The organism is Natrinema gelatinilyticum (genome assembly GCF_024266705.1).
Classification (GTDB): Archaea; Halobacteriota; Halobacteria; order Halobacteriales; family Natrialbaceae; genus Natrinema; species Natrinema gelatinilyticum.
Map to the genome: position 1 here is coordinate 3400898 of NZ_CP100756.1, position 228549 is coordinate 3629446.

Below are 228549 nucleotides of genomic sequence, written 5' to 3' on the forward strand. Positions count from 1 at the left end.
CGCGGACGTCTGCCGGTGCAACCAGCGTCTCGCCGTCCGCCTCGTTCGCCACTGTCTCGAGGTCGTCCTGGCTCCGCGCAACGAGAACGACGTTCGCATTGAGTTCGGAAAGGCTCAGCGCCATCGAACGACCTAATCCTCTACTCGCGCCGGTTACGATGATCGTCTCTCCGTCGAGATTCGTCATGTGTTGCCGTCGAGGAGGTCCAGGGAGTAATACGTTCGTCCGTCGCTACTCACATCGGGTTCGGTCTCGTCACCGAATCCCGAAACGAGTTCTCGGTCGAAAGATTTGCCGGCGGCGGTGACGTGAACCGACCGAATCGTGACGCGGTTTCCCTCTACGAATTGGGCTTTCCAGACGAAACACGCTCGCTCGACTCCGACGGCGAGGTACGGTTCCGCAGGTCGATACCGTTCGGTCGATACCAGGGGTCGTATCGACTCAAGCGTGCGGGTCCGAACTGTCGACAGTCCTTTCCGGCGGCACAAAGAATTTACATCTCCTAATTATATCTAATTACGAGATGGCCGAGAACTTTCCCGACTACGTCGACGTCGACTATTCCGACGGTGAAGGCGAAGAGCCCGCGGATTATCCCCACATCCAGGACAAGATCGAGAAGGCAATCGAAGTAACCCGCGAGGGCCTCGAGACGTACGAGAACCCGGCGGTCATGTGGACTGGCGGCAAGGACTCGACGCTCACGCTGTATTTCATCAAAGAGGTCGCCGACCGCTTCGACCTCGAGGTCCCTCCCGCGGTGTTCATCGACCACTACCAACACTTCGATAGGATCCACGACTTCGTCGACCACTGGGCCGACGAGTGGAATCTCGAGGTGATCTACGCCCGCAACGAGGACATCGGTACCTACGTCGAGGAACGCGACCTCGAACCGGGCGACGATATCGAAATTGCGGCCCTTTCCGAACACAACCAGCATCACGTCGAAAACATCCTCGAATACGACGAGGAGACGTTCCCGTTCCTGCTCGACACGTACGTCGGCAACCACTTGCTGAAAACGGTCGCGCTCAACGACGCACTCGAGAAGTACGACATCGATGGCGTCATCTCCGGCGTCCGCTGGGACGAACAGGAAGCACGAGCCGACGAGACGTTCTTTTCGCCGCGTCACGACCCGGACATCTATCCGCCCCACGATCGCATTCAGCCCATCCTGCAGTTCGACGAGGCGGCCGTTTGGGAGGCGTTCTGGAACTTCGTGGTGCCGGACACCGTCGAGAACTTCCCCGAAGAGGGCTACGTTCCCGAAAGCGACGACGACCTGCCGGCGGGTGTCGAGCAGGCTGACATCCCGATCTCGCCGAAATACTTCGCCGGTTTTCGATCGCTGGGCAGCGAAGTCAGTACCGAGAAGAGTGACGAAGATCCTGCCTGGCTCCAGGATCTCGAGGGAACGACCGAGCGCGCGGGCCGCGCCCAGGACAAGGAAGACCTGATGGAGCGCCTGCGTGATCTGGGCTACATGTAGGCCGGTCGGCGGTCGACGGCCGTCGAATCGTTGCTCACCGACTTACTCGCCCGTTTTTTCCGAACGTGACAGCACTGCCAATATGAATGGGGACCATAGCCGCGACAGTTCGAGAGTCGATCGATAACCGTTTTTCTACTCGCGGTTACCGGCCTGCAGCCCGATACTCGCCGTGTTTGACGCCGATTGCGAGCATGAGCAGACCGAAGACGATCATCGACGGTGCAACCATCATCAGTACGATGTTCGTTGCCATCATATCGCCGCCGATCAGACCACCGACGCCGAGCGCGATTACGATGACGAACAGGGCCGCCGTTTTCGGAAGGTCGAAATCCATATACGATTGTTGGGACGGAGACGGCAAATGGTATCGGGAATCGGAAGTCCGTTCACACAGGTTGTCAAAAAGAGCGGACTACTCCGACGGGCGAACCAGGTTCGTCAGTGCGATGACGATCCTGAGGAACCAGCCACGCGGGAACGAGATGCCGAGCTACATCGCCGCTTCGGTCGTTCGGAAAACGGAATCGCGAGGCTCACGCACACCTCCCGCGAGCGGGCACGGTCAGTTCCAGGGGGCGAATCCCGGGTCGACCAGGCGGCTGATTTCGTCGACCGCGTCGATGGTATTGATATCCTCCCGGTCGAGGTCCACAGTCAGCGACTCCCAATTGTCGGTGATGTGATCTGCACCGGTCGCTTTCGGAATCGCGGTGACGTCCTTCTCGCGGGCCCAGGCGAGACTGACCTGAGCCTCGGTCGCGTCGTGTTTCTCGGCGATCGACTGAATCTCGGGTTGGTCGATGATTCGGCCGCGCGCGAGCGGCGAGTAGCCGACGACTTCGACGTCTAGGCTATCACAGGTTTCGCGGATCGGCTCCTGGGGAAGCAGCGGATGAAACTCGACCTGATTCGCGAAGATCGGCGCATCACAGACGTCGACGGCGACTTCGAGTTGTTCAGGTTCGAAATTACTGACGCCGACGTTTTCGATCAGCCCCTCGTCGTAGAGTTCCGCGAACGCGGCAAGGGTCTCCTCGGCGTCGTAGGTCCGGGACGGCCAGTGGACGTACAATAGGTCGAGGTAGTCGACGCCGAGTCGGTCGAGGCTCTCTCGAGCCGTCTCGAGGACGTCGTCGTGAGCCAGATTCGAAATCCAGATCTTGGTCGCAAGGAAGATGTCCTCGCGATCGACGTCAGCCGCTGCGATGCCGTCGCCGACGGCGGCTTCGTTGCCGTACGCCTGGGCGGTGTCGATGTGACGGTAGCCGGTCTCGAGAGCGGTCCGGACGCTCTCGGCGCACTGCGCGGCGTCCTCGTTCTCCCAGGTTCCGAGGCCGAGCATCGGCATTGCATCGGTCCGTGGACACGTCCCCGGTGCGATCGATTCGGCGTCTTCTGTTTCCATGCTGGGACGAAAGCGGAGAACGCGAAAATGGGTTTTGGTATCGGTCAATGGTTCGGGTTACGACAGCGAAATGAGGTGGGAGACGGCGTGTGCGGCCTGTGAACGGCACTCGTGGCAAACGGTGGTGTAATCGTTCGTTCGTTACTCGTACAGGTGGTCCCAGGGATGTTCCCGTTCGAGTGTTGCGCTCGCAGCGAGGACGGTGTCGTCTTCGAATCGTCGGCCGACCAATTGGAGGCCGACGGGATGGCCGCCGTCTGTCAGTCCGGCGGGCGCCGAGGCAACCGGGTGACCGGTCCAGTTGAACGGCCACGTCAGCGGCCATTCCCAGGCCTCTGCGCCGAGGTCCTCGTGCAGTCCGACGTCCCCTCTCGAGAGCGTCGGCGCGACGAGCAGGTCGTAGTCGGCCAGTACGTCCTGGACTGCGTCGTAGACGCCGGTTCGGACGATGCCGGATCGGGCGACGTCCTCGGTGTCGTACTCGTCGCCGATGTGGAGCATCGCCAACAGGCTGTCGGAGACCTCGTCGGACCGTTCTCGAAAGTCGACGCCGTGGGCCGCTTCGATCACTGTCACAGTCTCGAGGACGGACGACGTGTACGTCGGCATCGCCGCCTCGCTCAACTCCGCCATCGAATAGCCGTGGCCGACGGTCACCGTATCGACCGTCGCACCGGCATCCGAAAATGCATCGACTGCGTCGTCGACGACCGAGCGCACCTGATCCGCGACCGGGAAGACGTCGAGGTCGGGACTGTACGCAATACGGTAGTCGTCGATCGACCGCTCGAGTGCGGCGTTGTACTCCATCTCGGCGGGAACGCTGTTCGGATCGGCCGGGTGTGGCCCGTCCATCACGGACAGTAACAACGCGGCATCCCCAACGGTGCGGGTCATCGGCCCCTTCGTCGTGTGCTGGGGTTCGCGCCCGAACGCGCTCGGTCGGCCGTCGTCGGGCACCAGCCCGAACGTCGGCTTGAACCCGTAGACGCCGCAGGCTGCGGCCGGAATGCGAAGTGAGCCACCCGCATCGCTGCCCGTCGCGATGGGTGCCATGCGGGCGGACAGCGCCGCGGCGGAACCGCCGGAGGAGCCGCCTGCGTTGAGCCCGGTGTCGATCGGCGACGCCGTCGGGCCGATCACCTCGTTGTCCGTCGTGCCCTTGTGTCCCAGCTCCGGCGTGTTCGTCTTTCCGATCACGATCGCGCCGGCGTTCTCGAGGCGCTCGACTATCGCGGCCGTCCGTTCGGAAACGTACTCGTCGAACAGCGCCGAGCCGTACGTGTTCCGGACTCCCGCCTTTTCGGCTCCGAGGTCTTTCAGCGCCAGCGGGACGCCGTGTAGCGGCCCGACGTCCTCGCCCGTCTCGAGCGCCCGATCGGCCGCCGCGGCGGCCTCGATGGCCTCGTCTTCACAGACCGTGACGAAGGCGTTGATCTCGTCGTCTCGCTCGTCGATCCGCTCGAGATGAGCTTCGACGACTTCGGTTGCCGTCAGGTCCTCGTCTCGAATTCGGCTCGCCAGTACCGACGCCGAGAGTCGTGTGAGTTCCGTTTCGCAAGACATATCGCTAGCATACGATGGAGGGCTGATATACGTTCGTCCGACGTACGAGACGAGCGGGCGTGAATCGAAGCCCGTCGGCGCCCGACTTCGAATCACAGACCGAGCAATCGAGACGCGTGGTATTACCTTCCGGGAGGGTCGACCGTTGCGGTCGACCGTGCTCGGCAGGATCGAAACCGCCGACCACTGTGCTTGCGGTCGTTACTGGTACATTCGAAGCGGTTGGGCTTGGGTGCTCTCCTCCTGTCCGATCGCTTGCATCTGCCGCGCCAGTCGCTCTCGCTTCGCACGGATCTCCTCGGCGTGGTCGAGGAGGTCCTGAACGTCGATGTCGAGGCCGATGATTGGGCCGATCCCGTCTTCGAGGAGAACGCTCGCGGCCTGGGGGTCGGGGAACTGGGGGTCACACTGGACGATGAGACCGAGGGTGGCGTAGGCTTCCCGTGCAGCAGCGTCGATGAGCGCCCCCGTAGGACCGGTTATGACGCCGTCCTCCGGCGGAATCGGAACGTCGGCCGCTTCGAGTCGGTTGTCGCCGTCGGCGGTTGCGATGCCGTAGACGGCGGCCCGGGTCTCCTCGTCGCGTTCGACCGGCAGTCCGCTGAGGTATATCGGCGTGGCCTCCTGGTCGATGATCCAACTGGTCAGGCAGTCGGCGACGTTCCCGATGGCCGCCGAACTGATCGGCGCGTCGCTCTGGAGGACGAGCAGGTCGTGGTCCTCGCTGACGTAGAGGCGCACCGGCGGGCGCGCAGTCCGGTTGCCGCCGCGATAGACGCCGATCCTGGCTAGTCCGTCGCAATGGACGCTCGCGTAGTACTGCATATCCAGTTCCGTAACGAGGTGATCGGCCGCGAGCTTTCCCACGAGGCCGACACCCGGGAATCCCTCCACGAGCGTGGGTTCCTCGAGTTCGACGTCCGGTCCCTGCGGGCGAATCTCTGCCATAGGCGGAGAGAGGGCCGTCAGGGGTATAAAATCGAGGGGGACGGTGCGTTCCGGTACCTGTCTCACGGCGGGAGAACCAGCGTCTCCGTCGACTCCGCCTGAAACTCGAAGGCAGAACGTCGACTCGTATCCCTCGTCCGTGAGCGTCGACGAGACGGTCTTCGACGAGCCTAGTAATTCCGACCGCTTCGAAACCCACAAGCGGCGGGCCACCGAAATCGTGTCCGATGGAGCCACTCGAGCGGTATCGATCGATCATCGACGATTTCGACGCGTTTCTGACGGCCTGTGAGCGGCCACTCGGTAACGCCGTCCGCGTGAACACGATCAAGGCCTCGGTCGACCGAACGATCGCAGCCCTCGAGCGAGAGGGGGTCGAGTACGAGCAGGCGGACTGGAATCCACGGGTCCTCCGCCTGGAAACCGATTCGCCGGGATCGACGTGGACGTCCTTTCACGGGTTCACGCACGGCCAGGAGGAGGTTTCGGCCGTCCCGCCGGTCGTCCTCGATCCCGAAGCGGGCGAGCGGGTCTGGGATTGCTGTGCGGCTCCCGGTGGGAAGACGACACAACTCGCCGCGCGCATGAGCGACCGGGGGACGGTCGTCGCGAACGACAACAACCTGGGTCGCATCTCGGCACTGCGATTCAACGCGGAGCGCCTCGGTGCGACCAGCCTCGCAGTGACGAACGCCGACGCGCGGACGTACTCGCTCGAGCGGTTCGACTTCGACGCGTTCGACCGGGCACTGGTCGATGCACCCTGTTCCTGCGAGGGAACGATCCGAAAGAACCCCGATGCGCTCGACAACTGGTCCGAGGGACACATTTCCTCCGTCTCTGGGATACAGAAAGGGATCCTCCGACGAGCCGTGCAGGCTACTCGAACGGGCGGGGTCGTCGTCTATTCGACGTGTACGTTCGCCCCGGAGGAGAACGAGGCAGTCGTCCAGCACGCACTGGAGACCGAATCGTGTCGCCTCGTCGAGTTCGAACTCGAACTCGAGCACTCCCCGGGCCTGACGGCGTGGATGGACGAGGAATTCGATTCGAATCTCGAACGAGCGAGCCGGATCTATCCACACCAGAACGACACCGGCGGCTTTTTCGTCGCGAAATTGGAGGTGACCGAGGAATGACCGACGGACGCGACGGTGACGATCTGGAGACGAACGTTGGCCGGCGATTCGACCGATTGCCCGAAACCGAGGTGGACCGAACCGTCGAGGGTCGGGCCACGAGGACGGCAGTCGTCGACTACTTCGCGGACCGGTTCGCCTTCCCCCCAGAAACGTTCGACGACTACACGTTCTGGGAGAAGGGAGCGGGCAAAATCTGGATTTACCGCGGCGAAGCCCTGTCACCGATCGAAATCGAAGCGATCGGGATGACCTGTCTACGAACACGGCAGGAACACTGGAAACCGACGACGGACTTCGTCCAGCGCTTCGGCCGGGTGGCGACCGAGTGCGTGATCGACCTCAATCGCGACGAGGCCCGACGATTCGCCGCGGGCGAGGATCAGGAACTCGAGTGGGACGGCGACTGGGGGTATCTCATCGCCGCTCACGATGTCGCGGGCGAACGCGAACCGCTCGGTGTCGGCCTGTTCGTCCACGGCGAGCTCCGCTCGATGGTGCCGAAAGGTCGCCAGCGAACCCTCGAGTCGTAGTACTGGTTGAGTCACGGGTGAGACGACGCGTGCGCGGCGCTTTTACTGGAGTGCAAGGAGAACGCCCCGAAACTTGACCTCGGGGATGAATCCGACAACCCGTGAAACACACCATTAAGTGAACACACTTCTACTCAAGAGACAGCGATGGAATACAGTCACCGCTACCACGCTTACCCGACACAAGCAGTGGCGGAGCGACTGGAATACCATATCGACGTTCATCGCCAAGCGTACAACTACACGCGATACGAATACCAGAACGTTGACGCCGACAACATCGGGTCGGCGTACAAACACCACTACCGACTTCCCGGTTGGAAAGACAAGTTCCCCGTCTTCTCAGAGGTCAACTCGAAGGCTCTGCAACGAACCGTCACACGGTTCTATCAGAACCTCACAAACCTCAAAAAGAAGAAACAGAACGGGCACAAGGTCGGGAAACTCAAGTGGAAATCCCCGACTGAGTATCAGAGTCTGACGGTTCTATTGAATCCACTGACGGCGTCGGGGTAAGTCGTCAGAATGATTGAATTGAAGCGGCAGAGGAAGCTTTGTGCAAAAGACTCTCTTCCGCTTCGTTAAACAGGCTGTGTCGATCGCACGAAAACTTACTGATGCAGCGCTGATGCAGATCAGCCATCCTGCCGGCAACGGAGTTGCCGGCTGGAAGCACGCTGTCCTGCATTTTCTCCGGCTTCACATGGAAGCAACGCTCGAAGAAGTCCTCGATTGGGCCGAAGAGATGGAGCGGGTACGAGCCGCGCTCAATCTCAAGCGCGGCGAGCTCCCCGGCCCATCCGCGCTCTGCAAGTCGTTTGACCGAGCGCCGATGCGGATCTGGCGAGAGCTGCTCCGACTTTCGTCGGAGCTGCTCGAGCAGTCTGGTCACGCCGCCATTGACGCCACGTACTTCGACCGTCGACAGGCATCAACCCACTATCTCAACCGGTGTGACCGAGACGTACGGACGATACAAGCGACGTTTCTCGTCGATACCGCGCAGGGCGCGGTTATCGACGTTCACTGCAGCACGAAGTGGCCTAACGGAACCAACATCGGGCCGCAGGTCGCCCGGCGCAACGCCGGCGACCTGCTCAGCCTCGCCGCTGACAAAGGCTACGACGACATGAGCTTCCGCGAAGAGCTTCGTGCTGAAGGCGTAAGACCACTGATCAAACATCGCGTCTTCGCACCCTACGATCACGCGCACAATGCGCGGATAGAGGATGAACTCTACAACCAGCGCTCAATCTGTGAAACCGTGAACTCGGTGATCAAGCGCTCGTACGGCTCCGCCGTCCGAGCGCGTGCATGGTATCGCCAGTTCCGTGAAATCGCTCTCGCAGCCGCAGTCTATAACGTCGAACAAGCCGTCAAACAATGAATCCCGTCGCCCTCTGCGGATTCAATAGAGCCGAGTCTGACGTATTCGCAGTCTGGCTTCGAACTCAAAAACACGAGTGGCCGACATGCAACGGTAGAACTCTCCAAAGTCGGAGACATACGGGTTCGCTACCACCGCGAAATCCCTAACCACGCCGACATCAAAGAAGTCACCATCAAAAAGGAGACAACCGGCGAATGGTTCGTCTCTTTCGGACTGGAAACCGACGACGCCAACCTGCCCGAGAAACCCGACGTAGAGTCGCTCAACACGAACAACAGCGTGGGTATCGACCTCGGAATTCTCAACTACATCCACACGAGCGACGGGGAGACCGTTGATTGGCTCGACCTCGAAGACGAGTACGAACGACTACGCCGAGAGCAACGCACACTCTCGCGGAAGGAGAACAGCTCGAACAACTACGAGAAGCAGCGAAAGGAAGTAGCCAAGATCAAGCGACACCTTCGTCGGAAGGTGCTTGACTACCAGCACAAACTCACGACGTGGCTCGTCACAGAGTACGACGCCGTGTTCGTTGAAGACCTCGACGTAACTGGAATGCTTCAGGAAGACGGCAACGCTCGCAACAAGCATGATGCGGCGTGGCGGCAGTTCATCACGTTGCTCGAATACAAGGGCGACCTGTACGGCACGCGTGTCGTTCAGGTTGAAGCACGAGGCACGACGAAAGAGTGCGCTCAATGTGGTGTGGAGTCGGAAAAACCCATCTGGGTTCGGGAACACTCTTGTCCGAGTTGTGGGTTTGAGTGTGACCGTGATGCGAACGCATCGTTGAACGTGTTGCAGAGTGGTTTTCAGGAGTTAGGGCTGGGATGGCCCGAATCAACGCCCGTGGAGACTGCGCTCCCTACGGACACCACTCAGGTGTCTGCAAAGCGCGTCATAGAAGCAGGAAGCCTCGGGGCGTGACCCCGAGGCGATTCACGATTCTCGTTTCCCTGCTGAATTGCGACTGGCGGTCGTCGGTCGCGCGTCCGATAGACGTCGGTAGTACCACCCGATCCATTACCAATGACAACGGAATTTCGACACACATAAACCACGGCGTACGAACCACTTACCTATGCCCGACGCGACGCAGCTGCGAGATAGCACCCAGATAATCCTCCCTCGGGAGGTGCTCGAGGGACTCGAACAGCAGCTCGTCGACGAGTTCACCGTCACCGTCTTTCCGGAAGGTGAACACGCCTATCGAATCATCGGCAGCCCCGTCGAGATCAAAGCGGCCAGCGAGTTTCTGTCGCGCCACGGGGTACGCGTTCGCTAATTTCGCGTCGCGTCCCGACCGAAAATCGGTTCAGATTCGCGTTGCGATCGGGTCGCCGGTATCCATCGCCGATTCCGTCTGCATCAGCCGCTAACTCCGTCGGTATCTGCGACGTTCCCTGACGCCGAATTTCGCCGGCGACTGGGTGGATCAACCGCGAGACGAGTCGGCCCTCGGCCCAACGTATCGGTCACCGACCTCCGATCCAGGGTCCACGATACCCTCTCTCGACAGCTCGAGCACCGGCCGGTCGAGACGCGAAACTGGTCGCTCACCGTTCGGGATGAGTCGGTGCGTCGAATCCGCCGCGGACGAGCGGCTTCGAAATGTGTCGGCGCGCACACGGCGGGACCTCGTACCAGCCGGGCTCGAGGTCGCGTTCGAGCCGTTGGTCGGCCTTCTCGTTCCGCGACGTTCCACAGTCACGGCAGCGGTAGCCCTGGGTTCGACCGGCGCTCTCCATCGTCCGTCCGCAGTCGGGGCAAGTCGGCGTCACTCGCTCGGTCCTGACGAGGTCGCGGACGGCAATCTTCTCGAGTTTGAGGGTGCCATCGGACACCTCGCCGCAGGCGGTGATTCGATCGCCGATCCGGAGCGACCGCACGTGATCCCTGAAGCGCTTCGTCGGCTCGAAGGCCGCACACGTGAGCCGCCGCGGGGCACCGTCAGCGGTCGGCGCATCGAGGCCGAGGAAGACGTGACCGCCTCGACGGGTCTCCGGTTCGGTCGCGATTCGGCCCTCGAGCTGGTAGGCCCGCCCATCCTCGACGGTTCCGATCCCGCCAGATTGGAGATGGCCGTCCGTCCCCTGATTGGTGACGAACAACTGGCTTTCGGCGACTGGTTCGCTTTCGGTGCGTTCGGCGACCGACTGAACCGCCTCCGGGTCGTCTCCGCGAATCCCATGCAGGATCGGGCCCGGCGTGTGGGGGACACAGACAGTTTCGCCCTCGCCGCGGTCGACCGTGTCCCAGACGTCGGGATAGCCCCAGTCTGCTGCCGCGAAGACGCTCTCGCGTTCGACCTCGCGTGGCGTACCCCAGCGGTCTGTCTCGCGGTAGGAGATGTACTCGTACGTCCACTCCTCGAGCACCTCCCAGGCGCCGATCGCTGCCAGCGCGCCGATCCGTCCACGACCGTCGCCAGCGTGCCACGATCGATACTCGTGTCGCTCGAGCAGCGCCACGGCATCGGCAATCTCCAGGTGATCGCGGATCGCCGAGTGCGCGAATCGATCGACGTCGGTGGGCGTTTCGCGTTCGTCGGGATCGAGGTCAGCGACGACAAGTCCAGGGTTCGTTCGATCGTCCGCCGTTTCGGCCAGGTCCTCGAGTCGCTCGCGTGCGATCGCAAACGCCAGCTCAGGGTCGCAGTCGGTGTGGATCGCCAGTGCGGCGTTCCCCCGCGTCTTGTACTCGACAGCCGGATTGAGCCGGACGAGAAGAATCCTCGAGACGATCGAAGAGCACCGCTTGCGGAGGTGGTCGGCGATCTCCGCGGCGACGAAGGTCGTGCACATCCCCCGCTCGCGCGAGTCAGTATCGTCGATCCCCACAATGGTCATCGTCGATTCTTGCAGCCCCGTCGAGTAACCCCTTTCGGGACGCTCACCAGCAACGCTGGTGAACGGGGGTACAAAAGTATTCTCCCGATACGGGCCTCAATCGCAACCCGGCACACCGACATCTCGGGGAAAATGTCTTATAGGAAGAATCGCTTACCTCCCCGTATGTCCCGTTCGGCACTGGTCGGCAACGTTACCGCGATGTTAGAGGACGCGGGATTCGTGGTCAGCGACCGGTGTGCGATCCGGCCGAAGAGTTTCGATATCGCTGCACGGCGCAGCGAAGATCTAATCCTGGTCAAGATCCTCGCGAACATCGACGCGTTCAACGAGGCGACGGGCCACGAGATGCGACGTCTGGGAACCTATCTCCAGGCGACGCCGCTCGTCATCGGGCTCCGCAGTCGCGACGAGGATCTCAAGCCGGACGTCGTCTACTTCCGTCACGGCGTCCCCGTCTTCAGTCCAGACACGGCGTACAACCTGTTTATCGAAAGCGTCCCACCGTTGATTTACGCCGCTCCAGGCGGTCTCTACGTCAACATCGACGGCGACCTGCTGGCAGACGAACGCGAGGACCGCGACTGGAGCCTGGGTCAACTCGCCAGTGAACTCGGCGTCTCACGTCGAACTGTCTCGAAGTACGAAGACGGTATGAACGCGTCCGTCGAGGTCGCGATGGCGCTCGAGGAACTGTTCGAGGCTCCATTGACCAGCCCCGTCGACGTCCTCGATGGGGCAGACGAAGTCCACGAGAGCGAGGCGACACCTGACGATCCGGAAGCGGACCCGGACGACGAACAGGTTGTCGCCGTCCTCACCCGAGCCGGGTACAGGGTTCACCCGACGGTTCGGTCGCCGTTTACGGCGGTCAGCGAGGACGAAGACGACAGCGACGTCGTCCTCACCGGTCATTCAAAGTTCACGAAGGCCGCGGAGAAACGCGCACGGATCATGAGTTCGATCGGCAACGTCACCCGCACGCGATCGATCTACGTCGTCGACAGGGCGAAACGGGAATCTGTCGATGGCACTGCGCTGGTCGAACGCGACGAACTCGCGCAACTCCGCAACGCAGACGAACTGCGAGATGTCATCCGCGAGCGCTCCGAACGAGAAGAGGCTGCCTGATCGAGTTCGACGATGCGAATCGAATCACGGTTCGTTCGATCACCTGATTGAAGCGCCGTTGAGCGCGTCGATACCGATCGATTCTCCCACCACAGGACGACACCCCATCGACGAATATCGTCAGTTGGCGTCGCCGCTTCCCACCTCCGACTGTCGTGGACGGTGACCCCAATCTAACTCGCGCCGTCGCCGTACGTCTCCTCTAAGTACTCGACGATGTCGGCGCTCTCGTTCATGCCCTCTACACCGTTCGATTCGTCGGTGATAACGGGTACTCCCGTCTGGCCGCTGACTCGCTCGACCTCGGTCCGATCGCCGTGTGAACGGGGGACCTCGATGACGTCGTAATCGAGACCGAGTTCGTCGAGCTTCGAGCGGACCCTCGCACAGTACGGACAGCCGGGAAGGTCGTACATCGTAATGTCTGCCACAGTGTCGTAAGGTACACGTCTCGAGGAGTAAGAACGCAGCGGTCGTGGGTACGTTCCTGCGGAAGAACAGTGTCGCGAAAAGTGGTTCGGTGACCGAGTCGGTACCGTCGGAGCGACGTTAGCCGAGCATGCCGCTCGTGGACACGTAGAAGTAGCCCACGAGGACGATCGCAAGAATCCACTGTCCGAGCGGGACGTCCTCGTATTCACCCATCGCCGATTTGATGAGCGGGAAGGAGATGATACCCGCTGCGAGGCCGTTCGAAATCGAATAGGTGAGCGGCATGATGGTAATAGTCAGTCCGGCCGAAATCGCCCACGCGGGATCCTGCCAGTCGATGTCGAGGACCCCCCGAAGCATCATGATACCGACGGCGACCAGCGCGATGTACGACGCGTAGGCAGGGATCGCGGCGACGAGCGGCACCGCGACGAGCGATATCACAAATAAAACCGCGACGACGAGGGCGGTGAATCCGGTGCTTCCACCTTCTTCGACCCCGGCGGAGGACTCGATGTAGGTCGTCACGGTCGACGTCCCGATCATCGCACCGACCGTCGTCCCGATTGCGTCGGCCATGAGCGGTTTCTCGATCTCGGGCAACTCGCCATCTTCGTCCAAGAACCCGCCGAACTGCGAAACGCCGATGAGCGTCCCGGCTGTGTCGAAGAAGTCGACGAAGAAGAACGTGAATACGACGAGTGCGAACGTGAGCGGTTCGATATCGCTCAGTCCCTCGATGAACGCGCCGATCAGTGGTGTAATATCGTAGTGCGGCGACGTCACGGATTCGAAGCTGACCGATCCTGACTCCGTGAGAAGTGTCGGCGGTGCGAGTGCGCTTGCGCTCGCAACACCGGCGTACAGAAGGGCCCATCCGGTGACTGCCGTGCTGAAGATACCGACGATGATCGCACCTTTCACGCCGCGTGCCCAGAGGACGAACGTAAGGAAGAGTCCAGCCACAGCGAGCACCGCGGCAGGATTCTGCGCGATGCTCCCCAGCGTAACCATCGTCGCCGGGTCGGACGCGACGAGTTGCATTTCCTGAAGGCCGATAAACAGGAGGAACACACCGATACCCGCGCCGACCGAGAATTTCACCGGCTGGGGGAAGAGATTGATGATGTACTTTCGAGCCCCGACGGCCGTGAGAAAGATGAAGATGATCCCCTCCACGAAGACTGCCGCGAGAGCGGTCTGCCACGGAACACCCAATCCGATGACGACGGTGAAGGTAAAGAACGCATTGAGGCCCATGCCGGGCGCGAGTCCGAACGGCCGTTTGGCGTAGAACGCCATGACGAGCATCGCGACGACCGACGCGAGGATCGTCGAGATGGCGAGCATCTGAAACACCTCGTTCGCACTGTAGACGGCCCCGTTGATGGTCGTCTCCGCGTTCATCTGGCCCTCCTCGTTGAAGCCCATTATCGCCGTCATCAGGATCGACGGGTTGACGACGATGATGTACGACATCGCCAAGAACGTCGTCATCCCAGCGATCAGTTCTGTTTTGAAGTCTGTATCGTGTTCGTCGAATCCGAAATACGCTCCGAGTTGATCTACGGACCCCATATTGGACGCTCGAGCATTACAAGACAGCTAAGTTAAAAGTTCCGACCCCAATATTCGCAAGAAGCACGTCATTCGTTAATAAACGAACCGCTGCGAAGTGCCCCCCTCTTCCGCTCGCCTCGAGAGATTGCAGAACGCGGTACCGTGCGTGCTCGACGGGTGGGTCGGACGACCGATGGACTAACGTATTTCATCTCCGGCCACGTACTGTGCCAACATGAAGTTTGTTATCATGGGATACGGACGGGTCGGATCGCGGACGGCAACGATCCTTCTCGAAGAGGGACACGAAGTCGTTATCGTCGACAGCGACGTCGACCGGATCGAGCGGGCCGCCGCCGCCGGATTCGAGACGGTACAGGGTGACGGTTCCGACGAAGACGTACTCGTCGAGGCGGGGATCGAAACCGCCCACGCGATCGGTGCGTTCACCCCCGATCTCAACGTCAATTTCGCAGCCTGCATGGTCGGGACGCACCACGGCTGTCGGACCGTTCTGCGCATCGACGAGGACTACCGCGAAGATATCTACGAGAAATACGCCGAAGAAGTCGACGATATCATCTATCCCGAGCGTCTCGGTGCTGCTGGCGCAAAAACGGCCTTGCTCGGCGGCGATTTCAACGTCGTCGCGGACCTCGCGGAGAATCTCCAATTGACGGTCCTCGAGATCAAAGACGGGTCGCCGGCAGTCGGCAAGCGGATGAGTGAACTCGAGTTACCCGAATCCGCCCGGATCTACGCTCACGGCCGGGCTCGTGAACCACTGACGATCCCGTTACCTGGGACGGAACTCGCCGTCGGCGACGAGGTTGCGGTCATCACAGAGACCGAGCGAGCGTACGAGGTTCGGTCCTCGCTGCTGCCGACTCATTCGTGATCGCTCTGTGCTCTCGAACTGTCATGTAGCGTGTCACGAACCGGAGTGACTCGAGCAGTAGTCGTTTGCCTATCCGTCAGTCGGTGGTTGCATTTCGACAGTGGCAGTCCGACGGCGTGTTCGTCCGTGCCGACCACGGGAGAAAAACGCCACGAGGCGCGAAGACGGATTGGGGGATGGGGGGATGGGGAGGGGGAGTGGGAGTGGGACCGCCAACGCGCCCGTTCGATTCGTCACCGTACCCGTAAATAAAACCGCGTCAGACGACCAGCCGACGCGAGTCAGACGTTGTCAGGTATGCGTATCACCCACGTCCTCGAGTCGAAAGACAAGGACGTTCTGGTGGACCATCGAGGGGACGAACGAAAACGGGTACCCGTAGACGTGGAGGTCTTTCGTTGGATCGTGCCAGATAATGTTCGCTGCGAGCGTTACCGGGGCGGTCGACTCGATCGCTCGCGCAAGATCCGCCGAGAGGAACTCGTACGATTGCTCGCGGTACATGTCGCCGATGAAGACGACCACGTGGCCGCCCGGTGTGACGGCGTCCGTAAACCGATCGAATTTTGCTGCCATGTTAGCGAGCCAATCGGCTTTCGACTGGTGCCCTGCAAGCGCGTCGGTTGTATCGACCTCGTCGTCGTTCTCGTCGGATGCGACGCCGTCGAACGAGCCGAGCTTACTCTCGCGGGTCCGGCGCTCGTTACGCGTCTGCTCGAGTTCGTCCATGTGCCAGTACGGAACGTCGGTCAGCAGGAGATCCACCGAATCATCGGGAACGTCCGCGATCAACTCGGCGCAGTCGCCGTGGCGCATGTCCTGGTCGGCAAGCGGTGGATCTCCTCGCGCGCGACGGTCCTCGTTTTCGTGCTCGAGAACCTCGCGATAGATCTCGATCCAGCGTTCGGTTCGCTCGAAGCCGATGGCGTCACGGAGGCCGGTGCCCTCGTACTCGCAAAAGCTCGCGCCGAGTAACGTGCCGCCGACGCCCGCGAAGGGATCGAGGACGGTGTCGCCGGCCGATGTGAACCGGCCGATCAGGTCGGCGCAGAGACGCGGCGGTTTCTGCCCTCCGTGTTCGCTGCGGAGGTCGTGTTGGACGTCCGGGGGGTAGCTCTCGGCGATTACGGATTTGGTGGCGTACTTCCACTCCTTCCCAGTGAGATCGTTCACCCGGTTGCGCTCGTCGTATATCCCTCTTCCCTCGATGTAGCGCTGGTGATCGGCTAACTCGTCGGTATCGATCACTTCGCCGTCTTCGACCGGCAGGGATTCTTCCCGTGCGCGATCAGCATCGAACCCGCCATCATCGTCCGTAAACAGGCGACTCTGGCGGTGTCGGTCCCCGTCGTCTGCCATACCTCGAGTGTTCACCCAGGCCGCTTAAACGCTTGCAGCATCGTCTGGTCGCGTGTCGTCGACCAGTGGGTCACCCGCCCAACTTTTGACGGATCCGGACGAAGGAGACTGCGACGATGTTGCCCATCGGAGACGTCGTCCGGCTCGTCGTCGGCCTCCTCGCCCTGTGGATCGGTGCCCGATCGCTCGTGACCGGCGCGTCCAAACTCGCCAGCGCCGCCGGCGTCTCCGCACTCGTCATCGGCCTCACGGTAGTCGCGTTCGGAACGTCGTCCCCGGAGGCCGTGGTATCCACCGAGGCGGCGCTCGAGGGGCGAGGCGATATCGCGGTCGGGAACGTCATCGGCTCGAATCTGTTCAACATCGCCGTTACCCTCGGCGTCGTGGCCATCCTCTCACCGTTTCGCGTCTCGCAGACGGTGATCCGGCGGGACGCACTCGCGATGGCGGCTTCGACGGCCGTCGCGGCTGGCGTTCTCGCGAACGGGACAGCCTCGCGACTCGAGGGAGCGATCCTCGTCGCGCTGTTGATCGGGTATTTCGGAGTGCTCGGCGTCGCAATTCGGGCCTCGAACGACACGGGATCACAGGACCTTGCGAATACGGAGGTGGATCGTCTACCCCGTGTGGGACCGCCCGACGAACACACTGGTGACGAACTCCGTCTCGGCCTCGAGATGATCCGCGTCCTCGTCGGACTCGTGCTGCTCGTCGTGGGTGGGCGAGTGGTAATCGATTCGGCTGTCAGGGTCGCTACGGCCGTCGGGGTGTCGGAGTGGGTGATCGCCGCGACCGTCGTCGCGGCCGGCACCTCACTGCCAGAATTTGTAACCTCGGTCGTGGCCGCTCGCGCGGGCGACGTCGGTATCGCCGCGGGCAACGTCATCGGCTCGAACGTTTTCAACGTCTTGGGCGTACTTGGTCTCGCTGCGATGGTCCGCCCGCTCGCGGCTGATCCAGCCGTCTTCCTCGCACTGATATGGCTCACCGTCCTGACCGCATTCGCGACGGCGGTGCTCGCGACGGGGAGACGGCTGACCCGCCTCGAGGGAGTCGTCTTGGTCGCGCTCGGTGCGGGGTACTGGATCGTGAGTGCGGTGGTCTGACTCGAGAATCCGACCGATGTCGGAAGACCGTCGGTGGTCGGGCGCGTCCGGTGACGTGAGTGTTAGCGAGGCCATTTGTATCCAGGATTCGTTACCGTTCGTATGAACATGCTCGTCGACGGTGAGTGGCGAACCGACGTGTCGGAGTCGACCGGCGACGACGGTTCGTTCGAACGTCTGGAGACGACGTTTCGGGATGCGGTCCGGGACGATTCCGACGCTCAGTTCCAGCCGAGCGCTGGTCGGTACCGCCTCTACGTTTCATACGCGTGCCCGTGGGCCCACCGGACCCTCGTGACGCGGGCCCTGAAAGGACTCGAAGACGCGATTCCCGTCTCGGTCGTCGACCCGTACCGTGACGAGGACGGCTGGCAATTCACGCCCGAGAAAGCCGGATGTACGCGCGATCACGTACACGATTCGGACTATCTCCGAGAGCTGTACGTCCGCGCAGACCCGGACGTGACCTGCCGCGTGACAGTGCCCGTTCTCTGGGACACGAAGACGGATACCATCGTCAACAACGAGTCCGAAGAAATCATGCGACTGTTGGATACTGCGTTCGACGAGTACACGACGCGGGACGTGGACCTTTACCCTGACGGCTACCAGGACGACGCCGACCGGATCATCGACGAGATTTACGACCCAATCAACAACGGCGTCTATCGAGCCGGCTTCGCGACGAAACAGGCCCCTTACGACGAGGCGGTCGAGGCCCTCTTTTCGGCGCTCGATCACTGGGACGCGGCGCTCGCCGACCGGCGATACCTCGCAGGCGATCGATTGACGGAGGCCGATGTCGCGATGTTCACGACGCTCGTCAGGTTTGATACTGTATATCACACCCACTTCATGTGTAACGTCCAGTACATCCGGGAGTACGAGAATCTCTGGCCGTACCTCCGCGATCTGTATCAGACGCCGGGCGTCGCCGAGACGGTCGACATGCGCCACATCAAAGAGCACTACTACACGACGCACCCGGGCGTGAATCCCAACCGAATCGTCGCTCGAGGACCCGACCTGCACTTCGACGCACCGCACGCCCGCGACGAACTACCGGGCGACCCGCCTGCCGACCTCGTCGCTGCGACGGGCGCCGACGACTGATACGGTCTGCTGTACCGATGTACCGGTGCACCCGCAGGACGGTCGCGGTTGCACCGGCAATGACGTACAGTAGTCCGTATGACGAGACGAACGCTGAATCGGATCTGGCTCGAACCGGATAGCGGGTCTGCCGAACCGTGGATCTGCCGGATACTGGCCGGACAGCCGTCTGGCCGGGTGCTGGCCGTCCGACTCGAACAGAAGACGGACGGTCGATTTCAGGAACCGCTCGGCGGGCGGCCGGATTCTCGGCGCCAGTCCGCAAAGCTGTGCTCGATGTCTTCGGCCGAGACGAACACTTTCCAGAGGATCCACGCGAGAACGATGACCGGGAGCAGCGGCAGGAGAATAATGACGAGGATCGCGGCCATTACGTACCCGAATACGGACATCTGCGTATTCGGCCCGTAGCCCGTCGACTCGGACACCTTGATTGACATATGCGACGGTACGAACGTGTCGCTATTCCGTCTTTCGACTCCGCGGGTCGCCGACGGTCCCGAACGGGGTGAGTCGGCAGTCGACTGCCGAGGAACTGTACGATCGCTCACAGGTGTCGATCGACTGACTATTACGTCGTCTCGAGCCCCTCGCGGCCGTTCGAGTCGTTGCTCAGTACGGCCTCGGAATCGTCCTGGGGGCGGTACTCGAGGGTCTGCATCGTCTCGGCCAGCGAAAGGAACCGCTCGGAATTGTCAGAGATTCCGTGGGCGATCAGCGGTGAATCCTCGAGCGTAGACGTCGCGGCCGCGTTGAGTACCCGTCGGCAGTCACCGGGACTGATCCACATCGCGCGGGCGAAGCGCTCGCCGGCACCGTCACGTTCTCGACACTCCTGGCGGAGTTCGTCCCGCGTAAGGAGCCAGCCGATGCGTAGATTCACCACGTCGAACCCGTGTCGCTTCGCGTAGTACGACCCCATCGCTTCGCCGAAGACCTTCGTAACGCCGTAGAAGGTGTCCGGATCTGCCCGCCCGTCCGGACGAACGATAGCGGGAGTGGCGACCGTCGACTCGGGTCTGACCACCGAGACCGTATTGTGCATGTTGACCGCGTGGTTTGAACTCGAAAAGACGACTCGCTCGAGGTCGTTCTCGACTGCGGCTTCGAAGGCATTGTAAAGACCGTCGACGTTCGGTCCGCGCAATTCGTCCCACGCAGCCCGCGGGGAGGGGTTCGCAGCGAGGTGAATCAGGACGTCCTGGCCCTCGAGAACGTCGACGAACGCCTCTCGATCGGTGATCTCGAGCGGCGTCGCATCCAGCTCGTCGGTTTCGCTGTGGGAGAACAACGTCAACTCGTGGTCGTCGTCGGGAAACGCGTCGATGGCTTCGCGGCCGACGTTCCCCGTCACGCCGGTGATGGCGATACGCGTCATATGGAACGGACACCGGCGCCGCTGAAATAGGCCGACCCAGCGCGTTCCGGTCACGAGGGTCCGGCTCGACGACGGCGGGTCGGTACTGGTCGACTACAGCGTTTTTCCCGACCAGCCGTACGTCTATCCGTGACTTCCTCCACGAGGTGGTCGGTCGAACTGCTGGTCCCAGAGGACGCCGACATAGGTGCCGCCGGCGAGTCGCGGACGGTCGAGGTCGGCGAAGACGAGTCGATCCTCGCGGCAGGCCGGGCCGCGGGCCTCTGGCTGTCCGCGGACTGCCAGCAGGGGAGGTGTATCACCTGCGGTGCGAAAGTGCTCTCCGACGAGGTGGATCACAGCCGGGCCAAGCGGTATTACCCAGAAGACGAGGAAGCGGATTCGTTCTCACCTGTGTCGCCCGTCCCCGTTCGGACTGCGTCATCGAGGTCGAGCGCGACGACGAACTGCTTCAGCATCGCGCCGAACACGACCAACCGCCCGGACGATCGAAGCTCGGATAGCGGCGGACGCTACACCGGCGCGACCGACTACTGGCATCCGCTCGCCGAACGTTTTCCCGATTGCTGTCCTACGATCGACCATAACGGTGCCGACCGCACCGCAGGCATCGCAGTTCACCGGCGTTTTACTCTACGATGGCGACTGTCCATTCTGCTCGGCGGCCTCGACTGCGATGTGGCAACTCGAGCGCGTGGGCATCGTCCCGTGGGACGACGTGGCCGCACAGGACGTTCTCGAGGCGTAGTTCGGTTCGGCCCCGTCCGCGCTCTTCTTCGCCGATATCGAGGCCGAGACGATCTGGGCCGGTCGAGCCGCCGCCACCGAACTGTGTAATCGCGCTGGAATGCCTGTTCTGGTTCAGGATCTCGTCGACGAGCGATACGAACGGTTCGCAGACGCCGTCCAATTCGTCTCCGACGCCAATCGCGAATCGATCCGTACCACGACGCCTATCCGCTGATGGACGACGCCGCGGCGTTGTTCGACGAGGTAGCGGCGGCGAGCAACCGAACGCACGTACCGCTAGACTCGAGGTGAGTCACGCCGGATTCGGCACGGGCAAGGCGCGGAGCCTGCGCGGCGGAACGAGGTAGTTCGCGCGGGAGTGAACGGTGAGATACTGCAGGATGCCGCTGTTCGATCGCGTGACGGAGAGGTCGGACCCTGTCATCGCCTCGCGTGTCTTCACGAAATCTGCGATCGAGCGTTGCAGCGAAAGGAAGTGTGTGGCCGCCGTATCGTCGTCGGTCGAGTCGAAGTCCCGTCGAAGGATGATCGGTTCGCCGTCCTCTCGAGCGCGGACGGCCTTCTGGGCGTGGCCGACCGTGCCTTCCTCCTGGGCGACCTCGGCCGCGCTACCCGGAATATCGGTGATCCCGCTCGAATCGCCGAGGTTGTGGCCGGCACCCTCGACTCGGTCGTCCGCGGCGTGAGACGGCGAGAACATCTTGGCGACGCGCTGGGCGCGGCTGTCTTGCTCGTACCACTGGTGGAGGTGGAGCTGAATCTTCGAGAGGTGAATCGTCGTTCCACCGCTGAACGGCCCGTCCTGAATCGTCACACGATCCTCAGTCGCCTGGTTCTGCCTGAACCCGGATTTGAACCCCATGAACATCGGTGCATCTTCCGGGACGGGGTCGCTCTCCGGAATGCCACTGACGCCGGACTGGCGCGCTGCCGGGAGGCCACGCCCGATGAACCCCGTCCGTCGGTCCGCGACGTCGAAGATTCCGTCGATCGTCCCCTCGACCTCGAGGCCGTTTAGTTGCTCGAGTTTCCCTTTTAGGGCTTCCTCGGCACTCAGAGTGACGTGACCGTAGTCGCTGGCCAGGTGAACGAGCGCGTCATACTCGTCGATCGTGGGATCCTCGATCGGTGCGAGCGCGCGTGGTTTGGGCAAATCGACACCGTCGGGGAGGACTGCGTCGAACCGGTCGAAGTACGCCGGGCTGTAGCCGATTACGAACACCAGGCCCCCGTTTCCCCGCTCGTACGCCTTCTCGAGCGTCCGGAACGCGGCCTCGAGTCGGTCGCGTTCGTCGGACGCATCGGCGGGGTTGTCCCCGACGTACTCGAGGCCGAGCAGGAGGTGGTGTTCGGGAGGTCGTACGTTTCCGTACTCGTCGGTCGAGAGAAACTCGTTCCAGGCGTGCTGGCGTCGGGGGAGGTCTTCCGGAGCGAGGGTCGCCTGTGGCACGTCTTCGGTCTCCTCGCGCTGGAGGCACGCGGCGAGCGCGCTCGCACCGCCGGTGGCGACGGCGCTACGAACGAACCCGCGACGCGAGAGTCCACGATCCGATCCGTGCATGGACGTACCTGAGTGCCCGTCGCAGAAGGGGATTGCGGTCCCATCACTCTCGATTATCGGCTCATCCCGAACACGTACACTCAGCGACGTACCGTTCCGAAATGGATACATTTACGAAGCGTGGTTCGTCGAATTCCTCTCGATGGAGCGAGACGGCGAGATCATTCCTCCGGGCCACTTCGTTCGTGGCGAACCCGGTGACGCACCGCTCTCGACGAACCATCAATTCAACGACAGTGCGTGAGCGGGCCAGTCGCGACTCGTCTTTCGGTCGCTTCGGATCTCGGTACGTAACCGTAGCCGTCGGGACCCGGCTACCTCGGATCGCGGCCCCGAGCGACTAGATCTGCGACCCTCGACGTCGTTTGTGGCGGTCGACCCGATCGAACCACTGTCGCACCGACACAGCCATGGCGTGATGTGTGGTACCAATAAATATGAAAGAAGTCGAAGTATTCGCCGATATCGACGCTCCGCCGCCGGTCGTCTGGGACGCGCTCCGCTCGTTCGAGAGCTATCCCGAGTGGGATCCGATCTGCCGAACGATCGTCGGCGTCGCCGTCGAAGACGGTGCGCGTCGGGGACGCGATCGGTCGTCTGCACTCGGTCGTCGCCCCATTCGGCCCGCAGTCGTGGCGATCGAACCCCACCGGCGACTCGCCTGGCTCGATCGGCTGGTCGTGCCGTTCGCGTTCGATCGGTACCACGAGTTCCGCCTCGAGCCGATCGACGACGGTGAGCGATCCGACTGGTCGGAATCTCCGTCGGGTTCACGGTCCACCGATAGTGGCCGCACGCGACTACTCCACCGGGAGACGGTTCGTGGCGTGCTCGTCCCGTTAGTCTTCGATCACGCTCGCGTCGAAGAATCGTTCACGACGATGAACGACGCAATCGCGGCTCGAGCCGAGCGGTCGGCGAGTATCGCCGCCTGACCCGCTCTTCTGGAAGTCGGCCGTCCGTTCCGCGATCCGGTCTCAAACCAACTCCGACAGCCGCGAGAGCGACTCGATTTCGTGTGCCGGTTCGGTCAAGAGCTCGTAACCCATGCGGTGATCGCGACGGATGAACGCCGCGTCGACGCCGGCCGCGTCGGCCGCAGCGATGTCGACCCTGCTATCGCCCACGTACAGCGGATTTTCGACGTCGAGGTCCGCGAACGCTCGTTCCAGATAGTACGGAGTGGGTTTCTTGCGCTCGATCCCCTCGAGCGTCGGCTCGCGGCCGTACCAGACGTCGAACCCACCAAGGTCGCAGTGTTCGATGATGTTCCCGATCGTCTCGTGCTGGTTATTACTGACGATCCCAGTCGGGACCGACAGCGACTCGAGTGTTGCGACGTCGTCGTAGTGTCGTTTCCGACCCGTCCGAAGTTCGGTGAGTTGAACCGCGATCGCCGCATCTTCGCGGGCGGTCCAGAGTTCCTCGGGGTCGATTCCGTGATCGTCCGCGATACGCCGCAACGAGCAGACGTCGGGGCGCAAGAGCGTATCGACGTGATCGGTCGGCGGTTCAGTGACGCCGACGGTTTCGAAGGCGTCGTGCATCGCCTCGACCAGTACGTCCCGCTCCGTTGGCGTCGTCAACACGCCGTCGTTGTCGAAGACAATTGCGTCGTACGCCGTCCCGGTGCTCATGTGGTCTGCGATAGGGCACGAACGAATTTCGGTGTTTTGCCTTCCGGACGATTTCGCGCCGGTCCGTGCGCGATCGCATTCGTTGTCGAGAGCATACGGCCGTCAATTCTCGACTTCTCTCTAAGTAGAAAATACTACTACGGCCGTTGAAATCCAGGATCGACGATGCCGGGCCTCCTGTGACGACCGCTCGATCCGACCCGACCTCGACGACGGGCGGTGATCTGACGATATCGTTGTCGGCTCGAGCGTTCGTTCGCATTCGTCTCGGTGCCTTTCCGTTCGCCATGGTCTCCGCCTTGCTGTTGTTCTTTCCGCCACGGATCTGGGATCGTCTCGCTGCATACGCGTCGAGGACCGATCTCGCGAGTCGGCTCGCGTGGGAGCGACGGAGTGATCCCGCGGCCGATTCGACGCTGTCCGGCGTCGCAGTCTCGCCGCGTATTCGCCGCGGGGTTCGCCTCGCTGGAATGGTATTTCTCGTCGGATTCGCCCGCTCGACTGGGTGGTGGCAGGTGGCGCAGCCAGTCGAGAGACGTTCGGACGTATCCCCGTCCGCAGGTTCAAGTACTGACGGGCGGCCAGAGTCCCCGTGATCTCCATCAACGCACCTCGAACGAGCGTCGGTGCGGTCGAGGCCGTCGTCTCGATCGTTCCGATCGATGCAGCCGATCGACGCGGTTTCAGTCGGGTGGACGATGGGACATAGGGCGCTGGTCGCCTACCGGCGACCGGATTGGCTCTACGATCTCCAATACAGTCACTGGGGGGGCGAGTCGCTGTCGTTCACCGATCGAATAACCGCCGAACCCCCCTGCGCCAACGGCGCGATCGAACGCGACGTGCTAACGGACTCCATCACACGCGATCGTATTTTGACGGATTATCTCGATCCGTGCATTCACGAAGCGCTGTATCTCGTCACACCGGCGGCCGAGCACGCGGTCGACTCCTTTCGAGTCTGCTGGCTCGAGTGGGGCGGTGGGTGGGACAGCGGTCGGGGCGCGGCCGTCGCGGTCGAACCCGCCGATGACCGCGCGCTCAGGGTCTGGTTTCGGTCGACCAAGACGACACTGGCGGACGTCATCGAGATGGGCGCGCTCTCGCGGCGAGCCGCCCAGGCGTATCTCGAGGCTCGAATCTGCGATGAACTGGACGCCGCGGTTTACACCTACGACGACGTGCCTGCGACTGATCCTGACCGGACGGACGCCTCGAGGTCTGACCGCTAGCTCGAGACTCAGAAGCGGGATTCCGAGGATCAGCTCTACGGGTCGGACGCGTCCGATAATACACAGGAGCCAGACGCGTCTGATCGTAGAGACGGGACTGACGCGAAAGACAGTACAGATGGGACTGACGCGGACGATGGGGCAGACAAAACCGACGGTGAGGACCGGCCCGGTTGAACTGAACTCACTCGCCGGACGCCCATCGCGTGTCCGCGAGTGTGCGCTGAACGACGTCGTTACCAACGGCCTCCGCCAGCGTTTCGAAGCCGACCCGTTCGCTCCGGTCGGTCGCGTTCGCGACCAGCCGCGAGACGATGAATTCGGGCGTCGAACGCCCGACCGTCCCGAATCGAGGCTGGTAGTCGACGAGTAACTCGAGATCGGGGCTCAGCCCTTCGGCGAAGATACCGTCGACCCGCGCGTCGGACGGCAACGGCTCGAGATCGTCGGCGAGGTGGGTGACGAATACGCCGAGGGCGTCGCGATCGACGGAAAGCGTAACCAGGCCGTGAAGCAGATCCGCAGCGCTACCCGGCTCCGTGATCGCCTCGAACTCATCGACCAGCATCAGGGTGCGCCCGTCCGTCGAGAGCGGCGGAACGATAGACCGCAGCGTCGACTCGAGGACGCCAGCGTTGAAGCTCGCGTGCCGTCTGTGAAAGACCAGGGAGTCAACCGGCGTCACCTCGGCGCGATCGGCCGGGACCGGCAACCCCATCGACGCTAGCAGAACGACCTGACACAGCGTCTCGAGCAGGGTCGTCTTCCCACCGCTATTCGCACCCGTCAGGACGGCGACGCGCTCCTCGCCAGGGACGGAGTCGACGCCTGCAGGGACGCTCGTGATGCCGTGCTCGCCGAGCGCATACGTGATCGACTGGACGGTCTCGTCGTCGCGCGAGGCAAGCGTGAGATTCCGCGCGTTGATCACGGAGACGGTGGCCGCCCCACCGTCGACGAACACGGGACGCGAACAGTCGTACTCGAGCGCGAAGCGCGCGAGCGAGAGATGCAGCGCGATGTCGTCGACCGCCTCGACGGCCTGCGCGACGCCCTCGCGAGCGTCCTCGAGCGTGTCGCGAAACTCGTTCGCGACGGCTTCCTCGCGCTCGTCGATGGCCGCGGTAAGGTCGCTTCGGAGCGTACGCAACGTTTCGCCGACGAAATCTGTCGCATCAGTCGCATCGGTCGGCATTGCTTCTCGGACCTGATCGATCGTTACGGCCGTCTCGCTCAGGAGGTAGTCCTCGAACGACTGGCGGAACCCCTCGACGTCGCGGACGCCCTCCGAACGGAGGTCCTCGATCAACGAGAGCGCATTCGCGTCCACGTCCTCGACCGCTCCAAGTGCATCGCGCAATCGGTCGAGTTCTTCGTCCGCGCCGTCACGCACTCGGCTCCCGTCGAGCGCGGCTAGCGCCTCTGCAGCCTCGACCAACCGGTCGCCGTCGAGGTCGGCGATGACGGCGAACGGTCCGGAGTCGACCCCCGCCTCGAGCAGGGCCAGTGCAGCCTCGACGGCGGCGCGTTCGCTGCCGTCACGCTCGTCGTAGCGATCGTAGGCATCGAGGACGGCGATGCGATCGTCGTCGGAAAGATCGGCCCAGGCGTCGCGGGCCGTGAGGACGTCCTCGAGTCGGTCCTCCATCGCGTCGCGGCTGGCGAGCGGCGTGAGCACTCGAATCCGATCGGCCGCGCGCTGGGTGACGGCGTGACCGACGGCGAGGTCCACCAGTTCCTTGTATGCCGACCGGGCGTCACCGGTCGCCAGAATATCTATTCCGGCGCCGCCCGTCGCCCTGCGTAGGATGCGCGTCGCCCTGCCGCGGGCGAGGCCGGCATCGGAAAGCGCCCGCACGTCCCCGCTTTCGATCGCCCGGATCGCCTCCTCCCTTCCCAGTTCGTCGACCAGCGTCTCGCGCGTCTTCGGGCCGACTCCCCAGTACTCCTCGAGTCGCATACTCCCTGCACTCGAGGCGACCGCCTTGAACGCTGTGTCATCGGCCTGTCACCCACGGACCGATACGACGTCCGATGGCCCTCGCAGACGAGAGTCGCCTCACCGGGTCGATCAGCGCTGAGCGTAGATCACTCGTGCCGACCCACGACTCGCGTTCCACCGCGGGAGCGAGCGCGTCGGCGCGCGATAGATATCCACGAACGTGAACAGCAGTGGGGTGAGAAGGAGACCGTAGAAGCACAAACACGGGGATTTTTATCGACTCGGCGCCCTACTCACTCTCATGACTGATGGGCGGGGCGAGACTCCCCGGCGAACAGGAATGACCGAAAAGTGTGGCGTCGTCGGCGTCTCACTAGACGGTCGGGACGCGGCACGACCGTTGTACTACGCGCTCTACGCACTCCAGCATCGAGGGCAGGAATCGGCGGGTATCGTGACCCATGACGGGTTCCAGCAGCACAGTCACGTCGAGATGGGGCTCGTGGGGGACGCATTCGGTGAGGACGACCTCGATACGCTCAACGGGTCGGCGGGAATCGGCCACGTGCGCTATCCAACGGCCGGTTCCGTCGATTCGTCCTGTGCGCAGCCCTTCTCCGTCTCGTTCAAGAGCGGTTCGCTCGGCCTCTCGCACAACGGCAACCTCGTCAACGCCGACGAGATCCGCGACGAACTCGCCGCCGCGGGCCACGCGTTCACCAGCGACGGCGACACGGAGGTCATCGCCCACGACCTCGCACGGAACCTCTTAGAGGAGGATCTGGTCCGAGCGGTCAAACGCACTATGGGTCGGATCCACGGGTCGTATTCGCTGACGATCAGCCACGACGATACGATCCTCGGCGTGCGTGACCCACGGGGTAATCGACCGCTTTGTATCGGGGAACTCGAGGACGGCTACATTCTGGCATCCGAGTCGGCGGCGATAGACACCCTCGACGGGGAACTCGTCCGCGACGTTCGACCGGGCGAACTGGTCGTCCTCCAGGACGGTGGACAGGGATTCGACACGTACCAGCTCGTCGAACAGGAACACACGGCCCACTGCTTTTTCGAACACGTCTACTTCGCGCGACCCGACAGCGTTATCGACGGGACGCTCGTCTACGAAGCCCGGCGCGAACTCGGCCGCAGACTCTGGGAGGAAAGCGGCGTCGAGACAGACGTCGTGATGCCAGTCCCCGACTCCGGACGCGCGTTCGCCTCGGGGTACGCCGACGCCGCGAGCGAGACGACCGCCGACAGCGAACCACGAGCCGGGGACGACGAAGGCGTCGAGTTCGCCGAGGGGTTGATGAAGAATCGATACGTCGGCCGAACGTTCATCATGCCAACTCAAGACGAGCGCGAACGCGCCGTTCGGCTCAAGCTCAATCCGATCAAGTCGACTGTCGAAGGGAAAACCGTCACCGTGATCGACGACAGCATCGTCCGCGGGACGACCTCGACCCAACTCGTCCAACTGCTCAAAGATTGCGGCGCCGAGGAGGTTCACGTCAGAATCGGTGCGCCCGCCATCGTCGCCCCCTGTTACATGGGAATCGACATGGCGACCCGCGATGAGCTGATCGCCTCGGACAAATCGACCGACGAAATCCGCAGGGAAATCGCCGCCGACAGTCTCGCATACCTCTCGACCGACGCAGTCGCTGACGTCTTAGAGCAGGAACGCATCGACCTCTGTCTCGGTTGTGTGACGGGCGAGTACCCCTACGACATCGAGGGGGAAGAGACCGACCGCGACGTGAGCTGTCCCGACCTCGGCGGGCAACCGATGCACGCGGACGACTAATATCACAGGATTGTGGTAATCGCGGCTACCGCAGGCAGGCCGCAACGACCTCGAGCATTCCCTCGCCGCGGACTTCGTCGGCGAACAGGGGGACGCGGCGCACGTCGGTACCCCGAAAGAGGTCCTGCGCTTCGGCCAATGCCGACTGCTGGACGTCCCACCGCCGCTGGCAGAACTCGCAGTCGTCGAGGTTCGGCTGCAGGAATTCACCCTCGACGTCCGCCGTCACGTTCGACAGGGGTTCCATCACTCGGTTGACGACGACGGTTCCGACCGGAATCTCGAACTCGCCGAGTTGCTGGCGGAGCCGCTTCGATTCGATGACGCTCATCTCTTCGGGGACCATGACGATCCGGAAATCCGTTCGCGCCGGGTCACGCAGCGCGGCACGCAGGCGCTCGATGCGCTCGCGCAGTTCCTGCAAGTCCGCGACGTTTCCGCTGGTCTCTGGGACCTCTGCCCCGCCGAACATCCCTTTGACTCCGTCAACCATCCCGCTGATGCGCTGGCGAAATTGCACGAGCCGGCCCATCATCGTGTCCATGATCTCGGGCAGTTGCAGCAGTCGAAGGGTATGACCGGTGGGAGCCGTGTCGATGATCACGCGCTCGAATCGTTCGTCGTCCATGTACTCGAGCAAGAGTTGCATCGCGGCGGCCTCGTCTGCACCGGGCATCGCACCCCCGAGGAGCGCCTCCATCGGCGATTCGTCGCCAAACAGTTCGCCCACTCCGCCGAGGGGACTGTCTGCGGCATCGCCGCCGAGTGATCCGCCGCCGGTCTCGGCGGTGGGACCGCCGAGAAACGCGGTCTGTCCCTCCTCCAGTGCAGCATCGGGGTCGATTTCGGCCGCGAAGAGCGGGACGTCGTCGCGAATTCGATCGGGTCGCGCAGGGACGTCCGTCTCGAACGTATCCGACAGGGAGTGGGCAGGATCGGTCGAGACGACGAGCGTCCGGGTGCCACCGCAGGCGCTGTCCAGCGCGGTCGCTGCGGCCATCGTCGTCTTCCCGACGCCGCCTTTCCCTCCGTAGAGTATATAGTCTGGTCCGTCGATCGGTTCGTCGGACGGCTGAACGTCGATGGACTCCCGTTCCCCGGCCACCTCGTCGTCGACCGAGTCGGTCGGCGTTACCTCGATCCGTTCTACACCGCCGTTCGTATCGGTCGCCGCCTCGTCTTCCCCGTCGACTGACTCGACGTCGATCCCACTCATGTGCTCCAGTTTCCCGCCCAGACAGGAGTATTCGTCGGTCTCGATTCGACGGATGTCAGACCCGGTCCTCGCTCGAGTCTGGAGCGGGGACGGACGTTCGGGCGGCTGTCGGGAATCGCATTGTGGCGCTCGGATCAGGAATCGTGATTTCGCGGTACGAGCCCTCCGGTGCGACGCCACGAGCAGTGTCGAGTGCAACCAGAGTGATCCGGATCGCCCACAGCGTCGCATACAGTACCCGGGTGGCTGGATTGGACGGACGGCGTACTGGAGTCGATTCCGGGCCGCCGACAGCTGCCGGTACACAGTTCGAATCCGGCGCCGTTTCCATAAAATCCACGAATCGACCGCGACTGGACAGCGCTCCTGCATGTCCCGGCCGACGATACCGAGTGTGTATCCCGTCCGGCGTGTCACACCCTCGAGCGGCGCTCCTCGAGTCGCCGCGTCGTTTCAGTGGCGGGTCGTCAAACGAACAGCGACAGCAGGAGTTAGGACATAGTTAACGGCGAAAGAGTCGCTTGCGTGAGAACGAACGCGACGACGACGGCCTCAAGCAGCATCTCTCGCTACGTGAGAACCCGTCGCGTATCCGTGTTGTGGCCGGCGGATTACTCGTGTCGGGACGTCGCCTGCGGCCGGAGAATCGGCGGGGCGTGGGTCGGACGGGCAGTGAGTTACGCGGTCGGAATGATAGGGAAAGAAGCGAGCGCGTGTCCGGGGACGACGGATCAGTCGAAGTAGTCTGCCAGACGTGCTGCGGCCTCCTTGACCCGCGGCGAGACGAGCGCGAACCGAAACCACGCTGTTCTCGAATCGCCGAATGCCTCACCGGGCATCCCTGCGACGCCGACGTCGTCTATCAGTCGCATCAAGTTCTCGAGCGACCCCGGGTAGCCGTCGAAGCGAGCCATCACGTAGAACGATCCGTTCGGTCTGGTATACTCCGCCCCCGCTGCGTCGAGCGCGTCGGTAAACGTGACAACGCGTTCGCGGAGTCGGTGCCGATTGCGCTCGTAGTATTCGGTCGGTGTCTCGCGGAGGGCGTTCAGAACAGCGTACTGACCGGGCCTGGTGGTCGCCACGTTGACGAGCATGTGTCGGCTTTTGGCCGCCTCGACGAGATCCGGCGGGAAGATCGAATATCCGACTCGAAGCCCCGTGGCTGCCATCGATTTCGAGAACGCGTTGGTGACGATCCGATGAGTGGAATCGATCGACAGCGCGCTCGTAAACTGCCCCGAGAGATCGTAATGATCGTACACTTCGTCGCTGATCAGGATCGCATCGTGTGCTTCGGCGACCGTGACCAGTTCCTGCATCGTCGCTTCGGGATAGACCGCACCGGTGGGATTGTTCGGCGTGTTCACCACGATCGCCACTGTGTCGTCGCTGGCAGCGTCGCGAACGACATTCGGGTCGAGACGTCCGTCGGCCGACGTCTCGACGAAGGTCTGCGTTCCGCCGAGCATCGTCGTCTTTCCCGGATAGTACGGGTAGACGGGATCCGTCAACAGGATCTCGCTCCCGTTGTCGCGCTCGAGCGCTCGCGCCATCGCGAGGTAATTCGCTTCTCCCCCTCCGTTCGTGATGACGACCTGATCGTGGTCTACGCCGCGGCGCGCCGCGATCTCCTCGCGGAGTTCGAGTACGCCTTCGCTGGGTGGATACTGAAATCGGTCTGGCTCGAGGTCGGCGTATTCCCGGAGTCCCTCGCGAAGCGCCGCTGGCGGTTCCCAGTCGGGGTTTCCGCTGACCATGTCGATGACGTCTCGGTCCGCCGCGTTCGCGTACTCCATCACCCGGAAGAACAGCGGCGTTTCGTAGTTCATGTCGTATCGAGTACTGCGTCGGCGCTCTCAGTCGTTCTTTTGGTTTTCGCCCGGACGGTGACGAGTCGCGTCTCCGTCGTCACGAACGTCAGTCCTTGGGTTGACATCCGAGCGGCCCGTTGACTCGAGCATGAACGACGACATGGATCGCGACCTGGCGATGAAAATCGGTGACGTCTTGCGCGATGCCGAGGAGACGCTGGCAGTCGCGGAATCCTGTACCGGCGGCCTGATCGGTGCTGCAATCACCGCGGTGCCGGGCGCGAGCGACTACTTCGACGCCGGGCTAACGACCTACGCCTACGACGCCAAGCGACGACACCTCGGAGTCAGCCGCGAATCACTCGACGAACACGGTGCCGTCTCGGAACCCGTGGCTCGAGAAATGGCGCAGGGAATTCGGGACGTCGCGGACGTAACCTGGGGTGTCTCCACGACGGGAGTCGCTGGTCCGACTGGCGGGAGCGACGAAATTCCCGTCGGGACCGTCTACATCGGGGTGTCGTACGCGGCCCCGTGGGGAACCGACGCGTCGTACTCGACCGTGTCACGGTACGTCTTCGACGGTGATCGCGCGGAAGTGCGCGCGAAAACCGTCGAACAGTCGCTCGAAGACCTCCTCGCGGAACTCGAGACGCACTGAACTCGGTGCGCTGCTGATCGAACCTGTCAGTGGTCTCTCTCGAGGGGTCGGATTCAGTAGTCACCGCTCGAGAAAAACACGTCTGGATGATACTCTTGAGAGTAAACTATTCGTGGGTTGCCCCCAGAGGCGACTACATGAATAAGAAGGGCCACGTGTTGAACGCCGTTCTTTTGAGTATCGGGGTGGGGTATCTGCTCGAACCCACGGGGAATCTGGAGACGTTCGAAACGATCGTTATGATCGGCGTTCCGATCACGCTCGGAGCCCTCTTTCCGGACGTCGACACAGCCTTCGGCAGGCATCGAAAGACGCTGCACAACTTGCCGATCCTCGTCGGATTCGTCGTGTTTCCATATGTATTCGACAACCTCGCGTACGTCTGGATCGGTGTGTTGACCCATTACGTCCTCGACGTCGCAGGGAGCAAGCGCGGCATCGCGCTGTTCTATCCAGTCTGGTCGAAGGAGTTCGGACTGCCGATCGGCGTCACGGTCAGTAGCAAGCGGGCCGATCTCATGATGGTGTCCGTCACCGCGGGCGAACTCGTACTCGCCGGCGCAGTCGTGTTTCGGGTGCCACAGTGGGGGTTCTCGGTCGGGCGACAACTACTGGGAATCTAGTCGCCCGTTTTAGACACCAATCGAGTGCGAGACCAGTCGCACTGTCTCGGGTTACCAGTCGTTCTCTGGAACGATAGACAACTGGTTGCCGTTGATCTCTACCCGATACTCGTCGACGACGAAGGACAGTTTCGGGTCGTTGGTGGTCGTGACGAGCGTATCGAGCGCCTCGGGATTGACGTGATCGTACAGTGCAGAGTCAAGTGTCATCGGGAGGTCGGTCGGATCGACGTTTTCGATACCTGCGATGGCGTTGGCAATCGCAACCGTCGGCGTCGTACTCGACCAGACGTATCGACCACAGAACAGTTCGTCCCCCATGTGTTGGCCCCTATAAGATAACCCATCGAGGACTCACTTTGGTATGGTGTAATTATCCCGGTAACAACTGTCAGTTTCGCAGGCCTATTTCGTGACCGACCCTGTGCGAGATGGGTGCGAACAGGAGGGACGTCACTCGTCGCAGGCCCCACTCCCGGTCGAGAAGCAATCTCGAGAACTACTGGCGATTCGGCGTCCAGTCTTCGCAGGCGTCCATGTCGTCCATCGCCGTCTCGTGGCGGGCACAGTAGGGAATCATTCCGTCCGTCGAGCGAACGTACTCGAAGTGTCTGCAGTTCCCACAATAACGGTCGGTGGGTACATCCGACCGTGCGTTTGGCGAGTCCACGACCCCTGTGCCGGTGTCGTCGTCTGCCTCGAGCGGCGAGGAGATGTCCGCAGTCGTCGATCCGCCGTCGCTGGTCGCGGCACCGACGGATCGCTCGGTCGTCGCGCCACCCCCGCCGATTCCCGTCGAGCGCAGGAATCGACGCGTGCTCGATCCTCCCTCCTGCAGATCGGCCGCGTCACCGTTTTTCGTGGCCGTTTCAGCGCTCGCGTTCGTCTGCGTTTCGATGTCCCCGTCCGGCGTTCCACTGCGAAAGTCAACTCCTCCGAGCCTGCCCGAACTATTCGATTCGTCGACTTCGACGACGGTTTTGTTGTGGCGGGTGACGTTCATTTCGAGGTGTCCGCCGGGGTCGTTGCGTCGTTTGAACGTTGCGACGGCGGCGAACAGACACCAGATCGCGGTCAAGAGCCCGAGCAAGTAGATCGCAGAGACCTCGAGCGTCAGTTGGTCGCTGCCGTATCGCCACTGATGGGGGTAGGCGTGCCAGAAGAGCGTGACTCCCAGCATACAGAGGCTCGCGCTGATCGCGGCCGTCGCCTGGATACGACGGCTGGCCGGTAACACGACGAAGACGCCGACGAGGACGGTCGGAACGCTGAGTCCAGCCAGAACGCCCGCAGCACGGACCGTCGCGAACTGGGCGGCCATTCCTCCAGAGAGTTCGGCTACGAAGCCACCGACGGGGTCAGTCGTCGCCACGAGGACGGCCACGACGGCCAGTAACCCGCCGAGCAGGACGAGCGCCGTTCCCGTGTACAGCCGGCGACTCGTCACCCCAGGCGCGGTTCCATCGTAGACCTCCGTCAGGCTTGTCATGCAGGCCTGTTCGGTGCCCTCACACAAAACGATACGTCAGACACATGTAGTCTGTTAGATGATTACTGTGACGGCCGAAACGCAGGGCGGACCGGAACGCGGGGCGGACCGGTTCACCGCCCGAAACGAAAGCTTGAATCGGCGGCCACCCAAACGACTGTTTATGAGCGACGAGGAAGCGGACTCGGAGCCGGCGGTTTCACTCGGCGAACGCAGGCCCGTCGATGGCGCGCCCCTCGCCCGGGTCAGTTCCCGACTGACCTGGCCCAAAGAGAAGAGCGAGGTCGATCGACTCGAGGGCGACACTGTCATCCGGACGCCGGACGGCCCACGCGAAGTTTCGGCCGTTCTCGAGGACGTCGACGAGACGTACTTCGAACGATATCAGGAGTTCGAACGTCACGTCCAGGACGTGATCGGAACTGGCCCTGTGCCGACCGCGGACGAATAGTATCGTGGCGTCCGAACCGGATCACCGTAGCGGTCGCTGGTTCCAGCGCGGACCGGGGCTCACCTGGGTGCAGAAGTCGCTGGTGATCGGTGCCGTCGTCGCACTGTTGTGGATGCGATTCGTTCCGAACAGACTGGGTCCACGGGTTGTCGTCGACAGCGTCCTGCTCATTGGAGGGCCGCTCGCGCTCGGACTCTCGCACGGCAATCGAATCGGCTGGCGCATCGACCGGCTCGCGGTTCGAAACACGATCCTTCTCGCATTGTTCGTCATCCCGTTCTACGTCGTCGGTTCGACGTTCCCGACGATTCGCGCGTTCTATCCGATCTGGGAGACGTCGGCCGCGCCTGCAACGTTCGTTCCCCACGCCCTCAGACTCATGGTTCTCGCGCTCGCGGCAGAGACCTACTACCGAGGATTGCTCTGTGTCGGCGTCAGGGAACTTGGATTCGTCGCCGTGTTCATCAGCCCAGTCGTCTACATGCTCCACCACTCCTCGAAGCCGCCGATCGAGTTCCTGCTGTCGGGTCCGACAGATGTGTTGTTCGGCGCCGTCGACTACAAATCGAATTCCATCCTCCCATCCGTACTCGCCCACGGCGGCGGACTCGTCCTGCTCGACTGGCTCGTTCTACACGAGCCGCTGTTCGATCCGTCGATCGTCGTCCAGTACCTCGAGTGGCTTCCCGTTCCGCTCTAATGCGCGCTCGTTACGAGAACGAGTGGGCTGGACATCCCGCCGATTGGCCGTTCGTTTCCGTCGCGATACCGACGGTTCGTACGCCGGAATGTGATGTCATTTCGGGGTACAGTCACGACCATCAACATTTATTGGTTCGACTCGCGAGGTGCAACTATGGACACCCGCATGGCGATTTCCGCTCTCCTGGTGTGTACGCTCGGCGCACTCGCCACACTGGTAGTCCTGCCACTGGTGAAGTATGTCGTGTCGGCTTGTCTGCTCGCAGCACTTCTCCGTCCTGCCAACGAACGACTGGTCCCGCGAGTCGGTACCCGAGTCGCTGCGATCACGCTCACAGGGGTTACCGTCGTCGCCGGCATCGTTCCGCTCGTCCTCGTTTCGGTCGTCGTTCTCCGCACGACAGTTTCGACTCTCGAGGCGGTCGACGGAACGCGAACCGCGACGTACAGTCGCAAGGTGGCCCAATCCACGCTCGGGCTGAACGACGAGACGGTCGTCGCACTCGAAGCCGCCGTTCAGTCGGAACTCGACGGAGCGTTTTCGAGCGTCGCCGAGGTGACGCTTTCACGGACCATCGATCTCGTTACCCTGGGCGTCGACCTGGTCGTCGGCTCGATCGTCTTCCTCTTTGCGCTATACTATCTCCTCAGGGACGGTCCGGCGGTCGTTAACTGGTTCCGTGACGTCTCGCCCCTCGATCCTCGAGTGTTCGACGAACTGTTCGCCGAAGTGGCCGATGTCACCCGCGCTGTCCTCCGCAGTCACGTTCTGGTTGCGCTCGTACAGGGGGTACTCGGCGGCCTGGGACTGGCGATCCTCGGTGTTTCGTACGCAACGACGCTCGGGGTCGTTCTCGTCCTCGTCTCGGTTCTCCCGACGATCGGGATCTGGCTGGTCTGGGGTCCTGTAACGATCGCTCACGCGGCTTCCAGTGGACTCGTACGCGGCGCCGTCGTGCTGGGTTACGGGCTGGTCGTCCTCCCCGTCACCGATTACTACCTGCGGGCGTTCCTCGTCGATCGCGGCACCGATCTGCACCCCGCGGTCGCCCTGCTCGGGGGTATCGGCGGTCTCAACCTGTTCGGGATCGTCGGGCTGTTCGTCGGTCCCGTCGTCCTCGCGAGCTTTAAAGCGGTCGTGACGATCGTGAGCCGACTCGGTCGCCACTCCTCGCGACCCGGACTCGCTGACATCGAACGGGATCGGCAGCTCGCTGAACAGAGTAGGTAGGTGGTTCCGCCACGGCGCCACCGCTCACCCCGATTTGGAGAAGGCGTTCAGGTTCGACTGCAACCCCGCTGCGAGTTCGGATTTTCGCTGCAATCGTGTGTGTGACACCGGCAACCGGGTCGCGACTTCCGATACCGCCTCGTGGAACGACTCCGCCTCGCCGTACTCGCCGTCGAAGGCGTTGCGGACGCTCTCACGAACCTGCCAGACGCCGACCGGAGCCCAGTAGTCGTCGCTCACTTCCCGTAAGACGAGACACTTCGCCTGGCGGCCGATCGACTCGAGGTACTCGAGGACCCCCAGTCGAGCAGCATAGTAGGCGCCCGCCGTCTCCTCGACGTAGCTCGAGCGTCCCTCGTATCCCTCCGACGCGCTTGCCATCCAGACGTTGTCCTCGGGATCCGGGTTCCAGATACTGCCCGGCGCTTTCATCTCGACGAGTTCGAACTCCCAGGTGCCGGGCGCGAGGACGATCCAGTAGCGGTTCCCGAGGTACTCGTTCGCCCAGACCTGCACCTCGTCGATACTCGATGCGTTCCGTATGCGACCGCGCAGGTAGGTCCCGATCGTGTCGTCGACCGCGGTGATCGACCACCGCGTCGGGACGAGTCGGCGCTGTTTCGTCTCGCCGAGCGCGCCCGCAGAAAGAATCGAGTTAATGTCGTAGACGTCGAAGCCGCGGCGGTAGAGGTACGTCATCGCCCCCTGGGCCTGCCAGTCGTCGTCCTCTAAGGTTTTCTTGATCGGACGGGGGACGGACGGGTTCTCGCGCAGTTCCGCGTTGCGAGCGCTAGCGCGGGGACCGCGCGGGGTCGCGACGTCCGTTCCGGTATCCAGACCGAGGTCCGGCGTGTCGTCCAGTCCGATTTCGAGGTCCACGGGCCGATCGGCGATGGCGACCTCGCGCTGAACGCCGACGAAGCCGTCCCAGGTGTCGTGGACGGACGGCGCCAGTCGACTCGCGATGCTTGGCGAATCGACGTTCGCGCGCTTGCTCGAGTTGAGGAGCCCCGTCCGCCGCTGGAGGACGTCATCGATCGCGTACCCTTGCTGGTACCAGTCCCCGTCGGTGACGTACTCCTCTGCGGCGTCTTCGTCGCCGACCGGAGAGAGCAATCCGATCGTGATGTCCGGGTAATTCGACCGCCCGACGAAGATCGACGGCGAGGTCGAACCAACGAGAGTGTCGTCGCTCAGCGCATCGTCGAACCGGCGCTCGAACTCCGCGAGATGATCAGTGATCGCATAGGACTTCTCCTTGGCGAGTCGGCGGCGCTTTGCCTCCTCGTCGGGCTCGAGGTCCTCGATGTAGTCGTCGAGGCGCATTGGTTCGGAGTTCGGTCGGCACGGCTTTGAATGTTGAGTTCCTGTCGGAGAGCTCTCGTCTCGGTTGCGTTCCAGGCGGGAGCTATCCAGGTGGGACGAAAACAGCCCGTCGGCTGGGCGAGTTCGTTCGACGACGGGACCGACCGGCTGAAATGTCAGAGGCAGAGGTTCGGTGGCGTCGGCCTACCGAACCTCACCCGCCAATTCACGCCGGATCGATAAGTACCCGACAGCGCGTTTTCAGAGTCGGAAAACGGTGGTCGAAGTATCGCCATCTCGGTCGCCGGCCACGTTCTTCCGCCCGAACAGATCGGTGCGACGGCTGTTCGACGACGGTGGCGCGACGACGAGTAACGAACGACCGTCCTGGAACGGTTCGAGAAAGACAACCGTTAAAAACGGCGGGCGGGAAGTGGTGCGTATGAGTACGACCGAGGATCGAGAGACGCGCTCCTGCGTCTCTTGTGGACTCAATATCGCGGGCACGAACGCCGCCGCATTCAAGTGTCCGGAATGCGGCCAGCAGGTCTATCGCTGTGCCAAGTGCCGCAAGCAGAGTAACCTCTATGAGTGCCCTAACTGCGGGTTCACCGGTCCATAAGTTCACCATGGGAAAAGTCGCTGCCAAAATCAAGGTAATGCCGGACAGCCCCGAAATCGACCTCGACGCGCTTCAGGAGCGCCTCGAGAGCGCTCTTCCGGAGGGGGCGAAAATTAACGGCGTCGAGCGCGAGGAGGTTGCATTCGGCCTCGTCGCCCTCTACCCGACCGTGATCGTTCCGGACGGTGCGGGCGGCACGGAGACAGTCGAGGAGAACTTCACCGACGTCGATGGCGTCGAAAGCGTCGGCGTCGAAAACGTCGGCCGGATTTAACGACGGCCGGTATCGTTTTCAGCCGATTCACGCCCCTCACGAGTCGGTGGTCTCGACTCCGGCATTACCATCCCGAACGCCTTTCGTCGCAGGAGCACTGGAAACGGCCAATGGACGCCCGAACAGTGTTCGCCTGGGTACTGGTGACCGCGTCGGTCGTGATACTCTGGTTACTCGCGAAGCCGTTTTTGTCGTGGCTGCTGGTGACGGGGCTGCTCGCGTTCGTTTTTACACCCGTCCACCGACGGCTCGAGGACCGCGTCGGAACGCGCGTCTCCGCTGGTACACTCTCACTGCTGGTCGTCGCCGTCACCCTCGGTACGCTGTTGCTCGGCGCGACCGTGGTGTTGGAGCAGGGCCTCACGCTGCTGGAGAACGTGTCGCGGTCGGGGGTACTCGGACAGACAGATCGGTTTCTCGAGCAGCGACTCGGGATGGACGTCCCGATTCAGTTGCTCACAGAGCGGGGGATCAGTCGCGTCACTGCGTACGCGGGTGGCAGCGTCTCGTCTTTCCTGAGTGAAAGCTTACACGCGTTTCTGGAATTCCTACTGCTCGTGTTCGTCTTCTACTACCTTCTCAAGGACGGCGATCAGGCTGTCGAGTGGGTCACGCAGATAACGCCACTTCCGCCGCGCGTGAACGACGAACTGCTGACTTCGACCAACGACATGACGTGGGCGATCCTCAAGGGTCACGTCCTCGTCGCGTTTATTCAGGGGGCCGTCGCCGGCATCGCCCTCTTCGTTACCGGCGTACCGGAGGCACCGCTTCTGACGGTTGCGATGATGATCCTGGCGCTCGTTCCCATCGTCGGCGTGGCACCGATCCTCGGCGCAGCAGTGGTCTACCTCTCTATCAACGAGCAGCTACTGTCGGCGGCGTTCGTGGTCGTCTGGGGACTTACTTCGGTCGCCGTGACGGACGACTATCTGCGAGCGATGCTGATCGATCGCGGCTCGGAGTTGCACTCCGCGGTGATCTTCGTCGGCATTCTGGGTGGAACCTACCTTCTCGGACCGGTCGGTCTGTTCGTCGGCCCGCTGCTTATCGGGTTCGCGTTGACGGCCATCGAAGTACTCGGTGATCACTACGACGTGATTCAGCGGCCCGCGAGATGACCGAAAACGACGACCGCCGGTTAGCTCTGATTTCGCTCTCGATTCGCGCCGAGGTCTGCCTGGGAAACGATCTCTGCCCCCATAGGCGAGAGGTCGACGGTCACGTCCTCGGTGATGGCCTTGCTGATCTCGTCTAAGTTACCCGCGAGCACGGTTAACACGTCGTCGGGGTTCGCGTACAGGAGCATGTTCCCGTCCTGTCCCTCCGCGACGAGTTGCGTGTCGTTCAGGACGATCTGATTGTTCTGAATCGTCGCTGAAACGACCGGTAACGCCGCAGGTTTCCCCGGTTCGTCGTCTCTGACCCGTCGAATGTGCACTTCGTCGAGATCGATGACCTCCTTGTGCTTCTTGATCTGTTCGGCGCAGTTGACCATATCGTTGAGAAGGGCCGTTCGTTTCTCGTTGCCGTGATCGCCATCGAGACAGTGCTGACAGACGCGGAGTTCGAGACGCATTGACCGCCGATTAGGGACGGAGACCGATGAGAATTCCGCTTCGATACCCGGCCGAGCGCGGAGCCGAACCATCGTCGGGTTGCCGGTTCCACGCTGATTCCACGCTGGGTACCGCGTTCACTCGCGTAGCCGGTCGTGAATGTCCTGGATGTGCTCGGTCCCGCGGTCGACGTAGCCCCCGTGAAAGCACAGCGTGTGATCGACATCGAGTGCTCCGAGCGCGGCGACCGACTCGGTCGCGCGATCCATCTCCGGCGTGAAATGGGGTTTTGGCCCTGCGAGCGGTACGTCACCGTCTGCGACGAGCGCATCGCCGGCGATCAATAGATTTCCGTCCGGAAAGTAAAGCGAAATATGCCCCGGTGAATGTCCGGGCGTCGCGACGACCTCCATCGGGCCTGCAAGCGTCGAGATCCGAGCGCCGGCCATCAGTTCGAGGTCGACTTCGACAGGCGTGTAGCGGTCCCCATCACTCTTTATCGGGTCGTGCTCGCCAGATAGGTACGGAACTTCGTCGCGGTGGCACGCGACGACCGCGTCGATTCGCTCGAGCAACTCGGCGAGGCCTGCGGCGTGGTCTCCGTCGTGGTGCGTGAGAACCACCAGCCAAACGTCCTCGAGTTCGAACCCCAGCGTTCGGAGGGTAATCCCGAGTGTATCGACGGCACCGCGAGGGCCGACATCGATGAGTACCAGCCCGCGTGCGGTCTCCGCGACCGTCGGCGTGACCGTAATCTCTCGACCGCCGTAGTCGACCGTGATCGGCAACGCGTGGACACCAGCGCTCCGTTGCATGCAGTGGCCATTCGGTGCCACAACGATAGATCTATCCGTCTCTCGGTACCGGGGACGCGAACCGCCATCAGACGGCCTGCCCTCGCCCCAATCATGAATAATTATATAAGTTTATTACCATTGAACAACAGGTTCAGTGTGATGAGAAATAAGTTTGAAGTTTCCACTTACAATTCTGAAGCTAACCCCCTTGCTACGGTTCGAAAACAGGACCTTCCCGATACGGTTCTGCCGTTGATCGAATCGTACGACGAGATTGCTGCCGACAGGGATCGGTTCCTCTGGCAGTGGCTCTATCACCTCTTTCCGACGTTCAGGTTTTCGTGTGTCGACGACAGTCGCGCTCGAACCGTCCGCGACGCGAAATTGGTTGCGACGATATTCGCCGTCGTTGCCGACGACGTCGCGGAACAACACGCCGATCGTGCGACGTTCGACGAGCTAACGGCGGTCCCGTTCGACCACCGGCATTCGAACCCGGATCGTGACGACGTCGACGGTGACGTTATTCAATTTTTGTCGGACGTCTGGGAACAGTTCTCCGTGCGCTACGACAGCGGACCCCGATCTGAGGAATTCGAGAACCTGCTACTGTTCGATCTCAAGCAGGTGTTTCAGGCGATCGAGTACTCGTACCTCGCGAACGACTACTCTGGTCTCGTCTCGGAGCGAGAACTCTGGCGGTACGACGCCTACAACATGCTGATCTTCGTGTACGCCGATATCGACCTCGCGAATGCCCCGTCGTTTGACTCAAGCGAACTATCGCTGCTCCGGCAGGTGTGTGACCGGACGCAGCGAATGGCCCGCATTGGTAACTGGGTTTCGACATGGAAGCGGGAACTCGCCGAGGGCGACTGTAGTTCCGGCGTCGTCGTCCACGCGTTGGAAACCGACATTATCTCCCACCAGACGATACAGATGATCCGGGAGAGCCGGACCGACGAGGTCGTTCGTCCCGTTATCGAGACGATCGACGAGTCCGATGTGGTAGACCATTTCCTCCGGTGCTGGCGAGTCGAGTACGAGAAGGCGATGCAGTTCGAACTCGAGATCGACACTGTCGATGTCGGCGGATATCTCGACGGATTCGAGCGAATACTCGACTACCACATCTCGAGCGAGGGGCACAAGTGAGGTCCAGGTCGTGGCGGGTTCATTACCGGACCCGATTCTCGCAAGGGGTTCGACGGAATTCGGTTCGATATTCGACATCGTCGCCGCGGTTATGGGTGTCGTCGTTCATCGAGGACCGTGGCGGATACACAGAGATACCGTCACCTTATCTCCTTTAAGCGAGAAAATCCCGCCGTGTACGGCGTCCTCACAACGTTTGGTGTTCTGGATAGGCATCGAACCCGTCGGTTTGCTCGACGGGCGTGAATCGCCGCACGAAGAAGTTACATCACGACGTTCTCCACCGCATCGACCTGAACGGACATCCCTTCGGTCGGACAGTGTAACGTGGCCGTTCTGATATGATCTCATTTCGACGCTGAACGCAGTTAGCGTCTCGTCTCCGATAGGATCAGCCGGTGACGTTTTCGCGAATAGAAGACGTCTGTATTATCCGCCTAGTTGATCCTTCACCGTTTATAACTTTATCACCTCATAATGCGTGGCTTGGTATGGTTCGGTCGGTATCACAACACGAAGAAGCCAGCTCCGTCAGTGGAGGAACCGAGGACTCGAACCCAATCCAGTTCACGTACGATACGTACGAGGAACTACTGGTCCAACTGCGATCACGGGGATACGAATTCACGTCGTACGATGGCTCCGTTAGTGACGGCGAGATTTTGTTGCGCCACGACGTGGACTGGTCGCCCCAGCGGGCGACGAAAATCGCGGAAATCGAGGCCGACACCGGTCTCTCCACGACCTACTTCTTCTTGCTCTCTTCGCCGTTCTACAACGCGTTGTATGAGGAGAATCGAGACGCGATCGATCGAATTTCGTCACTGGGGCACGACATCGGCCTGCACTTCAGCACCCACCAGTATTGGTCGTCGGAACCCGCGGACGAGGATCTCGTTGCGGCCGTCGATCGTGAGCGTGACATCCTCTCGTCGGTGGTCGGCGAACCGATCGATGTCGTCTCGTTCCACATCCCGCCGGACTGGGTGCTGAAACGGAGCTATGACGGGTTCGTGAGCACCTACGAGGAACGATTCTTCACTTCGATCGCGTACCGAGGGGACTCGAACCAGCGGTGGCGTGATTCGCCGCCGTTTGCCGACGGGTTCCCCGAGCGACTCCAGATCCTCGTCCACCCGGGCCTGTGGGCTGAATCCGATCAAATGTTCGCCGAGCGATTGTACCGCGAACGCGACGACCGCCATCTGGCGATCAGTGAATTCCTCAATTATCAATTCATCGAAGACCGCGTGAGCAGATCGTAAAACGGTAGCCCTGAACGACGGACATCCTTCGACCTAACCATCGATAAATGAAACACACACAACTCGCACCTGAAGACGAACCGATTCGCGATCCACAGATAGTATTCGCCAGCTGTACGGACGCCGGGTTTGACCTCTTTCGGTACGTCCACGAGGAACTCGTCGAAGTAACCGAACTCGTTTCGCTGACGCCCGAACAGGGCGAGCGAAACGACGTCTGTAGTTACTACAATCACGCCGAGTACGCTGCGGACCAGGGCATTTCGGTCTACTATCCCCAGACCTACGGAATGGACGAGCGGGACGTCGATCACTTCGTCACCCTCAACGCCGATCTGCTCCTCGTACACGGCTGGCAGCGGCTCATCCCTGGAGACGTTCTCGAGTCGTTCACGCGCGGAGCGCTCGGCCTCCACGGGTCGGCCTTTGGATTGCCGAAGGGGAGGGGCCGATCGCCGATGAACTGGTCGCTCATCGAAGACCTCGACAGGTTTCTTCTATCGGTAATGCACCTGGATGAAGGGGCCGATTCCGGTGACGTCGTCGCCACGAATAAGTTCGACATCAATCGTCACGACAACATCCAGTCGTTGTATCATAAACTCGTCATGGCCGGGCAGCAACTGTTCGACGAAATACTCGACGACGTGCTGGCTGGAACCGCAGAATTCGAGGTTCAAACGGCTGAACCAACCTATTACCCGAAACGGAATCCCGAAGATGGCGCTATCCACTGGGAAGATGCGACACGAACGATCTATAACCTCGTTCGGGCCGTCGCACGTCCCTATCCGGGAGCGTTCACCGAACACGACGGAACCCAGATTACCATCTGGGACGCTCAGCCGTTCTCCTCGGATCTACTGCTCGACGAGCACCCCGGCACGGTTGTTCAGGTCTTCCGAGCGAGCCAGCAGTTCGTCGTCAAGACGAGCGACGGCACGTTGCTCGTCACTGACTGGGAAGCGGAAAATTGGGACCCTGAGCGAGGAATGGTTCTCGAGTCGCTCACGAACGAGATATCCGATAGTCCGAATCGAATCGATAGACCAGAACACGAGGACTCGTTGACGCGGTAGTCGTGCGGGCAGCGGGCCGATTCTCGAGCAAACCCCGTCGAGCGGACCATCCCGAATACGTGTGTTTTATAACCGTCACCGGATAATCCGGTCGTACGACCATGCCGAAGTCTAATGGCCCTCGTCAGGGAACTCGGAAGAAGCTCGCGAACAAACCTCGTGATCGCGGTACGTCGCCGCCACAGCGAGCGATTCAGGAGTACGAGCCCGGTGAGAAAGTACATCTGAAAATCGACCCGAGCGTGCCGAACGGTCGCTTCCATCCTCGATTCGACGGGCTCACCGGCGAAGTCGTCGGAAAGCAGGGCAGTGCGTTCAAGGTACAGATCAACGACGGTGGGAAGAACAAAACGCTGCTCGTGACCGCGGCTCACTTGCGCGCGCAGAATCAGGAAAAATCCCGGATCTAACTCAGGGATGACGATCTTCAAAGAGATCGTCGACGAGGAGTTCCTGACGGTCTCGGAAACGAAGGAACTGCTCGCCGACATCGAAGCCGAACGTGCGTTGGACGAGGATCGTGAGTTGCGCTACGAACTCGCGCGAGCGATCGAACACGCAAACCGGTTTGCCGTCCTGGAACCCGACGATGCCCAGGAACTCGTCGACGACTTGCAGGCTCTCGAGAAGGTGGACGAGCCCACTGCCTACAAAATCGCGAATCTGCTGCCGCGGGATCGGGACGAACTTCGGTCGGTGTACGCACAACAGCGATATTCCCTGTCGGGAGACGAACTGGACGAAATCCTCAACGTCGTTGCGCAGTACGTCTGATACTACCAGTCGTCCGATTCACGGACTAATCCAGCGGCCGAAGGCTACCGTTGCGCTCCGTCCAGCCGTATGATAGCGAGCCGACTCTTTAAGTACGACGTCGCCGTATCGGGATTCAATGAGCGAAGCCGATGGCGACGAGACGGACGTTCGGCGAGCGGTCGTGTTGGATTACCTCGCACACGGGTTGTCGGAGGACGACCGACCACAGTACGCAAAGTCACCGGCAGGATACGCTGTCGGAATAGCGGACTTTCAGCTATATCAGGTCGCGTTCGATGAAGACGAACGGCTCACGATCGGGAGCGAGGTGGTCGTCGAACCGCCGTCGGAGCGAGATGTCGTCACCGAGGCACATCGTGTCGAATACGACGACTTCTCCTCTGGTGCACAGTCGGAACTCGAGTACGTCGTCGCCGATCTCGTCGAGGACAACGAGCAGCGATTCGTCGATTTCTATAACAACGCCCAGCCGATAACGCTTCGGCTCCACCAGCTCAACCTGTTGCCGGGAATCGGGAAGAAGCTCCGAAACGGCATTCTCGACGAGCGCAAGCGCAAGCCCTTCGAGAGCTTCGAGGAGTTATCCGAACGGGTCTCCGGACTGCACGAGCCCGACCAGATCCTCGTCGACCGTATTCTAGAGGAGCTGCGCGATGACGACCTGAAGTACCAGACGTTCGTCGGCCGTCGAGAGCAACAACACGATCAGAGCTAGGTGCCCCTCGAGGCGATCAACGAGTACGTCGCCTCCGGCGACTTCGAGGTCGTCACGCCCGAACAGATGGCCGACGAGTGCGTCTACTGCACGACAGTACACGGAGTATCCGACCGTCGGGCCGCGCTGTCGTCTCGACATTGCCCGCGCTCGCCCGAACGATCAGTCGCGACGCTGTTTTCCACCCCGTTCGCCGCAACCGAGCGGTGCGACGCTCACCCGAGATAGCCAAGCGCCTCGAGGCGAGTCTCGACCTCGTCCTGAGAGACGCTAGTGACGCGTTCGCCGTCGGTCACGTCCTCGACGCGGACGAGGACCTCTTCGAGGACGAACGTGACGTACTCGTCGACCGTTTCGAACTCGCTGCGGGGGACTCTGTGTTCGACGCGGTCGTAGATGTCGGTCGGGAGGTCGATCGTCGACTGGCCGGCGTCAGTGTATTCCTTCTCTTGACTCATTCGTATTGAGAGAACACTCAGGCGAAGAGACATTGTTATTCGACACCTACCGTCGGCCCTGTTCACCGCCGTATACGAGGGCCCAAGCGCCGTCTAACCGAGGGGGACCCGAACAGACCGGCCCCGAAAAACTGCCCGAACCGACGACGGCATGCTCGATCGTTACTCGGTGATGAACTGATTCGAAGCCGTGATATTACTAAGTCCGAACCCATCGCCGTGTCGGCCGATGAGCGACCACTCCGGTTCGACCGTCCAGTCCGCATCAGACGAACGCGCACTCGAGGACGTCGTGTTGGTGACCGTTGACAGCTGGCGCGCCGACCACTGCGGGTTCATGGGCTACGAGCGAGAGACGACCCCGACAATCGACGCGCTGGCCGAGGACGGACTCGTCCTCGAGAACGCCATTGCGCCGGCGCCAGCGACGAACAGCTCCGTCTCGGTGATGTTCACGGGCCAGTATCAGAACCCCGCGCTCGAGTCCAACGACATCGACTACACCGAGCGCGTCCGCCAGCACATGCGGGCCAGACGAACACTCCCCCAGCGATTCAAGGACCTCGGCTACGAGACGGTCGCGTTCACGGCCAACCCCTGGACGTCGCGATACTTCAACTTCGACCGGAACTTCGATCATTTCGAGGATTTTATGGACGAAAACCTCTCGAGTGGTTTCGTCAAGGACGGTGCCGACAAACGCGGCCTCGTCTCCGACCTCGCCGCCCAGCTGCTGAACTGGTACCAGGGCCAGGACATGTTCATGAGCTGGGAGTCGTTCTACGACGACGTGCTGGCCTGGCTCGACGACGCCGACTCCCCGTACTTCCTGTGGCTCTTCCTCGTCGACGTCCACATGCCGTACTTCCCGCCCGCAGGCTATCGCTCGCGGTCGCGACTGTCGACCTGGCCCGCGAACGTGTCGCTGTTCGCCGGCCAGTACGAGCTGCCGTTCGAGTCACTGTTCCACGACGTCCTGGTCGACGCCTACGACGACTCGATCCGGTACACCGACGCGTTCGTCGATCGGTTCACCGACGACGTCGACGGCGACCCACTGATCGTACTCACCGGCGATCACGGCGAAGCGTTCGGCGAGAACGGCGTCTACGGCCACGGTCCCGAGGTTTCCGAGGCAATGCTCCACGTGCCATTCGTCGTCCTCAACGGACCGACGAAAACCGTCGAGCGCCCGTTCTCGCTCCGGAAACTTCCCGAGTTCCTGCCGCAACTGGCCGCCGGCGAGGACGTCGAGTCGCTGCTCGAGCCGACCGTCTGGGCCCGGAACTACGACCCCGCGATCCTGATCAGGGGCCAGAACTGGCGCTTCGAGTGGCGGCCGGCGGAAACGCAGGTCGCCGTCCGTGAGGACGGGGTGTGGGAGGAGCGATCGGTCCCCGAACTCAAGATGCTCGGACGGGAACTGCTCGAGACGCGCGTCGAGCAGGAGCGCGAACGGGGCCGGATCCTCGAGGCCGCCGAGGCCGTGACGGCTGACGCCGCCCTGTAACCGCTCCCCGCGTCCGCAACTGCAAACTCGCGCTCATTTTCATCGTGTCCTGTGTGCTCATCTGGGGAGCGTTAGCAACACTGAGCGGTGCGATGAAACTACGCGATGCGATCGCATTTCCTACATGAACCCGAGCAGGCGAAGATTACCCGTACAAACTGTTTCACCTAATCGGCGAACTCGTCGACGGTACCCTCGTCTCGTTCGTCGGACGGTGGGTGACAAAGGTCCCTCGCGAATACACCACGATCGCGCCACCACGTGCAAAAACGGCTGTTCGTGCATCCGTCGAGAACTGGGCGGTCGAGAAGTGGGGCACCGTCACCGAGACGTAACTGCGCCGACCGCCGGGCTCTCCGCCGACCGTCGAGACGGTGCGTTTACACTTGCCCCGTCCATAGCGGCGACAATGAGAGATCCAGATGGGTTGATCGCCCGAGCCGGCGTTCGTGGCGATCCGAACCGCGACCAGCACTTTCTCGTCGACGACCGCGTCCTAGACCGGTTGCCGACCTATCTCGAGGAAGTCGACGCCGACACGAGCCATCTGCTCGAGATCGGCGGTGGCACGGGCGCACTGACGGACCGACTGCTCACAGTCGCCGACCAAGTGACCGTCGTCGAGCGCGATCCTGACCTCGCCGACTTTTTGTGCGAGGAGTTCGCCACCGAGACCGACGCTGGCGACCTGACGGTGATCGAGGGGAACGCCTTGACCGTCGACCTCCCGGACTTTTCGGCATCGGTGTCGAACCTCCCGTATGGCGTCTCGAGCGAAATCGCGTTCAGGCTGTTTCCAGAAAAGCGCCCGCTCGTGTTGATGTTCCAGCGGGAGTTCGCCGAACGGATGGTCGCCGAGCCCGGAACGAGCGAGTACAGTCGACTGTCGGTTTCGAGTCAACACTACGCCGACGTCGAACTCGTCGAATCGGTTCCCAAGGAGGCGTTCTCGCCGCCGCCGGCGGTTCAGAGCGCGGTGATACGGGCGATTCCACGCGAGCCAGCGTACCACGTCGACGACGAAGCGTTTTTCCTGCGATTCGTCAAGGCGCTGTTCACCCAGCGCCGGAAGACGATCCGCAACGCGATCCGGAATACGGCGCATATCTCTGGGCTCTCCGACCCGGAGGCGGTCGTCGACGCGGCCGACGAAGCCGTTCTCCAGAAGCGGGCCGATGCGATGGCGCCGGCCGAGTTCGCAGCGCTGGCCCAACTCGCGACGGAGGTCGGTGATCCTGATGGCGACTAATCCCGGGTGGCAGTTCGAGCCGTTCGCACGAGTCCGAGCAGACGTCTCTCACCGGCACACCGATCGGCACACCGATCCGTCCGAACCGACCGACGAATACTCAACGCTGCGCGAACGACTGGCTGGAGGGACGAACGTATGGGAGGATTATTGACGAAGCTCGACTGGTTGTCGGAGGTGATTCCGTCGACGCCACTCAAACTCGCGGTCTCTCTCCTTGCGGTCGCGGTTGTGATAGTGGTACTTCTCTCCTATCGTCGATTTCACACGTGGGTTTGCCGCCGATCGAGGCCGTTGTACGCCGACATCGTTTCGATGACCCTCCTCATCGGCGTCTCTCTGGCATGTCTCGGAATCGTAACGGGGGTCTGGGGGCGTGTAGGGGAAGTTCAACAACTGTCTACGACTCTCCCTCTCGGCAGTGCTGCCATCCCGCGCGCCATCTTTTCGTTCCTCCTGCTGGTCGTGACGGTGATCGTAACGCGATTCGTTCGCCGAGTGATCGAGGAGATATTCGGCTCGTCGTCCACCGTGACGGCACACCAGCGGAAGATCACCCATCGGCTCTCGCAGGTGATCCTCTGGTCCGTTTCGCTCGTCGTCGTACTGGGCGTCTGGGTCGACGACCTCGGGGGCCTACTCGTCGGGGCTGGCTTCCTCGGGATCATCGTCGGCATGGCTGCCCGCCAGACGCTCGGGACGATGCTGGCGGGCTTCGTGCTGATGTTCGCTCGGCCGTTCGAGATCGGCGACTGGATCGAAGTCGAAGACGACGAAGGCGTCGTCACCGACATCTCGATCGTCAACACGCAACTCCGATCCTTCGACGGGGAGTACATCATGATCCCCAACGACGTCATCGCCTCGAGCATGGTCACCAACCGCTCGAGACGTGGTCGCCTTCGCCTCGAGATCGATGTCGGGGTCGACTACGCGACCGATATTGACCGGGCGATCACCCTCGCGGAGGAGGCGATCGACGACGTCGAGCAGGCGATGTCCGCGCCGTCGCCACAAGTCGTCACCAGGTCGTTCGGCGATTCGGCCGTCGTGCTCGCCGCCCGTTTCTGGATCGACAAACCGAGCGCCAGGCGCTACTGGCAAGCGAGAACGGCCGCGATTAGCGCAATCAAGCGAGCGTACGAGGCCGAAGACATTACGATCCCGTTCCCGCAGCGCGAACTCTCGGGTCGGGACGAGGCCGGCGGGTTTCGAATCGCCGACGAACGGCGGGCGACGACGTCGGAACAATCCGGCGAAACGGGTCAGTCGAGCGATATCGACGGTGACGGAACCACACAGGAACACCGGATGACGACGCCAGAGGAGAACTGAATGGGGCTCGAGGAGAGACGCGATGCGGAACCCGACGTCTATCAGCCCGCCGAGGACTCCGCGTTGCTGGCCGAAGCGGTCCACGATCGGCTGGCGGGGGCAGAACTCGTGCTCGAAGTCGGGACCGGCTCGGGGTTCGTGGCTGGTCGGATCAGCGAGGAATCGAACGCACGAGTGGTTGCGTCCGACCTGAATCCGCACGCGGTACGTCAGGCCCGCGGTGGTGGTGTCGAGACGGTGCGGGCGGATCTGGTCGGCCCGTTTCGCGACGGAGCCTTCGACGCAGTGGTGTTCAATCCGCCGTATCTCCCGACCGATCCGGACAACGAGTGGGACGACTGGATGGAACGGGCGCTGTCGGGCGGGGAAACCGGCCGCGCCGTCATCGATCCGTTTCTCGAGACGGTCGGTCGCGTCCTCGCTCCGGATGGTGCCGTCTACCTGCTCGTTAGCAGCCTCACCGGCGTCGACGAGGTTGTCGAACGCGCCGGCGACGAAGGGTTCAGTGCCGTGGCTGTGTCAGATGAGTCGTTCCCCTTCGAAACGTTGACCGTACTCGAGTTGCTCCGCTGACCGCCGCCGCACGATCATGCGTCGTGAAACGCTGTCAGTCGCTGCGACATCGTGAATGAAGAACCGGGTTCGAAACGGCTGAATTCGGCGTTTCCCTCCGTCGTGATTACTCCGATGTATTAGGATGGATGGAAAATATTAAGCGTCGGTATACCCTAGCCGGGACCACGATGACTGAGTACGTTTCGACCACACCGGGGCTGTATCCGCTCCCGGACTGGGCGAAGGACGACCTCTCGGACCTCAAAGGCCATCAGAAACACGACCTCGTCAGCGGCGACGAGGGTGATGCGATCACCGCGGCCTACGATGCAGCCCGCGAGGAAGTGATCGAGGTACAACAGGACGCTGGACTCGACCGCATCGTCGAGGGTCAACTGCGGTGGGACGACATGCTCGCACACCCGCTCGCGGTTCACGACGCCGTCGAAACGCGCGGGATCGTTCGCTACTACGACAACAACAACTTCTATCGCGAACCGGTCGTCGAAGGCGAACTCGGGTTCTCCGGCGACGTCGCCTCGGAACTCGAGTCGGCCGCAGAACTGACCGACGAGCTGCAGGCCGTCCTCCCCGGTCCGTACTCGCTCGCGGATCTCGCTACCGACGACCACTACGGAGACGAGGCCGAATTCCTCGACGCGATCGCCGATTTCCTCGCGAGCGAGGTGGAGGCGTTCCCGGCCCACGAAACGTTGTTCCTGCTCGAGCCCTCGCTCGTCGAGAACGCGCCCGGTGACGGTCAGGACGAGCGAGCGAGCGAGGCGATCGATCGGGTCGCGAACGCGACCGACGCGGACGTCGTCGTCCAGCCCTACTGGGGTGCACTCGAGGAGAAGGTCTATGCGCACCTGCTCGACGCGGACATCGATGCAGTCGGATTCGATTTCGTCGCGAACCAGGACGACAACGTCTACAACATCCAGGAGTACGGCGCGACCGACGACGCCGCGCTCGGCCTCGCAGACGGCCAGAACACCCTCGTCGAGGACCCTGAGGCGATCCGCGACCGGGTCGACTGGGTCCACGGGCAACTCCAGGTGACCGAGTTCGAGACGATGTACCTCACTACCAACACCGAAACGTTCTACCTGCCCTACGGCAAGTACGTCGAGAAACTCGAAGTCCTTGCCGAAGCCGCGGATCTCGCAGAGGTGACCGCCGCATGAATGCAAACGACAACAAAGATCAATTCCGGCCGGCCGATCACGAAAACGACCACTTCCTGCTGACGACCGTCGTCGGTTCCTATCCAAAACCCAAGTGGCTCAACCGGGCGAAGGAGCTCTACGAGGACGATGAGGTAGACTTCGACGAGGAGAACTGGCGAGAGGCCAAAGACGACGCAGCCCGTCTCATCACGGACGAACACGAACGCGCCGGCCTGGATGTCGTCGTCGACGGCGAGATGCGCCGCACCGAGATGGTCGAATTCTTCGCCCATCGAATCGAGGGCTACGAGTTCAACGGGCCGGTCAAGGTCTGGGGACACAACTACTTCGACAAGCCGAGCGTCGTCAGCGAAGTCGAGTACGACGAGAGCTGGCTCGTCGACGAGTACGAGTTCACTGCGGCCGCGACCGACCGACCGGTCAAGGTCCCCATCACGGGCCCCTACACCCTCGCGAACTGGTCGTTCAACGAAGCCTACGACGACGAGGAGGAACTCGCGTACGACCTGGCCGACCTCGTCAACGAGGAGATCGAGAAGCTCGTCGAAGCCGGGGCTCGCTACATTCAGATCGACGAACCTGCGCTCGCAACCACGCCGGACGACCATGCCATCGTCGGCGAGGCGCTCGAACGTATCGTCGCCGATATCCCCGAAGAGGTCCGGATTGGACTCCACGTCTGTTACGGCGACTACTCTCGAATCTACCCCGAAATCCTCGAGTTCCCGGTCGACGAGTTCGACCTCGAGCTCGCGAACGGTGACTACGACCAACTCGACGTCTTCAAAGATCCATCGTTCACGAAGGATCTCGCACTCGGCGTCTGCGACGTTCACGTCGCCGAGGTCGAGTCAGTCGAGCAGATCGAGGCCAATATTAAGAAGGGCCTCGAAGTCGTCCCGCCTGAACAGCTCGTCATCTCACCCGACTGCGGCCTAAAGCTGCTGCCCCGCGACGTCGCCTTCGGCAAGATGAAGAACATGGTGCAGGCGGCCCGAAACGTCGAGGCGGATCTCGACGCGGGCACTATCGATATCGAACGTGGGACGCCGACGCCGGCCGACGACTGACGCCCTTCCCGGCCTCGTGAATCTAATTTCGTTTTCGACCACGGAGACGAGAGGAACCGTACTCGCGTCGACGCCGTCCTCGTTCCGGACCGAACGCACTTCTGTACGCGAATACTCCAAACCCTAACCGACGGTTTCGCACCGGCCGTGCGTCGATACGTCGGTCACGTTCGGACGGACGGCGATCCGGGTCTACCGCCGACTCGAGGCCCGTGATGACGGCGGAAAACGCTTCGGGCCGAACTGACGTTCGAGGCCGCCTTCTGACGCTCGAACGTTTTCGTTTCCGTCGAGGTCGATCGTAACGGTCATTTCCCCCTCGGTGAACCGTGTGGCTGGTACGGCGCGCGTGCGAGAAAGCCTGACGTAGAGTGAACGCATAGCGAGTGAACGCAGTGCAGTGTCGTGATCCACCGCTCAGTCGTACGTGAACAGTCGAACGTCGCAGGCAGGGCAAACTAACTTCTCCGTCGGCGTCGATCCTGGTGGGGTCACCTCGCCGCAGCAGGTCGCCTGTGAGACGGTCAGTTCGCCGTCGCAGCGTGGACATCGCTCGAGGAGCGACCGCAACGGCCGGCCGGCCGCACGGCGAACGCCCGCGTCGTCGATCCAGGCCCGAAGCGCGCGGGTGGCAGCGAGTTCGGCGACGACAACGGCTTCGTCGAGGGAGACGCTGTGACCGGCTTCGCCCTCGAGACGAACGGTAGTCGCCTGTCCACGCCAATCTCGACCGACGTGCGCATCGACCGACGCCTCTGTCAGCGCGTCCGCTTCCTCGGCGAGTCCCTCGAGGTTTCGGTCCCGGAGACGGGTCATTTCCCGGCGCCATTCGTCTCGAAACGTGTCTTGGAGCAAGAACTCCTCGTCGTCGGGGACGACGACACCCGCCTCGAGCAGCGTGGTGACGATAGCGTCGCCCGTCGGTCCGGCCATTTTGTCGTCTCCGCCGGTCGCCAACCCGGTGTCCGATAGCGAACCGTCGTCCCGGTCCGTGTGATCGCCGTAGACTCCGAAATCGAACGGAAGCATGGCGAGCAGTCGTGGGGCGTATCTGGGCGTGTAGGGCACGAGGTAGCCCCGTAACCAGATCGAGACCACTCCGACGAGCGCGACCCCAGCGGCCATTGTCCGGCGACCGGCTATCGTCAGGATCACGACGCCGATCGACAACACGACACTGTTGGCAACTGTACACGGCCAACACCGGTTGGTGCCGGTGTATTCCGCCCGTCGAATCCGCGTTTTGACGCCGACCATGGGGGCTGGTTTCCGTTCGGACACCTTGAATATGACCGCCACAATCATACTTATTTACAACGGGTGTAATAGTCAGCTGGAATGATGGCTCCCGGAACAGATAGTCGACCACTAACGCCTCGCTCCGGTCGCGTTCAGTTCGTCCGCCAATGGTCGACACGATTGGACTCGCAAATACGAACTGAAACGGCCCACCAGCTACATCGGGTGAGACACGATGGACGGTGACCAACTGATCGAAATCCTCGAGGATGCAGGTCTCTCGCCGTATCAGGCGGACGCGTTCGTCACGCTGCTGCGGCTTGGATCGGCGTCGGCGACCGACCTCGCGCAGGCCAGCGACGTCCCCGATCCGCGGATCTATGACGTGTTGCGAGGGCTCGAAGAGAAGGGGTACATCGAAACGTACGAGCAGGACAGCCTTCACGCCCGCGCACACGATCCGGCGGACGTACTCGCCGACCTTCGGTCGCGGGCGAACAGATTCGAAACGGCGGCCGACGAAATCGAAGATCGATGGAGTCGACCGGACATCGAGGAGCACAAGGTCAGCATCGTCAAACGACTCGATACCGTACTGACTCGGGCCGACGAATTGATCCGCTCGGCCACGAATCAGGTGCAAATTGGGCTAACCCCCGCACAGTTTCACGATCTTTCGGACGCGCTCACGTCGGCCTACGAGTCGGGCGTCGACGTCAAGGTCTGTCTGTTTCCGATAACGATGTCGGAGCCGGACATTCCGTCGGCGGAATCACTGGCCAATGCCTGTACCGAAGCGCGGTATCGAAACATCCCGTCGCCCTTCGTGGCACTCGTCGACCGTTCGTGGACCTGTTTTTCACCACACGGGGATTCGACGAACGAGTACGGCGTTATCGTCAACGACCGTACGCACACGTACGTCTTCCACTGGTACTTCCTCACCTGCCTCTGGGAGGTTCACGACGTGCTCTATTCAGCTCGAGAATCGGAGCCGCCGATCACGTACGTGGACCTCCGGCAGTGTCTCCAGGACGTCGAACCGCTGCTCGAGGACGGGGTGGATGTAGCGGCCACCGTCCACGGGTTCGAAACGGATACGGGCCGTGAAATAACGCGCCGGGGGACGATTACCGACATAACATACGCAGGCCACTCGACGACCGGCGTCTCCTCGACGCCGCTATTCCACCTCGCGGGAAAGGCTTCACTGACGCTCGAGGCCGAGAACGGGACGTTCACCGTCGGCGGCTGGGGGGCAATGATCGAGGACTACGAAGCGACGCGAATTACGATCGAGGCGATAGAGTGAATCGACTGCGCTTTTGTTTCGGGTAGTCTCCCCGCGTGCCCGTCGGTTTTCGTGCCCGCTCCGGTCCCTGCCGACGGTCGAACAGCAGCCATTCAGATGCGGAACGGACGTCCTGTGCGACGGGTAACAGTAGTCATGACAAATTTGATGTGGTTAACAACGGCTGTTGTACCCAATCCATTAATTATATAATGAGTGAATATCATACATCGCATATGGGTGAGAGGCACTCGCATGGGAAGGGCGGTATCGACTCGAGCGTTTCGCGGCGAACGTTCGTCAAAGCAGCAGGTGCAAGCGGAACCGCGGTCGGTCTCGCCGGGTGTATTTACGGCGACTCCTCGTCGGAAGACGCCGTCGTCTGGGGCATCGGCCCGAACGTGGTGGAAGCGGTTGGAGACGACATTGTCAACCTCCTGTCCGAAAACGGCGCGGACGGGGTCAACATCGAACTCCAGCCCGGTGACGAAGACACGGGCGCCCGCCGGGACACGTACACGAATCTGTTACAGGCCGGCGAAACGAAGCCCGACCTCTTGTTGATGGACAACGGCTGGGTGAACGTCTTCATCCAGCGCGGCCACATCGCGAACTTAAGCAACGAACTCGACGAAGCCGACCTGTCGACGGTACAGGACGAATACTTCGAGTCCTTCACAGCGACGGCTCGCGATCCCGGCTCAGGCGATCTGTTCGGGGTCCCGATCTTCCCCGACTATCCGACGATGCAGTATCGCAAGGACTACGCGCGTGCGGCCGGCTATGGCGAATCCGACTTCGAAACGTGGGCCACCGAGCCGATGACCTGGCAAGAGTGGGCCGAGATCACGCAGGAAATCGTCGCCGCCTCCGACGCTAGCTACGGACTTGCGACCCAGTGGGACACGTACGAGGGGACGTCCTGCTGTACCTGGAACGAGGTCATGTCCTCGTTCGGCGGCGCGTACTTCGGCGGCCGCGACAACCTCTTCGGCCCGGTCGGCGATCGACCGGTGACCATCGACGAACCGGAGTTCATCGAGGGACTGAAGATGATGCGGACGTTCGTCGCTGAGGAACACGGCGAACACACCCTGGAGGAGTACCCCACTGGAATCGCCACTCCGGACATCACTTCGTGGGCGGAAGAAGACGCCCGCAAGGCCATCCTCGATGGAAAGGCCGCGATGCAACGCAACTGGCCGTACGCGATCAGTGTGAACGTCGATTCGGCGGACAATGCGCTCTCAGTCGAGGACTACGGCGCGATGCCGATTCCCTACGGGGTTACCAAAGACGAAGCGAACCAGCCAGGGACCGGTGGCAGCACGTCCGCTCTGGGTGGCTGGCACGTCACTCTCAACCCGAACTCGCAGAACAAAGCGGACGCGCTCGAGGTGATTCGCGCCGCGATGACCGACGAGTTCAACCTCGGAATGTTCGAACTCTACGGCTGGGTCCCGCCGAAACCGGCGCTGTTCGAGACGGAAAAGGCTGCACAGGTCGAGCCGATGGGGAACTACATGAAGACGCTCCGTGTCGCCGGTGAGAACGCGATGCCGCGTCCGGTGACGACGGTCTGGCCAAATGAGTCCACGCTCATCGCCGAGGAGGTAAACGGGGCGGTGGCCGGCGACAAGAGCCCCGATGCTGCAGCCGCTGATCTCCAGACCGGGCTGGAAGATATCGAAGAGCAAGCATAAGGATGAGTACCGAAGATCGAACGTCCGGTCCGCTCGAGCGCTCGAATCGGTCGGGCCCGATCGTCGCGGTCGCGCGCTGGATGGAAAATCTCGGTGAGACCGGGTTCGCCTACCTGCTGTTGACACCAGTATTCGTCCTGTTGACAGTAATCGCTCTGTATCCGCTGTTGCGAACGCTCGAGCTGTCGCTGTTCCGGAACGTCCTGACAGATCCCGAATTCGTCGGCCTCGAGAACTACGTTCAGCTGTTCACAGGGGGTGCCGACGCCCGATTGCCCGGATCGACGACGTTCTTACCGAATATCAGCGTCAATGCGACCGCCCCGTTCGTCCACGTCGATGGGGTATTGCGGAGCGCGCTGGCAGTGACGCTCGTCTTCACCGCCGTGAGCGTCTTCTTCGAGACGCTCATCGGCTTCGGCCAGGCGCTCGTTCTCGATCAGAACTTCCGCGGCCGTCGATGGGTCCGCGCCGCGATTATCATCCCGTGGGCGATCCCGATCGTCATTCAGGGGATGATCTTCTTCCTGATGTTCCATCCGACCGCCGGATTCCTGACGGGACCGTTATCCGAAATCGGACTCGTGCAGGCGACCAACACCCTCAACGATCCACAGAGTTCGCTGTTCATCATTACGGTTTCGGACATCTGGAAGACGTCCGCGTTCATGGCGTTGCTCATACTCGCCGGACTTCAGAGCATCGACCGGAGCCTCTACGACGTGGCCGAGGTCGCCGGCGCGACCAAGTGGCAACGGTTCAAGCTCATCACGTTACCGCTCGTGTTGCCGACGCTCGGCATCGCGATCCTGTTCCGGACGATCGATGCCATGCGGATTTACGGCCTCATTGATTCGGTCTCGACCTGCTCGACGGTACCGTCGCTCTCGTGTATGGTCGTCTCGACGTTCAACACGAGCCGCGGTCTCGCCTCCGCAATCGCGTTCGTGACCGCCGGAATCATCGCCATCGCCGTGCTCGGCGTGATCTACCAGCAGTACAAGGAGGGACTCTGAGATGGCGACACGGACCGATCGGACGGCCGGACCCGCGGACGACGAGAACGGGAGACCGCTCGAACGGTGGACCCGTAGTGTCATCACCGACCCTGAAAAACGCAACCGCCTGTACAAGGCGTTGTTCTACGTCGCAGCGGGCTTTTTCCTCGTTACGACGCTGTTTCCGTTCTACTGGCTACTGGTGCTGGCATTGAAACCGAACGGGGACATCATTTCTGGCAATTGGGAGCTTCCGATTATCGGTGTCGAATTCCCGTATATCAATCCGCTGCAACCGGGCGAACCCAATGTCCTCGCCTTCGTCGAGGTGTTCCAGCAAGTGCCGTTCCACCTCTACGTGTTCAACAGCTTCGTGCTCGCGACGGTGACGACGGTCATCGTCATCGTCCTCGCGAGCCTCGCGGGATACGTCTTCGGCCGACTCGAGTTTCCGGGACGCGGCGTGTTGATGCTCGCTATCCTGGCTGTCTCGTACTTCCCGCCCGCGGCGTTCCTGATCCCGCTGTTCGACGCGTTCCTCGGCAACCCGGTGACGGTGCCGTTTCTCGGAGTCGAGTTGTTCTCGCCGCCGCGGCTGGTCAATACGCCGAGCGCAATGATCATGCCCTTCAGTGCGCTGTTTCTGCCGCTGTCGATTTTCATCCTCACCACGTTCTACGCGCAGATCCCGGACGGGCTCGAGGATGCAGCACGGGTCGAGGGCACGACCCGATTGGGTGCGCTGTTCCGCGTGATCATGCCGCTTTCGGCACCCGGTGTCGTGACCGCGGCCGTGTTGACGTTCATCGCGGTCTACAACGAGTACTTCTTCAGCTCGATCATGTCGCTCCAGAACGAGCCCCAGCAGTGGTCACCGCTCGTCGGCGGCATTCTGAGCTACCAGACGCAGTACACGACAGACTTCAACCTCATGGCAGCAGCCAGCATCGTCGGCGTGTTACCTATGCTGATCATCGTCATCGTCGCGCAGGAAAAGATCGTTAGCGGACTGACCGACGGAGCACTCAAAGAATAACAATGGCACGAGTACGACTTGACAACGTTACGAAACGGTACGAAGACATCGTCGCCGTCGACGATATGAATCTCGAGATCGAGGACGGCGAATTCGTCTGCCTCGTCGGGCCCTCGGGGTGCGGGAAATCGACGACGATGGAGACAATCGCCGGCCTCACCAAACCGACGGAGGGGACGGTTCACATCGGAGAGACGGACGTTACTGGCCTTCCCCCGAAGGATCGAGGTGTCGCGATGGTGTTTCAGAACATCGCGTTGTTCCCGCATATGGACGTCTTCGACAACATCTCGTTCGGACTACGCCTCCGGAAGTACGACGACGAGGAGATCGAGACGCGCGTCGAACGCGCCTCGGACGTCGTTCAACTCGAGGGGATGCTCGATCGGATGCCGGACGAACTGTCCGGCGGACAGCAACAGCGGGTGGCAATCGCCCGTGCGATCGTCCGGGAGCCGGCCGTCTTCCTGATGGACGAACCGCTGGCGAATCTAGACGCAAAATTGCGCGTTCACATGCGAACCGAGCTCCAGCGACTGCACAAGCAACTCGACACGACGATCGTCTACGTGACGCACGATCAGGCGGAAGCGATGACGATGTCGGATCGGATCGCCGTCATCAACAGCGGTGAACTCCAGCAAATCGATCCGCCGCTGACCTGCTACAACGAGCCGGCCAACCGATTCGTCGCCGGCTTCATCGGGTCACCGTCGATGAACTTCGTCGCCGGCGAACTAAGCGAGGACGGCCTCGAGACCGATCACTTCGACCTCGAATTCGATCCGGACCCGCTCGAGGCCGCTCCCGGGGACGCCGTCACGATGGGGGTTCGTCCCGAGGACATCTATCCTGCGTCCGACGCTGACTCGTTGACTGCTAGGTCGTCAGTCATCGAGGCGACGACCGACGTTCTCGAACCGATGGGTGACGAGATATTCGTGTATCTCACGCTCGACGGCTCGGAGGGCCAGTTGATGACGAGTGAGGAGGCGTCGGCTGCGTCGAATCAGCTGTTGATGAGCGTCGCGCCGGACTCGGCCATCGACGAGGACGAGCAAGTCAGCGTCGTGCTCGATCGGTCGAACGTCCACCTGTTCGAGACCGGGTCGGGCGATGCGATTGCCCACGGTGTCGGAGAGCCCTCGGATTCGACGGCGCAGTCGGACGCGGTGGCGGAGAACGTCCGGGCCGAAGTCGATTCCGGAGGGGGCGATGAGTGATCTCGTCTCGGTCGTCTACTACGGCGGCATGCTCGTGCTCTACTTCTTCTGGATCTACGGGATCGTTTCGTTCGGTCTCGATCTGAAGAACAAAGTCATGCCGGGAATCCAGCAGTATCGTCGCGGCCGAAAACGACAGAAGGAAGAACGAACGCAAGATGACGAACGTTCCACGAAAGAAGAGCAGTTGTACTGATCGCAGCAACGCCGCTGTCGTCCGTCGGAGCGAGCGACCGGTGATCAATAGATGAGCGGCGACTACGCCTCCGTTCGAACGGGCATCGTCGGACTCGGTAACATCGGGCACCACCACGCCGACCGTCTCGTCGACCTCGGTGTCCCCCTCGAGGGTGGCATGGACATCGACCACGAAGCGCGCACCAGATTCGCCGACCGGTACGACGTCGACGTCTACGACGGGTATCACAGTCTCTACGACGACGTAGACGCCGTCATTATCACGACGCCCAACAAATTCCACGAGAAGTATGCCGTCGCCGCCCTCGAACGCGACCAACACGTCCTTCTCGAGAAGCCGCTCGCGCACACGGTCGAGAGCGCTCGCCGGATCGCCGATGCGGCGTCGGCGTCGTCGGGGACGTCCCAGATCGGATTCAACAATCGGTTTCTGAACGCCGTTCAACTCATCAAAAATCGGATCGAACGCGGCGACTTCGGAGACCTCATTCACGTCGAGGCGAACTACGTCCGTCGGCGCGGCGTTCCCGGCCGCGGTTCGTGGTTCACTCGACGGGAGATATCGGGAGGTGGTTCGCTCATCGACCTCGGCGTTCACGCGATCGACCTCTCGATGTACTTGCTCGGCTATCCGGACGTCGAGGAAGTTTCGGGGATAACGCGCTCGACTTTCGGCGACCGGGACGACTACGCCTACCTCGAGATGTGGGGCGCTGACAACGGCTCGAACGGGTTCGACGTCGACGACTCCGCGAGCGCATTCATCCGCTGTACGGGAGAGCACACGGTCTCCCTCGAGGTGGCCTGGGCGACCAATCGACCGCCGACGCACGAATTCGTCGTCCGCGGAACCGAAGCGGCCGCGCGATTCGATCTGCTGGAGGGTGATCTGACGATCCACTCGGCGAGTGCCGACGGGCAGAATCACCTGCTCGACACCGCAGTCGAGGTCCGCGAGAACGACACCCACACCGACGAACAGCGGGCGTTTTTCGACGCGATCACTACCAGCCGCGATACCGGCGGTTCTATCGACGACGCGGTCACGGTCCAGGAAATTATCGACGCTATCTACCGCTCGAGTGAGGGCGGCCACACCGTGGCACTCGATGGAGCAGTCCCATGACCACCCTCTCTACGAATTCGTTACGACCGGGCTGACTCGACGTGATCGCCGGTCGTCGATCCCACCGATCCGCTGACGAAGACCGACACATCCGTCACCGCTTACGGCCTCGATCGCCACGAACAGTGGTATCTGGATTTTATTACTATATGAATAATCGTGGAATTTATTGCCATCGGCTCCCTCGTTCGAACTGTATGAATATTGGAGTACACACGCCGCCGCTCGCAAACGAATCGCTCGAGGACACGCTCGCGTATCTCGCGGACATCGAGGTCGACGCCATCGAACCCGGTGTCGGAGGATATCCCGGTGACGACCACCTCGGCCGCCAGACTCGCCTCGACGACGAGGACGCACAGGCCGACCTGAAAGCGCTGCTCGAGGAACACGGAATCGAAATTAGCGCGCTCGCGACCCACAACAATCCGCTCCATCCCGACGAGGAACGGGCCAATGCGGCCGACGTCGAACTTCGAGAGGCGATCAGACTGGCGTCCCAGCTAGGGGTCGGGACGGTCACCTGTTTCTCAGGGCTGCCGGCGGGCAGTCCGACCGACGACACGCCCAACTGGATTACGGCGCCGTGGCCGCCCGAGCACGCGGAAGCCCACGAGTACCAGTGGGAGGTCGCCCTGCAATACTGGACCGACCTGGCAGCGTATGCGGACGACTACGACGTCGACCTCGCCCTCGAAATGCACCCGAACATGCTGGTGTACGAACCCCACGGGATGGCACGCTTGCGCGCAGAAACGAACGACCGTGTGGGGGCAAACTTCGATCCCTCACACCTCTACTGGCAGGGAATCTCGGTCACCGACGCCGTTCGATTCCTCGGCGAACGCGATGCGATCCACCACGTCCACGCCAAAGACACCCGCATCTACGAGGAGCAGGCGCGCCAAAAAGGGGTCCTCGATACCACGCCGTACGACGACGAGGCCAACCGGTCGTGGCTCTTTCGCTCCGTTGGGTACGGCCACGACGAATCCCACTGGAAGGATTTCGTCTCGACGCTCCGGATGGTCGGCTACGACGGGACGCTGAGCATCGAACACGAGGACTCGCTCACCAGTTCGCGGGAAGGCCTCGAGAAGGCCGTCGACCTGCTCGAGCGGGCGATTTTCCGTGAGCAACCCGGGACCGCGTACTGGGCAGAGTGACCGTTCCGTCCCGTCGTTCGACGACCCCATCGATCCGCGTCACGTAACCACCTCTTGATCCCCACAATTCCACCCGCTCTGTCGGGTTCGGGGCGGTACGGTCGTCCTGACGGAAAGTTCTAACAACACCTATTGTGAATGAATAGCCATGACGCTACAAGTCGGCGTACTCGGCTACAGATTCATGGGGAAAGCGCACGCAAACGCGATGGCGCGGCTGCCGATGTTCTTCCCGGATGCGCCCGAAATCGAACGGCGGGTTCTCGTCGGCCGCCACGAGGGCGCGCTGTCGGACGCCGCCGATCGACTGGGCTTCGAATCGATCACGACTGACTGGGCGGATGTCGTCGAGGACGTCGACGTCTTCTACAATCTCGGTCCGAACCACGTCCACGCCGAGCCGTCGATCGCCGCCCTCGAGGCCGGCACACCCGTATTTTGCGAAAAACCGCTCGCCCCGACACTCGAGGACGCGAAGGCGATGGCGACGGCAGCCCACGAGGCCGGTACCGACGTGCCAGCGGGGTGTGCGTTCAATTACCGGTTCGTCCCGGCGATCCAGTACGCGAAACGGTTGCTCGAGGACGGCGTGTTGGGCGAAATCCACCACGTCCGCGCGCGGTACCTACAGGACTGGCTTGTCGATCCGACGGCGCCGTGGTCGTGGCGCAACGACGAAGCGCTGGCCGGATCGGGCGCGCTCGGCGATCTCGGCTCCCATTCGGTCGATCTCCTGCGGTTTCTCGTCGGAGCCGACGATCTCGCAGGAGAGATCGAACGAGTCAGCGGTCACCTGCGGACGTTCGTCGAGGAACGACCCACGGAGGACGCGGCGGCCGGTGAGGAGCCCGAAACTCGGCCCGTTACCGTCGACGACGCCTACACCGCGCAACTCGAGTTCGAAAACGGCGCGATGGGCACCCTCGAGGGATCGCGCTTCGCGACGGGCCACAAGAACGACCACAGCCTCGAGGTCCACGGCTCGGCGGGCAGTCTCCGGTTCTCGCTCGAGCGGCTGAACGAACTCGAGGTACTCCGCGGAGACGGTCGTGGCTACGAAACGATTCTCGTCACGGACGAGGACGATCCGTACGTCGACCACTGGTGGCCGCCGGGCCACGTGCTTGGCTGGGAACACACGTTCGTCCACGAGAACTACGAATTCCTCAGTGCGGTCGATCGCGGTGACGCATACGAACCGAACTTCGACGATGGGCTGGCTGCCCAGCGGGTGCTCGACGCAATCGAGGAGAGCGACGACAGCGGCGAGTGGGTCGCAATCGAATAACAGTCGTTGGAAATACGATTTCTTTATTCGGTCTGCAGCGTGATTTTTCGTGCCGACTCCTCCGGTTCGCACGAGTTATCTCACCCGTGACCTTCGTCGTTTCCTCTGGTGTTGTCGCCGTCGGATAGCTCACTCCGATTCGATTTTGCTCACCGTGTGAATCTGATCGTACTGAACGCTCCCGTCATCGAGCGGTCGACCGTCGAGTTCGAGATAGGTTCGCTCGAAGTCGGTCACCTCGCCGGTGACGTCGACCTGGTGGTCCTCAGTTCGTTCTTCGTTGCGAACCTCGACGACATCGCCGATATCGACGTGACTCCGGACCAGTTCAGCGATCCGTTCCTCGGTCGCGTTGGGTGGAATCGTTAGATCGGTCATGGCGATCCGATCGTACCGCGTCCACGCGGGTACCCCTTCAGCAGGAATTCGCAACTCGAGTCGCCGACCGGACGACCGTTTTTGTACGAACCGGTCCAATGGGAGCCAATGAAGATCATCAAGGACAGCGTTCACGACCACATCCGGGTCGACGGCGTCGCCCGCGACTTGCTGGATACGCCGGCACTCCAGCGACTTCGGCACATCAGCCAGCTCGGAACCGTCTCGCTGGTCTATCCGTCGGCCAACCACACCCGTTTTGAACACAGCCTCGGCGTCTATCACCTCGCGTGCGAAGCCCTGGAGTACCTCAGTATCGAAGGGGCGCGAGCGGAACGGGTCCGCGCAGCGGCCATCCTCCACGACGTCGGACACGGGCCGTTCAGTCACAGCCTCGAGTCCCTGACCCACCGCCGGACCGGCCGCTATCACGATGACGTTCACGAACTCTTGGCTGATGGACCGGTCGGTGACGTGTTGCGCGATCACGACATCGAACCAGCGACGGTGGCGGATCTGATCGCCGGCGATGGACGGTTCGGCCAACTGGTATCGGGGGAACTCGACGTCGACCGGATGGACTATCTGGTACGGGACGCCCACCACACGGGGGTTCCCTACGGGACGATCGACCACGGCCGCCTCGTCCGAGAACTGACGTTCGTCGACGGCGAACTCGTCCTGGCGGAGGGAAACGTCCAGACGGCCGAGAGCCTGCTCGTCGCTCGAGCCCTGATGAACCCGACCGTCTACAGCCACAGCGTCGCCCGGATCAGCAAGGCGATGCTCCGACGGGCCGGGGAACGACTGCTCGAAGAGCCGTCCGCGGACGTCGATGCGAACGCGCTCCAGCGGATGGACGACCACGACCTGGTCGTCGCGCTGCGGTCCTGTGAAGCGACGGCGGAATTGTCCCGACGGCTGGACCAGCGGGACCTCTTCAAGCGGGCGGTGTGGGCCGAAATCGACGACGTTCCCGGCGGGATAATCGAGGCCGATCACGAGTCGATCCGCGAATTCGAACGGGAGATTGCCGAGCGAGCGAGCATCGCTCCGGCCCACGTCATTCTCGACGTGCCGAGTCGACCCTCGATGACGGAGTCGACGACGCGCGTGATGGTGAACGGCGAAATCCGCCGACTGGGACAACAGTCGCCGCTGGTCGAGGCCTTGCGGGCAGCCCAGTACTCTCAGTGGCGACTCGGCGTCTACTCGCCGCCGGCGCTGCGCGACCGGGTCGGCCGAGCTGCGGTCGACGTCCTCGACCTGGCCATCGACGGCGCGCTAGTCAGCGAGGTTCGCGACGGGATCGACGCGACGCTGGATCAGTTTATCGATTGAACCGATCGTTTCTCCCGCTCACCGGTTGTGTTCCGTGTTCGCATCTCACGTGAGGAACTTTATATAAGTAATACACTAATTAAGATTTCGCAAATCCGGATTTGTGTCACACAACGGAGACAGACGACGTAGCTACGATGCGTGGCGGAAGGCCGCCGCTGACGGCAGTCGTCGCCATCGGGCTTACGGGTCGCGTCCTCGGATCCGGTCCGAGGGCGAATCGTTGAAGGCACTGACGGCGAACTGATCGGTATGCAACGAACGGGAACGATCCTGTGCGGCCGCGAATTCGACCCTGTCGAGGGTCGAATCGTGATCGACGAGAACGGCCGCATCGAAGCCATTGAGGAGGCGGCGGTCGACAGCGACGACCTCATCCTGCCGGCGTTCGTCAACGCGCACACCCACATCGGCGACTCGATCGCCAAGGAGGCCGGCAGTGGCCTCTCGCTCGAGGAACTCGTCGCGCCACCGGACGGTCTCAAACATCGGCTGCTTCGGGCGGCCACGCGAGACGAACTCGTAACTGCGATGAATCGATCGTTGCGGTTCATGGAAGGTGCCGGCACCGCCGCCTGTCTGGACTTCCGCGAGGGCGACGTCGCAGGGGTCCGGATGCTCGAGGACGCCGCGGACGGCCTCGAGATAGACGCGCTCTCCTTTGCTCGAGGGTCCACCGACGCGATGCGCGTCGGTGACGGCTTCGGCGCGAGCGGGGCTAATGATGCGACCTTCGACTGGGAACGGGAGGCGACGCGCGAGGCCGGCAAGCCGTTCGGAATTCATGCGGGCGAGGTAGACGAGAGCGACATCGCCCCGGCGCTGGACCTCGACCCGGATTTTCTGGTCCACATGGTTCACCCGAAGACGGTCCATCTCGAGCGCCTCGCCGAGAGCGAGATTCCGGTGGTGGTCTGTCCGCGCTCGAATCTCGTGACCGACGTGGGGCTGTCGCCCTACGAGGCGCTCAACGAGCGAACGATGCTTGCGCTCGGCACCGACAACGTGATGCTCAACTCGCCGTCGATGTTCCGCGAGATGGAGTTCCTCGCGAAACTTTCGAACCTCCCGTCGGACGTAATCCTCCGCATGGCGACCGTCAACGGGGCCGAAATCGCTGACCTCGAGTACGGACTGCTCGAGCCCGGGCGGGTGGCACGACTGCTCGTGCTCGACGGCGACTCGGACAATCTCGTCGGCGCTCGAGACCCTGTTCGGGCCGTCGTCAGGCGCGCTGGCGTCGACGACGTTCGGGAAGTCGTGTTCGGATAACGAACTCAGTGGAGTCGTTCGGACATCTCGGCGTGCTCTTTTGCGTACTCGACGTATCTATCCGCCGTCGCTTCGAGTTCGGGATCGTCTATCTCCGCCTTCGGTTCGGCGGGTGCGCCGACGGCGAGCGTCGACGGGGGGATTTCGGTGCCCTCCGTGACGACGCTGCCAGCGGCGACGACTGCCCCCTCACCGACGTGAGCAGCGTCGAGGACGACTGCGTTCATTCCGACCAGCGCCCGCTCAGCGACGGTCGCATCGTGGACGATCGCACTGTGGCCGACGGTGGAGTAGGGCTCGAGTACCGTGTCCTCGTGGAGGACGGCGTTGTCCTGGACGTTTGCGCCCTCTCCCACGACGATGCTGCAGTGATCACCGCGAAGCGTAGTATTCGGCCAGATGCTAGCCTCGTCTTCGATGATGACATCGCCGATGACGACAGCAGTGTCATCGACGTACGCGGAGTCAGCGATCTGCGGTTCCGTTCCATCGAACGTGCGTATCATGCTCGTTCCTGTCTCGAGAATCGCCTTGAAGATGTTCATCGATGGTGGCGTTCGCATGTCCGCGAGCGCAATTGGGTTACGGACGCCACGTGTCCCGTTCCGCGCCAGTTTGTCACTCGAATCGAGACATCACGTATCCGTTTATTTCCGAAACCAATACAATTTGGCACCACGACTAAACCATCGCCAGTGGGATTACCAATCGGCGGCAAGGAGCTATCCACACGGACAGTCGTCCGCCGCCGTGTCATCCCCCCGAACCATGGCGGTTCGGAACCCCCCTTTCGAACCCGCTTCCCCCACTCATTTCCCCCCTTTCGTCCGCGTACCCGACGGGTATCCGATCGGTAGTCGTTCTGAATGCCCATCGGACTTCTGCGGCCGGTTCCGCTAGTCCTCAGCCGTCTCTGTGGATACGTAATTTCGAAGACGGGCCGCTGCCGAGGTCACACCGCGCGAGGGTCATGACTGTGTGACGTCCGTACCCACGAACCGTCCACGATCCGTCCGTCGACGGTCCGTTCGAGGATGATTGGCGGGGACGTTTCCACTCCCTTCGGCCCGACGACCGGGCATTTCTCACACCACGCGAATCGGCTCCCTTGAGGCCATCTCGAATTTGAACTGACCGAACGCGCGTCGTCGGGAGTGGTTTCGATACGATTTCGCCTTCATCGGGCGCAGTCGTCCGAGTCGTGGCTCAGAACGCGTTCCCCTCGAAACTCGTGTCGGCGTGCAAGCTGTCCTTCAGCGCGTCGTGGACTTTGCAGAGTTCGAAGCCCCGCTCGATGATCGCTTCGCCCGTGTCGCCGTCTACATCCGCCTCGACGCGGATATCGAAGTGAATCGACTCGAGTTTGTCGTCGTCGTTGAGTTCGCCGGTCGACTCAATCTCGATCCGGCCGAGGTCGTCGACCCCGCGTTGCTGGCCCCCGACCCGAAGTGCGGGAACGTAACAGGACCCGTAGGCTGCCAACAGCGCCTCGAGGGTATCGGGCGCGTCCTCCCCGTTCGCGTCAATCGTCGTTTCGAATTCGCGAATCTCGTTCGTGGCGCTGTACCCTTCGACGGAAACGGTGGTCGCATGCTTTGCCATGGCAATCGAGAAGTCCACGGGCGGCGCCGTAAACGTTGGTGATGAGTGCTCTGACAGCACGTTCGTGTTCGACAGCGGGTGGGAATACGTGAGAATAGGCCACCGATTCCGAAAGTGGGACGGTCGTTGATCCATCACCCTGCATTTGCAACGGTATCGCGCTTGTCCCTCAAGTCCGGAGGACGTACTGAATCATGACCTCTTTCGACACCCGGTCGGCGAACAAGCTCAGTATCGTTTCGACCGTACTCGACAGCATGCTCGCGTTTCGGCGCGGACGTCCGAAAAGCGGACTCCTGCTCCTCGGTGCGGCCGCGCTCTCGTCTCGCATTCCCGGCGTGGGAACGGCCGTCTCGTTGGCTCTCAGGCTTGCGCGTCGGCTGCGATGATCGAAACCTACTATGGTTGACGTCACCGGTCATCTCGCGATGGCGATGTTGTTCGCTGCGCCGGCATGGATACTCTGGGGCCGGCGCGGCGCGCTCGGATTTACCGGGTTCGCGTTAGCGACGGCGATGCTACCCGATTCCGACCTCGTCCTTCGGCACGTACTACCAGTTACACACCACGGCGTAACTCACACCGTAGTGTTCGTGACGCTGGTCAGCCTCATCACCGGATTCGCCACTTCGAAGTGGCTCACCGAGTGGTTCAACGGCCATCGCTGGATCCGAAGCACCCAGATAGAGATGAGCACGGTCTTCGTCTTCGCGACGAGCGGACTCCTCGTCGGCGGCACGAGTCACCTATTCGCAGATATCCTTTCGGCGCCGGATATTGCGCCACCGCTCAAGCCCTTCTGGCCGTTCTATTCGAAACCGATCATCGTCGACGTCATCTACTACGATTCACTACTCTGGAACGTCGGACTGATCGTCGTCGCTATCGCACTCCACCTGGTACTCGCGCGGTATCAAAGCTACCCACTCGAGACCCGCTACCGAATCGGGACGCGGGAACAGCGCGACGATCAGCAGTACGGAATCGGCAGGGACTGACGTCCTCGTCGCCTGTAATTGATTCCCATCCACGCCTGGAACTGACCGCTTCACCACGGCCGGACGGGCGAGGCTTTCACCTCGAGGGTCCCGTCTCGTCACCGCTCGCACCCGCCGTCCCTCGGTAACCCACCGGTTGACTCCGCCTCTCGAGGTCTCGAGCAGGACAAAAATGGGCTGGTCTCCGTGCTGCCGTTCGGTCGACCGAGGCGGTCGTCCACGGTCAGGGTTCTAGTTCGAACGGTTCGTCGGCCTCGAGTGTGTGGACTTCGGCGTTGCTACCTGTCGCAGTGACTTCGCTGGCGAAGTCGTTCGGGTCCTGCTCGATCGGCGGGAACGTATCGTAGTGTTGCGGGAAGGCGTGGTCGACGTCGAGCCAGTCGACGGCGACGGCGGCTTGCCACGGACCCATGGTGAAGTGGTCGCCGATCGGTACCGTCGCGGCGTCCGGTTCGAGATAGGGTCCGATGACCTCGCGCATCTCGGTCATGAGGCTGGTGTCGCCGGCGTCGTAGAAGGTAGTCGATTCCTCGTCGCTGACCTGCGTCGGCATCGTATCGGAGATGACGAATCCGGCCGGCATCCCGCCGCTTTCGTCGTTCTCGGTCATGATCCCGTTCGTGTGGTCCGCACGGACCATCGTGACGTACGCGTCGTCACATTCGACGGTGCCGCCGAGGTTCATTCCCATCCCGCCGACGGCGTCCTCGAAGCCGAATTCCTCCTGGCAGAACGAGGTCAGTTCCGGCGTTGCGACCAGCGTCGCGTCCGAGAAGGCTCCAGCGTCGGCGATGTGATCGGCGTGGCCGTGTGTCAACAACACATAATCGGGCGTGTCGACGTCGGCCGGCTCGAGATCTGTCTTTGGATTGTCAAAAAACGGATCGATCAGCAGCGCCGTCTCCCCTACGGTGACGTGCCACGTCGAGTGGCCGTGCCAGGTAAGCTCCATAGCAGTCGCTGAATTGGAGCGAAGATTACTTAAAAGTGGGCGCGGCGGACAGCCGTCCCGACGGTCGGCCCATCGTCGGATGATGCCGCTCCCTTAGATCGGCGTCAATACTTGCTTTACAGTCCAAGACGGGCGTATACGATCACCCATATTTATACGTTGGTTACTTCTATAATAGAAAGCCGCAAGCGAACTGACACACCACGCATGCGGTCTGGGACCACATCCCAGCTGATCGTTCCCGCGACCGACGCTGGGCGGTGGCCGGTACCACAGCAGCGTCCCAGAACGATTCACACCCACCACGCCACGCTACACGGCGCCGACAACGCGACCTGCGAACTGCCGTCCGCAGCCGCGTTCGAGTCGTGATGCCGTGTCGTTTTTTACCTGGCACCCGTACGCCAACTATGCTCGCGCTGACGCTCGAGGAGTTCATGGTAGAACTGAACGACGGATCGATCAAGAACGTCGGACCCAAAAACAAGGCAGCGACGGCCAAACTCTTCGACGTCGAATCGGCCGAGGCACGGGAGTTCGGCGACAAACGGATCAAACTCGTTTTCGAAGATGAAGACGACAACGAAATCCAGATTTCTCTGTTTCCCGAGGACGTCAGGTCGCTCGTCGACGATATCGAGTCGCTCGAGGAGGATTCGTCGGTTTTCGAGTGACTGCGCGCCGGGGAAGCAGACATCGCCGCGGCTTCCAGTGCGGACGCATTTCGACAACCGTTTTAGGGCGAAACTGCTTGGTTCGAGTAGATGGGTAACTGTATCATCTGCGGCACACCCGTTGACGGCGAGATCTGTCAGAGTCACGAGGAGGATGTTGTTTTCGAATTCACCGGCACGTCCGCCTCACAACTCACGCCCGGTCGGTACTACCGGGGGACCGTCGACGGCTACGCCGACTTCGGTGTCTTCATCGACATCGGAGATCACGTAACCGGACTGTTGCACAGAAGCGAACTCGACCGACGGCTGGAAAGTCTCGACTGGGAGCCAGGCGACGACGTTTTCGTTCAGGTTCTCGACGTCCGAGACAACGGCAACGTCGACCTCGGCTGGTCGATCCGCCAGCGCGAACGGGAGTTCCGCGGCAAACTGATCGAGACGGCGGACGGAGAATATCGTCCCGGCGAACTCGAGGACGAATCCGACGACGAAGCGGGCGCTCCTGAAAAGAGCGAGCCGACGGACGACACAGAGACGGAATACAGCGACGACGGTTTGAGCGCCGGCGAATTGCAAACGGCCACCGAGGAGGCCGAGCCCGAGGCGAGTACTGACGCCGTAGACGAGAACCAACCCGCCGCCGCGGAAACTGCCGGTACCGTCGCGACCAGTGGGTCCGTGGCGACCGAATCCGCCGCCGCCTCGAGACCTGCGGCCGACACCGAATCCGAAGCCGAGGCGGCGCTCAATCGAACGGCAATCGACGCGATCGAAACGCAGGTCGGCAACGTGGTCCGCCTCGAGGGCGAGATAATCGGTGTTCGCCAGACCAGCGGCCCGACGGTCTTCGAATTGCGCGACGAGACTGGAACCGTCGAGTGTGCGGCTTTCGAGGAAGCCGGCGTCCGCGCCTACCCCGACGTCGAGGTCGACGACGTCGTGGCCCTGGAAGGTGAGGTCGAGCGTCACCACGGCGATCTGCAGGTCGAGACCGAGGTCCTCGAGGTGCTGACCGATGGGGACCGAGAGACGGTGGTCGGTCGCCTCGAAAGCGCGATCGAACGCGAGGCGCGCCCATCGGACGTCGCGCTCCTCGCCGACCACGAGGCCGTCGCCGCCGTCGAAGACGAAATCGCCGACGCGGCGACCGCGATCAGCCGGGCCGTCATGGAGGCACGCCCCATTGTCGTTCGCCACGGCGCGACCGCCGACGGCTACATCGCCGGCGCTGCGATCGAGCGAGCCGTTCTGCCGCTGATCCGCGAGAAACACACGCGTGACGATGCGGAGTACCACTACTTCGAACGGCGACCGCTCGACGGCCGTGTCTACGACATGGACGCCGCGACGAGCGACGTAACCACGATGCTCGAGGCACGGGACCGCCATGGCGAACAGATCCCACTCGTGCTCCTCGTCGACGCCGGCGCGACCGTCGAGTCCATCGACGGCTACGAACTGCTGTCTCTGTACGGCGCCGAGGCGCTCGTGATCGACGATAGCCGAGCCGACGACCAGATCATCGAGTCCGTCGACGTCGCCGTCGCCCCGTCGCTCGCGGATGTTGACGTCTCGGACGTGACGTCGACCGCGCTCGCGGCGAACGTCGGCGCTCACGTCAACGATGACGTCCGCGCCGACCTCGAGCACCTCCCCGCGCTCAGCTACTGGAACGACACCCCCGCGGCGTACCTGGAACTCGCGACCGAGGCCGGCTACGACGAAACTGGTGTCTCCGAGCGCCGCGAAGCCGTCGCGCTCGAGGCGTACTACCAGTCGTACAAGGACAAGCGCGAACTCGTCATCGACTTGTTGTTCGGCGGCAGCAAGGGGTCTGAAACGCCCCACGACGGGGACCTCGCGGCACACGTCTCCGAACAGTTCCGGGACAAACTCGAGACTGAACTCGAGACGGCCCGCGAGAACCTCACCGTTCGGGACGTCAACGGCGTTTCCGTCGCCGTCCTCAACACGGACGCGTTCACACACCGATACAACTTCCCGACGACGATCCTGCTGCTGGATGCACTCCACAGGAGTGAGCGTGACCGAGTGAACTCACCGTACGTCACCCTCGGTGTGGGCGACGACGAACTCCACGTCCGCGCGACCGAACCGGTGAACGTGCGTGATCTAGGCGATGCGATCGCGGAAGTCGTGCCAAACGCCGGCGTCACCGTCGTCGGCGGCCGCGACGGTCACGTCGAGTTCCTGCCCGGCGAACGTGATGCAGTGCGCGAAGCCGCACTCGAGGCGCTCGGCGAGGCCCTCGCGTAAGACTCGTCTTCTCCGTCGTCCGCTCGTCCGAAAGCGGCGGCACTTTTCGAGCCGTCGCCTCGCTCGATTCGATCGGGTGAACGCTGCGAGGGAGGTCGGTGCCACTAACGTATTTCCGGTTCGAAAAGAAAAGAGACGTATGAACGGGATGGAGGGGGCGGACCGTGAATGGTCCGGTGACGATCCCTGGACGCGTCTCCGCGAGAACGCGACCGCAGTCGCATCGATGCTCGTGACGGCGTTCTGGCTCGGTGCGATGTTCACGGGGCAGGAGTGGTGGCTCGCGGCGTTGCTCGTCGGCTACATCGCCGTCGTCCCGCTGATCGCGATCCTATTCGGTGACGAGGAGGATCGCCGAGAGTGGGTCGACGACTATTCGCCCGGCGAGACGAGGTCGGACACGAGCATCGACGCCGAAACGGCCGACTCCGATGGTTCCGATGGTTCCGATGTCGACGCACGTAACGCCCTCGAGACCCTCCGTGAACGCTACGCGGCGGGTGAACTCACGGACGAACAGTTCGAACGAAAACTCGAGCGATTGCTGAACACGGAGACGCTCGAAAACGCCGCGCAGTGGCGACGGGATGCGGGTACTGACCGGGAAAGAGAGACCGAGTACGAATCCTGACATCCTCCCACGACTGCAGTCGTGGGCTTTCTCCTCGAACCTCTGTAAGCGTCGTCCGATCGCGCTCACCTCGCCGTGCGCAGAAGCGTCCGTTCGTCCGCTATCGTGGCGAACGGAGCGTTCCCTCACCGGTACCGTTACGACGACAGCGGCCTGGAATCGGCGCGGATCGAATCGAACACCCAGAGTGCCCATTCTCGAGCGATCGCCGCGTCGGTGTCGACGAAGACACGCATCGTCCCGGTTTCGTCGTCGTAGCCGCCGATTCCGACTCGATCGTCGAACACCGCGAGGCCGTACGGCAGGGCCTCTCGCGTTCGGACGGTGACGTCACCCTCGTCGATGGCCGTCGAGAGATCGGTGCCCAACTCGTCTCGAAGCGCCTCGACAGTATCGGGGACGTAGACGAGTTCGACAGTCCGATCTTCGAGCAGTCGATCGTCGGATTTCTCGGTGCCGGGCGGAATCATGTGAGTGGTGTTGAATCCGCTGAACGAATCGCTCTCGCGGAGGAGCGACAGGAAGCGAGCGATCGGCGCGTAGGGATCTGCCGGGGTCGCGACTGTTACCGTCGCGTCGGCGAACGGTTCGATGACCAACTCCTCGTGGTCCTCGCAGATGTATTCGAACAGCGGATCCAGTCGTCGGGCGGTCCGGAGATAGGCTTCGAACTTACAGACGCCGTCGGCGACGACCGTTCCGAGCCCCGTCAGTCGATAGCGATCGTCCACGCGCTCGCCGTACCCGTGTTCTTCGAGCCACCGAACGAACCGGTGGCTCGTCGCTCGTGAGACCTCGAGCGTCCGTTCGATCTCGCGACGATCGAGTGGTTCGACGAGCAACGCCCGCAACAAGTCACTGTGGCGGACGATGTCGACCATCGTTTCCGTGTCCGGAAACGGGTCCAGTGTGCGTCGCCGCTGGTCCCGCTGAACGTCCCTGTCGTACCGAATGAGTTCGTCGAGAAGGTTGTGAGTCACGGCAGGTCACCCCTTGCTACTGCTCACCAGACCGTACTCTGTTCACGGGCTTAACCCTGTCTCAGGTCGTGAAACGGGATTCGTCGGCCGATTTTTATCTCAGTACTTACATTTAGTCTGCTTGAGCGCCTCTCTGAAATCATGGAACCGACAACAGATTCGCCTCCGACCGAACCCGCCGACGTGCAAATCCCGTGGGACTCGCCGACGGTCCGTATCATCCTTCTGAGCACGTTGCTGGCTCCGCTCGGTGTGCCGTTGATCAGCCCGACCTTGCCGGTGGTCCGCGATACGTTCGGCGTCAGTGAACCGACGGCCAGCCTGCTGATCAGCGCGTACTTCGTCGCGGGGATCGTTCTCTCACCGCTCATCGGGGCGCTCGCCGATCGACTCGGTCGGCAAATGGTGCTCGTCGCGAGCCTCGTCGCTTTTGGCGTCGCGGGCAGCGCGGTCGTCTTCGCATCCTCGTTCACGACGGTCCTGCTGATACGGATCGTACAGGGAACGGCGTCTGCGGGCGTCTTCGTCGCCACGGTCACTATCATCGGCGACACGTTCGAGGATGCGCAGCGAAACGCGGTCCTCGGCATCAACACGGCCGTCCTCTCGGCGGGTGCAGCGGTATTCCCCGTCGTCGGCGGCGTTCTCGTCGCCGTCTCGTGGAACGCACCGTACCTGCTGTACCCGCTCGCGATCCCGCTCGCAGTGGTCGCCTGGTACGTCCTTGAGGAGCCCGAACGCGCCGGTGATCGTGCGACCGGTCCCGAGCGATCCGACGGAGGCGCCGACAGCGGGACGGTGAGCCTCGACGCGGACTACGTTCACGGTATGTTCGCCGCCGTCGGAACGGGGGGCGTGCTCCCGATGTACGTCGCCACGTTCGCGGCCGAACTCCTGCTGTTCGGCTCCGTTCTGACGGCGGTTCCGTTCCTCCTGACCGGTTCGTACGGTCTCGAACCCGCCGTCGTCGGCGCCATCCTGATGCTCGCAGAAGGGACGTCTGTCGCCGTCTCGGCCGCCAATGGCCGGTTTGCGAAACGTACGACGAACCCCGCACTCGTCGAAGCAGGGTTCCTCTGTCTGGCGGTCGGATTCGCCGTTGCGTGGCTCGCCGGGTCAGTTCTCGAAATCGGGGTGGCCAGCGCGATCATCGGTGCTGGTATCGGACTCGTGTTGCCGTCGGTCGATGCCGAGGTGAGCGGTCGCGTCACTGGCCGCTACCGGGCAGGCGCATTGAGTCTCCGCAACAGCACGACGTTCCTCGGTCGGACGCTCGGACCGATCGCCTTCGCAGGGATTGCTGCGACGACCGGCTACTCGTCGCTACTGTTCGGCGGTGCAGTCGTTGCACTCACCGTTGCCGGGTTCGTCGCCGCAGGCACGCGATGGACCGACGACCCCGATCGGGGTTCCCTGCAGAGCGCGTAATCGCCCGTCACTCGTCGTCCGGTCGCCCGTCGGCCCGTTCCGGCGGTTCTCTCACGACCTGCGTTTCGTCCGGCCAGGTGACGCTCCCGAGGAAGGGAATTCCGATCCGCTCTGCGGCCCGGGCGATCATGTGAGAACCAGTCGGCACCGTCAGGAAGAGAAAAGCGATCCCGATAAGCGCGGTCAGCCCCTCGTTGCCGGGTCCGAAGTGAACGAACCCGGCGAGGAAGACTGCTGCGGTTCCGAGCGTCGTCGGCTTACTCGTCGCGTGCATCCGGTTGTAGACGTTCGGTAGTCTAAGCAGACCGATCGTGCCGACCGTCAGGAAGAACGTCCCGATGACGATCAGCGAGCCGACGACGATATCGTGAATCATTCGATCACCTCGCCTTCGGTGACGAACTTCGCGACGGCGACGGTCGCGATGAACCCGATGATCGCGAGGACGAGGCTCACCGTGATGAACAGCCCGCGATCCGTCACGAGGGCGAACAGGACTGCAATCGCGACTACGTTCGTTGCGATGGCGTCGAGTGCAACTACTCGATCCGGGTTCGTCGGGCCGCGGATCACGCGATAGCTACAGAGGACGCAGAGTCCGCTGACGACGATCAACGCGCCGCGGATCGTAATCTCGAGAACGGCCGGGTCGCTAGCGGTCATCGTCGATACCCCCGTCTTGGTGGTCCGTCGTACTCTCTCTTGTGCCTCCGGAAACGACGATGTCCGGCGGCGGATCGGACGGCGATGCGTCTTCGTTGAACAACTCGAGCGCGTAGTCCTCCCAGGTATGGATGGGGTCGGCGATGGCTTCGGGATCGCGACCGTTGACGCCGTGGACGTACAGCGCGTTCGTCGCTTCGTCGTAATCGAGCGTCACCGTCCCGGGCGTGATCGTGATGCTGTTGGCGATAACGGTGATCGCGATATCGGATTCAACACGCAGCGGAACGAGAATCACCTCCGGTTCGATCGGCATGCCTGGCGAGAGAACCCGATAGGAAACGTCGATATTTGCCCGCAAGAGCTCCCAGCCGAACGATCCGAGGTAAAGACCGGCGTACGGAAGCGCTCGAATCCCACGTCCGAGGTCGAGGCGCTTGCTGTACAGCCGACGGAAGATGAACGCGACCGGCAGGCCGACGACTAGCCCCGCGAGGAACACGCCGACGAGGTTCGTGGGTGTAAGCGACACTCCACGAACGAATACCCATAGCGTGGCGAAGATTACGCCGACGACGGGCCAGGTCCGAACCTTCACGCGTGATCACCTCCGGTCGCGTCTGAATCGGCCAGTTCGCTCGCATCGGTCGGATCGACGGCGTCGACGTATCCCTCCGTATCGAGTGCGGCTTCCGCGGCGGTCGATGCGAACTCGTATACGGGCTCGAAGCCGACTCCGATTGCGACGATCGCCGTCGCGAGGCCGATGAGGACCACCACGTGTACACGATCGATCGCCGCCGTTTCCACGGCTGGCGTCTGTGCCCCCCAGAAACTCAGATTCCACAGGCGGGTCGCGTAGGCGATCGTCAGCAAGGAACCGACGAGCAAGAGCGCGATAACGGGGCCGGCCGACGCCGATCGAGCCGCTGCATCGAAGACGAGAAACTTCCCGAAAAAGCCCGACAGCGGCGGGATGCCGACGAGTGCTAACGAGGCGACGAACACCGCGATCGCCAACGGTGGTGATCGTTTCGCGAGACCGCCGAGGTCGTCGAACCGGCTCGACCCCGTCGCCGACCGTATCGCTCCGACCGCGAGGAAGAGCAGTCCCTTCGAGAGCGTGTGATTGAGCGCGTACACGAGCGCGGCGGCGACACCGAGTTGACGCAGTTCGGGACTCGTCGAGGTCGCCGCGATCGCCACCGGAATCGCGATGAACCCGACCTGACCGATGCTCGAGTATGCGAACACTCCTTCCAGTGAATTTCGGCCGACGGCCCCGATGCCGCCGACGAGGATGCTCGCGCTGGCCATGAGGAACAGCGCCGCCCCAACGAACGACAGCGGCGAGTCGACCGCGAGTCCGGTTCCCGGAACGCCGAGATCGACCGCCACGTTCGAACCGGCAAACACCGTAAAGGAGAGCCGGATGATGGCGTATATACCGACTTTTTTGGTCGCACCAGCAAGCAGGGCCGCGATCTGGGGCGGCGCGGCTCGGTAGGCGGTCGGGATCCAGAACTGGAAGGGAACGAGTCCGGCCTTGATCGCGAATACCGACAGGAGCAGGCCGAGCAGGCCCACGACCGGAACCGGGTCGAGGCCATAGGCTGCCGGCTCCGCGAGTCGCCGAGCGAGGTCCGCCATGTTCAACGTCCCGGTCGACGCGTAGATCCCGCCGACGCCGAGCAAGAAGTTGGCGCTGGCGAGGAGGTTGAGCGTGACGTACCAGAAGGCGGCGCGGGTGTGTTCGGCGCCGCCGGAGTAGGCGACGAAGACGTAGCTGGCCATCAACATCACTTCGAACCAGACGAAGAGGTTGAAGAGGTCGCCCGTAAGGAACGCACCAGTAACGCCAAGCGCCAGGAAGTGAAAGAGCGGAAAGTAGTAGCTACGACCTTCCTCGCCGGGGAGGTGGCGGCTCGAGAAGATCAGCGACGAAACGCCCAGTATCGCGACCATGGTCAGCATAAACGCCGACAGCCCGTCCGCGACGAGCGTGATTCCGAACGGGGCAGGCCAGTCGCCAACCTGGTAGGTCGCGATTCCCGGGGCGTCCGGCGCGAGGACTACGAACCAGTCGATCGCCGCGACCGCGACCGCGTATGCGACACCGCCGCCGAGACTCACCGCCACTCGAGCCCGCGGCCGTCGACCGAGTAACAGCGTCGCGACGGCCGTGACGAGAACGACCAGCATCGGTGCGATCACGAGCGACGTGTCGGTGCCGGGCTGCGTCGCTGCCAGGGTCGTCATCGCCGATCACCCGTCCACGTCACCGACCCGTTCGTTCGCAGCGCCATCATTCTCGATCACCCAGTTTCGTGACGTTCAGCGTGTCGTGTTCTTCGTAGACTCGATACGATAGCACGAGCGCGAACGCCGTCATGCCGAAGCCGATGACGATAGCGGTCAATACGAGCGCCTGAACCACCGGATCGGCCGTATTCGGGACGTGATCTCCGTGGCCGGCCAGGACTGGAACCGAATCGGACGTCGCCGGCGCGATCCCGCCCATCGCCAGTAAGTAGAGATTTGCGGCCTGGCTGATGATCGCCAGGCCCCAGACGACTCGGATGAGGTCCCGTCGCAGTAACAGGAAGGTTCCGAGTGCGAACAGCGCGCCGATCGTCCCCGCGAGGACGAGCGCCGTCATTCGGCGCCCACCACCGAAAGAATCGTCAGTAGCCCACCGACGACCACGCAGTAGACGCCGAAATCGAACGCCAGCGCGCTCGCGACCTCGAGGTGATCGTAGATTGGGATTCCCTCGAGCATGACGAACGTCTGTGACAGAAACGGCTGCCCGAACAACAGCGGTGCGAGCCCGCTGACGACCGCGATGGCGAATCCGTAGGCGAAGAGCCGTCGGTAGGCAACGACGACGCGGTCACGCGACGGCTCCTTGCCAGGATCGACGTCTCGGCCGAGGATGCCTCGCTCTAAGAAGTCCAGGCCGTATGCCATGTAGACGATCGCGAACGCCGTCGTCGTGAGGACGCCGCCGATGAATCCACCGCCGGGGAGGTTGTGACCTTCGATAAACAGCGATATCGCGACCACCAGGATGATCGGGACGATCGCTCGAGCGGTCGTACGCATGATGACGGTCGTCACTCCGAATCACCTCGTGAAGATCCACCGTCGGTATCGTCCGTCGTTCCACGCTCGGGTGGGGATCTGAGCGGTTCGTCCACATCGCGTTCGTCCCCGACCTGCGTATCGTCGGTCGGTTCGTCCGCGGTCAGTTCGTCGGTTGCACGCGGTTCGTCGGCTGACTCGTCTACAGCCGGTTCATCGCCGAACAGTTCCTCGCCGGCTTGCGTGTCGATCAGTCCGCCGCCGCTATCGCGCATGACGATCAGCGTCAGGATCGAAATCGCCGCGAGCGCGATCACGACGAGCTCGCCGAGCGTGTCGAAGCCGCGGAAGTCAACCAGCGTCACGTTGACGACGTTGGATCCGCCGCCGTCGGGCACGGCGTGCTCTGTAAAGTAGCGAGCGATATCGGTCGAGCCGCCGGGGCGAGCGCTGGTCGTGACGAGCACGGTGACGAACGCCGTTATACCGACTACCAACGAGAGCGCGACGTCTCTGACGCTCCGTCTGAGCCCGATCGCGTACGACGCGGGAATCTCCTCGATGACGAGCAGAAAGAGCACAAGGACGAGCGTTTCGACGACGAGCTGCGTCAGCGCGAGATCGGGGGCGCTCGCGAGAATGTAGAAGATTGCGATCATAAATCCGAGAATCGAAAGCGTAAGGACACCCGCAACGTGGGAGTCGGAGAGAACGACTGCGAGCGCGCCGAGGATGGCCACGAGCAACACGAGCGCGATTGAAACCGTAGCCTCGACGCCCAATTCGGTCGGCTCGATCGCATCCGCCGCGACGAAACCGCCGATCGCGAGCACGCAGGTCGCACCGAGCGTCCACGTTGCGTACGTTCTGAGCAATCCGTTGTGGACGCGACCGGCGAGCCATCTCCCCTCGTCCGTGAGGCCGTCGACGATGGCGTCGTACCACCAGTTCGGACCGACCTGTGGCACCGTCCGCGGAATCGAGCGGATGCCGTCGTGGAGACGCTCGTAAAACGGGAAGGCCAGGAACCCTGCGCCGATCGCGACCGCGCTCATCCCCACCGGGAGCGAATACGACGTAGGCACGCCGACGTGCATCTCGTGGGGGTCGATCGCCGTCGCCTCGAGACCTGACTGAACGATAACGGAAACGGCGAGTTGCGGGGAGACGCTGACGACTGCGGCGAGGAGCGCGAGCAGGGCAGGTGGAACGAGCATCGAGAGCGGCGGGCTCTGGATGGGGCCGAGTTCCTCCGGTTTGTCGCCGAAGAACAGAGACAGAAACCGCAACGAGTAGAGGACGGTGAAAACGCTTCCGAAGACTGCGACGGCGGGGTAGAGCCAACCGAGAAGTCCGAGGTCGTGATGATGGCTCGCCTCGACGGCGGCCTCGTAGAGTAATTCCTTCGAGTAGAACCCGTTGAACGGCGGAATTCCGGCCATGCTGAGTGCGACGACCGTCGTGATCGCGGCCGTGACAGGTAAATTGCGACGGAGCCCGCCGAGTTTTGCAATTTCGCGGGTTCCCGCCTCGTGAGCGATGATCCCCGCGACGAGGAACAGCGGGGCCTTGAACAGCGCGTGATTGAGCAAGTGGAACACCCCCGTCTCAGCACCGTAGACCGACGTGAAGCCGAACCCGGCGATCATCAGACCGAGGTGGCTCGCCGTCGAGTACGCCAGCAACTCCTTGATATCGGTCGACGCGACCGCCATGAGCGCGCAGAAGGTCATAGTCGTCAGTCCGAGCGTCACGAACAGCAACAGCCACTCCGACCCGAGGAACATCGGCCGAACGCGCCCGACGAAGTACACGCCGACTTTGACCATCGTCGCGGAGTGCAGAAACGCCGAGACCGGCGTCGGCGCTGCCATCGCGTTTGGCAGCCAGAAGTGCAGCGGCACCTGTGCGGATTTGGTGGCCGCGCCGACCGCGAGCAGTCCCAGGACGGGCACGAATAGCCCCCGATCCCGAAGCGCCGACTGCATCGCGTCCGGGTGCTCGAGCATGGCCGCGAGGTTAAACGCGAATGCGGAACCGACGACGTTACCGGCGACGAGCGAGAGCAAGAGAAGTCCGACGAGCAAGAAGAGGCCTCCGCCCACGGTGATGAGCATCGCCATCCTCGCGGCGTACTGCGACGACCCGTCGGCGGTATAGTAACCGATCAGGATGAACGAACAGAGGCTCGTGAGTTCCCAGAACAGAAATATCGCGATCAGGTCGGCGGCGAGCGCGACGCCGATAATCGATCCCATAAACGCGAGCAGGGCCGCGTAGTATCTGACGAGGCCCGATTGACCGTGCATGTACGCCGGCGAATAGGTGAATATGAGCGCCCCGATCCCGGAGGCGAGCAGCGCGAACAGAAGCGCCCACCCGTCCACGTAGAATCGGAGTGCAATCTCGAGAGACGGAATCCACGGGAGTGTGACGGTTCCGTCGGCACCGTATTGGGTGACCAGCAAGCCGAACGCTACCAGCGAAACGAGGGTGCCCACGAACCCAGTTCCCTCCCCGAGAACGCGAAAGAAAAGAGGCGTCAGTGCTGCAGCGACGAACGGGAGAGCGACCGCGGCGACTATCACCGCCTGGTCGGGAGACATTCGATACGGCGAGGCTAGGGGGAGACCACCCTTAAACAGTTCCTTTCGGATGGCAGTAAAGTGGGGGATACGACGACGTCGAGGGTCGACCGTCGTTCGGGCGGACGGCGGGTGACGAACCACGCTGGCCGTCCAGAGACGCTCACAATCTCCGAGTCCGACACGCTTATTCGCGAACGGCGACGAATCACACACAGTGAGTACCGAGACGCCCGAACCAACCGAGACCGAAGCGTTCGAGCGGGTCTGTGAGACGCTCGTCGACCGGATTCTGGCCGGCGAAATCGAGCGTGACGAGGTCGAAAAAGCCAAACTCGAGGCCTGCTCGGAACACTCCGCACCGAAGGTTCCGAAAAATTCGGAGCTCCTCGATTACGCGCCCGAAGAGCACCGCCAGGACCTGGAGGTCGTTCTCCAGCGCAAACCGGTTCGAACGGCCTCAGGCGTTTCGCCGGTCGCAATCATGACCTCGCCCGAGCGCTGCCCCCACGGCAAGTGTCTCTACTGTCCCGGCGGTCCCGACTCGGAATTTTCGTCATCACAGAGTTACACGGGCGAGGAGCCGGCCGCAGCCCGCGGCGTCCAGAACGACTACGACCCATACGGACAGGTGACGCTCCGACTCGAGCAACTGCGCCAGATCGGCCATCCCGTCGACAAGGTCGAACTGATTCTGATGGGCGGGACGATGACGGCGCGCAGCCATGACTACCAGGAGTGGTTCGTCAAGCGGGCCCTCGAAGCGATGAACGACTACGACGTCGACAAGGAACCGGAACCGGCAGAGGGGGTCAGCTTCGCCGAGGATCCGGCGGAGTACGAGTGGCGATACGTAGAGGACGTCCTCGCGGAAAACGAGACCGCGGACGTCCGCAACATCGGGACGACGTTCGAGACGAAGCCGGACTGGTGTGATCCGGAGCAGATCGATCGGATGCTCAATCTCGGCGGGACGAAAGTCGAAGTCGGGGTTCAGACGACGTACGAGCGGATAAACAGGGACATGCACCGCGGCCACGGCGTCCAGGAATCGATCGATGCCAACCGTCGCCTTCGCGATTCGGCCTTCAAAGTCGGGTTTCACATGATGCCGGGACAGCCCGGGATGTCGAAAGAGATGTGTCTCGAGGACTTCCGACGGCTCTTTGAGGCAGAACAGTGGAAGCCGGACTACCTGAAGATCTATCCCACTCTCGTGGTGCGGGGCACCGCGACGTACGACTGGTGGCACAGAGACGAGTACGAACCGCTTTCGAACGACGAGGCGGCCGACCTGATCGCGGAGATTAAGTCGATGATCCCCCGTTACACCCGATTGCAGCGCGTCCAGCGGGACATTCCTGCGGACTTCATCGATGCCGGCGTCTGGAAGTCGAACCTGCGCCAGCTCGCCCGACAACGGATGGACGACCACGGCTGGGAGTGTGAATGCATTCGCTGTCGCGAAGCCGGCATGAACGACGAGGAACCCGAGAACGTCGAACTCGACGTACTGACGTACGATGCCTGCGGTGGCACCGAACACTTCATTTCGTTCGAGGACTTCGAGCGGGATCTGCTGATCGGATTCTGCCGACTCCGGTTCCCGAAGAACCCGGTTCGGCCGGAACTCGAGAACGCGGCCCTCGTCCGCGAACTTCACGTCTACGGCTCGGAGGTCGCAGTGGGGAACGACGGCGAAATCGACCAGCATCAGCACCGGGGCTACGGCCGCCGGCTGATGGAGCACGCAGAGACCCTCGCCGGCGACGCAGGCTACGACACGGTGAGCGTCATCTCCGGTATCGGTGCTCGAGAGTACTATCGGAACAAACTCGGCTATCACCAGGACGGCCCGTACGTCAGCAAACAAATCTAAATCTTCCCAGGCGAACTCGGCTATTGCCCGAACGAACTCTCATTCTGCCTTCCGTATCGTCTATGCATTCGTCTCGAGGCGGCTGGTCCCCTTCGGACAGGACCGATACGGGCGGGACCGATATGTTCCCAGTGGACGGGACCGATAGTTGTCCGACATCCGTCGTGGGGTCACTCCCGACTGCACATTCTCGATGGCCAATGATCGACAAATACCCCGCTTTCACCGGTCTCCGCAGCGCAAAATTTATGGTAATAGGCATTGGATGTTCAAGTGCCGACGATTGTCGGCACCGTTGTCAGCTCCCCCCACCCTGACAGCGACACACCGTCGCCGCTAGCTCGAGCGCGCCGTATCCACCGAATCGCCTCACTATTGGGCGATTACGGCGCGCCCATCGCCCGAACCTTTTCCGGCCGGCCGATTCTCTCGACGGAGTAGAGCCTGTTCGCTGTCCCGTTCCGAACTTCGGTCAGTGCGGTTCAATCGGTTGGCGACACTGCCACGGCCGTTGCATCGTGCCTGAAGAAATTACGGAGCGAACGTACGCGAGCAGTCGGAGAAGGTGGTGCCCGAACAGAGTCTGGAGAATTGCCCGAGACCAACTGCGGGACGTTCGCTCGCTACCAACGCGGGGGACTGGTGTCGTCGTATCGGGAATGAGGGGGTGTCGACGGTACGAGTACACTGCCCAGTCAGTCCGCTGGCGTCGTCGAGCGACGTGGTGGGACCACTCATCGGAGGGGGGATCGCCGGCGGATTCGTCACGGATATCGTCTCAGCCGATCGTGACCTCGAGTTCGAGCAATCCGAGGTGAGAGGGGGCGCGACCGCCGTTCGAGCGGAACTCGGCGGGCGTCGAGTTGACGATGTCGTAGAAGTCGGCCTGGTCATTCGGCACGAGGATGCTGCCGTCGTCGCGCTGGAGGAACGCCGGTGCGTCCGTCCCCTCGATCAAATCGAGTTGGTCATCCCACTCGTCGTCGGTGTAGATGAACGTGCCGAAGGAGAATCGACCTGCTGCGAGCGCGTCGTGTTTCGACAGAAACATGCCCGCCTCTTCGGCGTTGAACTCTTCGTCGCTCACCCAGGCGATGGCCGCGATACCGTCGGCCTGGAGGAGGTAGAAGTCCCAGGACAGCGAGCCGTCGAACACCGCCCAGGTGCTCCGTGGACCGATCGTGTGGACCTCGACGCTGAAGGTCGGAACCACGCCAGATCCCTCCGGCTCCGGGACGAAGGTGACGTCGTAGCCGGGGACGCGGATTCCGCGGTCGTGGTAGACGACACCGTCAACGTCGATATCGGCGTCAATCCGATCGATGATGCCGCGGACAGTCGCGCCACCTTCGGCCTCGAGGTGCTCGAGAAAGTCCGGGAACCGGGAGACGTCGGTCCAGGGTGGGTCTTCGCCAGCGCTCATGTGTCTCGACCTCCGGTATCACAAGCGAGGCCGCCGACAGCGTTCATACCTCGCATTGGGTACTGGCGCGGATTAGGCCTTCCGACCTCGACCCTCGACTACCGCCGGCACGAATTCTGTGATCGGCGATCGGGCGGACCGATGCGCTCTGCTGGATCGTCTCGAGTCCGCTTGCACTGTAGGCGGAGTCGGGCGGAAGCTGGTGCAGTGACTGGCGCCTGAAAACCGACGGCTGTTATCAGTCGAGATTCACAACGACTGCCCGTCGAATCAAGCCAACAGTTGTCGGTCGATTCAACACGGCGGCCGTTGGTCGAATCTACCACACGGACACCCGATAGTATCCACGAACGCGTCACTGGCGGTGGAGCGACACGCCTTTTTGACCGGACCGGGCAGTGTACGGTATGGAACCAAAGCGGGAACTCACCAGCGTCGATCTCGCCACTCTCGTCAGGGAACTCGGGGGCTACGAGGGGGCGAAGGTCGACAAGGCGTATCTCTACGGGGAGGATCTCGTCCGCCTCAAGATGCGGGATTTCGATCGGGGTCGCATCGAACTTATCTTCGAAGTCGGCGAGATCAAGCGGGCGCACACGGTCGCTCCGGAGCGGGTCCCCGACGCACCCGGTCGGCCGCCACAGTTCGCGATGATGCTCCGCAATCGACTGTCCGGGGCCGACTTCGCAGGCGTCGAACAGTTCGAATTCGACCGAATCCTCGAGTTCACGTTCGAACGCGACGACGGCACGACGAGACTCATCGTCGAACTGTTTGGCCAGGGCAACGTCGCGGTCACGAACGACGAATACGAGGTGATCGACTGCCTCGAGACGGTCCGACTGAAGTCTCGAACCGTCGTTCCGGGATCGAGATACGAATTCCCCGAGTCGCGGACGAACCCGCTTTCGATCTCCCGTGACGGCTTCGACCACGAGATGGACGACTCGGACACGGACGTGGTCCGAACGCTCGCGACGCAACTCAACTTCGGGGGCCTCTACGCCGAGGAACTGTGCACCCGCGCCGGCGTCGAGAAGGGATTGGACATCGACGACGCCGACGAAGACGTCTACGATCGAATCTACGAGGCGATCGACCGTCTCGCGATCGATCTCCGAACCGGAAACGTCGATCCGCGGATTTACCTCGACGTCGACGAGGGCGGGGACGGCGAGGAGAGCGACGACGGACAGAGTGACACCGGCGGGGGACGCGTCGTCGACGTAACCCCGTTTCCGCTCGAGGAGCACGCCGAACTACCCGCCGAACCCTACGATTCGTTCCTGACTGCGCTCGACGAGTACTTCTTCCGGCTCGAACTCGCCGACGAAGCGGAACCGGAGACGACCTCCCAGCGGCCGGACTTCGAATCGGAAATCGCCAAGCACGAGCGCATCATCGAGCAACAACAGGGGGCGATCGAGGGATTCGAACGGGAGGCCGACTCGCTTCGCGACCAGGCGGAACTGCTGTACGCCGAATACGGACTCGTCGACGAGATACTGACGACGATTCAGACGGCACGCGAGCAGGACCGCTCCTGGGACGAGATCGAAGAGCGGTTCGCGGAGGGAGCCCAACGCGGGATCGGGGCCGCAGAGGCCGTCGTCGACGTCGACGGGAGTGAGGGCACGGTTACCGTCGAAATCGATGGCGAGCGGATCGATCTCGTCGTCGGGCAGGGCGTCGAACAGAACGCCGATCGGCTCTACACGGAGGCAAAGGACGTCGAGGAGAAAAAAGAGGGTGCGCTGGCGGCCATCGAGGATACCCGTGAGAATCTTACGGACGCAAAACGCCGCCGTGACGAGTGGGAAGCGGACGAGAACGAGGGTGGAGCCGGCGAACACGAGGGGGACGAGGAAGAAACACGCGACTGGCTCGCCGAACCGTCCGTTCCCATCCGCGGAAACGAACCCTGGTTCGATCGGTTCCGCTGGTTCCACACCAGCGATGACTACCTCGTGATCGGCGGCCGAAACGCGGATCAAAACGAGGAACTCGTGAAAAAGTATCTCGAGCCCGGGGACAAAGTTCTCCACACGCAGGCCCACGGCGGCCCTGTCACCGTTCTGAAGGCGACCGATCCTAGCGAGGCGTCGTCCGCGGACATCGAACTCCCGAACTCGAGCATCGAGGAGGCCGCCCAGTTCGCCGTCTCCTACTCGTCGGTCTGGAAGGACGGGCGATACGCCGGCGACGTCTACGCAGTGGACTCGGATCAGGTCTCGAAGACGCCCGAAAGCGGCGAGTACCTCGAGAAAGGCGGGTTCGCGATCCGTGGCGATCGGACCTACTATCGGGATACGCCGGTCGGTGTGGCGGTCGGGATCCAGTGTGAACCGTACACCCGAGTGATCGGTGGGCCGCTGTCGGCGATCGAAGATCGGGCGGAGACGACGATCGAGATCGAACCCGGACGGTACGCGCAGGCCGACGTGGCGAAACGAATCTATCGGCGCCTTCGCGAGCGATTCGCCGACGAATCGTTCGTCCGAAAGATCGCGAGTCCGGACAAGATTCAGCACTTCATGCCGCCAGGCGGAAGTCGGATAACTGACGACTGAGAGTTACGGTCACTGGTACCGATCTGCTATCGCACCGGACGGTACTCGAGACGGAGAATCGACCGCCGAGTTACAACAGGTAGGATTCAGCGATCGAACCCAGTACGGGCAGTTTCGTTCGGTTTCCTTTGAACGCCATGACGAGGAGGTACACCCAGACCAGAAACAGGGCAAACCAGATTCCGATCGAGGCCAGGAACGAAAATATCGTGACCAGTATGCTCAGAATGTCGGGCAGAATAACTCCCATCATCATCGTGAGAACGGTGAGCGTGATGTAAATCGCGATCGAAACGACCCCGAAGATGATGCTCTGGGCCGCGTGGAAGCGGGCAAACTGGTTTTGGTCCTCGAGAAGGTAGACGAGTATCCCCGACAGGGGAGGGAGCACGTTCGCTATCGCACCCACGACGTTTCCGTCGGGACCGAGGCTCGTCGATGCCGAGGCTGCCGATTCCGTTGCCGTGACTGCTTCAGTTTGTGTTGACATGGAACTTCAAACATCTCAATGTACGCTATCTATTTTACTGTATCGGATACATTCCAAATAAAAAACCACATGGGAATTATTATATTTAGGCTGATACGTGTGGTGTTAGCTACCCTCTACTGCGTTCCAAACCGTGAAATCGACAGGTGTCTCTAAGACCATATTGGTTCCCATCAGAAATATCTCATTTTAATAACCAACTGCTGAGAATGATCGGTCGTGCCGATAGAGAGCGGCGTGTGGAGCGTAGAGAACAGTGCCTGTCGTCTCGTCCGTTCGGGCTGGGTCGGTGCTGTCGGACGACCGTCCACCGGCGATTGACGTTAGAGCCCGCCAGACGCGGAGAGACGCCTGCCCGACCGGTCCGAAACTTTCCTTCCACAACACCTACGGCCGGGTCAGAATGGCGGACTGCTCGAGCGAGCGACGGTGCACGTTACTGGCGGTCGGTGCAAGCCGAACCAGGATATAGACGGGTGAAAGCTGATACCTCGAGATCCGTTTAACGGTTTTGATCCCCAATGCCTGTATTCGATGAACTCGCGCTCGCCGCTTTCGGCGGCAGTACGTACGTAACACAGGGTATCATTGCCGCGGTCGTGGTCGTGGCCCTGGCGCTCACGATTGGATTCCTCGTGTTCCTCGCGTTCAATCCCGGCACTCGAACGGGTCCGGCGACGAGGGCCGCCCCCTCGTCTGCCCGCGACACCGGCCGAAGCGAGACGGATTCCGTACCAGATTCAAATGCGCAGACGAATTCGGGGTCCGGATCTGGATCTAGGTCCGGATGACCCGATCGAAACGGGCCGTCTTCTATCGCGATTTATCCGCGTGCGATCGCTCGAACCACAGCGCCGGTCGTCCCTCGATTGACGCCCGTATTCGTCGATCGCACGACGACACTGACCGTATCGCCTCCGTTCGAGGGGACTTGACGTTCACGTGGATGCGATCCCGAAGACAGCACAGCCGCCGACGGTCCCGACGCCGTCCGTCGCGGTGAGAGATCAGTTCAGGGTTCGCCCATTATTCCGATTCTTGAGCGGTGTCCTCGACGTGGTCGCCGGGCCATTTTCGAGGTGGTTCGGACGGGTCGTCTTGATCCGATACCGGATCCGTCTCGTCGTCTTCGAGCATCGAAAGACACTCGTCGACGGTGTGGATACGATCGCCGTCCGAACAGGGTGCGACGTACTGGAGGTCCCCGTCCTCGTAGACGGCCACGCACACGACCGGGACTCGAATTTCGCTCATCGCGTCGTGACCGAGTCTCGACGGGGTTTGGTGCTCCGTGAATGCCGGTCGAAGCGTATACCCCGCTCGGTCGGCCCAGGACTGGAACGTCTCGACGATCCTCGAAACGGACGGGCCAGTGTCGGCGAGCCTCTCGATCGCCGGCCGTACCGACGACCACGTCCTGACTCGCACGTCGATGCATCCGTGTCGCTTCTCGAGACGATGCAATCGGGTGACGGTCTCTCGTAGCATCTCCACGGTGTCCGCTGACGCTCGGCTCCGGAGGAAAACCTCTATCAGGATCGGTTGCGCCGAGTGGGTGACTGAATCCGTCATTATGCGAAGAGGGGGTGGCGGTCGCCACTCGCTCTCTAGTCGTCGCGGCTACCTTCATCACTATAAAGCTAGCAATGTACGAGCAACATCGACTTTCAGACCAGCAGGAGAGTCGCGACGTGGCCAGTAATCACGAAAATCTGTCACGTCCACCAGCGCCACAGCCGAACGGGCACCGCTGGCTCGATGGCGCTAACGAACGTGGCCCATTGGTAGCCTCGATTACTCGCCTCATACGGATCGTCATTGCCGGTTGCAACTGCGACCGTCCTGCGGGTGCACCGGTACATCGGTACAGCAGATCGTATCACTCGTCGGCGACCGTCGGCTCTCCGCCAGTCTGTCGTCGGGGTGTTGCTGCCGACGTAGTATCGCCGGTTTTGCGAGCCACACTGCGCTCTCCATCGTCGTAGGACGAACCGAGTGCGATGAGGAAGCCGATCATCGCGGTCACGAGTGCGACGCTTCCGATCGCGACGGCCCCAACCGCGGCCAGCGTTCCTGTGAGAACGTCACTGACGGTGAGCAGCGAGACCGCAGTCACGGCCGCAATCAGTGCGAGGAGTCGGCCCAGCCGACCTGTGTCGAAACCGTGGAACGACTTCTCACCGGTCGTGTCGAGCAGGACCGCCACGATCCCGTTGTAGGAATCGTCGCCTCGCGCGTTCCCGAGGGAGTGAATCGATTGTGCGATCCAGACTCCCGCGGTGAAGTTGAGCAATGCGACGAACGAAACGAGGCCGATTTGTCCATCGACGAACAGTGCGGCCACGATACCGCCCACAAACGTCACCGCCATGATGGCGTGGGTAACGAGCGAACGGACACCGAAGTCTTCGAGGTGAGCGATGGATTTTCTGTCCATACAGGACGTTGGTCCGGCGTAGCAATCCCCGTGTCACCTAACTATGTCGAACGTGACTACATAGCAGACACTCCGGTCGTCGATGAGATCCGTTCCGTTGCCGTCTGATGATTTCGACGTCGCAGTGAAAACCGGACAGCCGAACCGCTATTCGCCGATCGCAGCCCACTTACCGCCCCCCCGTCAACGGTCACCCATGCAGATCAAAGACCGGGAGCAGGTCGAGGGCGGGCGCGAACGGGTCACCGTCGTTCCCGAAAGCGTCGACGACCTCTGGCACCTCCAGTACGTCCTCGAGCCCGGCGATCGCGTCGCTGGCGATACGACCCGTCGGATCCAGCGCAACGACGAGCAACTGCGGGACACCGGTGGCGAGCGCGAACACATGTGGGTCGCGATCGCCGTCGACGATATCGAGTTCCACAAGTTCGCCAACCGACTGCGGGTCGGCGGTGAAATCGTCGCCTGTTCGCGCGAGGACCAACTCGGGTTTCACCACACGCTGAACGTCGAAACGCGCGACGAGATTTCGATCGAGAAACGGTTCAAACCCGATCAAGAGACCCGACTCGAGGAAGCCGAGCAGGCGACTGAAAATCCCGACGTGGCGATTGCGACCGTCGAGGAAGGACAGGCGCACGTCCACACCGTCGCTCAGTACGGCACCGAAGAACGAGCGACCATCACCGGGCCGACCGGAAAGGGGGAATACGCCCGCGAACGATCCGAACTGTTCGCCGAACTCGCAGCCGTTCTGAAACGGCTCGACGTCGACGCAATCATCCTCGCTGGCCCCGGCTTCACGAAGCAGGATGCTCGGAAATACCTCGAGAAGAACGAACCCGACGTCGCGGAGCTGATCACGATGGTCGATACGTCGGCGGTCGGCGACCGGGGCGTCCACGAGGTGCTCAAGCGCGGCGCAGTCGCCGACGTACAAGAGGAGACGCGTATCGAGAGCGAGGCCGAGTACATCGACGAACTCACCCGTCGCATCGCCGAGGGTGCCAAAGCAGCCTACGGCCCCGAATCGGTCCAGCAGGCTGCAGAGTTCGGCGCCATCGAACGGTTGCTCGTCCTCGACGATCGACTGCGACAGGAGCGCGGCCCGGACGGCGAGTGGCGGATCGACGTCGACGAAATCGTGCGAACGACCGAGCAAAAAGGCGGCGACGTGACGGTCTTTTCGAGCGAGTTTCCGCCCGGCCAGCAACTGGCGAATCTCGGCGGGATCGCCGCACTGTTACGGTATCGTCTCGAGTGAACCCGCCGCTTAGCGTCCGTCCGTCTCGATCCGAACTTCGTCGCTGGCCTCGATCAATTGGATCAGAACCGATGCGAACAGCGACCCCGAACTCCAGATTGCAGTTTCGCTGTCCTCGGGTCCGAGGACGCTCAGGAGGATGCTATCGTCGTCGACGATGACGATCCGCCCCGAGCACTGATCGTCGGTCCGATGGGCCGGCGGTGTATCGACAGTGACGCCCTCGATGTCGGCGAATCGATCCTGTACCGCCGTCGACCTGCTGACGACGACGACCGTAACGCCGGCCGCCGCGCGCTCCGTGAGTATCCGTTCGATCGAATCCGTGACGAGTTCCGGGAGACGAGTACCGAAGACGATCTGCTCTTGGGCGTGCGAGAGGATATCGTCGATGCGATCGTCGACGCGATCACGACCACGGACCGTCCAGATGTCCTCCTGGGTTTCTTCGCCCGCGGGCTCGTTCTTGACGGTTTCGACGTACTCGAAGGCCCGATCCTGCTCACGTTCGAATCGGTTTCGAAGCGTCTCTCGCGCCTCCTCGACACTGACCGGCCGATATCGAATCGGATTCGATTGCTGGACCTCGAGCAACCCCTGCTCTTCTAGGCTCTCAGCGACGCTGTAGACCTGCGAACGGGGGACGTCCGTGATGTCAGCGACGTCTCGCGCAGCGCCTGCGCCGAGTCGGTGCAGCGCGATGAACACTTTGGCCTCGTAGCTGGTCAGACCGAGGCCCTCGAACGCGTCGACGGCTACGTTTTCGTCGGCGGTCACCGCTCGTCGCCCTCCGATGATCGATCGTCGACCGCGGTCCGCCTCCCACCGTCGCTCGCGGCGGGGGTCGAATGGCGGGCCCCCGACGGATCGAAGGAGACGTCGGGTCCGAGGTATCGCGTCCACAGCACCAGCAGCGCCGGGAGGACGACCACGCTCGCGAGGAACGCGTAGGTGATCGTCAGTGCAGTGATGATGCCGAACTGCTGGAGGGCAGGCAGGATCGCGAACGCGAGCGTCCCAAATCCGCCGACGGTCGTCGCTGCACTCCCGAGCAAGGCCCCGCCGGTACCGGTTACCGTCGTTCGCAGCGCCGACCAGACGTTCCCCTGTCGCTCGAGTTCGAGCGAATACCGGTCGCTGACGTGGATGCTGTAGGCGACCCCGAGCCCGATCGTGAGGCTCGTGATCATTCCAGTGAGGATGTTGAAGGGCATCCCGATTACGAACATCGTTCCCAGGATCCAGCTGACCGCGAACGCGACCGGCAATAAGGTCACGATTCCAAGCGTCGCGCTACTGCCAGTCAACCTGTACGCGACGGTGAGGAAGACGAAGACGGCCACGAGCGTGATCAGCAGGCTCTCGATGACGGTATCGAGCAGGTCCTGTTCGACGACGTAGCTGACGATCGGATCGCCGGTCGCGATGGCACTCCAGCGGTCGCCGCTGTCGGCCTCGATCGAACTGGCGATATCTTGCATCTCGTCCGTCGTTTCGCCGCTCGAGGCGCTGCCCTTGACGGCGACGACCAATCGTGCGGACTCGTACTCGCCGTCTTCGGTGCGTTGGAGCACCTGACTCGCAGCTTCGCCATCGATTTCGAACAACTGGTCGTATAGCGCCGAGACGTTCTCTTCGGGGACGCCGTCGCCGTCCGTGTCGGCCGCCTCGAACGACTCGTTGAACGACTCGTTGCGAGCGGCGACCGCCTCCATCGTCGACAGCGGATCCTGCACGTCGGCCTCGCCGGTTGCGAGTTCGTAGGCGATGTCGCTGTCGGTGGCCTCGCTCCGAGCGGTTTCGATTCGATCGAGGACGGCCGGGTCGGTGACAGACCCGTCGATGAGGATCTGTGCCTGGCTGTCCTCCCGCTGGAAGTGCTCGTTGACGTAGTCGAGATCGTTTTTGGCCTGGTATTCGCCGGGCTGAAGCGGCCCGGGCAGGCTGTCGGTCCACTCCGGGGGACTGTCCGCGATGAAGTCTTCCTGTTCGAAGCTAGTGTCGACCTGCGTCGCGCCGTAGACGCCGCCGGCAGTGAGGACGAGGGCGCCGATGAGGACGACCACCGGTGCTTTTCTGGCGGCGACGGAACCCACGGCGAGCGCGTCGCTGAATCGGCCCTCACCGGTCCCGAACGCACGCTTTCGGCGATCGAAGCCGTGAGACTCGAGGAACTCGTCGATCTCGATCTTCGCGGCGGGAATGAGTGCGCCGAAGACGATCAGGGCGGCGACGATCCCGACTGAACTGACGATGCCGAACTCTCGAATAGGGCCGATCGGGCTGACGAGGTTCGAGAGGAAGCCGATGACGGTCGTCGCCGTCACCCAGACGAGGGCGACGCCGACGCCTGCGAGCGCAGTCGACATCGAGCCGCGAACGCTGTCGATCGAGCCGACTTCCGCTCGTTGTTCGCGGTGACGCATGAAGACGTGGATCGCGTAGTCGATCGAAAGCCCGATCAACAGTACCGGCACTGCGACGAACATCTGGTTGAACGCGATTCCGGCCCAGCCCATAAAGCCGAACGTCCAGACGAGAACGGCGATGATGCCGACGATGCCGAGGATAATATCGAGCAGATCGCGATACGCCACGACCAGCGCGATCACGACGAACAACAGCGCGAGCGGGCCGACGATGGCGAGACTGTCGCCCATCGATCGTTGAATCTCGTCGGTGATGACACCGCCGCCGAACACGAGGTACTCTTGGTCCTTTGTGTCTGCTAGCTCACGTATCTGGAGTTGGCTCTCGATGATGCGATCGCTGACGGCTCCAGCCATCCCCGAGGTCGTCTCGTCTTCGGTCTGCTGGGTGAGATACGTCATCCGAGCATCGGCTTGCGTACTCCCCGGTTCGTACGACGTCGGCATCAACGCGATTGCGAAGTTGTCTTCCGATTCGTTGCCCGACAGGGTTCGGCTGAGCGTCCGCTCGTACTCTCGTTCGTTCAGGTCTTCGAGCGCGTCGATTTGCTCTTCTAACGGCGGTTGCACCGAACTCTGGAGCGCCGCGTACTCCTCCTCTAAGACGCCGTACGTGCCCGCTCTGTAGACGTCTTGAAGTTCGGACGAGAGATTCTGGTACTCGGCGTTCTCGCTCGGCGTTTCCGTTTGCGCGCGGATCTGGTACCGTTGTGATTCGATCGAGCGAGCCTGTGCGACGGCCGACTCGTACCGTTCGGTCTGGTTCTCGCTCAGGTCGGCCGTGGCGTTCTCGACGACCGCGTCGAACTGGGCCTCGAGTTGCGCCGAGCGCGTCTGATACGCGGTCTGATTGATCGCGCCGTTCTCGTAGGACTCGTTCAACTGCTCGTACTGCCCCTGGAGTCCGACCGTCCGGTTGAGTCCGTCCTGCAACTGCGAACGCGTCTCGTTCAGTTCGGCGGATCGCTCGCCCTTGATCGCCGTGATCGCGACGATGTTTTCGACGCCCGTAATCGACTGGTTCTCGACGAACGTCGAATTGATCGACTCGTTCGCCCGCAGTTCCTGCTGGAACTCGAGCGACGAGATTATCGATTTCTTGCTGAGAACGTTGTCGCCGCGGACGATCAGTTGGACGCTGGTCGTGTTCTCACGTTGGTCGCTCGTGAAGTTGCCGTCGATGCGCTCGAGGGCCTTCGCCTCGGGCGAGTCGCTTTCGAACTGGGAGAGCGAGGAGTCGTCGTCGACCCTGGGCATCCCGGCCCCGACGACTGCCGTCGAGAGCAGGAGAACGGCGAGGACGATTCGCGTGTGCGTCGCGATTGCGTCGGCGAGTCGCTCCGGGACGCTCATCCGGTCACCTCTCGGATGCGTTCGGTGATGGTACAGGAAACCATTCTGTTGTTATGATCCTACAAACTCGGCAGTATATACGTGTTTGGAAATTACACCAGAACGGTCGGAGCCCGAAATCGAGAGAATGAGCCTACAGTACTGAATGGTATAAGATTGATACAAAAATATACTGGCTATTAAATAAGTGCCCGTTCCACCCACCGCGTCGTCGACGATGTCAATCGATCGAAACGGTCAGTAGATCCTCGGCGAATCGGACGTCGCCGTCGTAGTGAGTTCCGATCGACTCGAGCATTTCCTCGTGGTGACCGTCAGTGTGGGGATAGAGGTGGGTCAGGTAGACGCGACCGATTTCTCGACCGGCCAGTTCCCGACCCAGCGATTCGGGCGTCGGATGATTCGAGACGTCGACGTCGTCGGGGAACGAACAATCGTGCGCGAGGATCGCCGACCCCTCGGCGAAGTTCGCGAGCCCTGCGAAGGCCTCGCTGTCACCGCTGAACGTAAACAGATCGCCGAACCGATACGCCAGACACGGCAGCGAATGCTGCGTTTCGTAGGCCGAGACGTCGAACCCCGCGACGGAAAACTCACCGGGAACGACCTCCCGGACCTGTAACTCGAGTTTGCCCTGCATGTACTCGTAGATCGACAGCAGGTCGTCCACCAGGGCCTTGGTTCCCTGCGGCCCGACGATTTCGAGATGCTCCTCGCCGGCGAGCCAGCGGCCCTTTATGAGCGGCAACACGTCGGCGACGTGATCGAGGTGATGGTGGGTCAGGAGGATCGTCGAGACGTTCTCGTAGCCGACGCCTGACTGCTGGAGTCGATGGAGCACCCCGGCGCCACAGTCGATCAACAGCGTCCGGCCGTCGTCCTTGACGAGAATCCCCGCCTGAACCCGGTCGTCGGTGGGCATCGCGCTCCCCGTGCCGAGAAAGGTAATTCGCATAGGCGTGTTTGGCACCTCCGCCCCGATAAGGATACTCTTCGTGCTCGAGGCGCCACAAAGATTAGAGCAGATGGACTCTCCGACGTGGTGTACCGTATCGATAGAATCGCCTGCGATCACCCGTCCGATGGACCGCGTCCCGATCCGCGAACGGTACTCAGCCGCCGACGATATCGTGGAGGCGAACCGTACCGGTATCCGGACAGTGAGAGGACGATTGACCGCTTCGAGGATTCGTTTCCGCCTTCGGTCACAAGAACGACGCTGTATCGCGTCGTCGGCTGGTTGCTGCGGCTGTATGCCGTCAGTCTGTGTTCGTCCGTGTCTACAGCGACCTGTGGTTTTTCGAAACCGCCGGTGCCCTTCCTGGACGCTGGCTGTCGACCGCCTGGATTGGCATCACGGCGATGGGATCGGTATTTCTCGTCATGTTGATTCCCCTCGATCGTGTCGTTCGGCCGAACGATCGGTAGCGAGTACGCCACCTGCGAATCGCGTCGGCACCATCGAAACCTCCCGCTATCCCTCTCGTGCCCCCGTCGTCCGCCACTGATGGTCGTCGTCACTCTCGGCCCAGCACCGCCAGTCCGACGGTCCTCCAGACGGGGAACGACTGGTCCATATCGGCGGTTTTTTCGCCACGTCGGTCGGATCGGAAGACGATACCCGGACCATGACGGTCGTTCTCGCCGGCGTCGGTGCCGATAGCACGAACCTCGGCGCACTGGCGCCCCTCTACGACGACGGACGATTCGAATACGTCCCGATTCCCGAGAAAACCAGAGCGACAACGGAAGCCGAAACCCTGGGATCGTGGCCGCTCAGGGCGGGTGGGGGCGTGGCGGCGGACCTGACGACCCGTATCACTCCGCAACCGGTACACGACGGCACGGAGACGGTTTCAGGGGACGAACTCGAGTCCTGGCCCCTCCACCACGATCCCAACTTCGAGGCCATGACGTACGGTGAACACCGGACCAGCGGCTACGTCTCGCGGCTGCGCACACTCGAGTCTGGCGACGTCGTCGGCTTCTACGCCGGCCTTCGCCGATCCGACGGGAACCGCGCCCACCGATATCTGATCGGCTACTTCACCGTCGACCAGGTGGTGGTCCTCGGCCCCGAAACTCCGCCGACCGAGCGCGCGGCGATCATCACCGCACACTCGGAAAACGCACACGCGAAACGCGCCCGAGACGGTGACCTCTACCTCGAGAAACAGATCGTGATCGTCGACGGCCGCGAGCCCGGCGGCCTCTTCGACCGAGAGCCGATTCGGCTCAGCGACTACTACGTCGCAGACGGCAACGAGCGACCGCAGTATTACCTGCGTGAGGAAATCGCGACCGAATGGAACGTCCGAGCCGGCGGCGCGAACATGATGTACAAACCGGCCTACCGGTGTGATCTCTCGGGGTCCGAATTCCGCGAAGTGATCGGCGTCCCCGGTGAGCGGACGGTAACCGATTCGCATACTGGCTAGATGGACAAATCGCGCCCATCCTGCAGACCCGTCGTCGCGCATGATATTGGTTCGAGAGGGTCTGGGAACGGTAGTTCGGCCCGCCATCGGTACTGGGTCGACACACGAATACGACCTCGAGGTCGCGGCGACGACTACTGGCTCTCAGAGCGCTCGAGCGGATCGATAAACGGCGCGACATCGTCGAACGTCGGGCCGGGCTGTATCCCGTCGCCGGGATTCTCGTAGTCGACGACGCCGTGTTCCGCGAGACGCGGAAGGTGATCGTGAATTAGCCTGATCGTGAGCGTTCGAGAATCGAGGTGTTCAGCGACTCCCGCAGTCCGATCGTCCGTCACGAGATACCGCATGAGGTCTTGAATCGTCGTTCGCTCGACCGCGCCCAGACGGCGAAGCGCGGCTCTCCGCGTTTCGTCCGAGAGGAGCACGTGAATAGTGGACATCTCGAGAGAGTCGGACCTGACCTGTGACATAGGCGGTCGTCGGTCGTCGGTCCATACGTCGATAGTCCCTAACCAGTTTGGTCCGGGCACGAACCGGCTCGCACGGCTCGTGATACGAGGGACTGATTACTTTCGCGATTTGTCACGCAACCTGTACCGTCCGGAGTGGCGGTACCGAATAGATCGGTTTCTTGTAGCGTTACCTCCAACAGTGCCGACAGTGACAGCTTCCGACGAACCGCCGCCGCGTCACGCACGCGTCGAGCGCCACGTGACACCCGGACCGCGAAACTCGCTCGCTCACTGGACCGCCGCCCGCAATCCGATCCGGGTAGCGATCAACTACATCGTCGTCTGGCTGATCAGAATCTCTCCCAGCCTCCGTCTCAAACGCTGGCTCCTCCGCCGGATCGGCGTCACGGTCGGCGACGGCGTCTCCTGGGGCCTCGAGGCCACGCCGGACGTCTTCTGGCCCGATCTCATCACCGTCCGTTCGGATGCGATCGTCGGCTACGACGCGACGATTCTCTGTCACGAATTTCTCCAGGACGAGTACCGGACCGGAGAGGTCGTCGTCGGCGAGCGGGCGATGATCGGAGCGGGCGCGATAATCCTCCCCGGTGTTGAAATCGGCCCGGACGCTCGGATCGCGGCGAACTCGCTCGTGACTCGTGACGTCCCACCCGGAGCGACCGTCGCGGGCGTGCCGGCGGAATCGATGGGTCGCGGGGGAACGGACCGAGACGAGGCGGATCTCGAGTAGCGCAGATCGGTACTCGGATCACGAGGAGGCGGGTCACGCTTTCGGGACGGCCGCTCATCGATCTGGGCCGAATCGGCGGTCACCAGACACGGAATCGAACTCGTTCGTCAATACACCGATGAGAAGCGATCGCTTCCGAACGGTCTGTTCGAGACGGATCGTCGGTCCGAGTCGCCGGATCTACAGCGACGACCAGGATTGTCGGGCCTCGTTCCAGGAGGTAACGTCGGCGATCCAGCGGGCGGCGATCATCTTCTTCAGATTCTGCGCCGGGAAGCCGCCGAACGTGTCGACGGGAAGAGAGATGCCGAACGCGGGCTTGACGTCGTGGGCGACGGCTTTCTCACCGACGGAGACCACGGTCCCCTTGTCGTCGAATTCCCAGGTCTTCAGCGGTCGGTTCTCGAGCGCGCGCGAGATGTTCTCGCCGACCACTTCTGCGGCTTGCCACGCGGCCTGCGCCGTCGGTGGGGCGGGCTGGTCTCCTTGATCGATAATGGCCGAATCCCCGATGGCGAACACCCGTTCGTCCGAGGTCTGGAAGTTCGCCTCGGTCGGCAACCGGTTGTGTTCTTTCTCGAGGTCGGCGTCGTCGAACGCGTCTCGGCCAGTGATTCCGCCGGTCCAGACGAGGACATCGTACTCGAGAGGTTCGCCCTCGTCAAATTCGATCGCATCGTCGTTCGCTTCGGTGATCGGGTCGTCCGTGTGGATCCGGATGCCGGCGTCCTCTAGCAGGTCCCGAAGCGCCTGTTGGATCTCCGGATCGTTGCCGGGGAAGATTTCGTCGAGGGCCTCGACGAGGTGAATTTCGATCGGCGCACGATGGATATCACGAAACTCTGCGATTTCGCCAGCCGTCTGAATGCCGGAGAGGCCAGCGCCGCCGATGACGATCTGTGCAGGATCGCCGCGAGTCGCGTTCTGGCTGGCGTCGGTGACGGCCTCGTGGATTTCCAGGGCGTCGTCGAGGCTCTTTAGCGTCAGCGAGTGCTCCTCGAGGCCGGGGATTCCGTAGTAGGCAGTTTGGCTCCCCAGGCCGACGAGGACGTAGTCGTACTCGACATCGTCGCCCTCCGCGAGTTCGACGACCCGTTCGTCGACGTCGAGACCGACGACTTCGTCCTTGATGAACTGGGTCGTCGGGTCCATGATCTGATCGACCGGAAAGGTGATATCCGAGCGGACGTCGGGGTCCCGAATGACGCGGTGAGACTCGTGTAGAACGAGATGGTAATCGACGTCAGCGATCCACGTTAGCCGGGTGTTTCCCCCGAGTTCCGACTGAAGCTTTTTGATCGCACCAGTACCGGCGTAACCGGCACCGAGCACGACGACGTTCTCCGTCATACGCCACACTCGGAAACCCTATGATACAAAGGTGTTGAAACGGGGATTCGTGTGTACGGTGTTCTCATTGGACTGTGATCACACGTATCACTGATCGAACGCGGCGGCGGAGATATTCACAAAATACGCTTGCCGAAGGCACTCGCTGTCAGCTCAGCCGCCAGCGTCGCCGTCTCGTTCGCCTCGTCCAGGATCGGATTCACTTCGACGACGTCCATCGATCGGAGGATGCCGTCCGCCTCATCCCGACGTGAAATCGCCTCGAAGGCGGCGTGAGCTTCCCGATAGGTGACGCCGCCGCGGACGGGGGTGCCGACTCCGGGCGCCGTCTTGGGATCGAGCCAGTCGAGGTCGAGGCTGACGTGTACGCCCTCGGTGGCGTCTGTCGCGATCGCGATCGCATCCTCGATGACGGCGGAGATGCCCCGCTGGTCGATGTCGGACATGGTAAACGCGGTCATATCGCTGTCCCGGATCAGTGCGCGCTCGCGCTCGTCGATGCTTCGGAGGCCGACGTAGACGAGCGACGACTCGCGGAGCCCGGATGCGGGTGCCCACGTCGTCTCGCCGAACGAACCTCGTCCGAGAGCGGCAGCCAGCGGCATTCCGTGAACGTTACCACTCGGCGAGGTCTCGGGCGTGTTACAGTCGGCGTGGGCGTCGAACCAGATCACTCCGAGAGTCGCCTCCCGCGCCGAACCGTTGATCGACCCGATCGCGACGGAGTGGTCGCCGCCCAACACGAGTGGAAACTCGCCGTTCGCGAGCGTCGACGCAACCCGATCGCTCAACGGGCGACAGACGTCTTCGATTTCCCGGAGGAATTTCGCGTTCCCGTGTCTGGGCTGGTCGGCGTCCGGATCGCGCTCTTCCGCCCTCGGCATCGACAGATCACCGTCGTCGACCGGGGCGACGCCAGCCCGTTCGAGCCCATCGGCCAGGTCCGCGTATCGGATCGCAGAGGGCCCCATGTCGACACCGCGACGGTTCGCTCCATAGTCCATCGGCGCACCGATGATTCTGACAGCTCGTCCCATACCCGGGATACAGCGTCGACTGGTTTGGTCGTGGCGATTCACCGATCCTGCGCTGGCGATAGTTTTAGGGATGGACGATCCTAATCTCGCAGTAGTATGATGCTGAGCGACGTGATGGAAGACTACCTCAAAGCCATCTACCAGCTCCAGCGCGAGACGACTGATCGGATCAAGACATCCGAAATCGCCGACGAGCTGGGTGTCACGTCGCCGACCGTTACCAGCATGCTCGACAAACTCGAAGAGCGCGAACTCGTCGACCGCGAGAAGTATCGCGGGGTGACCCTGACCGACGAGGGCGAGACTGTCGCCCTCGAAATCGTCCGCCACCACCGATTGCTCGAGGCCTATCTCACGGAACACCTCGACTACGACTGGTCAGAGGTCCACGCGGAGGCCGACCGGCTCGAGCACCACATCAGCGAGGAATTCGAGGAGCGCGTCGCCGACGCCCTCAGCGAACCCACCGTCGATCCCCACGGGTCGCCGATTCCAAGCGCCGACCTCGAACCGCCTGAACGTCCCGAGGGCGAGTCGATTACCGAATTCGACGAAGGGACCACAGTAACGGTCGCCGAAGTCGCCGACCACGACCCGGCCGTCCTCTCGTATCTCGCCGACCACGGCGTCGAACCCGGCGTCGAACTGGAGATCCTCGAGATTGCACCGTTCGGAATGGTGACGGCTCGCTCGAACGAAGTCAACGAACCCGTCTCACTGCCGGAATCCGTCGCTCACCACGTCCGGGTCGCGAAACCGACGGAACCGAAGCCGTAGTCATCGCCGCCGGTCCCCGAACCGACCTCACCGGTGGATTGAACGGTTGGGACTCGCTGACCGACAGAACGAACTGGAATTACGCAAAGCGCCGATCCAATCAGCACAATCTCGACCGAACGCGCCGTTGACCCGCCGGGTTTAAGGAACGCAACTACGAATATGCGACTATGTCATCCATCGAACTCACACCCAGCCAAAAGAAAATACTCCGCGCGCTGACGAACCTCCACAAAGAGTCCGAAGACGCGATCAAGGGGGAAGATATCGCGGAACAGGTCGACCGTAACCCCGGCACGATTCGGAACCAGATGCAGAGTCTCAAAGCCTTGCAGTTGGTAGAAGGGGTACCTGGGCCGAAAGGCGGCTACAAACCCACGGCCTCCGCCTACGAGGCACTCGAGATCCAACAGATGGACGAACCCGCGGCGGTCCCGATGCAACACGAAGGCGAACTCGTCGAGGACACCATCATCGAGGAAATCGACCTCTCGAGCGTCCACCATCCGGAACTCTGTCGCGCGGAGGTTCACATCCAGGGATCGCTCAGCGACATTCACGAAAACGACGCGGTCACCGTCGGCCCGACGCCGCTCTCGAAACTCGTCATCGAGGGAACCGTCGACGGGAAAGACGACACAAACAACATCATCATCCTTCGGATCGACGACATGATCGCGCCCGCGGAAGAACCGGCACACTGAATCGGTGCGTACTCCCCGTCTCTTCTCTTTCCGTACAGCGACCGTGACTGCGTCCGCATTCTCGAATCCGTGGATACGTTCCGCTCACTGCAGTGGATACTGTCGATGCCGTTCAGCCCACAATCCGTCTCAAAATCGTGTGCGTCGCGGTCAGTTCGTCTCGCCCACGTCGTCCCCAGCACCAGCCGCGGCAGCCGGAATCACGTCGACGCTCGCGACCGCGTCTCCGTCGTCGACATCCATGACGATCACGCCCATCGTGTTCCGCCCTACGGTCGAAATTTCGTCGACGCGCGTGCGGACGATCTGGCCGCGCTCGCTCATCAGGACGACCTGATCGTCCGCTGCAACCGCTTTGACGGCCGTTACGGAGCCGTTTCGCTCGCCGGTCTTAATGTCGATCAGTCCCTTGCCGTATCGTGACTGCGTTCTGTATTCCGAAAGGAGCGTCCGTTTGCCGTAGCCGTTTTCCGTGACCGTCAGCAGCGCGCGTTCGTCAGCTTCGTCCGTCGCAACCAACCCCGCGACCGCGTCGTCATCCTGCAATTTGATGCCGTTGACACCGCGGGCGTTGCGTCCCATCGCTCGAACCTCGTCCTCATCGAACCGAATGGTCATACCGCCCTCCGTCGCGACCACGAGGTCCTTGGACCCGTCAGTCACTTCGACGTCGACGAGTTCGTCGCCTTCCTCGAGATCGGCGGCGATGATACCCGTCGAGAGGATGTTGTCGAACTCCTCGCCGGCAGCGCGCTTGACGTAGCCATTTCGGGTGACCATCGTCACGTATTCGTCGTCGCCGAACGCGTCGGTATCGACGATCGCGGTGATGTCCTCGCCGGGGTCCAGATCGAGGATGTTGACCGCGGACTTTCCTCGTGCGGTGCGGCCCATCTCGGGGATTTCGTACGTTTTGAGTCGATAGACCTCGCCCTGATTGGTAAAGCAGAGCAAGTAGTCGTGAGTGTTCGCTCGGAAGACCGTGGCGACCCGGTCGTCGTCTTTGACGTCCGCGCCGATGATGCCTTTACCGCCCCGTCCCTGGGGATCGAACGCGTCGATCGGCATCCGCTTGACGTAGTCGTCCTCGGTCATGACCACGAACACTTCCTCTTCGGGAATGAGGTCCTCGTGGGTGACCGTCCCCTGATCCTCGACGATCGAGGTCCGACGTTCGTCGGCGTACTCGTCTCTGATTTCACGGAGTTCGTCCTTGATGACACCAAACAGTTCCTGCTCGCTCTCGAGGATTTCGGTGAGTCGTTCGATTTCCTCCAGTACGTCAGTGTACTCGTCTTCGATCTCGGTGGTCTCCATCGAGGTCAGACTTCCGAGTTGCATCCGGACGATGTGGGTCGCCTGCTCCTCGGAGAAGTCGTAGTGTTCCTGAAGCGTCGCTTTCGCGGCCGACCGATCCTCGCTGTTTCGGATGAGTTCGACGACGTCCTCGGCGTTCTGGACGGCCGTGAGCCGACCCTCGAGGATGTGTGCTCGATCTTCGGCCTCTTCGAGGTCGTACTCGCTGCGTCGCCGGACGACCTCCCGGCGGTGGGCGACGTACTCTTCGAGGGTCTCCTTCAGCGAGAGGACCTGCGGTTGGCCGTCGACCAGCGCGAGGTTGATGACGCCGAAGGTCCGCTCGAGGTGATTCTCGAGCAGCTTATTCTTGACGACCTCGGCGTTCGCCCCGCGTTTGAGTTCGATGACGATGCGGACGCCGTCTCGATCGGACTCGTCGCGAAGGTCGGAGATACCGTCGATATCCCCCTCGTTGACGTCCTCTGCGATGCGCTCGACGAGTCGAGCTTTGTTGGCCTGGAAGGGGAGTTCGGTGACGACGATGCGCTCGCGGCCCGACTTCCACTCCTCGACTTCGAACTCCGCGCGAACGCGAATGCGGCCGCGGCCTGTCTTGTACGCCGAGTAGATGGCATCCCGGCCGACGATGTTCGCCCCCGTTGGAAAGTCTGGACCCTTGACGTGGTTCATCAACTCGTCGACGGTCGCATCCGGGTTGTCGATCAACTCGATCGTGGCGTCGATCACTTCGCCGAGGTTGTGCGGCGGAATGTTCGTCGACATGCCGACTGCGATTCCCGACGAGCCATTGACCAGCAGGTTGGGAAACGCAGCTGGTAGCACGTCCGGCTCTTGCAGGCGGTCGTCGTAATTCGACGAGAAATCGACCGTGTCCTTCTCGATGTCGGCGAGCAGTTCCTCGGCGGCAGGGGCCATCCGCGCCTCAGTGTACCGGGGCGCGGCGGCCGGATCGCCGTCCATCGATCCGAAGTTCCCTTGACCGTCCACGAGCGGGTAGCGCATCGAGAAGTCCTGGGCCATCCGGACCAGAGTGTCGTAGATCGCGCTGTCGCCGTGGGGGTGGTAGTCACCCATCGTTTCCCCGACGATCGAGGAAGACTTGCGGTGGGACGAACCGCTCGTGACGCCCATTTCGTGCATCGCATAGAGGATGCGCCGGTGGACGGGTTTGAGCCCGTCGCGGACGTCCGGAAGGGCGCGACCGGCGATGACGCTCATCGCGTAGTCGATGTAGCTCTGCTCCATCTCGTCTTCGATGCGGACGTTTTCGACCGCTCTAGCCTCTACGTCCGTTGGATCGGGTACGTCTGAACTCATGTATTGGCTTGTTTTGTGGGTTGATGGTAGTGGGTTCGTTGGCAGGCTCCCAACCGTGAGCGAGTTCGCGTCGCGAACTCGCGAACGGGCCGACAGCCGACCCACAGGCGGGGGAGTATTTTCGCTGGCTAGATGTCGATCCACTCCGCTTCCGGCGCGTGGTCTTTGATGAACTGCTTGCGCGGTTCGACGGCGTCACCCATCAGGACGGAGAACATCTTGTCCGCCGCCGCCGCGTCTTCGACCGTAATCTGTTTGAGGATACGGTTGTCGGGGTTCATGGTCGTCTCCCAGAGTTGTTCGGGGTTCATCTCGCCTAAACCCTTGAACCGCTGAACTTGCGATGGGTTGCCGTCGCACTTCTCCGCGACGATCTCGTCGCGCTCAGCGTCGGTCATCGCGTCGTAGGTCTCGCCGCGATACCGGATGCGGTACAGCGGCGGCTGGGTCGCGTACACGTAGCCTCCCTCGAGCAGCGGGCGCATGTGCCGGTAGAAGAACGTCAACAACAGCGTTCGGATGTGGGCACCATCGACGTCGGCGTCCGTCGCCATAATGATCTTCTTGTAGCGAATGTCGTCGACGTCGAATTCGTCGCCGATCCCAGCACCGATCGCGGTGATCATGTTCCGGATCTCGTCGTTCTCGAGAATGCGATCGAGTCGATGTTTCTCGACGTTCAGGATCTTCCCTTTGATCGGGAGGACTGCCTGGAATTCCGGATTCCGGGCCTGTTTTGCGCTGCCACCTGCGGAGTCGCCCTCCGCGATGAACAGTTCGGCCTCCTCGGGATCTTTGGTCTGACAGTCCGCGAGTTTGCCGGGGAGAGAGGTTGACTCGAGGGCGGACTTCCGTCGGGTCAGTTCCTCCGCCTTCTGGGCGGCCATGCGCGCCTTCGCGGCCTCGACGGCCTTCGTGACGATTGCCTGGGCGGTGTCGGGGTGCTCCTCGAAGTAGGTTCCGAGGCCCTCGTGCATGGCGCTTTCGACGATCCCGCGCACTTCGCTGTTGCCGAGTTTCGTCTTCGTCTGGCCTTCGAACTGCGGGTCGGGATGTTTGACCGAAATGACCGCGGTGAGACCCTCACGAATGTCCTCGCCTTTGAGGTTGTCTTCCAGGTCGGAGAGCAGATCGTTGTCGTTCGCGTAATCGTTGACGCATCGCGTCAGGGCGGTCTTGAACCCGGTGAGGTGGGTTCCGCCCTCGCGCGTGTTGATGTTGTTCGCGAAGGCGTGAATCGAGCCCTGGAGTTCCTCGGTGGCCTGCATCGCGACTTCGACCTGGATGTCCTGGTCTTCGTCCGCGAAGAAGATGACGTCCTTGTGCATCGACGAACGCGTCTCGTTCAGGTACTCGACAAATTCCCGGATACCACCTTGGTACTCGTAGGTCTCGGCAACGGGGCCCTCCTGGTCGGTCGTTTCCGGACGCTCGTCGCGGAGCGTGATGCGGACGCCGGAGTTCAAGAATGCGAGTTCCCGGAGTCGGTTCGAGAGCGTCGAGAACGCGAACTCGTCCGTCTCGAAGATGCCCGTATCGGACCAGAACCGGATTTTAGTACCCGTTTCCTCGTCCGGTTCCATGTCTCGAACGCGCTCCATGTCGCCGACCGGTTCGCCTTCCTCGAACGAGTGACGGAAGACGCTGCCGTCGCGTTTAACTTCGGCTTCGAGTCGTTCAGAGAGGGCATTGACGACCGAGAGGCCGACGCCGTGAAGGCCGCCGGAGACCTGATACGATTTGTTGTCGAACTTCCCGCCGGCGTGGAGGACCGTGAGAATGACCTCGAGTGCGGGGCGGTCGTATTCCTCGTGAGTATCGACCGGGATGCCGCGACCGTCGTCGTCGACGCTCACTGAATTATCCTCGTGGATAGTAACGGTAATGTCGTCGCAGTAGCCGGCCAGTGCCTCGTCGATCGAATTGTCCACCACTTCGTAGACAAGGTGGTGCAATCCTCGGGAATCGGTAGAGCCGATATACATCGCCGGGCGCTTCCGTACCGCTTCCAGGCCTTCGAGAACCTGAATTTGACCGGCGCCGTACTCACTTTCCTGGGACATGTAAAACCTGCTTTCGGATAGCGGGCCGGTACTAATAAAAGTCACGTGTACGCGCGCGAGCGCGGGAAGGTTCGCCCGACCGAGGCACCGGACCGGGGAACCGCTCGCGGACTGATACGGACTACTGTAAGTCATTGCCGGTGCAACCGCAGGACGGTCGCGATTGCACCGGTACATCGTTACAGCAGACCGTACGAGGCACCGTCAGACCGAGGCTCGATCGGGTTCCGATGCAGTTGGATTCGGTTCAGTCGGACTGGACGCCGACCGCACCGGTCGTGCATTCCCTGTTCGTCTCTCGTGATACGTTCCGTATCCACCGGACGCCTACGAGACTTCGTCGAACGACTTGTGGCCCCGAATCACGACCCCCTCGTCGGTGATTTCGGCGAGGAAGACACCGTTGCCGGAGCCAGTGTCGCGTTCCACGGCGCTTTTGACGGCCCGCGCCGCCGCCGACCGGGCGTCCGCGAGCGTGAGACCGTCCGCGTACGTGTTCTCGAGGACGCCGTAGGCGAGTTGCATCCCGCTGCCGGTAACAGTGTAGTCGTCGGCCATGACACCGCCTGCGGGGTCGATACTATAGACGTGGCTCCCGTCGTCGTCGACGCCGCCGAGGATGGGATTGATCGCCCGGAACGGGCCGCCGCGGGCGAAGTTCCCCGCGAGCGTCGCCAGCGCCTCGATGGACATCGACTCGTCGCGGCGGGACTCATAGAGATTTGCCTCGGAGCGCAGCGTGCGGATGAACGACTGTGCCCCGCCGACGGAACCGACGAGCGTCAGCGCTGCCGTCGGATGGACCTGTTCGACTTTCTGGACGTTCTTGTTCGAGACGAAGCGCCCGCCGAGGCTGGCGCGCATGTCCGTCGCGACGACGACGCCCTCGTCGGTCGTGATTCCGACAGTTGTCGTCCCCGTACTGTTGACGGTGTTACCGTACTCGCCGTCCGCTCGAGCGCCATTGGGAACCGACCCCAATTCGGGTGCATATGGAGACGTTTCGTCGCCGCGCCGTGGCGCCGACGGTGCGATCCAGTTAGTCATCCGTCCCCTCCTCATCCTCGTCGACGTCTTCGACGATGGACTCGAGTCGATCCTCGGAGACCGTCCAGAACGACTCGTCCTCGGTCGTGATCGTGGCGACGTCGACGTCTTCGGGGGCGACGAGACCATCCTCGGAGGCGCTGAGTGCACTCACGGCCAGTTCGATGCCACCGTCGACGTCGGAATCCGGGCGGTAGTGCTCCTCGAGGTAGCCCTGAATAACGTCACGGTCGCCGCCGACCGCGGCGGCTTGCCACTCGTAGTCCGTCCCCGAGGGATCCGTCTCGAACAACCGGGGCTCGCCGTCGTCGATGCCGCCGACGAGCAGGGCGACGCCGAACGGGCGTGCGCCGCCGGTCTGGGTGTACTCCTGGATGTGATCGGTGACCGCGCGCGTCAACGTCTCGACACCGATTCGCTGGTCGTAACGGAGTTGCTCGCCCTGTGCGTGACGGCGGGCGAGATCGACCAACTGTCGCGCGTCGGCGACGTGACCGGCGCTCGCGATACCGACGTGATCGTCGATTTTGTGGATCTTTTCGACGCTCGAACGCTCCATGAGCGACGAATTCACCTGACGATTCGCTGCGAGGACGACGCCGTCCGACGTGCGGAGACCCACGCTCGCGGTCCCTCGTTTGACGGCCTCGCGGGCATATTCGACCTGGTAGAGCCGTCCGTCCGGGGAGAAGATCGTGATTCCCCGGTCGTAGGCCTGCTGCTGAGATTGTCCTTGCATTGCTGTTTCAGGTCACTACGACCTTCACCTCGGGTAAGGGACAAGAATTTATAGGCCTTTGTCTGGTGGCAACGAGGACTGCTTCGTCGCCGATCGAGCGCGACAGGGGTCGAGACAGTAGGCAATAGGTCGACGCGCTGAATGCCAACCAGACCCACCTCCGGTACTGGGCAGTCCGTTCGGCAGTCGGTAATCCATTTCGTTTCGCACGGTCCGACACGGTGGCGCTGGTACAACGCCGACAGTCACACCCGTTCGTGCTGTCGATTCGACAGACCGTTACCATCTCGAGCCCGTTGCTCAACGGGATCACCGCCGTTGCTCTCGATACAGCGTTTCGTTCAACTGTACGCGGATCGAGTCGGCCTGCTCGCACTCGGTCTCGGAATCGACAGCGCCGTCGAGATTCGCGGCCACCGCCGGGACGCGACCGTCCGGGACAAAACGACCTGAACGGTCCGAGACTGAGACGAGCCGGCTGACCGCCCACAGCTCTCGAGATGGCAGATTCCGGCATAACCCCCTTTGTTCCCGTTCCAGTAGGGGAAATCGATGCTTCTGCTCGTCGCGATAGCGTTCGCTGTCGCCAGTGGTGTGGCGGTGCTCGAGTTCGTCTCCGCTCGAGCGCTCGAACGGATCCCCTCGGTCGCCACCGAGAAATTCCCCGAGATCGATCGGGAGTTACTGGGGAAGTTCAGCAGCTTCGATTCCGAACCCGGCTGGGGCACGCAGCCGAATCGGGAGACACAGAAGGGCACGGGCGATCACCTCCCCGGCGAGGACGTGACGACCCACCTCTCGCCGGCCGACGGCGACGTCGAATCGCTGTACCCCGATCGCAGGGGAGGCGGCCACTACAGTCCGGAGACCAACGCGGCGACCGCTGACGTGTTGGCGGACATCGTCGAGGCGCGAACGATCACGATATGAACCCGATATCCCTCGTCGTCGGCATCGCGTTGCTCGGCGCCGGGATCGTCGACATTCTCTGGACGACCCTCTGGGTCGACGGCGGTTCTGGACCGTTCTCGGGCCGACTCACCACCGGCGTCTGGATAGGGCTCCGGAAGGTGACTCGAGATCACAACAGGGCGCTCAGCCTCGCCGGCCCGATTACCCTCACGCTGACGCTCGCGATGTGGATCGTGTTCATCTGGGTCGGCTGGACGTTTATCTTCTCGAGCGTCCCGACTGCCGTCGTCAACACGCGCACCGGCGGCTCGGCGGACTGGTGGGGACGATTCTACTACGTTGCCTACACGATGTTTACTGACGGCAACGGGGACTACACGCCGCTGTACGGCGGCGACATCTGGGAAATCGCCAGCGCGTTCACGACGGCATCTGGGATGGCCTTCGTCACCCTCGGCGTCTCTTACGTGTTGACAGTCCTCGGGGCCGTCTCCGACAAACGCTCGTTCGCCGCTACCGTCACTGGGTTGGGCGACCGGAGCGAAGCGTTCGTCCGCGCGGGCTGGAACGGCGAGAACTTCCACGGGCTCGAGCGGACGATCGAGACGCTGGGATCCGACCTGAGCAAGCTCGCCGAGCAACACAAATCGTACCCGATCCTGCACTATTACCACAGCGAGAAGGGCGAACGCGCCTCTGCCGTTGCCGTCCCGATCCTCGACGAGTCGCTCTTGCTCTTCCGATACGCCGTCCCGGACGAGCACAGTCCCGACCCCGCAGTCGTCGAGACCGCTCGGTCGAGCGCACGGAGCTACCTCGAGACGCTCGACGAGTCGTTTATCGAGCCCGAGCCCGCAGTCCCCCGGTCGCCGAACCTCGATCGGCTCCGCGAGGACGGTATCCCGACCGTCTCGGATCAGGAGTTCGCCGAGGCCCTCGCCGAGGTAACCGACCGCCGCCGTCGCTTGCTCGGCGTGGTCAAAGCCGACGCGTGGGAGTGGCCTCCGGTCGAGGAGTGAACTGGCCTCTTATTCATTGCACTCCGAGTCGTTCACACCCCATGGAGGAGTACGACTTTCTCGTCATCGGCTCGGGTTCCGGCCTCGACGTAGCGAACGTAGCGGCGAATCAGGGACAGTCAGTCGCGGTCATCGAAAAGGGACGGCTCGGCGGCACCTGTCTCAATCGCGGCTGTATCCCGTCGAAGAAGTTGTTGTATCACGCCGACGTGATGGAAACGATCGAGCGCGCGGACGAATTCGGGATCGACGCGACTATCGACGACGTCGCCTTCGCCGATATCGTCCGTGACGTCACCGACGACGTACACGGCAGTTCCGACTCGATCAGACGCGGGCTGCACTCCTCGGATCGAATCGACCTGTACGAGGCGAAAGCCCGGTTCGTCGACGAGCGAACGGTCAGCCTCTCGGGCGGTTCGGCGGACGGGGCCCGCCTTCGAGCGGACACGGTCCTCGTCGCAGCGGGCACGCGGCCGGCGATTCCGAAGATGAACGGGCTCGAGGACGTCGAGTACCTCACGAGCACCGAGGCACTCACGGTGGAAACCCTGCCCGATAGGCTCGTCATCGTCGGCGGCGGCTACATCGCGGCGGAACTCGCGCAGTTCTTCGGGACGTTCGGGAGCGACGTGGCGATCATTAGCCGGCGGCCGACCATGCTCCCGGACGCGGACGAAGAAGTGAGCGCCGCGTTCACCGACCGCTACGCCGACCGATTCGACGTGCACACCGGCTACGAAGCCGTCGCCGTCTCGAAAGACCACGGCTCGATCTCCGTCGAAGCGCGCGCCTTTACGTATCCCGATTCCGACGCTAACGACTCTCACAGTGGCACGGCGAACAGGGACGATCGAATCACGGTCGCCGGCGACGAACTCCTCATCGCGACCGGCCGAGTCCCGAATAGCGATACGCTGAACCTCGAGGCAGCCGGCATCGAAACGGACGCTGACGGCTTCATCCAGACCGACGAGTACCTCCGGACGACCGCAGACGGCGTCTGGGCCCTCGGCGATATCGTCGGTGAGTACCTGCTGAAGCACAACGCCAATCACGAGGCACGGTCCGTCGCGCGCACCCTCTTCGGGGACGACCTCGAACCCATCGACTACTCTGCGATGCCGTTCGCCGTCTTCGCCTCTCCAGAGGTCGCCGGCGTCGGTCTGACCGAACAGGAGTTGCGCGCATCCGACCGCGAGTACGCCACACGCGTCTATCCCTACGACGAGACGGCGCGCGGGAGCGCGATGCACGCGGAGGGGTTCGTCAAATCCCTCATCGACCTCGAGGGCGGCATTCTCGGCTGTCACATCATCGGTCCCGACGCCTCGAATCTGATTCAGGAGGTCGTCGTGGCGATGACAGCTGGCTCCGGGACGGTCGGGGACATCAGTCAGTCAGTCCACATCCACCCCGCCCTCTCGGAAGTCGTCCAACGTGCGTTCTCCGGCCAGTTCACTCGGCGCGGTGACCACGATCACGACCACGACCACGAGCATCCCCATTAGCCGAGCCAGTGACTCGCGGTCCTTTTTCTCGACATAGTCGCCGGATCTGCGTTCCGCTTACACGACCGCCGTCGACTTTTGTAATATCGGGGTCCAGTTTCGGCCGCAATGGCAAACGCAGCGATCGTTATATTGGCAGGCACCGAATCGCACAGCGACCTCGGCCGACTGGTAAATGGCCTCGAGGCGGCAAAGGAGTTCGACGAGAACGCGGACGACGAACTCGAGTTGATCTTCGACGGAGCCGGAACGCAGTGGATCCCCGAACTCGAGGACGAGGGTCACGACTATCACGAACTCTATCGGTCGCTCAGCGAAGAAGCCGCGGTCTGTGACTACTGTGCGAACGCGTTCGGCGTCGACGACGCAATCGCGGAGACCGGAGTCGTCACGGTCGACGAGAACGGCGGCCACCCGAGCGTCCGCTCGCTGGTCGACGAGGGTTACGAAATAATCACGTTCTAGAGATTCGCCGATCGTCGCCGGGCTGAAAGCCGGCGAACGAATCGTCGATACCGACGCGCATCGAATGCACTACCCTCGATACAGGTTCACTTTCACTCCGGTAGCACACACCTTTTAGCCTCCCCGTTAGTAAGGGAAGACGATGACGTCGTTCCAGTCGACACTCGGTGACGAACCGGGGATCGCCGAGGAGCTGGCAGAGAGTCAGCAGTCGATCTCCATCGCCGAGTTCTTCGAGAAGAACAAGCACATGCTCGGCTTCGATAGCGGCGCTCGAGGCCTCGTCACGGCCGTCAAGGAGGCCGTCGACAACGCCTTAGACGCCGCCGAGGAAGCGGGCATTCTCCCGGACATCTACGTCGAGATTCAGGAAGCAGACGATTACTACCGCCTGATCGTCGAGGACAACGGACCGGGACTGACGAAAGAATCGCTCCCGAAAGTCTTCGGAAAGCTCCTCTACGGATCGCGCTTTCACGCACGCGAACAGTCTCGAGGTCAGCAGGGAATCGGTATCTCCGCAGCCGTCCTCTACTCACAGCTGACGAGCGGGAAACCCGCGAAGATCACCAGTCGGACGCAGGGCTCGAGTGAGGCGGAGTACTTCGAACTCATTATCGATACCGACGAAAACGAACCCGAAATCAGCGTCGAGAAGACGACTACCTGGGATCGACCCCACGGGACCCGCATCGAACTCGAGATGGAAGCCAACATGCGCGCCCGCCAACAGCTCCACGATTACATCAAGCACACGGCAGTCGTCAACCCCCACGCTCGCCTCGAGCTTCGCGAGCCCCAGGAACACTTCAAGTTCGAGCGCGCGACCGACCAGCTCCCCGAGGAGACCGAGGAAATCCGTCCCCACCCACACGGCGTCGAGCTCGGTACCGTGATGAAAATGCTGAACGCGACGGACTCCCAGACGGTCTCGGGGTTCTTGCAGGGGGAGTTCACCCGCGTCGGGAAGAAGACCGCCGATTCGATCATCGATGCCTTCCGCGACCGCCACTACGGCCGAGAGATGCGCTGGCGTCCCTCGGCGTCTCACCACCCCGTCGACGTCGCGACAGCGGTCGAGAACGCGACGGCGAACAAGGGCCCGGACGCGACCAGCGCCTTCGCCGAGACCGTCGCGGGCGCCGTCGACGATTGGGACCGAATCGCCCACCACGAGTTACTCGAGGTCGTCGACTCGGCTGCAGACGGCGTCGAGGCCGACCACGGAACGACGTTCGGCGACACCGTCCGCGAAAATGCCGTCGAGGCCGTCTGGCTCGAGTTGATCGACGCCGCCACTTCGTCGGCGGTTGCGAACGCGGACGACGGTGCGGACGACACCGACGCGGACTCGCGTCTCGTTGCTGATCTGTACGAACTCGCCGATGACGCGACGAGTACCCGCAAGGACGACGAGGTGATCCACGCGTTCGCCGACCGGCTCGCGGCCACATTCGAGGAGGAACGCGAAAACGACAACGTCCGCCATCGGCTCACTCGCGGCCAACTCCGGGCGTACGTCGACCGGGCGGCGGATCTCACCGAAGAGTACGACGACGTCTCGTTCGGCGAGACCGCCCGTGAGAACGTCGTCGAGGCCGTCTGGAGTGTGATGGCGACAGTGCCGGACGACCCGCCGCTCGTCCGAGAGCTGAACGGCGACCGCGATGCGACCAGCAACCTGGTCGACGCCATGCGCGCCACCGATATCATGGCGCCGCCGACGCGGTGTCTGGCGCCGATCACCGAGGATCTCATCACTGCCGGTCTCGAGAAAGAGTTCGACGCCGACTTCTTCGCGTCGGCGACTCGTGATGCGGGCGTCTCCGGCGGTGACCCGTTCGTCGTCGAAGCCGGGATCGCCTACGGTGGTAATCTCGAGGCCGAAGGAACCGGCGAGGTCCTTCGATTCGCGAATCGAGTCCCCCTGGTCTACCAGCGCGGGGCCTGTGCGACGACCGACGTCATAAAGACGATCGGCTGGCGCAACTATGGTCTCGATCAGCCCGGCGGCTCCGGTCTACCGAACGGGCCGGTGGTGATCATGATCCACGTCGCCTCCACGAATGTTCCGTTTACGAGCGAATCGAAAGACGCTATCGCGAACGTTCCAGAGATCGAAGACGAGATCGAACTGGCAGTTCGGGAGGCCTCGCGGGAGCTCAAGAGTTACCTCAACAAGCGCCGGTCGATGCAACAGCGCCGAAAGAAGCAAAACGTCCTCGGGAAAATCCTGCCGGAGATGGCAGAGAAGGTCGCCGAGGTAACCGGCCGCAACAAACCCGATATCGACGATGCAGTCGCACGCATTATGAACAACGTTCTCGTCGAGCGCCAAGTCGAACAAAACGGGGACGGCGCCGCAGTATCGGTCGTCGTCGAGAACAACTCGAACACGACCGAGTCACTCGAGGTGACCGACATCGTCTCGGCCGAGCCCGAGAACCTCTCGGACGGCGCGACCGTCGTCGAGATGGACGGCGAGTGGTTCGTCAAGTGGGAGGCCGACGTCGGAAGCGGCGACGATGCCACGCTCGAGTACGAAGTACCGGACGACGCGACGTTCGATCTGGACGTCAAGGGCGTCGAAAGCGAGAAACTCACCGTTACTGACCAATGAGCGCAGACGATACCCAGCAGGCACGAGAACAGTTGATCGATCTCGCGGCGCAGTTCTACGATCAGTTCGAACTGGGCGAGATCCCGAACATGTCCGTGCCGACGCGGACGAAGAACAACATCGAGTACGACGAAGAGAAAGACGTCTGGGTCTACGGTGACCGGGAGTCGACCAGATCGGCCAACTCCGTTCGAGGCGCGCGGAAGCTTCTCAAAGCGGTCTACACGATCGAATTCCTCTCCGCCCAACTCGAAGAGGACCGGTCGTCCACCCTGCGTGAACTCTACTACCTCTCGGAAAGCTGGGACAACGACGAGGCCCAGTTCTCGGACCAGGACGAATCGAACGCCCTCGTCGAGGACCTGGAGATCGTCTCCGGGGTCACCCGCGAGGATTTCCACATGCGCCCAGAAGAGTCCGGCGCGACGATCATGGGGCCGTTGCACCTCCGCGAACAGACCCGTCGTGGCGAGCGCGAGATCCACTGTCAGGAAGACGTCGGCGAGGGTGGATACCAGATTCCGAACAATCCGGATACGATCGACTTTCTCGACTCCGACGCCGACTTCATTCTCGCCGTCGAGACCGGTGGGATGCGCGACCGACTGGTCGAGAACGGATTCGACGACGAGTACAACGCCCTGATCGTCCACCTCAAGGGCCAGCCCGCCCGGGCGACTCGCCGGATCACCAAGCGTCTCCACGACGAACTCGATCTGCCCGTGACCGTCTTTACTGACGGCGACCCGTGGTCGTACCGCATCTACGGCTCGGTCGCCTACGGATCGATCAAGTCCGCCCACCTCTCGGAATACCTCGCGACGCCGGAGGCCCAGTTCGTCGGCATCCAGCCCGCCGACATTGTCGAGTACGAACTGCCGACCGACCCGCTCTCGGATTCGGACATCAACGCCCTCGAGAGCGAACTCGAGGACCCCCGCTTCCAGACCGACTACTGGGAAGAACAGATCGAACTCCAGCTCGACCTCGAGAAGAAATCCGAACAGCAGTCGCTGGCGTCGTACGGACTCGATTTCGTGACGGATACGTATCTCCCGGATCGGCTCAGCGAGATGGGCGTTCTGTAAGGATCGTCGAGTCTCGGTGCCGTGGGTCTCGATCCTCGGTGCTGTAGGGCGGGACGGACCATTTTTGCGAGGGTTCTTGAACTGCGTGTGCGAGGCTGTGCGGATCGAGGCAGCTGTCGAGTGCCCCGTCTGGACGATCGACGGAAACCACGAGCGATACGACCGATCGGGTGGCACGGTCAGCGGACAGCGTGGACGACTCGTGCCGTCTGATCACCGGTTTTGCCAGATATTTACACGGCGGCATCCCCCTGTGTCTGCAGGTACAATCGGTTCCCGTCTGCACCGTCTCTGACCGTCTAGAACAGTGATATGGTTGACGAAACCGAGGACAAACGACCGACGCACAGCGATCCGGACGAAGAAGCGATCGACGAGCCGACGACGTCCGGTGCGCAGGAGGCGAGCGAAACCGCGTGGATGATGAAAGAGGGGGTAACGATCGGTCTCATTTCGATAGTGGTCGTCCTCGTCCTCGCGCTGGGTCTCCTGCAGGTGTCCGGACTCGTCGACCTGCTCGCCCCGTTCGTGGACACCGAACTCGGTCAGTGGGCCGCCTTCGCAATTCTGGTCGTCGTCGTTCTCGTGGCGTTCGCGTGGGCTCGACGCGGCGTCTGATGCCACTTCGAGCCGAACGGCTACCGGTCGAGAACGATCGGGACGCCGCTCGAGGCCACCTCGACGGCGAACGCTTCGTCGTCGGTTTCGATTCCCTCGAAGGTGTCGTAGTGAACCGGGAGGACGAGATTCGGCTCGATTCGCGCGGCCAGCGCCGCCGCCTCGTGGCGGTCCATCGTGAACGTACCGCCGATCGGCGGGAAGAAGAGATCGACGGCGACCGTCTCGTGAACCGGACTGACGTCGGTATCGCCGGGCCAGTACGCGGTGACGCCGTCGACGGTGACGCCGAATCCGCATCCCCGTCCCTCAGGATGGTAGGGGTCTCCGTTTTCGTCGGTGTGTGGACCGTCGGGATCGTTAGACGCCGGTGTCGTGAACAGATCGAGCGGTCCGAGGACGAACGAGTCGTCGGCCCCGACTCGCTCCACGTCGTACGGCAGATCGTCCGGATCCTCGTCGACTCGGTCGATCTCGCTCGCGTCGATCGATTCGTGGACGACGATCAGTGACTCTTCGTGTGCCACTCGTCGGATCGACACTGGATCGTAGTGGTGGTCGTGACTAACGAGAACCAGATCACCGTCGCGAGCATCGTAGTCGTCCAGCACTCCGTAGGGTTCCGGACCGGGATCTATGTAGACGACCACCCCCGTTTGCCCCTCGAGTCGAATCGTTGCGAGGCCGAACCAGTCGACGGTCAACGCGTCGAACCGAACTGTCATGCGACGTCATTTCTCGGGCGAGGCGAAAAGCGTTGTAGTCCCAGATGGACGGCGGACGGTACTGCCAAAGCGAATCGCTGGTCGATAGTTGGTCGGCCGTGGTCGTCCGTCCGCTTCATACGGACTACTGTACGTCATTGCCGGTGCAATCGCAGGGCGGTCGCGGTTGCACCGGTACATCGTTACAGCAGACCGTATCAGGGGATCCGGACGGAGTGTTCGAGCGTCCCGACGCCTTCGACGTCGATCTCTACCTTGTCGCCGTCCTCGACCGGGCCGACGCCGTCGGGGGTGCCGGTCGCGATCACGTCGCCCGGTTCCAGGGTCATGTAGGTCGTTATTTCGGCGATCAGTTCGGGGATCGTGAAGATGAGCTGCTCGCGATTGCCGTCCTGCCGCAGGTCGCCGTTGACGCGAGTCCGAACGGCCGCGTCAGCCGGAACCTCGTCGGGGGTCGCGAGCACGGGGCCGATCGGGGCAGCGCCGTCGAACGCCTTGCCGCGGATCCAGTTCTGCTCGAGTTGCTGGTCGTCTCGGTTCGAGAGGTCGTCGACGCAGGTGAAGCCCTCGACGACGTCCATCGCCGATTCCTCGGGCACGTGGCGACACTGCTCGCCGATGACGAGGCCGATTTCGGCCTCGTGGTCGATACGCTCCTTGTCCGCCGGAAGCGTCACGGTATCGCCGTGGGCCGCGAGCGTGTTCGGTCCCTTCAGAAAGAGCAGTGGTCGGTCGGGGAAATCGGACCCCATTTCGTCGATGTGTTCGGCGTAGTTTCGACCGATACAGACGATTTTCGAGGGCTCGGATGGTGGTAGAATATCGATCTCGTCGCTGTCGAACGCGTAGCTCTCGTTTGCGAAGCGAACTGTCCCGTCCTCGTACTCTCCGCGCCGGATCGCTCCGGCCGGGTCGCGGAAACGAACGTATTTCACGACCGGTGGATGGTCACATGGGGTTAAAAGCGTTGAGGAGGAGGGAGATTTCGACAGGTTCTCGCGAGCGTCGGCGAGCTATCGGTACCGCTCGAGTTCCGCGTAGGCATCCCGTGCTGCCCGGTCCGGTTCACCGGGGTACGTATAGAGTTCCAGCGTCGCAAAGCCGTCGTACCCGATGTCATCGAGGGCGTCGAATATCGCCCGAAAGTCGAGATCACCCTCTCCAGGTATCCGATGGTAGTGCTTTCCCCGGCGGCCCCCGACGATGTCCTCTATGTGGATTCCCGTGATCGAGCCGCTCGAGCGGCGGATGCTCTCCGCAACGTCTTCACCGTAGACGGCGGCGTGGCCGACATCTAAGTTGACCCCGAGGGAATCATGGCCGACCTCATCGATGAGCGCGAGAACCTCGTCGGTGTTCTCGACCAGCAGTTCGGGTTCGAACTCTATCCCGACTTCCACGTCCCTCGCCTCGGCGTACTCGAGGATGTCCGCGAGCGACTCGCGGAGATAGTCGGACGCTTCCTCAGGTGGTGTGCCGGGTAACGGGCGGCCGGTCGCCAGACAGACCGCCGGCGAACCGACGGTTTCAGCGAGGTCGATCGCCCGCTTCGTGTAGTCGATTCGCCACTGACGGGCGGCGTCCGCACGGATCACGCTCGGTTCGAAGAACGCCGACGGCGGCGCATCGTCGTAGTAGCCCATCGCCGTATTCGCGTTGATATTCGAGACTGCGAGGTCGGTGTCTGCGAGGGCATCGAGAAGCGAGTCGCGGTCACTGTCGCTGAAGTCCGGGAAGTACGCGTGGGGGTCGTCGCCGAGTAGTTCGACGCCGGTGTAGCCGTGATCCGCGATCCGGCGGACCGCCTCGGAGAGGTCGTAGCGGGTGTACGCGTTCGTCGAGAAAGCGAGTTTGACCATCGATTCAGTCCTCCTACACCGGAGAGCCACTAATTCGTTGGCCCGTCGGAGTCGATTACGTGCCGCCACACCGCGGGCTCGAGTCTCGATCGAGGTGATAGTGGGTGGCATTCGCCGTCGGCCGGTCGAGCGAGCGTGCGGTCGGGCCACGCGAACCGAGGTATGAAACGTGGCTATGGCGTGGAACCGTGATCGTGACGTGGGACTGAATCGAGTCGATCACGTCACATCGAACATCCGGCCGAGACCCACCGCCGGAACGAGAAAGACACCAGCAGCCACCCCCCAGCGGATTCCGGCTGCCGCGGCGAAGCCGGCGTCGAGCAACACGAGTCCGAGGACGCACCCGCCGACCGCAGGACCGACGGTACTCGGGACGGGATCAGCGTACGCTGCGCGCAAGGGACGTCCGACCCACCAGCAAAACGCTGCGGCGAACGCGAGCGCCACGAGAATTTCGAGCCTCGACGAATCGACGCCGACGAGGTACACACAGAGCGTGACGACCGCCAGGACCGCACTACCGGTGGCGACCGCGACAGCACGTCGATTGCCCCCCTCGGATTCTCGAGCCGCCATGAACGTGACGGCGCTGATGTAGCCGGTGATGACTGCCGGAACCACGACCAGTCGGGCGGTCATCTCGAGCGCCGCGCTTCCGGCCGCGGTCGCTCCGAGGACGACGTTCAGTCCTCGAGTCGTCCCCATCACGATGAATCCGGGGACCGATCCCTTCAGGAGGCCGTCGTACGCGAGGATCGCAGTGGCCACCGATCCAGCGGCGAGGGCTGCAGGGCCGCCAGCGGCGACGAAGGCGATGCCGACGGCAACGAAAAGGAGCGCGAATCCGAGTTCGAACGCAGTGTGCCGGGTGATCCGTCCGGACGGAATTGGACGATTCGGCCGCTCTCGGGCGTCGAGAGGTGCATCGAACGCGTCGTTGAGGGTCGTCCCGCCCGCGTACAGGAAGACTGACCCGAGCGACAGTAACGCGACCGCCGACGGTGCCGGGGTAGCGCCGGTCATTGACACCAGCGCGGCGCCGAGGATCACGTCTGGCGGTGCGGTAAAGAGGTTCGGCACGCGGACCAGTTCGGCGTACGCACCGATCGTTGCGCTCGAGTCACCAGCGTCCGATCCGGGCGGGTCAGTGCCGACCGGTTCTCGCGAGTCGCCGTCGACAGATACGGGGGGATTGCTCTCGCCGGCAGATTCCCACCGGTCGTCGACCGACTCGCCGTTTTCGACGCAATCCGACGACACGTCGCCTACCACCCTACGCCCACCCACGTTCCCCGAGGAAGGCCATCGCCTCTCGCGCGGTCTCGATCGGCGTTTCCTCGTAGGGGTAGAGTTCGACCGTGACGAAGCCGTCGTAGCCTCGGTTCTCTAGCTGGCCGAGGAACGAGTCTATGTCCATCGCGCCGTCGCCGAGCTGGGTGTGCTCGTGGGTCCGATCGGCCGGGATGTCTTCTATGTGGTAGTGACTCGTGTATTCCCAGAGCGGCTCGACCAGTTCGGCCGGGTTCTCGCCGACGCAGTAGAAGTGGCCGGCGTCGAAGTTACATCGGACGCGCTCGGAGTCGACGCGCTCGACCAGTTCCAGAAACTCGTCCGCGGTCTCGATCAACAAATCGGGTTCGGGTTCGACGAGCAGGTCGACGTCCACCTGCTCAGCTCTCGGCACGACGGACTCGAGGCTGTCGATGAAGGTCTCCATTGCCCACTCGCGCGATTTGGTCTCGGGTATCGGCCCGCCGGGCTCGATCGAGATGTACGGAAGGCCGAGCGCCGCCGCGGTCTCGAGCGCCGCGAGGGTGTAGTCGATTCGCTCCCGTCGATACGACTCGTCCGGTTCGATGTAGGAAGGGTGGTGGAAGTCCTCGATCGCAGTAAGCATGAACGCATTGCCGTTGCTAACGGTGATTTCGGCCCGGTTCAGGACGTCTTCGACGTGTGCGCGTTCCTCCTCCGTCGCGGTGGGCGGATAGAGGTGTGGCTCGTCGAACAGGAGTTCGACGCCGTCGTATCCCGCATCGGCGATGGCTTCGATGGCGTCCTCGAGGTGATACTCGCGAAAGGCGTTGGTTGAAAACCCGAACTGCATCTCAGGCCTCGTAGTCGAAGTTCGGGGACTGGTTGAAGAACTCGTAGGGGTTGTCGAAGACGACCGTTCGGACCTCCTCGCGGTCCCAGCCCCGGTCGATCATCCGGTCGCGGGCCTTCGGAACGGCAAGTGGATCCGATGGATCCCAGTCGGCAGCGCTGTTGAAGATCATGTTGTCGGTCCCGTACTCCTCGAGAAGGTCGATCGCCGACGCTGCTTCGATCTTGCCCGGGTAAAGCGTGAAGCCGATCCAGCAGTCCGTTCGGGTCGAGATGTCGATCGTATTCTCGGTGTTGTGATCGATGATGATCCGCTCCTGTGTCACTCCCATCTCCTCGATGATCTCGACGATACGCTCGGTGCCAGACGGCTTGTCGGTGTGCGGCGTGTGGACGATGACGGGAAGTTCCCTGTCCTCCGCGAGTTCGAGCTGTCGGCGGAACGCCCACTCCTCGGCGTCCGTGACCTGGTCGAAACCGATTTCGCCGACGCCGACGACGGGATCACGATCGAGGTACTCCGGAATTCGGTCGAGAACCTCCGCTGCCATATCACGATAGTTCGCCTCTTTCGGCTCGAGGCCGATCGTGACGTAGTGGTCCATGTTGGCGGCCCGCTCGGCTCGGTCGGTTTCGTGGTCGATGATCTGTTCGAAGTAGTCGAAGAACGCGCCCGCATGGCGTTTGTCTTGACCGCTCCAGAACGCAGGTTCGATACAGCACTCGATGCCCGCGTGACGCGCTCGCCGATAGTCTTCGGCTGAGCGCGATACCATATGCATATGAGGATCGATAATCCGCATAGGTGCTGGTCGAGGGGTGAACGGTTTGGTCCACCGATCGTTCGAACGACAAATCCGATGTTGATGACGGCGAATCGACCAACGCTCACAGCGGAATGCGATCTTGTGACCGGTCAAACAAATCTTACTTCTGCTACGCGAGTCATAACGAAAGTCGCCCGGTTCCGAGTTTCGGTGGAATGCCCGCTATGGAACGAGCGAGCGGTGCGAGGCGTCACGGTATCGGAGTGGGATGGCTGCGGAGTGAGGTGACTGCGAGTCGAACCCACGCGCGCGACGACCGCGAATCCGAATCGCCACGACCGTGCGACCACCTCTCAATATCGAACGATCCCAGATGAACCGCGGGAGTGAACCCGCCGTCGAGGACCGAACCGGCGTATGGCTCGTCGGCGCGCGCGGCAACGTCGCGACGATGGCTATTGTCGGTGCCCGCGCGATCGCCGAGGGAGTGACCGACAGTACCGGCATGGTAACCGAACGCGAGCCGGTCTCGAGTCTCGACTTGCCGCCGGTCGAGGGATTCGTCTTCGGGGGCCACGACATCGAACCGGAGTCGCTCCTCACTCAGGCGGAGCGCCACCGTGACCGAAACGATGTCCCGGACCAGGAGACGCTCGCGGCGGTCAGAGACGACCTGGGGACGATCGACGAACGGATCCAGGTCGGAACAGCCGTCAACTGCGGCGCCGCGGTTACCGAAGAAAGCGAGCAGATCGACGAATCACTCGCGATCCAAGACGTCGTCACGCAGATCCGTGACGACTACGAAACGTTCCGAAACTGCCACGATCTCGAGCGACTCGTAGTCGTGAACGTCGCGTCGACCGAACCCGAACTGGCGGAGCCGGAGCGATACGACAGTCGCGACGCGCTCGAACGTGCAATCGACGAGGACGACCGCGCGTTACCCGCGAGCGTTCTCTACGCGTACGCCTCGATCGACGCCGGTCATCCGTTCGTCAACTTCACACCGAGTACGGCCAACGCGCTCGGCGGGATCCGTGACCTCGCGACCGCGAAATCTGTCCCCCACATGGGACGCGACGCGAAGACCGGCGAAACGCTCGTCAAGTCCGCGCTCGCCCCGATGTTTGCCGGCCGAAACCTGCAGGTTCTGAGCTGGGAGGGACACAACATTCTGGGCAACAGAGACGGCCTCGTTCTGGAAGACGACGCGAACGCAGCGGGCAAGCTCTCGAGCAAAGGTGACGTTCTCGACTCGATCCTGCCGGAAATCGGTCACAACCATGTCCGGATCGACTACACTCCGTCGCTCGCAGACTGGAAAACGGCGTGGGACTACATCCACTTCGAGGGCTTCCTCGAGACGGAAATGACGATGCAGTTCACCTGGGAGGGGTCGGACTCCGCGCTGGCCGCGCCGCTCGTCCTCGATCTCGTGCGCCTGATCGTTCACGCCGACGAACGCGGTGACGAGGGACTGCAGCCCCAGCTCGCGTCGTTTTTCAAGGCACCGATCGGGGTCGACGAGCACGACCTCTCCTTGCAGATGAATCGATTGTATGACTACGCAAACCGGGAGCGGTGACCACGACGGCCCCGAATTCGATTCGAACGACCACCGACCGACACACGATTCACTCCGAAACGCATCCTGTACCAGTCATCCCATGACCGACTCTTCGATTCCCGAGACCAGCGAACCGACCGACCGAACCATCGTCCTCGACGTCGTCGGCCTTCAGCCCCAGCATATCGACGCCGATCGAACGCCGACGCTCGAGTCGTTCTTCACGAGCGACAGCGTCCGATCACTTCGGCCACCATTCCCGGCAGTGACCGTTCCCGCACAGACGACGCTTGCGACGGGGCAACGGCCGGACACACACGGCGACGTCTCGAGCGGGGAGTTCGATCGCGAGCGTCAGACCGCCGAGTTCTGGGAACGCGACCGCGACGGTCGCGAGCGGATCTGGGAAACCGGAACTGACGATGCGGGACTGACCACTGGCGTCCTGAACTTCCAGCACCTGATCGGGACCAGTGCCGACGTAGCCGTGACCCCGTCTCCGATCGAAGATGAGAACAACGACATTCTCGAGATGAACTGCTGGACGAACCCGGACGGCTTCTACGACGACCTGCGTGAGGTGTTGAATCACTTCCCGCTGCACAACTACTGGGGTCCCGGCGCGAACGAGGATGGAAGTCGGTGGATTCTCGCGGCCGCTCACGAGGCGATCGAGCAGTTCGACCCCGACCTGCTCTGGGTCTACGTCCCGCATCTGGATTACGTCGGACAGAGTAACGGTCCCGGAAGCGATGCCTTCCGAACGGAACTGTCGGTCGTCGACGACCTGCTCGAAGAATTCCTCGCCCCCCTCACGGAAACCGATCGGTGGGACGAAACGGCCCTCGTCCTCGTCAGCGAGTACGGATTCCACGACGTCGACCGACCGGTGTTCCCAAACCGGGCGCTCCGCGAAGCCGGGTTGCTCGAGACGGACGCGGACGGCGACGCCGACATCGTGGGCTCGGACGCGTTCGCGATGGTCGATCACCAGATCGCACACGTCTACGCCGACGAGAGATCGGTCGAGGCGGCACGCGATGTACTCGAGTCTCTGGAAGGGATCGACGCCGTCCTCGACGAGTCGGGGAAGGCCGACCGGGGCATCGACCACCCCAATGCGGGCGAGATCGTACTCGTCGCGAATCGGGACGCCTGGTTCCAGTACTACTGGTGGGACGACCGCGAGAACGCGCCGCCGTACGCGTCAAAGATGGACATCCACGCGAAACCCGGATTCGACCCGTGCGAATTGTTCTTCGGCGACGAGGGACTCGTCTCGCTTGACGCGTCGAAGGTCAGCGGATCCCACGGGCGTGTCGACGAGTCGGCGTTCGGTATCTTCGGCCTCGGCGGCCCGGCGGCTCCCGAACTCGAGGGTGACGAACCGGTCGACGCGACCGACGTCACCCCGACGATACTCGATTTGCACGGGCTCAAGGGAACGTTGTCGATGAAACTCGAGGGGTCGTCATTCACTCGGTCAGGAGAGTGACGGAAGAAGAGCAGTGCGTGACTTCGTAGCACTCGCGGATCGGAACGGAACGTTTTTCACTAGGCCGGAGCAACGAGGGAATACGGGCTCCGTTGGTGTAGTCCGGCCAATCATTTCGGCCTTTCGAGCCGATGACCTGGGTTCAAATCCCAGACGGAGCACTACAGCGAGCGAGTTTTTATGAGCGAACGAAGCGCGCACGGCTGGGATTTGAATCAGATCAGTCGCGCGTAGCGATGCGAGCACGTCTGGGCGTGGTTCAACTCCCAGACGGAGCATGCGCGGCGAAGCCGCGTCTCGCAGTTTTCACACGTGGCATAGCATGGGGAGATACCTATACCACAGAACGATACGATTCAACGGAGTCTGTACCCCGATGCCGTGCAGCGATTAGGGACTGTCAAAGTCAAATCACAAATTTAGGGCTCCTACTGATGAGTTATAATGGCGCTCTTCAGCAGAGTTGTTGCCATCCTCTTCAGCTGGTCTGGTCCAGAATGTTTACCTCGCCTCCTCGCATTTCGTTACCCATGTCTTGGAGGCTCTTGGACGACGTTGACAAGGCGATTCTTTACGCCTTACAGCAGGACGCGCGAAACGCTACTACCAGGGAGATCGGTGACCAGGTGGGAGTGACCGCAAGTACGGTCAGTAACCGAATCGCCGAACTCAAAGATGACGGAATCATCACCAACTATCTGGCGACGCTGGACTACTCGCGTGCGGGATTCCCCATGCACGTCCTCATTCATTGTGATGTCCCTGTCCACGACCGGGAAGCGATCGCTCACAGAACACTCGATATACCCGGCGTGGTGAATGTCCGCGAACTAATGAGTGGCACGGACAACATCCGGATTGAGGCCGTCGGTGAGACCCGCGACGATATCACTGGAATCGTTTCTGCTCTCTCTGAAGAAGGTGTGCAAACCACCGATGAGATTCTAATTCAAAACCAGCATTTCCGACCATTATCGTCCCTCGAACCCGAGGGAGAGGATTGACTCGAGGTTGACAGACGACAACTCGGTATTTAAGCAGTTGTATCTTTCCAAAGACCTCCCTCTGTCCTTGCAAAAACGCATATCCAATCCAATCACCATTGGTGGAACATGGTGAATCGGCCAACCGAAAGAGGGGCCCTCGACATGGCTCCTACCGATTCCGTGAACCTGACAGCCGACGCGGCGTTCGGTCTGTTAGCAAACCTGTACCGACGTCAAATTCTCATGACGCTACTGGACCACAATCCCGAAGACCAAACGAGCATCTCCGAGGACTTGACAACGAACGATACGGAACATGAGGCGATGCGCGTCCAGCTGAATCACGTGCACCTGCCGAAGCTTGAGGAGTTGGGCGTGATCGACTGGAACCGGGATGCGCACGTCGTGACGCGAGGCCCGACATTTGAAGAGCTGCGTCCATTGCTTGAACTCATCAACCAGCATCGGGACGAGCTCCCCGACGGCTAACTCTGAACCCGACGGGCAAGTAATCGAATTGGGTTCCACGTCACCGTCTTCACGGCAACGTCCGTGGTGAACACGCGCCTTCGGTTCTTGTTTAGCCGTGCGAAATTATCCGAGTTAGGTCGTGAGCGATTGTTCGATGTTCTGACAGCGGCCTTACGGACGAGTTCTCGGAACTGCCCAAACCACGTTCTCGCCGTAAGTGTTGAACAGAACCACTTGCGCAAAACGAAAACATCGTTCTGCGATAGAACGTTGATGGGAGGTTTCATCATCAATCCGAACATTGTGTGCAGCGTCGAGTGAGTAGCACTCATGATGCTCGATAACTGGTCTACCGGTCTAATACCCTCGCTTCGCAGCATCTGCCGGAGTGTATCCCAATCAAACCCTTTGTCACCGACGACAGTTTCCACGATGCTGAGGTTCTCTTTAGGACTTGCCAAGCAATCTGTATGTCATGTGGCAAGTTCATCAAGCAGTGTCCGTCGAAAATAGCCCTCGTGGAGCAATCTACAAGAATAGTGGTTTTGACCGACTCAAACGTTTCTTTGACACGGTTTGCGTATGTATGGCTCGACGAGCGATGAGCGATACTGGTTGAGTCGATTGCGTGTACCTCTCCAGTATCGAATAGTTCCGCCGACGACGGCAACACCATCCGCCAGACAGACATCTCGAGATTTTGCTTTCGAGCACAATCGGTGGTGAAATTCGGCAGTTCAGCCACTGCAAGGCCGAGTTTGGCGACGATAGCAGGCATTTCTCGAAGTACATCTAGCTATTGGCGATAGGAATGATCAACATATTCTCGAAGGCCGTCTTCTGGCGATTCGAGTCCCAAATGGTTTGGTCGATTCAACCCCAATACGGAGTCCCCGTGTGGACGGTCAAAACTAGTTACCGTCGGCAATAGAAAAACTGGATTATGGGATCGATCTCCCCGTAAGTATGTGTTATGATAACATATCTTGTTATGTAGTGTTGCTGATCAAAAACAGCGCCCCGAGCCCCTGAAGAAATATATTACATACCGAAAAACGGTGGAAGCTTCTAATGCGAGGTATTGCGATGGTCAGAAAGTGCCATGGCATACGGTACCAATCCAGAAGAACGATACAGTTACGGGGAAGTGAGCGACGAGGATCGTCGTGACTTCCTGAAGGCGCTCGGGGTCGTCGCCGGCGGTGCCGTCGCCGGTGCGACGCTCCAGGATTTCCGAACCGAAGTCTCGAGCGGGGCTGCAGAAGGCCTCGCCGAGATGGGGCAAGCGGTACAGAACGGCCTGACCGGAACGCTCGACGCAGCACTGCTGGGCGAGCAACTGGCCACGCTCGAGGGGAGTTTCGAGTTGTTGCCGCAACTCGAGACCATGGGCGTCCCGGAACAGGGCGCATCGGCCTACCAGGAATTGACGACGGCGGCGTGGGCGATCAACGATCACCTCGCCGAGGCGGGGTTCTTCGCGAGCGCAGAAGAGAACCTGCCAGCGTTCGCCCCGGAACATATCGAGGAAACGACTCGTCAACTGCTGCACATCGATGCCCTCCCGGCGACGCTGTCCGAGGTCGGGTTTTCCGACGAGGAACAGACGGCGTTGGTGATGAACATCGTGAACACGCGCGAGCAGCTTTCGTGGTGGATGAAGACCGGGGACTACCCGCCTGCGGACGCCGTCGACGACGGCGTCGTCCGCGAGTACATCGCGCCGCTCCACCAGCGGGCCGCGGAAGGATCGCTGCTGTGGATCGACGGACTCGATCACTTCCTGTGGCAACGCGAACCGCTCGTCACCAGCGAAATGATCGATCGCGGCCTCTGGGACGTCAAATCGATGCTCGGCGGCTACTACCTGATGGGGTCGGCCGCGCGCGATCTCGCGAAAGGCGATATCGCGGACGACCAACTCACGACACTGACGACCGCCAGTACCGCGATCATGATAATCGGCCAGGAGTTCCTGATCAGCGACGTCGTCCGAATCACGGACGACAAGCGCGCACCGAGGAACTCGGCGACCAACTAACAGGGTGAATACGAATGACTTACGAATCCCATCTCGTCGAACTTCCGGAGGACGCACCGTGGAGCGAAAAACCGGGCGAATCAGTCGTCGAACAGGGCGATACCGATCAGATACCCGAGGTAGACGTCACGGAACAGAACCTCGCTGAAACGGGTGAGGACCCCACGAATTGGCTCATCATGGGCGGTTCGTACCAGTCGCAGCGACACACGACCGCCGACGTCATCACGCCGGAGAACGCCGATGATCTCGAGGTCGAGTATCGACTCGAGGTCGCGGACCACCCGAACGACTTCCAGGGATCGCCCGTCATCGTCGACGGGGATCCGCCGATCATGTACGTGACGGTCGGCCCCGATCTGCTCTACGCGATCAACGCGCGGTCGGGTGAGATTCTGTGGCGACACTTTTACCGACCGTTCGTCGGCGCGTCCGACGCGACGCCGCCCGCGGAACGCGGCCCGGCCGTCCTCGGCGACACCGTCTACAAGAGCACGCTGGATCTGGGTGTGATCGCAATCGATCGCTACACCGGTGAAGAGCGGTGGTACTACAACGGAGCCGCCGCCTACCGCGGCGAAGTCGCAGACGATCTCATGCACGAGGAACTCCAGTGGGAACGGTCACGGGGGACCACGTCGTCGTTCCCGCCGTTGATCTACGACGGGATGATTATGAAGGGAAGCTTCGGCGGCGAGTTCGGCGTCAGCGGCTTCTTCGACGGAATCAGCCTCGAGGACGGCACTCCGCAGTGGCGGGTCAATATGACGCCCCCGCACGAATGGGTCGGCGAGTCCTGGGAGCACGGGGGCGCGACGGCCTGGGCGTCGGGCGCGCTCGATCCCGACGAAGGGACGGTCGTCATTCCGTCTGCCAACCCCGGTCCGTGGTACGGGACGGTCAGACCGGGATACAACCCGTACTCCTGCGGGAAGGTCGCGGTCAACACGTCCGACGGCGAGTACCAGTGGCACCACCAGGACTCGCCCCACGACTGGTGGGACTACGATTCGCCGAGTCCGCCGGTCGTCTTCGAAGCGGAGGTTGACGGCGAAACCCGGAAATTCACGACGTGGCCGGGGAAGACAGGCTGGGTGTACACGGTCGACATGGAGACCGGACAGCTCCACCAGCGCAGCGACGAGTACGTCCAGCACCTCAACATGTTCAACCTGCCCCCGTACGACGACCTCGACAGCGCGCCCTGGATCATGCCGGATCTCATCGGCGGAACGAATCCGCAGCCCAGTGCGTACGACCCCGAGACGCGGACGCTGGTCGTCAAGGGGACCAACTACCCGATCAAGTTCTCCTGGTTCGAGACGGAGTATCAGCCGGGGGAAATTTACATTGGGATGGACACCGTGCGAAAGACGGAACCGGTCCGGACGGAACCGGGCGAGCAGCGTGAGGGTGACGAGTTACACGACGATGAAGCGGAAGAAGAGGACCAGGAGAACCAGCAGTACCTGAGCGAAGAAGTGGAGGAGTGGAACGAGAACGCCGGCGTGATCGCCGGCGTCGATCCGATCAGCGGCGAGGTGAAGTGGCAGAACTGGTTCAGCTGGCAAGTCGGACCGCCGTGGGGCGGCTCGCTGACGACCGCGACGGGCGTGACCTTCGCCGGCGGTCCCGGCGGGTACCTTCACGCGTTTGACACCGAAACGGGCGAACAGTTGGCCCAGCACGTCGTCGGCAATCACGGTGTCGACGGCGCACCGGCCAGCTGGTACGATCCGAACGAAGGAAAACAGTACGTCGTGATCACCGGCGGTGGCGGTAACCAGGTCGAGGAGGAAGGGAACACGATCGCCGTCTTCTCGCTCCAGGAGTAAGGCCCACGAACCACCGTCAGCTCCTTTTTCGAGTCGATACGATGATAAAAACGGGTAGCTTCGCGTTAGCCAGCCCGCCTCGGACGGGACGGCGCGTCTCGAGACCGCGATTCCGTCGACTAGTCCCCGTTCGTCTCGTTTCCGGACGCAGTTTCGTTCTCCGTCACCGTCTCGTTGCCGGCTTCCGTCTCGTTGTCAGCTTCCGTCTCATTGCCGGCTTCCGTCTCGTTGCCGGCACCCGCACCGTCGTCTGTGTCCACTTCGCCACCTTCGGCCGGGACGAGCCGGTGAACCGCACCCTCGCCTTCGACCGTCGACGTACTGGTGGTGAGGACGTAGATTTCTCCGTCCGCGCCCTCTCCGAAGGCGTACACGAAGCCGGTCGGTCGGCCGTTTTCGGCAGCTTCACCCTGTAGCTGAATCTGTTCGATGGGCCACAGTCCACCGCGGGTGGTCCCGCCGGCGGCGTCTCCCGCTGCATCGCCTTCGGTCTCGTTCCCTACGACAGTCTCGTTACCAGCTTCAGTCTCGTTTCCGGTTTCGTTCCCGCCGTTCTCCGTCGGCGGATCGAGGAACAGGTCCTCGACGTCGTCACCTCCGGCAGCGTCCTCCCACCCTTCGGTCGGACGGGCGAGGAAGATCGTGCCCGGACTCTGGCCGTCGACGCTCCAGTCGCCGAAGACGTACGTTCCCTCAAGTTCGCTGATCTCGCCGCCCTCGTAGAGGTAACCGCCAGTGACTGAGACGCCGATCCGGCCGTCGCTAACTCCGTCGCCGGCGATGCCGCCGTCTCCACCAGCGGTCTCGTTCCCTGCGGCAGTCTCGTTACCAGCTTCAGTCTCGTTTCCAGTGGCCGTTTCGTTCCCTGCGGCAGTCTCGTTTCCGTCGCCGGTCTCGTTGCCACCTGCCGTTTCGTTTCCACCGCCGTTTCCGCCCTCGAGAATTCCGATCCTGTGGGGGTACTCGATAACCGGATCGAGTAGCGGTTCGCCACCCCGGACGTCGTCGGGCGTGCTCTGTGGACAATTCTGTGGCGGCTCCTGCGGATTCTCCGTGCTGAAGCAGTGTGTCCCCTCCTTTACGTTCCAGCTGTAGTTGCCCCCATTCTGAACGTAGTTGACGCTCTCGAAGAGGTTCTGGCCGACGTCCGCCGCGAGGAGTTGACCGTCGTCGGTAAAGGACATTCCCCAGGGGTTCCGAAAGCCCCAGGAGAAGTACTCGCCGCGCTCGTTCTCCATGTCGACCAGCGGATTGTCGTCGGGGATTGCGTACGGCGTCCCGTCTCCCTCCTGGTCGACGTCGATCCGAAGGATACCGCCCAGGAGGTTCTCTGCGGTGTCCTGGCCGTTACCGCCTTCGTTTTCGTCGTACCAGTCTTCGACGTGACCGAGGCCGACGTCGTTCGCCGCCCCCCCGTCGCCGGTTCCGACGTAGAGGTAGCCGTCGGGACCGAATGCGAGCGCGCCGGAGTTGTGATTGAATTGGGGCTCCGGGATCTCGAGAATCGTACGCTCCGAGTCGGGATCGGCCGTCGCGTTGTCATCACCTGCGGTCTGGAACTCGGAGAGTACGAACGTGTGGTCGTACTCCTCAGGTGTTCCCTCCCGGGGCGGTGAGCTATACCGGATGTAAAATCGACCGTTCTCGGAAAAGTCAGGGTGGAACGCGAGGCCGAGGAGCCCCCGTTCGTCGAACTCCATGAACTCGACGAGCTGATCCGAGATGTCGAGGAACGGCTCCTCCTGGAGCCCGTCCGGTCCGTGGATGTATATCTGCCCCGTCTGATCGGTTATAAATCGCCTATCGGCGTCCTCGTCGGCGACCGTGAGGCTCGTCGGTGCGGTCAACCCCTCTGCGACCGTCTCGATGCCGACGGTCGGTCCCTCGCCGATCAGTTGGGTGGGGGTAGGTTCCTCGCCTTCCTCGCCGCCGGCCGTGTCGTCGACGAACTCGATATCACCGCGCATCGAACTGGCGTGAGGTTGGCAGTAATACTGAGCCATTCCCTCCTCGGCGGTGAACTCGACGGTTTGCGTCTCGCCCGTCCCGGAGACGATCTCCGTCGCGAGAAAGTCTTCGTCGCCGGCCTCGTTTTCGATGGCGAAGTTATGGCCCGCCCCGTCTAAGTTCTCCCACGTGACCGTGTACGTTTCACCCTGCACGAGTCGGAGCGTCGGATTTCGATCGTCCGCGATCGATTCGGGCGACTGGCCGACCCAGCCGCTTATCCGACCACCGAGCCTGATCTCGCCCGTGATAGCGTCTTCCTGCGCCATCGCCGGTACCACGAATCCCGCGACGGACAGCGCTGCCGATGAGCGGAGAACCGTTCGCCTCGAAATCGATGATTTATCGTCTTCGTTTTCTGTCATAGTCTCATGCTCTCTCAGTACGCCGCGCCGGGTACCGATCCGGATCGCCCTGCGTACCGGATAACGTAGTGTCGATATCGAGCAATAAATCGGCTCGATCGTTCCCCACTAAAGATGGACTTGTCCAAAATCCGATTACACAACAAGTAGTTATCGCATCCCAATATTTGTTTTCGACGACGCCCGCGGCTCCGCCATCGGTCCGTTTCGGAATCCGACGCACCCTCGAGCCACCCACGAATTGATTCGCGTCGAGACAGTGTTCGAGCGCTATAGGTCACAGGTAATTAACGAACCAGTAGGCAACGTAGCAGCCGATCAGGACAATTCCGCTGAGACGCGTGACGCGGCCTCGAACGAGCGTCGCCGTCACGAGAAGGAGGCAGATGGCGAAGAACGGCCAGTGAACGGTGAGAACGTCGCCGTCGGTAGCGATCGGTTGGAGAAACGCGATGAGTCCGACGTTGGCGGTCATGTAGAACACCGTACTGCCGACGACGTTCCCGACGGCCAGTTCCGGTCGTTGCTGACGCACGGGTTCGACTGTGAGCGCCAGTTCCTCGAGCGAGGCGATGAAGCTCAACACGGTGGCACCGAATGCCAGCCCCGAGATACCGAGGGCGACGAAGATTCCTTCGGCGCTGTAGACTGTCAATCCCGACCCGATCGTCATCCCGACGACCGCGAGCACGGCGACGACGAGCGCGAAGCGGCCGCTCCGTTCCTCGAGCGACGGCACGAATTCGTCTAAATCGAGGTCGAAATCCAGGTTCATCTTCCGCTCGCGGCGTGTCCGGTCGCCGTCTGCCACCGCCTTCGCGCCCGCTTCGGCCTCGAGACCGATCACATCCTGAACCTCGTCGGAGAGCAAATACGTCGTTTCGGTCCGCCGTTCGTGCCAGTATACGAACGCCAGCACGGGGAGAAACAGGCCAACGAGCGCTGCGCCACCGAGGAAATCGATCTCCCCGCCGAGCGACAGCGCGAACGCGGGGACGGGCGCGAGAACGAGCAGGACCAGGTAGATCCGAGGGACGTCCATTCGGAACGGTACGACGAGTCCCGCGAGCCCGACGGCCACGGTGAGGACGAACAGCGATTCTCCGAACACCGTCCCGATCGCGAGCCCCGGTAGCTCTGCGACTGCCGCGGTGACGCCGAGGACCGCGTTCTCGAGGTCGATACCGGCCAGCACGACGGCGAGAAAGAACCCCGAAACGCCGAGCGAAACCGCACTCTGGGCGACGGCCTCGATGAAAATTTCGACGCACCAGATCACGAGCGCCACGCCGACGAGGAAGACGACGACGAGAAGCACCGGCGAATTCGGACCCACCATGTCGGTGACGCTACCCCGGCAACACACTTAGTTTCCAGCCGCAGTTGCGACACGCGGTGTCGCTGCGGGGACGTTGTACGAATCGTAGACGGCCCCGATCTGAACCACTCTATCGGCGAATTCTCACCCCGAGAGTTCGTTCCCGGAACGTGTCACCCACCGATTGGCACCCCGCCGAACACAATGATCGCGATCAGCCAGTAGACGACGTAACAGCCGCCGAGCAGGTATCCATGCCACCGCTTCAACTCTCCGTCGTAGAGGAAGTACGCGGCCAACGCGGTGACGATAATCACCGACGGGAGGTGGAATGTCAACACGGACCGAGAAATCTCGAGATCGCTGAGAAGCATAATGACACCAACATTTCCGGTCACCGAGAAGAGAACGCTGCCGATGACGTTACCGACGCCGATTTCGGGGACGCCCCGCCGAACCGGTTCGATCGTCAGCATGACGTCTTCGAACGTGAGGATCACCGTAAGAACCGTCGCACCGAATACGGTCTGCTCCAGGCCGAAGCCGTCGATGACGACTTCCGACCCCGCCTCGAGCAGCATCGACGCGAGGACGATGCCGGCCAACGCGAGGACGGCGAGCACGAGCCATATTACGCCTGCAACGGGGCGGCCGCTAACGAGAGAATCTTCCGGTATTTTAGAAACGGCCGACGGGAGCGCCACACCCCCGTCCGCCCGTATCTCCTCCCCGATCTCCGTGTTCCTGAAGACCGGCGTTTCTCGCTGTAGTTCGCGAACGATAATATAGCTGAACATGACGACGAACGCGCCGAGAAGGAGCAGTCCGTGGAAGAACGTCAATGTCCCGGCGAGGACGAACGGGATCAATAGTAGCGGTGCCAGTGCGAAGAGGACCACGTAATCGGACGAAATGTCGACCGGAAACGGTCTGACCATGGCAGCGAGCGCGAGCGTCGCGCCTACGATCGCCAGCCCGGTCCCGAGAGCCGTTCCGAGGGCTGCGCCCTCGAGATCCCCGGCGGACAACACGAGAGCGAGAATCGTATCGTCGAACTCGAAACCCGTGAAAACGATCGCGAGGGCGAACAGTGAGAGCTTCAACCCAAGTGCAGCGCGGGTGAGGTAACTGATCAATTTCTCCACGCAGACTGTCAGAACGATTCCACCGAGGACGAGGAGAATCACCGCGCCCAGAAGCCCCTGCCCCTCGACGAACCCTTCGATCGCTCCTTCGAGCCCACCCTCTTTCCCTTCTTCGTCCTCGCGTTCGCCCACGCCTTCAGCATCACTTTGGGCAAGCACCGGTGCGACTGGAACGGCGACGAGCAACGCGATTACGAGACATCCGAGCAGCACTCGCCGTACGAGTCGATCGAATGACTGATTCGACGGTGCGAAACGCTCCGCAATTTCGACTGTGGACGGACCGATCGAACGAAGCAATCCCCCATCAGAGACGAGCCGTGGAGTGCGACTCGTGGTGATACTTTCGAGACGGCTGCCGGACATGTAGCTGTCGTATGGCAAGCACTGGCATATAGCTAACAGGTCGGGGAGGGAAGTTCACGGGAGAAATTTACACGAATTTCGTTGGAAATCTCTACACGGATTCTCGCCAGTTCGAGGGAGATTCCGAAACTCACTCCGGGACCGATTTCGAGACCCGATCCGGAGACCGATTCCAAACTGTTAGTCGCTAGCGTCGTCCGAATCCGGCGCGGTAGCCTGAAGAACGAACGCCCGCTCCGGCGGCGGCGCGATTCGCAATTCGATGCACCGAGCGAGTTCATAGTACTTTCGATTCCCCCGCCGGTAATATGATATTAGCCCAGCCTCCTCGAGCGCTGAGAGGTGGTGTACGGCAGTTTTTCCGTCCATGCCGATCGTCTCCGCGAGTTCCGAGACGTATTTCGGTTCCCGTGAGAGTTCCCTGAGAATCGCCAGGCGCGTCCCGTTTCCCAGGACGTCGATGAGAGACATGATACTCTGTTCGGGAGCCCGCTCAAGAAGGGTTTCGTCGATTCTCACGGGTCCGAGGTGCAGCCTCTCCGACCGACGTTGATACCGGAATCGGTGACCGGACGGACGTCGAGTAAACGTATCGAGTGTACTGAACGCATGTTTAAGCACGTCCTCGTGTCACGACTGCGTATGGGCGACCGCGTCAACGTTCCCGACGACCGAACCAGCGATCGGCGAACGGTCACGAGCGGCTTCTTCGAACAGGAAGTGTATCTCTCCAGCGAGGAGACTGCAACGTTCCTCCACGACCTCGCCGACCAGCTCGAGGCGGAGTCGTCGTTTACGATCTCCGCCTCGGAGTGGGAGATTCCCTTCGACTATAGCGATCCTATCGAGGTCGAAATCGAATTTTCTGAACAACGAGAACGGGAACTCGAGATCGAACTCGAATTCACGGAACCGGGTGGCGGCGACGACCTGTCCGTCAGATAGTCAGGTCCTGGAACCGTTGGACGGAGACGGTCTCTGCGAGAGACGGCGGCCGACATCGAACTGACGACCGCCGGCAGCTTCTTTCCGGCGGCTCGAATCCCGAGCAGACGGTTTCGACGGGCGGCTCATACGGGATCGAGCATTCCACCCTGGGCCAACGCGTCCCGGAGACTCTCCCACTTGTCCGGCGAGTGCCATCCCCATCCCCGCCGTGTGACCGCGTCGCTTGTCCCGAACCGGTCAGTCACCCCGTCGAACGTCTGCGCGATTCGCTCCGGGGGCTGGTCCGTTTCGTTCGCGAAGTCGTTCGCTGCCGTCGACGTGGCGTTTACTGCGGTCGCCCACCCTGCCAGTATCGAACTGAGAACGTCCTCGAGAAACCGCCGGCGCCGACGAAGCGTCCGTTCGGTCACGATCAACGCCGGGCCGTACGCCGGGTATGCGTCCGACACGGTGACGACGTCGACGGTTCGCTCCGCGGTCTCGAGACGGTCGGGATCAGGAACCATGCCCGTCACGGCGTCGACATCGCCGGACTCGAGCGCCGCCTGTTCTTCGCCGTCGATATCGACCAGTTCGGCCGTGTCGCGAAGTCCGGCCTGCTCGAGGAGGAGTCGCCCGAGTAACTCCGTCTCGGTGCCCGAAGTTATCCCGATGCGACACCCCTCGAGTTGGTCGATTCGGTCGAACGGGCCGCCGAACGCCGGTCGAGTCGTATACAGGACGACCATCGAGCGCTGGAAACAGACCGCGATCGGGACGATCGGTTGGCCCCTGGTTCGCTCCCGAAGGATCGTCGCTGCACCCGCGATCCCGACGTCGCACGACGCCGATGTGACAGCGGACACCGCCGCTCGTGAGCCATCGTACTCGTCGAACGTAAGTGACATGTCGCTTGCGATGGCTCCTCGAGCGGCGAACAGCGGGAGATGGAGGGCGTTCGACCGCCAGTTGAGGCCGACCGTCACGCGCTCGAGAGGCGGTCGAACGCCGTCCGCGGTCACACCGTTGCTGGTGACGGTGCCAGGGTCGTCGTCGGAGTCCGGTTTCGTGCCAGGATCGGCCTCGCCCGCTCGCGAGGGTCCGTTCGACCCTGACTCGAGGGCCGCCGCAGTGTGCTCGCCCTGTTCGATCAGTCGGCCGGCGTGGCGGGCGTACGTCCGTCGAATCGTCTCGGGCTCGGAATTGACAGCGTACCAGGCCTTCGGCGGTCGACCTGGTGCTGCGGTCGGTGCCGTCGTTTCGGCGATCAGACCCGCAGCGACCAGGTCGTTGAGCGCGTCCCCCGCCGCGTTCTTGCTTATTCCTGCGCCGATGTGGACTGCAGTCCGATTCGCCGCGTTCGCGAGTTCGGGATCCGCACGGCGACACAGCAGATACGCCAGGACGCGGGCCGCGTTCTTGCCGATCCCGACGGAGAGACGTGAGACGAGCGCCTCGTCTTCGTCGGTCAAGACCGGAAACGTCCGAACGTCCATTGGAATCCCTACCGCAGCTAAGGTGATAAAGTGCCGACCCACACCGCGTCGGTCTCACCGCCGGCCCGGCGTCGTCCGTCGATCACCACTGGGTCGTCGACCCTCGAAGCCACCCCATCGAAGCCGTCCGTAATGACCTATAAAGATCAGCCAAGACAATTTTTCGCCTGTAACTGGCGGTAACTGCTTTGTTTTCCGGGAAACGGTGTGGCGCATTTACCCGGTTTCGGATAGTGTCGACCGTCGCCGAATGCATGACTACCGACAACCCGAGTAAGACGAGCACCAGTTCAGGTTCCGGTTCCCGGACTCGAGTAGGACCGTCGCGACGGTCGTTTCTGGGAACAGTCGCTGCGGTCGGTTCACTGGGGGGAATATCGACCGGAGTCGGTGGGACACAGGACGGCGACGGGGCCCTCCAGATCGTAAGTGATTTCGAACCGCCGTCGCTGCCCGAAAACATCGCGATAGACGACGATGGGACGGTCTATCTGAGTATGGCCCCCGCGGGCCAGGTCGTCGCTGTCGACTCCGATGGCAATCAATCGTCAGTGGCGACGATAGACGTCGGACAGGGACTGCTACTCGGCATAACGGTCCTCGGTGGTGTCCTCTACGTCGCAAACGGATCGGGGCAACCGGAAACGCACGGCGTGTGGCGCGTCGAGCCTGACGGGAGCGGCGACCCCGAACGGATCGCATCGCTGCCGGCCCAGGAGTCGATGCCGAACGGAATCATCCCCGATCCGTCTCTGGAGGACGCACTCCTCGTCTCAGATCACCTTGGCGGTGCGATCTGGCGGGTGACGACCGACGGCGATGCCGAGCCGTGGGTTTCGGATTCCCTGCTCGAGCCGAACACGGAGGCGCAAACGCCGGTCGGCGCGGACGGCCTCGCAGTTCATCCGGACGGCGACGTCTACGTGGATAATCTCAACGCGGGATCGGTTATGCGAGTCCCGGTCGCCGACGATGGGAGCGCCGGGCAGGTAGAACAGATCGTTCAGGACGAGGGGCTGGTCGGCGCGGACGGCATGACGATCGACGAGGAGGGGACACCGTACATCGCGGTCAACGCTCGAAACGAGGTCGTCCGCATCACGGACGACCAGCAACTCGAAACGGTCGTCAGTGGAGCACCCCTCGATTTCCCGGCCGACGTTCACTTCGGGACCACCGGATCTACAGCGACGTTGCTGTACATCGCAAACTTCGCCTACGGGACGTTCCTCCAGGACGAGGAGGCCGCGGAGCCGAGCCTCGCGAGAATCGACGTCGGAGTTCGCGGGTATTTCCACACCGTCACCGGACACGATGGAAACGGCGGAGCCGGACACGATGACGACGACGGCGGAGTCGGACACGATGACGACGACGGCGGGGCCAGACATGACGACGACGGCGGAGCCGGACACGATGGAAACGGCGGGGCCGGACACGATGACGACGGCGCCTGAGCCGACGGAAAGTGACCGAAACCGGACCAACAACCGGATAAACGAGTACCGGGGTGGACAAGACACGTGCGAGCAACAGAGACCGTCCTGGTGATTCGACGGGATGTGATTCCATCCGGTTTCTGCGGCCGTATCGGGTGGCAGCAATGATCGCCGATTCATCGCGAGTTGCCCGTCTCGACTGTCGTCATCTTCGTCGCGCAGCGACGACGGGAAGACTCGACCGGCCTCGTTCGGGCGTTCATTGATCTGCGGTGCCGATCCAGCGAATCGACCATATTGATGGACGAGCGCTACTGGTAATTTGTATCGGCTTTGATCATTTCGTAAGCTATTAATGGAGGTGTGTGGCGTTAGATGCTAATGGGACAGACGCTCGCGGTCGACACCGGCCAGGTGTGCGAACGGATCGTCACCGGGGTAGCAGCGCTCAAGGGGGTAGATCCAACGGAATTACCACCGTTGTTCGAAGCAGTCGATCCGGACGCGCTCGCGGCAATCTTTGCTGACACGGAGTCCGGTCGGCCCAGGAGGGGCCATATCGGGTTCACCTACGCTGATCATCGAATTACTGTCGAGTTCGACGACACCGACCAACCGAAAGTGACGATCGACTGACCGAGCCGACGTCGCCGACCACGACGCGGAGTCGGCCAGGGTTCGATCGGACGAACGAAGACTGATAGCTCGGTGGTCAATAGGGATGATATGGCACGACTCGAGCAGCTCACCGTGTATCCGGTGAAGGGACTCGACGGCATCGACCTCGAGACGGCCAGTGTCCTCGACGGCGGAACGATAGCTGGCGACAGGGAATTCGCCCTGTTCGACGCGAACGGCGACGTGGTAAACGGCAAGCGGACCGAACAGGTCCACCGGCTCGAGACGGATTACGATCCGGAGACGAGTACCCTCACGGTCGAGCCCCCGGACGGGACGATGCACCGGTTCGAGCTCGGTGACGACCCCGGGCCCGCCGAAGCCTGGTTTAGCGGGTATTTCGACGAGGACCTCTCGCTCGAACGAGACGCCTCGCTCGGTTTCGTCGACCGACGCGACATGGGGCCGTCTGTGATCAGTACGGCGACGATTCGGACCGTCACGTCCTGGTTCGACGAGCTAACGGTCGATGGCGTGAGACGGCGACTGCGGGCAAACGTCGAAGTGGCCGGCGTGGAGCCGTTTTGGGAGGATCGATTCGTCGGCGAGGGGGCACCGACGTTCGTGATCGGCGGCGTTCGGTTCGAGGGTGTGACACCCTGTGGCCGCTGTATCGTGCCACAGCGTGATCCCGACACGGGAGCGCAGAACGACTCGTTTCGGGCTCGGTTCGTCCGAAATCGCGAGAAGTCGTTTCCATCCTGGGCCGATGCGGACGCGTTCGATCACTACTATACCGTGATGATCCTGACACGCGTGCTGGCCACCGACCGCGGCCGGACGCTCCGCGTCGACGACCCGATCGAAATCGTCGCTGACTGATCAGTGGTCGATCCCAGGACGCTGGAACGTTGTCTCCGCGCTCGTGTGCTCGTCGTCCGACCCGTGCAGCGCCGTCTCGAGTTCCGGCGCGGCCAGGAGTTCGTTTCGCTCGGGTTCGTTCGGCCGCCGGAAGTAGTACGTCTCCGCACAGCCTGCGACCAGTTCGGAAAGGGGTCGCGCTTCGTCGTGGACGACCGAGACGAGATCCCCCGTTACGGCGATCAGCACCGAATCGTCGGGTTTGTAAAGCGCGTCCCGGAGTTCGGTGACGGTGCAGTCGGTCGGTAGCTCGAGGGTGACGCCGTCGACGGTCGCCCATCGCGTCTCCATGCTCAATGCTATGGGAGCGACGGTCTATACGATTGTGCGCGCAGACACATGCCGGCTACACCACTGTGGGAAACTGTAGAGAACCCGCATGAGACCGCCGTCAGCAATCTTCGAACGCAGTCCCCCGAACGGCGACGGGTGTCGGATCGAATCATCAACAGCCAGAGAGATAAAGTACATCCGCACAGAAAAACCAGGAAAGATGAACGGTCGGAAGCAGGATGCAGTCGAGACGCTCGAATTCGTCGCGCGGTCACCGTGTCGGATTCGAGTTCTCGAGACATTGCAGGACACGAGTCCCGTCTCGAGGGAATCGTTGAAAGAGGAGGTAGACGTCGTGCGGACGACACTCTTACGGAACCTGCACGGGCTGGTAGAGCGAGGGCTCATTCGAGAGCGAGATCGCTATTACGAAATTACGTCGGCCGGAGCCCTCACCGCAGCAGGGGTGTCGAATGCACTAGAACGAATCGACACGGCGATACGCCTGCGGCCGGTGTTCGAGCGAATCCCCGCGAGTGAACTCGATTTCGACCTCGAGCGGTTGGCCGACGCGACGGTCGTCGAAGCTACGACCGCGAACCCATACGGACCGACCGACCACCACGCAGTGAGCCTGACCGAGGTGAACCGCGCCAGACTGTTGTTGCCGGCCACGGGGGGCAAGCCGCTCGAGATGTCGCGGGCACCCATCGAAGCGGGAGCCACGTTCGAACTGGTCGTCACTCGATCGGTCGCCGAGACGTTACTGTCGGCGATGCCGGTGGCGGACGAGTTCGCAGCGATCGTCGGCTACGACACCGTCTCCGTCTCAGTCGTCGACGACGAGATCCCGTTCTATCTAGGAATCGTCGATGATGCCGTTCAGATTGGTGTTCACGACGACAGCGGCCTGCCAACGGCACTCCTCGAGACGACCGATTCGACGGTCATGGAGTGGGCGGTCGACCGGTTCGAGGCGTACGAACGGCAGTCGACACCCATCGACGACGGCAAACTGCAACGGTAGAAGAGAAGCAGTGCGGTCGATTCGTTCGTGGTGCCATCTGCACGCTGTGCACGGTATGCACAGTCGGTGTGGGATACACTGATATTCTTACGAACCACGATTGCCGATGCGGTAGGTGGTGAAACGGCAACCCCACTCTAACGTGATTCTGACGGCGAACGGGTGGAGATAGTGCCACTCCAACGGCTATACGTTCACCGGTACCCTCTCGCCACCAGATTTCTGGTCGCTGCCGATCGACCGTTCATCCTCGAGAGGGCCGGACAGCGCTGGCTTCGGGAAACGTTTAGGACGTGGCATCCGGTACTGTACGTGTGAGCGAGAATCGCGTCGTTCAGGGACGAATGGTAACGGCCAGGACACTCGCCGAGATGGTCGAGGACGGCTCGGTAATGGAAGTCGACTCGATACAGGAGGCCGACGAAGCCTGTTCGGCCTGTGGTGGTAACGTCCTGAAAGTGACGTACATGCCGTCGGTGACCGAACTCGTGACGGGCTGGAAGTGCCAGGACTGCGACTGGAGCGGGACCGATCGGGACTGACTGCCACCGGCATTCGAACGACTGCTGTCGTCCGACCGCAACTGCATTCTCCGCGAGGCCCGTGCTCCGGGACCCGCAGAAAGCACCGCGTTCTCTCGGACCAGACCGTAACACGAGCGACCGGTAACACGAACGTGCCACGTCCGGCACCGATTCGTCGCGTCGCTGGACGGTTCGACGAACATGACGGTGCAGAACACTGACTCGACCCTCTCCCGTCAGTCTGACTCAGAAATACGGTCTGGTCACCACACCAGCCACTCGAGGACGACGACGACCGCGGCGAGAAAGACGTGTTCCCCGTCGACGACGAATCCGTAATACAGCGGGCCGAGATCGGGGGCCGCAAACGGGATGTACGCACAGACGTACGCATTCATCGCGAGGACGACGAGGAACTTGGACGGAACAACGTCGATCACGACGAGCGTGACGATCGCAAAAGCGACAGCAATGGTGGCGACGAGCGAGACGATCCGGGTTATCTGCGGGCCGTACCGGTTTGGAACGGTCGGGATGCCCTCTTCACGATCGCCCTCGATGTCTTTCACGTCGAAAACCACCGCGGCGATGGTGATCATGACGGTCACGTAGGCGAACAGAAACTGGATCCCGATGGAACTGAGCGACCCGTAGTAGTACCCGACGCCCAGCGGGATCGCGCCCCAGGCGAGGCCAACGACGAGATTTTTCACCAGGAACATGTGCTTGACGCCGCCGACGGAGTACAGTACTGCCACCACGAGCGGGAGCAGCATGTACACGGCTCCCGGCAGCCCCAGGGCGACGGCGACTCCGATCGCGATGACGTAGAGGCCGGCGCCGAACGCCAGCCAGAGACGCCCGTAGCGTTTCGTGAATGCTGCTCGCTGTGGTACGTTCTGTTCGTCTTCCTCGAGGTCGGTCAACCGGTTGACGGTGTAGACGAACATCGTGACTGCGAAGACGATGAACAGCGGCAAGGACTCGAGCGGGAGGTCGACGAGGAAAACCGTCGTGACGACGACGCTGACCGTCGCCAGCGAGATAAAGAGATTGCTGTGGACCAGAAACCGAAGGACGGCAGCTATCGACGAAACCCAGTGTGGCGTTCGGTGTGTCGTTGTCGGGTTCGTCACTGGAAGCCCTCGTGTGAGAGATAGGGTCAGACGGACTTTGAATGCTGTGTTGGAAGTCCTCAATTTGATTCCGAACTGTTGAATCGTATCGGACGTGAAAAATCACTACGAACCGGATGGAAATCTGAGACTGATACTGAAAATCGGCTACCTGCGACCACTATCTTGCTGGAGTTCGACTATACGGCAGAGATGGAGCCTGCTTCGGTCGACAATCCACAGACCGACTGCTTGTGCGAGAACGGAACGTGACCGCCGATGGCGATATAGTCGAAACACGTCGATGGAAATCCGGTCGCGAGTGGAAACTGGCAGGATTTAAGCAAGGGCGGAACGGCCGTTCGAATGGTATGAAATTACACGAGTACCAGGCGAAGCAGGTCTTCGCCGATGCCGGGATTCCAACGCCGGATTCCCAACTCGCGGACGACGTAGCCGGTGTCGTCGCCGCGGCCGAGGAGATTGGGTATCCGGTAGCGGTTAAGGCGCAGGTACAGGTCGGTGGTCGCGGGAAGGCAGGCGGGATCAAACTCGCCGACGGTGAGGACGAGGCCCGCGAGGCCGCCGAGTCGATACTCGGGATGGATCTGAAGGGATATTACGTAGACCAGGTCCTCGTCGAAGAGGCGGTCGACTTCGTGAACGAACTCTACGTCGGGATCACGATGGACCGGGGCGAAGGGAAACCCGTGGCGATGGTCTCGACTAAGGGCGGCGTCAACATCGAAGAAGTCGCCGAGGAGGACCCCAATGCGATCGCCCGCGAGCACATCGACCCGTCTTTCGGAATGCTCCCCTATCAAGCCAGAAGAGCAGTCTACGACGCCGGTGTCGAGCAGTCCGTCGCTCGTGACGTCTCGAGCATTCTCACGACGCTCTATCAGCTCTGGGACGACAAAGACGGCGCCGATGCCGAAATCAATCCACTGATGGTCACGAGCGGCGACGAGGTCGTCGCGGCCGACGCCGTGATGAACATCGACGAGGACGCGCTCTTTCGCCAGCCGGAACTCGCCGAAATGGAGGCGGAAGCCGCCGGCGGCGACGAACTCGAACGGATGGCCGACGAGTACGACTTCGACTACGTCCGGCTGGACGGGAACGTCGGCATCATCGGTAACGGTGCGGGGCTCGTGATGACGACACTCGACCTGGTCGACTACTACGGCGGTCAGCCCGCGAACTTCCTGGATGTCGGTGGCGGCGCGAAGGCCGCTCGAATCTCGAACGCGCTCGACATGGTGTTCTCGGACGACAACGTCGACAGCGTCGTCTTCAACATCTTCGGCGGGATCACCCGCGGTGACGAGGTCGCCCGCGGTATCAACGAAGCCTTAGAGCAGTTCGATGAGATTCCCAAGCCAGTCGTCGTTCGACTTGCTGGGACCAACTGGGAGGAAGGCATGGAAATTCTCAACGAGGACCTCGTGACGGTGGAACAGACCTTGGAGGACGCAGTTCAGCGTGCCGTCGCGTACGCTGGAGAGGTGAACGACCAATGAGCGTACTAGTCGACGACGAAACGCGCGTCGTGGTACAGGGCATCACCGGCGGCGAAGGAAAGTTCCACGCCGAACAGATGATGGAGTACGGCACCAACGTCGTTGCCGGTGCCGTCCCCGGCAAGGGCGGGCAGGAAGCGGCCGGCGTTCCCGTCTACGACACGGTTCACGAAGCGGTTGAGGAGGAGAACGCCGACACGTCCGTGATTTTCGTGCCGCCTGCGTTCGCCGGTGACGCGATATTCGAATCGTTGGATTCAGGTCTCGATCTCGCGGTTGCGATCACCGAGGGCATTCCGACACAGGACATGGCGCGGGTCAACAAGCGCCTGAGTGAAACCGACACCCGCCTCATCGGTCCGAACTGTCCCGGTCTCATTACTCCCGGCGAGGCCAAATTGGGCATTCTTCCGGGCAACATCTTCGCTTCGGGGAACGTCGGCCTCGTTTCCCGATCGGGGACGCTGACCTACCAGGTGGTCGATAATCTGACCAATCGGGGCATCGGCCAAACCACAGCGATCGGTATCGGCGGCGACCCGATCATCGGCACCGACTTCGTCGATGCCCTCGAACTGTTCGAGAACGACCCCGAAACCGATGCCATCGTCATGTGCGGCGAGATCGGCGGTGAGGACGAGGAGGAAGCCGCCGCGTTCATCGACGACAACGTCGACACCCCCGTCGCCGGCTTCATCGCCGGTCGCACGGCCCCACCGGGCAAGCGAATGGGCCACGCCGGCGCAATCGTCTCCGGGTCCGGTACTGGGACGGCAGAAAGCAAAATTTCCGCGCTCAACGACGCCGGCGTCCCCGTCGGCGATACCCCGGAGGAGGTCGCCGACCACATCGAAGACTTCCTCGCATGAGGTCCTCCCCGCGCTAAAGCGCGAGGATGCCTCATATTGGGGATTCGGCTTCCGTGCTATCGACAGCGGATGCGCACCGTTTGTCGGCTTTGTCCCTGTGCTTGAAAACGCAGATCGACTTCAGTTGCAGCAAGGCGCTTCGGTCTTGCCATGCCCCTGAAAAACGAGGCCTTCGTCTCGAATATTCCGTAACTGCCACAGGTGTACTCGGAGGTCGATGAGACTCCGGCCTGCGTTACTCTCTTCGTTCCTACCACCAGCTGTTTCAGCCTGATAGTACGTGGCTACCCGAGGTACGGCTCCCTCCCGGCTATCGCATGCACCACGAACATACTGTTGCTCGCGGGGGATTTCGCCAGCGATGCCGGTCAGTATCGAGTGTGATGCCTGTGGTTACCAGCACACGATTCCCGAGCGGATTGATGACCCGAAAACGGGCGGGACGCGCTGTCCAAACTGTGGCGCACGACCATTCACCGTTCGTCGGAACGGGCTGCGGTGGCATCCCGATCCGTGACTGCGCTCGAGGCACGCGGGGAGATTCCGACCGGACGCGCATCAAACTAGGGACCCTTCCTCCCGCTCGCTGAAACGAGACGGATGCAGTCAGAATAGTTTGCCAAGGAGCGACCGAAGCCAGCCGAAGAAACCCGAAGAGTTGTCGTCTGCCGATTTGGAGTCATCTTCACGACCCGTCTCCTCCGTATCGCTGTCACCTCGTTCGGTCGTGGTAGTGTCGGGTTCGTCCGAGCTAAATTCGACACCTTTCGGTTTTCGGCGCGGGTCTTTCGATTCGGAGAGTTGCTGATTCGATGCCATCGTCCGGTCGCCGGTGGAGCGGTTTTGATTCGATGCCGACGTCGATGTACGGTCACCAGTGGAGTGACTTTGACTCGACACGGTGGTGTGGTTGTCTATCGAGAGACTCTGACTCGAGGCTGATGGACGGCCAGTGTTGGAGCGAGTAGAAGAATTGGTGGACGGTCCCGTCTCGACCCAGAGAAACTCCTTGCCTTTCGTGCGGCCGGTGAGCAAGAGATCAGCGAGTTCGTCTTCGTCGGCCAGCAGGTCGTCTGCGATGTTCGGCTCCGGTTCCGGCTCGTCTGCGCTCGCGATGATATCCTCCGGACTCTCGTCTGCGAGGATATCGTCGGCACCGTTACTGTCGGTCGCTTCGGTCCGCAGTTGGTCGAAGACTTCGGCGGCCGTTCTGTCTTCGACGTCCTCGGATTTCCTCCTACTTCTCGTACCGGATTTCCTCCTGGCGCTGGACTGCCTTCTGGTACCATTTTCATTCCCCTGTTCCGTCGCCGTCCGGCGTCCGTGCCCCGCACCGTCGCCGGTCTCGAATTCCCCGAACAGGTCGTCGACGCTCGAGCCCACTTCGAACGCGTCGTCGCCCGGATTAGTGTCTATTGGGGTATCTGTCATGACCTCGCTTCTATGGAAGTGGATTATCACGCGACTTTAATTTTTGGAATTTTCTCAGGCACGATAGGTAGGAAAAGTGATATATTGGCATTCTGGCTGTGCGATGGAACTGACGAATCAAGAATTTGACAATCTGACAATGCTGCGGGTCGTCGGGAAACGAAGGGAAAAACTCTTTCTGGAGAGAGGAGTCGATCGACGGGGTGCGGTCGGTGACGCACGGAGCAGTGCCGGCACAAACCCTATTACTGGCTCCATTGAACGTGGGTCGTTGTCATGACTGGGATCGAGTACGACGATTTTCTGGACCTCGAGTACGAACCCGTGGAGACGGAACTCGTCTGTGAGTTCGCGATCGAACCGGCCGCGGACATGTCGATGGAGGCGGCGGCGAGTCGTGTCGCATCGGAATCCTCGAACGGGACGTGGGCTGCGTTACACGTCGACGAGAACGAATTGACGGATCTCGGCGCGGTGGCCTGCGATATCGACGGGAGCGACGTCACGGTCGCCTATCCCGTGGAACTGTTCGAAGCCGGCAGCATGCCACAGATCCTCTCGTGTATCGCGGGGAACATCCTTGGCATGAAAGCCGTCGACTCGATCCGACTCGAGAACTGTCGGTGGCCGAAATCGATTGTCGACGGGTTCCCGGGTCCGAAGTTCGGGACGAGCGTTGCCCGAGAGAAACTGGATGCGGGCGATCGTCCAGTGCTGGCGACGGTGCCGAAACCGAAAGTAGGGTTGTCGACAGACGCCCACGTAAAGATCGGCGAAGCGGCCTGGCGCGGCGGGATCGATCTGTTGAAAGACGACGAGAACCTCACCGACCAGGGTTTCAACCCGTTCGTCGACCGGCTCGCGGAGAGTCTCGCTGCCCGCGACCGCGTACAGGAGGACACCGGGGAGCGGAAAGATTACCTCGTGAACGTGACCGCAGAGACCACCGAGATGCTAGAGCGCGTCGACCTCGTCGCGGAACACGGCGGCGGATTCGTGATGGTCGACGTGATCACCTGTGGCTGGGCTGCCGTTCAGAGCGTCCGCGATCGGTGTGAAGACCACGGACTGGCCATCCACGCTCATCGCGCGATGCACGCTGCGTTTGACCGGGTCGACCACCACGGCGTTTCGATGCGCGTCATCGCCCAAATCGCCCGTCTCTGCGGCGTCGATCACATCCACACTGGAACCGCTGGATTGGGAAAGCTCGAGAACGAGGATACGCCGGGCATCAACGCGTGGCTCACGGGGGCGTGCCACGGCCTGAATCCTGTTCTCCCCGTCGCATCGGGGGGCCTCCATCCCGGTGTCGTCGACCAACTCATCGATACCCTCGGCACAGATATCGTCGTCCAGGCCGGAGGAGGGGTCCACGGCCACCCCGACGGAACGCTCGCAGGCGCGAACGCACTCCGACAATCTGTCGACGCGACGATGGCCGACGAACGTCTCGTCGAGTACGCGGAAGATCACCAAGAACTTGCGACGGCGCTCGAAAAGTGGGGATCCGAGACACCCCGATGACTACGGCGTCCGAAACCGATCGGTTCGATCGTCCTCGATCGAATCTCTCACAGAACGAGACATTCGTCTAGGTTTCAGATATATATTTATGGATATCGTTAATGTATCCCCTCATGGCTTATAGACAGTCACGTCACAGTGGGTTTCCGTCGCCGGTGACCGTTCTCACGACGGTAACAGCAGCACTGATCGCGGGGGTGGCACTCGGCGGCGTCTTACATGTGACTGGAAACCTTCGGTCGGTGGCTGCTGTGTACGGATTGAACGGAATCGTCAACGAGTGGACGCTAATTTTCTGTCATAGTTTCCTCGCAGCCGGTCCATTCGTGGCAATCGTAATCCGGCTGGGGAACGGTCGGTCCGTCCCGCAGCCGCTCGCGGAGAGCTATCGGAATCCGTTTCTCTGTGCCTGCGTAGGTCTGTCGTACGGAGCATTGCTCTGGCTAACCGTCGTTGCGTACGGAGCGCCGGTCGTGCTCGGTTTCGTTACGGGGCACGGATATCCCGTCCCACACAACCATTCGGGTAGCTTCTTCGCGCTCCTGTCGTTCGGCGCCGTTCTGGGTGCGTGGTTTCCGTTACTCAGAGACTTCTTCGACGAACAGCGATGACTGTTCGACACGACGGAGTCGACGAGTGGTCGAACCGATCGTTCGGGGCGCCCGATCGCTGTGCTACCGCAGTCAGGTCTCGCTGTTCGACGCTGTCTGATCGACGAAATCGACGATCCGTTCGGCGATTTCCGCCCCTGCATCTTCCTGCAGGAAGTGTGCGGCCTCACCGATCCAGATATCGGGCTGTTCGCTCGCGGTCGGGATGTGATTCCGAAGGGGGTCCCGGTTGTCGGACATAATCGGATCGTTCTCCGCGAACAGAACGAACGCCGGTTTCTCCCATTCTGCGAGGCGATCCCGGGTCTCGGCGAACAACTCGGCTCCCGGGTCATCGGGCGATTGTGGGACCAGCCCCGGGAACGTCCGTGCGCCCGCCATGTACTGGTCGTCGGGGAACGGTGCACGGTACGCGTCGACCACGTCCCCGGAGAGGTCGCGGTAACAGCCGTTTGCGACTAGCATCCCAATATCGAGGTCGTCTGCGGTTGCGACCATCTCCGCGAACGCGTGCCACGTCTCGGTCATCTCCTGCGTTCCGTCGGGCAAACCTGTATTCATCGGCACGAGACGGGAGAACCGATCCGGTTGTTCGGCCGAAAGCGCGAGTCCGAGCAATCCGCCCCAGTCCTGGCAGACGAGCGTAACATTCCGAAGCTCGAGTTCCTCCACGAACGTCCGCAGCGCGTCGTAGTGCATCTCGACGGTGTATTCGTCGTGGTCCTCGTATCTATCGGAGCGTCCGAAGCCGATCAGGTCCGGGACGACCACACGGCCGCGCTCGGCGAGGACAGGCATCATCTTCCGGTAGAGAAACGACCAGGTTGGTTCACCGTGCAGACAGAGAAACGTCTCCTCGTTCTCGTCGGCAGTCGAGCCACCGCCGGTTTCGACGTACGCCATGCGCAACTCGCCCACGTCGACGTACCGCGGCTCGTAGTCGAAATTCGGCACGTCATCGAATCGGCGCTCCGGCACGCGAACAACCATACGACGTCATACTGCACATCACTATTCAAAGGTTAGGAAACCGACGTCAACCGCCTCGGGGTCAAGCCCCGTGGCAGCCGCCTCGCAATTCTGTGAACACCACATCCGTTGACTAGAACCGCTCGTCGGCCGTGTTGGCTCATTCGGCCGAAGTCACCAGACGTGAGCCGATTTGCAGCTCACAGTTCCAGTCACCTTCCTCCTGGCGCGACTATCCAAAAATATTATAGTCTCGTCAACAGCAACTAGCAGTGTGGTTTACGAGACAGGAAACGAGACGGTCGACGATGCTCTCGAGCGGGTCCTGGCCGGCGAGCGACTCGACAGAACTGACGGGCTGGCGTTGATGGCCCAACCGGTCTCTCCGCTCGCTGAGGCCGGCGCGGTCGTGCGCGATCGCTTCGGTGACGGAACGGTCGATGCATGCTCCATCGTCAACGCGAAGGCGGGCAACTGCGCCGAGGACTGTGGCTTCTGTGCGCAATCGGTCCACTTCGACACGGGAATCGACACCTACGGGTTTCTCGGCCCAGAGAAAATCCTCGAGGCCGCGAAACGTGCCGAACGCGACGGTGCCCAACGATTCGGTATCGTGGTCGCAGAAAAAGGCGTCTCGAAGGAACGACGCCCGGAAGAGTGGGCGGACGTCCTCGAGTCGATCAGGCTCGTTCGCGAGGAGTGCGATCTCGAAGTCGATGCCTCGCTCGGGATTCTCACCAAAGAGGAGGCCACAATCTTAGCTGCGGAGGGGATCAATCACTACAATCACAACATCGAGACCTCTCCGCGATACTTCCCCGAGATCGTAGGCACTCACAGCTTCGAGGATCGAGTGAAGACGCTCGACGTAGCGAAGGCGGCCGGCATGGATCTCTGTGCGGGTGTCATCCTCGGAATGGGGGAAACCCCAGTCGACCGCGTGGAGGCGGCCGTCGCGCTGCAGGACATCGGTGTCTCCTCGCTCCCGGTGAACGTCCTCAACCCGGTCGAGGGGACGCCGCTCGCCGAACAGAGGACTGAGATCACGACCGAAGAAATCGTCAAGACGGTCGCGGTCTACAAGCTCCTCCACCCGGACGCGCGAGTCCGACTCACCGGCGGCCGCGAGGCCAATCTTCCATCCGCCGAACAACACTTGCCCCTCGAGGCCGGCGCAGACGGTATCCTCACCGGGGATTATCTCACGACGGACGGGCAGTCGCCGGGTGAAGACCTCGAGATCATCGAACGGGCGGGCTTGGTGCCCAACATGGAGGCCAACGAGTTCGATCCGGCGGCAGTCAAGGCCCGCAACGACGGTACCGAACAGTCACCGACCGATACGGTGGCCAGTACAGGCGCAGAATCGAGCGACGACTGATACGGTCTGCTGTACCGATGTACCGGTGCACCCGCAGGACGGTCGCGGTTGCACCGGCAATGACATACAGTAGTCCGTATGACGACCCGTCGATAGCGAACGCAGCACCGACAGACGAGCAAGAAGACGAACACAACGGAAGACACGATACCTATGAACGACAGTACGTTTGCGGTACTCGGAACCGGAGGAATCGGCCGACGAGCGCTCGAGGTAAGTCAGTACAAGGATTCGCTGACGCCCGTCGCGGCGTGTGACCGCCACGGCGTCGCGTTCGACTTCGACGGCCTCGAAGTCGACGAACTGCTGGCGGCGACGGAGGGTAACATCGACAACGAGGTCAGCACCGACGGCGGGGCGGCGACCGCCGAGAGCGGCGTGAAACAACACGGCGAAGACAGAGGCGTCGTCGCCTCGAGTCAGGCTCGAGCCAGCGACGACCCGATTCGAGAGATCATCGACCACGGCGACCGGATCGACGCGGTCTTGCTCGCGCTGCCGAACTACGAACACGATTTCATCCCGCGAACTGCGGACCGATTCCTCGAGGGCGGCTACGCTGGAGTCATGATCGACGTCCTCAAGCGCTCGCGCGTGATCGACATGCTCGAGGATCGCAGCGACGAGTTCGAGGATGCGGGCATCACGTTCATCTGCGGTGCGGGTGCGACACCCGGCCTGCTGACCGGCGCCGCTTCGCTCGCGGCCCAGTCGTTCGTCGAGGTCACGGACGTCGACATCTGGTGGGGCGTCGGGCTCAAGTCCGGGTACGAGGACAATCGCGGTACCGTCCGTGAAGACATTGCCCACCTCCCTGAGTACGACATCGAGACCGCCCGCGACCTCTCTGACGACGAGATCGAAGCGATCATCGACGAACACGACGGCGCCATCGAATTCGAAGACATGGAACACGCCGACGACGTCCTCCTCGAGCGCGCCGGCGTTTGCGACGCCGAAGACGTTTCCGTCGGCGGAATCCTCGACGTTCGGAACGACGAGAAACCGACGACGACTACGGTGCGTGTGACCGGAACGACCTTCGATGGCGAGACGGCGACGAACGCGTTCCAGCTCGGGGACGCGACGAGCATGGAGGCGAACGTCAATGGGCCCGCGCTGGGCTACCTGAAAGCCGGCGTGCGTCGGAACCGCGCCGGCGAGTACGGCGTCTACGGTCCGGCAGAACTGATGCCGGGATTCTAAGTCCGACACGATTCCCTTCGCCGCTGTTCACAGAATGAGGATTTCAACGAGCCCGAATCCGCTGCATATCGACCGACCCGATACCCGAGTGGGCCGACCGATCCGGTCGATCCGAACCGTGAGAGTGAAACCGTGGCGCTGACTCCGTATAGCCGAATGGCCGACCGCGGGTTCAACCTCGAGAACCGACTCGAAACGCTCGAGGAGAACGACTTGAAACGGACGTTGTCGCCTGTCGACCGGGTCGCCGAGCACGGCTACTTTGCGGAGCCCTCCGGCGGTGAACTGCCCGTCCTCGATTCGGTTGAAGCACTGGTCTTCGCCTCAAACAATTACCTCGGCCTGACCGACGACAGACGGATTCAGGACGCGGCGCGACAGGCCGCGGCAACCGTCGGAACGGGCGCGGGGGCGAGCAGGCTCGTCACCGGTGACACGCTGGTCCACCAGGATCTAGAGCGCCTGCTCGCCGAAACCAAGGACACAGAGCGCGCCCTGACGTTTTCGTCAGGATACGCGGCGAACGTCGGGACGATTACCGCGCTCGAACCGGACGTGGTTTTCTCCGACAAGTTGAACCACGCAAGCATCATCGACGGCTGCCAGCTGGCGGACTGCGACACCGTGGTCTACGACCACTGCGATGCAGCGAGTCTTCGCTCGAAACTCGAGGAGCGAGCCGGGAACGCGGTCCGAGAGGGGGGAGACCCGGCCGACGAATCCTGGTTGATCGTCACTGACTCGGTCTTCAGCATGGACGGCACCGTGGCGCCGCTCGAGACGATCTGCGACGCCGCCGACGAATTCGGTACGTGGGTGATGGTTGACGAAGCCCACGCGACTGGCCTGTACGCAGACGGCGGCGGCATCGTGCAGGCCGAAGGACTGGAAGACCGTATCGAGATCCAGATGGGTACGCTTTCGAAGGCGCTGGCGAGCCAGGGCGGCTACGTTGCCGGCAGCGCGGAACTGATCGAATGCATCGTAAACGACGCGCGCCCGTTCGTATTTTCGACTGGGCTCGCGCCCCCGGCAGCCGCGGCCGCAAGCGAGGCGCTCCACGTCGCCCGACACACCGACGTACGAGAGCGACTCTGGGAGAACGTAGCCCACCTCCGCGACGGCCTCGAGTCGATGGGATTCGACGTCTGGGGTGATTCCCAGATCCTCCCGGTCGTCGTCGGCGATCGGCGAGATGCGATCGACCTCGCCGACGGGATTCGCGAACGGGACGTCGTCGCGCCACCGATTCGACCGCCGACGGTTCCGGACGGGACGAGCCGAATCCGCGTCGTGCCGATGGCGACCCACGAACAGAACGACATCGTCACCTGCCTCGAGGCGTTCCGAGCGACGGGCGAAGAGGTGGGACTGCTATGACCGACCCGATCGCCGTCGTCGGTACCGGAACTGGCGTCGGGAAGACGGTCGTAACCGCCGGCCTCACGCGACTACTGCGCGAGGCCGGCCACGACGCGCGAGCGATCAAGCCTGCCCAGACCGGACATCCACCGGACGACGACGCGGCCTTCGTCGCGACGGCCTGTGACGATCTCGCGGCGGCGACCTGTCTGCGGTATCTCGAACCGGCGCTGGCACCGCGCGTCGCCGCCGACGTCGCCAACGAGGATCTCGAGTACGAGTCGATCCGCGCCGCCTGCGAACGAGCCGCCGCCGCCGCGGCGGTACCGATCGTGGAAGGTGTGGGCGGACTTCGAGTCCCGTTAGCCGGCGACCGTGAGGTGATCGATCTGGTCGCCGACCTCGAGGCGAGGGCGATCGTCGTTACGCGCTCGGGACTGGGGACCCTCAATCACACCGCGCTCTCGATCGACGCCCTCGAGGCACGCGGGATCGACGTTCTCGGCGTCGTTTGCAACGAGTACACCGGTGAGACCGTGGCCGAACGAACCAATCCGGACGAACTCGAGCGGATGACCGGCTATGCCGTCGAAACGGTTCCGTCGTTGGCCGACGATAGCGATCGTGAGCCGCGCGATCTCGCGATCAGTGTCGGTGAAGCGCTGTCGCCGACGTTTCGGCGGCGACTACCGATAGAAGACGGATGACCGTCCCCACAACACTCAGGCCGAGGGTGTCGGTTGTTCTTGGTCGACGGTGCGTGAGTCGCGTTCGGACGTGACGTCGGTCGTCGTCGGTTCCCGTTCGACGAGACACGAAACCACCTCGGATTTTCGGTGATGTACCTCGAGATGAACCCGAAGGGCAGTTGGGTCGTCGTACGTCTCCGTACACAACGGGCATTTTTGGGCGTCTGTCATTCGGGAGTTCACCAGAAGATACTCTCATCGTTCGTCGACGTAATAGTGTCGATCAGTCAATTCGGACACATATCCAGCGAGCTTAAAACCGGAGAATCGCCCCCCGAGTCCCGTCAGGATCGATCTTCGAGAACGTGACCGGCGCTTACAGGAAATCGCTCAGACCAGCCTGGCCGTCGTCCGATTCGTCCTCGACTGCGGTACTGTCCGCCGATGCTGATTCCGTGGTGTCCCCGTCGTCTGCGTCCACGGCCGCGAACGTTCCCTGTTCGCTCGAGCCGCCGTCCTCATCGTCACCGACGGCTGTTCGGTCGTCCGTCTCGTCGGCCGCTTCGTCAGTGCTGGAACTCGCACGCTCGGCCACGAAAAACGCATTGCCGGCGTGTTCGACCGCTTCTTCTGTCTTTCGTTCCGCCGCGTCCTCGACGATCGACTGGACCTTGTTTGTGTCTTTCCCGCTGCCGGTGACGAACGAGAGTTCGGATTCGTCGAGGTCGTAGGCGGCGGCCATTCGAACGGTCAGGTCGCGATTCGTACAGTGATGTGTCAACCGCGAGAGAAACGGAAGTATCTCCCGTCGCACCGTCGCGACGCTCGTCCCTTCCCGTTCGGCGATACGCTCGGCGACCGCATCGCGGGTGTTCCGGGTTCCCTTGGTGCGGCCGAGTTTCGACCAGTAGCTCGGCGGGCCGTACCGAGTCCAGCCGCCCTTGTCGCTGCGCCTCGAGGCGGCGACGCCGGCGGTCATGTTGTCCGTGGCGTATCGCCAGTACGAGTAATTCTGGGAGGCCCTGACACGGCCGAGCCAGCGGTCCGCGTTCGAGAGGAACCCGTATGCGTCGGCCAGTTCAGCGCCCTCGTAGTCTTTCGGGACGTTGTCCTCGATCCAGTTGAGTAACTCGTCCGGCGTCTCATCGACGTCGTACGACGCCCGAAGTGCACCTTCGGCGTCTTCTTCCTTGATGAGCGCGTCCAGGAAGTCGAAGATACCCTCCGTCGTGTCGCGGTCGCCCGTGACGACATCCTCGACGGTTAGCATTTCACCCTCATCGGCGACCGCCTGCAGGTCGTTGACCGCAGAGCGCAGGTCGCCGCTGGTCGACTCCGCGATCTTCTCTAGAGCTTCCTCGTCGAACTCGATGCCCTCGCGCCGACAGATATCCCGAAGAACGGGAACGATCGATCGTTTCGAGACGTCCCTGAACTCGATCGTTTCGCACGCGCTCCGAAGCGACTGGCTCATGTCGTAGAACTCGTTGGCAACGAGAACCACCGGCTGATTCGCCTCCTTGACGACGCGGGTGACCTCACTCGAGCCGCCGTAGTCCGCGTTCCCGTGGAAGTTATCCGCCTCGTCGAGGACGACGAGTCGACGGCCCGATCCACCACCCGTCAACGTACCGCTCTTCGCGGCTTCGCCCGCGATCCGTTCGATGACGTCCGCTTTTCGGTTGTCGCTGGCGTTGAGTTCCATCACTGGCCAGCCCATATCGGCGGCCAGCGCGTGAGCGGCGGAGGTTTTTCCGATACCGGGACTCCCGTGGACGATCACCGCCTTCCGATGGTCCTCCCAGGTTTCGGCCCACTCCTCGAGTTCGTCGCGGGCCGTGTTGTTTCCGCGTACCTCCGACAGTGTCGACGGGCGGTACTTCTCGGTCCAGTCGGTCATTGTGGTATGGTTGGTGTGAGTCGCGTTTAGTGGTTGCGGAGCGTCACTCTTCGTCGACAGACTTCAGGTCGAGGCGTGAGGTAATACCCTCGTATGCGCCGTCACTCGAGACGATGGTATCACCGTTCGATTCGACGAGGTGGAGCGCGTCGAACGGCGTGAACTCGTGGTCTTCGACGTACGTTGCTGCGGAGACGACGGTATCCACGTCACCACGTACCTCGACGAGATTGGCGGCGTTCGTGACGACGCGTTCAGTATCTCGTTCCTCGCGGTAGGCGACCAGAAGGAGTTCGATAAGCGTGAATTGTGACGTCCACAACTCGTCCTGTCGGTTTCGGTATATCGTTTCGGCGGCGTCTCCGAGCCAGTCTTCGTTCTTGATGAGCGCGAGCAGAAAGTCGGTTTCCACATACATTTATCGTCCAGCCTCGTCGAGGGCCGCCTCTCGTGCGTCTTCTCGAAGCCCATCTATCGACTTGTCGACGTCCGCGAACTCGTCTCTGAGCGCGTCGAGTGGATCGTCAGCGATTGGAACTAATTTGATTCCGTCGTGAAGCTGAACGATGTGATACCGCTCACCGTATCGTTCGCGTACTTCTTTCGGAAGCGTGAGACGGCCGCGGTCGTCCAGCGACACATCGGACATATCTCACTGTTTGGTGGGCAAAGTCAAAAATATTCCCCGCGTTTACCAGACCACCCATCTACGAGCGGGACTGTTGAGTTCCTCGTTCGCGAACTATCACCCGGCACATCGAATCAATATCATATTTCCCCGACTTCTCGGTCCAGTCGGTCAGTACCGAGTGAGAAGTAAAGAACACGCTTCGTGGTTGCGGACGCCACTCATCGGCGACGGGCATCGTCGTGTCGGCCGCGTCTCACGGGGGTCACCGGGCGTCGAAGACGACGGGTGCGAGACACCCGGACGACGCGTTGGTCGGCCCGGTTCGCAACCACAGCACCAACGGTATCTGATCGAGTAGCCGTGCTCCCGATACCGGGTGGGGTCGGATCGACGTTTTCTCCGCGAAGCAGCGATTACGCTCCGTCGTTCCCCTCGGGTTCGATTTCGCGAAGGCAGTCCCGCGCGAGCGGATTCACGGCCGTGTCACTGACGGTCTCATAGTCGGATCGGTCGGTCGTAAGCGAGGAGATTATGGTACCGTCGCTGCCGTAGTTCGGAATTTCGATGAAAATCTTCTTTGGCCTCTGGGTCACGTTGGATTTGGTTCCGATTTCGAACACGACCGTCCCGGTGAACGGCGCTGGGACGTCCTCACCGAACACGATGCCGTCCTCGAGAATCGTATTTCCGAAGAGACCGTCGTCGAAGAATCCCGTGCTCGCGAAGGCGACGTCACTATCCTCGAACGTGCCGGTGACCTCCGCTCGAGTACAGGATGGAAACGTGATGACGCGCCCCGAACCGTCGGTCTGTTTTGCTTTCTTCTTTTTGCCGTCGACCTTACCTTTTTTCTCACGAGAACTTTCGTCGCTCTTTTCGACGTCGCTCCTGCTTTTGTTTGCCTCTTTCTCGCTCGAGTCGGTCCCGTTCTCGTCTGTTTCGAATCCGGGGCCCGTCTCGCCGGCCGGATTCGCGTTGAGACAACCAGCGAGTCCGGTTCCGAATCCGGCCGCAACGAGGAATTTCCGTCGGTCCATGTTCGGATGGAATAACGCCCTCCTGTATAAATTGTCTGATTTTTATCATTAGCTGTTACAGTCATCGGTCTATGAGTGAGACCCAATATCACGAGCCACAACCGGGGGAAACAGAGTCATTTTGGACGAGGTCATATCGACTCACCGGTAGTAATGTACTGTTCTCGAAATTATTTCCAGTTTCCGGCGGTCGGTGTCTTAACGGGATCGGTGACGGCTGTCTCCCTCAGGACCACTCCGACCTGCGTTCGATGCGAGCAGATACCGACCGCTCCCGGGTCGGAAAACGAATCGACGTACTCATGAGGCGACGTTCGAACCGTTACCAACGCTCGAAACGAGAGTCTGTCGCTAATTGAGACGCAGATGAACGAGCGGTCTAGCCATCTCAACCACCAGCGACCGAAGTGCCACTGCGAGACGCTGCGGGTTCAGTCAGACGACTCCTCTGCTTCCGGGGGCACTTCGTTGACGAGCACCCTCGAGATCCGGGTTCCATCCACGTCGTCGACCGTCAACTCGTAGCCGGCGACCTCGATCACGTCACCGACTTCGGGTGCCCTGCCCAGACGACTCAACACCAGGCCGCCGACCGTGTCGAACGCTTCGCTCTCGAAATTCGTTTCGAGCGTCTCGTTTACCGCGGCGAGTGAGACACCGCCGTCCATGGCGTACTGACCATCCGCGAGTTCGTCGATGGAGGGCTCCAGTTCGGCGATGTCGAATTCGTCCTGTATTTCACCGACGACCTGTTCGATGATGTCTTCGATAGTCAGAATGCCCTCGAAGGCCCCCCACTCGTCGATAACGACGGCCAGTTGGACGTTCTGGCGACGAAACTCGGCGAGTATCTCGTCGATCCGGCGCGTTTCCGGAACGTAGAGAACGTCTCGGGCCAGGTCACGTGCGGTCGGTTCGCCGCTCGAGGGCTCGTCGGCGCGGTCCGCCGTTTCGATCGCGTGGAGTACGTCTTTCGCGTGAACGAATCCGACGACCGGTTCGTCGGCCTCCTCATCGACGACGGGAAACCGGGTGTAGCTCCCGCTCGAGGCGATGGCTCGAAGTTCTGAGAGCGGCATATCTGCCTGAACGGTGACCACGTCCGGGCGGGGGACCATCACCTCGCGGGCGACCGTTTCACTCAGATCGAAGATCGCTTCGATCATTTCGACTTCGGCCATGTCGACCGTCCCCTGTTCACCGGAACGAGAGACGATTCGCAGGATCTCCTCCTCGCTGTGGCTTTCGTCGCGCTCGGATGCCGGTTCGACGCCGACGAGGCGCGTGAAGAAATTTGCCGTCCCGTTGAAAACGATGATCCCGGGGATGAAGACGTAGTAGAAGGCCTTCATCGGTGCAGCGACCAGCAGTGCGATCCGCTCGGCCTCCGCGATGGCGAGCGTCTTCGGCGCGAGTTCCCCGAAAACGACGTGCAGAAAGGTTATCACACCGAACCCGATCGCGATCGAGACGAGGTGGATCGACCCCGCGGGAAGCACTTCACCGAGGACAGGATCGATGAGCGAGGCGACGGCCGGTTCGCCGACCCATCCCAGCCCCAGCGAGGAGATGGTGATCCCGAGCTGCGTTACCGCGAGGTAGTCGTCCAGATCGTCCGTGGCTTCCTGGACCAGTTTCGCCGACGAGCGACCTTCCTCGACGAGCGTCTCGATTCTGGTCGATCGGATCCGAACGTACGCGAACTCCGCGGCGACGAAAAACCCGTTCAGAAAGACCAGAAAGAACGCGAAGAGGAGTCTCCCGAGCGAGAACGCGAGATCTACCATCGGTCCCACCTCGGAAACTGCGAGTGTTCCGGCGCCGTCGCTGTCACGTCGGCGCCGCTTCGAACCCGGTACCCGATTTGACAAGTCCGCGTTGGTCCACCGATGGAACGATGGAGCCACCCGGGCGAGGGGGACGGGACGACGATCCCACCGTCGATAACCACGATCATACGATCACTTGGCATACCACTTACAAAACCGTGCCGCTGATGGGCGGGAAAAGGGTCGACTCGGTCCGGATTTCGTCTCGATTCGAACCTCGCACTGTCACAGATTCCCACACGGAGTGAATACATCACGACCCGATTCCATGTCGATCGACACACGCTCCGCGGCCGATGGTCGCGGTCCGGACGTGGATAGCCAGTCACGGTATCGGACCGTCTGGTCACGATGGCCACACCCGATGTGAATAACTGTCCATACCTCGTACGCCGTCTATGAACGTCGCGATCCTCACCGTCGGCGACGAACTTCTCGCAGGGGCGACGACCAACACCAACGGGTCGTGGTTGGCAGAGCGAATCACAGCGCGGGGCAGCACGGTCGATCGAATCCTGACGATTCCCGACGACCGCGAACTGATCGCGGACTACGTCGCCCGCTGGCGCGACGAGTTCGACGCCGTCATCGTCACCGGGGGAATCGGGGGAACGCCCGACGACGTCACCGTCGAAGCCGTCACCGACGGCCTCGATCGCGCGTTCGTGGTCCACGGAGACATCCACGAGCGCCTGGTCGAGAAGGCGGCCGCGTTCCGCGACGAGAACCCCGAACTGATCGACGAGTACGACCTGCAACTCGACCTCGAGGCCGCAGCATCGATCCCCGAAGGGGCGACGCCGATCGTCGTCGAGGAAGGCTGGGCACCGGGCTGTGTCGTCGAGAACGTCTACGTCTTCGCGGGCATCCCGACCGAAATGCGGGCGATGTTCGAGCAGGTAGCCGACGAATTCCACGGTGCCTCGAGTGCGGAAACGCTCTACACCCCGGCCCCCGAGGGAGCGCTCCACGAGGCCCTCGAGGGAGTTACCGAGCGGTTCGACGTCTCGGTCGGCAGTTATCCCCGAAGCGAAGAGCGACCGGGCCGAATACGGGTCTCGAGTACCGATCCCGAGACTGTCGAGTCGGCGATCACGTGGCTGCGAGCGAACGTCGAGACGACAGCGCCGCCGTCGGTGAGCGAAAACGAATCTCAGTGAGGGCCCGAAACGACGATCCCGCGATCAGCGTGTCGAGGTCGAGGAGGGGGTACATCCCATCACGACGAGAATCGCCCGCGTGTCGAACTTCGAGGCGAACAACGAATCACCGAACAATCCCGTGAACGCGACGCGAACGACGGTCGATGGGATACGCCGGCGACTGAAACCGTGACGGCGTGACCGTTCGGACACGAGAGACGTCTTCGGTAGGTACTTCTGCCAACCGGGAGACCGACGAGTATGAGCGGGCGTGGACCGAAACGGGAACTCGCGGAGAAAATCGCCGGGGAGGTTACGCTGAGCAACGATCCCGGCTCGACGCTTCGCAAGTGGCGAACCGATTTCGACATCTCGCAGACGGACCTCGCGGCAGAACTCGAGGTCTCCTCCTCGGTGATCTCCGATTACGAGAGCGGCCGCCGGGAGAGCCCCGGCATCGGTGTCGTCGGTCGACTCGTGGAGGGACTGCTCGCGATCGACGAACGCCGGGGCAGCGAACGCATCCGTCAGTACGGCCGAGTTCTCTCGGCGGGGTTCGAAAGCGACGTCGTCTACGATCTCCGGGAGTACGCCACGTCGATCTCACTCTCGCGGCTCTACGCCGACCTCGAAGCGACCGAAGTCGCCTCGAGCGGTACTGATCGCGTGAGCGGTCACACGGTAATCGACAGTATCGAGGCGATCACGCGGCTCTCGAGCGAGGAGTTCTTTCGACTCTACGGGCAGAGTACGAACCGTGTGCTCGTGTTCACGGGTGTGACGCGCGGCGAATCGCCCCTCGTCGCGCTCCGCGTCGTCAATCCGACGCCGAACGCCGTCGTCCTCCACGGTATCGACGAGGACGATCTCTGGGATCACGCGGCCGATCTGGCCCGAATCGACGGCTACTCACTTGCCGTGACGAACACGCCGTTAGACGACATGCTCGAGCATCTCGTGAGTCTCGAGTGACCGACTCCGACTCGTCGCACTACGTAGTAGCAGGCGAGAACTGCGTCCTGAAGGGCGGGGAGGATATCAAGCAACCTGGTACGAACCTCGGATCGAGTTCCTCGCTGCCTCGCAGGCTACGGGCAGTCTATCCGGTCACGGAAATCGGCGGAAATTCGTGACGGCAGAAATTCGTGACGGAGCAATCGGTATCACGTGCGTGACGGGGCAGCCGATACCCCGCCTGCCGAATTCGGAACGGCGGGGAACCTGCTGCTCGCGCTGGCTCGCCGTGCCTCGCGCGGAATCACCCGGCTTCAGGCGATCTGGTCACGGTAGTCGTCTGCGGTAAGCAATTCCTCGAGTTGCTCACCGTTCTCGGGGTCAATCTCGAGCATCCAGCCCTCGCCGAACGGATCGTCGTTGACGAGTTCGGGTGCGTCGAACAGGGCATCGTTGATCGCGACGACCTCGCCGGCGACGGGCGCATAGAGGTCGGAGACGGCCTTGATCGACTCAACGACGCCGAACTCTTCGTTTTGCCCTACGGTGTCGCCCTCGTCGGGGAGTTCGACGAAGACTACGTCGCCGAGTTCGTCCTGTGCGAAGTCCGAGATGCCGACGCGAACGACGCCGTCCGTCTCCCATGCCCATTCGTGCGATTCTAGATACCGTCTGTCGTCGGGTACGTCGAAGCTCATTATACTGTGTCGATGAAGGGCGTTGTTTCAACTCTTGCTTTTTTCGACTGGCCACGGACGACCACCTGCAGGGTCGTGCCCGGCTCCGCGTACTCGGTCGGCACGTAGCCGAGGCCGATCGGTTTCTCGAGGGTCGGGCTCATCGTTCCGCTGGTGACCGTGCCGATGACTCGGCTCTCGACGGTCGTAATGTCGTAGCCGTGTCGGGGGACGCCGCGATCGATCAACTGGAAGCCGACGAGCTTCTCGTCGACACCTGCGGCCTCGATCTCGGCCAGGGCGTCCCGACCGACGAACGAGGTCTCGAGTGCGACCGTAAAGCCGATCCCAGCCTCGTAGGGCGTCCGGGGATCGGCCTCGGAATCGAAGTCCTGCCCGGCGAGTAACAGACCGGCCTCGATGCGGAGCGTGTCCCTGGCCCCGAGGCCGCAGGGCTGACAGTCGAACGCCGCCCAGATTTCCTCCGCCGCTCCCCAGGGGAGGATCAGTTCGAACCCGTCTTCGCCGGTGTACCCAGTCCGGGCCGTCCAGCACTCGACGCCGTCGATCGTCGTGTACCGGGCCTCGAACCGCTCGAGGTCATCGGCGGACTCGTCGGTCCGGCTCTCGATCAGATCGACCGCAGACGGTCCCTGAACGGCGAACATAGCGTACTCGTCGGTCCGGTTGTCGACGGTCGCGTCGAGGCCCCACTCGTTGCGGTAGCTAATCCACCGTTCGTGCGTCGTCTCGTCGGTGCCGGCGTTAGGGACGAACAGGTAGGTCGCCTGGTCGTCCTCGTCGGGCAGCCGGTAGACGACCGTGTCGTCGAGGATGATGCCGTCCTCGTCAGTGATCGCGGCGTACTGCGAATTGCCCACCTGGAGTCGTTCGACGTCGTTCGACGTCAGCCGTTGCATCAATTCCGTTGCATCGGGTCCGGTGACGTGGATCTGGCCCATGTGCGAGACGTCGAAGATGCCGACGTCCTCCCGGACGGCCGCGTGTTCGATCTGGATCGAGTCGAATTCGACCGGCATGTCCCAGCCGCCAAACTCCGTGAACTTCGCTCCGCGTTCGTCGTGAATCCCACGTAACGGCGACGTCTGAAGCGGCATATCCGCAACGTCATCCGCAGAGTAGTAATGTCTTTTCGTCGGCTGGCGCGGTCTCGGGTGTCCCGAGACCGAACTCGGCCGGTCACCCGAGAGCGAAGCGGTCGCCCAACTCGTTCGAATCGGTGTTGTATAACCACTACCGGTTACAACGGCTCGAACTATCGTCTCCGGTTGCCGAAAATATATCATTAAAAACAACGTGACACGTGATAGATGAGTATCCAGAAACTCGAGCCAGCGGCAGACTGGAGTGCGATGTATATCGACGGCGAGTGGTGCGACGCCGCGAGCGGCGAAACGATCCCGGTCGAAAATCCGGCGACACGGGACGTGTTTGCGAACGTCCCGGCGGGGACAGAAGCGAACGTCGATGCGGCCTACGAGGCAGCAAACGCAGCACAACCCGCGTGGGAGGAGATACCGCGTGAAGAACGCGACCAGTACGTCGAGAACCTGCTAGACGAACTGAACGCCCAATTCGAGGAAATCGCGGGGCTGCTCGCGACCGAAGCCGGCACACCGTCGTTCCGCGCGCTAGCCGAATTCGCCACCGCGACCGGCGACGTGGAGATGGCACTCGAACTCGATACGCCCGAGGAGGAGGTCCGACCTTCGCCGTCGATCGATGGGAAGGACAATCACATCGTCTACGAACCGGTTGGCGTCGTCGGGGTCATCTCGCCGTGGAACTTCCCGCTTCACCTCTCGCTGCGCGCCGTGGCGCCCGCGATTGCGCTCGGCAACACGGTCGTCTTGAAGCCGGCGACGGACACACCGATTACGGGCGGATTACTCATCGCGAAGCTCTGTGAGGCCGCGGGCATTCCCGACGGCGTCGTCAACGTCGTCACCGGCCGCGGCTCCGATATCGGCGATCGGTTCACCGGCCATCCGATCCCGCGGGTCATCTCCTTTACCGGATCTACCGCCGTCGGCACCGACGTCGCCGCAAACGCCGGTGAGAGCCTTGCGCTCCCCGCACTCGAGTTGGGCGGCAACGCACCGTTCGTCGTCACAGACGATGCGGATCTCGAAGTGGCGGCTCGAGCGGGCGCGTTCGGCTCCTTTTTCCATCAGGGACAGGTGTGCATCTCGATCAACCGCCACCTGGTCCACGAGTCGGTGTACGACGAGTACGTCGAGATGCTCGTCGACCACGCCGAGTCGCTCGTCATCGGCGATCCATCCGAGGACGAAAACGTCACGTTCGGGCCGGTCCAGAACGAGACCCAGCGCGACGATCTCGTCGCAGTTATCGAGGAGTCGATCGACGCTGGTGCGACCCTCGAGACGGGCGGCGAAGCCGATGGTCTGTTCGTCGAGCCGACGATCCTGTCCGACTGTACGAACGACATGCCGACGGCGTGTAACGAACACTTCGGTCCGGTCGCACCGGTCGTCCCATTCTCGGACGACGAGGAGGCGATCGAACTGGCCAACGACACCGAGTACGGCCTCTCGGCGTCGGTTTTCTGCGAGGATGCAGCGCGCGCCCGCGACCTCGCCGATCGGATCGATGCCGGGATGGTTCACATCAACGACCAGCCGATAAACGAGGACCACAACGCGCCGTTCGGCGGCGTCAAGCAGTCCGGACTCGGCCGGTACCATGCCGAGTGGATCGTCGGCGAACTCACAGAGCCCAAATGGATCTCTGTCCAGAACGAGGAGCGCGATTACTTCGTCTTCGAGTAAGAGACGACGTGACGCGGTGGGGTGATTCGACGTGAACGTCAGATGTCCCGCGTGCGTCGGTCCGGCGCTGTGACCGCTACGTTCGACGGGTACCGGTCTCCGTTTTCGACGGTTCGATTCGCGCCTGTCCTGGTTATCGGCCTCGTTCCTCGAGTCGGAGCGAGTACTGTCCCGCACCCCATTCTGCGTGTACTTGCAGTCCCAATACCTCGTCACCGTCGAGTGTGAGGGCAATCGACTCTCTCGAGGCCGAATTGGTCGAGGACCGGTCGTGGTCCCACCTGCTTGGCGACCGGCCGTCAGTCGTCACGTAGAGTTCGAAGTCGCCGTTGGCCGGCCCCTCGAGCGCGACTGTCGCGGAACAGGGATCGGCCGTGTGCAGCCGGTAGGTGTACCGATCGCTCTGGCCTTGCCAGGTATTGCCGTCGAGCGACCCGTCGGCGCTCGCTGTAACGGTTTCGTTGCCACACTGGCCGGTCGTGTTCCCCTCGTTCTGGTCGCTGTCTCCGTCCTGATTCCCACCATCTTGGTCGCTGTCTCCGTCCTGATCCCCACCATCTTCTTGGCTAGAAACATCGTCTTCCCCGGTGTCCCCGGACGGAGTGGTCCCGACCGCTGCGGCGGCGTCGACGCGGCCGCTCCCCTGTTCCGTTTCATCGAGTCCAATGTCGACGGCCGTTTCGAGAAGATGTTGTCGGAGTTCCGTCCGCGACAGATTGGGGTGAGCCGAGAGCGTGAGTCCGGCGACACCGGAAACCACCGCTGCTGCCATCGACGTTCCGGATAGCCGAGCGTAGTCGCCACCGTTTACGGCCGAGAAAACCTGACTGCCGGGGGCGGCGATGTCTATCTCCGGTCCGGTGTTGGAAAACGAAGCGAGCGAGTCGTCGGATTCCAGTGCCGAGACTCCGACGACGCTCTCCTCAGAGGCGGGTGAGAAAACGCGGTTGACACCCTGGTTACCGGCTGCGGCGACGAGCAAGATGCCGCGGTCGGCCGCGTATTGACAGGCTGAACGGAGCGTCTCGAAGGAGCCCTGGACGCCCAGCGAGAGGTTTATTACGTCCGCACCGGCGTCGGCAGACCACTGAATCGCATCAGCGACGTCAGAGAGCGCCCCCTCTCCCGTCTGATTGAGCGCGCGGACGGAGAGCAACGAGCAATCGCTGATACCTGCGTGGCCGGTTCCGTCGTTCGTCCCGCCGGTCGCGATGCCTGCAACGTGCGTCCCGTGGAATTCGTCTCGGTCGGGATACGGATCACTGTCGTTGTCTACGAAGTCTCGACCGATGCGCTCGTCGACGACGCTTTCGAGTGCGGGATGGTCGTGTTGGATCCCTTGGTCGACGACGGCGATGACGACGTCCTCGCTTCCGCGGGTCGTCTCCCAGGCCTGCTCACAGTTGACCTGTCGCGGGGCGCGCTGGTTCTCGTACTGGGGATCGTTCGGCTCGAGGAGCGACTGGACGGTGACGTTCGATTCCGCGTACTCGACGGCCGGCGAACGCCTGATGGACTCGAAGATCCGCTCGCGACTGCGTTGGGACGCGTCCGGCGGGATGGAAACTGTTGCGTACTGGATCGTCTCGTTTGCGTGTGCGACCTCGCATCCGTCGGGTGAGAAGGTGTGCGCCTCGCGTACAACGTCCGAGACAGACGATGAGAGGCCGACGATAATCTCGTCCGTCTTCGGGCCAGGTTCGCGACCAGGGGTCGCGCTCGCGACGCCGCTCGAACCGATCAGTCCACCGATGGCAATCGATCCAGCACTGGAAAGGATCGATCGGCGGTTGTACGTCCGATCGTCCCCGGTTCGATCGGATGGATCGTCCTGTGTCATGGGATGACATTCATCTTCGCCTGAAATTAGTAAAAGTTTGTTAAACTAACAATTGTTTACTGCGAAATTTAAGATATCTATCGTGTCCGACTGTTTATAACTCTAAAAATAGTGTGTGGATATGCGAAGCCGCTCTGTTACCCTACTGTCAGGGACTCGAGAAACCGGCACGGAGTTTGCACGGAACGAATCAGATTTGCGGTCTCCCTCCCGGAGATGGTACTGCGAAAAGACGAAATCGATGACGTGTGAAACGACCGGTCTATCGGCCACGTTCCTCGACGGAGAGCGTATAGGTGCCGCTCCCCTGGTACCTCCTGACGAGGATACCGAGCGTTTCGTTGCCGGTGAGATCCACCGGGATTTCTTCGGTAGCGGACTGACTCACCGACCGTTCGTCGTAGTTCACCGTCGTTGGCGTCCGTCCGTCGAGAGTCAGGTAGAGGTCGAAATCAGCACCATCAGGGCCCTCGAGGGAGACGATAGCGCGACAGGGGTCCGTCGTCTCGAGTTGGTACGTGAAGGTATCGTTCGAATCGCCCCACCAACCGCCGCTGAATTCCCCGTCGACACTCGCGCTCGTGACCTCGTCCCCACACCTACCGGGATCGGGGTCCGGGGAGCTACCGGGTTCCGTGGTGACGGCGTTTCCAGCGTCGACGCGACCGCTTCCCTGCTCGACGTCCGACAGTCCGGCATCGACGGCTGTCCGGGTCAGATGGTCGCGCAGTTCCTCGGACGAGAGGGACGGCCACGCCGACAGAGTGAGTCCGGCCACGCCGGCGACCACCGGTGACGCCATCGATGTTCCGGAGTAGCTATCGTAGCGATCCCAGGGGACGCTCGAGAGGACGTTTGTCCCGGGGGCCGCGAGTTCGATCTCCGGCCCGATGTTCGAGAAGTCCGACAGGTGCTCACTCTCGTCGAGCGAGGAGACGGCTACCACGCTATCGTAGGCTGCGGGGTAGGAAACGCTGCCACCGTAATCGTTGCCGGCGGCCGCGACGAGCAAGGAGCCGTTCGAGTACGCGTACTGACAGGCCTCGGCCAGCAGGTCGGTGGGCGTACCGCCGCCGAGTGAGAGGTTGATAACGTCGGCCCCCTGGTCGGCCGACCACTGTATCGCGTCCGCGATGTCAGAGAGCGAACCGCCGCCGGACCCGCTTAGAGCCCGGGCTGACAGCAGGGTGCAGTTCGATATCCCGGCGTGTCCCGTCCCGTTGTCGGTCCCACCCGCAGCGATGCCGCCAACGTGCGTGCCGTGGCTTTCGCTCGCGCTCATTGGATAGGGATCGCCGTCATCGTCGACGAAGTCGGACCCGCCGTTCGAGACGTCGTCCGAGACGGCCCCCTCAAGATCCGGGTGGTCGTACTGGATGCCCTGGTCGACGACCGAAATCGTGACGCTCGGATCGCCGAGCGTCTTCTCCCAGGCCGTCTCACAGTTGACCTGCTGCGGTGCATACTGGCTCCCATAGCGCGGGTCGTCCGGCGTGTAAAGCGGCGCTGCGTCGTCGCCGTCACCCTCCGAATCGGAGGCAGTCGCGTTCGAGTCCAGCGGAGTCATCTCGAGCGTCCGATAGGTAACATTATTCTCTGTGTATCGAACCGTGTCTGCACCGAGAAGGTCCTCTCTGACGGTTTCTTTCGTCGGTCTGCCATCCTCGTCGGAAACGCTTACGGCGGCGTAGCTAAGCGTTTCGTTCGTGTGAACGACTTCCGCGTTGGCCGGAAGTCTGGACGATAGCTCCGCTTCGATGTCCGAACTGTCGGAATCGACCCCGACGATTAGTTCCGAGTTTTTCGGACCAGGGTCCCGCCCCGGCGCTGCGGACGTGACACCACTGATCCCGATGAGTACACCGGCCGTTCCGAGTGATTCGAGGATCGATCGTCGATCAAATTTGAAGTTATTACCATCAGCCATTTCCAAAACGAAACGCAACGTACTCATATTAATAAGTTCCTATATGAACTCAAATGTAATTTGGTATGACAGGGAATTTAAAATGTCTCGGTGCGCGGCGTCACGGAGCGGATGCACGCCGTGATCACCGCACTGATCTGGTCACTCGGAGCCAAGACACGACTCGACGGCTCTCACCGGTTTCGTCGGCTCGAAGAGTCGTTCGAGTCGAGACTTCTGGCACGCACGGGCGAACGGAAGAAGGTGTGTCCGTCCTCGTTACCTGGGGGTTCGACGGCGTCGTCGTCACATCGTCGATTCGGTACACCTATTTTCGGGCACGGGAAAGGGCGGACGACTGACCATGTTCGACCGCGTTCGTGCCCGTCTCGCGTCCGACACTGCGTCCGAGCCAGCAGTCGGACTGTTCGTCGACGGACCGAACGTGTTTCGAGAGGAGTTCGACGTCGACCTCGACGACCTTCGCAAGGCCGCCCGGGGCCTCGGTCGAGTCGGCGTCATTCGCCTGTACCTCGACGAACACGCGACGCCGGGGCTCATTCAGGCAGCCGAAGCGCGGGGCTTCGAAGTGATCGTCACCAGCGGCGACGTCGACGTCAAACTCGCCGTCGACGCGACCGCACTCGTGGCCGATGGCACGATCGACCGCCTCGCGATCGCCTCGCGGGATACGGATTTCAAACCCGTCCTCGAGTACGCCGGGACCGTCGGCGTCGCAACGGTCGCGGTCGCACCGGGACGGTACGGCCGCTCGGACGCACTGCGAAACGCGGCCGACGACGCCATCACGCTCGTGCCGACGACCGGTGACGACGCTGCCGACGAAACCTAGCCGCTGTAGGAACTCTGGCCAACGATTTCGAGGAGTTCGCCGCGACCGGTGGCGGTCGCCTCGTCGAACTCCGTCACGCGAACTCGTACCTGTTTCTCGACAGTTTCCGGACCGGCGCCGTCGACGATCAGTTCCGTATCACCGACGAACGCCCGACCGCTAGTGCCGTTCGTTTCCGCGACGAAGACGTCGACCTCGGCACCTACCTCGAGCGTTGGCCGGTTCGCTCGGAACCGCCAGCCCCTGAAATATTTGCGCAGAACGCTCATATGCGAGCCACCTCCTCGCTCTCTCTGTCGATCACGTACTCCCGACCGAAGCCCGTCAGTGCCGCGAGAACGAACACGGCCACGAGAAGCCAGCCCTGGAAGACGAACGGGACGACATCGATTGGCGTGACGACCATCGACTGATCGAACCAGTCGTACGCTCCGGGAAGATTCTGCATCGCGGTGTATCCGGCAAGGACGCCGCCGGACCACGGGAAGATATAGCCCAGCGCAGCGGTCTGACCGTCGAGAATGTTCGCTCGACGATACCCGTTGAGATTGAACCGCTCACCGATTTTCGAGATGTAGGGGCCGATCGCGACCTCGGCGGCCGTGTTGATGGTGATGATCGCGTTGATCAGCGCCGTCGAGGCGACCATGGTGAGTTCTGCGTTGCGGACGCTCGTCGCCAGATTTTCGATCGACCACTCGAGTAGCACCTCGAATGCGCCGCCGCGGATCATGATCTGGGCGGCACCGATGATCAACAGGACGAGAATCGACAGTTCGAGAAATCCTTCGACGCCGGTCATGAGGCTCCCGGTGACGCCTACTGCGCCAGGGTCTTCGACGACGGTCAGTATCGGCAACCCAGCGAGCGGTTCGGCCAGCGGCGCGTCGGGCGGCGCGTTGAACATGAGCATGTCGCCGATTCCTGCGAGGCCGAATGCAAGGTTGAAAATCACGGCGAGGACGATTCCCCACGAAATCGCCTCCACGATGTGACGACCCACGACCGCTGCACTGATCACGGCAAGCATCGAAACGACGTGGATGAGACCGATTGCCTCGCTGCCTTCGAGGAAAATCTCCTGGGCTTGTGCACCGATCTCGAGGCCTGTCATCGCCCCGCCGGCGACGACGTAGCCGACGAAGGCGACGACGGCGGCGATGATCACGTACTTGAATCGCGAAGCGACGACGCCGCCGATATCGGCATCCTGTGTGACGGCGCTGACGATCGTCGTATCGCTGACGGGAGCGAGATTGTCCCCGAAAATCGCTCCGGAGAGGATCGCACCGAACAGCAAGACGGGGTTTGCACCGAGTAATACGCCCGCCGGAAAGAACAACCCGACGAATGCGACGCTCGCGCCGTACCCCGTCCCGATCCCGGTCGTGAAGATGGCCGCAAGGACGAACGTTACCGCCGGAAATAACGTCGCGCCGACACCCGCCGTGTCGGCCAGCCAGACCAGACCGCCGACGAAACCGCCGTCCTGTAACAACTGCGCGAACATCCCGGCCCAGATCCACGCCACGATCGCCGTCACTGCGACAGGTTGGGTCATTCCCTCGAAAATCGTGTTTGCGTACAGTTGCCAGTTGCCGCGAACGAGGAACATGCCGAGAATCAGTCCGATCAGGATCCCCACGATGAGCCCGCCCGTATCGCCGATCCGCCAGAGGGCCGTCTGAACGATCGCCCAGACGATGAAGAATGCGATCGGAAACGCGCTCATCCCGCGACCGCCATAGAACTCGACTCTCGGCTCGATTCCGCTATCGGGTTGCGCAAACCGATCGGCTGGTCCGTCGTCGTCCGATCCGTCTCCGATTCCATTCATGCTGAATCACTCATGCAGTGACACGTCACTACCAATTACACCCGCCATGAAAACTATTGTCCAGAGAACCGTACAGGTCTGTCTGTCAGCCGATGGCGTTCGGAAACCAGTGACTTTTCGAGTTTCGCTCGCCAGATACCAAGTATGATCGACGGGATGCCGGTACTGGACGATCACCTCCACCTCGATCCGGACGCACATCGCGGGATCGACGCTGTCAAAGACTTCGACAGCCTCGGGGGCACCCACCTGCTCGTGGTGAACAAGCCCTCGTGGCACCTCGGCGTCGAGGCCGAGACCGGGGACGATTTCCGCCCCGTCTTCGACCGCACTATCGAAATCGTCGACGACGCTTCGAGCGAACTCGAGGGGCAAGCCTGGCCCGTTCTCGGGGTTCATCCAGGGCTGATCTCGCGGCTGGTCGACGACCGCGGTCTGTCACCGACCGCAGCTCGAGACCTCATGCAGGCCGGTATCGACGTCGCTGCTGAATACGTCGAGGCGGGAGACGCGCTGGCGCTGAAATCCGGGCGGCCGCACTACGAGGTCGACGACGACGTCTGGAACGCCTCGAACGACGTCATGCGCCGGGCGTTCGAACACGGTAGCACCCTGGGGTGTGCCGTCCAGTTGCACACGGAAGCCAGCGAGGACCTGACCACGGTCGCCGGCTGGGCCGAAGACGTCGGCTTGCCCGCCCACCGGGTCGTCAAACACTACGCCGGCGGCCGGCTCGAAGGGCCGACGCCGAGCGTAATGAGCGAGAAGGACCGACTCGAGATCGCTGCGTCCCGCGGCGATCCATTCCTGATGGAGACCGACTACATCGACGACCCCGATAGACCTGGGGCAGTCCTCGGTCCCAAAACGGTTCCCCGTCGGGTCCGGTGGTTACTCGAGAACGGACACGACGACGCCGTCAGAAACGCAAACGTCGAAACGCCGAAGCAAGTTTACGGAATCGACACGGTCGCGACCCTCGAGTCGAACGAGTGATACGGACTACTGTACGTCATTACCGGTGCACCCGCAGGACGGTCGCGGTTGCACCGGGACATCGGTACAGCAGACCGTATGAGTCGCGACTCGAGTCGAAGGGGTACTCCGCTTCGGTCACGCAACCGTGCGGCAGTCGGCGAATCGCCGTAAATCCGGTTCGACAACGCTTCGTGAACATTCATCGGAACGGGCTGTTGTAGAGAAAGGCATTTCAAGCGGCCGGTGTAGGTGTCTGTATGAGCAATTCCCCGACCGAGTTCTACTCGGAGGAACGCTGGCAAAACTGGATCGATCGCATCAAAGACGAAGAGATCGATCCAGAGGACGAATCTTCGGCTCGGCTCCTGCTCAATCTGCAGGACGACACGGCGATCGCGATCGCGAAGATTGTCGCCGCCTACGACGACGGGGAACTCGACCAGGAGGCCGCCCTGGAGGAGGTCAACGACGTCCGCACGATCGTTCTCAGCGAAGTCGACATCGAGAACGAAGAGAAATTGATTCTCGTCGACGGCGTCCAGACGAGTCTAGTCTGTGTCTTTTTTGCGGCCGAAGAGTACATCGCCAACGGTCCGGCCGAAGACGGCAGCGTCGCCGATTATCTCGGCGCTGCGGCGGACGTCGAAGCCGAAGGTGATCTCGACGCTGCGCTCGGGTATGCGGCCCAGGCCGGGACGCTCATCATCGACGACGAGGAACTCGACATGACCGTCGCTGAGAACCTCGAGTACGGGCTGGTGACCGAATGGATCAACGGACTCGACAGCCTCCAGAGTGCGATGAGTGATCCGGAAGTCGTCGAGGAAGACGAATAGGGACCGTCTCGGTTTCGCCGCGCTCGCGCTCTCTCAGATCAACGCCGTTCCCGCCGAGAATCACGCGATAGAGAGCGCGCACAACGAGAAGGTCCACGACGAAATGCTGGAGTTACGGAACGCGATTCGAAACGACGGAACAACGGGCGACACGAAGTCGGTTTCCGTAACACTCGGCACCACGTACCCGTCTCGATCGTTTTCGGCGAATCCGCTAGATCCGACCGGGTTCCTCGAGACGCCGGGATCGACGACGCTCACGTCCGAACCGGTCTACAACGAGCATCGAGATGCGCTACCGACGAGAATCGAACACGGATTCGTGGACGGGATTCTAACAATCGAACTCGCGGATCGACACGAGCCGTACACCCTCGGTAGCCCGCGTCGGCATCGGCGATGTGGGCGATTCCGGGAGCGATATTCGATATCACGCGTACGAACGACGGACAGCGGTCGAGTAACATTCAGAAATCTCGAGAGCACCTCTGCCGACTGGACCGTCGAAATCGTCGTTTCCAAGGGCACGATCTTCGGGATAGCGATTCCAGAACGGTCACGAACTGAAAGTCGATCGAACCAGTATTGTTCGACAACTGTCGAAACGTCGAACGACAATACCTTGTACTATCGGCCATATTGAGAAGACATGACTGCAGTGGGCATCGATGCCGTCGAGATCTGGACTGGTAACCTCAAACTCGATCTTCCGGGCACGTTCGCCCCCGAGAAGGGGGAAGACCCGGAAAAGTACACCAAAGGACTCGGCCTCAACGCAAGTTCCTTTCCCGACAGTTACGAGGACATCGTCACCATGGGCGCGAACGCCGCCCACCGTTTGATGGAGCGAAAAGGCCTCGAGCCCAACGATATCGGTCGAATCGACGTGGCGACCGAGAGCGCCTTTGACAATTCGAAGCCGGTTTCGACGTACGTCGCTGGCTGCCTCGAGCAGGTCTACGACGGAGATTTTCACCACGCGAACAAGGGCGAACGGAAGTTCGCCTGTATCGCGGGAACCCAAAGCCTGGACGACGCGTACAACTGGATCCGTGCGGGCCGTAATCGCGGGCGCTCGGCGCTGGTCATCGCGACGGACACGGCGCTGTACGCTCGGGGCGATGCGGGCGAGGCGACACAGGGCGCCGGTGCGGTCGCGATGCTCATCAGCGAGGACCCGAGTTTGCTCGAACTCTCCGCCGAACAGGGGTACGGATCGGCGGACGAGACCGACTTCCTCAAGCCGAATCAGCAGTTTCCCTCGGTCGACGGGAAGCGCTCCGTGCAAGTCTACCTCGCGCGGATGCGCGAGGCGCTGGAAGACTTCGAAAGCGTCGCTGGCGAGGTTCACGAAGACGATTTCGTCTACGCGCCGTTTCACACGCCGTTTCCCGGAATGGTCCGGAAGGCTGCCCTGTTGGCCTACCGCCACATCATCCGGAACACCGGTATCGAGGACGAGCTCGCCGAGGAGATCGGTCGTCAGCCACGTTCCGAGGCGTTCGATTCGGACGACGAGTATCGTGACGCGCTCCGCGAATACATGGACGCGCTCGAGGGTACCGATCGCTACGCCAACTGGTATGATGCGACCATCGACCCGACGCTGACGATTGCCCGCGAGGTCGGGAACTGGTACACCGGTTCCGTCCACGTCGCCCGCGTGAGCGCACTCAAACAGGCGTTCGAGGACGGTCGCGAGTTGACCGGTGACAAGCTGCTCGTCGGCTCCTATGGCAGCGGCGCGCAGGCGGAGATCCACGCCGAGACGATTCAGGACAGCTGGACGGACGAAATCGCAGCACTCAACGTCGACGAGCAGCTCCGAAATCGGTACGACCTCGAGTGGGAGGATTACGAGGAGGTCCACGACGCCCACAACCACGAGATGGACGTCGATGTCGAGGAGTTCACGACCCCCGACGAGGAGTTCGTGTTCGACGGCTGGGGCAGAATGGGTGAACGAAAGTATCGATACGTGGAGTAAGAGGGTATTCTGAACGATATTCAATGGATTAATTTATCAGGTACTTGTATCACCGTGTATGGCAGACCGTCCCAGTCCACCGGACTGGATTATCGATCAGCCTGGACTGACCGCTCTCGCGGCAATTAGCGGTATCCTCGCGCTGTTCGTCATCCTGCCATATCTCCAGTACGTCCTCTTCGGCGTCGTTCTTGCGTACATTCTGCTTCCCGTTCAGCGGCGCCTCGAGCACTACGTCAGATCAACGATTGCCGCGATTGTCGTGGTCGTGGCCACGTTGATTATCGTGTTCATCCCGCTCGTCTACGTCGTCTCGATCGCGATCCAGCAGTCGTTTCGGCTCGTCCGGGCCATCCGTCAGGGGCAACTCAACGTCGAGACGATCGAAGAGATCCTCGCGACGAACGGCTACGCCGTCGATCTCGCCGAGTTGTACGAGTCGTACCAGGACCCGATCGCGACGGGCATCCAGGGAATTACGACCGGAACCGTCAATATCGTCGGTGGTCTGCCGGGAGTCTTCATCGGACTGACCATCACGCTGTTCGTTCTCTTCGCGCTGTTACGAGACGGCGATCGACTCGTCGAGTGGTTCCAGTGGGTGTTGCCGATCGACGACGAGGTGCTCGCGGAACTCCGGACGGGACTCGATCGACTCATGTGGGCGTCGGTCGTCGGAAACGTTGCCGTCGCCGCCGTACAGGCCGTGATGCTCGGCATCGGGCTGGCGATCATCGGTGTTCCCGCGGTGACCTTTCTCACCGTCGCGACGTTCGTCCTCACGCTGTTGCCGCTCGTCGGCGCCTTCGGGGTCTGGATCCCGGCAGCAGCCTACTTACTCGGGATCGGCCGGCCGACGGCGAGCGCGCTTCTGACCGTCTACGGAATGCTCGTAAGCCTCTCCGACTCGTACCTTCGACCGGCGATGATCGGCCGGACCAGCGCGTTCAACTCTGCGATCGTCGTCGTCGGCATCTTCGGTGGGCTCGTCGTCTTCGGAGCCGTCGGGCTGTTCATCGGCCCCGTGGTCCTCGGTGGTGCGAAACTCATCCTCGATTGCTTCGCTCGAGAGCGGACTGAAGCGGCGATCGCTGCGGACTCACTCGAGGGGGAATCGGCGGACCCAGAACCGGCTGCGGCGGACCTCGAACCGACCGTGACGCCCGACGAACCGACGTCACGACCGGATGCCGGCGCCGATTGCCACGACGACGAGTAACCCCTGGCCGGTCTCGCGATCGTCGAGTTTCGAGACCCGAGTGGTTTTGCCGACTGTTCTCTACCGGCTCACACTACCCGGCCGGGGGTGTCAAAACGAGTGCGTTCATAACCCCTTGCCCACTATAAGCGAGTATCGTGTCTCGGACGGAACACCGCAGCCACCGCGGGAGGGTACGAAACGCACCACATCATCAAAATTACGCCTAGCCATGCACGGATCACACGCCACGGGGAGTCCGTATACTCCCCACACGGAGACGGACCGTACGGCGATGCTCGAGGCGGTCGGGGCCGACACGGTCGAGGATCTCTTCGACATTCCGGCCGACGTCCGGTTCGACGGTCGCTTCGACATAGACGCGCGATCGGAACAGGAGACGCGGCGACTGGTCCGGTCGATCCTCGCTCGCAACGACGATCTTACCGAACTGCTGGGTCGCGGCCACTACGGCTACTACGTACCGTCGCTGGTCGATCACCTGGCTGACCGGTCGGAGTTTCTCACCTCCTACACGCAGTATCAGCCCGAAATATCCCAGGGGTTCTTGCAGGCCCTGTTCGAGTACCAGTCGCTTCTGGTCGAGCTAACCGGTCTCGAGGTCGCCAACTGCTCGATCTACGACGCGGCAACGGCGCTCGGGGAGGCTGCCACGCTGTCCGACCGCGTCCGCGATACCACGGGCCACCGCGTGCTCGTACCCGACTTCTTGCGCGAAGAACGGCGGAGCACCCTCGAGAACTACGTCGCCGGCACCGATCTCTCCGTCGAGGCATATCCGGCCGACGACGGTACCGTCGATCTGGCAGGTCTCGAGGCGACCTTCGACGAGAGCGTCGTCATGATTTACGCGGAAAACCCAACTGTTCGAGGAACGATCGAGGAAAACCCGGCGGCGATCGGCGAACTCGCCGATACCAACGATGCCCTCTTTACGCTCGGTTCGGATCCGATCGCGCTCTCCCTGCTTCGGCGGCCCGCGGACATCGGTGCGGACGTGGTCGTCGGTGACGCAAGCGTACTCGGCCTCCCGACGAGTTACGGGATGGGCCTGGGCCTGTTCGCGACTCGAGAGGAGTTCCTTCGACAGGTCCCTGGCCGACTTGTCGGTGTCAGCGAGGATGCGACCGACCGACGGGCGTTCACGCTGACGCTACAGACGCGCGAACAGCACATCCGGCGCGAACGCGCAACGAGCAACATCTGTACGAACCAGGCCTGGGTCGCGCTCCGAACAGCGATGCACGCCGCCGCCCTCGGTCCGAGCGGGCTGGTCGACCTCGCAACGCGCGGCGTCGAACGAGCGGAGGAGTTGGCGGCGCGCCTCGACGACCTCGTCGGCGTGAATGCGCCGGTCAACGATCGGCGTCACATCCGAGAGTTCGTCGCGCACGTCGACCAGCCCGCACGGGCCGTCGCAGACGAACTCGAGCGCCGCGGCTTCGCAGTGCACGTCGTCGGTGACCACGAGATACAGGTCTGCGTGACCGGCGTCTCCGACGAGCGACTCGATCGATTCGTCGCGGTCTTCGAGGAGGTGGTTCGATGACCGCCGACCGAACGGATGGGCCCGATGCTGCCCGGTCGCGATACGACCAGGCTCGCTATATCGAAAACGGCGAGTACGAGCCGCTCCTTTCGGAGAAAAACCTGACGCGCGTCGAGATCGGGTCCAGTGGGGACGCCGGAGATGGTTCCGAAGCGCAAAGCGGTGACGAAGATGGGCCGCTTCCCGACGATTTGACACGGGATTCCCTCGAACTTCCCGAACTCTCCGAACCCGAATTAGCGCGCCACTACACACGTCTCTCCCAGATGGTCTACGGAATCGATAGCGGTCCGTATCCGCTCGGTTCCTGCACCATGAAGTACAACCCGAAGTTCACGGAGGACGTTGCGGCGCTGCCGTCGGCGGCCGTCCACCCAGACCGGTCCGAAGAAACAGTCCAGGGAACGCTCGAGATCTTCTATCGGCTGCAGGACTACCTCGCCAGGATCGGGGGGATGGACGCAGTGACGCTGCAGCCACCCGCGGGCGCTGCCGGCGAGTTCGTCGGCATTCGTGTCGCCGCTGCCTACCACGAGCACAGCGGCGAGGGCCATCGGGACGAAGTCATTATTCCCGAAAGCGCCCACGGGACGAACTTCGCGAGCGCCGCACTCGGGGGTTACGACGTCGTCTCGCTGCCCAGCGACGACGAGGGTCGGGTTGATCTCGAGGCACTTGAGGCTGCCCTGTCGGAGAATACTGCGGCGCTCATGCTGACCAATCCGAACACCCTCGGCCTGTTCGAACGCGACATCGACGCGATAGCGGATATGGTCCACGACGCCGGCGGGTTGCTGTACTACGACGGGGCGAATCTGAACGCACTGCTCGGCCGCGCGCGACCGGGCGATATGGGATTCGACGTCATGCACTACAACGTCCACAAGACGTTCGCGACGCCCCATGGAGGCGGCGGACCGGGTGCGGGTCCGGTCGGTGTCGTCGAGAAACTGGCACCGTTCCTCCCCGCGCCGCGCGTTCGGATGCGCGACGACGGATCGCAGTCCGCTGAACCGATCTACGAGCGATTCGAGCCCGAATACACCATCGGGAAGGTCCACGGGTTCGACGGGAACTGGCTGGTGTTGCTCAAAACGTACGCCTACATCGCCCGTCTCGGTGACGACGGGCTTGCTGACGCGAGCGCGTCCGCCGTCCTGAACGCCAACTACCTCGCCGAACGGATCGAGTACGACATCCCTTACAGCCCATTTCACCACGAGTTCGTCGCCAGCGCTGGCGACCAGGACGCCGCTGACGTGGCGAAACGAATGCTCGACTACGGTGTCCACCCGCCGACGACCAAGTGGCCTGAGATCGTCCCAGAGGCGCTGATGACCGAGCCGACCGAAGTCGAAAGCAAAGCCACCCTCGACCAACTCGCTGCAGCGTTCAACGCGGTCTACGAGGAGACCGACGAGACCCTAGAGAACGCGCCCGAACGAACCACCGCGCGCCGAATCGATCAGACCAGCGCTGCACGCACCCCGCGACTGTCGTGGCAGGCACTGTCGGACGAGTCCTGACTGCGAGGCCGATGTTCGGGTCTACAGATGAACAAGGCGAGTGCCTCAGAGCTTGTCCCCGAGGTACTTCACACGGCTATTCTCGCTCACACGTACTCATTGAGCGTTTCTGGAACTGTGACGCTCCGGTGAACGTCTTTGCAGCGCCTCCAAAGAGCCACTCGTGGATGCAGAGCCGTGTTCGGATCTCCCGCGACGCCGCGTACGTGTCTCGTCTGCAACCGCGTTCCTGACTTCGGAAGGGGAGCGTCGACGAGAGCAACACACCTCGCACATCTATCGATTCGTCGTTCCGACCGTTTTCCGGTCTCGTCGGGTTAGCAGTTGCCACCCGTCTTTCGGTACCGTATTCGAGACCGGACGCGTCGTTTCGGCCCGTAACTATCAGTAGTTACGGCGGGATTCATAACCGACCACAATGAAGCGTATATACCCATATTATTTAACCAATATTGGTTACGTTCGTGGTTGCGATAGGCAAAACTTTTCGACGTGTCCCCTCATGTCTAACAAGCATGTCTAGTCAGTCAAATTCGGCCGACGATCACCTGACAGAGGTACCTGAGCGCCACCGAGAGACAGCCGACGCCGTCATCCCCGAACACACGTCGCTCTACATCGGCGGTGAATTCATAGACTCGGACAGTGGAGAGACGTTCACTACGACCGATCCGACGACGAATCAAAAACTCGCGTCCGTCGCTCGCGGGACCGAGGCCGACGTGAATCGCGCTGTCGAAGCCGCCTGGGACGCATTCGACACGGAATGGTCGGGGTACGACTCCGGTGACCGCCAGCGTGTGCTGCTCGAGATCGCCGATACAATCGACGCACATACCGAGGAACTCGCACAGCTAGAGACGCTCGATAACGGAAAGCCGATCACGGAGGCGACGATCGACATTCGCTCGTCCGCCGAGCAGTTCCGATACTTCGCAGGAATCGTCCGGGAAAATAGCGGCGAGACGATGACCGATGACACGCGATACGGACAGGTGATCACCGAACCGTATGGTGTCGTCGGCCAGATCATCCCGTGGAATTTCCCGCTCATGATGGCGTCGTGGAAACTGGCACCAGCACTCGCCGCCGGTAACTGTACGGTGTTGAAACCGGCCGAGCAAACGCCCCTCTCGGCGCTTCGACTCGCCGAACTGATCGACGATATCGTCCCGGACGGCGTCGTCAACGTCGTCACCGGATTCGGCGACGAGGCCGGGGAACCGCTGACTCGCCATCCCGACGTTCGAAAAGTCGCGTTCACCGGGTCGACGGCCGTCGGAAAACAGGTGATGAAAAACGCGGCCGAAAACGTGACCGATATCACACTCGAGCTTGGCGGGAAGAGTCCCATCGTCATCTTCCCGGACGTCGACGTCGCCAAGGCAACCCAGCTCATCTCCGCTGCGATCTTCTACAACACCGGCGAGTGCTGCGAGGCCGGATCGCGGCTGTTCGTCCACGAGGATGTTGCCGACGGTCTCCTCGGGGCACTCGTCGACGGGATCGACGCGATGACGATCGGCGACCCGTTACTCGAGGAAACGGACCTCGGCCCAAAGGTTTCGACGGAGCAAGTCGACCGAACGCTCGAGTATCTCGACGCAGCGCGTGAGGCCGGTGGCGAGTTCCTCGTCGGTGGCGACCGTCCCGACGATGCGGCCCTTTCGGATGGCTGTTACGTGGAACCGACCCTCATCGAAGGGCTCGATCACGATCACGTCGCCGTCCAGGAGGAGATTTTCGGCCCGGTCCTCGAGGTGTTCCGGTGGGACGACTACGAAACGATGATGGAGTTAGCGAACGACGTCGATTACGGTCTCGCCGGTGGTGTGATCACCGACGATATCACACAGGCGAATCGAGCGGCACGGGACATCCAAGCCGGATACATCTGGATAAACAGCTATCACGACCTCGCTCCCGGTCTTCCGTTCGGTGGCCACAAACAGTCCGGAATCGGCCGTGAACTCAGTGCCGACACGCTCGATCACTACCAGCAGACGAAAACGATCAATCTCTCGCTCCGCTGAGGTCGGTAGTCAGGCCCTCGCCGGTGTCCTCACAGTAACCGCCGCCTGCTATGTCCGCTGCCACTTGCAGTCTCGGATACTCGACTCCGCGGCTGCCTGTCCACCTGTCGTTCGATCGACGCTCTATTGCCAGTTCCGTTTCCGAGTGGCGTTCATTCCGGGGCGTACCAGCGACTCGAATTGCGGCCGAGTCGCGACGGACAGTAATACGGCGGTGTGAAACCCGTTGCTCGAGCGAACTCGACGAACCGTTGAACGTCCGTCACCCGGAGACGAAACGGACATGGACACGCACGAAATGGGTGTCCGACAGACGATTTCCGCTCCGTGATTATCGACCGCCGAAACCGGCGACAAAACGATTCTAGGCGGTACTCGAGTCGATGACTGTCCCGTCGTCGCGTATCTCTACGAACCCGTAGTCGCAGTCGGGGCAGTGCCACTTTATCTTCTTCCCGAGGTGGAGGGTCGTACTGGCGGCACAATAAAACGTCTTCTCGCCCCCACAGTTGGGACACTCGTGATCGAGTTCCAGAGCCATGCGACGAGATAGTGAATCGAGCGAGTTTAACGTATTGATTCGGCCGACGATCCGAACGTCGCCGCGTTGCTACTCCCGTATTCGAACCGTCGCACTGTCCGGGTGACGCGGAAGTTAAGTGGAACCCGTCCGTCGGGTCCGTCATGTCCATCTATACCGGTCGCGGCGACGAAGGGGAGACGGACCTTCGAGATATGACCCGCGTCTCGAAGGCGAGCACCCGCATCGAGGCTTACGGGACCGTCGACGAACTAAACGCCCTGATCGGTACCGTTCGACCGACAGACTACGACGACGTCAACGAACGGCTGGCGGAGATCCAGAACCACCTACACGTCGTACAGGCCGATTTCGCGAATCCCGATCCGGACGAAGACGACCCCGAGATCCGCACCGATCACGTCGAAACCGTCGAGGACTGGATCGACGAATACGACGAGGAACTCGAACCGCTGACCTCCTTTATCCTGCCGACCGGCAGCGAACACGGGGCAGCGCTACACCACGCACGAACGGTCTGTCGGCGCGCCGAACGGCGTGCGGTGGCGCTCGCTTCGGAAGAGGAGATCAACGAGGATGCGGTCCAGTACCTCAACCGACTTTCGGACGGCCTGTTCACGGTCGCGCGCGTCGTCAACGCGCGCGACGGTGTGCCGGAGGACGCACCAGAGTATTAGCGGTCCCGTGTTCCCGGGTGAAAACAATCGTCGTCGACGAGACCAACCCGGAACCTCTGTCATCCGATCAGCGTACTCGATTTCGCCTGCTGATAGCGACAGGATCGATTCGTGCTCGAGAAATCGCCGTCCGACGCACAGGGCCGGTAGCTGGTCACCGCGAACTCCCTTCCGAGTCCGCCGACGGGCAGCGGTCGAGTTCCGAACCCACGATCGACTCATCAATTCTGTTGCCTACGAAAGAACTATATTCTCGTCCGACCTCTCTATGTAAGAGGTTCACATGAACAAGCACTTCCACGACAGCCGCTACTACCTCTCTCGAGCCGCTGCACACGCCCGGCTCGGTGTGATGGAGGGCCTCGAGTCGGTCGCCGACCGTGTTCGAGTCCGACTCGGGCGACCCACGGATGCCGAACCCGAACCGACTCGAGTCGACCGCGTTCGCGAGGACGTGATGGCGCTCGAGCGGCGAGCAGAAACGCGGGCTCGAAACGCACTCAGCGGTGTGCGAACCCGGATCGAGTCAGGCCGCTCGAGTACGACTGACGACGAGCAGTGAAAGGAAGCCTTAAGTCCAACGCACGGGTATCGCCTCGTGCGGGTTGGTGATCTAGTCCGGTTATGATACCTCCTTCACACGGAGGAAGTCGGCAGTTCAAATCTGCCCCAACCCACTAATTTTGCTGCGAGCAAGCCCGCGAGCAGCATATTCGTGACGGTGGGACAGATTTGAATCAGGGAGTGAAGCGAAGCGGAACGACCGTGGTTCAAATCTGCCCCAACCCACTCGTTCACTCGCTGAAGTCAAAGGACCGGACTCCGGTGCGGTCACAGCCGACAGTGTCCTGCGTACATCGATCGTAAGCCATCTGAGACTCCCGAACCTCACTGAGCCACCCGAAAGGATGACGGCTCAGATCCGAGGTATCCAATTTGGTGTTTTCGGTCAGTCCTCCACGGCTGGTTCAGACGTTTCACGTGTTGAATCGGGGGGTGATTCGCGGTTGTCGGTTCGTTCGTCGTCGCCCGGGATCTGCCGTGGCAAAAACGACGATGCGATAAGCAGGAGCAGCACGAACAGTACGAGGAGGAGCAGCGTCGCCCGTTGAGCATCGAACATCGCAGTCTCAAAGATACCCTCGAGCAATTGTCGTTGTGTCGGAGTGAGTTGGTTCAGGAAGTGTTGCTGAGAGGCTTCGGTCGCTGTTTCTGCTGCATCCTCGAGAGCTAGCACCAGATCATTCCGTTGCTCCGCTGAAACGGTTACGTGTTCTGCTCGTAGTACTCCATCGACGACACTACCATAGAACTGTCCGAGAAAATACGAGCCAACGACTGCCGTCCCCAGGGAATAGCCTATCGAATAGCTTACGTTCAGGACTCCGGATGCCTCGGCGGAGTCCGCGGTAGGGATGGCCGACATCGTCATATTGGTGATCTGTCCCAGTATGAGTCCGACACCGGCTCCAACGAGCGCGACCGGGATAGCCATCCTGCTGATCGTCTGACCCGGGCCCGTCTGCTCGTACAACAGCACCAGTCCAAAGCCCATACACACGATGCCGACCTGGATAAGCGTCTTTGGAGAGATGTACTTACGCCAGCCGGTCGAAAACGTCGACAAAAGGATCGACGCGAGAGAATACGGTAACAACGCGAGCCCGGTTTCAAAGGCGGTGTATCCGAGTACTGCCTGGAGATAGACCGGGAAGATGAAAAAGAAGCCAGCTGAGATTATCGAGCGAATATTGTACGTGATAACACCGGATAAAAAAGGGCGGTTCGTCAGTACATTCAGCGGAACGAGCGGTGACTTCTCAGCACGTTGCAGTCGGCGTTCGTACTGAACGAACGCGGCGAACGCGAGCAATCCGAGCCCGAGAAACCAGATCGCCGGCGACGTCCCAAACGGATTGAACTGGATCTCGACGACGACGAACGGCCGCCGTTCAACTAACCACCCATACTTCCCACTGAGAAGGAATCCAGTGACGAGCGACGTCGAACCGACGATGGACAGAACTGTCCCACCTCTATCCGGCGAACTGCGCGTTTCTGACAGTGGTTTGGGACTCATGTACCGAACGAAAAAGAGAATAACCCCCACACCGATGAGTTGGAGCGCAAACCCCCACCGCCAACTTGCGTATGTGGTTAGTGCGCCACCGATAATCGGTCCAAGAGTTCCGCCGATCCCGCTCACGCCAGCCAACAGTCCGAATGCCTTCGCCCGGTCGTCGCTTTCGTAACTGACCCTCAATTCAGTGTGTGTCAGGGGGAATATCACAGCGGCCGCAGAACCCTCGATGAACGACCAGCCGATATAGAGGATCGTAGTATTCCAGCTAATCGCCGCCACCAGCGTTCCACCGGCATAGACGAGCAGCGCGATTGCCATTACGCGTCTCCTACTATACCGAGACGGCAGCGTCCCGGCCGGAAGAATCAGCGCGGCTATAACCAGCGAGTAGAGTGCGACCGCCCCTTGAATCACGGTGACCGTGGTATCAAACTCATCCACCATCGTGGGGATCGCCACGTTCATCAGGGACGCATTGATGACCACGATGAACGTCGTCAGACTCACGGCGATTGCTGGGCCCCAGTATTGTACTCCTCCTTTTGAGTCTGGAGAGAGATGAGTACTCCCGTTGGAAGTAGACTCATCTGGGGGCATACAGTGGTCTAACGCTTTTGACCCCCAAATAGCATGGGTCTAGTTAGTCACCGAGAGTCAAGGATACTGCCCGGTCCCTCGGGGCGGGGTGGAGTCAGTTCGGTTCGTCAGAGGCTGGGTGGTAAAGGAACCCGACCTCGTCGATCCAGCCGTCGGCGAACGTCTCGACGGTCTTCTCGGGGCGTTCGAAGTATTCGTCCATCTCGTACGCTGCCGTTGCGAGAATTTTGCCGATCTCCCCGTTCAGAGGGTCGTCTCCAGTGTCCCGATCGACGACCTTCACGTCGGCCGTCCGGCGGACTCCAGGCGCTCGTCCAGACCTGCATCGACCATGTATCGGTGATCTTCCTTCCCGAACGTGGTGATGAGGTTCGGGACCTCGGTCTGACCGTAGAATTGCAGAAAGACGGAACCGAATCCGTCCAGCCCCATCCCGAGGCGGTTGGCTGTCATCGGTGCGGCCCCGTACGTCAGCGTCTCCAGCGACGACGTGTCGAACGAATCGAGGGCAGCGTGATCGAGGAGTCGGTAGATCATCGTCGGTACCATGAACATCCACGAGGCGGTTCGACGTTCGATATCTCGCAATGCACGTTCCGGTTCGAAGCCGTCGCCCACCACTATCGTCGCACCGGTGAGCAAGCCACCTCACAGAAACAGCCCTGCAGAGTGTGAAAGCGGGGTCATCGACAGGAGCGTATCACCAGTGATACATAGCTCGACGGCGTGATCGTAGACGTTCATCACCATGTTTCGGTGGCTGTGGACCACACCCTTCGGTTTCCCAGTCGTCCCTCCCATGTAGCGTGCGATCGTGTCAGACGGTTCGATAACGACCGACGGCGCCGCAGTCGATACGCAGCGAGCTGTCCGGATCCGCGTGAACTACCCCACCCTACTCGCCGCCTTTGGCGGCTCCTTGAGGGAGGGGCTTCCCGTTTCAACGACACGACTTGCAGACACGGAAGCCGAGTCCACAGCGGTCGCAGTCTCCACGGGCGTAGATTCGGAGTGAACCACTCCTAGTGTGTTGAGACCACGCGACAGCACGTTCAACGACGCGTTCCAATCCCTGTCCAGTTCGAACCCGCACGCCGGACACGAATGCTCGCGTCTCCAGATGGGCTTCCACGTCGAAACGCCACACGAGAAGCACTCCTTGGTCGTCCCGCGCGGCTCGACTTCTTTGACGTGACAGCCGTTCTTCTCGCCGTGGTGTTCGAGGATGGTAATGAAGTCGCGCCACCCGACCTCGGCCTTGTTCCGTGCATTCTCCGGTGATTCGAGCATCTCCTTTACGGTGAGGTCTTCGACGAAGACGGCGTCGTACTCGGTGGTGTAGAAATGCGCGAGCTTGTGCTTGAAGTCCCGCTTCTTGTTCGACATCCGAGCGTGGACTTCTGCGACACGGCGGCGTTGCTTCTCCCAGTTATTTGATTCGTACTCTTTCCGAGAGAGCGAGCGTTGCTCGCGTTCGAGCCGCTCGCGGTCAGCGGACAGGTCGAGCCGCCCGATCGAGCGCCCATCCGAATCGTGAATGAAGTGTAGCACACCAAGGTCAAGACCCACGGTGTCATCGGGATGGATGTCTTCGACGGCGGGTGTCTCGGGTTCATCCGTCTTAATGCAGAACGAGACGTACCACGCGCCGGTCGGCTCTTTCTTGAGAGTCACCTCTTTGATCTGCTCGTGGTCTGGGAGGCCTCGATGGAGGCGAATCGGAATTTCGCGGGTTTTGCCCTTGAGTTTCGTGAGGATGAGGAGTCCGCGTCCGTTCGGGCCACTCTTCGTGTCGAGTTCGAAGCCTGATTGGCGGTACGTGAAACTCCTGTACTCTCGGGGCTTTTTCCAGTTCAACGATCCTACGTTGTAGCCCTTGGCTTTGAGCTTCCCGAGGTTCTCGATATTGTCTCGGATGCGCTCGACGGCCTTCTGCAGGACGGTGGAGTAGACCTGTTTCAGGTCGGGCCACCAGTCTTTCATCGTGGGGAGCCTGTCGCGGATGCTCCAGACGCGCTGGCGGAGCGTGCCCGCATCGTTGGGAATTTTGTTGAACTCGCAGATTGCGTGGTTGTAGGTTTGTCGCACGATGTTCCGGGTCCAGTCCATCGCTTCGCGTTGCTCCGTGGTTGGGAGCAATCGAAAACGAGGGCTGTATATCATCCGATGTGTCTTTATGTACGACAGCTTCTACGGTAAAGATTCTGGTTGTCTCGTGTTTGAGACTCGTGGGGGTGCCGTATCCCCGGCCTACTTGCTCCCTCCGGTCGCTCATTGAAGGTGGGGGCTTGGCACCCTCACCGCCACTGCTAAATTGGAACGTCCTATTCGGCGATCGGATTCGGTAGCAATGTTCCTCACTGCTCAGAAGGCCCACTCCCCGCCGAGAGAGCCACCGACAGAATCGCGGTGTGGACGGTTCGAAGATCGGACTCCTGAATCGTGGCGGCCGCTTGGAATCGCTCGCGGGCGCTCGCGACTGTCTGTGGGTCGGCGGCAAGATGTGCGAGGACGAACCCATCGACATCGACTCGTCGAGCAGCCTCGAAATCTGCCTCCTCGTACAGGGTGGCGAAGTCTTCGACGAGATTCGAGACGAGTGCGTCCGTCGCGTCGCCACCGGGATCACCCGCGGGAATCGTCGAGACGGTCGGATCGAAGTACTCACCGTAATCGACGACGCCCGCTTTTTCGTACAGGAACTCGGAGAGTCCCTCGAAGACGGCTGCCGAGACGTAGACGCCGAACAGTTTGTATCGGTCGGCACCAGTCCTCGCGTTTCGATTGTCTCGAGTCATCGCATCTGATTTCCTCACTTGCGCGTTCGGACGCTACGCGCCCGAGAACAATAAATCGCGGTCGTCGCTGACCGGCAGCATGCTGCGAGACTGTGGCTAGCAATCGAGTGCCGCCGAGTTACTACCCGACGAGCATAACACCGGTGCAATACCGGTGGGATGACCGCGTTCCTCACGCTTCCGAGGACCAGGAGCCAACCGTCCGGAGACCGGGAGTACCGTAACGGAGTCGAGACTTTGATTTGAGACTGAGAACACCGTACAGAGCGTCCGGGCCGCGGAAGCAGAATTCCAAGACGGTCTCGTGGTGACAGATTACTACAGGGTACCAGCCGTAGCCGGTTCCGCCACGTCTCAAACGTACCCGCAGTTCCGTCGAATCGGCGTAATTCTGACCTAACGGTTTCAACTCTCCGTGTCTCGATACCGAACTTCGGTACTATCGCGGGTCGGTCGATTTCTTCTGCGTCCGATTGCGCCACAGTTCGTATCCGAAGCCGACCACGGCGGCGATGCCATAGCAACCGATCAGAAACGGTATCCAGTAGTACTTGAGTTTGACCCCCGGTGCAATTGCGTTGCCGAACGCGGTGCCGAGGACGTATAGTACGTAGCCCGGAAGCGCAAGCGGAGTCCGTAGAGACGACTCGAACCGACCGATTGCCAACGGAACGACCAGCAGCCCGTAGGTAACGAGCGTGACGGGACTCGAGAGGGCTCGCCGAATTGCAGCCATCATTGGTTTCGGTCCACCTCGAGGAGTCCGTGTAGAGCAAGCGTCTTTGCTGTCGCCAACCGCGTGAACTCGTTTCTCGCGTTCTGATCGAGCAAAAAATCGGTCGTCTCGAAGAGGTATGCTGTCGCCCCGACCTCCCGAATCGCCTTCTGGAAGAGCAACGGGCCGCCACTGTGCGTTCGGTGGGCTGATATCCGGTGGAACGGCATATGCCAGGGAACCGCCACGTCGTTGAGGTAGGCCGCGAGTTCATCACCGGCGGCGTCCGCCGAGTGATAGACTGCCTGGCCGACGTACTCCTCGTGGATGCCAACGATGCCAAGCGATCGGTGGAGGTCGAGCACGACATCGGGTTCGTAGCGCTGGACAGCGTCCCAAATACCTCGCGCGAGGTCGCTTGTCGGTTCGCTGTCGGCCGGAAAGTGGCGGTTCAGGTCACCCTCGGGTCCCGCTCGCACATTTTCGTCGGTTGCGACGCGATTAGTCTTCGGAACGATAACGAGCGTTCCCGTATCGGGTTTCCAGTCGACGACCTCCTGTGCGACCTCGATTCCAGTTCGTTCGTCGCCGTGAATGCCGCCGAAGACCATCGCTGTGGGGCCGTCCCGCGTCGCGACCCGTTCGTAGAGCGTTGTTTCGTGAACCGTGCCGGGGAGGATCGACTCCGACTCGGTCGAAATTTCGGTATCACCATCGCGTTGGCGCGCTGCCGTCAGGAGGGCCTCGTCACCGGGTGGTCGACTTACAACGCCACTGGCGGCCGCACTGAGAATGGTCGCACTGGCGATCAACGTATTTCGCCGCTTCATAGTATGTCCCAGATCAGACTGCATAAAGCACCTTCTCATCGATGTTGGTAAATATATCGCATTTATGATTGTTCTCGAAATCGAACGGAGTTACTACGTGATCAACGTGGTTGCATGTACTGGTCGTTGGTGGGTGATCTGGCCCGTCCTGTGGACGGACCGATCCACCCGAAAGCAGTGACGCCACTGTTCGCGATCTGCAACGAAACAAATCTCACTTAAGTCACTCAAATTGATAAAACGAATGTTTCTCTTTATATTGACTACTCCAGATGAAAAGGTGAGATGCAGGAAAAGACACGCCTACAGCGTCGAACAGTTCTTTCCGCTACGGGGACGGCAACACTGCTTGGCGTTGCAGGAATAGCAACCGCCGAGGCACCGTCGACTGTCGCCAACGCACCCGTTCCGGGCTCGGCGGACGCATACACGTATCCGACGATGGGAGTCGACGGCGATGACGTACCAACCGCAACGGTGTACGGCAATTTCAAGTGTCCGTACACCCGGAAATTCGTTTCCGGAAACCTTTCGGCCATAATCGACGAATTCGTCAGTACGGGCCGACTCAGGCTTCAGTTCTACAACCTTGCGTATCAGCCTGGAGATACGTCGTCGTTCTTCATTTCGAGTAGTGATCCGCGTTGTGCAGCCATGGGAATCGGAACGTGGGACGAAGACCCGAGCAGTTACTGGCAATTCTTCGCCGAGACGTTCGACGATCCACCGAGCGGGTACGTCGATTTCAGCGAACTTACGTCACGAGCCCGATCGGCCGGTGTCTCGAACGCCGACCAAATAGCCGACCGAGTACGGGCAGGCGAGTACGACGCCGAGGTCGAGCGGGTCAGTGCCGCAGCGGCGAGCGACGGTGTCACGTTCACCCCCACATTCGAACTCGGGGGTGACACGACTGCACCACACCACGGAACCCAGGCGATTCTTGACTGGATCGAATCGCGGCTGGATGACGAACCGACCGCGTCAACCGAATCGACCGAATCGACCGAATCGACCGAATCGACCGAATCGACCGAATCAACCGAATCGACCGAGTCGAGTGACTCAGCCGATACAATCACCGAGAACGAGACGGATCGGACAGAAGCTGGATCGGGTGATTCGACCACGTCCGAACCGAACGATACTCCGTCTACAACCGGTTCGGAAGGGGAATCGACCGACTCCGACGAGTCCGTCATCCAAACCCAGATGCGGAACGTCGACGACACCGAAGACGCAGGTGCGATCTGGGACAAGAAGTGTGATCGGACCGATGTCTGGGGATTCGACGACGAATGTTAACGGAACACTCGAGCTGATCCATCGCGGGCGCTTCGAGATTCGACTCACTATTTGTGGCACTATATGTAGCTGATCCGAACAGGTTCGCCAGCTGCTGGTGTCGCAGGAGGAGTTGCCTGGAACACCCATCCACACCGCCGAACTGACAGCCATTCTGACTGTCGAAAACACCTGTGGTATCGACGGCAGACGCCCGTACCCAGTGAAGTCTGGTAGAATCGAAACCGACAGCGGAGACGAACGGAACCCAATCAGCGCCGCTCGAGAGTGTGATAAACAACCATCAGTTCGACTATACTTGCCTCTTCTGGTAAGTGGGGTGATGATTATCTATATCGATTCGATATATTATTTTGTACTGATAGTATCTTTCCAGGTATGGACGACATAATCGAAAAATATTGAATTTCTATAATTTTGTCAGAATTTATCTGCCATTTCGGAAGAAAGCATTGAAAATTCGAAAGTATGCAATTTGTATCCGTAAATTTTGCTATAAATTTATACTACTAATAGTTCGATATATTTATATAAGGGAGAATGATCATATTCAGAACAATTACGATCAAGACTTGAACGCGAACGGATGGCGAAATGAGCCATGCCGGGAATACCCAGGAACCTACACGCAATCGACCCTGGGACCAACAAACGTGCTCGAGGTGAGGTGAACTACTCCGCCCTCCCGCGCTCGGGCCTCCCCGGCTCTTGCTTGGTGCGGACGGAGCGTCCTGTTTCTGTGTCGGAACGTGCAGGAACAGATCCCACAGCGTCCACAAGACGCGGAGCGTCTCGTGCGGCCCGGCAGAACGCCGTTGACGTTCTGCGGACGGTTCCAGACTCCGCAGGCGACTTCCCGTTATAGGTGGTTCGGAGTGTCCCACTCCTACCGGTTGGACACTCGACCACAACCGACGATGCACGCTTGTTGTCGCGTTTGAACACCGCCGGAAGCATGGTGAGTATCTTATTACCACCTTCAACCGAAGGGATAATAAGGGTGCTGATTCACACGAAACCAAGACGTGCGGGCGCTGTCTCCCCTCCCTGCTCGCTTCGCTCGCTGAGGATAGCGCGGGACCGTCGGTCCCGCTGACCATGCGAACGGCGTCGCCGTGAGCAGAAGGGGGCTGAGCGCCCTCAATTACAGCTAAATCTCGCGGACGTACGTATACGTGTCCGAAAGGGCTTCGGCATCTTCCCGGAGCAGGGCCACGACCAGACAATCGACGTATTCCTCGAAGTAATCCACGAGGTCGCCGATTCGATTCGAATCGATCGCCTCGAGCGAATCCAGTAGCATGAACGGAACGATTTCGTGAACGTCGTGGACCAGATACCCCGCGAGTGCAAAGACGAGTCCAGTGACCTCACGTTCGCTTTCAGAGAGGTGATCGACGGTATCCTCGTAGGTCGACCCAGCCTCCGTCGTTCGGACGATGTGAAGATCGAATGCCGATCGTGTAACCTTTCTACGACCTTCTCGAACCGTCTTCTCCCGTCGCTCGATCCAGATGCGATCGATGTTCCGATACTCGAGGATCGAGAGGATCGAACTCATGTGGTCGTTGAACGCATCAACAGCGTTTTCCTCTATGCGATCGACGCGCGTTCTGAGATCGATTAGTTCGTCGTCAACGGTTTCCCGGCGTTCCTCCAGATCACCGCGTTCTTCGATTTTCGCTTCGATTTCGTCGATTCGGTTATCGACCTCCTCGCGCTCGGCTTCGAGATCCTCGAGTTCGAGCTCGAGGCGGTTCAGTTCGCGGTGTGTGTCGATAACGTCGCTGTAAGCGGCATCATCGAACGCATCGGCGTGCGATTCCAAGTCGTCGACGCGCGCCCGTTGCTCTTCGAGACTCGTTTCGAGTTCGTCGATGCGTTGTGAGCGTCGCTCGAGTTCGTCCTCAACCGACGAAAGCCGCGTTTCCAGTTCACCGCGCTTTTCGGTTTGTTGGCGAAGTTCTTTCCGACGTGCCGCAAGATCGTCGATTTGCTCCTGCAGATCGCTTCGTTCCTCGAGTTTCGCCTGCCGGAGCGATCGGAGTTGCTCGAGGGTCGAATCGATCCGTTCCCGGTCAACCTGTGAGCCACACGTCCAGCAGACGACGTCGGTCGAGTCCGCGAGGAGCTGTTCGGTGATGGCCCCGTCTTCCTCACCGTCTGATGCATCCGATGCGCCAAGATCGAGAGCGAATCCGTCGTCCGCGAGGCGGTCCTCGTTGAACCGAACCACGCTCTGGAGTTCACTCACCGTCGTGTCGAGGGATCGCTTTCTGGCGCGAAGCTCCTGAATCTGCCCCTCGAGGCGATCGGGCGACTCGTGCTCGTCGTCGACGGCCTCGAGTTCCGTCTCGAGTTCGTCGCGTTCCCGTTCGAGTTCGGCGTAACTTTCCCGTTCCGTCTCCAGATCGTACTCGATCGACTCGAGTTCCGTACGGGCCTCCTGGAGGTCGGCAAATGCGGACTCGATCTCTTCTTTCCGATCGCGGCTTGCATCGATGTCGAGATCGAATTCCTCGAGTTCGGCTTCGAGGTCCGCGATTTGCTCCGCCGTTGCGTCAATCTCGTCTTCGAGTGTGACGCGTCGATCCTCGACGTCGGGTAACTCGGTTCCGAGTCTGGACAGTTGCTCGAGTCGGTCGTCCAGATCCCGCTTTTCGGCCTCGAGCATGGAAATCTCCGCTTCGATTTCGTCCGTATCGATCGGTCGCATTATGAGTTCCCGGAGGTCCTCGCTGCCCCTAACAGCCCGGCGGGCTTCATTGGACTCGAGCAGGAAGGCGAACAGATCTGCGAGTTCCGGATCCTCGAGATACGGATCGCCGTCGAAAACGACCTCTCCGTTGCGCCGCTCGAGGTATCGCGTGTATTGTTCGTCGTCGAACGATAATTCGACGTGACCGGCGTCCGCGTCTCCTTTCAACGACGACCGTCGACTGCCGAGTGCGGCCATGATCGTCTGGAGAAACGACGTCCGATTCGTCGCGTTCCGGCCAGTCAGAACGTTTACGCCGGGTTGCAGCAGTACATCGGTGCTGTCAATACCGCCGATATTCTTCGCCTGGACGGTGATCGAGGAGGTGACTGACTCTGGAGATGACACGAAGGTTTCTTCACGCCGCTGAATATAAATGTTATTTGGTTGCGGTGGCCTTCCCTGATCTCCACGTTATTCAACCGGTGTGACGTCACAGTCACATCCCCCTTGTTCGAGTAATTCGGTAACAGGGTAATCCGTACCACAATTTCCACAGATCGCGCGAACGTCGACGAAAACGTCGTAATTTCGGTTGGCGATTTCGCCCGCGTTTCCCAACTCCTCGAGCGTAGATTCGGTGACGACCTGCGTGCGACCAGTCAACCGCTGAATCGTCTCTTTTTTTCGTTCCACCCGATCGTCGGAATCCTCCTCGGGGAGGGAGGCGTCACGAACGTTCGTCAGGTACGTATATACCGTCTGATGGGTCAAGAAGTCCGATCGGACGTCGTCGATATCTACCCCCGATCGCTCGAGTTCGCGCCGTTTGCGAACCGTTTCGGATCGAGGCACGTCGTCATCGGTGAGCGTCCGATAGAGCGCTTCGATATCGGAATCCAGGACGGACGCCCCGGCCTCGCGCAGGGCCGATCGTAGCACGGCCTGATTAAACTCGGTCGCTAAGTCCCGAAGACTCGTTCGCTCCACCCCATCGCCGATCCACTCGGCCTCTAATCGGTCTCCCATCCCCTCGAGTTCGTACGTATCGATCACTCGTTCGACCTTGGATCTCCGACGGCCGGTCGAGTCGTCTGTCATAGTGAACGTGACAGTGTCCGATAGTACAAATGTTGTGGTCTGCTTCGTTTTCACGCTTCCCCACGGTGTCGCTTACCGCTCGAGGTGACAGACGCATTCATTTGTCACGCCGGTTGATTAAAAGAAATCGACAATACAGGTATACTATTTACGACGCACAGACCACCAACGTACTTCTGACTGAAGTGAGACTGGAATAGCTATTGCAGTGATAGTATTGTGAATACTGAACAAATCAATCCCTCATATGGGCCGGTCCTCGACTCCGATAGTGACGAAATCGGTCCGCTCTCGTTTCAAGCGGGCGAATGTGACGGCTGCGTTTTTAGGAAGGCAGTTTCGAGCACGATAACTTGTATGTCTGATACAATATTCACGGCTATCCATCCTGACAGTGTTCTCAGTACTAGCGGCTAGTTGGTGCTACGTCGGTGCCACGAATATAGTGTTACGTGACACTGTCAAATACGATTAGACGTGCTGCCCTGGGAGGACGGATGGCGACGCGGACTGAGCCCTTCGCGGATTGGTTTCACCGTCATTATGAATCAAAACCTCGTCACAATCCCGTCGAACGGATTTTCGGGCATCAGTCGGGCGTCGTCTTATCCGCGTTCCTCTCAGACGAGCTTACCAGTTGCTATTCCGGATTGGGCTACGCATTCATTCAATATCGTTTCTCGAACATCCCGTTGTCCGGGCGTGACATGAAAGTTGACAACTGGTAACACGCAGACGTTTCCCTGGGATGTCAGCTTCCGGTGCCATCGTCGGCACGGCCGTCCTGGGAGGGGGTTCTGGCTCCGTTGCATCATCTGTAGCCAGGCTCGGAGATGGAGACGACGCCAATCTCCAGCCGTCGTACTACTGCAACAGCGAGCAGGACATCGGATGGGACCTGACGAACCGTTGCCGAGACAGCATTCACACGCTACGGATCGAACTGGGGCTACCCGAGCGCGGCGAGTCCGGGCGAACAGAGCACGTCGGAGTCGATCGATCGAAGTAGGCTCAGAGGAAGGGTGCGAAATTATCGCAACCTACCACTATTATCCGCACAACGGCGAATCGAACCTGCAATACCTGCGGAACGCGGCCAACTGATGAGTCGATCACTACGACACCCTCTCGGTAAATACCAGGTCCAGGTCGACGTAATGAACGGTCGGGACGGTCACGACGTCACCGCCAGTGAATGGGCTTCGGCATACGACGACGCAATCAATGCTGTCTGGAACGTGACCGACTACCGTGGGCCGACCGTCACCGGTACCCGTAGTGGGAAGCCTGAACCGTTCTGTGATCGAGCGTGACGAGCGTCTTCGACCACGTATCGAAGCAACGACGTGTCGAACGATGGGAGCCCAGCCGTGCCGGTACTCGAGGGCGCCCATCGTGGGAGGCCGACCAGTCTCCCCTGCCGGTCGGGACTGACGAAGCCACGTCCTCGAGCACCCCTCGACTCCTGTTCAGTACCTTCTACAGACTGAACAGGCCGAGTACCTTGGAGTCGTTCGAAAATATTCGATTATCGTGACCGATTGGAGCGACGTTCTGCGAGGTTCGCGACCCCTTCGGTTTCACTTGACGACGAGGCGTGAAGCGTCTCAACCACGTGACCCCGAGGCGGTTCAGGATGTCGATGCCACGTCGCACCGACGACTGCCTGTCCGTCTGCGCGAAACAGGGTCCACGTCCTATCGGCAGTAGTGTCGGACGATTGGTATCTGAAATTGCGAGTGTTCGTCCGTTGTCCATCGAAGATTCGGACGGAAATGCCCACCGGCGGCAGTCTGCGGGACAAAAGCGGTCTTCGAGTGGTCGTGCCGAACCGTCACATTGGGGGATTTACCGCCAGTGTTCAACAGGCTCCCGTCAGGCTCGAATCGGTTTCCGACGGTCAAACGTCGCAGCTCTGACGACAAGACCGGTCGTATTAGCGACGTCGTCCTCGAGCGATGACGCGGTCGCCATTTCTTTACAGACCTAATTTTGTAAAGGGTCGTGGCCGGCGAAATCCCCGGCCCTTCAGTGTCCGTCCACGGAAATACTCCCTCCGCATTCAAATATATAGAATATTCACCTATTCTATATTATGATTTGCTATATTGGGACTTACGTCCACAATTGATTTAGTCGATCGACCACTCACCGACTGGACAGAGATCCGATTCCCACCTACAAGAGCGCTTATAGTGGGTTTAAATGGCCTATCCCGAACGGCCGACGAGTAATTTGATTGATGACTCCGACGGAAAATACAAAAAATATATATGAGAATTAAAATCCAGAAATCAAAAAATAGCACTGTATTACACTTTAAACAATATTTGGTGAATTATTAGTGGACAAATTTGACAAATAGCTCGAAATGAGGATTTTTGACCAAGTTCTGTAGAATTGTGTAAATATTGGTATTCTATGCCAGCAATATAGTAACAATAGTATTATGTTAGTGGGGTCCTTTCGGTTCTAGAATTCTTCGACGATACATCGTCGTCTCGGAAGTCGGCGGTCACCAGACAGTCGAAGGTGTCAGTCACGGGTTGTAATCTGATTCAATAGTATAGCCACAGGTCGGTAATTTTACTTATATTCGTTCCATCACATCGAGAGGCAGTTTATTCCTTCTACACTGGAAGAGTAAAATTCGGCATGCACCGAAATTCGCGTCGGGAAACTGTAGCTCTGAACTAAGACAAACTTAACTCTGGTTTCTTATATTTTCCAATCGTATCGCCCATACTTTTATACTCGTTGACCTTACCGTTGGAACATGCGAGCCGCCGTACTCGAAGAACATGGAGAACCACTCGTCGTCACCGATGTCGATTATCCCGAACCGGCGCCCGACCAGGTCGTCGTCGAAACCAAGGCGTGTGGGATCTGTCGGAGCGACTGGCACGCCTGGCAGGGCGACTGGGAGTGGATGGGTATCTCGCCCGAGTCGGGCCAGATATTTGGCCACGAGCCCGCGGGTGTCGTCTCCGAGGTGGGGGCCGACGTCGAGACCCTGAGCGAGGGTGACCGCGTCACCGTCCCGTTCCACCTTGGCGACGGCACCTGTCCGTACTGCCAGAACGGCCAGTCTAACGTCTGTGATACCGGGATACCGCTCGGCTTCATCGACGCCGCGCCTGGCGCATACGCCGAGGCCTTCCCCGTCCGCGAGGCGGATTTCAACGCCACCAAGCTCCCCGACGGCGTCGAATACGAGGAGATGGCCGCGCTGGGCTGTCGCTTCATGACGGCCTACCACGGCATCGCCGACCGGGCGAACATCCGCCCCGGCGACGTCGTCGCCGTTCACGGCTGCGGCGGTGTCGGCCTCTCGGCAATCCACATCGCCAACGCCCTCGGCGCCATCCCGATCGCGGTCGACGTTCAGGAGGAGAAGCTCGACCGCGCCGAGAACCTGGGCGCCGCAGCCACCATCAACGGCGCCGAGATCGACGACGTCCCCGGCGAGGTCCAGGCCGCCAACGACGGCCAGGGCGTCGACGTCGCCGTCGACGCACTCGGCATCCAGGAGACCTGCCACAACTCCGTGATGTCGCTTTGCAAGACCGGTACTCACGTCCAAATCGGCCTCACCGAGGGTGACACCGCCGGTGAACTCTCGCTGCCCGTCGACATGATGACGCTCCAGGAGCTCAACTTCCACGGCTCCTACGGCATGCCCCTCAACCGCTACGAGGAGCTGTTCCGCCTCATCGAGCGCGGCACACTCGAACCGCAGAAGATCATCGGTCAGACGCTCTCGCTCGAGGACGCACCCGAAACGCTGGCTTCGATGGACGACTACGAAACGGTCGGTATTCCAGTTATCACGGAATTTTGAGATATCGACGCTGGGTCGCCAGTTTCTGGACTCCGGCCGGTCCGCGTTCAGATTCGAGCAGGACGGCCTGCTGGACGGTCTGTTCTTCCGTCAGCGATCGTCTGACTTCGGTTGTGGGTGTATTCGGTCCGACTTTCGAAACCCGGGCGGGCGGGAACCGCCCTGGGCGTGAGAGACATGAGCGCACTCGAAGCGGGGGCGAGTCCACGTCCGAGCGATCCGGGCACGAATGCACGCAATCGGCGTCCTAACACGTCGGTTGGGCCAAGCACGTACCCGACGGGGTGTTCCATCCCCGCACGTCGGCTAATGCACGTTTCGACCATTGTTATGCAGTCAGTTGGCCGATGGTAGTGTCTCCAAACCTCCCGCAGGCACCGTGTAATTCGATAGTAGCTCTCTGCTACGATGGACCGACACGGACGCTTCGAGTTCGCCGTCCGGAGTGATATCGTGTTGGTCCGGCCGAAAAACGGTAGTAGCCCCGGTGTCGCGTCCGAGGACCACTAGAACGAGCCACTCGTCTAATTCGAATCCCCAGGGCTCTCTCGGGAATCTGTGGTGAAAGAGTCAGGAGACCGTTCGAGGAGACCGAATGACGACATCGTACCATCCTTCCGACCCGGAATTGGTGGAACGGGTGGTATCTCGCCTCCGACGCCGACCGATTCCGCCGCTCGGGTGTAGAACAGACTACGGTCCTATCGGTATCGACGTGCTGCAGCCGTGACAACGGGGAACGTATCCGTCCAGAGCCGTGCGCCGCGGCTTGGAACCGAATCGCGGATGACGAACCGAGACGCGCGCTGAGTGACCGTCCAGCCGATGCGGCTACGAAACCCCTGAACTGTCGATCATGACTGGCAGGTGCGTGACCGTCAGTCGACGTGTCTCTATCAACAGAATGGGGAATCGATCGATGGCTCTCCGCCGTTCGAATACGGGATTCGAACGACAGGGACGCAATACGTTAGGAATGTGTCAAGAGCAGCGAGGCGACGACAGGAGGACGAAGCGGCGATGGTGACGGATCGGTACTGATGCCGAAATCTGATGTGGTACCAGTGGTACCCCTCCGATGAACTACCGAGGTAAGCAACTCATTTCCGCTCGTTTCACCGAGAAAGAGACGTTTTAGATGGCTTCAGTTGGTTCCCATATGTCGAAACTGATCCCATCGTAGTACTGTGATTATATGGTTCTTACGTCCGTTCTACCGGTATCGGTTGATTGCGTGTTCTTGCGGGACCTGCTCAAGACCCCACCGATGGCCGACCCTCGGGTAAGAATCCCATAGTCACTCATTCCGTTTGGTTACAAGCCGGATAACTACAACCGGTGCTATTAATCGAACAGATATGATCACCTGTACAAACTGTGAAACGGCCCAGTTCCTGCAGATCACGCAGAGTCGCGTCTACTTCGAGGACGGCGAGATGATCAACGAAATCTCCGAAACCTACGAGTGTACCTTATGTGGCGCAACCGGTCGGTACGTCTACGACGACGACTGCAACGAGGAGACGATCACGGGCGACGTCGAACACACGACCGAACGTCCGAAGTACGCCTGACGAGTAGCCCCCGTCCGGGGGCGTCGTCGATTCGAAGCATTGACCAGTCCCGAATCACAGTGGTGTTCGTCTCGCGCTCTCTTCGATCCAATCCTGTTACTTCCCCTCTCCGTTCCGGTCTCGATTCTCGCCGCCAGAACGGTCGGTGGTCCGTTCAACCGGCTCCTCATGGTTCCGTCTCGACCCCGACCTGCCGTGCTGTCGGCGGCTGACGGCGTTGGCTCGGCGGCTGGCATCCCACCGTTCGAAGAGGCCGTACTCTGTCATGGTTTCCATGCCCGCAATCGCGGCCGTGAGTTTGATCCCGATGAGCGGAATATCCGCGACCGAAACGATCACGTCCGCGCGCAGAACCGCGCCGTCTCTCAGCAACACGTCGAGAACGTCGACCAACGCCTCGTCGTTTTTCTGCGGTCTCACAGTTGTTGATTCCCCCGTTCGTTCGAAACGTTCTGTCCGTCGTCACCGCCCAATTCCGGCGCGAACGTGTACGGTGGCCACGGCCCCGTGAATCTGACTTCGAGTCCATCGGTCGCCGCCACGTCGTCGAGTATCGACCCGATCGCCGATTCGTCGTCCTCGTGGGCCAGGAGGGTGAGTCGACAGAGCGTTTCGCCGCCGTCGGACCCGCCGGCATCGCCGCTCGAGCGAGCACTGCTTCCGGTCACCTCCTCGTTGAGCGATGCGTTCGGCGATCGCTCGAGCGCGTGGACTTCCCGGACCTCGCCGGTCAGACGCTCCTGGACGCCGGCGGTGAGCGACTCCCGACGGGCCGCCCGACGCTCGGCGAGTCGCTCGTCGAACTTCTTCTCGAGGAGGTATGCCGTTCCCTCGTCGGCGTTTCCGATCCGTTCCTCGAGTTCGCGCAGTCGGTCGTCGCTTTCGATCAGCGTCTTTTCGTCGATCGGGTCGACCTCCACGACCTCGACGCGGTACTCCCAGTGATCGGCCAGCCCCGAAAGCGCTTGCTCGAGCGTGTCTCGCTCCGTTCGAAGCCATTCCCTGACGGCGTCGTCGTCACCCCTGAGAATCGTATCGAACCGGAACGGGATCGGCGTCCCGAACGCCTGACCGGCCTCGTCCACAACAGTCTGATGGCGGACGAGCCAGCGTCTGAGCTGGGCGAGATCCGCCGAGTCATAGATCTCATCGCACGCGTGGACCACGGCCCCGATCCCGTCGTTGACCACGACGGAAACCGGTTCGCCGTCGACGCCGGTGGTCTCGAGGCCGGCACCCGCGTCGGCGCGCACGACACAGTAGAGGTACCGTCCCTCGTCGATGGCCGGCAGTTCAGCCGTGTCGTCGGTCGGCCACTCGTCGACCGACTCGCTGCCGCTGGCGAGACGGTCAGCGTCTGGGTCGCTCACTCGCGTTCACCTCCGAAGACGGAATAGCCGGGTTTCCGATCTGCGGTGGGCTCGCTCTGAAGCCGTTCGATCGCGTCGTCGACCAGCCCGTCCAGATCGCCCCGTAACTCGTCGACGCCGGATTCGATCCCCTCGTCGGCTTTGAGCTGGTCGATCTCGGCTTCGATCCTCGCGAGCTGACTACCGAGCCGTTCGATCTCGTCCTCGGAGAGCGTCCCCGAATCCATGCGTCGGACCGCCTCGCGCTCAAGGGCGTCGATCAGGAGTTCGACGACGGTGATAACCAGGGTCATGAGTCCCTGTCGTGCGTCCTCTCCGTCGCCGACGTCGATACTGGTCAGGAGTCTTCACCCCCCGATTCGACCTGCGCCTCGGCGATGGATTCGTCCGCTTCGGATTCGTCGGCTTCCGATTCCGTGTCGCCCTCGCTCTCGGCCTCCTCCGGTTCGTCGGTTCCGTTTTCGTCGTCGGCGTTTGGCTCGTCGGCCGTCGTGACATTGACGCCACGCGTGGGATCGATCACCGGATTTGGCCGGTCCGTCTCGGCGAGTTCGGGCTCGTCGACCGCCGCAGCGACGCGCTCCATGTCCGTCCCCTCAGGGAATTCGAGGCCGTACTTCGCCGCAGTTTCGAACGACGCGATGGCGGCACGGACTTGCACGCCGAGCAATTGCGTGTCGCCGATCGAGACGGCGATATCGGCATTGATGACGATCCCCTTGTCGAGCAGCATCTCGACTACTTCGGCGAGGTCCGCCTTCTGACGGCTCGGCTGAAACTCGTCAACCATTGTCCTCACCTCCGGTACCGGCCGCGTTTGGATTCCTGTTGGTCGTCTGTCTCACACGATCGCTTCGTCGTCGGCACGGTTGTCGGTCAGTCATCGTTCTGTCTCCGTCGTTCTCGCTCGAGTTCGAATCGGCGGCCGTAGATTCGCTTCCGCGTCGGCGCGGTAGAAAGTTTGACCGCCTGTGGGACCGTCGAGTAGCGTGCGCCACCGCCGATGTCCGACCGGTCGATCGGTATCGTCGACGCAGCCGTCGGATTACGCGAGTTCGTGCTCGTATCCTGGCGGCGCATCTTCTCGCGGTTGAACTCGTAGAGCCGTTCGAACTGTTCGTGGGTCTCCAGTAGCGCCGCGCGGAAGGCGTCGATGCCTTCTATCGCCTGCCGCTGAATGGCCGCCTGATACGCTTCGGGATCGTCCGCGATGTCGATATCGCCGAGGGCCTCCCTCGCGGTGTCAGTCGCCTCTCCGGTCGTCCCGAGGAGGTCGCCGTCGTCGTCGGTCGCGAGTTCCGAGACGGTCTGCTCGACCGTTCCGGCGTCGGCACTGTCCGATAGGTCGTCGAGTGCGTCGTCTAGCTCTCGCTTTTCCTCCCAGAGTTCGGTCAGGTCCGACGCGTTCCAGGTTTCAAGCAGGTCAATCGCGTCTAACAATTCCCCGAAGTCGACGAGTTCAGTCGCGTCTCCCTCGTCGGCCAGCACCTCGGGAACGCTGCCGACCTCGAACGCGTCCACGAGTTCCTCCTCGTCTATCGCCTCAGGCAGGTCGCCTACGTCCATCGCCTCGAGCAGTTCACCGACCTCCTCGACGACTCGCACGAGGGCGTCGACGTCACCGATCACCGACTCGATGGTGTCGTCGTCGAGGTCCTCGATGTCATCGCTGTCACCGAGCGTCTCCGAAAGTCGCTCGAGGCTCTCGGCGCCGTTCGCGAGTAGTCCGTCGAACGTCTCCTCGCCCTCGCTCCCGTCGTCGCTCATCGCTCGTCTCCTGCCTCGTCACCGTCGTTCTCCGGACGGACCTGTACGGTGAGGACACCGTTTTTGATTCTCGCCCGTGACGAGGTCTCGCGCCAGGGAACCGCCACGCGGTCGAGTTCGCGGCCCTCGACCGCGATGACCAGGTCGGCGTCGTCGAAACCGACCGTGACGTCGTCCGGATCGACACCGGGGACGTCCACGGTGACGAGCAGTTCGTCGTCGTGGGTCCGCGTCGCCACGTGGTGATCGCTCGAGGGACCTGACGACCGAATCCGTCGCGTTCGCGGCTGGCCAGCGTCGCGATCGCGGTCCGTTTCCTCGCCGAACGGCCAGTCGTCCGCCGACAGCTCGTCGCCTGTTCGGATCGAGACGTCGTAATCGAAGACGGCCTGATCGCTCCAGCGGCGATCGGATCTCGACGTCGATCCGCTCTCGAGCGATTCGAGGGCTGACAGGAGACTCGAAAGCCAATTGTCGCTCCTGTCAGCGTACCGGTCGTCGTGGTCGGGATCCGATTCGTCACGGTCGTCGTCCGGGAATTTCTCACTCATTATCGTTTCACCTCTACACGGCCGCTCGAGAGCCGCTCGTGGACGTCGCGGGCCGTCTCGAGTTCAGTCTCGAGTTCTTCCTTGCGCCGTCGGTACTCTGCCCTGGAGCGTTCGCCGAGTTCGTACAACAACTGGTTCTCCTTGAGGTCGTCTTCGATTGCCTCGACGTCGTACATCTCGTCGAGAGCGATGGAGTGAAGCGCATCGACGATGCCGACGAACGGACGAAAGAGGAGGTCATCGAGGACGAACATGGTTATCGTTGAGCTCCGATTTTTACGTCGACGAAGCTGTAGGGCGCGAACGGGCCCGTATACTGAACCAGCAGTTCGTCGTGATCGGCTTCGAAGTCAGCGACAGCTTCGTCGAAGGTCTCCCGATCGTCCTCGTCGACGAGATACGACCGGTTGAGCACGAGTCGATCGCTGAACAGGCCGTTTTCGACGGATTGTACGGCGATGGGATCGAACTGGTCTTCGGCCTCGGCTTCGACCTCGTCGGAGTCGACGTCGGCGCCCTCCTCGCGAACGAGTTTGAGACCGAGTTCCACCGTGCCCTCTATATCGTTCATCGCGCGCCGAAACGCGGGTCGCGCACCTCGCAGGACGTTCTTCAGTTCCCGATCGCCCTCGAAGGCCATCCCGAACTGCATCGGCACGACTGTCGTACCGCCGTCATATTCCATGATCTCGCGGAGAACGTCGTCGTGTATCTGGGCGTCTTCGTCGGTCTCATCGGGATCGGTCGTGTCGATATCGGAAACGACCGCGCCGAGTCGCCGATGGGAGATCGTGTACACTCGCTCGGCGTCCGCAACGGCCTCGGTATCGAACTCGACGTCGTCTGCTTCGACCACGCCGTACACGTACCGGTTACTCATCGCGGATCACCCGTTGAGCCCGACGCAGGACCTCGATTCGCGTCCGACGAACGGGGCCCGCTACGGACCCGTCGCCGAAACCCGCCGGTCGTTGGACGCGCACGTACTCCGTCGACTCGATCGATGGTGGGCCAGATGGATGACATGGTGCTGCGATAGTCATGACCTCGTGCCGTCGTCTCGACGCTGGTACTCGTACCGTCACCACGGCGCCGTGAAGTATTCTCGAGTGACTTCACAGGTAATTGATCACCGTGGCTGGTTACGGTGGTGCTTGCAGTCGCAGCCTCTCGCACTACCCGGCTCGGGACCTCTCACACCACTCTGGCGGAGAAGCGTTTCCCGTGACCCCAACGAGAGAGCCGCCTGGATGGCCCCGACGTGGACGCAGTGCGGTAATCCCGCTATCCGCGGCGCTCAGCCACTTGCAATCGCAGACGAAGCCGTGTTACGAGGTGGCGACCAAGCCGGAATCGCTATGGTACAACGAAGACCGGAGTCATCGAGCCTCGCAGAAGTACTCGACCGCGTCCTCGACAAGGGCGTCGTCATCGACGTCTGGGCACGGATCTCCGTCGTCGGGATCGAACTACTGACGATAGAGGCTCGCGTCGTGGTCGCCTCGGTCGACACCTTCCTGCACTACGCGGAGGAGATCGCGAAAATTGAGCAAGCGACGGCGGAGGGTGACGTCGAGGAACTCGAGGAACTCGAGGTCGAGACGCGCCCAGAATCGTCGCCGAAGTCGACGACTGAGTAACACCCAATGGCCGACGATGCCTCGCGCAAGCGAACGGTCCGCGGCCCCAAGATACGGACCAGCCGTGAGCAGAAGAGCGGCCGGAGAGCGAAGAAAGAGCTCGCGCGATCGGCGTCGAACGCCGGTACCCGAAGCGGCGACACCCCGCTTTCCGATCCAGCAGCGATTGCCCCCGATCCGTTCGTCGAGACTGACGCAGTGGAGGCCCTCCAGCACCGGATCGCAGGCTGGCTCGAGGCGGAACAGCCGGTCCACCTGATCGGACCGACCGGGTGTGGAAAGACGGCGCTCGCGCTGTCGGTCGCCGAAGAGCGCGCTCGTCCTGTCGTCTGGATCAACGGCGACAACGCGGTCGACACCGCAGCGCTCGTCGGCTCCCACGCTGGCGGTGAACGATACGAGGAAACCGACCAGTTCGTCAGCGGGGTCACGAAGAAGACGCAGATCGTTCGCGAACGGTGGGTGGACAACCCGCTCTCCGTCGCTGTGCGCGAGGGCGCGACGCTCGTCTACAACGAATTCTCCCGGAGCAACCCCGCGGCCCACAACGTCTTGCTCTCGGTTTTCGAAGAAGGTGTCCTCGAGCGACCGGGTAAGCACGGCGAGGAACGGACGATCGACGTCCACCCCGAGTTCCGGACGATCCTCACGTCGAACGACGTGGAGTACGCTGGCGTCCACGAACAGCAGGATGCGCTGCTCGATCGGTTCATCGGCGTCCACGTCGATTACTATGACGACGAAACCGAGCGATCGATCGTCGCGGCACACGTCGACCTCGCCGATGACGACATCGGGACCATCGTCGAGACGACGCGAGCGCTGCGAGATGAGCTCGAAATAATCGTCGGGACGCGCGCGGCGATCACGGCGGCGAAGGGGCTCGCGGTCTTCGATCACGACGGTGAAAACGGGAAGTTCGATGACGAGATGCTGACGAACGTCTTTACGGACGTCCTCGCACCGAAAATCGCACGCGAGGGTGACGGTGATATAGACGAACTCCGGTCGCAGATATCTCGTGTCGTCTGAGTCACGAACAGGAGCAATCGAACCGACCACTACCGAACCGATCCGAAACGTATGGCCGAAGCCAAAACGCAATCACGGGAGCAGTGTAAGGCCCTCACCGATGACGGCGAGCGCTGCTCGCGGCAGGCACAGGACGATGGGTTCTGCTATCAACATGACGAGAGTGATCCAACAGTGAGCAACAGTCAGCCAGCCGAACAGGAACGGGAGGCCGAGGAGAACCGAGAAACCGAACAAGTCGACGAACAGGCAGCCGGCAGCACCGAGCCGCCGGCCTCGCGCAGAGAGACCGAAATGACGGCCGAGGAGCGAACCGATCCCGAAGCGGCCGACACGGAAGACGTCGACGCAGACCAGGAGATCGCAGGGGTCCTCGCGGTCCGGAAGACCGTCGTCTCCACTGCCAGTCAGCTCATCGGTCACGAGTTCGACGGTGTCAGCGAAATCTCCCCGACCGACGACGGGTGGCGTGCGATCGTCGAAGTTATCGAACGCCGCGCAGTCCCCGACACACAGGACATCATCGGCCGCTACGAGATCGAACTCGACGACGACGCCGTCGTTCACGGGTACCGGCGGATCGATCGATACCGCCGCGGAGACACTGCAGAGTTCGAATGAGGACTCGGTGAGAGGCGAACGGAATCGATCACACCCCCGAAGGTCCGTGTCCGCCTCGAACCGAGTCGAACACGCTTCCGTGACTGGTCGCTCAGTCCGCGGCGTCGACGTCGGGCCTCACACGCATTGTGCCCACTACCACACCAATCACGACGCCGTTGCGTTCACGTTCGCCTGCTGCGAGCGCTGTTGTCCCTGTTTTCGGTGCCACGAGCGAGTCGCGGATCACGAGTCGGAACCGCGGCACGAAAACTAATTCGACGAGCCGTCGGTGCTGTGTGGTGTCTGCGAACCACGCTCATCGACCCCGACTATCTCGAGGCCGACTATCGGTGTCCGTCGGTAGACGATCTGGTGGTGTTCTCGAGTAGCAATGTCGTCTTCTCGCGCGTGGCGGGTGCCGAATTCGTCGTTCCAGTGGTACCGAAGAGGCCACCGCCGAGGGAGAGTGCGGTCGAACTCGACGGTCCCGTAGGGCCCCGTCGCCGCATCCGTGAATCTGCCGCCGAGGAGCATCGCGGCCACGAAAACGGTGAACACGCGTCCCACGATCGGCGAATCTCGATTCATACCGATCGTCCCCCTCCGCATCCTGGACCGTAATACGCGTTTCCCATCTCGTGGCAGTCAGATGACTTGACGGACAAGTTCTCGAGCAGCGAATCCAGCAAGGTATTTCCGCATCGGGTGGCGGAATTTAGGTATGGATGCGGCGCTTGGCCCGCCCGAGGCGATGGCCGAGAAGTACGACGACCTGACGCCGATGATGCGTCAGTATTACGATCTCTGTGATCGCTACGACGACGCGATCGTTCTGTTTCAGGTCGGCGACTTCTACGAGACGTTCTGTGAGGCTGCCGAGCGAACCGCCCGCCTGCTCGAAATCGCGCTGACCAGTCGCGAGGACAGCACCGGCGAGTACCCGATGTCTGGCATCCCGACCGACAATGCCGAGTCGTACATCGAACGGTTGCTTGAGGCCGGTTACCGGGTCGCAGTCGCGGATCAGGTCGAGGAACCGGGCGAGTCACCGGGCGTCGTCGAGCGCGCCGTCACGCGCGTTATCACGCCCGGGACGCTCACCGAGGACGAACTGCTGGCGACTGACGACAACAATTTCGTCGCGGCCGTCGCGCGCAGCGACGGATCAGACGCCGGCGACGCGTGCGGCGGACTCGCGCTCGCGCTACTCGACGTTTCGACGGGTGACTTCCTGGCGACCAGTTCGACGTCGCGGGAGTCGATCGCCGACGAAGTGAGTCGGTTCGACCCCGCGGAGGCCGTCGTCGGCCCCGACGCGCCCGCCGATCTGTTTCCGGAGGGCTGCATGGTCTCGCCGTTCGATGAGCGCGTCTTCGATATCGATCGCGCCAGCAGGACCCTCTCGAGGTACTTCCGGACTCCTGACAGCCTGCTCGCGAGCGACGGCGAAATTCGGGCCTGCGGCGCGCTCCTGTCGTACGCTGAGTACGTCCGCGGTGGCGCACACGAAGGCGAGCGCGGCGATACCGCCAAGGGTGACGGTGAACACGACGCCGGTGAGCGCGGAGGCGTGGCCGAGCACACTGACGAATCGGTCGCCGTGCGAGCCGATCGCAAGCGCCTCGCGTATCTCACTCACCTCACGCGGTACGATCCGCGGGAGTATCTGCTGCTGGACGCCGTGGCCCTCCGGAGCCTCGAACTGTTCGAGCCCAGGGCCGTCCACGGGCAGGACGACGCGACGCTGGTCGGCGTCCTCGACGAGACCGCCAGCGCTCTCGGCGGACGAAAGCTCCGGGACTGGCTCCGACGGCCGCTGCTCGAGGTGGGCCGCATCGAGGCACGACAAGACGCGGTCGAAGAACTCACGGGCGCGGTCCAGACTCGCGAGCGGCTTCACGACCGCCTTCGGGAGGTTTACGACCTCGAACGGCTAATCGGACGGATCTCGCGTGAGCGGGCGAACGCACGGGACCTGCGCTCACTTCGAGACACCCTCGCCGTCGTGCCCGACGTTCGTGAGGCACTCGGTGAGGCCGACTGCGATCGATTGCAGCGTCTCTGCGAGAAGCTCGATCCGCTGGCCGACGTCCGCCGACTGATCGAGGATGCGATCGTCTCGGATCCGCCGATCGAGATCACCGACGGCGGGGTCATCGCCGAAGGGTACGATACTGATCTCGACGAACTGCGCGGAACGGCGCGGGACGGCAAACAGTGGATCGACGAACTGGAGGAGCGCGAACGCGACCGAACGGGGATCGACTCGCTGAAGGTCGGGTACAATTCGGTTCACGGCTACTACATCGAAGTGACGAACCCGAACCTCGAGCAGGTGCCCGAGGACTACCAGCGCCGACAGACGCTCAAAAACTCCGAACGGTTCGTGACCCCGGCGCTCAAAGAACGCGAAGATCAAATCGTCGGCGCGGAAGAGCGTGCGGACGAGCGGGAATACGAACTCTTCTGCGACGTGCGCAGTGAAATCGCCGACGAGGTCGAACGCGTGCAGGCGCTCGCCGACGCGCTCGCAACGCTCGACGCCCTCGTTTCGCTCGCGACGGCCGCGGCCCAGTACGACTACAGCCGACCCGATATCGTCGACCGCGACGGGGGCCAGGTCATAGCGATCGAGAACGGCCGCCATCCCGTCGTCGAACGCACGCAAGACTCGTTCGTCCCGAACGACGCCCGCTTCGAGCGCGATCGGCGGCTGGCGGTCATTACGGGCCCGAACATGTCGGGCAAATCGACGTACATGCGGCAAGTCGCCCAGATCGTCCTGCTCGCACAGGTCGGAAGCTTCGTCCCGGCTATGGCCGCCCGGCTCACCCCTTTCGACCGAATTTTTACCCGCGTCGGCGCCAGCGACGACATCGCCGGCGGACGCTCGACGTTCATGGTGGAGATGGAGGAACTCGCGACTATCCTGCGGGACGCTGACGAACGTTCACTGGTCCTGCTCGACGAAGTCGGTCGCGGTACCTCGACGGCGGACGGGACGGCCATCGCGCAGGCGATCACCGAACACCTCCACGACGAGGTCGGCGCGACCACGCTCTTTGCCACCCACCACCACCCGCTAACCGAACTCGCGGACGATCTCGAGGGAGCATTCACACTCCACTTCGAGGTCGACCAGGACGGCGACGAGGTCATCTTCCACCACGAGATCGCGCCCGGTGCAGCGACGGGCTCGTACGGCGTCGAAGTCGCGACCACGGCTGGTGTTCCTGACACGGTCGTGGATCGCGCACGGGAGCTAGTTTCACCAGCCGTGAGTGACGGTCTCGGGTCGAGTGGCGAAGCACCCTCTACCGGATCCACTTCGAGCGGTGAATCCGCTTTCGTCCCCGAAAGCGATCCACCAGCAACGGCGACTGCTGACGGTGGCGAGTCACCCGCCAGTTCGCCGGCCACGTCGCAGGGTCACGCGGCCGTCGGCGACGTCCCGTCCGACGTGGCTGCCGAACTCCGCGCGCTCGATCTCGCACACCTCACTCCCGTCGAAGCGTTGACCGAACTCGACCGGTTGAAGCGGTTACTCGAGGAGTGAGGACCGATCACCCGTCCTCGGCGATCGATTTCCGATAGAAGATCAGTTCGAAGGGATCGTCGAACGTTTCGAACCGCTCGCGGGACACGGCTTCGAACCCTTCTGCCTCGTACAGTCCGCGGGCCGCGGTTTGCTTCGGCCTCGTATCGAGGACGGCCTGTACGAACCCTCGGGACCGGGCGCGCCGCTCGAGTTCCCGGTATATCTGCCGACCGTAGCTGCGTCGCTGCGCGTCGGGAGCGACGCGCATTCGAGTCACCTCGACCGTCGCGTCGGCGAGGGTGGGGACGTACGTCGTGATATACGCCGATTCGTCGATCGGTCGAAACACGCCCATCGCGACGATTCGTCCCTCGACCTCTCCGACGAGGAACTCGCCGCCTGCCTCGAGAAACGACTCGGTGACGCGTTGCAGGTCCTCGTCCGATACGCCTTCGACGTAGGCGCCGACGTCTCGCATGGCGGTTTCGTGGAGTTCCCGGACTCGAGAACCGTCCGCCGGACGATAGCGACGGATCGCCAGTGTATAATCCATATTTGAACGTTCTTCGGACGATCAATAAACTTCGACCTTTGCGGATATCCGAATTGCACGGGCCGGCACAACGCACAACAGGCTTGGCGTGGACGTCTTTCTGTGACATATCGAACGACGATCGGCTGGTCGCTCATCACCTCTGGAATCGTGACGCTGCTGCTCGCGTACCTCCCCGGAAAGTCGTGGTGGTGGGGCGTCGCGCTTCTGGTGCTTGGTATCGTGATTTTCACGGTTCGCCGGTAGCCGGCCGTCGTTACGTCGCGATGGTCACGAAAGCTGGCGACCTGCCATCGATACCGGCGACCGAATCCCCAGTCGAGACTCCGACGTTCGCCGCCGGTTGAAAGGTTAATCCGTCCGGTAAGCGAATGTTTCACCACGACTCACGGGAGGTGATGATCGACATGGGAGAACTAACACTAACCAGCCAGGCGTTCGACGACGGCGACCGAATCCCCGACGAGTACGGTTACACGAAAACGAACGTCAATCCGCCGCTCGAGATCGACGGCGTTCCAGCCGACGCCGAATCGCTCGCGCTGATCGTGGACGACCCCGACGCGAGGAAACCTACCGGCAAGGTGTGGGACCACTGGGTCGTCTGGAATATCCCCGCCGAGACGACGACGATTCCAGAAGACTGGAACGCGGCGGCCGCGACGGTGGGGACGAACGACTTCGGCGAACGCGACTATGGCGGCCCAAATCCACCGGACAGGGAGCATACCTACCGGTTCAGGCTGTTCGCCCTCGATACGACGATCAGACTCGGACCGAAGGCCGACGCGAACACCCTCGAGTCGGCGATCGACGGGCACGTCCTCAAGCGGGCAGAATTCGAGGGCACGTATCCTGCCTGAGAGTCATCTCCAGACGAAGAACCTGAACAGCGAATCGACGGCCTCGGTCGGGTCGGTGCCGACGGATGCTCACTCGCTCACTCGGCCGGCGGCTCGAGCGCGACGAACTCGAGGCCGTGATCGCACAACAGGCGATCCGCGCGGTCGGTCACGGACGGGGAAACGAGGATGCCCCGGACGGTCGCGTCTGCGTGCAAGTCTCGCTCGAGGGCATCGACATAGCGCCGAAGCTGGCTCACCGCGTCGGGACCCACCCGGCGTCGCTTCAGTTCGACCACGACCGCGCGACCGGCCGAGTCCTCGCCGTAGATGTCGACCGCACCAGCGGGCGTGGCGCGCTCCGTCGCCAGCGGCGTAAACCCGGGCTCGAGCAAATCCGGGTCCTCGAGGATCCGCCGGCGGAGGTCCGCTTCAGTACCGACGAGGGACAGTTCGGTCTCGTCGGAACCGGAAAACGCAGACACCTGTTGGATCTCGCGAAATCGCACGTGAAGACGTTCGTCCGGCGCCGATCTAGAACTTTCGAGAACGAGGGACCCGTCTTCGCAGAAAACCTCGTGATTACACCCGGGTGGTTGCCAGTTGACCGGCTGTTGACCCTCGGCGGTGTGGACCAGCGCCGCCCCGTCGGGTTTGAGCATCACGTGTCGATCGCCCGCCTCAAGGAAGCTCGTGGCGCGGCCGTCGTAATCGACGGTACACCGTCCGTAGACGGTCACCATGTCGCTTCGGTCGATCCCACGTGTGATCGCGTCGCGGGCCGCGTCGGGCGTCGGCTCCGTGAGAGTTTCCATCGGCTGACCGTACTCTGAGTCGCTCACTGAATCCTCCTACCGGTGGACCGAATAAAAAGTGTCCGACAGCGAACCGAATCCGCCGCGGAGACGGCGAGAGACAGACGACCGTTCCGCGCGACGAGTTCGATCGGTTACCGGTTCGTTCGAAAACGGAATCGGCTCGAGCAACGGCAGGCCCAAGCGGACACTCGACCCGGATCGGGAGGTCGTCCCAACCGACCCATCCCCCCGCGGGGGGCGGTACCGACTCGAGTCCGCGACCGGCTCGGGTCGGTCCCGGGCCGATGTGCTCGTGGGGACGTCACTCCACGCTGAACGGGCTCTCGCGTGCTGTCCAGTTCCAGCCCGGGAGCCGCTCCTGGAAGCCGGCGGCCAACGCGGCTTCGCAGTCGTCGACACCGGCGTTCTCGTCTTCGTCACCCTGAACGTGGACGTCGACGTAGTGAAACGTCGCCTCGCCGAGCGTCCGTAAGGGCTGCGTGCCAGCTATCGTTGCGGCCAGTTCCCGACCGAGGACTTCGTCGACGATGAAGCCGGGATAATCGCTCTCGACGTCGAGGGTTCTCAGGATGGCGACCATCGCGGCGATATTGACGGCCAGATCACCGTCCGCGAACACGGCGTCGACTTCTGCTCGATACTGCCCTTCGGTCACTGCGTCTACGTCGGTGTCGAAACGGGCCCCGAGATCCGCACGAACGTCGTTGATTATCGGCACGACGACATCTGTGCGGTTTTCGATCCAGTCTCGTTCCTCGACGACGCGGTCACGTGTAATTCTCATCCGATGGGTCCAACTACTGTCTGAATCGCCCTTGTTTTTGCGAAGGCTTTTATACCACGCAAAGAATAGCCTCGAGTAAGCGGGTTCTCCCTGGAATCTTCCCGCACGGACCAGAATGACCGGTCCGGGAGCGTGTTCGTCAGGCACAGAGTAGGATACAATGGCTCGGGAGACGAGACAGAGTGTGATCTACGTTGGCAGCCGGTGTCGACGTAACTCACGTTCGACTTCGACGCGGCGGACGCCGGTTGGCGGCCCACGTGGTGTCGAACGCCGTCATCGGGTACGGAGCGATATCCTGTGCCTGCCGTCGCATGCGGTCCTGGGCGGCGAGTTCACGCAAGCCACATTCGGCGATTATGAGTACTGTAGAGCAGCAACTCGACGATTTGAAAGCACAGATCACGAGCGAGTTACCGAGCGATATCTCGGTTTCCTCGGTGAAATACGAAGGCCCCGAACTGGTGGTCTATACGCGCGATCCGAAGAAGTTCGCCCAGCAGGGCGATCTCGTTCGACAGCTCGCGAGCAAGCTTCGCAAGCGGATTACCGTCCGGCCGGACCCGAGCGTCCTCTCGCGACCCGAACAGGCGCGCGAGGAGATCATGAACGTCATCCCCGAGGATGCGGGAATCACGGACCTCGACTTCCACGCTGATACCGGCGAAGTCGTCATCGAGGCCGAAAAGCCCGGTATGGTGATCGGTCGTCATGGATCGACACTCCGCGAGATTACGAAAAACGTCGGCTGGACGCCGGAAGTCGTCCGGACGCCACCGATCGAATCCTCGACGGTTTCGAACGTTCGAAGCTTCCTCAAACAGGAGCGCGACGAGCGTCGGGACATCCTAGAGAAGGTCGGCCGACAGATCCACCGCGAGGAGATGTCCGAAGACGAGTACGTCCGCATCACCACGCTCGGCTGCTGTCGCGAGGTCGGGCGAGCCTCGTTCATCCTCTCGACTCCCGAAACGCGGATCCTCATCGATTGCGGCGACAAGCCCGGTGCGGAGGGAGAAGTTCCGTATCTCCACGCACCCGAAGCATTCGGTGCGGGACCACAGACCATCGACGCCGTCGTCCTCACACACGCTCACCTCGATCACTCCGCGCTGATACCGCTCCTGTTCAAATACGGCTACGACGGTCCGATATACTGTACCGAGCCAACGCGAGACCTGATGGGCCTCTTGACGCTCGACTATCTCGACGTCGCAGCCAAGGAAGGGCGCGCTCCGCCCTACGAGAGCGAGCAGGTTCGTGAGGCGATCAAACACACCATCCCCATCGAGTACGGCGACGTCACCGACATCGCGCCGGACGTCAAACTCACCTTCCACAACGCGGGTCACATTCTCGGCTCCGCCGTCTCGCACTTCCATATCGGTGACGGCCTCTACAACGTCGCGTTCTCCGGCGACATTCACTACGAAGACACCCGCCTGTTCAACGGCGCAGTCAACGACTTTCCGCGCGTCGAGACGCTCGTTCTCGAGTCGACCTACGGCGGTCGCAACGACTACCAGACCGATCAGATCGACTCCGAGCGAAACCTGAAGGAAATCATCAGTGACACCTACGACCGGGGTGGAAAGGTCGTCATCCCCGCGTTCGCGGTGGGGCGCTCTCAGGAGATTATGCTCGTCCTGGAAGAGGCGATGCGCAACGGCGACATTCCCTCGATGCCGGTCCACCTGGACGGAATGATTTGGGAAGCGACGGCGATCCACACCACCTATCCCGAATACCTCCGCGACGATCTCCGGGATCGCATCTTCCACGAAGACGAGAATCCCTTCCTCGCCGAGGAGTTCAACCACATCGACGGCGGTGAGGAAGAGCGCCAGGACGTCGCGGATGGCGGACCCTGTATCATCCTCTCGACCTCGGGGATGGTCACCGGCGGGCCGATCATGTCCTGGCTCTCCCACATCGGCCCCGATCCGGACTCGACGCTCGTTTTCGTCGGGTACCAGGCTCAGGGTACCCTCGGCCGGCGCATCCAGACGGGCTGGGACGAAATCCCCACCAGCGAAGTCGGCACCACGGGCAACGGCGGCGGCCGCGGGACCCTCTCGTTGAACATGAACGTCGAAACCGTCGACGGTTTCTCCGGCCACGCCGACCGCGCCGGCCTCGAGAACTTCGTTAAGACGATGAACCCCCGTCCCGAGAAAGTGCTCTGTGTTCACGGTGACGAACGCTCCACCCAGGATCTCTCGTCGGCACTCTACCACGACTTCGACATGCGAACGTTCGCGCCGAAGAATCTGGAGACGTTCCGGTTCCTTTGACCTCCTCGCCTTCCAGGCGGGGCAGTCTCCTCGACTCTGAGCGTCGGATACGTCGTACTCCGTGATTTGAGACGATGGGAACGCCACCTCGTGCGAGGCCCTGACAACGACGTCACTGTCGACGGGGTCACTCGACCGCGTCGGCCGGGTCGACGACAGCTCCGGTATCCGGATAGACGCCGATCTGATCGCACACATCGGCCATCGGACACGCCTCGGGGTCCTCGAGACAGGCCGGCTGCTGTGCCGTGCAGTACTCCCTGCCAAACTGGATCGTCGCCGTGTGTCCGAACCCGCACTTCGCCGCGGGGACGTCCCGTTCGAGAACAGCACGGACTTCTTCGTGGTCAGCGGTCGGTGGTGCGATCCCCATGCGCCGATAGATCCGGTGGACGTGGGTATCGACGGGAAAGACGCCGCTGCGACCGCCCGCGAAGAGCAACACACAGTCTGCCGTCTTCGGCCCGACGCCCCGTACCTCGAGCAGCGTTTCTCGCACTGTCGACGGAGACGCGTCTTTGACGAACGAATCGAATTCGGCGGCTGAGCCGAATTCCTCGCGGACCCACGAGGCGGCATCGATGAGAACCTCCGACTTTTGATTGTAGAGCCCCGCGGGGCTGATGGTTTCGGCCAGCATCGACTGCTCCGCGTTCGCGAGAGAGTCGGCGAGGTCGACACCGTCTCCGTCGTACTTGTCGATCAGCGCGTCGTGTGCCGGCTGACTCGCCGCATCGCTCGTATTCTGGCTCAGAATCGTTCGCACGAGGCAGGTGAACGCGTCCTGACCGCCGTAGGTCTTCTGCCAGTACAATTCACCTAGTCGGTCGATAACGATCTCTGCACGGGTGTCAGCGGTCGCAGGATCGAACTCGGCGGGCGAACCGCCGCCGTCCGATCCGCCGCTGATGTTGACCGCCGGCTCGGGATCGTCGCACATGTGGAATCGTTCGAACTCGGCGAATAAAATCGCGCCGGAACCGTCGATCGCTCGCGCCGCAGCCATCGTCTCCGATTACTCGACCGTGACGGTCACCGTCACTTCGGCGCCCGCAGCCAGCGCGCCGACGAGGTCGCGGTCGAATCCCTCGGCTGCGAACTCGGCTCCGAGCAGTATCGTTCGTCCGTCTACGTGGTCGCTCGTCCGGCCGACGGCGCTTCGGTCGTCGGTGAATTCGAGTGCCGGATCGCCTCGGCCCGTCACCGACTGCCGGTGACTGCCCGCCTCGACGGTGACCGTGATCGTCGCATCGACATCTCGGCACGCCGTGACGAATTCGCGATCGAAGTCCACCGGCGCGCGGTCGGCACCGATCGCGAGAATACAGTCACCGGCGGGGGTAAGGTAGTCGTCGGTCGTCACCTCGAACGTACTCGCGTGAGTTGCGCTGACGTTCTCGTGACCGCGAGCGTGGATGACCTCTTCCATGCGATGTGGTTCGGTGCCGGCCGGAAAACGGAATCGAATCGAGATCCGAGCGACTCGAGGTCGGCCCGCGATCGGACGTCGTGTTCGCCTGTGGCCGATGCGGACGTTGCATCGATCGTACTCGACCGTATCTGTCACGGCACTCGATTTCCTCGCCACTCTCGAGGATGCTGGCTCCAGGGCCGGAATCGCCTGACTCGACCGGTACTGTCCCGAACGGCCCCGAAAGAGCGGCCTGAAGAGGCCCGAAAAAGGACAACAGAGCGACGTCGAACGAATGGCGGGTGTTACTGGATCCCGTGATGGATCACACCAGACTGGCGCCGTCGAACTCGCCGCGGCTGTATTCGATGTCCATCAGATCGAGGATCGTCGGGGTGATGTCGAACAGGTCGGCGTCTTCGATCGCTGCATCGGGGCTGTCGATGTAGAGCGCCGTGTCGTCGAAGCTGTGCATCCCGTTTCGTGGCCCCGTATCGAAGACCTCCGAATCGGCCTTGAAGCCAGATTTGAGGTCGAAGCCCTTGTTCGGAATCGCGACCAGATCTGGTGCGATGTCGTCGTGATCACCGCGGAACGCCTCCTCTTTTTCGACGACGCGGTCGACGACGTTGTTCCCGTCGGGCCCCTCGAGCGCCTCGAGGCTGGCCTTGAGTTCGTCGCGCACCGCGTCGTACTCGGACTCGGGAACGGAGCCGCGGGGTTCGCGACCCTCGAGATTGATGTAGAAGCGGCCGGGAATGAACGAGTAGGCCTTCGTGTCGTCGGTGATGTCGCCCAGTTCCTCCGGTTCGTCGGTCCGGAAGGAGAGCCACCCCTCCTCGCGGAGCCACTCGTTGAAGTGAACCTCGTAATCGAGGCTGGTGAAGCCGTGGTCGGAGGCGACGATCAGCGTGACGTCGTCCGCCAGCGCGTCCCGCAAGCGGCCGATGTAGTCGTCAACCTTCCTGTAGAAGTCGATGAAATCGTCCTTGTACTCACCGTCGCGCTCGTAATCTTTGAACAGGAAATGGTTGACCCGGTCAGTGGTCATGAAGACGCCGAAAAAGAGGTCCCAGTCGTCTTCTTCGATATAGTGTTTGAACGCCTCGAACTGGGCATCGACCGTGGCGTTGGCGTCCTCGATGAACTCGGTCTTGTCTTCTTCGTGACCGAGTTTCGGATTGACGTCGATTCGGTAGTCTAGCGTCTCGAGGTAATCACGTACGTCGTCCGGGTAGGCGGCCTTCTCGAGGTCGGGAGAGAGAAAGCCCGAGACCATACGCTGGACGTTCCGCTGGGGTGGGAACGTGACAGGGACGTTCATCACCGTGGCTTTCCGACCGTTTTCCTGCACGCGATCCCAGATGCGGTCGGCCTGAACTTCCCGACCCATCGGGACGTAGGTGTCGTACGTCCCGACTTCCCGATCCTGAAAGCCGTAGACCCCGGTCTCTCCTGGGTTTACCCCGGTCGTCAGCGACGGCCAGCAGGCGCTAGATTCGGGCGGAACGATACTCGAGATTTCATTTGCCGTTCCGTCGTCTGCGATTGCAGCGAAGTTCGGGAACAGTTCTTCATTCTCCGACAGGAGACTATACGGCACGCCGTCGACCCCGATAAATGCGACCCGAGGATCGCCGTCGCCCCGCAATCGATCGAACAGACCCATGGTCACCCGTAGTTCGACCGTATACAAGAAGGTTCGTTTCGAGACAGTGTTTTGCGAACGGATGCCACCCCGATCGCCGCAGTGCAACTACTCGTCGACTCACATCGCCAAACAGCGGAATCGAGTTGTGCAGACTGGAGAACGGATCAGGTTGAACGGGGTCGTCTAGTCGTCGGTCGCAGTCGAGTCGTCGGGGTCGAAGTTGGTCGGGATGACCGTGAGGTGGTCCATTCCCACGCCAGAGTCGATTGTGACGTCGGTCGAGGACGTTCGAACGGGCGAGTTGGAAGCTGCCATACGAGAGGAAGTACGCCGGGAATCGGCATAAAATTACCCATGCTCATAATGCATGCACCGGGCGGCCGTGGATAACTCTGGGGTATCCGCCGAAGTGACCGCGGGAGAAAGGGCCGTCCTGCGCGCGGTCCGACGCGCTACTGTTACGTGGAGATCGCTGTGTCTACTCGAAATTCTGTTCGTAGAGATCCTGAGCGTGTTCGATCGCGTCGTAGGCGGCTTGTTTGTCCTCCCAGCCTTGCGTTTCCACTTCCTTCCCCGCTTCGAGGTTCTTGTAGGTCGAGAAGAACTCGTCGATTTCGTCGCGTTGCTGTTGGGGGATATCGTCGAGATTCTCGATGTGATCGTAGCGAGGATCCTCGACCGGGACGGCGATAACCTTGTCGTCCTGTTCTCCGTCGTCGTCCATCTTCATGAGCGCGACCGGACGGGCCTCGATAACACAACCGGGGAACGTCTGGTCTTCGACGAGAACGAGGACGTCGAAGGGATCCTCGTCGTCGTAGTAAGACTGGGGAATGAACCCGTAGTCGCTTGGATAGTGGACGTTGCTGTGGAGCACGCGGTCGAGGACGACGCCCGGGACGTCCTTGTCGTACTCGTACTTGTTTCGTTCGCCCTTGAGACACTCGACGACAGCGTAGATCTCTTCGGGTGGATTCGGTCCGGTTTCGAGGTCTTCCCAGAGGTTGACCATGTATCGGAAACTCCAGCGTCGATCAAAAAGTACTTTCGTAATCGAGTGTCACTATCGACGTGACGGTTGCCAGATACCCGACAGACACGAACAGGACTTAATCCACCGGTGTCTGGCGGTGTAGCGGTCGGTAGCGGGCTGTCCGACCGGCTGATACGAAGTAATAGTTGACAAGTCTTAAATAGTCTGGTGACATTTGCACACGTATGTCAGAGGCACAATCAATCACCGGCGAACAGAGTATTGCACGCGAACTCACAGCCTTCCAGAACAACATCCTCGTCATCCTCGCGAAAGAACCCATGTACGGGCTCGCGATCAAGCGCGAACTCGAGGACTACTACGGGACGGAAGTGAACCACGGGCGACTCTACCCCAACCTCGACGAACTCGTCAACCTCGGGTTGGTCGAGAAGAGCGAACTCGACAAGCGAACCAACCAGTACTCGCTGACCGACGACGGCTACGACGCCGTCCTCGACGGCATTCAGTGGACGCTTTCGAAGGTCGTTACGGGCGACGACCGCGCCGACGAAATCACCGACATCGTCGAAGACAGCTACTAAAGTCGTCGATCCGGAACCGGCTGGTCGGCGGCTTCGAAGAGGAGTTCGATCGACTCTTCGATCACATTCTGTTGTTTTTCGTCGGGCCAGGCGTTCCGAACGAAGTATTCGGTCCGAAACTCCAGAACCTCCTCGCTCGTGAGCGATTCGATCGGTTTGGCGTAGTGATTGCTCGCGAAGTCGGCCAGCGACGACGCGTTGTCACCGTGAACGTCGCCGTGTGCCTCCCTGACGGTTTCGACCAGATCGCGATTGCGAGCGTCGATGGCATCCCAGTCGTCCGGGTCACCGGCCCCCTCGAGTCGAATCTCGACTGCGCGATCGATGTCCTCGATGCGGTCCGTCCTGATGACGCCGTCTTCGTGCCACGACTCGGGATGGAGGACGAGAACATCGTCGCCCTCGTCGTCTCGAATACGAGCCGTGAACTCGTGGCCCGACAGCAGTTCGTCGCGCCTGCGCTCGTACGCCCCGCGCTCGTTCTCGTCGACAGCAGATCGCTCGAGTCGGGTTAGCCGTTCGGCTTCGTCGACGACGCGGCTGGGGAGGTCAGCGCCGCCGGTATCCGTTCCGCCAGCACTTCGGCGCGCGGGAGATCCATCGGTCGTCGACGTTCGTCCCGTCTCGTTCGGCTCACCGTCGTCACCATCGGAGTCGACTGTGTTCCGATCGGCCATAGCAAATCGTATGCACTCGATCCGGTTTCCACTTGCCGATTCGAACGTGGTGGCTCGCCCCGTTCAGGGGTCATCTCGACTGTGGTCGAACAGGTTCGTCCTGCCTGGTCGAACCGGCCGTTCAGACGTGAACGAAGCGGTCGTCTCAGACCTGGTCTAACGCTTCGTTCGCGAGGTCGTCCGCACGGTCGTTGATTTCCCGCGGGACGTGCTCTATCGTCCACTCGTCGAACGACGCGAGGAGTTCGTGGACGGTGACGCGTTTCTCTCGGAGGTCGGGGTTGGTGGTGTCGTACTCGCCGCGGACCTGATTGACGATGAGCTCCGAGTCGCCGCGAACGTGGACCTCGTCATAGCCGAAGTCGCGCGCCGTCTCGAGGGCGGCGATCAACGCCTCGTACTCGGCCTGGTTGTTGGTCGCTCGACCGATCGTATCGTTCCCTTCGGCGACGATTCCGTCACCGGTGACGATCACCCAGCCGATTGCCGCGGGGCCGGGATTGCCCCGACACGCGCCGTCGAAGTAGACGTGGGCGCGCCCGCCGGCGTCACGGAGCAGCGCCTCGATACCCTGCGGATTCGAGCCCTGTACGACGACCTTGTTGTCGTATGCGACTGCGGTCGCACCCTGTCGGCTCGCCCGCCAACGCTCGTGGTCCGTGTTTCCCGACTCGACGGCGACATCGGCCTCCTCGAGCCGTTTACGAGCCTCCTCGACGTCGCATTCGATGACCGACATCCGTGTCCGTGGTCCGGCGGATCCGGATAAAGGCTTTCCGGTTCCAAAGCGTAAACCTGGTGTTTGAACACTCACGTCGCCCGTTCTCGGCAAATACGGGCGAGTAGACGAAAATCCTTACCAAATATTTATATACTATGGTGATACTACTATAAAAGTGCGATGACACGGTCCACCCGCCAGCGGGAGCGAATGCGCGAGACGGACGAGACCGAGGAACAAGAGGGGGTACGCGCCTGCCCCGAGTGTGAATCGGATAATCTCGTTAAGGACTCCGACCGGGGAGAGCTCATCTGTGAAGACTGTGGGCTCGTCGTGGAGGAAGAACAAATCGACCCAGGCCCGGAGTGGCGGGCGTTCAATCACCAGGAACGACAAGAAAAGTCCCGCGTCGGTGCGCCGACGACACAGACGATGCACGACAAGGGGCTGACGACGACGATCGACTGGAAGGACAAGGACGCCTACGGACGCTCTATTTCCTCGAAAAAGCGTAGTCAGATGCATCGGCTACGTAAGTGGCAGGAACGTATCCGAACGAAAGACGCAGGCGAACGAAATCTGCAGTTCGCACTCAGCGAGATCGACCGCATGGCCTCAGCCCTGGGTGTCCCGCGCTCGGTCCGCGAAGTCGCGTCGGTGATCTACCGGCGCGCGCTCAGAGAAGACCTGATCCGCGGCCGCTCGATCGAGGGCGTCGCGACGTCTGCGCTGTACGCTGCCTGCCGCAAGGAGGGAATTCCACGAAGCCTCGAGGAAATCTCGGAAGTCTCTCGCGTCGAACGCAAAGAGATCGGTCGCACGTATCGATACATCTCGCAGGAACTTGGCCTCGAGATGCGTCCCGTCGACCCGAAAAAGTACGT

Annotated in this window: 215 protein-coding genes, 2 tRNA genes and 8 pseudogenes (2 of these 225 only partly in view); 119 read left to right on the top strand and 106 right to left on the bottom strand. The window is 61.7% G+C overall.

What is annotated here, in order from left to right; genetic code table 11:
* Positions 1–187, bottom strand: the 5' end (the start) of a protein-coding gene (locus NJU76_RS16715; protein WP_254530486.1) for an SDR family NAD(P)-dependent oxidoreductase. 554 nt of this gene lie to the left of the window's left edge; only the first 187 of its 741 coding nucleotides appear in the window; it begins with the start codon at positions 185–187; the stop codon falls past the left edge of the window.
* A complete protein-coding gene (locus tag NJU76_RS16720) occupies positions 184–492 on the bottom strand; it encodes a hypothetical protein (RefSeq protein WP_254530487.1) in 309 nt (102 codons plus the stop codon). Before NJU76_RS16720 ends, NJU76_RS16715 begins: the two co-directional genes overlap by 4 nt.
* A 35-nt stretch (positions 493–527) precedes the next feature.
* Here NJU76_RS16720 and NJU76_RS16725 point away from each other — a divergent pair, with 35 nt between their 5' ends.
* On the top strand, positions 528–1499 hold the full coding sequence (locus NJU76_RS16725; RefSeq protein WP_254530488.1) for a phosphoadenosine phosphosulfate reductase family protein: 972 nt from the start codon (positions 528–530) through the stop codon (positions 1497–1499).
* 145 nt (positions 1500–1644) lie between these two features.
* Here the strand turns inward: NJU76_RS16725 and NJU76_RS16730 are convergent, their stop codons facing one another.
* The 4 genes from NJU76_RS16730 to NJU76_RS16745 all read right to left on the bottom strand — a co-directional run bounded on the left by NJU76_RS16730 (position 1645) and on the right by NJU76_RS16745 (position 5424).
* Complete coding sequence (locus tag NJU76_RS16730; RefSeq protein WP_254530489.1) at positions 1645–1839, bottom strand: DUF7333 family protein; 195 nt, start codon at positions 1837–1839, stop codon at positions 1645–1647.
* A gap of 228 nt (positions 1840–2067) precedes the next feature.
* Complete coding sequence (locus tag NJU76_RS16735; protein ID WP_254530490.1) at positions 2068–2910, bottom strand: aldo/keto reductase; 843 nt, start codon at positions 2908–2910, stop codon at positions 2068–2070.
* A 141-nt stretch (positions 2911–3051) separates the two neighbouring features.
* Positions 3052–4476 carry an amidase gene (locus NJU76_RS16740; protein ID WP_254530491.1) on the bottom strand — a complete coding sequence of 475 codons (1425 nt, stop codon included), beginning with the start codon at positions 4474–4476 and terminating at the stop codon, positions 3052–3054.
* Positions 4477–4677: 201 nt separating this feature from the next.
* Complete coding sequence (locus NJU76_RS16745; protein WP_254530492.1) at positions 4678–5424, bottom strand: proteasome assembly chaperone family protein; 747 nt, start codon at positions 5422–5424, stop codon at positions 4678–4680.
* Positions 5425–5651: 227 nt separating this feature from the next.
* Between NJU76_RS16745 and NJU76_RS16750 the strand changes: the two genes are divergently transcribed.
* The 6 genes and pseudogenes from NJU76_RS16750 to NJU76_RS16775 all read left to right on the top strand — a co-directional run bounded on the left by NJU76_RS16750 (position 5652) and on the right by NJU76_RS16775 (position 9774).
* Positions 5652–6563, top strand: a complete 912-nt coding sequence (locus tag NJU76_RS16750; RefSeq protein WP_254530493.1) for an RsmB/NOP family class I SAM-dependent RNA methyltransferase — start codon at positions 5652–5654, stop codon at positions 6561–6563.
* The gene (locus tag NJU76_RS16755) at positions 6560–7096 is read left to right on the top strand and encodes a DUF7122 family protein (protein ID WP_254530494.1); all 537 of its coding nucleotides are present in this window, start codon (positions 6560–6562) and stop codon (positions 7094–7096) included. Before NJU76_RS16750 ends, NJU76_RS16755 begins: the two co-directional genes overlap by 4 nt.
* A 147-nt stretch (positions 7097–7243) precedes the next feature.
* A pseudogene (locus tag NJU76_RS16760) lies at positions 7244–7579 on the top strand (RNA-guided endonuclease TnpB family protein); the annotation flags it as partial.
* 73 nt (positions 7580–7652) lie between these two features.
* Positions 7653–8483, top strand: a complete 831-nt coding sequence (locus NJU76_RS16765) for an IS5 family transposase (RefSeq protein WP_254530496.1) — start codon at positions 7653–7655, stop codon at positions 8481–8483.
* A 33-nt stretch (positions 8484–8516) separates the two neighbouring features.
* A pseudogene (locus tag NJU76_RS16770) lies at positions 8517–9416 on the top strand (RNA-guided endonuclease InsQ/TnpB family protein); the annotation flags it as partial.
* Positions 9417–9570: 154 nt separating this feature from the next.
* Positions 9571–9774 carry a VNG_1110C family protein gene (locus tag NJU76_RS16775; protein ID WP_254530497.1) on the top strand — a complete coding sequence of 68 codons (204 nt, stop codon included), beginning with the start codon at positions 9571–9573 and terminating at the stop codon, positions 9772–9774.
* Positions 9775–10045: 271 nt separating this feature from the next.
* Here the strand turns inward: NJU76_RS16775 and NJU76_RS16780 are convergent, their stop codons facing one another.
* Entirely contained in the window at positions 10046–11338 is a 1293-nt protein-coding gene (locus tag NJU76_RS16780) for a tRNA(Ile)(2)-agmatinylcytidine synthase (RefSeq protein ID WP_254530498.1), read from the bottom strand.
* A 165-nt stretch (positions 11339–11503) separates the two neighbouring features.
* On the opposite strand from NJU76_RS16780, the gene NJU76_RS16785 reads away from it, so the two are divergent.
* On the top strand, positions 11504–12469 hold the full coding sequence (locus NJU76_RS16785; RefSeq protein ID WP_254530499.1) for a transcriptional regulator: 966 nt from the start codon (positions 11504–11506) through the stop codon (positions 12467–12469).
* A 173-nt stretch (positions 12470–12642) separates the two neighbouring features.
* Here NJU76_RS16785 and NJU76_RS16790 read toward each other — a convergent pair whose 3' ends face one another.
* Positions 12643–12900 (bottom strand): glutathione S-transferase N-terminal domain-containing protein, encoded by a 258-nt coding sequence (locus NJU76_RS16790; RefSeq protein ID WP_254530500.1) that lies wholly within the window; start codon positions 12898–12900, stop codon positions 12643–12645.
* Positions 12901–13018: 118 nt separating this feature from the next.
* Positions 13019–14479: an NCS2 family permease gene (locus NJU76_RS16795; protein ID WP_254530501.1), complete on the bottom strand. Its 1461-nt coding sequence runs from the start codon at positions 14477–14479 to the stop codon at positions 13019–13021.
* A gap of 217 nt (positions 14480–14696) precedes the next feature.
* Between NJU76_RS16795 and NJU76_RS16800 the strand changes: the two genes are divergently transcribed.
* Positions 14697–15359, top strand: coding sequence for a potassium channel family protein (locus tag NJU76_RS16800; protein WP_254530502.1), 663 nt, complete (start codon positions 14697–14699; stop codon positions 15357–15359).
* Positions 15360–15650: 291 nt separating this feature from the next.
* On the opposite strand, the gene NJU76_RS16805 is transcribed toward NJU76_RS16800, so the two are convergent.
* Positions 15651–16718 carry a DNA methyltransferase gene (locus tag NJU76_RS16805; protein ID WP_254530503.1) on the bottom strand — a complete coding sequence of 356 codons (1068 nt, stop codon included), beginning with the start codon at positions 16716–16718 and terminating at the stop codon, positions 15651–15653.
* Positions 16719–16834: 116 nt separating this feature from the next.
* Here NJU76_RS16805 and NJU76_RS16810 point away from each other — a divergent pair, with 116 nt between their 5' ends.
* Positions 16835–17824, top strand: coding sequence for a calcium/sodium antiporter (locus NJU76_RS16810; protein WP_254530504.1), 990 nt, complete (start codon positions 16835–16837; stop codon positions 17822–17824).
* 102 nt (positions 17825–17926) lie between these two features.
* Positions 17927–18937 carry a glutathione S-transferase family protein gene (locus tag NJU76_RS16815; protein WP_254530505.1) on the top strand — a complete coding sequence of 337 codons (1011 nt, stop codon included), beginning with the start codon at positions 17927–17929 and terminating at the stop codon, positions 18935–18937.
* Positions 18938–19155: 218 nt separating this feature from the next.
* Here the strand turns inward: NJU76_RS16815 and NJU76_RS16820 are convergent, their stop codons facing one another.
* Entirely contained in the window at positions 19156–19377 is a 222-nt protein-coding gene (locus NJU76_RS16820) for a DUF7535 family protein (RefSeq protein ID WP_254530506.1), read from the bottom strand.
* Between the two features lie 131 nt (positions 19378–19508).
* Positions 19509–20315: an NAD-dependent epimerase/dehydratase family protein gene (locus NJU76_RS16825; RefSeq protein WP_254530507.1), complete on the bottom strand. Its 807-nt coding sequence runs from the start codon at positions 20313–20315 to the stop codon at positions 19509–19511.
* Between the two features lie 129 nt (positions 20316–20444).
* On the opposite strand from NJU76_RS16825, the pseudogene NJU76_RS26735 reads away from it, so the two are divergent.
* Positions 20445–20818 (top strand): annotated as a pseudogene (locus tag NJU76_RS26735) (2Fe-2S iron-sulfur cluster-binding protein).
* An 86-nt stretch (positions 20819–20904) separates the two neighbouring features.
* A pseudogene (locus tag NJU76_RS16835) lies at positions 20905–21356 on the top strand (DUF393 domain-containing protein).
* A 1-nt stretch (position 21357) separates the two neighbouring features.
* Here NJU76_RS16835 and NJU76_RS16840 read toward each other — a convergent pair.
* On the bottom strand, positions 21358–22626 hold the full coding sequence (locus NJU76_RS16840) for a DUF7405 family protein (RefSeq protein WP_254530508.1): 1269 nt from the start codon (positions 22624–22626) through the stop codon (positions 21358–21360).
* A gap of 112 nt (positions 22627–22738) precedes the next feature.
* On the opposite strand from NJU76_RS16840, the pseudogene NJU76_RS26740 reads away from it, so the two are divergent.
* Together NJU76_RS26740 and NJU76_RS16845 are read left to right on the top strand one after the other, a co-directional pair.
* Positions 22739–22870 (top strand): annotated as a pseudogene (locus tag NJU76_RS26740) (DNA protection protein DPS); the annotation flags it as partial.
* A 193-nt stretch (positions 22871–23063) separates the two neighbouring features.
* Positions 23064–23561: an SRPBCC domain-containing protein gene (locus NJU76_RS16845; protein ID WP_254530509.1), complete on the top strand. Its 498-nt coding sequence runs from the start codon at positions 23064–23066 to the stop codon at positions 23559–23561.
* Positions 23562–23603: 42 nt separating this feature from the next.
* On the opposite strand, the gene NJU76_RS16850 is transcribed toward NJU76_RS16845, so the two are convergent.
* Positions 23604–24263 carry an HAD family hydrolase gene (locus tag NJU76_RS16850; RefSeq protein ID WP_254530510.1) on the bottom strand — a complete coding sequence of 220 codons (660 nt, stop codon included), beginning with the start codon at positions 24261–24263 and terminating at the stop codon, positions 23604–23606.
* 698 nt (positions 24264–24961) lie between these two features.
* Here NJU76_RS16850 and NJU76_RS16855 point away from each other — a divergent pair.
* Positions 24962–25495, top strand: a complete 534-nt coding sequence (locus tag NJU76_RS16855; protein ID WP_254530511.1) for a DUF6735 family protein — start codon at positions 24962–24964, stop codon at positions 25493–25495.
* A 184-nt stretch (positions 25496–25679) separates the two neighbouring features.
* Here NJU76_RS16855 and NJU76_RS16860 read toward each other — a convergent pair whose 3' ends face one another.
* Positions 25680–27455: a MutS-related protein gene (locus NJU76_RS16860; RefSeq protein WP_254530512.1), complete on the bottom strand. Its 1776-nt coding sequence runs from the start codon at positions 27453–27455 to the stop codon at positions 25680–25682.
* 322 nt (positions 27456–27777) lie between these two features.
* Between NJU76_RS16860 and purF the strand changes: the two genes are divergently transcribed.
* Complete coding sequence (purF, locus tag NJU76_RS16865) at positions 27778–29250, top strand: amidophosphoribosyltransferase (protein WP_254532502.1); 1473 nt, start codon at positions 27778–27780, stop codon at positions 29248–29250.
* A 25-nt stretch (positions 29251–29275) separates the two neighbouring features.
* Here purF and NJU76_RS16870 read toward each other — a convergent pair whose 3' ends face one another.
* Entirely contained in the window at positions 29276–30466 is a 1191-nt protein-coding gene (locus tag NJU76_RS16870) for an ArsA family ATPase (protein ID WP_254530513.1), read from the bottom strand.
* 731 nt (positions 30467–31197) lie between these two features.
* Positions 31198–32298, bottom strand: a complete 1101-nt coding sequence (locus tag NJU76_RS16875) for a pyridoxal phosphate-dependent aminotransferase (protein ID WP_254530514.1) — start codon at positions 32296–32298, stop codon at positions 31198–31200.
* 130 nt (positions 32299–32428) lie between these two features.
* On the opposite strand from NJU76_RS16875, the gene NJU76_RS16880 reads away from it, so the two are divergent.
* Positions 32429–32941 carry a CinA family protein gene (locus NJU76_RS16880; RefSeq protein ID WP_254530515.1) on the top strand — a complete coding sequence of 171 codons (513 nt, stop codon included), beginning with the start codon at positions 32429–32431 and terminating at the stop codon, positions 32939–32941.
* Positions 32942–33078: 137 nt separating this feature from the next.
* A complete protein-coding gene (locus tag NJU76_RS16885) occupies positions 33079–33564 on the top strand; it encodes a metal-dependent hydrolase (protein ID WP_254530516.1) in 486 nt (161 codons plus the stop codon).
* 51 nt (positions 33565–33615) lie between these two features.
* On the opposite strand, the gene NJU76_RS16890 is transcribed toward NJU76_RS16885, so the two are convergent.
* On the bottom strand, positions 33616–33885 hold the full coding sequence (locus NJU76_RS16890) for a HalOD1 output domain-containing protein (RefSeq protein ID WP_254530517.1): 270 nt from the start codon (positions 33883–33885) through the stop codon (positions 33616–33618).
* 178 nt (positions 33886–34063) lie between these two features.
* On the bottom strand, positions 34064–35053 hold the full coding sequence (locus tag NJU76_RS16895) for a cell division protein CdpA domain-containing protein (RefSeq protein WP_254530518.1): 990 nt from the start codon (positions 35051–35053) through the stop codon (positions 34064–34066).
* 163 nt (positions 35054–35216) lie between these two features.
* On the opposite strand from NJU76_RS16895, the gene NJU76_RS16900 reads away from it, so the two are divergent.
* The 3 genes from NJU76_RS16900 (at position 35217) to NJU76_RS16910 (ending at position 37437) form a co-directional block, all read left to right on the top strand.
* On the top strand, positions 35217–35504 hold the full coding sequence (locus NJU76_RS16900; protein WP_254530519.1) for a DUF5789 family protein: 288 nt from the start codon (positions 35217–35219) through the stop codon (positions 35502–35504).
* 4 nt (positions 35505–35508) lie between these two features.
* Positions 35509–36204 carry a CPBP family glutamic-type intramembrane protease gene (locus NJU76_RS16905; protein ID WP_425604286.1) on the top strand — a complete coding sequence of 232 codons (696 nt, stop codon included), beginning with the start codon at positions 35509–35511 and terminating at the stop codon, positions 36202–36204.
* A gap of 156 nt (positions 36205–36360) precedes the next feature.
* On the top strand, positions 36361–37437 hold the full coding sequence (locus tag NJU76_RS16910) for an AI-2E family transporter (RefSeq protein ID WP_254530520.1): 1077 nt from the start codon (positions 36361–36363) through the stop codon (positions 37435–37437).
* 24 nt (positions 37438–37461) lie between these two features.
* On the opposite strand, the gene nreA is transcribed toward NJU76_RS16910, so the two are convergent.
* Entirely contained in the window at positions 37462–38763 is a 1302-nt protein-coding gene (nreA, locus tag NJU76_RS16915) for a DNA repair protein NreA (RefSeq protein WP_254530521.1), read from the bottom strand.
* Between the two features lie 421 nt (positions 38764–39184).
* Here nreA and NJU76_RS16920 point away from each other — a divergent pair, with 421 nt between their 5' ends.
* From NJU76_RS16920 to NJU76_RS16930, 3 genes are all read left to right on the top strand, one after another.
* Positions 39185–39364: an HVO_2753 family zinc finger protein gene (locus NJU76_RS16920; protein ID WP_254530522.1), complete on the top strand. Its 180-nt coding sequence runs from the start codon at positions 39185–39187 to the stop codon at positions 39362–39364.
* 7 nt (positions 39365–39371) lie between these two features.
* Entirely contained in the window at positions 39372–39638 is a 267-nt protein-coding gene (locus tag NJU76_RS16925) for an elongation factor 1-beta (RefSeq protein WP_254523829.1), read from the top strand.
* A gap of 110 nt (positions 39639–39748) precedes the next feature.
* A complete protein-coding gene (locus NJU76_RS16930; RefSeq protein WP_254530523.1) occupies positions 39749–40759 on the top strand; it encodes an AI-2E family transporter in 1011 nt (336 codons plus the stop codon).
* 20 nt (positions 40760–40779) lie between these two features.
* Here NJU76_RS16930 and NJU76_RS16935 read toward each other — a convergent pair whose 3' ends face one another.
* Both NJU76_RS16935 and NJU76_RS16940 read right to left on the bottom strand, forming a co-directional pair.
* On the bottom strand, positions 40780–41217 hold the full coding sequence (locus NJU76_RS16935; protein WP_254530524.1) for a hypothetical protein: 438 nt from the start codon (positions 41215–41217) through the stop codon (positions 40780–40782).
* Between the two features lie 117 nt (positions 41218–41334).
* Complete coding sequence (locus NJU76_RS16940) at positions 41335–42012, bottom strand: MBL fold metallo-hydrolase (protein WP_254530525.1); 678 nt, start codon at positions 42010–42012, stop codon at positions 41335–41337.
* A 141-nt stretch (positions 42013–42153) separates the two neighbouring features.
* Between NJU76_RS16940 and NJU76_RS16945 the strand changes: the two genes are divergently transcribed.
* The 7 genes from NJU76_RS16945 (at position 42154) to NJU76_RS16975 (ending at position 47213) form a co-directional block, all read left to right on the top strand.
* A complete protein-coding gene (locus tag NJU76_RS16945) occupies positions 42154–43149 on the top strand; it encodes a hypothetical protein (protein ID WP_254530526.1) in 996 nt (331 codons plus the stop codon).
* Between the two features lie 491 nt (positions 43150–43640).
* Positions 43641–44414: a polysaccharide deacetylase family protein gene (locus NJU76_RS16950; protein WP_254530527.1), complete on the top strand. Its 774-nt coding sequence runs from the start codon at positions 43641–43643 to the stop codon at positions 44412–44414.
* Between the two features lie 47 nt (positions 44415–44461).
* On the top strand, positions 44462–45493 hold the full coding sequence (locus NJU76_RS16955) for a methionyl-tRNA formyltransferase (protein WP_254530528.1): 1032 nt from the start codon (positions 44462–44464) through the stop codon (positions 45491–45493).
* A 101-nt stretch (positions 45494–45594) separates the two neighbouring features.
* A complete protein-coding gene (locus NJU76_RS16960) occupies positions 45595–45903 on the top strand; it encodes a 50S ribosomal protein L21e (RefSeq protein WP_254530529.1) in 309 nt (102 codons plus the stop codon).
* A 7-nt stretch (positions 45904–45910) separates the two neighbouring features.
* Positions 45911–46267: an RNA polymerase Rpb4 family protein gene (locus tag NJU76_RS16965; protein ID WP_254530530.1), complete on the top strand. Its 357-nt coding sequence runs from the start codon at positions 45911–45913 to the stop codon at positions 46265–46267.
* Between the two features lie 118 nt (positions 46268–46385).
* A complete protein-coding gene (locus NJU76_RS16970; RefSeq protein WP_254530531.1) occupies positions 46386–46985 on the top strand; it encodes a DUF655 domain-containing protein in 600 nt (199 codons plus the stop codon).
* Positions 46986–47213, top strand: a complete 228-nt coding sequence (locus NJU76_RS16975; RefSeq protein ID WP_254530532.1) for a hypothetical protein — start codon at positions 46986–46988, stop codon at positions 47211–47213.
* Here the strand turns inward: NJU76_RS16975 and NJU76_RS16980 are convergent.
* A complete protein-coding gene (locus tag NJU76_RS16980) occupies positions 47201–47443 on the bottom strand; it encodes a hypothetical protein (RefSeq protein WP_254530533.1) in 243 nt (80 codons plus the stop codon). The two genes, NJU76_RS16975 and NJU76_RS16980, sit on opposite strands and share 13 nt — an antisense overlap.
* Positions 47444–47672: 229 nt before the next feature.
* Here NJU76_RS16980 and NJU76_RS16985 point away from each other — a divergent pair, with 229 nt between their 5' ends.
* The 6 genes from NJU76_RS16985 to NJU76_RS17010 all read left to right on the top strand — a co-directional run bounded on the left by NJU76_RS16985 (position 47673) and on the right by NJU76_RS17010 (position 54352).
* Entirely contained in the window at positions 47673–48953 is a 1281-nt protein-coding gene (locus NJU76_RS16985) for a sulfatase (RefSeq protein ID WP_254530534.1), read from the top strand.
* A 409-nt stretch (positions 48954–49362) separates the two neighbouring features.
* A complete protein-coding gene (locus NJU76_RS16990) occupies positions 49363–50202 on the top strand; it encodes a 16S ribosomal RNA methyltransferase A (protein ID WP_254530535.1) in 840 nt (279 codons plus the stop codon).
* Between the two features lie 138 nt (positions 50203–50340).
* A complete protein-coding gene (locus tag NJU76_RS16995) occupies positions 50341–51537 on the top strand; it encodes a mechanosensitive ion channel family protein (RefSeq protein ID WP_254530536.1) in 1197 nt (398 codons plus the stop codon).
* Positions 51538–52110 carry a HemK2/MTQ2 family protein methyltransferase gene (locus NJU76_RS17000; RefSeq protein ID WP_254530537.1) on the top strand — a complete coding sequence of 191 codons (573 nt, stop codon included), beginning with the start codon at positions 51538–51540 and terminating at the stop codon, positions 52108–52110.
* Between the two features lie 170 nt (positions 52111–52280).
* A complete protein-coding gene (locus tag NJU76_RS17005) occupies positions 52281–53279 on the top strand; it encodes a 5-methyltetrahydropteroyltriglutamate--homocysteine methyltransferase (RefSeq protein ID WP_254530538.1) in 999 nt (332 codons plus the stop codon).
* The gene (locus NJU76_RS17010) at positions 53276–54352 is read left to right on the top strand and encodes a methionine synthase (RefSeq protein WP_254530539.1); all 1077 of its coding nucleotides are present in this window, start codon (positions 53276–53278) and stop codon (positions 54350–54352) included. The genes NJU76_RS17005 and NJU76_RS17010 overlap by 4 nt, the downstream gene beginning before the upstream one ends.
* A gap of 417 nt (positions 54353–54769) precedes the next feature.
* Here NJU76_RS17010 and NJU76_RS17015 read toward each other — a convergent pair whose 3' ends face one another.
* A complete protein-coding gene (locus tag NJU76_RS17015; protein ID WP_254530540.1) occupies positions 54770–55609 on the bottom strand; it encodes a DUF8054 domain-containing protein in 840 nt (279 codons plus the stop codon).
* Between the two features lie 217 nt (positions 55610–55826).
* Between NJU76_RS17015 and NJU76_RS17020 the strand changes: the two genes are divergently transcribed.
* From NJU76_RS17020 to NJU76_RS17060, 9 genes are all read left to right on the top strand, one after another.
* Positions 55827–56903, top strand: a complete 1077-nt coding sequence (locus NJU76_RS17020) for a TrmB family transcriptional regulator (protein ID WP_254530541.1) — start codon at positions 55827–55829, stop codon at positions 56901–56903.
* A gap of 215 nt (positions 56904–57118) precedes the next feature.
* Positions 57119–58585, top strand: coding sequence for a substrate-binding domain-containing protein (locus NJU76_RS17025; protein ID WP_254530542.1), 1467 nt, complete (start codon positions 57119–57121; stop codon positions 58583–58585).
* 2 nt (positions 58586–58587) lie between these two features.
* Complete coding sequence (locus NJU76_RS17030) at positions 58588–59601, top strand: carbohydrate ABC transporter permease (RefSeq protein WP_254530543.1); 1014 nt, start codon at positions 58588–58590, stop codon at positions 59599–59601.
* A 1-nt stretch (position 59602) separates the two neighbouring features.
* Positions 59603–60619 (top strand): carbohydrate ABC transporter permease, encoded by a 1017-nt coding sequence (locus tag NJU76_RS17035; protein ID WP_254530544.1) that lies wholly within the window; start codon positions 59603–59605, stop codon positions 60617–60619.
* A gap of 2 nt (positions 60620–60621) precedes the next feature.
* On the top strand, positions 60622–61842 hold the full coding sequence (locus NJU76_RS17040) for an ABC transporter ATP-binding protein (RefSeq protein WP_254530545.1): 1221 nt from the start codon (positions 60622–60624) through the stop codon (positions 61840–61842).
* Positions 61835–62038: a DUF8005 family protein gene (locus tag NJU76_RS17045; RefSeq protein ID WP_254530546.1), complete on the top strand. Its 204-nt coding sequence runs from the start codon at positions 61835–61837 to the stop codon at positions 62036–62038. The genes NJU76_RS17040 and NJU76_RS17045 overlap by 8 nt, the downstream gene beginning before the upstream one ends.
* A gap of 51 nt (positions 62039–62089) precedes the next feature.
* Positions 62090–63166 carry a Gfo/Idh/MocA family protein gene (locus NJU76_RS17050; protein ID WP_254530547.1) on the top strand — a complete coding sequence of 359 codons (1077 nt, stop codon included), beginning with the start codon at positions 62090–62092 and terminating at the stop codon, positions 63164–63166.
* Positions 63167–63363: 197 nt separating this feature from the next.
* Positions 63364–64332 (top strand): sugar phosphate isomerase/epimerase family protein, encoded by a 969-nt coding sequence (locus NJU76_RS17055; protein WP_254530548.1) that lies wholly within the window; start codon positions 63364–63366, stop codon positions 64330–64332.
* Between the two features lie 148 nt (positions 64333–64480).
* A complete protein-coding gene (locus NJU76_RS17060) occupies positions 64481–65620 on the top strand; it encodes a Gfo/Idh/MocA family protein (protein WP_254530549.1) in 1140 nt (379 codons plus the stop codon).
* A gap of 129 nt (positions 65621–65749) precedes the next feature.
* Here NJU76_RS17060 and NJU76_RS17065 read toward each other — a convergent pair whose 3' ends face one another.
* Positions 65750–65998, bottom strand: coding sequence for a hypothetical protein (locus NJU76_RS17065; protein ID WP_254530550.1), 249 nt, complete (start codon positions 65996–65998; stop codon positions 65750–65752).
* Positions 65999–66106: 108 nt separating this feature from the next.
* Between NJU76_RS17065 and NJU76_RS17070 the strand changes: the two genes are divergently transcribed.
* Positions 66107–67339: an HD domain-containing protein gene (locus NJU76_RS17070; protein WP_254530551.1), complete on the top strand. Its 1233-nt coding sequence runs from the start codon at positions 66107–66109 to the stop codon at positions 67337–67339.
* A gap of 252 nt (positions 67340–67591) precedes the next feature.
* The gene (locus NJU76_RS17075) at positions 67592–68611 is read left to right on the top strand and encodes an amidohydrolase family protein (protein ID WP_254530552.1); all 1020 of its coding nucleotides are present in this window, start codon (positions 67592–67594) and stop codon (positions 68609–68611) included.
* Between the two features lie 5 nt (positions 68612–68616).
* Here the strand turns inward: NJU76_RS17075 and NJU76_RS17080 are convergent, their stop codons facing one another.
* Both NJU76_RS17080 and NJU76_RS17085 read right to left on the bottom strand, forming a co-directional pair.
* A complete protein-coding gene (locus NJU76_RS17080; RefSeq protein WP_254532505.1) occupies positions 68617–69117 on the bottom strand; it encodes a gamma carbonic anhydrase family protein in 501 nt (166 codons plus the stop codon).
* A gap of 700 nt (positions 69118–69817) precedes the next feature.
* Positions 69818–70213, bottom strand: a complete 396-nt coding sequence (locus NJU76_RS17085; RefSeq protein ID WP_254530553.1) for an OsmC family protein — start codon at positions 70211–70213, stop codon at positions 69818–69820.
* A gap of 194 nt (positions 70214–70407) precedes the next feature.
* Here NJU76_RS17085 and NJU76_RS17090 point away from each other — a divergent pair, with 194 nt between their 5' ends.
* Positions 70408–70602: a hypothetical protein gene (locus NJU76_RS17090; RefSeq protein ID WP_254530554.1), complete on the top strand. Its 195-nt coding sequence runs from the start codon at positions 70408–70410 to the stop codon at positions 70600–70602.
* A 12-nt stretch (positions 70603–70614) separates the two neighbouring features.
* Positions 70615–71211, top strand: a complete 597-nt coding sequence (locus tag NJU76_RS17095) for a metal-dependent hydrolase (protein WP_254530555.1) — start codon at positions 70615–70617, stop codon at positions 71209–71211.
* Between the two features lie 223 nt (positions 71212–71434).
* Here the strand turns inward: NJU76_RS17095 and NJU76_RS17100 are convergent, their stop codons facing one another.
* Positions 71435–72163: a metal-dependent hydrolase gene (locus NJU76_RS17100; protein WP_254530556.1), complete on the bottom strand. Its 729-nt coding sequence runs from the start codon at positions 72161–72163 to the stop codon at positions 71435–71437.
* 410 nt (positions 72164–72573) lie between these two features.
* Here NJU76_RS17100 and NJU76_RS17105 point away from each other — a divergent pair, with 410 nt between their 5' ends.
* From NJU76_RS17105 to NJU76_RS17115, 3 genes are all read left to right on the top strand, one after another.
* Positions 72574–72837 (top strand): hypothetical protein, encoded by a 264-nt coding sequence (locus NJU76_RS17105; RefSeq protein WP_254530557.1) that lies wholly within the window; start codon positions 72574–72576, stop codon positions 72835–72837.
* Between the two features lie 90 nt (positions 72838–72927).
* Positions 72928–75117 carry an OB-fold nucleic acid binding domain-containing protein gene (locus tag NJU76_RS17110; protein WP_254530558.1) on the top strand — a complete coding sequence of 730 codons (2190 nt, stop codon included), beginning with the start codon at positions 72928–72930 and terminating at the stop codon, positions 75115–75117.
* Positions 75118–75256: 139 nt separating this feature from the next.
* On the top strand, positions 75257–75748 hold the full coding sequence (locus NJU76_RS17115; protein ID WP_254530559.1) for an SHOCT domain-containing protein: 492 nt from the start codon (positions 75257–75259) through the stop codon (positions 75746–75748).
* Between the two features lie 137 nt (positions 75749–75885).
* On the opposite strand, the gene NJU76_RS17120 is transcribed toward NJU76_RS17115, so the two are convergent.
* Entirely contained in the window at positions 75886–76728 is an 843-nt protein-coding gene (locus NJU76_RS17120) for a helix-turn-helix transcriptional regulator (protein WP_254530560.1), read from the bottom strand.
* A 141-nt stretch (positions 76729–76869) separates the two neighbouring features.
* Between NJU76_RS17120 and NJU76_RS17125 the strand changes: the two genes are divergently transcribed.
* A complete protein-coding gene (locus tag NJU76_RS17125; protein WP_254530561.1) occupies positions 76870–78156 on the top strand; it encodes an MFS transporter in 1287 nt (428 codons plus the stop codon).
* A 7-nt stretch (positions 78157–78163) separates the two neighbouring features.
* On the opposite strand, the gene mnhG is transcribed toward NJU76_RS17125, so the two are convergent.
* The 7 genes from mnhG to mbhE are packed head-to-tail and all read right to left on the bottom strand — an operon-like array spanning position 78164 to position 84509.
* Positions 78164–78532: a monovalent cation/H(+) antiporter subunit G gene (mnhG, locus tag NJU76_RS17130; RefSeq protein ID WP_254530562.1), complete on the bottom strand. Its 369-nt coding sequence runs from the start codon at positions 78530–78532 to the stop codon at positions 78164–78166.
* A complete protein-coding gene (locus tag NJU76_RS17135; RefSeq protein WP_254530563.1) occupies positions 78529–78819 on the bottom strand; it encodes an MrpF/PhaF family protein in 291 nt (96 codons plus the stop codon). The genes mnhG and NJU76_RS17135 overlap by 4 nt, the downstream gene beginning before the upstream one ends.
* The gene (locus tag NJU76_RS17140; protein WP_254530564.1) at positions 78809–79417 is read right to left on the bottom strand and encodes a Na+/H+ antiporter subunit E; all 609 of its coding nucleotides are present in this window, start codon (positions 79415–79417) and stop codon (positions 78809–78811) included. The genes NJU76_RS17135 and NJU76_RS17140 overlap by 11 nt, the downstream gene beginning before the upstream one ends.
* Positions 79414–81078: a complex I subunit 5 family protein gene (locus NJU76_RS17145; RefSeq protein WP_254530565.1), complete on the bottom strand. Its 1665-nt coding sequence runs from the start codon at positions 81076–81078 to the stop codon at positions 79414–79416. The genes NJU76_RS17140 and NJU76_RS17145 overlap by 4 nt, the downstream gene beginning before the upstream one ends.
* Before the next feature lie 46 nt (positions 81079–81124).
* Complete coding sequence (locus NJU76_RS17150; protein WP_254530566.1) at positions 81125–81478, bottom strand: sodium:proton antiporter; 354 nt, start codon at positions 81476–81478, stop codon at positions 81125–81127.
* Complete coding sequence (locus tag NJU76_RS17155; protein WP_254530567.1) at positions 81475–81939, bottom strand: MnhB domain-containing protein; 465 nt, start codon at positions 81937–81939, stop codon at positions 81475–81477. The genes NJU76_RS17150 and NJU76_RS17155 overlap by 4 nt, the downstream gene beginning before the upstream one ends.
* Complete coding sequence (gene mbhE, locus NJU76_RS17160) at positions 81936–84509, bottom strand: hydrogen gas-evolving membrane-bound hydrogenase subunit E (protein WP_254530568.1); 2574 nt, start codon at positions 84507–84509, stop codon at positions 81936–81938. Before mbhE ends, NJU76_RS17155 begins: the two co-directional genes overlap by 4 nt.
* A gap of 196 nt (positions 84510–84705) precedes the next feature.
* On the opposite strand from mbhE, the gene NJU76_RS17165 reads away from it, so the two are divergent.
* The gene (locus NJU76_RS17165; RefSeq protein ID WP_254530569.1) at positions 84706–86367 is read left to right on the top strand and encodes a tRNA uridine(34) 5-carboxymethylaminomethyl modification radical SAM/GNAT enzyme Elp3; all 1662 of its coding nucleotides are present in this window, start codon (positions 84706–84708) and stop codon (positions 86365–86367) included.
* 778 nt (positions 86368–87145) lie between these two features.
* On the opposite strand, the gene NJU76_RS17170 is transcribed toward NJU76_RS17165, so the two are convergent.
* Positions 87146–87790, bottom strand: a complete 645-nt coding sequence (locus NJU76_RS17170; protein WP_254530570.1) for a hypothetical protein — start codon at positions 87788–87790, stop codon at positions 87146–87148.
* Between the two features lie 407 nt (positions 87791–88197).
* Here NJU76_RS17170 and rqcH point away from each other — a divergent pair, with 407 nt between their 5' ends.
* Positions 88198–90360, top strand: a complete 2163-nt coding sequence (gene rqcH, locus NJU76_RS17175; protein WP_254530571.1) for a ribosome rescue protein RqcH — start codon at positions 88198–88200, stop codon at positions 90358–90360.
* 70 nt (positions 90361–90430) lie between these two features.
* Here rqcH and NJU76_RS17180 read toward each other — a convergent pair whose 3' ends face one another.
* From NJU76_RS17180 to NJU76_RS17190, 3 genes are all read right to left on the bottom strand, one after another.
* Positions 90431–90850, bottom strand: coding sequence for a DUF4870 domain-containing protein (locus NJU76_RS17180; RefSeq protein WP_254530572.1), 420 nt, complete (start codon positions 90848–90850; stop codon positions 90431–90433).
* Between the two features lie 1026 nt (positions 90851–91876).
* Positions 91877–92422, bottom strand: coding sequence for an HTH domain-containing protein (locus tag NJU76_RS17185; protein WP_340681224.1), 546 nt, complete (start codon positions 92420–92422; stop codon positions 91877–91879).
* A 307-nt stretch (positions 92423–92729) separates the two neighbouring features.
* Positions 92730–93287, bottom strand: a complete 558-nt coding sequence (locus NJU76_RS17190) for a hypothetical protein (protein WP_254530573.1) — start codon at positions 93285–93287, stop codon at positions 92730–92732.
* Between the two features lie 196 nt (positions 93288–93483).
* Between NJU76_RS17190 and NJU76_RS17195 the strand changes: the two genes are divergently transcribed.
* Positions 93484–94551 carry an mRNA surveillance protein pelota gene (locus NJU76_RS17195; protein WP_254530574.1) on the top strand — a complete coding sequence of 356 codons (1068 nt, stop codon included), beginning with the start codon at positions 93484–93486 and terminating at the stop codon, positions 94549–94551.
* A 9-nt stretch (positions 94552–94560) separates the two neighbouring features.
* Here NJU76_RS17195 and NJU76_RS17200 read toward each other — a convergent pair whose 3' ends face one another.
* From NJU76_RS17200 to NJU76_RS17210, 3 genes are all read right to left on the bottom strand, one after another.
* The gene (locus NJU76_RS17200; RefSeq protein ID WP_254530575.1) at positions 94561–95328 is read right to left on the bottom strand and encodes a TrmB family transcriptional regulator; all 768 of its coding nucleotides are present in this window, start codon (positions 95326–95328) and stop codon (positions 94561–94563) included.
* A complete protein-coding gene (locus tag NJU76_RS17205) occupies positions 95325–98333 on the bottom strand; it encodes an MMPL family transporter (RefSeq protein ID WP_254530576.1) in 3009 nt (1002 codons plus the stop codon). The genes NJU76_RS17200 and NJU76_RS17205 overlap by 4 nt, the downstream gene beginning before the upstream one ends.
* Positions 98334–98553: 220 nt before the next feature.
* The gene (locus NJU76_RS17210) at positions 98554–99288 is read right to left on the bottom strand and encodes an MBL fold metallo-hydrolase (protein ID WP_254530577.1); all 735 of its coding nucleotides are present in this window, start codon (positions 99286–99288) and stop codon (positions 98554–98556) included.
* Positions 99289–99961: 673 nt separating this feature from the next.
* On the opposite strand from NJU76_RS17210, the gene NJU76_RS17220 reads away from it, so the two are divergent.
* Positions 99962–100771 (top strand): Nmad3 family putative nucleotide modification protein, encoded by an 810-nt coding sequence (locus tag NJU76_RS17220; RefSeq protein ID WP_254530578.1) that lies wholly within the window; start codon positions 99962–99964, stop codon positions 100769–100771.
* A 134-nt stretch (positions 100772–100905) separates the two neighbouring features.
* Here the strand turns inward: NJU76_RS17220 and NJU76_RS17225 are convergent, their stop codons facing one another.
* Entirely contained in the window at positions 100906–101214 is a 309-nt protein-coding gene (locus NJU76_RS17225) for a DUF7344 domain-containing protein (RefSeq protein WP_254530579.1), read from the bottom strand.
* A gap of 220 nt (positions 101215–101434) precedes the next feature.
* Here NJU76_RS17225 and NJU76_RS17230 point away from each other — a divergent pair, with 220 nt between their 5' ends.
* Positions 101435–101977: an acyltransferase gene (locus tag NJU76_RS17230; protein WP_254530580.1), complete on the top strand. Its 543-nt coding sequence runs from the start codon at positions 101435–101437 to the stop codon at positions 101975–101977.
* A 180-nt stretch (positions 101978–102157) separates the two neighbouring features.
* Here NJU76_RS17230 and NJU76_RS17235 read toward each other — a convergent pair whose 3' ends face one another.
* Together NJU76_RS17235 and rocF are read right to left on the bottom strand one after the other, a co-directional pair.
* Complete coding sequence (locus NJU76_RS17235) at positions 102158–103327, bottom strand: NAD(P)/FAD-dependent oxidoreductase (protein WP_254530581.1); 1170 nt, start codon at positions 103325–103327, stop codon at positions 102158–102160.
* 116 nt (positions 103328–103443) lie between these two features.
* Positions 103444–104364 carry an arginase gene (gene rocF / locus NJU76_RS17240; protein ID WP_254530582.1) on the bottom strand — a complete coding sequence of 307 codons (921 nt, stop codon included), beginning with the start codon at positions 104362–104364 and terminating at the stop codon, positions 103444–103446.
* 96 nt (positions 104365–104460) lie between these two features.
* On the opposite strand from rocF, the gene NJU76_RS17245 reads away from it, so the two are divergent.
* Both NJU76_RS17245 and NJU76_RS17250 read left to right on the top strand, forming a co-directional pair.
* The gene (locus NJU76_RS17245; RefSeq protein ID WP_254530583.1) at positions 104461–105141 is read left to right on the top strand and encodes a metal-dependent transcriptional regulator; all 681 of its coding nucleotides are present in this window, start codon (positions 104461–104463) and stop codon (positions 105139–105141) included.
* Between the two features lie 170 nt (positions 105142–105311).
* On the top strand, positions 105312–105845 hold the full coding sequence (locus tag NJU76_RS17250) for an Rrf2 family transcriptional regulator (protein WP_254530584.1): 534 nt from the start codon (positions 105312–105314) through the stop codon (positions 105843–105845).
* A 150-nt stretch (positions 105846–105995) separates the two neighbouring features.
* Here the strand turns inward: NJU76_RS17250 and gyrA are convergent, their stop codons facing one another.
* The 4 genes from gyrA to psmA form a co-directional block, all read right to left on the bottom strand.
* Positions 105996–108482: a DNA gyrase subunit A gene (gene gyrA, locus NJU76_RS17255; protein WP_254530585.1), complete on the bottom strand. Its 2487-nt coding sequence runs from the start codon at positions 108480–108482 to the stop codon at positions 105996–105998.
* A 128-nt stretch (positions 108483–108610) separates the two neighbouring features.
* Positions 108611–110545: a DNA topoisomerase (ATP-hydrolyzing) subunit B gene (gene gyrB / locus NJU76_RS17260; RefSeq protein WP_254530586.1), complete on the bottom strand. Its 1935-nt coding sequence runs from the start codon at positions 110543–110545 to the stop codon at positions 108611–108613.
* Positions 110546–110872: 327 nt separating this feature from the next.
* A complete protein-coding gene (gene psmB / locus NJU76_RS17265) occupies positions 110873–111592 on the bottom strand; it encodes an archaeal proteasome endopeptidase complex subunit beta (protein ID WP_254530587.1) in 720 nt (239 codons plus the stop codon).
* Positions 111585–112331: an archaeal proteasome endopeptidase complex subunit alpha gene (gene psmA / locus NJU76_RS17270; protein WP_254530588.1), complete on the bottom strand. Its 747-nt coding sequence runs from the start codon at positions 112329–112331 to the stop codon at positions 111585–111587. Before psmA ends, psmB begins: the two co-directional genes overlap by 8 nt.
* A 318-nt stretch (positions 112332–112649) precedes the next feature.
* Between psmA and NJU76_RS26605 the strand changes: the two genes are divergently transcribed.
* From NJU76_RS26605 to NJU76_RS17305, 8 genes and pseudogenes are all read left to right on the top strand, one after another.
* Positions 112650–112784, top strand: a complete 135-nt coding sequence (locus NJU76_RS26605) for a hypothetical protein (RefSeq protein WP_256566099.1) — start codon at positions 112650–112652, stop codon at positions 112782–112784.
* A gap of 99 nt (positions 112785–112883) precedes the next feature.
* Positions 112884–113117 (top strand): annotated as a pseudogene (locus tag NJU76_RS17275) (hypothetical protein); the annotation flags it as partial.
* Positions 113118–113257: 140 nt separating this feature from the next.
* Entirely contained in the window at positions 113258–114262 is a 1005-nt protein-coding gene (locus tag NJU76_RS17280) for a two pore domain potassium channel family protein (protein WP_254530589.1), read from the top strand.
* Between the two features lie 41 nt (positions 114263–114303).
* The gene (locus NJU76_RS17285; protein ID WP_254530590.1) at positions 114304–115773 is read left to right on the top strand and encodes a dihydrolipoyl dehydrogenase; all 1470 of its coding nucleotides are present in this window, start codon (positions 114304–114306) and stop codon (positions 115771–115773) included.
* Between the two features lie 108 nt (positions 115774–115881).
* Entirely contained in the window at positions 115882–116238 is a 357-nt protein-coding gene (locus tag NJU76_RS17290; protein ID WP_254530591.1) for a DsrE family protein, read from the top strand.
* 142 nt (positions 116239–116380) lie between these two features.
* Complete coding sequence (locus NJU76_RS17295) at positions 116381–118858, top strand: DNA topoisomerase VI subunit B (protein WP_254530592.1); 2478 nt, start codon at positions 116381–116383, stop codon at positions 118856–118858.
* Complete coding sequence (locus NJU76_RS17300) at positions 118855–119946, top strand: DNA topoisomerase IV subunit A (protein ID WP_254530593.1); 1092 nt, start codon at positions 118855–118857, stop codon at positions 119944–119946. Before NJU76_RS17295 ends, NJU76_RS17300 begins: the two co-directional genes overlap by 4 nt.
* 312 nt (positions 119947–120258) lie before the next feature.
* Positions 120259–120564: a hypothetical protein gene (locus NJU76_RS17305; protein ID WP_254530594.1), complete on the top strand. Its 306-nt coding sequence runs from the start codon at positions 120259–120261 to the stop codon at positions 120562–120564.
* A gap of 20 nt (positions 120565–120584) precedes the next feature.
* On the opposite strand, the gene NJU76_RS17310 is transcribed toward NJU76_RS17305, so the two are convergent.
* From NJU76_RS17310 to NJU76_RS17335, 6 genes are all read right to left on the bottom strand, one after another.
* On the bottom strand, positions 120585–121289 hold the full coding sequence (locus NJU76_RS17310) for an MBL fold metallo-hydrolase (protein WP_254530595.1): 705 nt from the start codon (positions 121287–121289) through the stop codon (positions 120585–120587).
* Positions 121290–121486: 197 nt separating this feature from the next.
* A complete protein-coding gene (locus NJU76_RS17315) occupies positions 121487–122224 on the bottom strand; it encodes a fumarylacetoacetate hydrolase family protein (protein WP_254530596.1) in 738 nt (245 codons plus the stop codon).
* Between the two features lie 78 nt (positions 122225–122302).
* Positions 122303–123148, bottom strand: coding sequence for a sugar phosphate isomerase/epimerase family protein (locus NJU76_RS17320; protein ID WP_254530597.1), 846 nt, complete (start codon positions 123146–123148; stop codon positions 122303–122305).
* A gap of 219 nt (positions 123149–123367) precedes the next feature.
* Entirely contained in the window at positions 123368–124423 is a 1056-nt protein-coding gene (locus NJU76_RS17325; protein WP_254530598.1) for a UbiA family prenyltransferase, read from the bottom strand.
* A gap of 1 nt (position 124424) precedes the next feature.
* Positions 124425–125255 carry a sugar phosphate isomerase/epimerase family protein gene (locus tag NJU76_RS17330; protein ID WP_254530599.1) on the bottom strand — a complete coding sequence of 277 codons (831 nt, stop codon included), beginning with the start codon at positions 125253–125255 and terminating at the stop codon, positions 124425–124427.
* A 1-nt stretch (position 125256) separates the two neighbouring features.
* Positions 125257–126057: a TatD family hydrolase gene (locus NJU76_RS17335; protein ID WP_256566100.1), complete on the bottom strand. Its 801-nt coding sequence runs from the start codon at positions 126055–126057 to the stop codon at positions 125257–125259.
* A 337-nt stretch (positions 126058–126394) separates the two neighbouring features.
* On the opposite strand from NJU76_RS17335, the gene NJU76_RS17340 reads away from it, so the two are divergent.
* The 7 genes from NJU76_RS17340 (at position 126395) to NJU76_RS17370 (ending at position 134419) form a co-directional block, all read left to right on the top strand.
* The gene (locus NJU76_RS17340; RefSeq protein WP_254530601.1) at positions 126395–127609 is read left to right on the top strand and encodes an inositol-3-phosphate synthase; all 1215 of its coding nucleotides are present in this window, start codon (positions 126395–126397) and stop codon (positions 127607–127609) included.
* Between the two features lie 82 nt (positions 127610–127691).
* Positions 127692–129086 carry an alkaline phosphatase family protein gene (locus tag NJU76_RS17345; RefSeq protein WP_345781956.1) on the top strand — a complete coding sequence of 465 codons (1395 nt, stop codon included), beginning with the start codon at positions 127692–127694 and terminating at the stop codon, positions 129084–129086.
* Between the two features lie 86 nt (positions 129087–129172).
* Positions 129173–129247: transfer RNA gene (locus NJU76_RS17350), tRNA-Glu, on the top strand.
* Positions 129248–129616: 369 nt separating this feature from the next.
* Entirely contained in the window at positions 129617–130090 is a 474-nt protein-coding gene (locus NJU76_RS17355) for an Lrp/AsnC family transcriptional regulator (RefSeq protein WP_254530603.1), read from the top strand.
* A gap of 108 nt (positions 130091–130198) precedes the next feature.
* Positions 130199–130561 carry a DUF7344 domain-containing protein gene (locus NJU76_RS17360; RefSeq protein WP_254530604.1) on the top strand — a complete coding sequence of 121 codons (363 nt, stop codon included), beginning with the start codon at positions 130199–130201 and terminating at the stop codon, positions 130559–130561.
* A 1084-nt stretch (positions 130562–131645) separates the two neighbouring features.
* A complete protein-coding gene (locus tag NJU76_RS17365; RefSeq protein ID WP_254530605.1) occupies positions 131646–132584 on the top strand; it encodes a twin-arginine translocation signal domain-containing protein in 939 nt (312 codons plus the stop codon).
* A 14-nt stretch (positions 132585–132598) separates the two neighbouring features.
* A complete protein-coding gene (locus NJU76_RS17370) occupies positions 132599–134419 on the top strand; it encodes a pyrroloquinoline quinone-dependent dehydrogenase (protein ID WP_254530606.1) in 1821 nt (606 codons plus the stop codon).
* Between the two features lie 119 nt (positions 134420–134538).
* Here the strand turns inward: NJU76_RS17370 and NJU76_RS17375 are convergent, their stop codons facing one another.
* From NJU76_RS17375 to NJU76_RS17390, 4 genes are all read right to left on the bottom strand, one after another.
* Positions 134539–136791, bottom strand: coding sequence for a PQQ-dependent sugar dehydrogenase (locus tag NJU76_RS17375; RefSeq protein WP_254530607.1), 2253 nt, complete (start codon positions 136789–136791; stop codon positions 134539–134541).
* A 277-nt stretch (positions 136792–137068) separates the two neighbouring features.
* On the bottom strand, positions 137069–138130 hold the full coding sequence (locus tag NJU76_RS17380) for a sodium:calcium antiporter (protein ID WP_254530608.1): 1062 nt from the start codon (positions 138128–138130) through the stop codon (positions 137069–137071).
* A 152-nt stretch (positions 138131–138282) separates the two neighbouring features.
* Positions 138283–139467, bottom strand: coding sequence for a sodium:calcium antiporter (locus NJU76_RS17385; RefSeq protein ID WP_254530609.1), 1185 nt, complete (start codon positions 139465–139467; stop codon positions 138283–138285).
* A gap of 333 nt (positions 139468–139800) precedes the next feature.
* Complete coding sequence (locus NJU76_RS17390; protein WP_254530610.1) at positions 139801–140091, bottom strand: ArsR/SmtB family transcription factor; 291 nt, start codon at positions 140089–140091, stop codon at positions 139801–139803.
* A 171-nt stretch (positions 140092–140262) separates the two neighbouring features.
* On the opposite strand from NJU76_RS17390, the gene NJU76_RS17395 reads away from it, so the two are divergent.
* Positions 140263–140565 (top strand): amphi-Trp domain-containing protein, encoded by a 303-nt coding sequence (locus NJU76_RS17395; protein WP_254530611.1) that lies wholly within the window; start codon positions 140263–140265, stop codon positions 140563–140565.
* A gap of 125 nt (positions 140566–140690) precedes the next feature.
* On the opposite strand, the gene NJU76_RS17400 is transcribed toward NJU76_RS17395, so the two are convergent.
* Positions 140691–142043, bottom strand: coding sequence for an ABC transporter substrate-binding protein (locus NJU76_RS17400; protein ID WP_254530612.1), 1353 nt, complete (start codon positions 142041–142043; stop codon positions 140691–140693).
* A gap of 254 nt (positions 142044–142297) precedes the next feature.
* Here NJU76_RS17400 and NJU76_RS17405 point away from each other — a divergent pair, with 254 nt between their 5' ends.
* The 3 genes from NJU76_RS17405 to NJU76_RS17415 all read left to right on the top strand — a co-directional run bounded on the left by NJU76_RS17405 (position 142298) and on the right by NJU76_RS17415 (position 144982).
* On the top strand, positions 142298–143500 hold the full coding sequence (locus tag NJU76_RS17405) for an SMP-30/gluconolactonase/LRE family protein (RefSeq protein ID WP_254530613.1): 1203 nt from the start codon (positions 142298–142300) through the stop codon (positions 143498–143500).
* 363 nt (positions 143501–143863) lie between these two features.
* Positions 143864–144118, top strand: coding sequence for a HalOD1 output domain-containing protein (locus tag NJU76_RS17410; protein ID WP_254530614.1), 255 nt, complete (start codon positions 143864–143866; stop codon positions 144116–144118).
* A gap of 90 nt (positions 144119–144208) precedes the next feature.
* Positions 144209–144982, top strand: a complete 774-nt coding sequence (locus NJU76_RS17415) for an MOSC domain-containing protein (RefSeq protein WP_254530615.1) — start codon at positions 144209–144211, stop codon at positions 144980–144982.
* Here the strand turns inward: NJU76_RS17415 and NJU76_RS17420 are convergent, their stop codons facing one another.
* Positions 144983–145312, bottom strand: coding sequence for a hypothetical protein (locus NJU76_RS17420; RefSeq protein WP_254530616.1), 330 nt, complete (start codon positions 145310–145312; stop codon positions 144983–144985). It abuts the gene before it with no gap.
* An 88-nt stretch (positions 145313–145400) separates the two neighbouring features.
* Between NJU76_RS17420 and NJU76_RS17425 the strand changes: the two genes are divergently transcribed.
* Both NJU76_RS17425 and NJU76_RS17430 read left to right on the top strand, forming a co-directional pair.
* The gene (locus NJU76_RS17425) at positions 145401–146321 is read left to right on the top strand and encodes a helix-turn-helix transcriptional regulator (RefSeq protein WP_254530617.1); all 921 of its coding nucleotides are present in this window, start codon (positions 145401–145403) and stop codon (positions 146319–146321) included.
* 314 nt (positions 146322–146635) lie between these two features.
* Complete coding sequence (locus NJU76_RS17430; protein WP_254530618.1) at positions 146636–146863, top strand: DUF5795 family protein; 228 nt, start codon at positions 146636–146638, stop codon at positions 146861–146863.
* A 245-nt stretch (positions 146864–147108) separates the two neighbouring features.
* Here the strand turns inward: NJU76_RS17430 and NJU76_RS17435 are convergent, their stop codons facing one another.
* On the bottom strand, positions 147109–147981 hold the full coding sequence (locus NJU76_RS17435; RefSeq protein WP_254530619.1) for a UbiA family prenyltransferase: 873 nt from the start codon (positions 147979–147981) through the stop codon (positions 147109–147111).
* Positions 147982–148331: 350 nt separating this feature from the next.
* Between NJU76_RS17435 and sucC the strand changes: the two genes are divergently transcribed.
* Positions 148332–149483: an ADP-forming succinate--CoA ligase subunit beta gene (sucC, locus tag NJU76_RS17440; RefSeq protein WP_254530620.1), complete on the top strand. Its 1152-nt coding sequence runs from the start codon at positions 148332–148334 to the stop codon at positions 149481–149483.
* On the top strand, positions 149480–150352 hold the full coding sequence (gene sucD / locus NJU76_RS17445; RefSeq protein ID WP_254530621.1) for a succinate--CoA ligase subunit alpha: 873 nt from the start codon (positions 149480–149482) through the stop codon (positions 150350–150352). The genes sucC and sucD overlap by 4 nt, the downstream gene beginning before the upstream one ends.
* A gap of 606 nt (positions 150353–150958) precedes the next feature.
* On the opposite strand, the gene NJU76_RS17450 is transcribed toward sucD, so the two are convergent.
* Complete coding sequence (locus NJU76_RS17450) at positions 150959–151783, bottom strand: hypothetical protein (protein WP_254530622.1); 825 nt, start codon at positions 151781–151783, stop codon at positions 150959–150961.
* Positions 151784–152059: 276 nt separating this feature from the next.
* On the opposite strand from NJU76_RS17450, the gene rbcL reads away from it, so the two are divergent.
* A complete protein-coding gene (rbcL, locus tag NJU76_RS17455) occupies positions 152060–153310 on the top strand; it encodes a type III ribulose-bisphosphate carboxylase (protein ID WP_254530623.1) in 1251 nt (416 codons plus the stop codon).
* A gap of 113 nt (positions 153311–153423) precedes the next feature.
* A complete protein-coding gene (locus NJU76_RS17460; protein WP_254530624.1) occupies positions 153424–153921 on the top strand; it encodes a hypothetical protein in 498 nt (165 codons plus the stop codon).
* A gap of 72 nt (positions 153922–153993) precedes the next feature.
* Here NJU76_RS17460 and NJU76_RS17465 read toward each other — a convergent pair whose 3' ends face one another.
* Complete coding sequence (locus NJU76_RS17465) at positions 153994–154911, bottom strand: haloalkane dehalogenase (RefSeq protein WP_254530625.1); 918 nt, start codon at positions 154909–154911, stop codon at positions 153994–153996.
* 253 nt (positions 154912–155164) lie between these two features.
* Between NJU76_RS17465 and bioB the strand changes: the two genes are divergently transcribed.
* The 4 genes from bioB (at position 155165) to bioD (ending at position 159546) form a co-directional block, all read left to right on the top strand.
* Positions 155165–156271 carry a biotin synthase BioB gene (bioB, locus tag NJU76_RS17470; protein ID WP_254530626.1) on the top strand — a complete coding sequence of 369 codons (1107 nt, stop codon included), beginning with the start codon at positions 155165–155167 and terminating at the stop codon, positions 156269–156271.
* 153 nt (positions 156272–156424) lie between these two features.
* Positions 156425–157477, top strand: a complete 1053-nt coding sequence (gene bioU, locus NJU76_RS17475; protein WP_254530627.1) for a (S)-8-amino-7-oxononanoate synthase BioU — start codon at positions 156425–156427, stop codon at positions 157475–157477.
* Positions 157478–157633: 156 nt separating this feature from the next.
* On the top strand, positions 157634–158857 hold the full coding sequence (locus NJU76_RS17480; protein ID WP_254530628.1) for an aminotransferase class I/II-fold pyridoxal phosphate-dependent enzyme: 1224 nt from the start codon (positions 157634–157636) through the stop codon (positions 158855–158857).
* On the top strand, positions 158854–159546 hold the full coding sequence (gene bioD, locus NJU76_RS17485) for a dethiobiotin synthase (RefSeq protein WP_254530629.1): 693 nt from the start codon (positions 158854–158856) through the stop codon (positions 159544–159546). The genes NJU76_RS17480 and bioD overlap by 4 nt, the downstream gene beginning before the upstream one ends.
* Before the next feature lie 15 nt (positions 159547–159561).
* On the opposite strand, the gene NJU76_RS17490 is transcribed toward bioD, so the two are convergent.
* From NJU76_RS17490 to NJU76_RS17515, 6 genes are all read right to left on the bottom strand, one after another.
* Positions 159562–159759, bottom strand: a complete 198-nt coding sequence (locus tag NJU76_RS17490) for a C2H2-type zinc finger protein (protein WP_254530631.1) — start codon at positions 159757–159759, stop codon at positions 159562–159564.
* 145 nt (positions 159760–159904) lie between these two features.
* Entirely contained in the window at positions 159905–161428 is a 1524-nt protein-coding gene (locus tag NJU76_RS17495) for a replication factor C large subunit (protein WP_254530632.1), read from the bottom strand.
* Between the two features lie 43 nt (positions 161429–161471).
* A complete protein-coding gene (locus tag NJU76_RS17500; RefSeq protein ID WP_254530634.1) occupies positions 161472–161846 on the bottom strand; it encodes a PIN domain-containing protein in 375 nt (124 codons plus the stop codon).
* A complete protein-coding gene (locus NJU76_RS17505; RefSeq protein WP_254530636.1) occupies positions 161847–162077 on the bottom strand; it encodes an AbrB/MazE/SpoVT family DNA-binding domain-containing protein in 231 nt (76 codons plus the stop codon).
* A gap of 395 nt (positions 162078–162472) precedes the next feature.
* Entirely contained in the window at positions 162473–163096 is a 624-nt protein-coding gene (locus tag NJU76_RS17510) for a hypothetical protein (RefSeq protein ID WP_254530638.1), read from the bottom strand.
* Between the two features lie 431 nt (positions 163097–163527).
* Positions 163528–164883, bottom strand: coding sequence for a hemolysin family protein (locus tag NJU76_RS17515; RefSeq protein WP_254530639.1), 1356 nt, complete (start codon positions 164881–164883; stop codon positions 163528–163530).
* A gap of 440 nt (positions 164884–165323) precedes the next feature.
* On the opposite strand from NJU76_RS17515, the gene NJU76_RS17520 reads away from it, so the two are divergent.
* Entirely contained in the window at positions 165324–166085 is a 762-nt protein-coding gene (locus NJU76_RS17520) for a competence/damage-inducible protein A (RefSeq protein ID WP_254530641.1), read from the top strand.
* Positions 166086–166328: 243 nt separating this feature from the next.
* Entirely contained in the window at positions 166329–167039 is a 711-nt protein-coding gene (locus tag NJU76_RS17525; protein ID WP_254530642.1) for a helix-turn-helix domain-containing protein, read from the top strand.
* A 296-nt stretch (positions 167040–167335) separates the two neighbouring features.
* Here the strand turns inward: NJU76_RS17525 and gcvH are convergent, their stop codons facing one another.
* Both gcvH and gcvT read right to left on the bottom strand, forming a co-directional pair.
* Entirely contained in the window at positions 167336–167719 is a 384-nt protein-coding gene (gene gcvH, locus NJU76_RS17530; protein ID WP_254530643.1) for a glycine cleavage system protein GcvH, read from the bottom strand.
* Entirely contained in the window at positions 167719–168816 is a 1098-nt protein-coding gene (gene gcvT, locus NJU76_RS17535) for a glycine cleavage system aminomethyltransferase GcvT (RefSeq protein WP_254530644.1), read from the bottom strand. The genes gcvH and gcvT overlap by 1 nt, the downstream gene beginning before the upstream one ends.
* 213 nt (positions 168817–169029) lie before the next feature.
* Between gcvT and NJU76_RS17540 the strand changes: the two genes are divergently transcribed.
* Entirely contained in the window at positions 169030–170511 is a 1482-nt protein-coding gene (locus NJU76_RS17540; RefSeq protein ID WP_254530645.1) for an aldehyde dehydrogenase family protein, read from the top strand.
* Positions 170512–170644: 133 nt separating this feature from the next.
* Here the strand turns inward: NJU76_RS17540 and NJU76_RS17545 are convergent, their stop codons facing one another.
* Together NJU76_RS17545 and NJU76_RS17550 are read right to left on the bottom strand one after the other, a co-directional pair.
* Positions 170645–172351 carry a S8 family serine peptidase gene (locus NJU76_RS17545; RefSeq protein ID WP_254530646.1) on the bottom strand — a complete coding sequence of 569 codons (1707 nt, stop codon included), beginning with the start codon at positions 172349–172351 and terminating at the stop codon, positions 170645–170647.
* Between the two features lie 262 nt (positions 172352–172613).
* Positions 172614–174278, bottom strand: a complete 1665-nt coding sequence (locus tag NJU76_RS17550) for a S8 family serine peptidase (protein ID WP_254530648.1) — start codon at positions 174276–174278, stop codon at positions 172614–172616.
* A 343-nt stretch (positions 174279–174621) separates the two neighbouring features.
* Here NJU76_RS17550 and NJU76_RS17555 point away from each other — a divergent pair, with 343 nt between their 5' ends.
* Positions 174622–175110 carry an NYN domain-containing protein gene (locus NJU76_RS17555; RefSeq protein ID WP_254530650.1) on the top strand — a complete coding sequence of 163 codons (489 nt, stop codon included), beginning with the start codon at positions 174622–174624 and terminating at the stop codon, positions 175108–175110.
* Here NJU76_RS17555 and NJU76_RS17560 read toward each other — a convergent pair.
* Entirely contained in the window at positions 175107–175379 is a 273-nt protein-coding gene (locus tag NJU76_RS17560) for a DUF7513 family protein (RefSeq protein ID WP_254530651.1), read from the bottom strand. The genes NJU76_RS17555 and NJU76_RS17560 overlap by 4 nt on opposite strands.
* Entirely contained in the window at positions 175376–176947 is a 1572-nt protein-coding gene (locus NJU76_RS17565; RefSeq protein WP_254530652.1) for a Na+/H+ antiporter NhaC family protein, read from the bottom strand. The genes NJU76_RS17560 and NJU76_RS17565 overlap by 4 nt, the downstream gene beginning before the upstream one ends.
* Positions 176948–177091: 144 nt before the next feature.
* Between NJU76_RS17565 and NJU76_RS17570 the strand changes: the two genes are divergently transcribed.
* The 7 genes from NJU76_RS17570 (at position 177092) to NJU76_RS17600 (ending at position 187075) form a co-directional block, all read left to right on the top strand.
* Positions 177092–177943, top strand: coding sequence for a TatD family hydrolase (locus NJU76_RS17570; protein WP_254530653.1), 852 nt, complete (start codon positions 177092–177094; stop codon positions 177941–177943).
* 239 nt (positions 177944–178182) lie between these two features.
* Positions 178183–178761, top strand: a complete 579-nt coding sequence (locus tag NJU76_RS17575; RefSeq protein ID WP_254530654.1) for a DUF2150 family protein — start codon at positions 178183–178185, stop codon at positions 178759–178761.
* A gap of 649 nt (positions 178762–179410) precedes the next feature.
* Positions 179411–180748 (top strand): hydroxymethylglutaryl-CoA synthase, encoded by a 1338-nt coding sequence (gene hmgB / locus NJU76_RS17580; RefSeq protein WP_254530655.1) that lies wholly within the window; start codon positions 179411–179413, stop codon positions 180746–180748.
* 58 nt (positions 180749–180806) lie between these two features.
* Positions 180807–181967, top strand: a complete 1161-nt coding sequence (locus NJU76_RS17585) for an AI-2E family transporter (protein WP_254530656.1) — start codon at positions 180807–180809, stop codon at positions 181965–181967.
* 211 nt (positions 181968–182178) lie between these two features.
* Entirely contained in the window at positions 182179–183516 is a 1338-nt protein-coding gene (gene gcvPA / locus NJU76_RS17590; RefSeq protein ID WP_254530657.1) for an aminomethyl-transferring glycine dehydrogenase subunit GcvPA, read from the top strand.
* Positions 183513–185042, top strand: a complete 1530-nt coding sequence (gene gcvPB / locus NJU76_RS17595) for an aminomethyl-transferring glycine dehydrogenase subunit GcvPB (protein WP_254530658.1) — start codon at positions 183513–183515, stop codon at positions 185040–185042. Before gcvPA ends, gcvPB begins: the two co-directional genes overlap by 4 nt.
* 515 nt (positions 185043–185557) lie before the next feature.
* Entirely contained in the window at positions 185558–187075 is a 1518-nt protein-coding gene (locus NJU76_RS17600) for an aldehyde dehydrogenase family protein (RefSeq protein ID WP_254530659.1), read from the top strand.
* Positions 187076–187439: 364 nt separating this feature from the next.
* Here the strand turns inward: NJU76_RS17600 and NJU76_RS17605 are convergent, their stop codons facing one another.
* Positions 187440–187616 (bottom strand): DUF7838 family putative zinc beta-ribbon protein, encoded by a 177-nt coding sequence (locus NJU76_RS17605; protein WP_254530661.1) that lies wholly within the window; start codon positions 187614–187616, stop codon positions 187440–187442.
* A gap of 143 nt (positions 187617–187759) precedes the next feature.
* On the opposite strand from NJU76_RS17605, the gene NJU76_RS17610 reads away from it, so the two are divergent.
* From NJU76_RS17610 to NJU76_RS17620, 3 genes are all read left to right on the top strand, one after another.
* The gene (locus NJU76_RS17610; RefSeq protein WP_254530662.1) at positions 187760–188293 is read left to right on the top strand and encodes a cob(I)yrinic acid a,c-diamide adenosyltransferase; all 534 of its coding nucleotides are present in this window, start codon (positions 187760–187762) and stop codon (positions 188291–188293) included.
* A 283-nt stretch (positions 188294–188576) separates the two neighbouring features.
* Complete coding sequence (locus tag NJU76_RS17615; RefSeq protein ID WP_254530663.1) at positions 188577–188855, top strand: DUF7553 family protein; 279 nt, start codon at positions 188577–188579, stop codon at positions 188853–188855.
* 40 nt (positions 188856–188895) lie between these two features.
* A tRNA-Val gene (locus tag NJU76_RS17620) sits at positions 188896–188970 on the top strand.
* A gap of 272 nt (positions 188971–189242) precedes the next feature.
* Here NJU76_RS17620 and NJU76_RS17625 read toward each other — a convergent pair.
* The 7 genes and pseudogenes from NJU76_RS17625 to NJU76_RS17655 all read right to left on the bottom strand — a co-directional run bounded on the left by NJU76_RS17625 (position 189243) and on the right by NJU76_RS17655 (position 195316).
* The gene (locus NJU76_RS17625) at positions 189243–190883 is read right to left on the bottom strand and encodes an MFS transporter (protein ID WP_254530664.1); all 1641 of its coding nucleotides are present in this window, start codon (positions 190881–190883) and stop codon (positions 189243–189245) included.
* Positions 190884–191067: 184 nt separating this feature from the next.
* Positions 191068–191256, bottom strand: coding sequence for a hypothetical protein (locus NJU76_RS17630; RefSeq protein WP_254530665.1), 189 nt, complete (start codon positions 191254–191256; stop codon positions 191068–191070).
* Positions 191253–191774, bottom strand: a pseudogene (locus NJU76_RS17635) (AMP-binding protein). Before NJU76_RS17635 ends, NJU76_RS17630 begins: the two are co-directional and overlap by 4 nt.
* Before the next feature lie 84 nt (positions 191775–191858).
* A complete protein-coding gene (locus tag NJU76_RS17640; protein WP_254530666.1) occupies positions 191859–193136 on the bottom strand; it encodes an RNA-guided endonuclease InsQ/TnpB family protein in 1278 nt (425 codons plus the stop codon).
* 194 nt (positions 193137–193330) lie between these two features.
* Positions 193331–193771 (bottom strand): hypothetical protein, encoded by a 441-nt coding sequence (locus NJU76_RS17645; protein ID WP_254530667.1) that lies wholly within the window; start codon positions 193769–193771, stop codon positions 193331–193333.
* Between the two features lie 439 nt (positions 193772–194210).
* Complete coding sequence (locus NJU76_RS17650; protein ID WP_254530668.1) at positions 194211–194510, bottom strand: hypothetical protein; 300 nt, start codon at positions 194508–194510, stop codon at positions 194211–194213.
* Positions 194507–195316 (bottom strand): succinylglutamate desuccinylase/aspartoacylase family protein, encoded by an 810-nt coding sequence (locus NJU76_RS17655; RefSeq protein ID WP_254530669.1) that lies wholly within the window; start codon positions 195314–195316, stop codon positions 194507–194509. The genes NJU76_RS17650 and NJU76_RS17655 overlap by 4 nt, the downstream gene beginning before the upstream one ends.
* A 285-nt stretch (positions 195317–195601) precedes the next feature.
* Between NJU76_RS17655 and NJU76_RS17660 the strand changes: the two genes are divergently transcribed.
* The gene (locus NJU76_RS17660) at positions 195602–196621 is read left to right on the top strand and encodes a DsbA family protein (protein ID WP_254530671.1); all 1020 of its coding nucleotides are present in this window, start codon (positions 195602–195604) and stop codon (positions 196619–196621) included.
* 1150 nt (positions 196622–197771) lie between these two features.
* Here NJU76_RS17660 and NJU76_RS17665 read toward each other — a convergent pair.
* Both NJU76_RS17665 and rdfA read right to left on the bottom strand, forming a co-directional pair.
* Complete coding sequence (locus tag NJU76_RS17665) at positions 197772–199727, bottom strand: archaea-specific SMC-related protein (protein WP_254530673.1); 1956 nt, start codon at positions 199725–199727, stop codon at positions 197772–197774.
* Between the two features lie 66 nt (positions 199728–199793).
* Positions 199794–200420 (bottom strand): rod-determining factor RdfA, encoded by a 627-nt coding sequence (rdfA, locus tag NJU76_RS17670; protein WP_254530674.1) that lies wholly within the window; start codon positions 200418–200420, stop codon positions 199794–199796.
* A 748-nt stretch (positions 200421–201168) separates the two neighbouring features.
* On the opposite strand from rdfA, the gene NJU76_RS17675 reads away from it, so the two are divergent.
* The 4 genes from NJU76_RS17675 to NJU76_RS17690 all read left to right on the top strand — a co-directional run bounded on the left by NJU76_RS17675 (position 201169) and on the right by NJU76_RS17690 (position 205835).
* Complete coding sequence (locus tag NJU76_RS17675) at positions 201169–201429, top strand: hypothetical protein (RefSeq protein ID WP_254530675.1); 261 nt, start codon at positions 201169–201171, stop codon at positions 201427–201429.
* 148 nt (positions 201430–201577) lie between these two features.
* Entirely contained in the window at positions 201578–201733 is a 156-nt protein-coding gene (locus NJU76_RS17680; RefSeq protein ID WP_254530677.1) for a hypothetical protein, read from the top strand.
* A 1463-nt stretch (positions 201734–203196) separates the two neighbouring features.
* Positions 203197–204261 carry a zinc-dependent alcohol dehydrogenase family protein gene (locus NJU76_RS17685; protein ID WP_254530678.1) on the top strand — a complete coding sequence of 355 codons (1065 nt, stop codon included), beginning with the start codon at positions 203197–203199 and terminating at the stop codon, positions 204259–204261.
* 1358 nt (positions 204262–205619) lie between these two features.
* On the top strand, positions 205620–205835 hold the full coding sequence (locus tag NJU76_RS17690) for a hypothetical protein (RefSeq protein WP_254530679.1): 216 nt from the start codon (positions 205620–205622) through the stop codon (positions 205833–205835).
* Between the two features lie 96 nt (positions 205836–205931).
* On the opposite strand, the gene gvpM is transcribed toward NJU76_RS17690, so the two are convergent.
* The 8 genes and pseudogenes from gvpM to NJU76_RS17730 form a co-directional block, all read right to left on the bottom strand.
* Complete coding sequence (gvpM, locus tag NJU76_RS17695) at positions 205932–206255, bottom strand: gas vesicle protein GvpM (RefSeq protein ID WP_254530680.1); 324 nt, start codon at positions 206253–206255, stop codon at positions 205932–205934.
* Positions 206252–207205, bottom strand: coding sequence for a gas vesicle protein GvpL (gene gvpL, locus NJU76_RS17700; RefSeq protein WP_425604287.1), 954 nt, complete (start codon positions 207203–207205; stop codon positions 206252–206254). Before gvpL ends, gvpM begins: the two co-directional genes overlap by 4 nt.
* Positions 207202–207546, bottom strand: a complete 345-nt coding sequence (locus tag NJU76_RS17705; RefSeq protein WP_256566666.1) for a gas vesicle protein K — start codon at positions 207544–207546, stop codon at positions 207202–207204. The genes gvpL and NJU76_RS17705 overlap by 4 nt, the downstream gene beginning before the upstream one ends.
* Positions 207547–207602: 56 nt before the next feature.
* Positions 207603–207995: pseudogene (gvpJ, locus tag NJU76_RS17710) on the bottom strand (gas vesicle protein GvpJ); the annotation flags it as partial.
* A gap of 86 nt (positions 207996–208081) precedes the next feature.
* Positions 208082–208972: a hypothetical protein gene (locus NJU76_RS17715; RefSeq protein ID WP_254530685.1), complete on the bottom strand. Its 891-nt coding sequence runs from the start codon at positions 208970–208972 to the stop codon at positions 208082–208084.
* Entirely contained in the window at positions 208969–209523 is a 555-nt protein-coding gene (locus NJU76_RS17720; protein WP_254530686.1) for an Hsp20/alpha crystallin family protein, read from the bottom strand. Before NJU76_RS17720 ends, NJU76_RS17715 begins: the two co-directional genes overlap by 4 nt.
* Positions 209523–209777 carry a gas vesicle protein GvpF gene (gvpF, locus tag NJU76_RS17725; RefSeq protein ID WP_254530687.1) on the bottom strand — a complete coding sequence of 85 codons (255 nt, stop codon included), beginning with the start codon at positions 209775–209777 and terminating at the stop codon, positions 209523–209525. The genes NJU76_RS17720 and gvpF overlap by 1 nt, the downstream gene beginning before the upstream one ends.
* Before the next feature lie 2 nt (positions 209778–209779).
* Positions 209780–210403 carry a GvpL/GvpF family gas vesicle protein gene (locus NJU76_RS17730; RefSeq protein WP_254530689.1) on the bottom strand — a complete coding sequence of 208 codons (624 nt, stop codon included), beginning with the start codon at positions 210401–210403 and terminating at the stop codon, positions 209780–209782.
* Between the two features lie 472 nt (positions 210404–210875).
* Between NJU76_RS17730 and gvpA the strand changes: the two genes are divergently transcribed.
* Genes gvpA through gvpO form a run of 3 tightly spaced genes read left to right on the top strand, consistent with a single transcriptional unit; the run spans position 210876 to position 212816 of the window.
* Entirely contained in the window at positions 210876–211163 is a 288-nt protein-coding gene (gene gvpA / locus NJU76_RS17735; RefSeq protein ID WP_254532508.1) for a gas vesicle protein GvpA, read from the top strand.
* Between the two features lie 6 nt (positions 211164–211169).
* Positions 211170–212195, top strand: a complete 1026-nt coding sequence (gene gvpN, locus NJU76_RS17740; RefSeq protein WP_254530690.1) for a gas vesicle protein GvpN — start codon at positions 211170–211172, stop codon at positions 212193–212195.
* Between the two features lie 51 nt (positions 212196–212246).
* Positions 212247–212816, top strand: coding sequence for a gas vesicle protein GvpO, halophile-type (gvpO, locus tag NJU76_RS17745; RefSeq protein WP_254530692.1), 570 nt, complete (start codon positions 212247–212249; stop codon positions 212814–212816).
* 252 nt (positions 212817–213068) lie between these two features.
* Here the strand turns inward: gvpO and NJU76_RS26935 are convergent, their stop codons facing one another.
* Positions 213069–213386 (bottom strand): hypothetical protein, encoded by a 318-nt coding sequence (locus NJU76_RS26935; RefSeq protein WP_345781938.1) that lies wholly within the window; start codon positions 213384–213386, stop codon positions 213069–213071.
* Positions 213387–213519: 133 nt separating this feature from the next.
* Here NJU76_RS26935 and mutS point away from each other — a divergent pair, with 133 nt between their 5' ends.
* Positions 213520–216354 carry a DNA mismatch repair protein MutS gene (gene mutS / locus NJU76_RS17755; RefSeq protein WP_254530693.1) on the top strand — a complete coding sequence of 945 codons (2835 nt, stop codon included), beginning with the start codon at positions 213520–213522 and terminating at the stop codon, positions 216352–216354.
* 7 nt (positions 216355–216361) lie between these two features.
* Here the strand turns inward: mutS and NJU76_RS17760 are convergent, their stop codons facing one another.
* Positions 216362–216889, bottom strand: coding sequence for a GNAT family N-acetyltransferase (locus NJU76_RS17760; protein WP_254530694.1), 528 nt, complete (start codon positions 216887–216889; stop codon positions 216362–216364).
* 102 nt (positions 216890–216991) lie between these two features.
* Here NJU76_RS17760 and NJU76_RS17765 point away from each other — a divergent pair, with 102 nt between their 5' ends.
* Both NJU76_RS17765 and NJU76_RS17770 read left to right on the top strand, forming a co-directional pair.
* Positions 216992–217135: a hypothetical protein gene (locus NJU76_RS17765; protein ID WP_254530696.1), complete on the top strand. Its 144-nt coding sequence runs from the start codon at positions 216992–216994 to the stop codon at positions 217133–217135.
* 161 nt (positions 217136–217296) lie between these two features.
* Positions 217297–217752, top strand: coding sequence for a YbhB/YbcL family Raf kinase inhibitor-like protein (locus NJU76_RS17770; protein ID WP_254530697.1), 456 nt, complete (start codon positions 217297–217299; stop codon positions 217750–217752).
* A gap of 77 nt (positions 217753–217829) precedes the next feature.
* Here the strand turns inward: NJU76_RS17770 and nucS are convergent, their stop codons facing one another.
* The gene (gene nucS / locus NJU76_RS17775; RefSeq protein WP_425604305.1) at positions 217830–218546 is read right to left on the bottom strand and encodes an endonuclease NucS; all 717 of its coding nucleotides are present in this window, start codon (positions 218544–218546) and stop codon (positions 217830–217832) included.
* Positions 218547–218850: 304 nt separating this feature from the next.
* Complete coding sequence (locus tag NJU76_RS17780; protein WP_254530701.1) at positions 218851–219333, bottom strand: DUF7984 family protein; 483 nt, start codon at positions 219331–219333, stop codon at positions 218851–218853.
* A gap of 359 nt (positions 219334–219692) precedes the next feature.
* Between NJU76_RS17780 and NJU76_RS17785 the strand changes: the two genes are divergently transcribed.
* On the top strand, positions 219693–221627 hold the full coding sequence (locus NJU76_RS17785) for a beta-CASP ribonuclease aCPSF1 (RefSeq protein ID WP_254530703.1): 1935 nt from the start codon (positions 219693–219695) through the stop codon (positions 221625–221627).
* A 127-nt stretch (positions 221628–221754) separates the two neighbouring features.
* Here NJU76_RS17785 and NJU76_RS17790 read toward each other — a convergent pair whose 3' ends face one another.
* From NJU76_RS17790 to NJU76_RS17805, 5 genes are all read right to left on the bottom strand, one after another.
* Positions 221755–222567 carry an endonuclease III domain-containing protein gene (locus NJU76_RS17790; protein WP_254532509.1) on the bottom strand — a complete coding sequence of 271 codons (813 nt, stop codon included), beginning with the start codon at positions 222565–222567 and terminating at the stop codon, positions 221755–221757.
* A gap of 75 nt (positions 222568–222642) precedes the next feature.
* Complete coding sequence (locus NJU76_RS17795) at positions 222643–223056, bottom strand: DUF371 domain-containing protein (RefSeq protein WP_254530705.1); 414 nt, start codon at positions 223054–223056, stop codon at positions 222643–222645.
* 307 nt (positions 223057–223363) lie between these two features.
* Positions 223364–224707, bottom strand: a complete 1344-nt coding sequence (locus tag NJU76_RS17800) for an alkaline phosphatase family protein (protein ID WP_254530707.1) — start codon at positions 224705–224707, stop codon at positions 223364–223366.
* A 165-nt stretch (positions 224708–224872) separates the two neighbouring features.
* The gene (locus NJU76_RS26610) at positions 224873–225004 is read right to left on the bottom strand and encodes a hypothetical protein (RefSeq protein WP_256566107.1); all 132 of its coding nucleotides are present in this window, start codon (positions 225002–225004) and stop codon (positions 224873–224875) included.
* A gap of 163 nt (positions 225005–225167) precedes the next feature.
* Positions 225168–225701, bottom strand: coding sequence for an inorganic diphosphatase (locus NJU76_RS17805; RefSeq protein WP_254530708.1), 534 nt, complete (start codon positions 225699–225701; stop codon positions 225168–225170).
* A gap of 206 nt (positions 225702–225907) precedes the next feature.
* Between NJU76_RS17805 and NJU76_RS17810 the strand changes: the two genes are divergently transcribed.
* Complete coding sequence (locus NJU76_RS17810) at positions 225908–226267, top strand: PadR family transcriptional regulator (RefSeq protein ID WP_254530709.1); 360 nt, start codon at positions 225908–225910, stop codon at positions 226265–226267.
* Here NJU76_RS17810 and NJU76_RS17815 read toward each other — a convergent pair.
* Entirely contained in the window at positions 226264–226944 is a 681-nt protein-coding gene (locus NJU76_RS17815; protein ID WP_254530711.1) for a DUF7108 family protein, read from the bottom strand. The two genes, NJU76_RS17810 and NJU76_RS17815, sit on opposite strands and share 4 nt — an antisense overlap.
* A 145-nt stretch (positions 226945–227089) precedes the next feature.
* A complete protein-coding gene (gene rnhA, locus NJU76_RS17820) occupies positions 227090–227683 on the bottom strand; it encodes a ribonuclease HI (RefSeq protein WP_254530713.1) in 594 nt (197 codons plus the stop codon).
* A gap of 162 nt (positions 227684–227845) precedes the next feature.
* Here rnhA and NJU76_RS17825 point away from each other — a divergent pair, with 162 nt between their 5' ends.
* A protein-coding gene (locus NJU76_RS17825) for a transcription initiation factor IIB (RefSeq protein ID WP_254530714.1) crosses the window boundary here: on the top strand, positions 227846–228549 show its 5' portion. Its footprint extends 259 nt past the window's final position; only the first 704 of its 963 coding nucleotides appear in the window; it begins with the start codon at positions 227846–227848; its stop codon lies beyond the right edge, outside the window.

Excerpts from the sequence above, each read along its gene's own strand:
- gcvH (WP_254530643.1), bottom strand. The coding sequence starts at position 167,719 with ATGAGCTTCGACGTACCCGACGACAGACGGTATCTAGAATCGCACGAA.
- NJU76_RS17540 (WP_254530645.1), top strand. The coding sequence starts at position 169,030 with ATGAGTATCCAGAAACTCGAGCCAGCGGCAGACTGGAGTGCGATGTAT.
- bioD (WP_254530629.1), top strand. The coding sequence starts at position 158,854 with ATGACCGACCCGATCGCCGTCGTCGGTACCGGAACTGGCGTCGGGAAG.
- NJU76_RS17195 (WP_254530574.1), top strand. The coding sequence starts at position 93,484 with ATGCAGATCAAAGACCGGGAGCAGGTCGAGGGCGGGCGCGAACGGGTC.
- NJU76_RS17605 (WP_254530661.1), bottom strand. The coding sequence starts at position 187,616 with ATGGCTCTGGAACTCGATCACGAGTGTCCCAACTGTGGGGGCGAGAAG.
- NJU76_RS16940 (WP_254530525.1), bottom strand. The coding sequence starts at position 42,012 with ATGCAACGGAGCGCTGGTGTCCACGCGTTGCCGATCACGGTCGACTAC.
- NJU76_RS17770 (WP_254530697.1), top strand. The coding sequence starts at position 217,297 with ATGGGAGAACTAACACTAACCAGCCAGGCGTTCGACGACGGCGACCGA.
- NJU76_RS16955 (WP_254530528.1), top strand. The coding sequence starts at position 44,462 with ATGAAACACACACAACTCGCACCTGAAGACGAACCGATTCGCGATCCA.
- NJU76_RS17790 (WP_254532509.1), bottom strand. The coding sequence starts at position 222,567 with ATGTGCGACGATCCCGAGCCGGCGGTCAACATCAGCGGCGGATCGGAC.
- NJU76_RS17095 (WP_254530555.1), top strand. The coding sequence starts at position 70,615 with ATGGTTGACGTCACCGGTCATCTCGCGATGGCGATGTTGTTCGCTGCG.
- NJU76_RS17460 (WP_254530624.1), top strand. The coding sequence starts at position 153,424 with ATGGCTTATAGACAGTCACGTCACAGTGGGTTTCCGTCGCCGGTGACC.
- NJU76_RS16885 (WP_254530516.1), top strand. The coding sequence starts at position 33,079 with ATGAATAAGAAGGGCCACGTGTTGAACGCCGTTCTTTTGAGTATCGGG.
- NJU76_RS17010 (WP_254530539.1), top strand. The coding sequence starts at position 53,276 with ATGAATGCAAACGACAACAAAGATCAATTCCGGCCGGCCGATCACGAA.
- NJU76_RS16970 (WP_254530531.1), top strand. The coding sequence starts at position 46,386 with ATGAGCGAAGCCGATGGCGACGAGACGGACGTTCGGCGAGCGGTCGTG.
- NJU76_RS17300 (WP_254530593.1), top strand. The coding sequence starts at position 118,855 with ATGAGCGCAGACGATACCCAGCAGGCACGAGAACAGTTGATCGATCTC.
- NJU76_RS16945 (WP_254530526.1), top strand. The coding sequence starts at position 42,154 with ATGAGAAATAAGTTTGAAGTTTCCACTTACAATTCTGAAGCTAACCCC.
- NJU76_RS17760 (WP_254530694.1), bottom strand. The coding sequence starts at position 216,889 with ATGGATTATACACTGGCGATCCGTCGCTATCGTCCGGCGGACGGTTCT.
- NJU76_RS17560 (WP_254530651.1), bottom strand. The coding sequence starts at position 175,379 with ATGAGCGTTCTGCGCAAATATTTCAGGGGCTGGCGGTTCCGAGCGAAC.
- NJU76_RS17205 (WP_254530576.1), bottom strand. The coding sequence starts at position 98,333 with ATGAGCGTCCCGGAGCGACTCGCCGACGCAATCGCGACGCACACGCGA.
- NJU76_RS17615 (WP_254530663.1), top strand. The coding sequence starts at position 188,577 with ATGAACAAGCACTTCCACGACAGCCGCTACTACCTCTCTCGAGCCGCT.
- NJU76_RS17045 (WP_254530546.1), top strand. The coding sequence starts at position 61,835 with ATGAGTGATCTCGTCTCGGTCGTCTACTACGGCGGCATGCTCGTGCTC.
- NJU76_RS17815 (WP_254530711.1), bottom strand. The coding sequence starts at position 226,944 with ATGGCCGATCGGAACACAGTCGACTCCGATGGTGACGACGGTGAGCCG.
- NJU76_RS17310 (WP_254530595.1), bottom strand. The coding sequence starts at position 121,289 with ATGACAGTTCGGTTCGACGCGTTGACCGTCGACTGGTTCGGCCTCGCA.
- gcvPA (WP_254530657.1), top strand. The coding sequence starts at position 182,179 with ATGCACGGATCACACGCCACGGGGAGTCCGTATACTCCCCACACGGAG.
- bioU (WP_254530627.1), top strand. The coding sequence starts at position 156,425 with ATGAACGACAGTACGTTTGCGGTACTCGGAACCGGAGGAATCGGCCGA.
- NJU76_RS17235 (WP_254530581.1), bottom strand. The coding sequence starts at position 103,327 with ATGACGGAGAACGTCGTCGTGCTCGGTGCCGGTTACGCCGGTACTGGT.
- NJU76_RS17555 (WP_254530650.1), top strand. The coding sequence starts at position 174,622 with ATGTTCGACCGCGTTCGTGCCCGTCTCGCGTCCGACACTGCGTCCGAG.
- NJU76_RS16995 (WP_254530536.1), top strand. The coding sequence starts at position 50,341 with ATGGGAGGATTATTGACGAAGCTCGACTGGTTGTCGGAGGTGATTCCG.
- rnhA (WP_254530713.1), bottom strand. The coding sequence starts at position 227,683 with ATGTCGGTCATCGAATGCGACGTCGAGGAGGCTCGTAAACGGCTCGAG.
- NJU76_RS16990 (WP_254530535.1), top strand. The coding sequence starts at position 49,363 with ATGAGAGATCCAGATGGGTTGATCGCCCGAGCCGGCGTTCGTGGCGAT.
- NJU76_RS17515 (WP_254530639.1), bottom strand. The coding sequence starts at position 164,883 with ATGGTAGATCTCGCGTTCTCGCTCGGGAGACTCCTCTTCGCGTTCTTT.
- NJU76_RS17565 (WP_254530652.1), bottom strand. The coding sequence starts at position 176,947 with ATGAATGGAATCGGAGACGGATCGGACGACGACGGACCAGCCGATCGG.
- NJU76_RS16875 (WP_254530514.1), bottom strand. The coding sequence starts at position 32,298 with ATGAACTACGAAACGCCGCTGTTCTTCCGGGTGATGGAGTACGCGAAC.
- NJU76_RS16730 (WP_254530489.1), bottom strand. The coding sequence starts at position 1,839 with ATGGATTTCGACCTTCCGAAAACGGCGGCCCTGTTCGTCATCGTAATC.
- NJU76_RS17380 (WP_254530608.1), bottom strand. The coding sequence starts at position 138,130 with ATGGTGGGTCCGAATTCGCCGGTGCTTCTCGTCGTCGTCTTCCTCGTC.
- mbhE (WP_254530568.1), bottom strand. The coding sequence starts at position 84,509 with ATGTCTCCCGACCAGGCGGTGATAGTCGCCGCGGTCGCTCTCCCGTTC.
- NJU76_RS16895 (WP_254530518.1), bottom strand. The coding sequence starts at position 35,053 with ATGACAAGCCTGACGGAGGTCTACGATGGAACCGCGCCTGGGGTGACG.
- mutS (WP_254530693.1), top strand. The coding sequence starts at position 213,520 with ATGGATGCGGCGCTTGGCCCGCCCGAGGCGATGGCCGAGAAGTACGAC.
- rocF (WP_254530582.1), bottom strand. The coding sequence starts at position 104,364 with ATGGGACGAGCTGTCAGAATCATCGGTGCGCCGATGGACTATGGAGCG.
- NJU76_RS17690 (WP_254530679.1), top strand. The coding sequence starts at position 205,620 with ATGATCACCTGTACAAACTGTGAAACGGCCCAGTTCCTGCAGATCACG.
- NJU76_RS16810 (WP_254530504.1), top strand. The coding sequence starts at position 16,835 with ATGTTGCCCATCGGAGACGTCGTCCGGCTCGTCGTCGGCCTCCTCGCC.
- NJU76_RS17185 (WP_340681224.1), bottom strand. The coding sequence starts at position 92,422 with ATGACGGATTCAGTCACCCACTCGGCGCAACCGATCCTGATAGAGGTT.
- NJU76_RS17210 (WP_254530577.1), bottom strand. The coding sequence starts at position 99,288 with ATGCGAATTACCTTTCTCGGCACGGGGAGCGCGATGCCCACCGACGAC.
- NJU76_RS17305 (WP_254530594.1), top strand. The coding sequence starts at position 120,259 with ATGGTTGACGAAACCGAGGACAAACGACCGACGCACAGCGATCCGGAC.
- NJU76_RS17285 (WP_254530590.1), top strand. The coding sequence starts at position 114,304 with ATGGAGGAGTACGACTTTCTCGTCATCGGCTCGGGTTCCGGCCTCGAC.
- NJU76_RS17465 (WP_254530625.1), bottom strand. The coding sequence starts at position 154,911 with ATGGTTGTTCGCGTGCCGGAGCGCCGATTCGATGACGTGCCGAATTTC.
- NJU76_RS17365 (WP_254530605.1), top strand. The coding sequence starts at position 131,646 with ATGGCATACGGTACCAATCCAGAAGAACGATACAGTTACGGGGAAGTG.
- NJU76_RS17495 (WP_254530632.1), bottom strand. The coding sequence starts at position 161,428 with ATGACCGACTGGACCGAGAAGTACCGCCCGTCGACACTGTCGGAGGTA.
- NJU76_RS17650 (WP_254530668.1), bottom strand. The coding sequence starts at position 194,510 with ATGATGGCTGCAATTCGGCGAGCCCTCTCGAGTCCCGTCACGCTCGTT.
- gcvPB (WP_254530658.1), top strand. The coding sequence starts at position 183,513 with ATGACCGCCGACCGAACGGATGGGCCCGATGCTGCCCGGTCGCGATAC.
- gyrB (WP_254530586.1), bottom strand. The coding sequence starts at position 110,545 with ATGTCCCAGGAAAGTGAGTACGGCGCCGGTCAAATTCAGGTTCTCGAA.
- NJU76_RS17035 (WP_254530544.1), top strand. The coding sequence starts at position 59,603 with ATGGCGACACGGACCGATCGGACGGCCGGACCCGCGGACGACGAGAAC.
- NJU76_RS17080 (WP_254532505.1), bottom strand. The coding sequence starts at position 69,117 with ATGATACGCACGTTCGATGGAACGGAACCGCAGATCGCTGACTCCGCG.
- NJU76_RS17800 (WP_254530707.1), bottom strand. The coding sequence starts at position 224,707 with ATGGGTCTGTTCGATCGATTGCGGGGCGACGGCGATCCTCGGGTCGCA.
- NJU76_RS17000 (WP_254530537.1), top strand. The coding sequence starts at position 51,538 with ATGGGGCTCGAGGAGAGACGCGATGCGGAACCCGACGTCTATCAGCCC.
- NJU76_RS17075 (WP_254530552.1), top strand. The coding sequence starts at position 67,592 with ATGCAACGAACGGGAACGATCCTGTGCGGCCGCGAATTCGACCCTGTC.
- NJU76_RS17025 (WP_254530542.1), top strand. The coding sequence starts at position 57,119 with ATGGGTGAGAGGCACTCGCATGGGAAGGGCGGTATCGACTCGAGCGTT.
- NJU76_RS17640 (WP_254530666.1), bottom strand. The coding sequence starts at position 193,136 with ATGATATACAGCCCTCGTTTTCGATTGCTCCCAACCACGGAGCAACGC.
- NJU76_RS16825 (WP_254530507.1), bottom strand. The coding sequence starts at position 20,315 with ATGACGCGTATCGCCATCACCGGCGTGACGGGGAACGTCGGCCGCGAA.
- NJU76_RS17115 (WP_254530559.1), top strand. The coding sequence starts at position 75,257 with ATGAACGGGATGGAGGGGGCGGACCGTGAATGGTCCGGTGACGATCCC.
- NJU76_RS17250 (WP_254530584.1), top strand. The coding sequence starts at position 105,312 with ATGTCATCCATCGAACTCACACCCAGCCAAAAGAAAATACTCCGCGCG.
- NJU76_RS17660 (WP_254530671.1), top strand. The coding sequence starts at position 195,602 with ATGCAGGAAAAGACACGCCTACAGCGTCGAACAGTTCTTTCCGCTACG.
- NJU76_RS16755 (WP_254530494.1), top strand. The coding sequence starts at position 6,560 with ATGACCGACGGACGCGACGGTGACGATCTGGAGACGAACGTTGGCCGG.
- sucC (WP_254530620.1), top strand. The coding sequence starts at position 148,332 with ATGAAATTACACGAGTACCAGGCGAAGCAGGTCTTCGCCGATGCCGGG.
- NJU76_RS17110 (WP_254530558.1), top strand. The coding sequence starts at position 72,928 with ATGGGTAACTGTATCATCTGCGGCACACCCGTTGACGGCGAGATCTGT.
- NJU76_RS17575 (WP_254530654.1), top strand. The coding sequence starts at position 178,183 with ATGAGCAATTCCCCGACCGAGTTCTACTCGGAGGAACGCTGGCAAAAC.
- NJU76_RS26610 (WP_256566107.1), bottom strand. The coding sequence starts at position 225,004 with ATGGCAGCTTCCAACTCGCCCGTTCGAACGTCCTCGACCGACGTCACA.
- nreA (WP_254530521.1), bottom strand. The coding sequence starts at position 38,763 with ATGCGCCTCGACGACTACATCGAGGACCTCGAGCCCGACGAGGAGGCA.
- NJU76_RS17135 (WP_254530563.1), bottom strand. The coding sequence starts at position 78,819 with ATGACCGCTAGCGACCCGGCCGTTCTCGAGATTACGATCCGCGGCGCG.
- NJU76_RS16775 (WP_254530497.1), top strand. The coding sequence starts at position 9,571 with ATGCCCGACGCGACGCAGCTGCGAGATAGCACCCAGATAATCCTCCCT.
- NJU76_RS17355 (WP_254530603.1), top strand. The coding sequence starts at position 129,617 with ATGTCTTGGAGGCTCTTGGACGACGTTGACAAGGCGATTCTTTACGCC.
- NJU76_RS16900 (WP_254530519.1), top strand. The coding sequence starts at position 35,217 with ATGAGCGACGAGGAAGCGGACTCGGAGCCGGCGGTTTCACTCGGCGAA.
- NJU76_RS17680 (WP_254530677.1), top strand. The coding sequence starts at position 201,578 with ATGAACGGTCGGGACGGTCACGACGTCACCGCCAGTGAATGGGCTTCG.
- NJU76_RS17340 (WP_254530601.1), top strand. The coding sequence starts at position 126,395 with ATGAACCGCGGGAGTGAACCCGCCGTCGAGGACCGAACCGGCGTATGG.
- NJU76_RS17290 (WP_254530591.1), top strand. The coding sequence starts at position 115,882 with ATGGCAAACGCAGCGATCGTTATATTGGCAGGCACCGAATCGCACAGC.
- sucD (WP_254530621.1), top strand. The coding sequence starts at position 149,480 with ATGAGCGTACTAGTCGACGACGAAACGCGCGTCGTGGTACAGGGCATC.
- NJU76_RS16860 (WP_254530512.1), bottom strand. The coding sequence starts at position 27,455 with ATGCGACTCGAGGAGTACTGGGGAGTCGGCCCGAAGACGCGCGAGACG.
- NJU76_RS17055 (WP_254530548.1), top strand. The coding sequence starts at position 63,364 with ATGAATATTGGAGTACACACGCCGCCGCTCGCAAACGAATCGCTCGAG.
- NJU76_RS17480 (WP_254530628.1), top strand. The coding sequence starts at position 157,634 with ATGGCCGACCGCGGGTTCAACCTCGAGAACCGACTCGAAACGCTCGAG.
- nucS (WP_425604305.1), bottom strand. The coding sequence starts at position 218,546 with ATGGAAACTCTCACGGAGCCGACGCCCGACGCGGCCCGCGACGCGATC.
- NJU76_RS16870 (WP_254530513.1), bottom strand. The coding sequence starts at position 30,466 with ATGAGTGGGATCGACGTCGAGTCAGTCGACGGGGAAGACGAGGCGGCG.
- NJU76_RS16740 (WP_254530491.1), bottom strand. The coding sequence starts at position 4,476 with ATGTCTTGCGAAACGGAACTCACACGACTCTCGGCGTCGGTACTGGCG.
- NJU76_RS16850 (WP_254530510.1), bottom strand. The coding sequence starts at position 24,263 with ATGAGCACCGGGACGGCGTACGACGCAATTGTCTTCGACAACGACGGC.
- NJU76_RS16960 (WP_254530529.1), top strand. The coding sequence starts at position 45,595 with ATGCCGAAGTCTAATGGCCCTCGTCAGGGAACTCGGAAGAAGCTCGCG.
- NJU76_RS16780 (WP_254530498.1), bottom strand. The coding sequence starts at position 11,338 with ATGACCATTGTGGGGATCGACGATACTGACTCGCGCGAGCGGGGGATG.
- NJU76_RS17600 (WP_254530659.1), top strand. The coding sequence starts at position 185,558 with ATGTCTAGTCAGTCAAATTCGGCCGACGATCACCTGACAGAGGTACCT.
- NJU76_RS17145 (WP_254530565.1), bottom strand. The coding sequence starts at position 81,078 with ATGACGACCCTGGCAGCGACGCAGCCCGGCACCGACACGTCGCTCGTG.
- NJU76_RS17090 (WP_254530554.1), top strand. The coding sequence starts at position 70,408 with ATGACCTCTTTCGACACCCGGTCGGCGAACAAGCTCAGTATCGTTTCG.
- NJU76_RS17805 (WP_254530708.1), bottom strand. The coding sequence starts at position 225,701 with ATGGTCAACCTCTGGGAAGACCTCGAAACCGGACCGAATCCACCCGAA.
- NJU76_RS17085 (WP_254530553.1), bottom strand. The coding sequence starts at position 70,213 with ATGGCAAAGCATGCGACCACCGTTTCCGTCGAAGGGTACAGCGCCACG.
- NJU76_RS17545 (WP_254530646.1), bottom strand. The coding sequence starts at position 172,351 with ATGACACAGGACGATCCATCCGATCGAACCGGGGACGATCGGACGTAC.
- NJU76_RS17105 (WP_254530557.1), top strand. The coding sequence starts at position 72,574 with ATGCTCGCGCTGACGCTCGAGGAGTTCATGGTAGAACTGAACGACGGA.
- NJU76_RS17645 (WP_254530667.1), bottom strand. The coding sequence starts at position 193,771 with ATGACTCGAGACAATCGAAACGCGAGGACTGGTGCCGACCGATACAAA.
- NJU76_RS17370 (WP_254530606.1), top strand. The coding sequence starts at position 132,599 with ATGACTTACGAATCCCATCTCGTCGAACTTCCGGAGGACGCACCGTGG.
- NJU76_RS17070 (WP_254530551.1), top strand. The coding sequence starts at position 66,107 with ATGAAGATCATCAAGGACAGCGTTCACGACCACATCCGGGTCGACGGC.
- NJU76_RS16820 (WP_254530506.1), bottom strand. The coding sequence starts at position 19,377 with ATGTCAATCAAGGTGTCCGAGTCGACGGGCTACGGGCCGAATACGCAG.
- NJU76_RS17525 (WP_254530642.1), top strand. The coding sequence starts at position 166,329 with ATGAGCGGGCGTGGACCGAAACGGGAACTCGCGGAGAAAATCGCCGGG.
- gvpF (WP_254530687.1), bottom strand. The coding sequence starts at position 209,777 with ATGTTCGTCCTCGATGACCTCCTCTTTCGTCCGTTCGTCGGCATCGTC.
- NJU76_RS17390 (WP_254530610.1), bottom strand. The coding sequence starts at position 140,091 with ATGTCTCTCATCGACGTCCTGGGAAACGGGACGCGCCTGGCGATTCTC.
- NJU76_RS17720 (WP_254530686.1), bottom strand. The coding sequence starts at position 209,523 with ATGAGTGAGAAATTCCCGGACGACGACCGTGACGAATCGGATCCCGAC.
- NJU76_RS17180 (WP_254530572.1), bottom strand. The coding sequence starts at position 90,850 with ATGTCAACACAAACTGAAGCAGTCACGGCAACGGAATCGGCAGCCTCG.
- NJU76_RS17655 (WP_254530669.1), bottom strand. The coding sequence starts at position 195,316 with ATGAAGCGGCGAAATACGTTGATCGCCAGTGCGACCATTCTCAGTGCG.
- NJU76_RS17335 (WP_256566100.1), bottom strand. The coding sequence starts at position 126,057 with ATGCGGATTATCGATCCTCATATGCATATGGTATCGCGCTCAGCCGAA.
- NJU76_RS17795 (WP_254530705.1), bottom strand. The coding sequence starts at position 223,056 with ATGGAAGAGGTCATCCACGCTCGCGGTCACGAGAACGTCAGCGCAACT.
- NJU76_RS16925 (WP_254523829.1), top strand. The coding sequence starts at position 39,372 with ATGGGAAAAGTCGCTGCCAAAATCAAGGTAATGCCGGACAGCCCCGAA.
- NJU76_RS17150 (WP_254530566.1), bottom strand. The coding sequence starts at position 81,478 with ATGACGGCGCTCGTCCTCGCGGGGACGATCGGCGCGCTGTTCGCACTC.
- NJU76_RS17190 (WP_254530573.1), bottom strand. The coding sequence starts at position 93,287 with ATGGACAGAAAATCCATCGCTCACCTCGAAGACTTCGGTGTCCGTTCG.
- NJU76_RS16815 (WP_254530505.1), top strand. The coding sequence starts at position 17,927 with ATGAACATGCTCGTCGACGGTGAGTGGCGAACCGACGTGTCGGAGTCG.
- NJU76_RS17295 (WP_254530592.1), top strand. The coding sequence starts at position 116,381 with ATGACGTCGTTCCAGTCGACACTCGGTGACGAACCGGGGATCGCCGAG.
- NJU76_RS16920 (WP_254530522.1), top strand. The coding sequence starts at position 39,185 with ATGAGTACGACCGAGGATCGAGAGACGCGCTCCTGCGTCTCTTGTGGA.
- purF (WP_254532502.1), top strand. The coding sequence starts at position 27,778 with ATGACCGAAAAGTGTGGCGTCGTCGGCGTCTCACTAGACGGTCGGGAC.
- psmB (WP_254530587.1), bottom strand. The coding sequence starts at position 111,592 with ATGACTAACTGGATCGCACCGTCGGCGCCACGGCGCGGCGACGAAACG.
- NJU76_RS17065 (WP_254530550.1), bottom strand. The coding sequence starts at position 65,998 with ATGACCGATCTAACGATTCCACCCAACGCGACCGAGGAACGGATCGCT.
- NJU76_RS17375 (WP_254530607.1), bottom strand. The coding sequence starts at position 136,791 with ATGACAGAAAACGAAGACGATAAATCATCGATTTCGAGGCGAACGGTT.
- NJU76_RS17520 (WP_254530641.1), top strand. The coding sequence starts at position 165,324 with ATGAACGTCGCGATCCTCACCGTCGGCGACGAACTTCTCGCAGGGGCG.
- mnhG (WP_254530562.1), bottom strand. The coding sequence starts at position 78,532 with ATGATTCACGATATCGTCGTCGGCTCGCTGATCGTCATCGGGACGTTC.
- NJU76_RS16890 (WP_254530517.1), bottom strand. The coding sequence starts at position 33,885 with ATGGGGGACGAACTGTTCTGTGGTCGATACGTCTGGTCGAGTACGACG.
- NJU76_RS17050 (WP_254530547.1), top strand. The coding sequence starts at position 62,090 with ATGAGCGGCGACTACGCCTCCGTTCGAACGGGCATCGTCGGACTCGGT.
- NJU76_RS17245 (WP_254530583.1), top strand. The coding sequence starts at position 104,461 with ATGATGCTGAGCGACGTGATGGAAGACTACCTCAAAGCCATCTACCAG.
- NJU76_RS16735 (WP_254530490.1), bottom strand. The coding sequence starts at position 2,910 with ATGGAAACAGAAGACGCCGAATCGATCGCACCGGGGACGTGTCCACGG.
- NJU76_RS16805 (WP_254530503.1), bottom strand. The coding sequence starts at position 16,718 with ATGGCAGACGACGGGGACCGACACCGCCAGAGTCGCCTGTTTACGGAC.
- NJU76_RS17170 (WP_254530570.1), bottom strand. The coding sequence starts at position 87,790 with ATGAGCGCTGGCGAAGACCCACCCTGGACCGACGTCTCCCGGTTCCCG.
- gvpN (WP_254530690.1), top strand. The coding sequence starts at position 211,170 with ATGGCCGACGATGCCTCGCGCAAGCGAACGGTCCGCGGCCCCAAGATA.
- NJU76_RS17450 (WP_254530622.1), bottom strand. The coding sequence starts at position 151,783 with ATGACAGATACCCCAATAGACACTAATCCGGGCGACGACGCGTTCGAA.
- NJU76_RS26935 (WP_345781938.1), bottom strand. The coding sequence starts at position 213,386 with ATGAATCGAGATTCGCCGATCGTGGGACGCGTGTTCACCGTTTTCGTG.
- NJU76_RS17125 (WP_254530561.1), top strand. The coding sequence starts at position 76,870 with ATGGAACCGACAACAGATTCGCCTCCGACCGAACCCGCCGACGTGCAA.
- NJU76_RS16785 (WP_254530499.1), top strand. The coding sequence starts at position 11,504 with ATGTCCCGTTCGGCACTGGTCGGCAACGTTACCGCGATGTTAGAGGAC.
- NJU76_RS16840 (WP_254530508.1), bottom strand. The coding sequence starts at position 22,626 with ATGCACGGATCGGATCGTGGACTCTCGCGTCGCGGGTTCGTTCGTAGC.
- NJU76_RS16855 (WP_254530511.1), top strand. The coding sequence starts at position 24,962 with ATGGGACATAGGGCGCTGGTCGCCTACCGGCGACCGGATTGGCTCTAC.
- NJU76_RS17040 (WP_254530545.1), top strand. The coding sequence starts at position 60,622 with ATGGCACGAGTACGACTTGACAACGTTACGAAACGGTACGAAGACATC.
- NJU76_RS17780 (WP_254530701.1), bottom strand. The coding sequence starts at position 219,333 with ATGAGAATTACACGTGACCGCGTCGTCGAGGAACGAGACTGGATCGAA.
- NJU76_RS17550 (WP_254530648.1), bottom strand. The coding sequence starts at position 174,278 with ATGGCTGATGGTAATAACTTCAAATTTGATCGACGATCGATCCTCGAA.
- NJU76_RS17505 (WP_254530636.1), bottom strand. The coding sequence starts at position 162,077 with ATGTCCGATGTGTCGCTGGACGACCGCGGCCGTCTCACGCTTCCGAAA.
- NJU76_RS17005 (WP_254530538.1), top strand. The coding sequence starts at position 52,281 with ATGACTGAGTACGTTTCGACCACACCGGGGCTGTATCCGCTCCCGGAC.
- NJU76_RS16750 (WP_254530493.1), top strand. The coding sequence starts at position 5,652 with ATGGAGCCACTCGAGCGGTATCGATCGATCATCGACGATTTCGACGCG.
- NJU76_RS17060 (WP_254530549.1), top strand. The coding sequence starts at position 64,481 with ATGACGCTACAAGTCGGCGTACTCGGCTACAGATTCATGGGGAAAGCG.
- NJU76_RS17400 (WP_254530612.1), bottom strand. The coding sequence starts at position 142,043 with ATGGACGTTCGGACGTTTCCGGTCTTGACCGACGAAGACGAGGCGCTC.
- NJU76_RS17330 (WP_254530599.1), bottom strand. The coding sequence starts at position 125,255 with ATGCAGTTCGGGTTTTCAACCAACGCCTTTCGCGAGTATCACCTCGAG.
- NJU76_RS16745 (WP_254530492.1), bottom strand. The coding sequence starts at position 5,424 with ATGGCAGAGATTCGCCCGCAGGGACCGGACGTCGAACTCGAGGAACCC.
- NJU76_RS17425 (WP_254530617.1), top strand. The coding sequence starts at position 145,401 with ATGAGACCGCCGTCAGCAATCTTCGAACGCAGTCCCCCGAACGGCGAC.
- NJU76_RS17030 (WP_254530543.1), top strand. The coding sequence starts at position 58,588 with ATGAGTACCGAAGATCGAACGTCCGGTCCGCTCGAGCGCTCGAATCGG.
- NJU76_RS17360 (WP_254530604.1), top strand. The coding sequence starts at position 130,199 with ATGGTGAATCGGCCAACCGAAAGAGGGGCCCTCGACATGGCTCCTACC.
- rqcH (WP_254530571.1), top strand. The coding sequence starts at position 88,198 with ATGGAACCAAAGCGGGAACTCACCAGCGTCGATCTCGCCACTCTCGTC.
- NJU76_RS16845 (WP_254530509.1), top strand. The coding sequence starts at position 23,064 with ATGAAAGAAGTCGAAGTATTCGCCGATATCGACGCTCCGCCGCCGGTC.
- hmgB (WP_254530655.1), top strand. The coding sequence starts at position 179,411 with ATGACTGCAGTGGGCATCGATGCCGTCGAGATCTGGACTGGTAACCTC.
- rbcL (WP_254530623.1), top strand. The coding sequence starts at position 152,060 with ATGACTGGGATCGAGTACGACGATTTTCTGGACCTCGAGTACGAACCC.
- NJU76_RS17345 (WP_345781956.1), top strand. The coding sequence starts at position 127,692 with ATGACCGACTCTTCGATTCCCGAGACCAGCGAACCGACCGACCGAACC.
- NJU76_RS17675 (WP_254530675.1), top strand. The coding sequence starts at position 201,169 with ATGTCAGCTTCCGGTGCCATCGTCGGCACGGCCGTCCTGGGAGGGGGT.
- NJU76_RS17730 (WP_254530689.1), bottom strand. The coding sequence starts at position 210,403 with ATGAGTAACCGGTACGTGTACGGCGTGGTCGAAGCAGACGACGTCGAG.
- NJU76_RS16965 (WP_254530530.1), top strand. The coding sequence starts at position 45,911 with ATGACGATCTTCAAAGAGATCGTCGACGAGGAGTTCCTGACGGTCTCG.
- NJU76_RS17585 (WP_254530656.1), top strand. The coding sequence starts at position 180,807 with ATGGCAGACCGTCCCAGTCCACCGGACTGGATTATCGATCAGCCTGGA.
- NJU76_RS17810 (WP_254530709.1), top strand. The coding sequence starts at position 225,908 with ATGTCAGAGGCACAATCAATCACCGGCGAACAGAGTATTGCACGCGAA.
- NJU76_RS17510 (WP_254530638.1), bottom strand. The coding sequence starts at position 163,096 with ATGGACCGACGGAAATTCCTCGTTGCGGCCGGATTCGGAACCGGACTC.
- NJU76_RS17320 (WP_254530597.1), bottom strand. The coding sequence starts at position 123,148 with ATGGTCAAACTCGCTTTCTCGACGAACGCGTACACCCGCTACGACCTC.
- gcvT (WP_254530644.1), bottom strand. The coding sequence starts at position 168,816 with ATGCCGCTTCAGACGTCGCCGTTACGTGGGATTCACGACGAACGCGGA.
- NJU76_RS17015 (WP_254530540.1), bottom strand. The coding sequence starts at position 55,609 with ATGGTCGGCGTCAAAACGCGGATTCGACGGGCGGAATACACCGGCACC.
- NJU76_RS16950 (WP_254530527.1), top strand. The coding sequence starts at position 43,641 with ATGGTTCGGTCGGTATCACAACACGAAGAAGCCAGCTCCGTCAGTGGA.
- NJU76_RS16910 (WP_254530520.1), top strand. The coding sequence starts at position 36,361 with ATGGACACCCGCATGGCGATTTCCGCTCTCCTGGTGTGTACGCTCGGC.
- NJU76_RS17500 (WP_254530634.1), bottom strand. The coding sequence starts at position 161,846 with ATGTATGTGGAAACCGACTTTCTGCTCGCGCTCATCAAGAACGAAGAC.
- NJU76_RS16880 (WP_254530515.1), top strand. The coding sequence starts at position 32,429 with ATGAACGACGACATGGATCGCGACCTGGCGATGAAAATCGGTGACGTC.
- NJU76_RS17410 (WP_254530614.1), top strand. The coding sequence starts at position 143,864 with ATGGGACAGACGCTCGCGGTCGACACCGGCCAGGTGTGCGAACGGATC.
- NJU76_RS16935 (WP_254530524.1), bottom strand. The coding sequence starts at position 41,217 with ATGCGTCTCGAACTCCGCGTCTGTCAGCACTGTCTCGATGGCGATCAC.
- NJU76_RS16980 (WP_254530533.1), bottom strand. The coding sequence starts at position 47,443 with ATGAGTCAAGAGAAGGAATACACTGACGCCGGCCAGTCGACGATCGAC.
- NJU76_RS17415 (WP_254530615.1), top strand. The coding sequence starts at position 144,209 with ATGGCACGACTCGAGCAGCTCACCGTGTATCCGGTGAAGGGACTCGAC.
- NJU76_RS17610 (WP_254530662.1), top strand. The coding sequence starts at position 187,760 with ATGTCCATCTATACCGGTCGCGGCGACGAAGGGGAGACGGACCTTCGA.
- NJU76_RS17490 (WP_254530631.1), bottom strand. The coding sequence starts at position 159,759 with ATGACAGACGCCCAAAAATGCCCGTTGTGTACGGAGACGTACGACGAC.
- NJU76_RS17715 (WP_254530685.1), bottom strand. The coding sequence starts at position 208,972 with ATGAGCGACGACGGGAGCGAGGGCGAGGAGACGTTCGACGGACTACTC.
- NJU76_RS16800 (WP_254530502.1), top strand. The coding sequence starts at position 14,697 with ATGAAGTTTGTTATCATGGGATACGGACGGGTCGGATCGCGGACGGCA.
- NJU76_RS16725 (WP_254530488.1), top strand. The coding sequence starts at position 528 with ATGGCCGAGAACTTTCCCGACTACGTCGACGTCGACTATTCCGACGGT.
- NJU76_RS17570 (WP_254530653.1), top strand. The coding sequence starts at position 177,092 with ATGATCGACGGGATGCCGGTACTGGACGATCACCTCCACCTCGATCCG.
- NJU76_RS17395 (WP_254530611.1), top strand. The coding sequence starts at position 140,263 with ATGGGCGACCGCGTCAACGTTCCCGACGACCGAACCAGCGATCGGCGA.
- NJU76_RS17685 (WP_254530678.1), top strand. The coding sequence starts at position 203,197 with ATGCGAGCCGCCGTACTCGAAGAACATGGAGAACCACTCGTCGTCACC.
- NJU76_RS17225 (WP_254530579.1), bottom strand. The coding sequence starts at position 101,214 with ATGTCCACTATTCACGTGCTCCTCTCGGACGAAACGCGGAGAGCCGCG.
- rdfA (WP_254530674.1), bottom strand. The coding sequence starts at position 200,420 with ATGACAGACGACTCGACCGGCCGTCGGAGATCCAAGGTCGAACGAGTG.
- NJU76_RS16985 (WP_254530534.1), top strand. The coding sequence starts at position 47,673 with ATGAGCGACCACTCCGGTTCGACCGTCCAGTCCGCATCAGACGAACGC.
- gvpO (WP_254530692.1), top strand. The coding sequence starts at position 212,247 with ATGGCCGAAGCCAAAACGCAATCACGGGAGCAGTGTAAGGCCCTCACC.
- NJU76_RS17020 (WP_254530541.1), top strand. The coding sequence starts at position 55,827 with ATGGACGGTGACCAACTGATCGAAATCCTCGAGGATGCAGGTCTCTCG.
- NJU76_RS17420 (WP_254530616.1), bottom strand. The coding sequence starts at position 145,312 with ATGGAGACGCGATGGGCGACCGTCGACGGCGTCACCCTCGAGCTACCG.
- NJU76_RS17405 (WP_254530613.1), top strand. The coding sequence starts at position 142,298 with ATGACTACCGACAACCCGAGTAAGACGAGCACCAGTTCAGGTTCCGGT.
- NJU76_RS17100 (WP_254530556.1), bottom strand. The coding sequence starts at position 72,163 with ATGGAGCTTACCTGGCACGGCCACTCGACGTGGCACGTCACCGTAGGG.
- NJU76_RS16795 (WP_254530501.1), bottom strand. The coding sequence starts at position 14,479 with ATGGGGTCCGTAGATCAACTCGGAGCGTATTTCGGATTCGACGAACAC.
- gyrA (WP_254530585.1), bottom strand. The coding sequence starts at position 108,482 with ATGAGTTCAGACGTACCCGATCCAACGGACGTAGAGGCTAGAGCGGTC.
- NJU76_RS17220 (WP_254530578.1), top strand. The coding sequence starts at position 99,962 with ATGACGGTCGTTCTCGCCGGCGTCGGTGCCGATAGCACGAACCTCGGC.
- NJU76_RS17785 (WP_254530703.1), top strand. The coding sequence starts at position 219,693 with ATGAGTACTGTAGAGCAGCAACTCGACGATTTGAAAGCACAGATCACG.
- psmA (WP_254530588.1), bottom strand. The coding sequence starts at position 112,331 with ATGCAAGGACAATCTCAGCAGCAGGCCTACGACCGGGGAATCACGATC.
- NJU76_RS16930 (WP_254530523.1), top strand. The coding sequence starts at position 39,749 with ATGGACGCCCGAACAGTGTTCGCCTGGGTACTGGTGACCGCGTCGGTC.
- NJU76_RS17280 (WP_254530589.1), top strand. The coding sequence starts at position 113,258 with ATGAACCCGATATCCCTCGTCGTCGGCATCGCGTTGCTCGGCGCCGGG.